The 230,686-nt window shown below is 70.0% G+C and carries 188 protein-coding genes, 15 tRNA genes and 2 pseudogenes (2 of these 205 running past the window's edge); 120 read left to right on the top strand and 85 right to left on the bottom strand.

Going from position 1 to position 230,686, the window contains the following annotated elements; all coding sequences use genetic code 11:
* On the top strand, positions 1 to 1,057 hold the 3' portion of the coding sequence (locus tag WME79_RS32130) for a cytochrome P450 (protein WP_437522616.1). The gene continues 413 nt to the left of window position 1, outside the view; 1,057 of the gene's 1,470 nt are visible here — the last part of the coding sequence; its start codon lies off the left edge, out of view; the stop codon is at positions 1,055 to 1,057.
* A 73-nt stretch (positions 1,058 to 1,130) separates the two neighbouring features.
* On the opposite strand, the gene tpx is transcribed toward WME79_RS32130, so the two are convergent.
* From tpx to WME79_RS32100, 6 genes are all read right to left on the bottom strand, one after another.
* The gene (gene tpx, locus WME79_RS32125) at positions 1,131 to 1,625 is read right to left on the bottom strand and encodes a thiol peroxidase (protein ID WP_437522613.1); all 495 of its coding nucleotides are present in this window, start codon (positions 1,623 to 1,625) and stop codon (positions 1,131 to 1,133) included.
* 189 nt (positions 1,626 to 1,814) lie between these two features.
* On the bottom strand, positions 1,815 to 2,186 hold the full coding sequence (locus WME79_RS32120) for a hypothetical protein (protein WP_437522610.1): 372 nt from the start codon (positions 2,184 to 2,186) through the stop codon (positions 1,815 to 1,817).
* A 252-nt stretch (positions 2,187 to 2,438) separates the two neighbouring features.
* Positions 2,439 to 3,737 carry an SGNH/GDSL hydrolase family protein gene (locus tag WME79_RS32115; protein WP_437522607.1) on the bottom strand — a complete coding sequence of 433 codons (1,299 nt, stop codon included), beginning with the start codon at positions 3,735 to 3,737 and terminating at the stop codon, positions 2,439 to 2,441.
* Positions 3,738 to 3,843: 106 nt separating this feature from the next.
* The gene (locus WME79_RS32110; protein ID WP_437522604.1) at positions 3,844 to 5,106 is read right to left on the bottom strand and encodes a hypothetical protein; all 1,263 of its coding nucleotides are present in this window, start codon (positions 5,104 to 5,106) and stop codon (positions 3,844 to 3,846) included.
* Positions 5,107 to 5,441: 335 nt separating this feature from the next.
* A complete protein-coding gene (locus WME79_RS32105) occupies positions 5,442 to 6,809 on the bottom strand; it encodes an endo-1,4-beta-glucanase (protein ID WP_437522601.1) in 1,368 nt (455 codons plus the stop codon).
* A gap of 156 nt (positions 6,810 to 6,965) precedes the next feature.
* Complete coding sequence (locus WME79_RS32100) at positions 6,966 to 7,505, bottom strand: hypothetical protein (protein WP_437522598.1); 540 nt, start codon at positions 7,503 to 7,505, stop codon at positions 6,966 to 6,968.
* 145 nt (positions 7,506 to 7,650) lie between these two features.
* Here WME79_RS32100 and WME79_RS32095 point away from each other — a divergent pair, with 145 nt between their 5' ends.
* The 4 genes and pseudogenes from WME79_RS32095 (at position 7,651) to WME79_RS32080 (ending at position 10,347) form a co-directional block, all read left to right on the top strand.
* On the top strand, positions 7,651 to 7,875 hold the full coding sequence (locus tag WME79_RS32095; RefSeq protein ID WP_437539989.1) for a hypothetical protein: 225 nt from the start codon (positions 7,651 to 7,653) through the stop codon (positions 7,873 to 7,875).
* A gap of 110 nt (positions 7,876 to 7,985) precedes the next feature.
* Entirely contained in the window at positions 7,986 to 8,627 is a 642-nt protein-coding gene (locus WME79_RS32090; RefSeq protein ID WP_437522595.1) for a glutathione S-transferase family protein, read from the top strand.
* 704 nt (positions 8,628 to 9,331) lie between these two features.
* A pseudogene (locus tag WME79_RS32085) lies at positions 9,332 to 9,637 on the top strand (2-nitropropane dioxygenase); the annotation flags it as partial.
* Between the two features lie 350 nt (positions 9,638 to 9,987).
* Positions 9,988 to 10,347, top strand: coding sequence for an immunity 8 family protein (locus WME79_RS32080; protein ID WP_437522592.1), 360 nt, complete (start codon positions 9,988 to 9,990; stop codon positions 10,345 to 10,347).
* Between the two features lie 51 nt (positions 10,348 to 10,398).
* Here the strand turns inward: WME79_RS32080 and WME79_RS32075 are convergent, their stop codons facing one another.
* Positions 10,399 to 11,241, bottom strand: a complete 843-nt coding sequence (locus WME79_RS32075; protein WP_437522589.1) for an SRPBCC domain-containing protein — start codon at positions 11,239 to 11,241, stop codon at positions 10,399 to 10,401.
* Positions 11,169 to 11,489, bottom strand: coding sequence for an ArsR/SmtB family transcription factor (locus WME79_RS32070; RefSeq protein ID WP_437522586.1), 321 nt, complete (start codon positions 11,487 to 11,489; stop codon positions 11,169 to 11,171). The genes WME79_RS32075 and WME79_RS32070 overlap by 73 nt, the downstream gene beginning before the upstream one ends.
* Before the next feature lie 11 nt (positions 11,490 to 11,500).
* On the opposite strand from WME79_RS32070, the gene WME79_RS32065 reads away from it, so the two are divergent.
* From WME79_RS32065 to WME79_RS32025, 9 genes are all read left to right on the top strand, one after another.
* Complete coding sequence (locus tag WME79_RS32065) at positions 11,501 to 11,905, top strand: tyrosine-type recombinase/integrase (protein WP_437522584.1); 405 nt, start codon at positions 11,501 to 11,503, stop codon at positions 11,903 to 11,905.
* Positions 11,906 to 12,283: 378 nt separating this feature from the next.
* The gene (locus WME79_RS32060) at positions 12,284 to 12,928 is read left to right on the top strand and encodes a hypothetical protein (RefSeq protein WP_437522582.1); all 645 of its coding nucleotides are present in this window, start codon (positions 12,284 to 12,286) and stop codon (positions 12,926 to 12,928) included.
* Positions 12,929 to 13,268: 340 nt separating this feature from the next.
* Complete coding sequence (locus tag WME79_RS32055) at positions 13,269 to 15,035, top strand: pentapeptide repeat-containing protein (protein WP_437522579.1); 1,767 nt, start codon at positions 13,269 to 13,271, stop codon at positions 15,033 to 15,035.
* Between the two features lie 199 nt (positions 15,036 to 15,234).
* Positions 15,235 to 15,660, top strand: coding sequence for an alpha-ketoglutarate-dependent dioxygenase AlkB (locus WME79_RS32050; RefSeq protein ID WP_437522577.1), 426 nt, complete (start codon positions 15,235 to 15,237; stop codon positions 15,658 to 15,660).
* A 93-nt stretch (positions 15,661 to 15,753) separates the two neighbouring features.
* Positions 15,754 to 16,398, top strand: coding sequence for a hypothetical protein (locus tag WME79_RS32045; protein ID WP_437522575.1), 645 nt, complete (start codon positions 15,754 to 15,756; stop codon positions 16,396 to 16,398).
* A gap of 353 nt (positions 16,399 to 16,751) precedes the next feature.
* The gene (locus tag WME79_RS32040) at positions 16,752 to 17,480 is read left to right on the top strand and encodes a hypothetical protein (protein ID WP_437522572.1); all 729 of its coding nucleotides are present in this window, start codon (positions 16,752 to 16,754) and stop codon (positions 17,478 to 17,480) included.
* Between the two features lie 132 nt (positions 17,481 to 17,612).
* The gene (locus WME79_RS32035) at positions 17,613 to 17,924 is read left to right on the top strand and encodes a hypothetical protein (RefSeq protein WP_437522569.1); all 312 of its coding nucleotides are present in this window, start codon (positions 17,613 to 17,615) and stop codon (positions 17,922 to 17,924) included.
* A gap of 43 nt (positions 17,925 to 17,967) precedes the next feature.
* Complete coding sequence (locus WME79_RS32030) at positions 17,968 to 19,539, top strand: hypothetical protein (protein ID WP_437522566.1); 1,572 nt, start codon at positions 17,968 to 17,970, stop codon at positions 19,537 to 19,539.
* 120 nt (positions 19,540 to 19,659) lie between these two features.
* Positions 19,660 to 20,517: a class I SAM-dependent methyltransferase gene (locus WME79_RS32025; RefSeq protein ID WP_437539987.1), complete on the top strand. Its 858-nt coding sequence runs from the start codon at positions 19,660 to 19,662 to the stop codon at positions 20,515 to 20,517.
* 42 nt (positions 20,518 to 20,559) lie between these two features.
* Here WME79_RS32025 and WME79_RS32020 read toward each other — a convergent pair whose 3' ends face one another.
* Complete coding sequence (locus WME79_RS32020; protein ID WP_437522563.1) at positions 20,560 to 21,063, bottom strand: DUF6368 family protein; 504 nt, start codon at positions 21,061 to 21,063, stop codon at positions 20,560 to 20,562.
* A gap of 670 nt (positions 21,064 to 21,733) precedes the next feature.
* On the opposite strand from WME79_RS32020, the gene WME79_RS32015 reads away from it, so the two are divergent.
* A complete protein-coding gene (locus WME79_RS32015) occupies positions 21,734 to 23,422 on the top strand; it encodes a hypothetical protein (RefSeq protein ID WP_437522561.1) in 1,689 nt (562 codons plus the stop codon).
* Between the two features lie 316 nt (positions 23,423 to 23,738).
* Here WME79_RS32015 and WME79_RS32010 read toward each other — a convergent pair whose 3' ends face one another.
* Positions 23,739 to 24,872 carry a hypothetical protein gene (locus tag WME79_RS32010; RefSeq protein WP_437522559.1) on the bottom strand — a complete coding sequence of 378 codons (1,134 nt, stop codon included), beginning with the start codon at positions 24,870 to 24,872 and terminating at the stop codon, positions 23,739 to 23,741.
* A 490-nt stretch (positions 24,873 to 25,362) separates the two neighbouring features.
* On the opposite strand from WME79_RS32010, the gene WME79_RS32005 reads away from it, so the two are divergent.
* Positions 25,363 to 26,796 (top strand): peptide MFS transporter, encoded by a 1,434-nt coding sequence (locus WME79_RS32005; RefSeq protein ID WP_437522556.1) that lies wholly within the window; start codon positions 25,363 to 25,365, stop codon positions 26,794 to 26,796.
* Positions 26,797 to 26,931: 135 nt separating this feature from the next.
* On the opposite strand, the gene WME79_RS32000 is transcribed toward WME79_RS32005, so the two are convergent.
* The 3 genes from WME79_RS32000 to WME79_RS31990 all read right to left on the bottom strand — a co-directional run bounded on the left by WME79_RS32000 (position 26,932) and on the right by WME79_RS31990 (position 30,792).
* The gene (locus WME79_RS32000) at positions 26,932 to 27,291 is read right to left on the bottom strand and encodes an S-adenosylmethionine decarboxylase family protein (protein ID WP_437522553.1); all 360 of its coding nucleotides are present in this window, start codon (positions 27,289 to 27,291) and stop codon (positions 26,932 to 26,934) included.
* A gap of 94 nt (positions 27,292 to 27,385) precedes the next feature.
* Positions 27,386 to 27,856 carry a PaaI family thioesterase gene (locus tag WME79_RS31995; RefSeq protein WP_437522550.1) on the bottom strand — a complete coding sequence of 157 codons (471 nt, stop codon included), beginning with the start codon at positions 27,854 to 27,856 and terminating at the stop codon, positions 27,386 to 27,388.
* On the bottom strand, positions 27,853 to 30,792 hold the full coding sequence (locus tag WME79_RS31990; RefSeq protein ID WP_437522547.1) for a 2-oxoglutarate dehydrogenase E1 component: 2,940 nt from the start codon (positions 30,790 to 30,792) through the stop codon (positions 27,853 to 27,855). The genes WME79_RS31995 and WME79_RS31990 overlap by 4 nt, the downstream gene beginning before the upstream one ends.
* Before the next feature lie 144 nt (positions 30,793 to 30,936).
* Here WME79_RS31990 and WME79_RS31985 point away from each other — a divergent pair, with 144 nt between their 5' ends.
* The 10 genes from WME79_RS31985 (at position 30,937) to WME79_RS31940 (ending at position 44,216) form a co-directional block, all read left to right on the top strand.
* Positions 30,937 to 32,574: a glucose-6-phosphate isomerase gene (locus tag WME79_RS31985; RefSeq protein ID WP_437522544.1), complete on the top strand. Its 1,638-nt coding sequence runs from the start codon at positions 30,937 to 30,939 to the stop codon at positions 32,572 to 32,574.
* Positions 32,575 to 32,684: 110 nt separating this feature from the next.
* Positions 32,685 to 32,810: a hypothetical protein gene (locus tag WME79_RS31980; protein ID WP_437522542.1), complete on the top strand. Its 126-nt coding sequence runs from the start codon at positions 32,685 to 32,687 to the stop codon at positions 32,808 to 32,810.
* 933 nt (positions 32,811 to 33,743) lie between these two features.
* Positions 33,744 to 35,918, top strand: a complete 2,175-nt coding sequence (locus tag WME79_RS31975; protein ID WP_437522540.1) for a DUF2169 family type VI secretion system accessory protein — start codon at positions 33,744 to 33,746, stop codon at positions 35,916 to 35,918.
* A 110-nt stretch (positions 35,919 to 36,028) separates the two neighbouring features.
* On the top strand, positions 36,029 to 38,422 hold the full coding sequence (locus tag WME79_RS31970) for a type VI secretion system Vgr family protein (RefSeq protein WP_437522538.1): 2,394 nt from the start codon (positions 36,029 to 36,031) through the stop codon (positions 38,420 to 38,422).
* A gap of 120 nt (positions 38,423 to 38,542) precedes the next feature.
* On the top strand, positions 38,543 to 38,980 hold the full coding sequence (locus tag WME79_RS31965; RefSeq protein WP_437522535.1) for a hypothetical protein: 438 nt from the start codon (positions 38,543 to 38,545) through the stop codon (positions 38,978 to 38,980).
* 35 nt (positions 38,981 to 39,015) lie between these two features.
* On the top strand, positions 39,016 to 41,658 hold the full coding sequence (locus WME79_RS31960; protein ID WP_437522532.1) for a DUF2169 family type VI secretion system accessory protein: 2,643 nt from the start codon (positions 39,016 to 39,018) through the stop codon (positions 41,656 to 41,658).
* Positions 41,655 to 42,704, top strand: a complete 1,050-nt coding sequence (locus WME79_RS31955) for a pentapeptide repeat-containing protein (RefSeq protein ID WP_437522529.1) — start codon at positions 41,655 to 41,657, stop codon at positions 42,702 to 42,704. The genes WME79_RS31960 and WME79_RS31955 overlap by 4 nt, the downstream gene beginning before the upstream one ends.
* Before the next feature lie 19 nt (positions 42,705 to 42,723).
* Positions 42,724 to 43,368, top strand: coding sequence for a DUF3540 domain-containing protein (locus WME79_RS31950; protein WP_437522527.1), 645 nt, complete (start codon positions 42,724 to 42,726; stop codon positions 43,366 to 43,368).
* A gap of 9 nt (positions 43,369 to 43,377) precedes the next feature.
* Positions 43,378 to 43,770 (top strand): DUF4150 domain-containing protein, encoded by a 393-nt coding sequence (locus WME79_RS31945; RefSeq protein ID WP_012238290.1) that lies wholly within the window; start codon positions 43,378 to 43,380, stop codon positions 43,768 to 43,770.
* Complete coding sequence (locus WME79_RS31940) at positions 43,767 to 44,216, top strand: hypothetical protein (RefSeq protein ID WP_437522524.1); 450 nt, start codon at positions 43,767 to 43,769, stop codon at positions 44,214 to 44,216. The genes WME79_RS31945 and WME79_RS31940 overlap by 4 nt, the downstream gene beginning before the upstream one ends.
* A gap of 51 nt (positions 44,217 to 44,267) precedes the next feature.
* Here WME79_RS31940 and WME79_RS31935 read toward each other — a convergent pair whose 3' ends face one another.
* Both WME79_RS31935 and WME79_RS31930 read right to left on the bottom strand, forming a co-directional pair.
* Positions 44,268 to 44,834, bottom strand: coding sequence for a phosphatase domain-containing putative toxin (locus WME79_RS31935; RefSeq protein WP_437522522.1), 567 nt, complete (start codon positions 44,832 to 44,834; stop codon positions 44,268 to 44,270).
* 182 nt (positions 44,835 to 45,016) lie between these two features.
* Positions 45,017 to 45,769, bottom strand: a complete 753-nt coding sequence (locus tag WME79_RS31930) for a DNA/RNA non-specific endonuclease (protein ID WP_437522519.1) — start codon at positions 45,767 to 45,769, stop codon at positions 45,017 to 45,019.
* Positions 45,770 to 45,971: 202 nt separating this feature from the next.
* Here WME79_RS31930 and WME79_RS31925 point away from each other — a divergent pair, with 202 nt between their 5' ends.
* Positions 45,972 to 46,478: a four helix bundle protein gene (locus WME79_RS31925; RefSeq protein WP_437522517.1), complete on the top strand. Its 507-nt coding sequence runs from the start codon at positions 45,972 to 45,974 to the stop codon at positions 46,476 to 46,478.
* A gap of 225 nt (positions 46,479 to 46,703) precedes the next feature.
* Here the strand turns inward: WME79_RS31925 and WME79_RS31920 are convergent, their stop codons facing one another.
* Together WME79_RS31920 and WME79_RS31915 are read right to left on the bottom strand one after the other, a co-directional pair.
* Positions 46,704 to 47,399 (bottom strand): hypothetical protein, encoded by a 696-nt coding sequence (locus tag WME79_RS31920; RefSeq protein ID WP_437522515.1) that lies wholly within the window; start codon positions 47,397 to 47,399, stop codon positions 46,704 to 46,706.
* Positions 47,400 to 47,445: 46 nt separating this feature from the next.
* A complete protein-coding gene (locus tag WME79_RS31915) occupies positions 47,446 to 48,324 on the bottom strand; it encodes a hypothetical protein (RefSeq protein ID WP_437522512.1) in 879 nt (292 codons plus the stop codon).
* Between the two features lie 686 nt (positions 48,325 to 49,010).
* Between WME79_RS31915 and WME79_RS31910 the strand changes: the two genes are divergently transcribed.
* Positions 49,011 to 50,483, top strand: coding sequence for a DUF5050 domain-containing protein (locus tag WME79_RS31910; protein ID WP_437522509.1), 1,473 nt, complete (start codon positions 49,011 to 49,013; stop codon positions 50,481 to 50,483).
* A 39-nt stretch (positions 50,484 to 50,522) separates the two neighbouring features.
* Here the strand turns inward: WME79_RS31910 and WME79_RS31905 are convergent, their stop codons facing one another.
* Entirely contained in the window at positions 50,523 to 51,632 is a 1,110-nt protein-coding gene (locus WME79_RS31905) for a hypothetical protein (RefSeq protein ID WP_437522506.1), read from the bottom strand.
* A 493-nt stretch (positions 51,633 to 52,125) separates the two neighbouring features.
* On the opposite strand from WME79_RS31905, the gene WME79_RS31900 reads away from it, so the two are divergent.
* Positions 52,126 to 52,806 (top strand): hypothetical protein, encoded by a 681-nt coding sequence (locus tag WME79_RS31900; RefSeq protein ID WP_437522503.1) that lies wholly within the window; start codon positions 52,126 to 52,128, stop codon positions 52,804 to 52,806.
* A gap of 14 nt (positions 52,807 to 52,820) precedes the next feature.
* Here WME79_RS31900 and WME79_RS31895 read toward each other — a convergent pair whose 3' ends face one another.
* Positions 52,821 to 54,410, bottom strand: a complete 1,590-nt coding sequence (locus WME79_RS31895; RefSeq protein ID WP_437522501.1) for a DUF1552 domain-containing protein — start codon at positions 54,408 to 54,410, stop codon at positions 52,821 to 52,823.
* Between the two features lie 255 nt (positions 54,411 to 54,665).
* Here WME79_RS31895 and WME79_RS31890 point away from each other — a divergent pair, with 255 nt between their 5' ends.
* From WME79_RS31890 to WME79_RS31880, 3 genes are all read left to right on the top strand, one after another.
* Positions 54,666 to 55,088, top strand: coding sequence for a DUF1810 domain-containing protein (locus WME79_RS31890; RefSeq protein WP_437522499.1), 423 nt, complete (start codon positions 54,666 to 54,668; stop codon positions 55,086 to 55,088).
* A 299-nt stretch (positions 55,089 to 55,387) separates the two neighbouring features.
* Positions 55,388 to 57,442 carry a sodium-translocating pyrophosphatase gene (locus WME79_RS31885; RefSeq protein WP_437522496.1) on the top strand — a complete coding sequence of 685 codons (2,055 nt, stop codon included), beginning with the start codon at positions 55,388 to 55,390 and terminating at the stop codon, positions 57,440 to 57,442.
* Between the two features lie 188 nt (positions 57,443 to 57,630).
* Positions 57,631 to 58,794, top strand: a complete 1,164-nt coding sequence (locus WME79_RS31880; protein ID WP_437522493.1) for a pyridoxal phosphate-dependent aminotransferase — start codon at positions 57,631 to 57,633, stop codon at positions 58,792 to 58,794.
* 33 nt (positions 58,795 to 58,827) lie between these two features.
* On the opposite strand, the gene WME79_RS31875 is transcribed toward WME79_RS31880, so the two are convergent.
* Positions 58,828 to 59,769 carry a LysR substrate-binding domain-containing protein gene (locus WME79_RS31875; protein ID WP_437522490.1) on the bottom strand — a complete coding sequence of 314 codons (942 nt, stop codon included), beginning with the start codon at positions 59,767 to 59,769 and terminating at the stop codon, positions 58,828 to 58,830.
* A gap of 134 nt (positions 59,770 to 59,903) precedes the next feature.
* On the opposite strand from WME79_RS31875, the gene WME79_RS31870 reads away from it, so the two are divergent.
* Entirely contained in the window at positions 59,904 to 60,311 is a 408-nt protein-coding gene (locus tag WME79_RS31870) for a RidA family protein (protein ID WP_437522487.1), read from the top strand.
* On the opposite strand, the gene WME79_RS31865 is transcribed toward WME79_RS31870, so the two are convergent.
* From WME79_RS31865 to WME79_RS31845, 5 genes are all read right to left on the bottom strand, one after another.
* A complete protein-coding gene (locus tag WME79_RS31865) occupies positions 60,301 to 62,313 on the bottom strand; it encodes an ABC transporter ATP-binding protein (RefSeq protein WP_437522484.1) in 2,013 nt (670 codons plus the stop codon). The genes WME79_RS31870 and WME79_RS31865 overlap by 11 nt on opposite strands.
* The gene (locus tag WME79_RS31860) at positions 62,310 to 64,043 is read right to left on the bottom strand and encodes an ABC transporter ATP-binding protein (protein WP_437522481.1); all 1,734 of its coding nucleotides are present in this window, start codon (positions 64,041 to 64,043) and stop codon (positions 62,310 to 62,312) included. The genes WME79_RS31865 and WME79_RS31860 overlap by 4 nt, the downstream gene beginning before the upstream one ends.
* Complete coding sequence (locus WME79_RS31855) at positions 64,037 to 64,651, bottom strand: TetR/AcrR family transcriptional regulator (RefSeq protein WP_437522478.1); 615 nt, start codon at positions 64,649 to 64,651, stop codon at positions 64,037 to 64,039. The genes WME79_RS31860 and WME79_RS31855 overlap by 7 nt, the downstream gene beginning before the upstream one ends.
* A 102-nt stretch (positions 64,652 to 64,753) precedes the next feature.
* Complete coding sequence (locus tag WME79_RS31850; protein ID WP_437522475.1) at positions 64,754 to 65,098, bottom strand: hypothetical protein; 345 nt, start codon at positions 65,096 to 65,098, stop codon at positions 64,754 to 64,756.
* Positions 65,098 to 66,048, bottom strand: a complete 951-nt coding sequence (locus tag WME79_RS31845; RefSeq protein ID WP_437522472.1) for a lipase family alpha/beta hydrolase — start codon at positions 66,046 to 66,048, stop codon at positions 65,098 to 65,100. The genes WME79_RS31850 and WME79_RS31845 overlap by 1 nt, the downstream gene beginning before the upstream one ends.
* Positions 66,049 to 66,568: 520 nt before the next feature.
* Between WME79_RS31845 and WME79_RS31840 the strand changes: the two genes are divergently transcribed.
* Positions 66,569 to 66,778: a hypothetical protein gene (locus WME79_RS31840; RefSeq protein ID WP_437522470.1), complete on the top strand. Its 210-nt coding sequence runs from the start codon at positions 66,569 to 66,571 to the stop codon at positions 66,776 to 66,778.
* Between the two features lie 104 nt (positions 66,779 to 66,882).
* On the opposite strand, the gene WME79_RS31835 is transcribed toward WME79_RS31840, so the two are convergent.
* From WME79_RS31835 to WME79_RS31810, 6 genes are all read right to left on the bottom strand, one after another.
* Positions 66,883 to 68,568 carry a hypothetical protein gene (locus WME79_RS31835; RefSeq protein WP_437522467.1) on the bottom strand — a complete coding sequence of 562 codons (1,686 nt, stop codon included), beginning with the start codon at positions 68,566 to 68,568 and terminating at the stop codon, positions 66,883 to 66,885.
* A gap of 56 nt (positions 68,569 to 68,624) precedes the next feature.
* A complete protein-coding gene (locus WME79_RS31830; RefSeq protein ID WP_437522464.1) occupies positions 68,625 to 69,425 on the bottom strand; it encodes a hypothetical protein in 801 nt (266 codons plus the stop codon).
* Positions 69,426 to 69,565: 140 nt separating this feature from the next.
* Positions 69,566 to 71,236 (bottom strand): hypothetical protein, encoded by a 1,671-nt coding sequence (locus WME79_RS31825; protein WP_437522461.1) that lies wholly within the window; start codon positions 71,234 to 71,236, stop codon positions 69,566 to 69,568.
* Positions 71,237 to 71,484: 248 nt separating this feature from the next.
* Positions 71,485 to 73,071, bottom strand: coding sequence for a hypothetical protein (locus WME79_RS31820; RefSeq protein ID WP_437522458.1), 1,587 nt, complete (start codon positions 73,069 to 73,071; stop codon positions 71,485 to 71,487).
* Between the two features lie 71 nt (positions 73,072 to 73,142).
* Positions 73,143 to 74,078: a tetratricopeptide repeat protein gene (locus tag WME79_RS31815; RefSeq protein WP_437522455.1), complete on the bottom strand. Its 936-nt coding sequence runs from the start codon at positions 74,076 to 74,078 to the stop codon at positions 73,143 to 73,145.
* Positions 74,079 to 74,136: 58 nt separating this feature from the next.
* The gene (locus tag WME79_RS31810; RefSeq protein WP_437522452.1) at positions 74,137 to 75,738 is read right to left on the bottom strand and encodes a serine/threonine protein kinase; all 1,602 of its coding nucleotides are present in this window, start codon (positions 75,736 to 75,738) and stop codon (positions 74,137 to 74,139) included.
* 300 nt (positions 75,739 to 76,038) lie between these two features.
* Between WME79_RS31810 and WME79_RS31805 the strand changes: the two genes are divergently transcribed.
* The gene (locus tag WME79_RS31805) at positions 76,039 to 76,632 is read left to right on the top strand and encodes a formylmethanofuran dehydrogenase subunit E family protein (RefSeq protein WP_437522449.1); all 594 of its coding nucleotides are present in this window, start codon (positions 76,039 to 76,041) and stop codon (positions 76,630 to 76,632) included.
* A gap of 82 nt (positions 76,633 to 76,714) precedes the next feature.
* Entirely contained in the window at positions 76,715 to 78,334 is a 1,620-nt protein-coding gene (locus tag WME79_RS31800; protein ID WP_437522446.1) for an ABC-F family ATP-binding cassette domain-containing protein, read from the top strand.
* A gap of 117 nt (positions 78,335 to 78,451) precedes the next feature.
* On the opposite strand, the gene WME79_RS31795 is transcribed toward WME79_RS31800, so the two are convergent.
* The 4 genes from WME79_RS31795 to WME79_RS31780 all read right to left on the bottom strand — a co-directional run bounded on the left by WME79_RS31795 (position 78,452) and on the right by WME79_RS31780 (position 82,485).
* Positions 78,452 to 79,495 (bottom strand): lipase family protein, encoded by a 1,044-nt coding sequence (locus WME79_RS31795; RefSeq protein ID WP_437522443.1) that lies wholly within the window; start codon positions 79,493 to 79,495, stop codon positions 78,452 to 78,454.
* A 195-nt stretch (positions 79,496 to 79,690) separates the two neighbouring features.
* Positions 79,691 to 80,689: an N-acetyltransferase family protein gene (locus WME79_RS31790; protein WP_437522440.1), complete on the bottom strand. Its 999-nt coding sequence runs from the start codon at positions 80,687 to 80,689 to the stop codon at positions 79,691 to 79,693.
* Positions 80,686 to 81,210, bottom strand: a complete 525-nt coding sequence (locus tag WME79_RS31785; protein ID WP_437522437.1) for an Lrp/AsnC family transcriptional regulator — start codon at positions 81,208 to 81,210, stop codon at positions 80,686 to 80,688. The genes WME79_RS31790 and WME79_RS31785 overlap by 4 nt, the downstream gene beginning before the upstream one ends.
* A 267-nt stretch (positions 81,211 to 81,477) precedes the next feature.
* Positions 81,478 to 82,485 (bottom strand): hypothetical protein, encoded by a 1,008-nt coding sequence (locus WME79_RS31780; RefSeq protein WP_437522434.1) that lies wholly within the window; start codon positions 82,483 to 82,485, stop codon positions 81,478 to 81,480.
* Between the two features lie 268 nt (positions 82,486 to 82,753).
* Here WME79_RS31780 and WME79_RS31775 point away from each other — a divergent pair, with 268 nt between their 5' ends.
* The 15 genes from WME79_RS31775 (at position 82,754) to WME79_RS31705 (ending at position 103,937) form a co-directional block, all read left to right on the top strand.
* Entirely contained in the window at positions 82,754 to 86,548 is a 3,795-nt protein-coding gene (locus tag WME79_RS31775) for an RHS repeat-associated core domain-containing protein (protein WP_437522432.1), read from the top strand.
* Positions 86,514 to 87,176: a hypothetical protein gene (locus tag WME79_RS31770; protein WP_437522430.1), complete on the top strand. Its 663-nt coding sequence runs from the start codon at positions 86,514 to 86,516 to the stop codon at positions 87,174 to 87,176. The genes WME79_RS31775 and WME79_RS31770 overlap by 35 nt, the downstream gene beginning before the upstream one ends.
* Positions 87,163 to 87,459 carry a hypothetical protein gene (locus WME79_RS31765; protein ID WP_437522428.1) on the top strand — a complete coding sequence of 99 codons (297 nt, stop codon included), beginning with the start codon at positions 87,163 to 87,165 and terminating at the stop codon, positions 87,457 to 87,459. Before WME79_RS31770 ends, WME79_RS31765 begins: the two co-directional genes overlap by 14 nt.
* Positions 87,456 to 88,064: a hypothetical protein gene (locus WME79_RS31760; protein WP_437522426.1), complete on the top strand. Its 609-nt coding sequence runs from the start codon at positions 87,456 to 87,458 to the stop codon at positions 88,062 to 88,064. The genes WME79_RS31765 and WME79_RS31760 overlap by 4 nt, the downstream gene beginning before the upstream one ends.
* 77 nt (positions 88,065 to 88,141) lie before the next feature.
* Positions 88,142 to 88,597, top strand: a complete 456-nt coding sequence (locus tag WME79_RS31755) for a hypothetical protein (protein ID WP_437522424.1) — start codon at positions 88,142 to 88,144, stop codon at positions 88,595 to 88,597.
* Between the two features lie 3 nt (positions 88,598 to 88,600).
* Positions 88,601 to 92,488 (top strand): RHS repeat-associated core domain-containing protein, encoded by a 3,888-nt coding sequence (locus WME79_RS31750; protein ID WP_437522422.1) that lies wholly within the window; start codon positions 88,601 to 88,603, stop codon positions 92,486 to 92,488.
* An 89-nt stretch (positions 92,489 to 92,577) separates the two neighbouring features.
* Complete coding sequence (locus tag WME79_RS31745) at positions 92,578 to 92,970, top strand: hypothetical protein (protein ID WP_437522420.1); 393 nt, start codon at positions 92,578 to 92,580, stop codon at positions 92,968 to 92,970.
* 56 nt (positions 92,971 to 93,026) lie between these two features.
* Positions 93,027 to 93,482 carry a hypothetical protein gene (locus tag WME79_RS31740; protein ID WP_437522419.1) on the top strand — a complete coding sequence of 152 codons (456 nt, stop codon included), beginning with the start codon at positions 93,027 to 93,029 and terminating at the stop codon, positions 93,480 to 93,482.
* Between the two features lie 177 nt (positions 93,483 to 93,659).
* Positions 93,660 to 94,226: a hypothetical protein gene (locus WME79_RS31735; protein WP_437522417.1), complete on the top strand. Its 567-nt coding sequence runs from the start codon at positions 93,660 to 93,662 to the stop codon at positions 94,224 to 94,226.
* Positions 94,227 to 94,344: 118 nt separating this feature from the next.
* The gene (locus WME79_RS31730; protein WP_437522415.1) at positions 94,345 to 96,549 is read left to right on the top strand and encodes a type VI secretion system Vgr family protein; all 2,205 of its coding nucleotides are present in this window, start codon (positions 94,345 to 94,347) and stop codon (positions 96,547 to 96,549) included.
* A 12-nt stretch (positions 96,550 to 96,561) separates the two neighbouring features.
* Positions 96,562 to 98,802: a type VI secretion system Vgr family protein gene (locus tag WME79_RS31725; RefSeq protein ID WP_437522413.1), complete on the top strand. Its 2,241-nt coding sequence runs from the start codon at positions 96,562 to 96,564 to the stop codon at positions 98,800 to 98,802.
* A 3-nt stretch (positions 98,803 to 98,805) separates the two neighbouring features.
* Positions 98,806 to 101,493: a type VI secretion system Vgr family protein gene (locus WME79_RS31720; RefSeq protein WP_437522411.1), complete on the top strand. Its 2,688-nt coding sequence runs from the start codon at positions 98,806 to 98,808 to the stop codon at positions 101,491 to 101,493.
* Positions 101,494 to 101,515: 22 nt separating this feature from the next.
* A complete protein-coding gene (locus tag WME79_RS31715) occupies positions 101,516 to 102,529 on the top strand; it encodes a DUF2169 family type VI secretion system accessory protein (protein WP_437522409.1) in 1,014 nt (337 codons plus the stop codon).
* On the top strand, positions 102,526 to 103,560 hold the full coding sequence (locus tag WME79_RS31710) for a beta-ketoacyl synthase N-terminal-like domain-containing protein (protein WP_437522407.1): 1,035 nt from the start codon (positions 102,526 to 102,528) through the stop codon (positions 103,558 to 103,560). The genes WME79_RS31715 and WME79_RS31710 overlap by 4 nt, the downstream gene beginning before the upstream one ends.
* 2 nt (positions 103,561 to 103,562) lie before the next feature.
* Positions 103,563 to 103,937 (top strand): PAAR-like domain-containing protein, encoded by a 375-nt coding sequence (locus WME79_RS31705; protein ID WP_437522405.1) that lies wholly within the window; start codon positions 103,563 to 103,565, stop codon positions 103,935 to 103,937.
* A 142-nt stretch (positions 103,938 to 104,079) separates the two neighbouring features.
* On the opposite strand, the gene WME79_RS31700 is transcribed toward WME79_RS31705, so the two are convergent.
* A complete protein-coding gene (locus WME79_RS31700; protein WP_437522403.1) occupies positions 104,080 to 104,271 on the bottom strand; it encodes a hypothetical protein in 192 nt (63 codons plus the stop codon).
* A gap of 297 nt (positions 104,272 to 104,568) precedes the next feature.
* Between WME79_RS31700 and WME79_RS31695 the strand changes: the two genes are divergently transcribed.
* The 3 genes from WME79_RS31695 to WME79_RS31685 all read left to right on the top strand — a co-directional run bounded on the left by WME79_RS31695 (position 104,569) and on the right by WME79_RS31685 (position 108,439).
* Positions 104,569 to 106,047, top strand: a complete 1,479-nt coding sequence (locus tag WME79_RS31695) for a hypothetical protein (protein ID WP_437522401.1) — start codon at positions 104,569 to 104,571, stop codon at positions 106,045 to 106,047.
* A 300-nt stretch (positions 106,048 to 106,347) separates the two neighbouring features.
* The gene (locus WME79_RS31690; RefSeq protein ID WP_437522399.1) at positions 106,348 to 107,151 is read left to right on the top strand and encodes a class I SAM-dependent methyltransferase; all 804 of its coding nucleotides are present in this window, start codon (positions 106,348 to 106,350) and stop codon (positions 107,149 to 107,151) included.
* A gap of 40 nt (positions 107,152 to 107,191) precedes the next feature.
* On the top strand, positions 107,192 to 108,439 hold the full coding sequence (locus WME79_RS31685) for a hypothetical protein (RefSeq protein WP_437522397.1): 1,248 nt from the start codon (positions 107,192 to 107,194) through the stop codon (positions 108,437 to 108,439).
* Positions 108,440 to 108,559: 120 nt separating this feature from the next.
* Here the strand turns inward: WME79_RS31685 and WME79_RS31680 are convergent, their stop codons facing one another.
* From WME79_RS31680 to WME79_RS31645, 8 genes are all read right to left on the bottom strand, one after another.
* A complete protein-coding gene (locus WME79_RS31680; protein ID WP_437522395.1) occupies positions 108,560 to 109,102 on the bottom strand; it encodes a DUF6691 family protein in 543 nt (180 codons plus the stop codon).
* Complete coding sequence (locus WME79_RS31675; protein WP_437522394.1) at positions 109,099 to 109,623, bottom strand: YeeE/YedE thiosulfate transporter family protein; 525 nt, start codon at positions 109,621 to 109,623, stop codon at positions 109,099 to 109,101. The genes WME79_RS31680 and WME79_RS31675 overlap by 4 nt, the downstream gene beginning before the upstream one ends.
* A complete protein-coding gene (locus WME79_RS31670) occupies positions 109,620 to 111,029 on the bottom strand; it encodes an MBL fold metallo-hydrolase (RefSeq protein ID WP_437522393.1) in 1,410 nt (469 codons plus the stop codon). The genes WME79_RS31675 and WME79_RS31670 overlap by 4 nt, the downstream gene beginning before the upstream one ends.
* 177 nt (positions 111,030 to 111,206) lie before the next feature.
* Entirely contained in the window at positions 111,207 to 113,273 is a 2,067-nt protein-coding gene (locus tag WME79_RS31665) for a toxin-antitoxin system YwqK family antitoxin (protein WP_437522391.1), read from the bottom strand.
* A 177-nt stretch (positions 113,274 to 113,450) separates the two neighbouring features.
* On the bottom strand, positions 113,451 to 115,814 hold the full coding sequence (locus tag WME79_RS31660) for a hypothetical protein (RefSeq protein ID WP_437522389.1): 2,364 nt from the start codon (positions 115,812 to 115,814) through the stop codon (positions 113,451 to 113,453).
* Between the two features lie 473 nt (positions 115,815 to 116,287).
* Entirely contained in the window at positions 116,288 to 116,464 is a 177-nt protein-coding gene (locus tag WME79_RS31655; RefSeq protein ID WP_437522387.1) for a hypothetical protein, read from the bottom strand.
* Positions 116,465 to 116,504: 40 nt separating this feature from the next.
* The gene (locus WME79_RS31650; protein WP_437522385.1) at positions 116,505 to 116,771 is read right to left on the bottom strand and encodes a hypothetical protein; all 267 of its coding nucleotides are present in this window, start codon (positions 116,769 to 116,771) and stop codon (positions 116,505 to 116,507) included.
* The gene (locus WME79_RS31645) at positions 116,768 to 117,406 is read right to left on the bottom strand and encodes a hypothetical protein (RefSeq protein ID WP_437522383.1); all 639 of its coding nucleotides are present in this window, start codon (positions 117,404 to 117,406) and stop codon (positions 116,768 to 116,770) included. Before WME79_RS31645 ends, WME79_RS31650 begins: the two co-directional genes overlap by 4 nt.
* Before the next feature lie 41 nt (positions 117,407 to 117,447).
* Between WME79_RS31645 and WME79_RS31640 the strand changes: the two genes are divergently transcribed.
* From WME79_RS31640 to WME79_RS31630, 3 genes are all read left to right on the top strand, one after another.
* Positions 117,448 to 119,109, top strand: coding sequence for a Ppx/GppA phosphatase family protein (locus WME79_RS31640; RefSeq protein WP_437522381.1), 1,662 nt, complete (start codon positions 117,448 to 117,450; stop codon positions 119,107 to 119,109).
* Between the two features lie 145 nt (positions 119,110 to 119,254).
* Positions 119,255 to 120,802 (top strand): hypothetical protein, encoded by a 1,548-nt coding sequence (locus WME79_RS31635; protein WP_437522379.1) that lies wholly within the window; start codon positions 119,255 to 119,257, stop codon positions 120,800 to 120,802.
* Positions 120,803 to 120,955: 153 nt separating this feature from the next.
* Positions 120,956 to 121,369 (top strand): hypothetical protein, encoded by a 414-nt coding sequence (locus WME79_RS31630; RefSeq protein WP_437522377.1) that lies wholly within the window; start codon positions 120,956 to 120,958, stop codon positions 121,367 to 121,369.
* A gap of 52 nt (positions 121,370 to 121,421) precedes the next feature.
* Here the strand turns inward: WME79_RS31630 and WME79_RS31625 are convergent, their stop codons facing one another.
* Positions 121,422 to 123,140, bottom strand: coding sequence for an NAD-dependent malic enzyme (locus tag WME79_RS31625; protein WP_437539985.1), 1,719 nt, complete (start codon positions 123,138 to 123,140; stop codon positions 121,422 to 121,424).
* 194 nt (positions 123,141 to 123,334) lie between these two features.
* On the opposite strand from WME79_RS31625, the gene WME79_RS31620 reads away from it, so the two are divergent.
* The 21 genes from WME79_RS31620 (at position 123,335) to WME79_RS31520 (ending at position 133,512) form a co-directional block, all read left to right on the top strand.
* Positions 123,335 to 124,402 (top strand): protoporphyrinogen/coproporphyrinogen oxidase, encoded by a 1,068-nt coding sequence (locus WME79_RS31620; RefSeq protein ID WP_437522375.1) that lies wholly within the window; start codon positions 123,335 to 123,337, stop codon positions 124,400 to 124,402.
* 92 nt (positions 124,403 to 124,494) lie between these two features.
* Positions 124,495 to 125,739, top strand: coding sequence for a tetratricopeptide repeat protein (locus tag WME79_RS31615; RefSeq protein WP_437522373.1), 1,245 nt, complete (start codon positions 124,495 to 124,497; stop codon positions 125,737 to 125,739).
* Positions 125,740 to 126,055: 316 nt separating this feature from the next.
* Complete coding sequence (locus tag WME79_RS31610; protein WP_437522371.1) at positions 126,056 to 126,232, top strand: hypothetical protein; 177 nt, start codon at positions 126,056 to 126,058, stop codon at positions 126,230 to 126,232.
* Between the two features lie 441 nt (positions 126,233 to 126,673).
* Positions 126,674 to 126,747 (top strand) — tRNA-Lys (locus WME79_RS31605).
* Between the two features lie 77 nt (positions 126,748 to 126,824).
* Positions 126,825 to 126,896, top strand: a tRNA-Asn gene (locus WME79_RS31600).
* A 99-nt stretch (positions 126,897 to 126,995) separates the two neighbouring features.
* Positions 126,996 to 127,068: transfer RNA gene (locus WME79_RS31595), tRNA-Pro, on the top strand.
* A gap of 12 nt (positions 127,069 to 127,080) precedes the next feature.
* Positions 127,081 to 127,155: transfer RNA gene (locus WME79_RS31590), tRNA-His, on the top strand.
* Between the two features lie 99 nt (positions 127,156 to 127,254).
* The gene (locus WME79_RS31585; RefSeq protein WP_437522369.1) at positions 127,255 to 128,934 is read left to right on the top strand and encodes a TROVE domain-containing protein; all 1,680 of its coding nucleotides are present in this window, start codon (positions 127,255 to 127,257) and stop codon (positions 128,932 to 128,934) included.
* 184 nt (positions 128,935 to 129,118) lie between these two features.
* Positions 129,119 to 129,190: transfer RNA gene (locus WME79_RS31580), tRNA-Arg, on the top strand.
* 75 nt (positions 129,191 to 129,265) lie between these two features.
* Positions 129,266 to 129,389: transfer RNA gene (locus tag WME79_RS31575), tRNA-OTHER, on the top strand.
* Positions 129,390 to 129,396: 7 nt separating this feature from the next.
* Positions 129,397 to 129,468: transfer RNA gene (locus tag WME79_RS31570), tRNA-Asp, on the top strand.
* 4 nt (positions 129,469 to 129,472) lie between these two features.
* Positions 129,473 to 129,542 (top strand) — tRNA-Trp (locus WME79_RS31565).
* A gap of 132 nt (positions 129,543 to 129,674) precedes the next feature.
* Positions 129,675 to 129,746 (top strand) — tRNA-Ala (locus WME79_RS31560).
* 165 nt (positions 129,747 to 129,911) lie between these two features.
* Positions 129,912 to 129,985, top strand: a tRNA-Gly gene (locus WME79_RS31555).
* Between the two features lie 85 nt (positions 129,986 to 130,070).
* Positions 130,071 to 130,144 (top strand) — tRNA-Glu (locus tag WME79_RS31550).
* An 86-nt stretch (positions 130,145 to 130,230) separates the two neighbouring features.
* Positions 130,231 to 130,304: transfer RNA gene (locus tag WME79_RS31545), tRNA-Pro, on the top strand.
* Positions 130,305 to 130,349: 45 nt separating this feature from the next.
* A tRNA-Pro gene (locus WME79_RS31540) sits at positions 130,350 to 130,423 on the top strand.
* A 15-nt stretch (positions 130,424 to 130,438) separates the two neighbouring features.
* A tRNA-Leu gene (locus WME79_RS31535) sits at positions 130,439 to 130,520 on the top strand.
* A gap of 4 nt (positions 130,521 to 130,524) precedes the next feature.
* Positions 130,525 to 130,597 (top strand) — tRNA-Leu (locus WME79_RS31530).
* Positions 130,598 to 130,690: 93 nt separating this feature from the next.
* Complete coding sequence (locus WME79_RS31525) at positions 130,691 to 131,176, top strand: HNH endonuclease (protein WP_437522367.1); 486 nt, start codon at positions 130,691 to 130,693, stop codon at positions 131,174 to 131,176.
* Between the two features lie 113 nt (positions 131,177 to 131,289).
* Positions 131,290 to 133,512: a protein kinase domain-containing protein gene (locus tag WME79_RS31520; RefSeq protein ID WP_437522365.1), complete on the top strand. Its 2,223-nt coding sequence runs from the start codon at positions 131,290 to 131,292 to the stop codon at positions 133,510 to 133,512.
* 75 nt (positions 133,513 to 133,587) lie between these two features.
* Here WME79_RS31520 and WME79_RS31515 read toward each other — a convergent pair whose 3' ends face one another.
* From WME79_RS31515 to WME79_RS31505, 3 genes are all read right to left on the bottom strand, one after another.
* A complete protein-coding gene (locus tag WME79_RS31515; RefSeq protein ID WP_437522363.1) occupies positions 133,588 to 134,163 on the bottom strand; it encodes an HPF/RaiA family ribosome-associated protein in 576 nt (191 codons plus the stop codon).
* A gap of 1,072 nt (positions 134,164 to 135,235) precedes the next feature.
* Complete coding sequence (locus WME79_RS31510; RefSeq protein ID WP_437522361.1) at positions 135,236 to 136,162, bottom strand: hypothetical protein; 927 nt, start codon at positions 136,160 to 136,162, stop codon at positions 135,236 to 135,238.
* 180 nt (positions 136,163 to 136,342) lie between these two features.
* The gene (locus tag WME79_RS31505; protein WP_437522360.1) at positions 136,343 to 137,956 is read right to left on the bottom strand and encodes a DUF4215 domain-containing protein; all 1,614 of its coding nucleotides are present in this window, start codon (positions 137,954 to 137,956) and stop codon (positions 136,343 to 136,345) included.
* A gap of 297 nt (positions 137,957 to 138,253) precedes the next feature.
* Here WME79_RS31505 and WME79_RS31500 point away from each other — a divergent pair, with 297 nt between their 5' ends.
* Entirely contained in the window at positions 138,254 to 139,222 is a 969-nt protein-coding gene (locus WME79_RS31500; protein ID WP_437522358.1) for an ornithine cyclodeaminase family protein, read from the top strand.
* Between the two features lie 9 nt (positions 139,223 to 139,231).
* Here the strand turns inward: WME79_RS31500 and WME79_RS31495 are convergent, their stop codons facing one another.
* Positions 139,232 to 140,434: a formylglycine-generating enzyme family protein gene (locus tag WME79_RS31495; protein WP_437522356.1), complete on the bottom strand. Its 1,203-nt coding sequence runs from the start codon at positions 140,432 to 140,434 to the stop codon at positions 139,232 to 139,234.
* A 1,070-nt stretch (positions 140,435 to 141,504) separates the two neighbouring features.
* Here WME79_RS31495 and WME79_RS31490 point away from each other — a divergent pair.
* Positions 141,505 to 142,434: a hypothetical protein gene (locus WME79_RS31490; protein WP_437522354.1), complete on the top strand. Its 930-nt coding sequence runs from the start codon at positions 141,505 to 141,507 to the stop codon at positions 142,432 to 142,434.
* A 397-nt stretch (positions 142,435 to 142,831) separates the two neighbouring features.
* Positions 142,832 to 143,224, top strand: a complete 393-nt coding sequence (locus WME79_RS31485) for a hypothetical protein (RefSeq protein WP_437522353.1) — start codon at positions 142,832 to 142,834, stop codon at positions 143,222 to 143,224.
* A gap of 253 nt (positions 143,225 to 143,477) precedes the next feature.
* Here the strand turns inward: WME79_RS31485 and urtE are convergent, their stop codons facing one another.
* From urtE to urtA, 5 genes are all read right to left on the bottom strand, one after another.
* Positions 143,478 to 144,179 carry an urea ABC transporter ATP-binding subunit UrtE gene (urtE, locus tag WME79_RS31480; RefSeq protein ID WP_437522351.1) on the bottom strand — a complete coding sequence of 234 codons (702 nt, stop codon included), beginning with the start codon at positions 144,177 to 144,179 and terminating at the stop codon, positions 143,478 to 143,480.
* Between the two features lie 4 nt (positions 144,180 to 144,183).
* A complete protein-coding gene (gene urtD, locus WME79_RS31475) occupies positions 144,184 to 145,053 on the bottom strand; it encodes an urea ABC transporter ATP-binding protein UrtD (RefSeq protein WP_437522349.1) in 870 nt (289 codons plus the stop codon).
* A gap of 14 nt (positions 145,054 to 145,067) precedes the next feature.
* On the bottom strand, positions 145,068 to 146,201 hold the full coding sequence (gene urtC / locus WME79_RS31470; RefSeq protein WP_437522347.1) for an urea ABC transporter permease subunit UrtC: 1,134 nt from the start codon (positions 146,199 to 146,201) through the stop codon (positions 145,068 to 145,070).
* Between the two features lie 14 nt (positions 146,202 to 146,215).
* Positions 146,216 to 147,112 carry an urea ABC transporter permease subunit UrtB gene (gene urtB, locus WME79_RS31465; protein ID WP_437522345.1) on the bottom strand — a complete coding sequence of 299 codons (897 nt, stop codon included), beginning with the start codon at positions 147,110 to 147,112 and terminating at the stop codon, positions 146,216 to 146,218.
* Between the two features lie 134 nt (positions 147,113 to 147,246).
* Positions 147,247 to 148,548: an urea ABC transporter substrate-binding protein gene (urtA, locus tag WME79_RS31460; RefSeq protein WP_437522343.1), complete on the bottom strand. Its 1,302-nt coding sequence runs from the start codon at positions 148,546 to 148,548 to the stop codon at positions 147,247 to 147,249.
* 666 nt (positions 148,549 to 149,214) lie between these two features.
* On the opposite strand from urtA, the gene WME79_RS31455 reads away from it, so the two are divergent.
* Complete coding sequence (locus tag WME79_RS31455; RefSeq protein WP_437522341.1) at positions 149,215 to 149,985, top strand: hypothetical protein; 771 nt, start codon at positions 149,215 to 149,217, stop codon at positions 149,983 to 149,985.
* Positions 149,986 to 150,476: 491 nt separating this feature from the next.
* Complete coding sequence (locus WME79_RS31450) at positions 150,477 to 151,004, top strand: hypothetical protein (RefSeq protein WP_437522339.1); 528 nt, start codon at positions 150,477 to 150,479, stop codon at positions 151,002 to 151,004.
* A 208-nt stretch (positions 151,005 to 151,212) separates the two neighbouring features.
* Here WME79_RS31450 and WME79_RS31445 read toward each other — a convergent pair whose 3' ends face one another.
* Genes WME79_RS31445 through WME79_RS31435 form a run of 3 tightly spaced genes read right to left on the bottom strand, consistent with a single transcriptional unit; the run spans position 151,213 to position 155,853 of the window.
* The gene (locus WME79_RS31445) at positions 151,213 to 153,024 is read right to left on the bottom strand and encodes an outer membrane protein assembly factor BamB family protein (RefSeq protein ID WP_437522337.1); all 1,812 of its coding nucleotides are present in this window, start codon (positions 153,022 to 153,024) and stop codon (positions 151,213 to 151,215) included.
* Between the two features lies 1 nt (position 153,025).
* Positions 153,026 to 154,189 carry a tetratricopeptide repeat protein gene (locus tag WME79_RS31440; RefSeq protein WP_437522336.1) on the bottom strand — a complete coding sequence of 388 codons (1,164 nt, stop codon included), beginning with the start codon at positions 154,187 to 154,189 and terminating at the stop codon, positions 153,026 to 153,028.
* Positions 154,190 to 154,194: 5 nt separating this feature from the next.
* Positions 154,195 to 155,853: a protein kinase domain-containing protein gene (locus tag WME79_RS31435; protein WP_437522334.1), complete on the bottom strand. Its 1,659-nt coding sequence runs from the start codon at positions 155,851 to 155,853 to the stop codon at positions 154,195 to 154,197.
* Between the two features lie 356 nt (positions 155,854 to 156,209).
* Here WME79_RS31435 and WME79_RS31430 point away from each other — a divergent pair, with 356 nt between their 5' ends.
* The 5 genes from WME79_RS31430 (at position 156,210) to WME79_RS31410 (ending at position 165,953) form a co-directional block, all read left to right on the top strand.
* Positions 156,210 to 157,145 carry an ATP-binding cassette domain-containing protein gene (locus WME79_RS31430; protein WP_437522332.1) on the top strand — a complete coding sequence of 312 codons (936 nt, stop codon included), beginning with the start codon at positions 156,210 to 156,212 and terminating at the stop codon, positions 157,143 to 157,145.
* The gene (locus tag WME79_RS31425) at positions 157,145 to 158,203 is read left to right on the top strand and encodes an ABC transporter permease (protein WP_437522330.1); all 1,059 of its coding nucleotides are present in this window, start codon (positions 157,145 to 157,147) and stop codon (positions 158,201 to 158,203) included. Before WME79_RS31430 ends, WME79_RS31425 begins: the two co-directional genes overlap by 1 nt.
* 218 nt (positions 158,204 to 158,421) lie before the next feature.
* The gene (locus tag WME79_RS31420; protein WP_437522328.1) at positions 158,422 to 161,289 is read left to right on the top strand and encodes an ATP-binding protein; all 2,868 of its coding nucleotides are present in this window, start codon (positions 158,422 to 158,424) and stop codon (positions 161,287 to 161,289) included.
* Between the two features lie 88 nt (positions 161,290 to 161,377).
* Positions 161,378 to 162,949 carry a response regulator gene (locus WME79_RS31415; RefSeq protein ID WP_437522326.1) on the top strand — a complete coding sequence of 524 codons (1,572 nt, stop codon included), beginning with the start codon at positions 161,378 to 161,380 and terminating at the stop codon, positions 162,947 to 162,949.
* Between the two features lie 250 nt (positions 162,950 to 163,199).
* Entirely contained in the window at positions 163,200 to 165,953 is a 2,754-nt protein-coding gene (locus WME79_RS31410; protein WP_437522324.1) for a beta-propeller fold lactonase family protein, read from the top strand.
* Positions 165,954 to 165,959: 6 nt separating this feature from the next.
* Here WME79_RS31410 and WME79_RS31405 read toward each other — a convergent pair whose 3' ends face one another.
* Both WME79_RS31405 and WME79_RS31400 read right to left on the bottom strand, forming a co-directional pair.
* A complete protein-coding gene (locus WME79_RS31405) occupies positions 165,960 to 166,586 on the bottom strand; it encodes a TetR/AcrR family transcriptional regulator (protein WP_437522322.1) in 627 nt (208 codons plus the stop codon).
* A complete protein-coding gene (locus tag WME79_RS31400; RefSeq protein ID WP_437522320.1) occupies positions 166,583 to 167,452 on the bottom strand; it encodes an alpha/beta fold hydrolase in 870 nt (289 codons plus the stop codon). The genes WME79_RS31405 and WME79_RS31400 overlap by 4 nt, the downstream gene beginning before the upstream one ends.
* Positions 167,453 to 167,819: 367 nt before the next feature.
* Between WME79_RS31400 and WME79_RS31395 the strand changes: the two genes are divergently transcribed.
* The 3 genes from WME79_RS31395 (at position 167,820) to WME79_RS31385 (ending at position 170,325) form a co-directional block, all read left to right on the top strand.
* Positions 167,820 to 169,178 carry an LLM class flavin-dependent oxidoreductase gene (locus WME79_RS31395; protein WP_437522318.1) on the top strand — a complete coding sequence of 453 codons (1,359 nt, stop codon included), beginning with the start codon at positions 167,820 to 167,822 and terminating at the stop codon, positions 169,176 to 169,178.
* 416 nt (positions 169,179 to 169,594) lie between these two features.
* Positions 169,595 to 170,011, top strand: coding sequence for a hypothetical protein (locus WME79_RS31390; protein ID WP_437522316.1), 417 nt, complete (start codon positions 169,595 to 169,597; stop codon positions 170,009 to 170,011).
* A 59-nt stretch (positions 170,012 to 170,070) separates the two neighbouring features.
* Positions 170,071 to 170,325 carry a hypothetical protein gene (locus tag WME79_RS31385; protein ID WP_437539983.1) on the top strand — a complete coding sequence of 85 codons (255 nt, stop codon included), beginning with the start codon at positions 170,071 to 170,073 and terminating at the stop codon, positions 170,323 to 170,325.
* Here the strand turns inward: WME79_RS31385 and WME79_RS31380 are convergent.
* Both WME79_RS31380 and WME79_RS31375 read right to left on the bottom strand, forming a co-directional pair.
* A complete protein-coding gene (locus WME79_RS31380; RefSeq protein WP_437540122.1) occupies positions 170,241 to 170,462 on the bottom strand; it encodes a hypothetical protein in 222 nt (73 codons plus the stop codon). The two genes, WME79_RS31385 and WME79_RS31380, sit on opposite strands and share 85 nt — an antisense overlap.
* 66 nt (positions 170,463 to 170,528) lie before the next feature.
* Complete coding sequence (locus tag WME79_RS31375; protein ID WP_437522314.1) at positions 170,529 to 171,188, bottom strand: TetR family transcriptional regulator; 660 nt, start codon at positions 171,186 to 171,188, stop codon at positions 170,529 to 170,531.
* A 47-nt stretch (positions 171,189 to 171,235) separates the two neighbouring features.
* Between WME79_RS31375 and WME79_RS31370 the strand changes: the two genes are divergently transcribed.
* The 9 genes from WME79_RS31370 (at position 171,236) to WME79_RS31330 (ending at position 177,826) form a co-directional block, all read left to right on the top strand.
* Complete coding sequence (locus WME79_RS31370; RefSeq protein WP_437522312.1) at positions 171,236 to 172,117, top strand: CPBP family intramembrane glutamic endopeptidase; 882 nt, start codon at positions 171,236 to 171,238, stop codon at positions 172,115 to 172,117.
* A 227-nt stretch (positions 172,118 to 172,344) separates the two neighbouring features.
* On the top strand, positions 172,345 to 172,638 hold the full coding sequence (locus tag WME79_RS31365; RefSeq protein ID WP_437522311.1) for a hypothetical protein: 294 nt from the start codon (positions 172,345 to 172,347) through the stop codon (positions 172,636 to 172,638).
* Positions 172,635 to 172,760 (top strand): hypothetical protein, encoded by a 126-nt coding sequence (locus WME79_RS31360; protein ID WP_437522309.1) that lies wholly within the window; start codon positions 172,635 to 172,637, stop codon positions 172,758 to 172,760. The genes WME79_RS31365 and WME79_RS31360 overlap by 4 nt, the downstream gene beginning before the upstream one ends.
* Positions 172,761 to 173,444: 684 nt before the next feature.
* Positions 173,445 to 173,645: a hypothetical protein gene (locus WME79_RS31355; RefSeq protein WP_437522307.1), complete on the top strand. Its 201-nt coding sequence runs from the start codon at positions 173,445 to 173,447 to the stop codon at positions 173,643 to 173,645.
* 7 nt (positions 173,646 to 173,652) lie between these two features.
* Positions 173,653 to 173,886, top strand: coding sequence for a hypothetical protein (locus WME79_RS31350; protein WP_437522305.1), 234 nt, complete (start codon positions 173,653 to 173,655; stop codon positions 173,884 to 173,886).
* Positions 173,887 to 173,961: 75 nt separating this feature from the next.
* Complete coding sequence (locus tag WME79_RS31345; RefSeq protein ID WP_437522303.1) at positions 173,962 to 174,609, top strand: DUF47 domain-containing protein; 648 nt, start codon at positions 173,962 to 173,964, stop codon at positions 174,607 to 174,609.
* Between the two features lie 10 nt (positions 174,610 to 174,619).
* Complete coding sequence (locus tag WME79_RS31340) at positions 174,620 to 175,630, top strand: anion permease (protein WP_437522301.1); 1,011 nt, start codon at positions 174,620 to 174,622, stop codon at positions 175,628 to 175,630.
* A gap of 111 nt (positions 175,631 to 175,741) precedes the next feature.
* Positions 175,742 to 176,455, top strand: a complete 714-nt coding sequence (locus WME79_RS31335; protein WP_437522300.1) for a response regulator transcription factor — start codon at positions 175,742 to 175,744, stop codon at positions 176,453 to 176,455.
* A gap of 3 nt (positions 176,456 to 176,458) precedes the next feature.
* Positions 176,459 to 177,826, top strand: a complete 1,368-nt coding sequence (locus WME79_RS31330) for a sensor histidine kinase (RefSeq protein ID WP_437522298.1) — start codon at positions 176,459 to 176,461, stop codon at positions 177,824 to 177,826.
* 124 nt (positions 177,827 to 177,950) lie between these two features.
* On the opposite strand, the gene lysA is transcribed toward WME79_RS31330, so the two are convergent.
* The 4 genes from lysA to WME79_RS31310 all read right to left on the bottom strand — a co-directional run bounded on the left by lysA (position 177,951) and on the right by WME79_RS31310 (position 182,046).
* Complete coding sequence (gene lysA / locus WME79_RS31325) at positions 177,951 to 179,258, bottom strand: diaminopimelate decarboxylase (protein ID WP_437522296.1); 1,308 nt, start codon at positions 179,256 to 179,258, stop codon at positions 177,951 to 177,953.
* A gap of 192 nt (positions 179,259 to 179,450) precedes the next feature.
* Positions 179,451 to 181,007 carry a phospholipase D-like domain-containing protein gene (locus WME79_RS31320; protein ID WP_437522294.1) on the bottom strand — a complete coding sequence of 519 codons (1,557 nt, stop codon included), beginning with the start codon at positions 181,005 to 181,007 and terminating at the stop codon, positions 179,451 to 179,453.
* A 7-nt stretch (positions 181,008 to 181,014) separates the two neighbouring features.
* Positions 181,015 to 181,236 (bottom strand): hypothetical protein, encoded by a 222-nt coding sequence (locus tag WME79_RS31315; protein ID WP_437522292.1) that lies wholly within the window; start codon positions 181,234 to 181,236, stop codon positions 181,015 to 181,017.
* Between the two features lie 267 nt (positions 181,237 to 181,503).
* Complete coding sequence (locus WME79_RS31310) at positions 181,504 to 182,046, bottom strand: hypothetical protein (protein WP_437522290.1); 543 nt, start codon at positions 182,044 to 182,046, stop codon at positions 181,504 to 181,506.
* Positions 182,047 to 182,173: 127 nt separating this feature from the next.
* On the opposite strand from WME79_RS31310, the gene WME79_RS31305 reads away from it, so the two are divergent.
* Complete coding sequence (locus WME79_RS31305) at positions 182,174 to 182,551, top strand: hypothetical protein (protein ID WP_437522288.1); 378 nt, start codon at positions 182,174 to 182,176, stop codon at positions 182,549 to 182,551.
* A 215-nt stretch (positions 182,552 to 182,766) separates the two neighbouring features.
* Here WME79_RS31305 and WME79_RS31300 read toward each other — a convergent pair whose 3' ends face one another.
* The 6 genes from WME79_RS31300 to WME79_RS31275 form a co-directional block, all read right to left on the bottom strand.
* Positions 182,767 to 183,984 carry a ferritin-like domain-containing protein gene (locus WME79_RS31300; protein WP_437522286.1) on the bottom strand — a complete coding sequence of 406 codons (1,218 nt, stop codon included), beginning with the start codon at positions 183,982 to 183,984 and terminating at the stop codon, positions 182,767 to 182,769.
* A gap of 276 nt (positions 183,985 to 184,260) precedes the next feature.
* Positions 184,261 to 185,046, bottom strand: a complete 786-nt coding sequence (locus WME79_RS31295) for a hypothetical protein (protein WP_437522284.1) — start codon at positions 185,044 to 185,046, stop codon at positions 184,261 to 184,263.
* A 594-nt stretch (positions 185,047 to 185,640) separates the two neighbouring features.
* Complete coding sequence (locus WME79_RS31290) at positions 185,641 to 187,062, bottom strand: glucuronyl esterase domain-containing protein (RefSeq protein ID WP_437522282.1); 1,422 nt, start codon at positions 187,060 to 187,062, stop codon at positions 185,641 to 185,643.
* Between the two features lie 1,087 nt (positions 187,063 to 188,149).
* Positions 188,150 to 189,355 carry a glycoside hydrolase family 11 protein gene (locus WME79_RS31285; RefSeq protein WP_437522280.1) on the bottom strand — a complete coding sequence of 402 codons (1,206 nt, stop codon included), beginning with the start codon at positions 189,353 to 189,355 and terminating at the stop codon, positions 188,150 to 188,152.
* A gap of 619 nt (positions 189,356 to 189,974) precedes the next feature.
* Entirely contained in the window at positions 189,975 to 190,154 is a 180-nt protein-coding gene (locus tag WME79_RS31280) for a hypothetical protein (protein ID WP_437522279.1), read from the bottom strand.
* A 113-nt stretch (positions 190,155 to 190,267) separates the two neighbouring features.
* Positions 190,268 to 190,846: a hypothetical protein gene (locus WME79_RS31275; protein ID WP_437522277.1), complete on the bottom strand. Its 579-nt coding sequence runs from the start codon at positions 190,844 to 190,846 to the stop codon at positions 190,268 to 190,270.
* A 180-nt stretch (positions 190,847 to 191,026) separates the two neighbouring features.
* Between WME79_RS31275 and WME79_RS31270 the strand changes: the two genes are divergently transcribed.
* The 3 genes from WME79_RS31270 to WME79_RS31260 all read left to right on the top strand — a co-directional run bounded on the left by WME79_RS31270 (position 191,027) and on the right by WME79_RS31260 (position 192,692).
* Entirely contained in the window at positions 191,027 to 191,350 is a 324-nt protein-coding gene (locus tag WME79_RS31270; protein WP_437522275.1) for a 4Fe-4S dicluster domain-containing protein, read from the top strand.
* A gap of 179 nt (positions 191,351 to 191,529) precedes the next feature.
* On the top strand, positions 191,530 to 192,153 hold the full coding sequence (locus tag WME79_RS31265) for a hypothetical protein (RefSeq protein ID WP_437522273.1): 624 nt from the start codon (positions 191,530 to 191,532) through the stop codon (positions 192,151 to 192,153).
* A complete protein-coding gene (locus WME79_RS31260) occupies positions 192,150 to 192,692 on the top strand; it encodes a hypothetical protein (RefSeq protein ID WP_437522271.1) in 543 nt (180 codons plus the stop codon). Before WME79_RS31265 ends, WME79_RS31260 begins: the two co-directional genes overlap by 4 nt.
* Positions 192,693 to 192,852: 160 nt before the next feature.
* Here the strand turns inward: WME79_RS31260 and WME79_RS31255 are convergent, their stop codons facing one another.
* A complete protein-coding gene (locus WME79_RS31255; RefSeq protein ID WP_437522269.1) occupies positions 192,853 to 193,935 on the bottom strand; it encodes a hypothetical protein in 1,083 nt (360 codons plus the stop codon).
* A gap of 323 nt (positions 193,936 to 194,258) precedes the next feature.
* Between WME79_RS31255 and WME79_RS31250 the strand changes: the two genes are divergently transcribed.
* Positions 194,259 to 194,936 carry a hypothetical protein gene (locus tag WME79_RS31250; RefSeq protein ID WP_437522267.1) on the top strand — a complete coding sequence of 226 codons (678 nt, stop codon included), beginning with the start codon at positions 194,259 to 194,261 and terminating at the stop codon, positions 194,934 to 194,936.
* 85 nt (positions 194,937 to 195,021) lie between these two features.
* On the opposite strand, the gene WME79_RS31245 is transcribed toward WME79_RS31250, so the two are convergent.
* Positions 195,022 to 195,498 (bottom strand): helix-turn-helix domain-containing protein, encoded by a 477-nt coding sequence (locus WME79_RS31245; protein ID WP_437522265.1) that lies wholly within the window; start codon positions 195,496 to 195,498, stop codon positions 195,022 to 195,024.
* Positions 195,499 to 195,781: 283 nt separating this feature from the next.
* Between WME79_RS31245 and WME79_RS31240 the strand changes: the two are divergent.
* The 5 genes and pseudogenes from WME79_RS31240 to WME79_RS31220 form a co-directional block, all read left to right on the top strand.
* Positions 195,782 to 196,402 (top strand): annotated as a pseudogene (locus WME79_RS31240) (ABC transporter substrate-binding protein); the annotation flags it as partial.
* 70 nt (positions 196,403 to 196,472) lie between these two features.
* A complete protein-coding gene (locus WME79_RS31235) occupies positions 196,473 to 197,393 on the top strand; it encodes a sugar ABC transporter substrate-binding protein (protein ID WP_437522263.1) in 921 nt (306 codons plus the stop codon).
* 61 nt (positions 197,394 to 197,454) lie between these two features.
* A complete protein-coding gene (locus WME79_RS31230; protein ID WP_437522261.1) occupies positions 197,455 to 198,111 on the top strand; it encodes an FMN-binding negative transcriptional regulator in 657 nt (218 codons plus the stop codon).
* 413 nt (positions 198,112 to 198,524) lie between these two features.
* Positions 198,525 to 198,794: a hypothetical protein gene (locus WME79_RS31225; RefSeq protein ID WP_437522259.1), complete on the top strand. Its 270-nt coding sequence runs from the start codon at positions 198,525 to 198,527 to the stop codon at positions 198,792 to 198,794.
* Positions 198,795 to 198,836: 42 nt separating this feature from the next.
* Positions 198,837 to 199,802 (top strand): trypsin-like serine protease, encoded by a 966-nt coding sequence (locus tag WME79_RS31220; protein WP_437522257.1) that lies wholly within the window; start codon positions 198,837 to 198,839, stop codon positions 199,800 to 199,802.
* 242 nt (positions 199,803 to 200,044) lie between these two features.
* Here the strand turns inward: WME79_RS31220 and WME79_RS31215 are convergent, their stop codons facing one another.
* A complete protein-coding gene (locus WME79_RS31215) occupies positions 200,045 to 201,412 on the bottom strand; it encodes a JmjC domain-containing protein (protein ID WP_437522255.1) in 1,368 nt (455 codons plus the stop codon).
* A 245-nt stretch (positions 201,413 to 201,657) separates the two neighbouring features.
* A complete protein-coding gene (locus WME79_RS31210; protein ID WP_437522253.1) occupies positions 201,658 to 202,668 on the bottom strand; it encodes a lipocalin family protein in 1,011 nt (336 codons plus the stop codon).
* Between the two features lie 208 nt (positions 202,669 to 202,876).
* Between WME79_RS31210 and WME79_RS31205 the strand changes: the two genes are divergently transcribed.
* Entirely contained in the window at positions 202,877 to 203,278 is a 402-nt protein-coding gene (locus WME79_RS31205; protein WP_437522251.1) for a MarR family winged helix-turn-helix transcriptional regulator, read from the top strand.
* Positions 203,279 to 203,370: 92 nt separating this feature from the next.
* Here the strand turns inward: WME79_RS31205 and WME79_RS31200 are convergent, their stop codons facing one another.
* Both WME79_RS31200 and WME79_RS31195 read right to left on the bottom strand, forming a co-directional pair.
* Complete coding sequence (locus WME79_RS31200; RefSeq protein ID WP_437522249.1) at positions 203,371 to 204,702, bottom strand: hypothetical protein; 1,332 nt, start codon at positions 204,700 to 204,702, stop codon at positions 203,371 to 203,373.
* Between the two features lie 89 nt (positions 204,703 to 204,791).
* Positions 204,792 to 206,285 carry a serine/threonine-protein kinase gene (locus tag WME79_RS31195; RefSeq protein ID WP_437522247.1) on the bottom strand — a complete coding sequence of 498 codons (1,494 nt, stop codon included), beginning with the start codon at positions 206,283 to 206,285 and terminating at the stop codon, positions 204,792 to 204,794.
* Positions 206,286 to 206,390: 105 nt separating this feature from the next.
* Between WME79_RS31195 and WME79_RS31190 the strand changes: the two genes are divergently transcribed.
* On the top strand, positions 206,391 to 210,404 hold the full coding sequence (locus WME79_RS31190; RefSeq protein ID WP_437522245.1) for a serine/threonine-protein kinase: 4,014 nt from the start codon (positions 206,391 to 206,393) through the stop codon (positions 210,402 to 210,404).
* A gap of 200 nt (positions 210,405 to 210,604) precedes the next feature.
* Positions 210,605 to 211,483, top strand: coding sequence for a hypothetical protein (locus tag WME79_RS31185; RefSeq protein ID WP_437522243.1), 879 nt, complete (start codon positions 210,605 to 210,607; stop codon positions 211,481 to 211,483).
* Between the two features lie 82 nt (positions 211,484 to 211,565).
* Here the strand turns inward: WME79_RS31185 and WME79_RS31180 are convergent, their stop codons facing one another.
* The gene (locus WME79_RS31180; RefSeq protein WP_437522241.1) at positions 211,566 to 212,972 is read right to left on the bottom strand and encodes a TolB family protein; all 1,407 of its coding nucleotides are present in this window, start codon (positions 212,970 to 212,972) and stop codon (positions 211,566 to 211,568) included.
* Positions 212,973 to 213,079: 107 nt separating this feature from the next.
* Between WME79_RS31180 and WME79_RS31175 the strand changes: the two genes are divergently transcribed.
* The 3 genes from WME79_RS31175 (at position 213,080) to WME79_RS31165 (ending at position 216,674) form a co-directional block, all read left to right on the top strand.
* Complete coding sequence (locus WME79_RS31175) at positions 213,080 to 213,712, top strand: hypothetical protein (protein WP_437522239.1); 633 nt, start codon at positions 213,080 to 213,082, stop codon at positions 213,710 to 213,712.
* A gap of 140 nt (positions 213,713 to 213,852) precedes the next feature.
* On the top strand, positions 213,853 to 215,439 hold the full coding sequence (locus WME79_RS31170) for an SNF2-related protein (protein WP_437522238.1): 1,587 nt from the start codon (positions 213,853 to 213,855) through the stop codon (positions 215,437 to 215,439).
* Positions 215,440 to 215,759: 320 nt separating this feature from the next.
* Positions 215,760 to 216,674 (top strand): hypothetical protein, encoded by a 915-nt coding sequence (locus WME79_RS31165; RefSeq protein ID WP_437522236.1) that lies wholly within the window; start codon positions 215,760 to 215,762, stop codon positions 216,672 to 216,674.
* 246 nt (positions 216,675 to 216,920) lie between these two features.
* Here the strand turns inward: WME79_RS31165 and WME79_RS31160 are convergent, their stop codons facing one another.
* The gene (locus WME79_RS31160; protein ID WP_437522234.1) at positions 216,921 to 218,300 is read right to left on the bottom strand and encodes a cytochrome P450; all 1,380 of its coding nucleotides are present in this window, start codon (positions 218,298 to 218,300) and stop codon (positions 216,921 to 216,923) included.
* A gap of 67 nt (positions 218,301 to 218,367) precedes the next feature.
* Positions 218,368 to 219,825, bottom strand: a complete 1,458-nt coding sequence (locus WME79_RS31155) for a hypothetical protein (RefSeq protein WP_437522232.1) — start codon at positions 219,823 to 219,825, stop codon at positions 218,368 to 218,370.
* Between the two features lie 125 nt (positions 219,826 to 219,950).
* On the opposite strand from WME79_RS31155, the gene WME79_RS31150 reads away from it, so the two are divergent.
* The 3 genes from WME79_RS31150 to WME79_RS31140 all read left to right on the top strand — a co-directional run bounded on the left by WME79_RS31150 (position 219,951) and on the right by WME79_RS31140 (position 223,307).
* On the top strand, positions 219,951 to 221,708 hold the full coding sequence (locus tag WME79_RS31150) for a hypothetical protein (RefSeq protein ID WP_437522230.1): 1,758 nt from the start codon (positions 219,951 to 219,953) through the stop codon (positions 221,706 to 221,708).
* Positions 221,705 to 221,839, top strand: coding sequence for a hypothetical protein (locus WME79_RS31145; RefSeq protein WP_437522228.1), 135 nt, complete (start codon positions 221,705 to 221,707; stop codon positions 221,837 to 221,839). The genes WME79_RS31150 and WME79_RS31145 overlap by 4 nt, the downstream gene beginning before the upstream one ends.
* Positions 221,840 to 222,116: 277 nt before the next feature.
* Complete coding sequence (locus tag WME79_RS31140; RefSeq protein WP_437522226.1) at positions 222,117 to 223,307, top strand: hypothetical protein; 1,191 nt, start codon at positions 222,117 to 222,119, stop codon at positions 223,305 to 223,307.
* Between the two features lie 141 nt (positions 223,308 to 223,448).
* On the opposite strand, the gene WME79_RS31135 is transcribed toward WME79_RS31140, so the two are convergent.
* Positions 223,449 to 223,988, bottom strand: coding sequence for a hypothetical protein (locus tag WME79_RS31135; protein ID WP_437522224.1), 540 nt, complete (start codon positions 223,986 to 223,988; stop codon positions 223,449 to 223,451).
* Positions 223,989 to 224,293: 305 nt separating this feature from the next.
* Between WME79_RS31135 and WME79_RS31130 the strand changes: the two genes are divergently transcribed.
* The gene (locus WME79_RS31130; protein ID WP_437522222.1) at positions 224,294 to 224,560 is read left to right on the top strand and encodes a hypothetical protein; all 267 of its coding nucleotides are present in this window, start codon (positions 224,294 to 224,296) and stop codon (positions 224,558 to 224,560) included.
* A 45-nt stretch (positions 224,561 to 224,605) separates the two neighbouring features.
* Here WME79_RS31130 and WME79_RS31125 read toward each other — a convergent pair whose 3' ends face one another.
* From WME79_RS31125 to WME79_RS31110, 4 genes are all read right to left on the bottom strand, one after another.
* Complete coding sequence (locus tag WME79_RS31125; RefSeq protein ID WP_437522220.1) at positions 224,606 to 226,018, bottom strand: B12-binding domain-containing radical SAM protein; 1,413 nt, start codon at positions 226,016 to 226,018, stop codon at positions 224,606 to 224,608.
* A 306-nt stretch (positions 226,019 to 226,324) separates the two neighbouring features.
* Positions 226,325 to 228,349 carry a CocE/NonD family hydrolase gene (locus WME79_RS31120; RefSeq protein ID WP_437522218.1) on the bottom strand — a complete coding sequence of 675 codons (2,025 nt, stop codon included), beginning with the start codon at positions 228,347 to 228,349 and terminating at the stop codon, positions 226,325 to 226,327.
* Between the two features lie 125 nt (positions 228,350 to 228,474).
* Positions 228,475 to 229,788 (bottom strand): restriction endonuclease subunit S, encoded by a 1,314-nt coding sequence (locus WME79_RS31115; protein WP_437522216.1) that lies wholly within the window; start codon positions 229,786 to 229,788, stop codon positions 228,475 to 228,477.
* Positions 229,785 to 230,686: the 3' portion of an N-6 DNA methylase gene (locus tag WME79_RS31110; RefSeq protein WP_437522214.1), read on the bottom strand. It continues 562 nt past the right edge of the window; only the last 902 of its 1,464 coding nucleotides appear in the window; the start codon falls outside the window, past its right edge — the gene reads right to left on this strand; the stop codon is at positions 229,785 to 229,787. Before WME79_RS31110 ends, WME79_RS31115 begins: the two co-directional genes overlap by 4 nt.

Genomic DNA, 230,686 nt, shown 5'->3' with positions numbered 1-230,686 from the left:
CCCGAGCATCCGCGACATCACAGGCCGGCTGCGCGAGCTCTGGGCGCGGGCGGCCGACGAGCGCGCCGCCCGCGACGTGCTCGGCGATCTCATGCGGTACTCGGTCGACGTCACCTCGTCCGTCGCCTTCGGCCGCGATCTCAACACGCTCGAGCGCGGGGCGGACGCGCTCCAGGAGCACCTCCAGCGCGTGTTCCTCGGGCTGAACCGGCGGATGCTCGCGCCGCTGCCCTACTGGCGCTACCTGGGCCTCCCCGCCGACCGCGCCTACGACCGCGCCCTGGTCGCGGTGAAGCGGCTCATCCTCGAGCTCGTGACGGCCGCGCGGCGCGAGCTCGAGGGCGGCGCGGACCGGCCCGCGCGCCCGCGGACGCTGCTGGAGCTCATGATCGCCGCGCGGGACGGCGAGGACCCGAGGGCGCGCCTCTCGGACGCCGAGGTCTACGCGAACGTGCTCACGATGCTGCTCGCGGGCGAGGACACCACCGCGAACACCCTCGCGTGGATCCTCTATTACCTGGGCTCGCGCCCCGACGTGCAGGCGCGCGCCCGCGACGAGGTCGATCGCGTGCTCGGCGGCGGGCTGATCCCGACGCTGGAGCAGTGCAAGCGCCTCGAGTACACGGGCGCCGTCACGCAGGAGACGCTGCGCCTGCGCTCCGCCGCGCCGCTGCTCTTCCTCGAGGCGAACCACGACACCACGGTGGGCGACGTGGCCGTGCCCGCTGGCGCCGGCGTCGTGGCGCTCACGCGCGCGACGGGGCGGAAACCCGAGTATTTCGGCGATCCAGAGTCGTTCCGCCCCGAGCGCTGGCTCGGGGGCGCGCCGTCGACGCTACCCCACGAGCCGAGGATGGCGCTCGCGTTCGGCGGCGGGCCGCGCGTCTGCCCGGGGCGCGCGATGGCGCTGCTGGAGTGCTCGGTGACGGTCGGCATGGTGCTCCGGAGCTTCACGGTGCACCTCGCGGATCACACCGCGCCCGTGCGGGAGCGGATGGCGTTCGCGATGCAGCCGGAGGGGCTGCGCATCCGGTTCACGAGGCGCGCGAGCGCGTGAGGTCACGAGGCGCTCACGCGCATGGGCCTACGAGGCGCTCGCGCGCGTGGCGGCGAAGCGCCGGAGCTCCGGCTCACTGCACCTTGGCGAGGGCCGCGTCGTAATCGGGCTCCTGCGCGATCTCCGGGACGAGCTCGACGTGGAGCACCTTGTTCTGCTCGTCGAGCACGAGGACCGAGCGCGCGAGCAGGCCGGCGAGCGGCCCGTCAACGAGCGTGACGCCGTACTTCTGGCCGAAGTCTCCCCGGAACGTCGAGAGGCCTTCCGCGTTCGAGATGCCCTCGGACGCGCAGAAGCGGGTGTGCGCGAACGGCAGGTCCGCCGAGATGTTGAGCACCGTCACGCCCGGGAGCTTCTCGGCGCGTTCGTGGAACGTGCGCACGGATCGCGCGCAGGTCGGGGTGTCGACGCTCGGGAAGATGTTGAGGATCTTCTTGCCGGGATAAGATGAGAGCGTGCGCTCGGAGAGGTCGGTCTTCACGAGCGTGAAATCGGGGGCGGCCGCGCCGACGGACGGCAGCTCGCCGGCGGTGTGGATGGGGTTTCCCTTCAACTTGGTCTGAGCCATGGTCGCATCCTCCTCTGTGCTCTGTGCAGCTGTGCGGCAGCGCCTCTCGTAGGCGCGCCGAGGGCGGACGCCAAGCAGAACCAGCCAGGCTGCCTCGACCGGAGCTCCGCTCGTCTGGCGTGCGGCCGTCGTTGGCGTGCGGGCGTTGTGCTGGCGGGCGGTCTTGCCCGCGCGCGGAGGAGCGCGCGATCAGCGGAGGGGCGAGCGATGGACCAGCGGAAACGGCTCGACCTCGCCGTCGTCGGGGTTCGTCGAGTCCCTGCTGTACCCGATCTCCTGTGCGTCCGTCGTGATGACGAAGGGGCCCCCGATCTCCTCTGGCTCCACCCTGTCTTCGTAATCTTCGGTGGTGTCGCCCCTGCCCGATGTCGCCGAGGCGACGTACTGCTCGGCGATCTGCTCGGCGAGCTCGTCGACGACCTCCGTGGGGCCGTCGCCCGGGTCGGGGATGAACGCATCTCGGTTCTCCGCGCGACCGGCGCTCCTGCGCGCCGCCTCCACGAACTCATGGCTGTGGTTCCTGCTGGTGGCCCGCAGGGAGCTGTCTCGCTTGGTCTGCATGGATGATCTCCTCGCTCGGCGGCGGGCTCTCACGCGCTCTCGGCGCCGCCGCCCTTCCGCTGTTCTGATGGCGAGAGATGCACTGCGTGTACCATGACGCTGGATGGCCGATCCGCGCGCGCCACGGCGAGCGGATGGGACCGGCGCTCGCTCCCTGCGAGGTGCGGGCTTCGCTGGCGTGGAATCGGTGGTGCGTCGTGCCACAGCGGTCGCGATGGGCCGGTGGCACGATGCCCCGGCCCCGCGCCGCCCTTACCAGTCGAGCTCTTCGCGGATGGCGCCCGCGAGCTGCTCGGCCATGAGCGCGTTCGTCTTGACGCTCGGGTGGTAGTCGCAGCCGAGCCCGTTCGCCGCGCCGTCCTGCGCAGGGAACTCGAGGACGCGCACCTTGTCGTCGCCGCTGTCGTTCCGTTCCTCCACCACCTGACCGATGTAGGCGCGCGCCCTGGTGAGCGCCTCGGCGCCTTCCGGGTACGAGTCGCTCAGCATGGGCCCGATGGTGCAGAAGATGAACGCGTTCGGATAGTTCGTTCTGACCGTCTCCACGAGGCCCGCATAGGCCTCCGTGAACGGCCCACGGAACTGGGCGTCGCCCGGGACGTTGGGGCTGAAGTCGTTGGTGCCCAGGTTGATGACCACGACCTGCGGCACCCAGGACGCGAAGTCCCAGGCGGGCTGTGCCTCGTCGGCGATCGTCCGGCCGTACATCTTCGGCATGGTGTCGGCCGCTTCATCGTTGTAGTTCCGGTACACACCTCTTCCGGACCAGGCGACGATCGTGGTGTCGGCCCCGACGAGCCGGCCTGTCAGGGCGCTGTAGGCGAGGTAGTTGTTCTCCGTATCGCTCGTGAACGGGCAAGTCTCGTTGGCGCCATCGACGCCGTAGCCGGCGGAGATCGAGTCGCCGATCACCTCGATCCGGCGCTCGGGCGCCGCCGGGACCGGCAGGAGCGCCTCACCCTGCTCCGGGACGAACTCGAGGAACTGCGACACGCCGACCAGCGGCTCGGTGCGGCGGTGGAGCACGAGGTCGTGCTCGCCGTCGGGCAGCCCGTCCGCGACCGTGTAGAGATCCTCCTCGCTGTTGACCTTGAGGACGCCCTTCGCCTCGCCGTCGATCACCACCTGGAAGAAGTTGGATTGAGCCGCGGTCGACTCGTCGTTGAAGCGGACGCTGATCGACGTCCCCGAGAACCGCGTGACGATCGCGCTGCCGGCCCAGGAGAAGCGGGGGCCCTCGGCGTTCGTGGTATCGAAGCGCCCGATGAAGCGGATGGTGTCGCCGGAGGGGTCTTGGCCGCCGGCGCCGCTCGTGCTCGACGAGGTCGTGCCGGGATCCGCGCCTCCGCCGCCTCCGCCGCCTCCGCCGCCTTCGCCCGCGCCGCCGCCGCCTGTGCCGGCGGCGCTGCTCGAGGTGGGCGAGCCACCGCCCGAGCCCGTCGTTCCAGCCGTTGCATTCGAGTCGTCGTCACCGCAGCCGGCCAGCGCCGACCAGGCGATGCAGCAGATGGAAGCGAGCTTCGGGAGATTGGAGTAAGCTTGTCGTTTCATGCGCGCGAGGATGCTCTAGGTCCGTGGCGCGGACAACTCCAATCTCCTCCTGCGCGCCGGGGCAGACACCGCAGCGCGGGCGTCGAGCTGCGGAGATCGGATGATCTCAGTTCCAGGTCCGGTCCTGGCTCTGGTATCTGGAGCGGCCGCTGTCCCCGGCGGGGGAGCGCTCGTGGCCCTGGCCTTGCGAGGCGCGCACGTCGTCGCGCTCGTGGACGCGGGTCGAGTACCCCTGCGGGATCTCGTCGCCCATGAAGCGGCCGAACCCGGGCCGGCGCTCCGGGCGATTGTAGACGTCGCCGTAGCCGCTGCGTTCCTGGCTGCGATCGCGGCCTTCGCGCTCCTCGCCGCGGCCCTGGTATCCGCGACCGTGGTCGCCTCGGCCCTCATGGTGGCCAGGGGCGTTTCTCTCGTCGCCGCCGCGATATCGATCCTGGTCCTCGCCGCGCCCGTAGCCGTGGCTACGATACTGGTCCTCGCGGCCCTGGTAGTCGTCTCGTGAGGAGTCGCGGCCCTGGTAGCGCTCGCGGTTCTGGTAGTCGTCTCGCGTGGTGTCGCGGCCCTGGTAGCGCTCGCGGTCCTGGTGGTCGCCTCGCGTGTCGTCGCGGCCCTGGTAGCGCTCGCGACCCTGATAGTCGCCTCGCGTGTAGCCGCGGCCCTGATAGTCGTCTTGCGCATAGCCGCGGCCCTGATAGTCGTCTTGCGCATAGCCGTGGCCCCGGTAGTCGTCTCGCCCGTGGTCGTCGCCCTGGTAGCGTCGGCTCTGGCCCTCCTCGTCGCGGCCGTGGTCGTGGCGCCCGTAGGCGCCGCGGCCCTGGTCCTCGTCCGGTCCGGAGAAGCCGCGGCCCGCGTCGCGACCGTAGTAGCCGCGGTTCTCGTCGCGCCCTCGCTGCGCCGAGCCGAACCCTCTTCGCTCGTCCTCGGCGCCCCGCCCGCTGAAGTGATCGTCACGCCCGCCGAGCCGCTCCCACGAGGGGCTGTCCTGTCCGTAGGCGCGGCGCTCCTCGGGCTCGCGGTAGCCGCGCGCGCCTCTGCCTCCCTGCTCCTGCCAGCGCCTCTCGGATCCGCCGCGCTCGTCCGATGCTTGCGGGCCGCCCGCCCTCCACGGGCCCCTGCCGTCTCCGCGCCCTTGCTGGCCGTACGTCTGCGGCAGCTGGCCCAGCTCTCCCTGCCGGCTGCCGCCGCTCTGGTTCGCGTAGTTGCCGCGGCTGTACGACCCTCGCTCGAACGCGTCGTGCTCCCCCTCGTGACCGCGGAATCCGCGCTGATCGTTGTCCCGTGGCGCGCGCCACCGCTCGTCCCGGGGACGCCAGTCGTCGCGCGGCCCCTCGTCACGGAAGTCCCGGCCCTCGTAGCGATCTCGTGCCATCTCGCTCTCCCTCTGGGTGCTGGTGAACAACTCTCGAGCCTCACGCAGGCGGTCACCTTCGTGAGCAGCGGGCCCACCTGTTCAGCAACCGACGTGCCCAGTTGAAACCCGGTTGAGAGGAGAGGAGCGCCGGCGCCCCGACAGATGGCCTCGCGGCCGGCTCGCGCCGCCGCGGGACAATGCGCCACACGCTGGGGCAAGCTGTCACGCAGGCGCGGCTCGTATCATTCAGGACGAGCTCGCCGAGCCGGCACAGCGGCCCGGTTCGGATCTGGGGCAGGGAAGCAGGGAAACAGGGAAGGTGAGCACCGCATGCAGCGGCGCTCACCTGACGCTCAGTAGCGCGTCTCGCAGGGGTGCTGATCGGCGAACGCCTTCACGGCGGTCTTGTTGGACGACCACGGGAAGTTCCGATCGGTGATCGACCACGAGAGCGCGCCCGCATACCCCATGTTGTAGAGGTCGCCCACGAACTTGTCGTAGCGCACGTCCATCTCGGCCATGTTGATGGGGAACTCGCCCATGACGACCGGCTTGTCCGTGAGGCCGTACTCGGAGAGGGGCTTGTTGTACGGGAAGTAATCGTTGACCCAGCCGTACATGTGGACCTGGTAGAAGTCGACGTCCGAGCGCGTCCACGCCTGACCCCACTTGATGGCGGCGCTGCCGACGCTCACGGGCGCGCCGGTCTCTCCTCTCAGCACGGCGGCCGATTCCTTGGCGAGCGCCTCCATCTGCTGGTGTGTGACGAGATCGAACTTGCTGGAGTCCCCCTCGAACGCCGGGTCGCCGCCGTAGAGGCTGGGCCCGGTCATCGCCCACTCGGGCTCGTTGATGACATCCCAGGCCAGCATCCGGTCGCGGTGTGGGCTCGACGCCACCGTCCGAGCGATGGGGCGGACGACGTTCTCGATGAGCTTGGCGCGCCGGCCCGCGTCCGCGACGATGGGCCCCATGCTCGCGACCGACAGGCCGTTCGGCGGGTTGTACGATGTCTTGTAGAAGCCATCGAAGGAGAACAGCGTGAACATCACGTTGACCTGCGCCTGGTCCGCGAGCTCGAGCGCCGCCAGGATGTCCTGCGTCGAGGTGCCGCCGAGCCCGGTCGGGTTGCCCTGTCCATCGAAGTTGATCTGATCCCCGTAGAAGCGGGGGTAGATCCACCAGCGGACCACGTCCACGCCGTTGGCGCGCATGTCCTGCAGGTCGGCGAGCACCTGGCTCTTCTTGCCCGAGATGCCCGCCTGGCTCCACTTGGACTGACCGCCGAAATCGGCGCCGAAGTCGCGCCAGGCGTAGTTCACGCCGTACATGAAGCGAAGGCGGCAGGCGATCTCGACCCCTGCGTCGAACGGACATTCGTCTTCCACGCCGGCGCAGGCGCCGGTCTCTCCCCCGCTGCTGGTGCTGCTGCCGACCACGGGGCCGCCGCTGGTCGTGCTCGCGGGCCCGCCCGTGGGCTCGCCCGCGCCCGCGCCCGAGCCCGTGGGTGTGCCGCCGCCCGCGCCGGAGCTCGCCGGTGTGCCAGCGCCCGCGCCGGAGCTCGCCGGTGTGCCGGCGCCCGAGGAGTTGCTCCCGCTGAGGCCGCTGTCCCCCGCTTCGCCGCCGGCGCCGCCCTCGCCGCCGCCGCCCGAGCCGTCGCCACAGCCGAATCCAGCCACGGAGAGCTGGAGAACCCCGACAAGAAGAAGCCAGTTGCGCATGCCCGATTATCACCAGAAACGCGCGCCGGACCAGCCCGAACTCTTAATCGGTTCAGTGACTCACCGCGCAACGTTCTGCTCTTGCTACAAGATCGTAGTCGCAGCGGCCCTGATGAAGATCACGTGAACTTCGCAGGGCACCCGCGGTATCGCCGCTTACCTGGACGGCCCGCGCGGCCTCGGGTGGATCCCCATGTACGCGGCCGCACTCTTCGCCGAGGGATCGTCGGGATAGCGCTCGATGAGGTCTTCCGCGAGGCTGCGGGCCTGGCCGATCCGGTCCAGGCGCACGAGCGCCCGCACGCGGAGCATGCCGCGCTCGGCGGCGCGGGGGCTGTCGCCGAGGTCGCGCGACGCCTCGTCGTCGAGCCGGAGCACCTCCTCGGGGTTGCTCGTCAAGGCGGCGCGCATGCGGTCGATGATGCTGCCCTCGGGGTCGGTGTCAGGCGCCGGCTCCGACTCCTGTGCTGCGGCGCTCACGGTGGCAGCGGCCGGCGGGGGAGCGGGGGGGACGGCGGGCGCCTCGTCGGGTCGCTGCGGCCGGGGGGCTGCGCGGGACTCGGCGCTCGGCGGGCGCGCGTTCGGTGCGGGGCGCTTGTCGCGATCCACGAAGAGGAAGGCTGCCGCGGCGAGCGCGGCGACGGGGAGGCCGATGAGCAGCGCGCTGCGAGCGCCGGACGGTCGGGGGGCGTCCACGGCGGCGAACGTAGCGCGGAGGAGCGGCCGGCGGTAGCGGACGGAGCGAGCGGAGAGCGCAGGAAGGGGAGCGCCGTCCAGGTGCGATGGCGGCCGCCATCCGCGCGACCTCGGGCCGACCCACGTCGAGGCGTTCCTCACGCACCTGGCGACCGACCACCATGTCAGCGCCTCGACGCAGAGCCAGGCCCTCGCCGCCATCCACTTCCTCTGCACCCACCTCCTCGCGCTCCCTCGTCGCGCAGCACGTCGATTTCACCTGAGCGAAGCGCCCCGCGCGCCTCGCCGCGGCGCTGCCGACGGTGTTAGACAGGTCTACCCTATGGCGTTGGACAGCATTTGGGCCTTGCAGCGCAGAGCCGATATGTGAGATTTCTCGTGAGGGAAGGCACAAAAAGCGACGAGCTAGACAGACCTGGTCTGGCGGCTTCGGTTGACCAATCGATTGATAGTCAGGCCGACAGTGAGAAGAGGCCGCGCATGACACCATTGACCCTCTACTTCGCTCCCAACTCGATCTCGCTCGCCACCATCATCGTGCTTGAAGAGATCGGGACACCTTACGTGCTCGCGCGTGTCGACCTTGCGAAGGGCGAGCAGCGCTCGGCCACGTACCTCGAGCTCAATCCGCTCGGCCGCGTGCCCACGCTTCGCACCGAGAACGGCTTGCTGACCGAAACGCCTGCGCTCCTGACGTTTCTGGCTCGCTCCGCTCCCGCGACAGGACTCCTGCCGGCGGATGCGTTTCTCGAAGCACGTGCGCTCTCGTTTCTTTCGTACCTCGCCTCAACTGTCCATGTCGCTCACGCTCACAGGATGCGCGGCTCGCGTTGGTCCGACGACGCAGAGGCCATCGCATCGATGCAACGCAAAGTGCCTCGGTCCGTCCTCGATGCCTTCTCTCTGATCGAGCACCATAAGCTCGAAGGTCCCTGGGTGCTGGGAGAGCACTTCAGTGTGTGCGACGCGCATCTCTTCACGCTCGCTCAGTGGCTGGAAGTTGACGGAGTCGACACTACCAGGCTCCCGCGTGTCCTCGACCACCGCGCCCGCATGTTGCAAAGGCCCGCAACTCAGCGAGCTCTGGCCGCCGAGCGCAGGGGATCCTCAGATGCGGCCTAACTTGGGTTTGCAGCTGACAAGCCCCGCTGGTGCTGCTCTGCACGCTTGAACGCTCGCGGGCCTGCCGACACTATTTGAAACTGCCGCGATGTCGTCAGGCCCGCGGTCGCGCTTCGCTGCAAGCTCGGGGGCGGGGTTTGCAGCTGAAACTTATGTCGATTCGGCGGCGGAGGCTCCAGTCGGACGGACCATACCTGTCGGTCATTGGCGACGCGTCTCGGGGCGCCGACCGTGGAAACCAAGCATGATGCCGCACAACGATGAAAGGGATCTCCAGCGACTCTCGCACTGCCTAGCGCAGCACGGCTTTGGCACACGATCCGCACCCCACTTCGCGGAGAACGGCATCGTTGCCTTCACCGCGGTCGTCCACACACGTGTGGGCAACGTCATGGAGAATAATGTCTTTCTCTATGCCACTCCGGACGGCTGGTGCGCGCGCATCATCCAACACGGTGGCCCGCACTGGATCAGGGCCGCAGAAGACATCTCCGCTTTGGAACGCATCGCCCTGGATGCCCTTCGCCGCACGAAGACTCCGCCCAGCTCAGCTTGGACCGAAGAACAGAGTGCCCCATGGATCGACAGAGGAGGGCCGAGAGAATGTCACAAAGCCAGAATGTCACAAAGCCGCCGAACAAGCGGCTGGTGCTTACGGAGCGCCGAGCGTCGCTCCGCTCGGTACGGCGCTCCGCAGCGCACAGCCCGAGCCCGATGCCGAGCAAGAAGCGATCTGGCGTGCCCGGCTCGCGCCGAACTTCGCTGAGCTCGGCGTCGATGCAAGCGCTCTCCCGACCGGCCCCGGCCGATTGCCCTTCAGCGATGAGGCCGCTGATGTGCTCGAGGAGTTCAGACCTGCTGTGGTGAGCTTTCACTTCGGTCTTTCCTCGGAGGCTTTGCTCTCGTGGGTGCGCCGCTGGAGCGCGAAGAGCCTGTCCTCCGCGACGACGGTCGACGAGGCGCGCTGGCTGCAGGCGCGCCTCGTCGACGCGGTCATCGCCCAGGGCATCGTGCCAGCGGCCGAGCTCACGCGACAACTCGCGGGTGCACTCCCAGGTGCACGCTGACGCCGCGAACCCGACAAATGAATCAGGCGGAACTCGGTGAAGAAGACCTTGCCCCCGGAGCTCATCGTGTCGCGCTCGCGAGCCGGCGCGTGACCCGATGATGCGCGAGGCGATGAGGGGGATCTTCCGAGCCGGCGCGCTCGCCGACCCGGCGGGGCGCGCTGGCGGGGTCGCCCTGGCGCTCGTGGTTCCACGCTCCACGCCTCGCGCGCAGGTCGAGTCGAGCGCCTCGCCGGCGAAACACGCGTGGCGCCCTTGACCAGCGGGTCGGTTTGCTCTTCGTTTCCCCGACCATGAAGCTCGTCATCCGCTCCGCTGGCGTCTGGGGGCATCCCAATCTCCGGACGTGGACGCCCGACGATCCCGACGCGTTCGCCGAGCTCGTGATGATGGACATCGGGCCCAGAAAGGGGGCGGGCGCGGATTCCTTCACCCTCAGGGTGGCCACGCCCGCGGGGCTGGACCGGCTGGAGGCACGCGATGGAATCCTGGCCATCCGCCCGCTGCTCGTGATGCGCCGGTACGACTTCGACGATCTCTGGCGCTGGCTCGAGCAGACCGTCGCGTCCTGCGAGGCCGAGACCTGGCCCGCCTGCGTCGAGAACCTCCGGCGTCACTTCGCCTGGGAGTACGAGGGCTACCGGGAACCGTGATACCGCGCGCGCCACGAAGCGCGCGGCCGGAGCCCGCCATCACAGGAGCCGTCAGTACACGGCCGTGAGCATGGGCAGCGCCTCGTACCGCAGCCCGATGTTTGACTTGATCGCAGGATCCTCGCTCTGGAACGTACGGAGTTCGGCTTCGTCGCGGACGGCAACGATGCCGACGCCCCATCCGCCCGCTGGGTCGGCGACGGGTCCGAAGGCGATCACGTGGCCCTCGGCGAGCTTGCCGCGCCAGTATTTGCCGTGCGCCTGCATGACGGCGCGCTCATCAGCCGTCATGTCCTGCATGAAGGTCGCGCGCGACGGCAACAGCCGACAGAGAAAGAAGCGCTGCTCCGGCTGCGGCGCGACGTGGTTCGTGAGCCAACCCAGGACACGCTCCCAACCTGTCGCATGGCTCTCGCAAGACGCCACACGAGCGCCAAATCCAGCGTGTCGGACCGTGAGGCGCGTACCCGTCTCGATGGCGTCGAGGAGATAGGAAACCGTCGTCGGGGGCCCGTCCGCATCCCATGACGGTTCCCATGTCTGAACGAGCCTTCGAGGCGGATCGAACTCGAGAACTCTGCCGCCGACATGGAACGGCTTCCCGTCTGCCCCCACGCCATCGGTCCGCCAGGCCCCTCCGACGTGAAGGTCGATCTTGAAGGCGGTCGTGCGATACATCTCCGCAGAACCCCACCACTTCGTCAGCTCGTCGGTCGTCAGCGCACGGAAAACGCGCTCTGGCGCCGCGGCGATCTCGATGCGAGCGAGGATCGTCCCTTGCGCGACATCGGCGATCGAACGGGCTCGGATGTTCTTGGCTGTCATGTATCCTCCAGGTAACGCTTCAGCGACTCGAGATTGCGACCCCAGAACGCGCGGTAGCCCTCGAGCCATGCCATCGCCTTCTGCAGTGGTGCGGGTCGCAGCGTGTAGAGCCGCTCGCGCCCGACCTTCTCCTCGGTTACCAGCCGCGATGCCTTGAGCACGCGCAGGTGCTTCGAGATCGCGGGGCGGCTCTGAGAGAACTCGGCTGCGATCTCGTTCACCGGGGCAGGACCCGCGCGCAAACGATCGAGGATCGCGCGACGGGTTGGATCGGCGATGACAAAAAACACATCGATGTCGGCTTTCGCGGGCGACATATCGGTAACCTGTGGGTTACCAGTATCGTGGTGGCCTGACCTTGTCAAGCGCTTCGAAGAGTCCCCGCACCACGGCCGTGCGCTGCGCAACGTCGGCAGAGCTGACCCCCTGCTTCCGCACCAGCTCGTCTCGCGAGCTGTCATGCGTTGTGCGGCATCATCCGCACGAGACGGTGCTCCAGCGACCGGTGCGACAGGCCGCCCTCGCCGCCGGTCTATCGAGGCGCGCGAACTGCCACACCCCGCGTCACTCCTTCGCCACGCCCTTGGTGGAAGCCGGCTGTGACATCCGCACGATCCAGGAACTCCTCAGCCACCGCGACGTTAGCACGACGATGATCTACACCCACGTGCTGAACCGCGGTGGCCTGGCAGTCCGCGGCCCACTCGATGACCCCTTCGGTCCGAGGTTGTAAACGGACCGGTATGCGTCCGGCAGCCTCCCGATGAGGCGGCCGCGCCGTGTCATCCAGGTGCCCCCGGCTCCCCGGAAAGGCGGCCGCTGCCGCCGATGTTAGACGGGTCTTCCCTATGGCGCTGGACAGGAATTGGGCCTTGCGGCGCAGTGCCGATCCGTGAGACTTTTCATGGGGGAGGGCACAAAAGGCGAAGATCTAGACAGACCTGGCCCGGCGGTTTCGGTTGACCAATCGACTGGCAGTTGGGCGTCGTGCGTCGAGCCCCCTTCAGTTCGTCAGATGGTGGTCTCTTCGGTCGTGAATTCTTTTTCAATGTGGTAGGGCAGTCGGACCTCCCAAGCTGCAGAGCGCCCGGCACTGTGAGAGGAGACTTCGGTGAATTGGTCACAGATCTTTGAACTGATCGGCAAGCTGGCCACCGGAATCGCTGCGCTTGCTGGCGCGTGGTGGGCGGTTGTGAGGTGGCGCAAGCAAGACGAACTCTTCCCTCGAGTCAACTTCGAGGTCTCGGCGAATTTCGTCGGCTTCCACGGCGACAGCGTGATCACCGAATTGGTGGCCGTACTGGAGAACAAGGGGCAGGTTCCGCTCAAGATCCGTCCGTTCTCGTTCAAAGTTCGAGGTCTGGGCAAGGAGGCCACCCTTCAAAAGGGGAGCGCAAACGTTCGAGGCCAGCTGCTGTTTCCGACCCTCCTCGAAGAGGGTGACTTTGTGCCTGCTAGTTGGGACCACTCTTTCGTGTACCCAGGAGTAAGAACCGAGTACAATTTCGTGATTGCCATTCCAAAGACGGTGGCATTCATCCGGATGCAGGGGGACTTCCAATATCTGGGGCGCCAGGATGCCACGCATCACGCTGCAAAGATCCTTGCGGTGCCCACAAACGAAGCTCTGCCGACGCTCGCCACTGGCGATCCGATGCCCGCCGCGAAGGCCGATGGGGAGGGTACGGCGCAACAAGCGCCTGCACCCGACGGTGCGCGGAGCCTCGCTCTGCTCGGCACGGCGCCCCGCGGGTGAGGCGCCAGCCGTTGGGCAGAACCCCTCACCCTCAAGCATCATGCTCGATGCGATGGGCTGCGGCATCAATGGGAACGCGCGGTGATAGGGATTGGTGCTCGTGTTGGGCGGGCACTCTGCCGAGGCGGACCGAGCGAGACGCGCCGCTCCTGTGCCAAACGAGCGCTGAAGGCGCTCGCCTCAAGACCCCGGTCGCGGCGGAGCCGACGCTGATCCCGGCCTGGGCGGCGCGCGGCCGCGCTATTCTTCCAGCATGAAGGCCACGGAGTTCGACGACGATGCGCCGGCTGATCGCTGCCGTGCAACGTGGCCCCGCGGGCACCGCGGCCGTCGGTGAAGCATGAACGAGCGATCGAACCTGCTCGAAGAGTACCAGCTCGGCCGGCGTGACTTCGACCGGGCGAGCCTCGAAGGCGCCCAGCTCGCCGGGGTGGTGCTCGACGATGCGCGGCTGCCTCACGCGAACCTCGACGGCGCCGACCTCTCCCGGGCGTCGCTCCGCGGCGTCGACCTGGAGGGCGCGTCGCTCGTCGGCGCGAAGCTCGACGGGGCCGACCTGAGGGGCTGCAAGCTCGCAGGCGCCGATCTGACCGGTGCGTCGCTCCTTCGTTCGAACCTTCGCGGCTCGGACCTGCGGCGCGCGAAGCTGTCCGGAGCCGACCTGCGCGGCGCCGACCTGCGGCACGCCGGGATGGCCGGCGTCGATCTCTCCGGCGCTCGCGTGTGGGGCAGCAAGATCGCGGGCGCGACCCTGAGCGGGGCCGTGATCCGCCGCACGCTGGGCTGGATCTCGCTGGAGCAGACTTCGCCGGTGCCGATGCGGCCGGAGGACGCGGGCGTGACGCTCGGGAACGCGCAGGAGGCGGCGAGGCACGCCGGCGCGCTGTTCGTCGCGCAGCTCACGGCGGCCATCTATGGGGTGCTCACCATCGCGGCCGTCGGAGACCACGAGTTCCTCGGCTCGGCGGCGGCGATCAAGCTCCCCGTGGTGGACGTCTCGGTGCGGACGAGCCTCTTCTTCATCGCGCTGCCGATCTTGGTCCTCGCCGCACAGGTCTATTACCTTTTCTATCACCACCTCCTCCTCAGGCTGTGGCGCGCCTTGGAGGCGCTCCGCGCGCAGCGTTCGCCTGCTGAGCACTCCGCCGAGACGCGGCACTTGCTCCGGTATCCGTGGATCGGACTCTGGGTGCACGGACCCGGGCTCGCGGCGCGGTTCGCCCTGGTTCCGTTCCTGACCCTGTCCTGGCTCACGGGGCCGCTCGTGCTCTGGGTCGCGTGGCTCAAGGCGAAGCCCTTCCACTCGACGGTCGGCCTGTGGGCGATGGACGGCGCACCGTCGGCGCGGGTGTTCGCCGTCGCGTTCGCGGTCGTCTACGCCGCGCTCTCGCTGTGGCTGATCTACGAGGACGCGCTGGAGCGAGGCGTCGTGGAGATAGTGCGCGTCGCGGTCCTGAGCGCCTCGCTGCTCGCGTTCGCGGGGGTGCTCGTCCAGGTCGCGTCGGTCCATGAGCACAGGCTCGAGCTCGTCAACGCGGAGATCTCGCGGAAGCCGTCCAGCGACAGCGAGGATCCGCGCGGAGCGATCCTGCCTGGCGTTCAGCTGCCCGGCGCGAAGGCTCGGCGCGCCTACCTGGCGCTCGCGAATCTGAGCGACGCCAACCTGCGCAGCGCGAACCTGTTCGGCGCGAACCTGACGGAGGCGAACCTGATGGGCGCGGATCTGACCGGCGCGAACCTGCACGGGTCCATCGCAAAGGGCGCGAATGCGGCGGCTGCGAGCTTCATCGACGCCTTCCTCGGCTCGTCCGACTGGACCAGCTCGGGGCTGGCCTGCGCCAATCTGAGGGACGCCAAGATGAGAGGCGCGAACTTCACCCAGGCGAACCTCCGAGGCGCCGTGCTCGTGCAGGCGATGATCGAGCAGGCGATCTTCGACCAGGCGGATCTGCGGCAAGCGGATCTGTCGGACGCGTACGTGGACGCCGCGCGCTTCGAGGGCGCGCTGTACGACGAGAGCACGGTGTTTCCCCGTCACGTCGTGCCGCACGGCGCGGTGCGAGCGCCGGCGCTGAGCCCCCCGCTCCAATGTCCCCCGCACCCCTAGACGGCTCTGGGCATCGCGGCCGCGCACCGCCGCGGGCCGCGAGCCGCAGGCCGTTGGACGGGCGGGGACCACTCCTCTACTCTATCGATCGCGGGGACTCATGCCGGAAGATCTAGACCTTCAGTACCTGGAGGGACTCGTCGCGGATCCAACGGCCATGTTCGACATGGCGGAGCGAAATCTCTCGTGGGATGACCGGATGCATTCACGTCGAACCGCCTCGTGCGGGGTGGCGTACAACTACTCAGGCATCTCTTACCCGGACTGCGAGATGCCGCCCTTCGTGCAGGAACTCGCGGCCCGCCTCGCCCGTGTGGTGGGCCATCCGATCAACAACTGCCTCGCCAACTTCTATGCCGATGGAACGGCGAAGATGGGCTTTCACTCGGATTCGAGCGCCGGCGTCGTCGCTGGAACGACGACCTCGATCCTGTCGCTGGGCGCGCCTCGCGTCCTCACCTTCCGCCGGAGCCTTCGCCGGGACGAGAGGCACGACATGGCCCTGGCGCCCGGCTCGCTCCTGATCATGCACGCCAGCGTTCAGGAGGGGTGGCAGCATGCGGTCCTCGCCGTCGAAGCCGCGGGCCCGCGGATCAGCCTCACATTCCGATTCCTGTCACGGTGAACGTGGCGGGCTTCCCTGGTAAGCTCGCGGCCGTCATACGGACGAGAGTGAGCGACGGCGTCAGCCGCAGGGGCGCCCCCGAAGGAGGAGGACGTGGCGAGAGGACGAACGCAGCGAACCGCGACCGTCGGCGTCGCCGAGCACGGCAACTCGGCGGTGCTCGTCACCGTCGCGCCCGGCGGCGAGCTCCTCGATCGCAGGCGCATCGACCTCACCGATGGCGGCTTGCCGACGCACCCGCATCACCACGAAGGGTCGTGGGCCGTGGGCCGATACCTCAACACCCCGGGAGCGCGAGCGCTCTCGCTCGCTGACGCCGTGGCGCTCGTCGAGCTCGTGCGAGCGTCCGCGGCGCGCGGCGCGCGCGAGAGCCTCGAGGCGCTGGCCGCGGCTGTGGCCCTGCCGATCGCGAGCATCGCGATCCGCGTGTGCCCCGAGCTACCGCCGACGACCGAGGAGCGCATCGCCGACAATCGCGCGCAGACATTCGCCGACTCCGTCATGTATCGCGAGGCCCTCGCGGCCGCGGCCAAGGCGCGCGGCTGGTCCGTGCACTGGTACGACCGCGAGCGCGTGTTTCGCGACGCTGCAACGGCGCTCGGCCGCGACGACGTGAACGATCTTCTGCACGCGATGGGCCGATCGATCGGGCCACCTTGGCAGGCCATACACAAGCTTGCGGCAGCTGCGGCGATCGCAGCCACAGCGCATCCAGCGCCGCGGGCAACCACCGGATAACATGCAGTTGCAGCGAACGCCGCCGCACGCGAGGCCGTTCGAGGCGCGGTCCGGCAGTTTCTCGTTCGGCTCTATCACGCGGGATTCGTCTCCGAAGCCGAGGTCCGCCGGTCGGCTGACCTCGTCGGCGCTTCGATCGAGCCAGAGGACCTGGAGCGAGGTGACGAAGCTCGCTGATCTGGCGGTGCACCCGAGGCCTGATCTCGGTCGCTTCCGTGGCCCGGCGCCGGTGAACGACCAACCGTCAGGTCCGCGGCGTGCGAGAAATATTCGTCGTCCCATCGGAAAAGATGCCGGGCGGAGGTCGCCAGATGACTGAGACAGAATGGCTGGTGTGTACTCGGACCATCCCCATGTTCCGCTTCCTCCTCGGACTCGGGCCGAAAGAGCTGCGGGTCGTGGACATCAAGACGTTTCCGGCGTGCAGGGGGAGCGACCGCAAGCTTCGGCTGTTCGCCTGTGAATGTTATTACCGCGTGCGCGCCCTGCTCCCAGGTGAGCTCGCAGAAGCGGCCGTGGAAACAGCGAACCGTTACGCCGATGGACTTGCCACGCTGGAGGAACTTCAGGCAGTCGAGGCTCTGGTCGAGCAGGCGCTCGACTCGATGGAGGATAGGTGGCGGGCGTCCCAGGGGGCCGAACTTATCTCGCTCCAGCCGACGCACGACGCACTGGGACTGAGCTTTCAGGTAGTTCGGACACAAGCTCCGAAGGCCGCGTACTACGCCTCGTCCAATGCTTATCTGTCAGCTGCTGCCATTGCCAATCCAGATGCCGCGTCTCGGGGTACTTCCTACGACGCCAGCCGTGCAGCGGAAGAACGCGCCCAGGCCGACGTACTCCGCGACATCTTTGGTAACCCGTTCCGAGCGGTGACATTCGACCCGCGCTGGCGGACCTCGACGGCCGTCGAGCTGGCCCGGCAGATGTACGAGAGCCGCGTTTTCGGGTCGATGCCGATCCTGGCCGACGCCTTGCTGGAGGCCGGGTGCGACGACGCCGATGTGCTGGCTCACTGCCGCGGTGACGGGCCGCACGTCCGCGGGTGCTGGGTGATCGATCTGCTGCTCGGGAAGGAATAGGCTGAGCCGTGACTCACGGCTGCTGCCGATGATCGAGCTCCGCCCGTACGCGGCAGGCCCGCATGCCGGGCGGCCCGAGTGGCGAGCGTTGCGCGGCGAGGAGGATCTGCGTACCGTTGGCCAAGGAGGAGCATGACGGTCTCGTTGGGCATCAAGCACCACGACAGCGGCGCCTACGACGTCGTGCCCATCGCCACGAGCGACTGCTTCAAGCGCCGCTGGCTGCCAGCGTGCGCTCATCTCGGCCTGCGATACGTCTCGCACTTCCACGACGGGGCGCTCTCCACCGTTTCCCCCGACGATCTCCCCGAGATCGTCGCGGAGCTCGAGACTCTGCGGTCGTGGGCGGCGGCGAACGACGCGTTCATGGTCGAGAGGATCGACGGCGTGCTTCGGGCGCTGCGGGCGTCGGACGCAACGTCCTGTGAAGTTGACTTCGGCTGATGAGGCGGCGCGCGCCATTGTCGTCGACGACGAGGAGCTGACGATGGAACACGATTTCGCGGTGTACGCAGAGCACTCCGATTCGAACAAGGAGATGGTCGCCAGACCCGGGAAGACGGGCGGCTGGAACGCGCGGGTGTTCAATCGGACCGAGGTCCATCCGGCCAGCGAGCACATTCGCCTCGACCCCGGGACCGGCGACGTGGTGTTGAAGCGAGGCGTCTACCGCATCACGGCGGTCTCCATCGTCACCTACTTCGACGGCGAAAAGCCGGGCGGGGGGGTACCCACCAGGGACCCGGCCTACGGTGGGTATTGCCGCTTGCGCGACCGGACCCGGCCCGGCTGCGGCACCTCCGAGGAATGCCTCAACGAAGACGCGGTGGCCATCGGGACCATGACCTCGGCCAACATGCTACCAAGCACGATCGACACCTATCTCTGTGTCGATGGCCCAGAGGCCAGGCTCGTCCTCGAGCACCAGGTGGGCGCCGACGTGAAGGGGATCCTCCTGCAGCTCTTCGTCGTCGACTCCACCTGGCACGTCATGGCGAGGATCTCGATCCACCGCCTGGGCGACGTCGTCGAGAACCCGGTGAAGCCGCTGGACGCGAGGATCTCGAAGGAGCTGCTGCCGTTTCCGAAGCCCTCCACCCGCGCGATCAATCGAGTCTTCAACGCGGCCCTCGGCGAGCTGCTCGGCAGGGACTCCGGGCGGCAGTACGAGCAGATCTACAAGCGCTATGTGGGCACCGCGCCTCGTTTTTCGCCGCGGAGCAGCGACAGCGACTCCTGGGTCGATGCCGCCGACGGCGAGCTCTCGGCCCTCCTGGCGCGCGGGGAGATCCGGTTCGGCTACGTCGCCAGCGCGCCGTACTTCTACGGGAAGGACGATGAGCTCTCCGGCCTCGACTTCGACCTCGGCACGGCGGTGACCGAGATCATCAGCCAGCATTATTTCGGCGACGCCCGCAGGCTCCGCGCGAGGTGGACGCCGCTCTCCCCGCCTCCCGGCGACGAGCAGGTCGGGAAGCTCCAGATCCTCTGTGAGAGCCTCGCCAAGGGGGAGGTCGATCTCGCGCTCACCGGACAGATGATGCTGCCGCCGAACTATCTCCCGACGGGGTACGACATCGAGTGGACCGCGCCGACGGCGCTGCTCTTCACGGCGATCACCTACAACGGGCGAGACCGACAGGCCCTCAACCTGCGGCAGCTCCGGGGCCTGCGGTCCGGCTCGCTCGATGACTTCATGCGTTATGCACTGGCCGAGAGCCAGCGCCTGTCGCTCGAGCTCCGCTTCTTCGCCGTCGTCAACCCCGGTCCGTCCCCCGACGCCGCCATGAGCATCGTGTCCAAGATCAATGGCTCGAAGGGCCGCGCCGTGTGGGACGTCGGGGATGTCGCCCGCTCCGGCGAGGTCATGTCGACAGGGGCGGATCACTTCTCGGTCGGGGACTCGCTGGCCACGGGCGCCGGCACGCTGGATCCCGGCTTCCGCGGCCTGTACCTGAACATCCCCGCCAACATCGAGACGGTCACCGGACCCGATGGCAAGCCTGAGTCCTACGTGGGGCTATGGCCGATTGCAGGGTTTACCGCGAAGCGTCGCTGAGCACCCTGAGCATGACCCTGACGATCGCCGGACGGCTTCCAGCGGGCTTTGCCCGCCTCCAGCTGCCACCCATGTCGAACGTTATGCCGCCAACAGTCAGAAACCAAGAGAGAGAACGTCATGCATGAACAGCAAATCGCAGCGCCAGACGACACGGCGATTCGGGTCGCCTTGTGGCGGGCGCTGCACGTGGAAGCCGATGCTCCGCCTCACGTGTTCGAAGACGACATCGGCTTGAAGCTCGTGGCTCCAGAGGACGGTTGGCGCAGCCGTCCGGACATGAGCCCGTTCACGCGGCCCTTCCGCGCCTCCATCCTGGCCCGCGCCCGCTTCGTCGAAGATCTCGTCACGGAACAGGCTGCCCGTGGCGTCGGGCAGTACGTCATCCTTGGCGCGGGCCTGGACACCTTCGCCCAGCGTCGGCCGGAGCTCGCCTCGCGCCTGCTCGTGTTCGAGATCGACCGTCCGAGCCCTCAGGCATGGAAGCGCCAGCGCCTCATCGACCTCGGCCTCGGCGTCCCATCGTTCCTGCGGCTCGTGCCGGTCGACTTCGAGGCGGGCGATGCGTGGTGGGAGCGGCTGGCGGCCTCGGGCTTCGACTCGGGGCGGCCGGCGGTCGTGGCGTCCACCGGGGTCAGCATGTACCTGACCAGGGACGCGATCGCGGCGACGCTGCGCCAGGTCGCGGCGCTCGCTCCCGGCTCCACGCTCGCCATGTCATTCATGCTTCCGATCGAGCTGGCGGACCCGGAGGTGCGTCCCGCGATCGAGCGAGCGGCAGCGGGGGCCAGAGCGAACAGCACGCCCTTCATCAGCTTCTTCACGCCGGCAGAGATGCTGGCGCTGGCCCGAGATGCCGGCTTCAGAGAGGTCCAGCATGTATCGGCCGCCGCGCTTGCCCAGCGCTACTTCGCGGGCAGGACGGATGGCCTTCGTGCGCCGAACAATTCAGAGGAGCTGCTGGTGGCGACGACCTGAATCAAGCGGTCTAAGCAGTCGTTGGACCGACCCGAGTTGCATCTACTTCACCATGTGGAAGCTCGGATGCCGTAGCCAGGAGCGCGCGAGCGCCACATCTCCGTAGTAGGAGCGCGCCGTCACGAACAGCACGCCCATGACCCCGCCTGGATTCTCGACCCTGACGGGCTTGTCGTCTTGAAGGCCGTCGAGCTGTGGACCGATCGCCAGCCGCCCACCGAAGTCGATAACTCCACCTTCCGCCTCGGCCAGGTCGATGCACAACCTGGCGAGCAACCGATGATCTTGGTCGTCCTTGCACATCGCAGCGAATGAAACGACGTCTTCTGGCGACCATCCGAGCACCTCGGGGAGGCCCGCCTCGAGGTGCTCGGATATCGCCTCAGGGTATTCGGGCCCAACGGTCAGAATGAACGGGCGTTGGTCAAGCCAGAAGTCATCCCCACGAACTTCGTCGGCAATGCGCGAGATTCCAGCGCGAAGCGCGGCGACTCGCTCCACGCTCATCTTCGACGGCAGCAACACGGACGCCACTGGACCGGCCATTCCTGGAGCGTATGCTCTCGAGCCACGGCGGTCCAAGAAGGCGTCGCAGCGACCGGGCTTGTCGTTCCGACTGCGCCGTCTCTCTGGCGCTCGCAGCTGAAGGCCAGTACGTCGTTCGGGGGCGAGCGCTGTGTCGAGGTTGGCCAGGCAGGACGCCCCACGGCGGTGACCTCCCCCAGGGCATGGCGCTACTGTTTCTACACGCATGCCGAGGGCAGCTCGCTGCCGCGACGCATCCTCCCGACGATCCCGCCGGTCGCCGTGCGGACGCACCCGACGGGGATTGACGCGCTCCCCCAAGCTCGCAGAGCGTGTCATCGACGACGCGTACGACGCGCCGCTGCGATCTGAGGCCGCGAGCCGCGGCCCGATGGATCGACGCCGCGTCGCGGCGTTGGCACACACGGACGAAGCGCCCGGGGAAGTTGTGCCAGGCTCTGACCCTCGTGTCATGAGGGGGCTCCGGCGGCGCGCCCACGCACCGCGGGACGGACGGCACGAGCTCCTCAACATGCTCGCCGGACCCGCAGGCGCGACCTGTCTCCAGGGCACCGACACCGACGCGTTACAATTTCGCCATGAACGGTACGTTATTTGCAATGGGCGTGAAGCGGAAAGGTTGCGCTTCATGTCCAATCAGCTGCCGTCGTCTTCCTCTGGTCGATCATGGATGTCCCGCACGCGAGCCGTCTCGCTGTTCGCCCTGCTTGCCCTCCCGTCTGTCGTCTTGTCGGCGGGGTGCGCTGACAAGCCGGACAACATCTACAACTACTATTACACGAACGGGGAGGGGGGTGCGGGGGGCGCCGGTGGTGGCGGGGGCGCCGGCGGCGCACCCGAGCCGTACCCGGGGGCGCCTGTCGCGGACACCGAGGTGGCCGAGCATGCGCTCGACGTCTTCGGCACCGTCGGCAACCGCTACTGGTTCGCCGTCTCGGAAGAGCAACTCGAGATCATGAACGAAGGGCTCGGCGGCATCGGGGGCCCCATCAAGAAGGACATCTTCGGGGACATCTACTCACCGACCGGCGAGGACGCGACCTTCGTGGATCATCTGTGGGTGACGACGGCCGGCGACGAGGGCAAGACGGCCGACTACGGCAAGGTCCAGGTGGGGGTCGCCGGCCAGTCGACGCAGCGGCCCTGGACGAAGCGCACCATCCCCAACCTCAACGTCGACGCCGACGAGTTCGTCGAGCAGCAACGGCTCGGCGGCTTCGAGCACGTGCGCTTCAACAACGGCCAGGTCGGCAGCATCTTCCGCGAGCGTCTCACGCTCGATCTCTATGCTCGCCTCGATTATCCGGCTCCCCTGACCAACTACGCCTGGCTGTCGAGCAACGTCTGGGGCGCGGAGGTGGCCATCCCCTACATCGTGGTCGAGCGCTACAAGAAGGCGTTCTGCACCCGCCTCGAGGGCGCGCTCGGCGGCGGCTGCGCCAACATGTGGGAGTTCGCCGGAGACTTCGCCGGCAACATCCCGGGGGGCGGCGGGATCCCGCTGCCGATCGACATGGTGCCGTTCGGTGGGAGCGTCTTCGACGATCCAGAGAGCTGCCAGCTCAAGGAGTGTGAGAACACCCGCGCGAAGGCGCTCGAGGAGGTGATCGCCGAGACGCCGCCTGGTGAGGGCTTCATGGCCGCGCTCGCGGAGTGGATCGACTGGCCGGCGTTCCACCGGTTCCAGTGCCTGTCGTGGGTGCTCGCCACCGGCGACGACGCGATCCACAACAGCAACAACGTCGTGCTGGTCGAGCGGGGCGATGGTCTGTTCCAGTACCTGCCGTACTCGGTCGACATCAGCCTGGGGCAGAGCTGGTATCCGGTCGTCCCGCTGGCCGGCACGAACACGCTGGCGCGCGGGTGCCAGAGCGAGCCGGCCTGCTGGGCCGACACGATCGCGGCGTGCGAGGAGGTGATCGAGGAGTTCACCGCGCTGGACCCGAACGCGGTGCTGAAGGGTCTCTACGAGCAGCTGTCGGACGAGGGCATGCTCCGCCCGGGCGACGAGGAGCGATACGAGGAGCTGGACGCCTGGCTGACCAATCAGCTCGAGGTCCTGCCGGTGGAGCTGGAGAGGAACCGCGAGCAGCCGCAGCTCTGCATGCCTCCCCAGGTCGATTGCGGCGGCTACTGCGGCTTTCCCCAGGACTGCGGCCTCTGCGCTCCTCCGCTGGTCGATTGCGGCGGCTACTGCGCCTATCCCAAGGAGTGCGGCGGCGGAGAGGGCGGCCGAGACCCGGGTGAGGGAGGCGCGGGCGGCACCGGAGGGGGCGGCGGCGGCGGTGAGGTGGGTGGCGGAGACCCGGACGATGGGGGCGCGGGCAAATTCGGCGAGGGCGGTGCACCCGCGGAGTGACGCCGGAAAAGGCGCCGTCGGGTCGTGCGCTCGTCGGCGCTGCGAGCCTCGGGGGCACGACCCGAGCGCGCCGGCCGCCGAGCGCGCTCCCCCGTGACAGGCTGGCCTTGTGGGTTACCTCCTGAAGCATCCCCTCGAATGTTTCGAGGAGATTCACAGGGAGGCGGGGAGACGGGGAGTAAAATCCCATCACATCTCCCCGTCTCCCCGCCTCCCCGTTCAATTTCTCTTCGCCAAGAACGCCAACAAAATGAGGGGATCTGTCAGGGCTACCTCGACAAGCGCCCCCGGACACCGCGCTGGTGCCGGCAGCTCCTCACCGGAGCGCGCCGAGGCCTAGCGAGATGCAGGGCTCCCCGTCATGCAGCGAGATCCCCGCCACCTGCTTCTCTGGCGGGTACATGTACCCGAACAGCATGCACATCTCGTTGTCCCCGTAGCCGAACGTGAGATCGCGGTCCGACGTGTTCCGGAACTTGCATGCGTACCGGAGGGAGTCGCCTTCGCCGAGCGCGAGCGCCGGCCGGTAGACCTCGATATCGCTCTCCAGATCGAACGCCCCGCCCTCGTACACGCGCGCCTCGCCCCCGTCCGCGCGGATGACGTCGACGTCGAAGGCATCGGCGTAACGGTGCGTGTGCGGCATCAGAGAGACGATGTTCCCGCCGAACGTCGAGCACGTCGTCCCGACGGTCCGGGTGGCGCGCGGCGGGACGAGGAAGTCGTTGACGCTCAAGACGAACGGCACGAGCTCTTCCTTGCGCTCCGAGAGAGGCATGGTGAAGAAGTCGTAGGCGAGCTCGACGACCGCAGGCTCGGGCGACGTGTTGAGCAGGTGGACGCTCGTCGCGATCTCGCGGGACGTATCGAGGGTGAAGCCCATCCCCTCCGGGAAGACGAGCGTCTCCTCGCCGACGACCTGCGTGGAGCTCGCGAAGAGGACGTCCGGGATGGCCGCCGGCAGCGTCCCGAAGGGATCGTCGGCGCCAGGATGGCAGCCCGGGTAGGGGTTCGGCCCGAACGATGGATTGACCGGCTTGGCGATCACGTTGCTGTGATGCAGCCCGGCCGTCGCGTAGACGCGCGCCGCGTGGACGGTCGTGTTCTCGATCGCGGGGAAAGGCCATGACACGCAGAACGTCGCCTCCTCGCCGGGCGCCATGAGCCGCGGCGGCGCGATGATCCTGAAGCCGCTGCGCGGCGGCTCCGGCAGCGCGAGCCGGGTGAGCTCGGCGCCGAAGGCGACGACGTTGTCCCGGTCAACCCGCTCCTCAGGCTCGTAGCGGGCGGCGGGCTGGACGCACCGCCCGCGAAAGCGCTCCTCGCCAGGAGAGCACGTCTCAGGCGGCGACGGCTCGACGCCCGTGCAGGCAGGGAGAAGCAGGATCCACAGGAGACCCGTCGAACGTGCGCTGTCTCTTGGGACATAGCGAGTTTTAGGATGTTGCATCACAAAGCATCTGCGGCCGACAGCTTCTCACCGGAAGCCTCGACTGTGGATCTCCCCTGCAGAGGGAGGGGGCCCTCGCGCGGCCAGGGCGGAGCCCGCGGCGAAGGCGACGCTCCCGGCACAACCGAGGACGGCGTGGGCTGACGCGATCCATCCGCGGCGGCCGTCGTCGCCGTGCGCCGCCGGCGCCGCGGATGAGCCGCCAGCACCAGCGCACGCTCCACCTGCAGCAGCGGCCGCTCGCCGGCCCGTGGCCGCTTCGCCCAGCGCAGAGCCGACCGGAGCGTCCCGCCCACCTGTCCTCCGGCAGTGGCTGAAGGGCCGCCTACGTGGACACCCTGTTCACCCGGCTAGACGCTGTGCGCAACAAGGGCGTGACGTGGGCGTCGCGGATCGTCTAGGATCCGCGTGCCCAGGGGCAGCGCGCCCCACGATCCCCCGCATCGCCCGACCACCACGCAGCGTGGTCGCAGCTCGTGGAGAGACAGCATTGAGCGAGCAAGCAATCGAGCCGGCCCTCCCCGCCCTCCCTGTCACCGCTTTCGAGAGGCGCTTCAAGCACCCGCCGGGGCTCGTGATCCTCTTCTTCGCGGAGATGTGGGAGCGCTTTTCCTATTACGGCATGCGCGGCCTGCTCAAGCTGTATATGGCGAACTACCTGTTCGTCACCGCGCGAGAGGCGTACCAGGGGTGCCGGCAGCACGCGCAGCCATGCGATCTCGTCGCTGGTGATCCGACCACGGTGTTTGCCTGGCAGTTCATCAAGGGCCTCCTCCCGAGCGCGCCAGGCGAGCAGGCGTCCATGCTCTACGGGCTGTACACGGGCCTCGTGTACCTCACGCCGTTCTTCGGCGGCATCCTCGCCGACAAGGTGTGGGGGCAGCGCAAGACGGTGGTGATCGGCGGCGTCTTGATGGCCATCGGGCACTTCGTGATGGCGTTCGAGAACTCGTTCTTCCTCGCGCTGCTCCTGCTCATCCTCGGCAACGGCGCGTTCAAGCCCAACATCTCGACCCAGGTCGGCAGCCTGTACCCGAAGGATGATCCGCGCCGCGACGGCGCCTTCACCATCTTCTACATGGGCATCAACCTGGGCGCCTTCATCTGCAACTTCGTGTGCGGCACCCTGGCCGCCGTCTACGGCTGGCACTACGGCTTCGCCGCCGCGGGCGTCGGGATGTGCCTTGGGCTCATCGTCTACCTGGCCGGGCAGAAGTACCTCGCCAAGGACAACCTGATGAAGACGGCGGAGGGCGCCGGCGAGCAGAAGCAGCCGCTCTCCAGCGACGAGTGGAAGCGCGTCGGCGCGCTCGTGGCGCTCTGCGCCCTCAACGTCGTCTTCTGGGCGGTCTACGAGCAGCAGGGCAACACGATGCAGAGCTGGGCCGACGAGAAGACGGTGTGGCCCATCGTCCTCGGCTTCCAGATCCCGTCGACGTGGTTCCAGTCGGTGAACCCGCTCTGCATCATCCTGTTCGCCCCCCTGCTCGACATCTTCTGGCGCTGGCAGGCGAAGCGCGGCACCGAGCCGACGAGCGTCTCGAAGATGGCCCTGGGCTGCACCATCCTCGGGCTGTCGTTCATCGTGATGATCCTCGGCGCGCAGGCCGTCGGCGACGGCAAGGGCAGCCTGTTCTGGCCGGTCTTCTGCACGCTGCTGCTCACGATCGGCGAGCTCTACCTGTCGCCCATCGGCCTGTCGCTCGTGACCAAGGTCTCGCCGGTGCGGATCGTGTCGATGATGATGGGCATGTGGTTCGTCTCGAGCTTCCTCGGCAACACGCTGAGCGGCTACATCGGCATCTTCTACGAGCGCTGGTCGAAGGACATGTTCTTCCTGATGCTCACCATCCTCGGCCTCGGCGCCGGCGCCGCGATGTTCGCGTTCAACAAGCCGCTCCGCCGCGTCCTCGGCCACCACTGATCCACACCGCGCCCGGCGTGGCCGCGCGCCCTCTCCGCGAGGGCTCAGCGCCGCGTCAGGGCGCGCTGCCCGTGCCGTGGGGGCGCGGCGCCGCGTGAGGGCGCCTGCGCCTCTCCGCGAGGGCTCAGCGCCGCGTCAGGGCGCCCGCGCGCCGCCGGGATCGACGATCCGCTCGTCGAGGGTCGCGAGCCGCCCCTCGGGCAGCGCGCTCCCGACGGCGGCCACGGCGCGGCGGACGCTCTCCAGCGTGCTGCACGAGGCGACGTCGACGAAGAGCCGCCCCGACTCGGGCCACGAGTGCAGCGCCACGTGCGACTCGCCGACGACGGCGCACGCGGTGATCCCTTGCGGAGAGAACGGGACCACCGCCATCTCCAGCAGCGTGAACGGCCCGGCGGCGACGGCCGCCTCCAGCGCGCCGCGCAGCGCGGCCGGGCTGTTCAGGAAGTCGAAGGGACAGCCCTCGAAGAGTGCGAGCGCGATGAACAGCTGCATCGATCGGGCAGGCGCGCGCGGCGGTCCGCGCCGCGCAGGCTGCGTAGCGTAGCCGAGGCCGGGCGCCGCGGAGCCGGAAAGGGGAGGGCCGCGCCTACCAGCGGTGGTAGGCCGGGTGCCCTTCCTTCACCGCCACGAACGTCCCGCGGCACGTCGCCGTGACCCGCCCCCCCGCCTCAAGGGTCGCCTCGACCACGACGCGATCGCCCTCCGCCTCGGCGACCTGCGCCCGCAGGTGCACCGGGCCGCCGAGCGGCGTCGGCTTCTTCAGCTTCACGTGGAAGTCCGCCGTCACCGTGCACGGCGGCGCGTCGGCCCCCCGCGCCTTCATCAGGTGGTAGGCCGCGGTCCAGTTGGAGTGGCAGTCGAGCAGCGCCCCGATGATGCCGCCGTTGAGCATCCCGGGGAACGCCTCGTGGTGCGGCTCCGGCGTGAAGTCGCAGACCACCGCGTCGCCCTCGACGCGGCTCTTCAGCCGGAGCCCCTTGTCGTTCGCTGGCCCGCAGCCGAAGCAGCGGCCTTGCGGCGAGTACCTGTCCTGCAGGCTCGCCGCGTCGCCGCTCACCGGCTGCCCCCGACGAACGCCTCATCCATCAGCATCTTCTGCTCGAGGAGGTGGCTCGCGCGCGAGCCGGTCGCCGGGCTCGCGCTCGGCGCGCGGCTCACGCACGAGAGCGGGAGCCGGTCGCCGATGCGCTGCCGGAGCACCGCGAGGATGTAGTACCAGGCGCCGTAGTTGCGCGGCTCCTCCTGCACCCACACGAGCGGCGTGCCGTCCTTGTAGGGCGCGAGCGCGTTCACGATCTCCTCGTTCAGCGGGGCCAGCTGCTCCAGCCGCAGGATCGCCACGTCCTTGAGTCCGCGCGTCTCCCGCGCGAGCGCGAGGTCGTAGTAGACCTTGCCCGAGCAGAGCAGCACCCGCTTCACGTCCGCCGGATCGACCCCGCTCGTGTCGGCCAGCACGCGCTGGAACTTGCCCTCGGAGAGATCCTTGATCGTCGACACCGGCCGGTGCGGCCCCTTCGACGTCGCCGGGACGCGCAGCAGGCTCTTCGGCGTCGCGATGATGAGCGGCTTGCGCCACGGCCGGTGCACCTGCCGCCGCAGCACGTGGAACAGCTGCGCCGGCGTCGTCAGGTTGCACACCTGGATGTTGTCCTCGGCGCTGTTCTGCAGGCAGCGCTCGATGCGCGCGCTCGAGTGCTCCGGCCCCTGGCCCTCGTAGCCGTGCGGCAGCAAGAGCACGATGCCGCTCAGCCGGTGCCACTTGTCCTCGCTCGACGTGATGAACTGATCGACGATGACCTGCCCGCCGTTCAGGAAGTCGCCGAACTGCGCCTCCCAGATGACGAGCCCGTCCGGGTAGTCGAGGCTGTAGCCGAAGTCGAAGCCGAGCACGCCCGCCTCGCTGAGCGGGCTGTTGTACGCCTCGAAGCGCGCCGGCCCCTCGGCCACGCGCGACAGCGGCGCGAAGCGCGTGCTCGTCTCGACGTCGCGCAGCACCGCGTGCCGGTGGCTGAAGGTGCCGCGCTGCACGTCCTGACCGGAGAGCCGCACCGGCGTCTTCTCGGCGAGCAGCGACGCGTAGGCGAGCATCTCGCCCGTGCCCCAGTCGAACGGCTCGCCGGCGACGAGCTTGTCGTGCCGCTGCTGGAGCGTCGGCAGCACCTTCGGGTGCGCCTTGAAGCCCTCGGGCAGCTCGAGGAGCTTCTCCGACAGCGCGATGAGCTTCTCGGCCGGCACGCTCGTCGGCACCTCCGGCGTCGCGTGGTCGGCGCCGCCGCGGTAGTGCGACCACACGCCGCCCATCGAGTACAGCACCGGCGCGAAGCCCTTCTGCTTCACCTCGTCGAGCGCGGTGGCGAGCGCCTCGCGGCGCCGCACGACGATCTCGTCGGCCTTCTCCTCGGTGACCTGCCCGAGCTCCATGAGGCGCCGGACGTACACCTGCCGGACCGTGGGCTTCTTGTCGATCGCGGCGTACATCCGCGGCTGCGTGTAGCGCGGCTCGTCGCCCTCGTTGTGGCCGTACCGCCGGTAGCAGTACATGTCGATGATCACGTCGGAGCCGAAGCGCGTGCGGTAGTCGATCGCGAGCTGCGCGACGTGGGCGACCGCCTCCGGGTCCTCGCCGTTCACGTGGAACACCGGGACCTTGAGCATCCGCGTGATGTCGGACGCGTAGCGGGTCGAGCGCCCTTCCATCGGATCGGTCGTGAACCCGACCTGGTTGTTCACGATGACGTGGACCGTGCCGGCCGTCGTGTAGCCCTGCAGGTTCATCATGTTGAGCGTCTCGGCGACGACGCCCTGCCCGATGAACGCCGCGTCGCCGTGGATGAGCAGCGGCATCACGCGGCGGCGCGCGTCGGCGGCGCCGTCGGCGAGCCGGCGGTCCTGCTTCGCGCGGACGCGCCCCTGCACGACGGGGTTCACGAACTCGAGGTGGCTCGGGTTGAACGTGAGCGTGAGGTGGACGTTGCGGCCGTTCTCGAGCGTGCGATCGGTCGAGTAGCCGAGGTGGTACTTGACGTCGCCGCTGCCGAGGTGGCGCTCCGCGTTCTTGTCCTCGAAGGCCGCGAAGATCTCTCGCAGGCTCTTGTCCATGATGTTCGCGAGGACGTTGAGCCGGCCGCGGTGCGCCATGCCCACCACGATCTCGTCGACCTCGTGCGCCCCCGCGCGCTCGATGATGAGGTCGAGCAGCGGGATGAGGCTCTCGGCGCCCTCGAGCGAGAAGCGCTTCGTCCCCGCCTCGTAGGACTTGTGGATGAACTGCTCGAAGATCTCGGCGTCGGAGAGCTTCGTGAGGATCCGGAGCTGCTTCTGGCGGTCGAGCGTGAGCCGGTTGCGCGTCGACTCCATCTGCTGCTGGAGCCACTGGCGCGCCTCGGGCTCCTCGATGAACGTGAACTCGACGCCGATCGAGCGACAGTACGTCTCCTCGAGCCGGCGGATGATCTCGCGCAGCGTGAGGACGGGCGGCACCCCGGCGAGGTCGGTCGTGGGGAACGGCAGCTCGAGGTCCTCGACCCGGAGCCCGAAGTTCGTGAGGTCGAGCTCGGGCGGCGTGGCGGGCGGCAGGCCGAGCGGGTCGACGTGCGCGAAGAGGTGGCCGCGCACGCGGTAGGCGTTCACGAGGGCGTAGACGCGCGCCTTGATCGCGGCCTCCGCGAGCACCTTGAGATCGCGCGAGGACTCGGGCGAGCTCGGGTGCTCGCTCAGCGTCCGTGCGAACGCGGCCTCCAGCGTCTTCGCGGCCTCGCCGTTCGTGTTCGTCTTGCCATTCCCGTACCCGTGCCCGTTCCCGTTTCCGGGCCGCAGCACGTGGTTCGGGATGGTCGGCGGCGCCGCCGGAGCGGGCAGCCTGCTCGGCGTCGCTCCGCCGTTCTTTCCCTCGAAGAACGAGCGCCAGCCGGGGTCTACCGACTCCGGGTTCTCGAGGTACTGGGCATAGAGCTCCTCGACGAGCCCTGCATTGATTCCGAAATCAAGCTGCATCGTGGTCGGGCTGCAAATAACGCGTGTCGGGCCGGCACGCTAGAGTCGTTTTCCGATGACTTCGCCTCGTGGGGCGGAACATCGTCCGGGCAAGGGGTTCGACCGCCTGGAGAAACGGTAGGGAGAAGCGGTAGAAGGGGGGCCATGGATCAAGACCGCAGAACCCCGGGTCGAGGACCGGCGCCCGCCGTCCTCCCCTTCGATCGCTTCCGGGACCACCTCTTCCACGATCCCAGCCTCGGTCTCTGGCTGGACGTGAGCCGGATCCGCTTCGGGAGCGACTTTTTTACCACGATGGAACCGCGAATCCAGGCGGCGCTCGCGGAGATGGCGGCGCTCGAGGGCGGGAGCATCGCGAATCCTGACGAGGGCCGCCGGGTCGGCCACTACTGGCTGCGCGCGCCGGAGCTCGCGCCCGAGGCGGCGCTCCGCGCGGCGATCGAGGAGACGAACGCGCGGATCCTGAGCTTCGCCGCGGACGTGCACGCGGCGCGGGTCCGGCCGGAGCGGGCGGCCCGCTTCAGCAGGGTGCTCGTCGTCGGGATCGGCGGCTCCGCGCTCGGGCCTCAGTTCGTCGCCTCGGCGCTGGGGACGCCGGCCGATCGGATGCAGATCCATTTCTTCGACAACACGGATCCTGACGGGATCGATCGCACGCTGGACGCCATCGGCGACGATCTCGGCGCGACGCTCGCGGTGATCATCTCGAAGTCGGGCGGCACGAAGGAGACGCGCAACGGGATGCTCGAGCTCGAGGCGGCGTACCGGCGGCTCGGCCTCTCGCTCGGCGCGCACGCGGTCGCGGTGACGGGGGAGGGCAGCGAGCTCGACCGGTATGCGACGAAGCACGGCTTCCTTGCCCGCTTCCCGATGTGGGACTGGGTCGGCGGGCGCACGAGCGAGCTGTCGGCGGTCGGCCTGCTGCCCGCGGCGCTCCAGGGGCTGTCGATCGTCGAGATGCTGCAGGGCGCGCGCGAGACGGACGAGGTCACGCGCTCGAAGGAGGTGCTCCGGAACCCGGCGGCGCTGCTCGCGCTCGCCTGGTACTCAGCGACGGGCGGCGTGGGCCGGAAGGACATGGTCCTCTTGCCGTACAAGGACCGGCTCGAGCTCTTCTCGCGCTACCTCCAGCAGCTCGTGATGGAGTCGCTCGGCAAGCGGCTCGATCGGCAGGGCAAGGAGGTCTTCCAGGGCATCGCCGTGTACGGCAACAAGGGCTCGACGGATCAGCACGCGTACGTGCAGCAGCTCCGTGACGGGCTCGACAATTTCTTCGTCACGTTCATCGAGGTGCTTCGGGATCGCGCGCCGTCGCGCGGCGTGCTCGAGGTCGACCCCGGCGTCACGACCGGCGACTACCTCGACGGCTTCCTCCAGGGGACCCGCAAGGCGCTGACCGAGAGCGGGCGCGAGTCGATCACGCTCACGATCGACACGGTCGACGCGCGCGCCGTCGGCATGCTGATCGCGCTCTACGAGCGCGCGGTGGGCCTGTACGCGTCGCTCGTGGGCATCAACGCGTACCACCAGCCCGGCGTCGAGGCCGGCAAGAAGGCCGCGCAGGAGGTGCTCGACCTGCAGGCCAAGGTGCTCGCGGCGCTCGGCGCGAGCGCGGGCCGCGCGCTGTCGCTCGCCGAGGTCGCGAAGGCGGCCGGCACGGACGACGTCGAGACGGTGTTCTGGATCCTGCGCCACCTGGCGGCGAACCCGGAGCGCGGCGTCGCGCGGGAGGTTCCGCAGGGCGGCTCGCCGTTCGACGCGATATACCGTCTGGCGCGCTGAGGGGGGCACCCTCGCGGTGCTGCTCGGCGATGCCGTCGAGGGCCGGTCGCGAGCGGTGCATTTGCGTTAACCAAGCATCGCGCCGAGTTCTCCTACATCCGAACGTCTACGTGGACGTTTACGTGGACGTGGACGTTTACGTGGACGTGGACGTGGACGTGGACGTGGACGTTTACGTGGTCGTGAACGTTTACGTGGTCGTGGTCGTGGTCGTGGTCGTCAACGGTAGGTCGTGAACGACCACGACCACGACCACGTCCACGTCCACGTCCACGTCCACGTAAACGTCCACGTCCACGTCCACGTCCACGTCCACGTTGGTGACCGATGGTGGGGGGGAGGGGGGCTTCGTGCCCTGAGCGTGACCGAACGAGCTTGGTTTACGCCTCCGAGGGGAGGGGGGCGCGTCCCGGCGCGCGCCGTCGATGGCCTGCGCGGGGAGGTACGATATGGGCGGGTGCCTCGCGGAGCAGGCCCGCGGGGATGTCGGACATGGGCGGGTGCCTCGCGGAGCAGGCGGCGGGCATGTCGCGACATGGGCGGGTGCCTCGCGGAGCAGCCCCGCGGGGATGTCGGACATGGGCGGGTGCCTCGCGGAGCAGGCCCGCGGGGATGTCGGACATGGGCGGGCGCCTCGCGGAGCAGGCAGCGAGGATGTCGCGACATGAGCGGGGCCCTCGCGCAGCGGTCGTGGTCGTGTTTGATTGAAACGCAACCTCTCGATTCGAGTGCGACCGCCTCGCGTCTGGCTGGCCTCATGGCCAGCGCCGTCGCCACTGCCGCGCTCGCCACATGGCGCAGCGGGAGTTCGAATCCGATGGTGGCTCTCCACCTCGGGTTGATCGGGATTGGCCTTCCAGTGGTTCTCTTCTCGGTGTCCTTCGTTGATGCGCTCGGCCACGCGAGAACCAGGCAGGTGGTCCAGGTGACGAAGACGGCCGCTACGAGGAGCTTGGCTTTCGGATCGAGGTTGGATCTTGGCCCCCGACAACCCCACACAAGGCGAACACCGGAGCATCTTCACGGCGCCATGCTCCTGCGAGAGACCCGACCGCGAGCCGCCTCCGGTCAGGTCCTGCGCTTGCGCCCGATAGGAGAGCGGGGCTATGTTGAGGGGCTCAGAGCCCTCCGCTGCCGTCGAGGTGCGCGGGGCCCCGTGACCACGCGTCGTGCAATCGCCCTGGCCCCTCTCCGTCGTCGCCCTGTCGCCATCCGCCTGCGGCGCCGTTCTGTGGCGCATGCGGGGCGCAGAGCGGCTCACCGTCCTCGTCAAGGCCACCTTTGCGCTCGTGCACGACAGGAGCGCAGAGCTCGCCGCAGCGGCCGATCTGGTCCGCACCGACCAGCTTCGGGAGGGGTGGGGCAGCCTCGAAGAGGCCAGTGAGACGGCACCCTACCTGCCGGGCGCCGGGGTCGTTGTTCGCGGGCACGCCTGCGCGCCCGTGGGAACGACCGCCACGGCGCTCCCGGTGCGGGTCGCGCTCTTCCGCGATGGCCGCTGGATCCTCAACAAGGCACTTCATGTCTTCGGCGACCGCACGCGAGAGGCGCCGAGCCCCCGTCCGTTCAGCCGGATGCCGCTCGTGTACGAGCGCGCGCTCGGCGGCCCACACCTCGATGTGAACCCGGTGGGCGTGGGCTCCGACGCGGTGCTGCCGAGCATCGTTGATCCGGGCGATCCGATGCGGCCGGCGGGCTTCGGCCCGATCGCGAGGCACTGGGCCCCGCGGCGGCATCTCCTCGCGCGGGATCAGGCGGCCGACCCTCTGGCGCTGGATCTCGATGGCAGCTTCGACTTCCGGTACTTCCAGGCCGCGCCTGCGGATCAGCAGATCGACTTCCTCCGCGGCGACGAGTGGGTCTTCCTCGAGGGCCTGCACCCGCACTGGCCGTGGCTCCGGTCCAGCCTGCCTTCGGCCCGCGGGCTCGCACGGCTCTATCGGACCGGCACGGAAGGGGAAGACCAGGGGCAGCCGGTCGAGCTCGCCGCCGACACGCTGACCATCGACGCCGACCGGCTGCTTTGCTCCGTGGTCTGGCGAGGGAACGTCGCCCTGCTGCCAGGCGACACGCCGGCCCGCATGCGCGTGGTCGCGGGCGTCGAGATGCCGGGGCAGCCCCTGGCATGGCCTTCTGCAGCGGCCGCCCCTCCGCAGCCCCCTCGCTGGCACGGCGCGCCTGGCCCGGTCGCGGGCAGGCGACCGATCGCCAGGACGCTGCTGGTCGAGGAGCACACGGCCGATGCCCGCGACAGCAGCCACGCCGCGGACATGCGGATGAAGCCGCCGTTCGCCCTCGCCGCGCCCGGCAGCGGGCGCGCTTCCCCGGTGACAGCGATCCCGGGGGCGCCCTGGAGCGCCCGCCCGCATCTGGCGCCGCCGCCTCCGCTGCCCGCCGTCATGGCGAGCGACCCGACAAACCTCTACGCACCGCAGCTCGATGCGGTGCCCTTCGGCCTCACGGTGACGGCGATCACCGAGAACACTGCCGAGCCTGTCGCGCCACCGCACGCCCCGGCCGCGCCCGCTTTGGTTTCGCCCGCCGAGCCCGCTTTGGTTTCGCCCGTCGCGCCCGCCGAGCCCCCTCCGGCCTCGCCCGCCGAGCCCGCGTCAGCTTCGCCCGCTGCGGCCTCGCTCACCGCAGCGCCACCCGAGCCGGAAATCCGGGGCCTCCGCGCGACGTTGATCGCCCGCCTCCGGAGCGGCCAGCCGCTCCACGACCTGGAGCTCGCGGGCGCCGAGCTCGACGGCATCGACTTCAGCGGCGCCTCGCTCGAGCGCCTGAACCTCGCCGGCTCGACGCTTACCCGATGCAACTTCGCGTCGGCGCGCCTCTCCGGGGCGAACATGAGCGGCACGGATCTGACGGACGCGAGCTTCCACGCGGCCGATCTGACGCGCGCCGATCTCTCCCGCGCCACGCTCGACCGCGCGCAGCTCTCCTCCGCGCTCCTCAAGAACGCCGACCTCGCCTTCGCGAAGGGGTCGCGCGCGCGCTTCGAGGGCGCGTCGCTCGAGGGTGCCGACCTGCGGCAAGCGCGCCTGGTCGAGGCCGTCTTCGATCGGGCGTGCCTCGCGGACATCAACGGGAGCAAGGCCGACATCTCGCGAGCGAGCCTCGCGGGCGCCAACCTCGCGGGCGCCGTCCTGCGCGCGGCGAAGCTGAAGGAGGCGAGCCTGCCGTGCGCCAACGTCGAGGGCGCCGATCTGCGCGACGCGGACCTCGCGGGCGCCAACGTCTATGGGGTCAAGCTCGCGAGCGCGAAATCGAGCGGCGCTATCCTGCGCGCGCTCGTCGAGATCCCACCCGCCGACGCCGGCATCGACGGCTCTTCGGCAGGTTGACCACCTGACGGATCTCTGACTAGCTGTGTCAGCGAGCTTCCTCGAGACGACGGGCGGACGATTCACCTGATGGCACCGGGCGTGTGCCCGCAAACAACGCAGGGAAGGCCATGGACGACCTCATCAAAATCTCCTCGGGCGCGCTCCCCAGCTCCACGCGCGTCATCGGATTCCGGGGCGTCGAGGCCATCTCGCGCCCGTATCAGATCGAGATCTTCCTCCTGCTCCAGGGCGAGGACGCGGAGTCCTTGGACCTGCCCGATGCCGTCGGCGCCAAGGCCTCGCTCGTGCTCGACTGGGCCAAAGACGATGTTCCGCCCTTCGTCTTCGGCGGCGTCCTCGCGACCGTGGGCATGCTCCACGAGCTGGACGGGCGCTCGCTCGTCCGGGCGGTGCTGGTCCCGAAGCTCTGGCTGCTCGGCCTCTCCAGGCGCAGCCGCATCTTCACCCGGCAGTCGCTGCCCGACGTCATGAAGGCCGTCCTCGAGGAGAACGGCATCGGACCTGACGAGTACGAGATGCGCCTCGGCAGCTACGAGGTCGAGGAGCACATCTGCCAGTACCGGGAGAGCGATCTCGACTTCCTGGCGCGGTGGATGGAGCGCGAGGGCATCTTCTACTTCTTCGAGCACACGCCCGACGGCGACAAGGTCATCTTCTGCGACACGAAGTCGTACGAGGAGGACCCGATTGGCCAGCCCGTCCGCTACCACCCGCAATTGGGGTACGACGTGAGCGCGGGGATGTCGCTCCGCACGTTCACCAGCCAGCACACGACCTTGCCGGCGGTGATCAAGCTCAAGGATTACGACTATGCGCGGCCCAACCTGAGCGTCGCCGGGTCGGCGCGCGTATCGCCGAACGGCGCGGGCGAGGTGAGCCTGTACGGCGAGCGCTTCTTCACGCCGGCCGCGGGCGATCGGCTCGCGAAGATCCGGGCCGAGGAGCTGCTCGCGCGGCAGGTGCTGTACCAGGGGAGGGGCACGCGGCTGCACCTCCGGCCCGGCTACACGTTCGAGCTCGACGAGCACCCGCGCGCGGCGTTCAACGCGAAGCACCTCACCATCGAGGCGCACCATTACGGCAACCAGCTGGCCGGGGCGACCGGGTACCGCGAGCTGCTCGATCTGCCGCACGAGGAGGCCTATTTCGTCGAGATCACCGCCATCCCTGCGAAGACGCAGCTCCGCGCGGAGTCCCGCACGCCCTGGCCGCGCATCTACGGATACGAGAACGGCTCCGTCGACGGACCGGCAGAGAGCGAGTACGCCCAGATCGACGATCTCGGCCGCTACAACGTGAAGTTCAAGTTCGACGAGAGCAACCTGAAGAGCGGGAAGGCCTCGACGTTCGTGCGCATGATGCAGCCGCACGGCGGCGGCATCGAGGGCTTTCATTTCCCGCTCCGCAGGGGCACGGAGGTGGTGCTCAGCTTCCTCGGCGGCGACCCCGACCGGCCGGTGATCGCGGGCGTGGTGCCGAACGCGCTCACGCCGAGCCCGGTCACGAGCGGCAACCACACGAAGAACGTCATCCAGACGGGCGGGCGGAACCGGCTCGAGCTCGAGGACAAGACAGGGCAGCAGCGCGTCACCCTCTCGACGCCTTACTCGAACACGTACGTTCGCATGGGCGCGCCGAACGACGATCACGAGCTCATCGTGAAGACAGACGACAACACGCTGCTCGACGCGGGCAAGAACTTCGACCAGACCGTGGGCCAGAACGGCGGCGGCTCCTGGGTCGCCACCATCAAGGACAACTGGATCACCCACGTGCAATCCGGGATCCACGAGCTCTTCGTCGACGCCAGCTCGTCCTACACCGAGGTCAAGGGCGACACGGCGCTCCACGTGCTCAGCGGCAACCTCTTCACCGACGTCGATGCAGGCACGATGACCACCACGGTGAAGGGAGACACCACGACGACGGTGAAGACCGGCAATTACACGGTCAACGTCGACGCCGGGGACACCCTCGTCGACACGAAGGCCGGGACCACGACCGTCAAGAGCAAGGGCAAGCTGACGCTCGAGACGCAGGACCAGTGCGAGGTCAGCGTCAAGAGCAACATGATCCAGACGGTCGACGGCAACCTGATGGGGCAGATCAAGGGCGCCGAGGAGCTCAAGACCTACGGTCCGTTCAAGAAGCTCTTCGTCTCGAACAACGTCAACGTGACCGCCGGTATCAAGTCCGACACGTTCCTCGGCCTCTCGAACACCAACGCCGTCGGCGGCAGCGTCTCCACCTTCATCGGCGCGAAGGCGACGCTGGAGCTCTCGGCCGCTCTCACCGCGACCTACGCGGCCAAGCTCGACATCACGGGCGGCGTGGCGCTGGCGTTCAAATGGGGCGCCTCGCTCGCGATCAACAGCGCCGTCGAGGTCACGGTGAAGCCTGTCTCCATCCAGTCAGGCGCGGCAAAGATCTCTCAGCTCCCGACGCGGCTCGCGATGACAGCGCTGCGTTATCACCTCTCCGGCGTCCATGTGCTCAGCTGAGACAGCGAGCAAGGTCGTCTTTGGGTCGTTCTTTTGCAGGAGCTTGGCCTCGACCGCCGGCGCTGGCGGTCGGGCCGCGGCTCGGCGCCTGTGAACCCGAAGGGGAGATCGCGCAGCGACATGGGTACGATCATCATCCTCTCTGCCATCCTCGTGCCGCTGCTCGTCCTCGCGGCTATCCTCTTCTTCGTCTTCCGCCGGGAAGGCGCCCACCTCGGCGAGGTGAAGGAGCGGATGACGGAGCTCGCCGCGAGGGCGGCTCGCGCGAGCCTCGCTCCGGCCACGGTGGTGTCGAGCCGGACCCTCGGCACCTTCGAGGACGGCGCCATGGCCTTCGTCGAGGTCCGGCTCGAGGTGCAGCCGCCCGGCGGGGCCGCGTACCTCGCGAGGACGGAGTGGGAGCTGAACATCAGCTCGCTGTCGATGGTGGAGCCGGGAAAGCGCGTTGCGGTCAAGATCGACAGCGTCGATTCGAGCCTCATCTACCCCGACGTGAGCTGGGCCAACCTGTCTCGCTCGTACATCGCGCGCGGCGCGAGGGGCGAGCGCAACCCATGAGCGCCCGTCCTGCCTGAGCGACCCCCATTCCCCCTATGCGTGTCATCAAACCCCAACGCCTCTCCGTCCTGCAGCGCGTTTTCGAGCTGCAGCAGCAGCGCTTCCTCGCGCTCGGCCTCACGGCGTACCTCCCCCTCGACGCTCCGGAGCTCCCGCTCCCGGAGATCGCGATGTGGCAGGAGATCCCGAAGCAGCTCGGCAAGGACGTCGCGCTCGACGAGGGGCTCCCGAAGCCGCGGGGCGAGGTCCTCGCCTTCGGCAAGGCGTTCGCGGCGGGCGGCACCCCGCGGCCGGCGTTCCGGGCCCGCGTGCAGGTCGGCCCGATCGACAAGGCCGTGTACGTCGTCGGCAAGCGCCGCTGGGAGCGCGGCGTGCCGAGCGAGCCCGAGCCCCTGACCGAGCTCGCCCTCGGCTGGGACAGGGCCTTCGGCGGGCCAGGCTTCGCCCCGAACCCGATCGGGATGGGGTTTGCCCCGGCGGAAGAGGACGGGAAGAGTCACCACCCGCTCCCGCAGCTCGAGCACCCGAAGCACCTCATCACCTCGCCGAACGATCGGCCGCCTCCCGCGGCGTTCGGTCCCCTCGACGCCACCTGGCCCGAGCGGCACGCGAAGCTCGGGACGTACGACGCGGCGTGGCTCGAGAACGATTTCCCGGGCTTCGCCCGCGATCTCGACCCGGAGTACTTCATGGTGGCGCCGCTTGATCAACGCCTGCCCGGCTTCTTCCAGGGCGGGGAGCCGATAGCGATCGAGCAGCTCCACCCCGAGCAGGCCATGCTGACGGGCCGCGTGACCGAGCTCGCCGCGCGTTGCTTCCTGACGCGGGCCTCGCGCGAGGACGCGCTCGAGGAGATCGGGACGAGGCTCGAGACGCTCGTGCTCCTGCCCAACATCCGCCGCATGATCGCGATCTTCCGGGGCGTCGCGCGCATCGAGGAGGACGACGCCCGCGACGTGAAGTGCCTGCTCGCCGCGCTCGAGCGCCGCGGCGCCCCCCGGCCGAAGGAACATTACGAGGCCGTCTTCGCGCAGCGCCTCGACAAGAAGAAGGGGCACCTCGTCGCCCTGCGCGATCGCGATCTGCTCCCGGACCCCGATCCCGACGCCCCCGCGCTGCCGGATGAGAAGATCAGCGACATGGACGAGCTCCTGCGCCGCGAGGGCGTCCTGGAGCGGCGGTCGCGCGAGCGGGCGCAGCGGGAGCTCGACAGTGCCCGCATGTCCGTGCGGGTGCTGGGGATCGATCCGGACGAGAAGGGCATCCCGCGCGAGCTGCCGCCGCCGGAGGCGCCGCCGAAGCTCGACGAGCTGCCCGAGTACATGGAGCGGGTCGAGGCGGAGGCCGCCCGCCTCGAGGCCGAGGCGAAGGTCAAGCAGGCCGAGGCCCTCGATCAGGCGCGCCTGAACCTCGCCGAGCACGGCATCGACCTCGACGAGGTGATCGAGAAATCGAAGCGCGAGGCAGGCGGGCCGCCTAAGTTTCGCGCGGAAGAGCACCTCGCCCGCATGCGAGAGACCGCCCAGATCGGCCGCGACCTCGGCGCCCCGATGGACGAGCTCGAGGCCCAGATCGAGGATCCGGCGTTCCTCGCGAAGCTGCGCAAGCTCGAGGAGGCGCAGATCCTCGCCTACAGGCAGGCCGCGCACCACATGGCGCCCGCGGCGATCCTGGACGACGCCGCGCAGCGCGACCTCCGCGGGCGCGTGGAGGCGGCGCTCGCGTCGGGGAGCCCGATGACCGGCTGGGACCTCACCGGCGCCGACCTCCGTGGGCTCGACCTGTCCGGGGCCGTCCTGCGGGAGGCGCTCCTCGAGCGCGCGGACCTGCGCGAGTGCGCGCTCGCTGGCGCGGATCTGTCGGGCGCCGTGCTGGTGCGGGCCCGCCTCGAGGGCGCCCGCCTCGAGGGCGTCCGCCTCGAGGGCGCGAACCTCGGCGAGGTCGAGGCGCGCGGGGCCGACTTCGGCGGCGCGCGCCTCGCCAAGGCGATCCTGCAGCGCGGCGAGCTCGGGGGCGCGCGCTTCGCGGGCGCCGACCTGCGCGGCGCCGACCTGTTCGAGGCGCGCCTCGCGCGCGGCGACCTCTCGGGCGCGCTCGCGGACGAGGTCCTCTTCTACGAGTGCGACCTCGAGGGGGCGCGGCTGGATCGCGCAAGCCTCCGGAAAGCCACGTTTTTCCGGTGCCGCTTGGCCGGCGCGAGCCTCGCGGAGGCCGTGATCGAGGGCGCGGCGCTCGTCGAGACGGGCGCCGAGGGCGCTTGCTTCCGGGCCGCCCGCGCGAACAACCTGCGCCTCGTGCTCGCGTGCCAGCTCGGCGGGGCCGATTTCTCGGGCGCGGAGCTCGCCCTCGCGACGATGCGCGGCGCCTCGCTGAAGGGCGCCGGGCTCGCGCGCGTCCGGGCCGACGGCTGTGATCTCAGCGAGTCGGACCTGCAGGAGGCCCGCCTCGCGGGCGCGAGCCTGCAAGGGGCGCGGCTGATGCGCGCGGATCTCGGCAACGCCGAGCTGTCGGACGCGAACCTGATGGAGGCGATGCTGCAAGGTGCGAAGGTCCACGGCGCGTCGTTCCTCCGGGCCAACCTGTTCCGCGCGAACCTGATGGGCACCGAGGGCGACGCGCGCACGAGCTTCAAGGACGCCCACGTCGTCCAGACGTTGTTCCCGAGGCGAAAGCGATGACCAAGGACGATCTCCTCGCCCGCGTCGCGAGCGCGGATCCGGTAGTCGACGAGGATCTCGCGGGCATGGACCTCCGCGGCGCCGATCTCTCCGGAGCCGTCTTCGAGCGCGTGTCGTTCCGGGGCGCCGACCTCACGGGCGCGCGGCTCCACGAGTCCATCTTCTCGGATTGCCGGTTCGAGGGGGCGCAGCTCGCGGGGGCGCGCCTCCGGCACGGCACGTGGGACCGGTGCACGTTCCTCGCGGCCGACCTGCGTGAAGCCGATCTGGTCGCCGCCAGCCTTGTCGAGTGCGATCTGTCGCGGTCCTCGCTCGACGGCGCCGACCTGACCATCGCGAGCCTGATCAAGCCGCGCCTCGAGGAGGCGAGCCTGAAGGGGGCGAACCTCGACCGCGCCGCGCTCGTCGACGCCGACGCCCCGCGGGTGAGCTTCGAGGGCGCGAACCTCGTGCAGACCGTGCTCCTCAAGGCGGACCTGTCGACAGCGCGCCTGCGCGGCGCGCGCCTCGAGAAGGCGATGCTGATCGGGGGCAAGCTCGCCGGCCAGGATCTCTCGGGGATGGATCTCACGCTCGCGCAGCTCATGGAGGTCGACCTGAGCGGCTGCGACCTCCGGGGCGCGCGGATGACGCAGACAAATTTCAAGGGTGCTTCCCTCGCGGGCGCGCGCCTCGACGAGGCGAGCCTCGAGCGGGCGCTCTTCGCGGAGGCCTCCCTGTCGGACGCGACGCTCAGGAAGGCGAAGGTCGATCAGGCGCTCTTCGTGAAGGCGCGGCTCGAGGGCGCGAGCCTCGAGGGCGCGAGCGCGCAGCAGGCCATCTTCAAGCACGCGAGCTGCGCCCGCGCGACGTTCGCCGGCGCCGACCTGACGTACGCCGATTTCTCGTACGCGGACCTCGCGGGCGCCGACTTCTCGCACTGCACGCTGTTCCGCGCGCGCTTCCACCGGACGCGCGAGCAGGACACTCGATTCACGAACCGATCCGCGGCGCTGGGTGACGACGAGGAGCTCAGCAAGGCGGAGCGGCGCACGGAGGGCCGATGAGCTCGGCGCGGAGGTACCGATGAGAGACAATCTGGCGAGAAAGCTGGCGTGGCCTGCGCAAGAGGTCGCGATCGTGGTGGGCGTCTCGGGTCGCAGCCTGCGTGTCAGGTCGAGCTCGGGCGAGGCGGAGGCGCGGCGGGCTGCCAGCTGTCTGCTCGAGCCCGCGCTCGGCGACGAGGTGCTCGTCGCGCACCACGAGCGCGGCTCGCACGTGCTCGCGGTGCTCGAGCGCGACGACGCGGCGCCGGCGCGGCTCTCGGCCGAGGGCGACCTCGAGATCGCCGCCGCGTCGGGAAGGGTCTCGGTGAGCGGGCGCGATGGGGTCGATGTGATCACGCCCGCCGAGGCCACGATCGCGGCGGGCTCCGCGCGCCTCTCGGCGGCGCGCGCCGAGGCGGTGGTCGGGGTCCTGAGCCTCCTCGGCGACAGCCTCACGGCGAAGGTCGACCGCATCAAGACCGTGGCGCAGTCGGTGGAGACGGTCGCCGAGCGCCTCGTCCAGCGGCTCGACCGGGCCTATCGCTTCATCGCGCGGTCCGAGACGGTGCGCGCCGAGTACCTTGAGCTCGAGGCGCGGGCCGCGTTCCACGTCAAAGCGGAGACGACGCTCGTGAACAGCGGCGGACTGACCAAGATCGACGGTTCCCAGATCCACCTTGGCTGAGAGGGCGATATGTTCGCGAACACGCAGATGATGGGCATGTCTCTCGGCGCACCCGACGTGTGCCTCACGCCGATGCCCGCCCCGACCCCGGTCCCGTACCCGAACATCGCGATGCAGCCGATGGGCATACCGGCCGCGTACAACGTGCTGTTCATGTGCACCCCGGCGCACAACCTGGCGACCACCGTGCCGCTCACGAACGGCGACAATCCCGGGGTCGCCCTCGGGGTCGCCTCGGGCATGGTGATGGGCCCGTCGCGGCATGTCACGGCGTCGTTCACCGTGCTCGCCGGCGGCATCCCGGCCACGCGACTGACCAGCATGACGATCACGAACTCGACGAACTGCCCGGCCGTCTCGATCGTCCCGAGCCAGGTCAAAGTGCTCCTGCTCGCGCCGTGAGGGATCATAGCAAGCACCGCCTGGCGCTCATCACGAGCCGCTATGCGGCGCGGCAGCAAGAGAAGCTCGCGGGCGACCGCCGGGCCTTCGACGACGCCTTCCGGGCGGTGAGCGGCGAGGTGATAAGGCCGGTCCTCGAGGAGATCGCCTCCGAGCTCGGTTCCGCGGGGCATGTTCCGCGGATTGCGCTCGATGAGGAGCCCGAGGCGCCGAGCATCGCGCTCGAGCTCGGGATCCGAGGAGCGAGCGCCTCACCGGGGGCGGACCGCATCGCCTTCTCGGTCATCCAGCGGCGCGAGGCGCCGGAGGTCCTCGCCTATCTCATCGTGAGGCCGCCGCCGATGGATCTCCTGCGTTTCGCGAGCCCCGCCGAGATCACCGCATACCAGGTGGAGCAGCTCGTGATCGACGCGATCGAGCACATCTTCGCGTGCCGCTCGGTGTGATGCGGTAAGCAAGGATCGCGGCGATCTCCTCCACGTCCCACCCGTCCCGCTTCATGAGCTCGAAGTAGGCGAGGCGCGCAGCCGCGTCGACCCGAGCAGCGGACCCGTCGGGTCAGGTGCTCCGATCGAGAGCGCGCGCGAAGTCAGCAATCGCCTCTTCCTGATCGCTGTTCTCGATGGCCCCAGGCGGCAACGCCTCACGGCGGCTATCGCGTCGACCGGCGCGAGCCCACGCTTGACCAAGCAAGCTGCCGCGACGAGCCCCGTCCTGCCCAGTCCGGCCCAACAGTGGATGATCGCGGCGCGCCCCCGTGCGGCCGTGTCGAGGATCCGGTCGACCGGCGCATGAAGGGCCGCGATGTCGGATGGTACCGAGAAGTCGCCGAAAGGCCAGCGCAGGACGACAATGCCCCGTTCCATCGCACGCTCGGCCAGATCCTGGATCCCCAGAAGCTCGAGCTCGTGCTCGCTGACCAGCGAGACGAGGAGGCTGGCGCCGTGGAGGTGACGGAGTTCGTCGAGATCCTCGACCAGCGGCCGGCCTCGCCCCGGCGCCGCCATCATCCCGATGCCCGCGGCGAGGCCGGTCATTGCAGGGGGCATGTAGTCGACGTGCATGGATCAGCAGATGAACTCTAGCATGCCGAGTGGAGCCGAAACATGCCAGTCGGCCTTGACGTGCAACGCGCTTCCGAAGGCCGCTCGGACCACTGCGTAGCCCTGGTGGCGATGTGCGCGGCGCGGGCGCCGATGCATGCCGTGCACGGTCGGCCCCCGCGGCAGTACGGGCGACGCAGGGTCTAGTTACAGCCCTGGCTGCCGAGCCACGACACCCCGCGGTTCTTCTCCGAGGTGCCGTTCGAGCCGCCTCCGTCCGTGTTCGCGAACGACATGGAGACGATGCTTCCGGTGGAGCGGTTGGTGATCTCCATGGTCATGTTGTTCGGAATGAGCGCGCTGCTGTTCGGGTAGTTCGCGCCGATGTAGTAGCGTAGCCGTCCACTGGGCAGCGAGCCGCAGGTGGCCATCTTGTTCTCCAGCGCCACCCAGTTCCCGCGGTTGAAGTTCGCGTCCTGGGGCACGAGGTTGGCCCGTCCTCCCCATCCGCCGAGCTGCGAGCCGATCATGTGACCGCCATCGTAGTCGTTGGACGGATTCTCGGCGTCTCCCCAGCGTCCCACATTCCCCTGACAGGTGTCCTTGCGAGGAGCGGCGGCGATCGGCGGAAGATAGGCGTATGCCCTGTAGGGCCGTCCGGAGCCGTCGATGTAATAGAACTCTCCGTCGAAGGAATGCCATACGTTGCGGTCGCCCGAAGGGAAGTACTGCGGGCAGTCGCTGATGAGCTCCTGAACCGCATAGCCGATCCCGTACTCGTCGAGCGTGGCGCGGATCTCTTCCTCGCTGCCGCTCTCGAAGAGGTCCATCACGCCGTCGGGTCCACCGAAATCTCGCTCAAGAGCGTCCAGCGGCTCCCCGTCGCCGATCGGCTCGGCCGCGCACCCGACCAGAGCAAGGAGGCTCGCGCAAAGCAACGCAGACATCGCCTTCATGGTCCTACTCCCTTCCAGGCCCGCGTAGCTGCCAGAGCGGCTGTCACTCGACCTGGTCGCAGCCAGGCCGCTGGGTGCTCGGCATCGCGGGAGCAGGCCACGTTAAGAGGAGGGCAGGATTTCGTGTCGATACGATTTGATTGAGTTCGCGTTTCGGGAATGTTGAGGGGCTCTTGTGGTTTCTTGCGTCAGCGCTCTAGAAATGGGCGATAGGTGTGGGCTTGTGGCGAACGCGCGCCGAGATCACCTCGACAAGCAGATTGATAGCGTCGAACAAAACCCTCCCTTCGCCAGTCGTCGAGGGCTCAGAACACGAAACCCTCCCCACCATCGGTCACCGTCGTGGACGTGGACGTGGACGTGGTCGTGGTCGTCCGTCTACCGTTGCGCCATCTCATTCCTCGCTCTCAGCGGCCCGCTGGCAGCGCGAGCCCCTCGCGGGCATGGGGAACTGGCTGACCAGCTGCGTCGAGCGGCGCTTTCCGTTCCGCTCAACATCGCGGAGGGCAGCGGCAAGCCGGAGAGAGATGCGCGCCGATTCTATACGATTGCGAGAGGCTCGGCGCTGGAATGCGCCGCGATCATCGATGCGTTCGAAGCGCTGGGTCTCGTCACCGCCCAGGAGCTCGTGGAACCTCGCGAGCTGCTGGAGAGGACGGTCTCGATGCTCACGAAGATGGCGCTGAGCGAGGTGAATCGTGGGAAATGAGAGAGGTGACTTTCGGGGGACGTTCACGTTCACGAACGAGCCGTTGACGACCACGACCACGTTCACGTCCACGTCCACGTCCACGTCCACGTCCACGTTCACGACCGCGATCGCGATCGCGACCGCGTTGGGGGCCAATGGTGGAGGGAGGGCGGCAATCTGTCGCGACAAGCCGCCTGGGGAACAGCAGAGCGCCTGTTTCGCTAGCTCACGCGAGTTCGATCCTCAGAAGCTCATGCGCAGGGTCGCGCCGGTCGGGCCGACGGTGAACTCGGGGGCCTGGATCGACACCTTGCGCGGGATGTCGTCGCGCACCCAGACCCGCTGGTTGCTGACGAGGCCCGCGACGAGCAGCACGAAGCCGGTCACCTGGGTGGCCCCGTCGAAGAGGAGGAGGGCGGCGGCGAGCCGGCCGTCGTCCTGGTCGACGTCGACGTCCTCGCCCGTGCCGAGCGTGATGAACGGGCCGCCCACGGGCACGAGCATCGGCGAGTAGCTGACGGCGTCGCTGCCTCCATCGCTGAGGATGCTCCCCGCCGTCAGTGCCGAGAGCGCCCACGCGCTGCCGAGGACGATCGACCCCGCGACCACCAGCCGGCGGTTCATCTGCGTCTCGATGCGATAGCCCGCCGGCCGGATCCCGCCTTCCGTGAAGGTCAGCGTTCGCGGCATGCCGAGGACGACGGACGGCGCATACGGCACGTACCCGGGCGGCACGTGGTCAGGCGGCGGCGCGTATCCAGGCGGCAGCGTGTAGCCGGGCGGCGCATGGCCAGGCGGCGCATAGCCGGGTGGCGCGTAGCCAGGCGGCGGCGCGCTCTGCGCGGACGGGGGAGCGTCGCTCTGCGCTGTAGCCGGCGCTGCGAGCGCGAGCGCGCTAGCCAGCGCGGCCATCGAGAGGACGGTGCGGATCGCGGTCACGTGCGTCTCCCTTCGGGGTGAGGGCTGTCGGCGCAGGGGCACCAGCTCAGAATCTCCATCGGAGGCTGGCGGAGGACCCGCCGATCGAGACCGCAGGCCAGCGGGACACAGCGGGCCCAGGGTCGCGTGAGCTCACCGTGAACTGGCGCTCGAGGTAGATGTCCTCGCTCGCGAGACCGGCGGCGTACAGGATGAGCCCGCCCACCTGGGTCACGGCGTCCATCGTGAGCCAGAAGATGCCCGCGCCCTCCGCTTCCAGGGTCCCGATCGCGATCATCGGGCCGGCGAACGGGATGAGCAGCGGCCCAAACTCGTCGAAGTCGTCGTCGTCGAACGACGCGATGCCTGCGACCGTGAACGTGAGCGCGTACGGGATGCCGAACGTCAGCAGCCCCGCCGTGGCGAGCTTGCGGTCCGACCTGGTCCGGAGCGCGTAGCCGCGCGGGATCGGGTCCCCCTCTTCGTACTCGATGGTCCGCGGGTTGGCCCACGGCGGGAGCGGCGGCACCGGCAGGTAGTAGCCCTGCGGGATGGGCACCAGCGCGCCGCCCGCCGGAACGATGGGGGCGGGTGCCGGAGCGACAGGGACCGGAGCTGGAGCGACAGGGACCGGCGCCGGAGCGACAGGGACCGGCGCCGGAGCAACAGGGGCGGGTGCCGGAGCGACAGGGACCGGCGCCGGAGCGATCGGGGTGGGCGCTGGAGCGATGGGGGCACCCGCTGCCGCGGGTGCCGTGCCTGGCGCGGCGGGCCTCGCCGCGCCGCCGCGCGCCGGTTTCGGCGGCGCAGCCTGCGCCTGCGCCGCCGCCGGCGCGGCGAGCCCGAGCAGCGCCGCGAGCACCGCGGCGGCCTGCACGCCGCGAACGCGCGGCGCTGCGGCGCTGCGCAGCGGTACGATACTCCCTTTCGTTTGCCCGATCGGCATGCTGGCTCCCGTCGTGCTCGCGCGACGACTCCGAGGAACTGCGGGTGGCTTCGGTGCAGCGAGGCCAGGATACGCAGACTGTTCACGAACTCAATCCGCCCGCACAACGCGGACGGGCGCCGCGCTGCAAGCCCCGGCGCTGGCGAGCCGGTCGCCCGCTCCGGCCGCACGATCGGCCACCTCTCGGCCATGCGCTGCACGCTGGAGGAGGCGCTCGTCGCCGCGAAGCCCGCGATGCCCGGCTCCTCGGCGCATGCTCGGCTGCCGCTCCCCGGGCGCCGATGGTGCCCGCGCGCTCCTCGCTCACCAGCGCGATACCCGCCATCGTCGAGCGTGGCCCGCGCGCCCGCGCGGCGCCGTCGCCCCGCCGCGACGGGTCATGAGCCGCCGGCGCCGCGTGGTCCAACTGCCCACCTGGGACAACCCTGACGGGTAAGGACTGTAGCGAGTGGACCCCTGGGACAACCACGATGCGTAAGGGGCAGGGCAAGTGGACGCCTGGGATAACCCTGACAGGTAAAGACTGTATGTTTCTCACCTGCTCTGGCTCAGCTCGCCACCGCCGGATCGGGCGCTACGCTGTTGCCTGATCAAGGGTGATGTCGAAGCCGCCCCCATGGCGAGCTCGGCAGAACCATGGCCTTCCATGACATGGCGGCGACGACCGCCCGCGGAGGAGCGAAACGATGACAAGGACCTTATTCGTGGTGTTGGCGTGCGCGGCTGCCGCGCTGAGCAGCGCGTCGTGCGGAGGGACCGACAAGGGCAATCGGGCCACGGGCGGCGGCAGTACCGGCAGCGGCAGCACCGGCAGCGGCGATGCGAGCGGCGGCGATACGGGCGGCGGCGCCACGTCAGGGACCGGCGCACAGCCGGGGGCCGGCCAGCAGTTCTCCGTCGACGCGCAGGGCGGGACCTTCACCGCGGACGACGGCTTCACCATCGAGGTGCCGCCGGGCGCGGTGAGCGAGAACACGGTGATCACCATCGCGCGCATCGACGAGGCCCCCGAGGGCGCGGTGGGGCCCATGTACGTCCTCGGCCCGGAGGGGCTGACGTTCGAGAGGCCGATCACGCTCACGCTGCCGATCACCGTCGAGCTCAGGGCGGAGCTGGGCGAGAGCACGGTCCTCGGCGCCTATGGCTTCACCGCACAGGAGGGCTCGGACGATTTCGCGCCGCTCGCGCGGCACGACGTCTCGAGGGACAGCGTCGTCACGGAGACCGAGCGCCTCTCGAGGATCTATCCAGGCATGATCCTGGCGACCCCGATGGCGAGCCTGCACCGCTACCCGAGCGCGCTGGCCGTCGACGAGTCCTTCCTCTACTTCGCGAGCGGCGGCACCGAGGACGTCGCGACCGGGGACAACAATGATGGATTCATCTTCCGCGTGAGGCTGGGCACCGCCGAGGCAGAGGCGATGATCCCCGCCGATCCCGATCCCAAGGCGCTGTGGGTCAACGCCTCCCACGTGTACTGGGCGAGCGGCGGCGACGACGATCCGGTGATCCCCTCGGCGCTCATGCGCGTCGACAAGGCGACCCTGGAGGTGGAGACGCTGGCCCAGATCGGCTATGTCGTGAGCGTCATCGGCGACGCGTCGGCCCTCTACTTCGGCGACGGCGACGGCGAGAACATCTACACGATGCCGCTCGACGGCGGCGAGCCGGTCGTCCTCGCGTCCGGCGCCGGGAGGCCCGCGCACCTCGCGCAGGACGCAGAGAACCTCTACTGGACCGGCGGCGCGGCGACCAACAAGGTTTACAAGGTGGCGAAGTCGGGCGGGGAGGTGACCGTCATCGCCGACAACGAGGCCGAGCCGGCGGGGATCGCGGTGGACGCGGAGTTCGTCTACTGGGCCAACGTCGGCGACGGCGGCGTGTTCAAGGCGCCCATCGCCGGAGGACAGAAGACCTTGATCTACAAGGGGGACTCGATGGCAGGGCTGGCCATACGGGGCTCGACGCTTTTCTCGACGGACACAGGCGGGAACCGCAGCGTCAACGCGCACGATCTCGAGAGCAACAGGACCGTCCTGCTGGCCTTCGGGCAGCCCGTCGCCTGGCGCGTCATCGCCCCGGAGGGGCAGGGCGTGTTCTGGTCCAACGCCGGCGACTACCGCTACCAGGGTCAAGTCGCGTCCTACCACGCTCCTTGATCGTCCCTGTCCGCGTTGCCACGATCGCGGCCCCGGCGCTCACCAGCCTGGATCGAGCGCCGGCTCGACGGGCACGAACGGACCGACCTCACCAAGGTTCCAGCCGCCGTGGTGGAAACAGGCGCCAGAGCCGTCGGTGCGCACGCCGCAAAGGAGGTCGTACCCGCCTTCGATGAACGTGAAGCGCCCGGCGTCGATCGGCATGTCGGCGCCATCGTAGCGCCTGCACGTGAGGGCCCCCTCGGCGTCGAGCGCGCACACCGCTCCGCCAGTGGCAGTGATGGAACGGTACGGCCCGCCCGAAAATTCGGGATACTCGGGCCCGGCGCAGTTCGTGATGCCGCCGCTGCCGCAAGTGATGGTCGGCTCGAAGCACTGGATGCCGCCGGCCTTCGTGAGCCCGCAGAAGATGCGGTTGCTGAACGCCACCTGGGTGAACTCACCGGGGATCGTCTCCATGCCATGGAACTGCCACAGGCTGCCATCCGGGCGCACGCCGGCGACGAGCCCCTCCCAGGCGCACAACGCTTGCGTGAACGAGCCCTCCACCTCCATCACCGTGTCCGTGAGCTCCGGGAGGCTCTCTTCTATGCGATCCAGCAGCACCGCGAACGACCCGTCCACGAACAGCGGGCACACGCCCTGGTCGCCCCACATGTTCGTCGCCCGAAAGGAGGCGACAGGTGGCAGCCCGTCTGGCAGGACCGTGCTCGCCGCGAGCAGCCGACCGTCCTCGGTGAGCCCGATCAGCCCCTGTCGCGTGAGCTGGACACGTCGGTAGCGCTCGGCGGGCAGCGTGCCGCCCGGATCGACGCCCCAGCAACGATAGCTGCCGTCGGTCTTCGTCACACAATAACTGCCCACGTCGTCGTCGACCGCGACGTTTCGCGCGCACACGAAATCCGAGACGCTCCAGGCGCCGTCGCTCGTGCACGTCTCGCGCAGGCCGCTCGCGTTGCAGCGCACCTCCCCGGCCGTGCAGGCCTCCGCGCTCTCCGGATCGCCGCCCTGCGCCGTGCCCTCGCTCCCTCCCGCGCCGCCGGCCATCTCTGCGCCGTCGTCGTGCGTCGTCCACTTCCCGCTGCAGCCCATGGCGAGCATCGTGGCGCCCGCTGCCACGAGCCGCGCCGCCCTCCGTTCAAGCGCCATGACACAAAGGATACCCAGGTGTTCCGTGGTCCGCATGCACAACCGATCGTCGAGCGCTGGCCGCGATTCAAGGAGTGAGCATCTTCGCGTCTGCCGTCTGCGCAAGCGGCCAGCCCGCGGGCCACGCTTCGTCGCTTCGCGCTCGATATTTGTGCGCCCAGTGGACGCCACGACGGCCGCGGCGCGAGCTCCGGCGGGTGGCTTCAGCTCGCGAGCATCAAGCAGCTCGCGAGCCGAGGTGGAGGCGCAAGCCTCCACCGCCCTCCCGATGGAGGAGGCTGCCGCCTCCATCGCCGGGGGCGAGCGGCGGTCTGCCCCACGGCCCGCGTCGCGATCCTGCGTTGCGAGCTCGTTGAAGGCACGGGAGCGGTCAGTGGATCGTCGCAGGCACGCTCCCTGCTCTCTGGTTGGACGTGGACGTGGACGTGGACGTGGACGCGGACGCGGGTGCGGGCGCGGCCTGAGAGGCCGGCATACCAAGGGGAGTCGAACCATGAAGATTGCTGCGTATCATCTCGGTCTCGGTCTCATCACCTTCTCGATGGTCACGGGCTGTGTGGCGGCGGACGACGGCAGCTTCGACGAGGAAGACACGGCGGAGAGCGCCGAGGAGCTCGGAGGAAACCCCGACCCCTGCGCGATGGGGACCGACCCGAACTTCACAAGCGCGCAGCTCACTTCGGTCGGAGCAAGCGAGAACTACGTCCGCGCCTACCAGTGGATCGACGGCATCTGTCCGGACATCGGGCAGGATCGAGCGACGACGATCGTGGATTTCCCCGTGCCCGGTTATTACCAGCACCAGACCCCGGAGACATACCGCTTCGACGTACAGCCTACCTTCTGGGGCTCCTCGTCCTCCTCGTGGAGCGACGCGTCGCAGGCGATGAGCGACTGCGCGAACACCAAGATGGCCACGCGCGTGCAGCGCTGGGACGCGGCCACGAGCCAGTTCGTGCAGCTCACGTACAAGGAGCAGGCGGGCGCGTGGCTCTGGGACAACCCGCTGACCGGCCGCGGGCACTGCTCGACGCCGGCGTTCGTCTACTTCCACGAGAACTACGGCACCGCGCAGCAGGTCGCCACGAGCAAGTACCGCGTCCGCACCTGGGCCACGCAGCCCGACGGCTCCCACGCGACCGTCTGGATCACGGGGACGCACACGGGCCTGTAACCCGCGCGCGACGATCAGCTGTTCGCGCGAAGCGCCTTGAATTCCCCCGGGTCCTTGATGGCTGCCGGATTGCTCTCGTCGGCGAAGAGCGTGGTGTCGTCGTACTTGCCGAAGTGAGTCACCTCGTGCGTGCCACCCACCGCCGGGAAGCCGTCCGGACCGGCCTTCACGCCGATGGCGTTCATCAAGCCGCAGAAGTACTTGTTGATCGGCTGCGTGGCGACGTCCGGCGGCGTTCCGGTGGAATCCACTTCGCTGAAGGTGAGCTCCGTCTGGCCGGGGCCGCAAGCTCCCTCGCTGTTGCCGCGGCTCAGGTCCGTCTTGCCGTCTTCCACGTTCACGGCCTGACCCACCTTGAAGTAGCCTCCACAGCTCCCCGCCTGGAGGATCGGAAGGTTGTTGAGGTTGTGGCTGTTGCCGTCCGAGCATTCCTGGAACCAGACGGTCGCGGTGTTGTCGAGGAGCTTCACGTCGCCCTCCTCCAGGCTATCGAGCCGACCGACGAGGTAAGCGAACTTCTTCGCATACCAGTCGTCGATTTCATGGATCATCTCGAGCACACCAGGGACGCACGTCCCGCCCATGTTGGCGCTGCCAACCCGGTGGGAGAGGCCATGGGATTCTATCGTGTGCTGGATGCCGTCCCACGTGAAGACCGTGGTCCCGGGGAACTTCATGAAGATGACGCGGTTCTGGTCGCAGAGGGCCGAGAGGACCGCGAGGTCCATCATGACGTTCGTCGACCTCGACAGGTCGCGGGTGATGCCGTCTTGCGACGCCTGCACGGACTGGCTCGTCACGCCGAGCGCCGTCGCGGTGGCTTCGCTGCATTGGGCCGTGACCGTGCCCGACGTCTCGTGGAGGAGATCCATCCAATCGGAGAGCTTTCGCCTGTCCGACCGGCTCATGTCGAACCTCTGGAGGGTCGCCAGGTCGTCTCGCACGACGTCGATGACGCTCTTGCCGCGGGCCACCTTGTACGTATCCGGCGACATGGACCCGCGATCGAAGAGGTTCGTCAGGTTGTTGAAGATCGCCGTCGGAGACCCGATGCCCGGGAACACCTCCTCGGGCGCGGAGTACGAGAAATTCGATTTGCCGTCCGATCTCACCCCGCCGATGTGCATCACGAGGGGAGCCGCGCCGCCGGGGTTGACCTGATCCGCACAGATGTGGTCGAGCGATCGACCGGTTGGTTTGGCGTCGAACCTGGGGCTTTGGAGCGTCACCGGGTGACAGGTGAAATACGAGCCCATGACCTGGCTGTGGGGATCTTCGTCCTGGCCGTGGGTTCGCTCGAAGCTCCACTCGTTCATCGCCCGGATGCCGCGGGGCACCAGGAGCTTGGACGCGAAGGGGGCGAGGTGCTTGAGCGTCGTCGCCTCGTAATCGGCGGCGGTCAGGGGGCCATGGGCCTTCTCCGGGAACCACCGGTTCGTCAGGCAGCCATAGTGCGTGAAGAGCACGATCAGCCGCTTCGGCGCCTCGGCGCCGGGCGGCCCCGCCTTCGCGGTGCGCCCTGCGATGGAGCTCAAGAACGGCGCAGCGACGACAGCTCCACCCAGGCCTCGGAGGAACAATCTTCGGGTCAGAGTCTTCGCCATGGGCGGATTTCCTTGTCGGGTGCTGATCGCAGGGGGACCGCGGGTCGCCTCGTGGTGACGAACGTCGTCGTTCCGATGTGCGAGCGCTGTCGGGGTGCTCGCATGCTCCCCACGCCCAGTAGAGCTCCATCCGCGAGGACCATCCAACGGAGAATTCGCCCGCGCGGCACAGCCATGCGGGATACTGGTAACAGGAGTGGAACACCTGTGTCGAGCGGCTCGAGCGAATGCTACTCTGGGCGTCGAGGAGCGCTTATGCCCGATCCGTACGACCTGAAACGATTCGTGGACGCGCAGGCTCCGGTCTATGCCCGCGTCCTGGCCGAGCTGCGCCGAGGAGAGAAGACCAGCCACTGGATGTGGTTCATCTTTCCGCAGCTGAAGGGCCTGGGCCACAGCGCCATGGCTCAGAGGTACGGCATCGCTTCGAGGGCCGAAGCCGAAGCGTATCTGCAGCACCCGACGCTCGGTCCGAGGTTGCTCGAGTGCGCTCGCCTCGTGAACCAGGTCGAGGGGCGTTCGCTCCATGACATCTTCGATAGCCCCGATGACATGAAGTTTTGCTCGTCGATGACCCTGTTCTCCCGCGCGGCTCCCGGCGAGGGGGCGTTCCTCGCGGCGCTCGACAAGTACTGCGGCGGCAAGCCCGATCCGCGAACGCTCGCGCTGCTCAAGTAGCGCTGGCGGCGCGTCGGACGCGCCGCTGGATCTCCCCGTGCGTGGATCGTCGACGCGCACGCTCGCGTCGCGCGCGCCGTTTTTGCTTGTAACATTCCAATGTCACGGTCGCTGTCGGCTCGCGCGGGAGCCAGCACGACCGACGCTGCGGACGCAACGTTCCCCTGGCGCCAGCTGATTTCGCCCTGGGCGTCCGCCTGGAACCGAGGCAGCGCAATTTCCTACTTGATCCGCCGTCGTGGACGGACGAGTGAGCCGGCGCTCGCTCCGGCCGGGGGCGACCGAGAGGACCATCACCCGTGGATGCATTGTCGTACCAGTCGCTCGTAACGGGCGCCGTCGCGCTCATGGTCGCACGTACCTTCTACGTGCGTGTCAAGAAGGCCCCTGAAGGCAACGAGACGATGGCGCGCATCGCGCGCTACGTCCGCGAGGGGGCGATGGCCTTTCTCGCGCGCGAGTACAAGGTGCTCGCCGTCTACGCCGCCGCCGTCTTTGCGCTCCTGGCCGCGACGCTCGGGCTCCTGTCCGCGGGCGCCTTCGCCGCCGGCGCGTTCCTGTCGCTCATCGCCGGCTTCTTCGGGATGAAGGCCGCGACGTACGCCAACGTTCGCACGGCCGAGGCCGCGCGCGCGCACGGCAAGCCCACCGCGCTCGTCACCGCGCTCGACGGCGGCGCCGTCATGGGCCTCTGCGTCGCGGGGCTCGGCCTGATCGGCCTGGGCGGCATCTACGCCCTGTTCCGCAACCACGAGCACCTCGCGACGATCGTCCACTCGTTCGCCGTCGGCGCGAGCTCGATCGCGCTCTTCGCCCGCATCGGCGGCGGCATCTACACGAAGGCCGCCGACGTCGGCGCCGATATCGTCGGCAAGGTCGAGGCGAACATCCCCGAGGACGACCCCCGCAATCCGGGCGTCATCGCCGATAACGTCGGCGACAACGTCGGCGACATCGCGGGCATGGGCGCCGACATCTACGAGAGCTACGTGGCCGCGGTCGTCGCCGCGATCGCGCTCGGCCTCACGCTGCCGATCGCCAAGCTGCAGCAGCTCGCGCCGTCGGTGAGCGAGCAGGCGCTCCGCGCGATGGCCGTGTCGCTGCCGCTGCTCCTCGCGACGATCGGCCTCGCGGTCTCGGTCGTCGGCATCTTCATCACGCGCGCGCTCAAGAACCTGCCGCCGGCCCGGGTGCTGCGCCTCGCGCTCATCGTCCCGCCGTTCCTCGTCGTGTTCGCGGCGGCTGGCATCCTCCCGGGGCTCGGCTTCAGCTCCGGCACCGTCATCACCCTCGCGGCCGGCGCTGCGGGCGGCGCCATCGTCGGCCTCGTGACCGACTACTACACGTCGATGGGGCCCATCCACAAGGTGGCCCAGAGCTCGCTCACCGGCCCCGGCACCAACGTCATCCGCGGCATCGCTGTCGGCCTCGAGAGCGTCGCGATCCCCCTCATGACCCTCGTCGCCGTGGGCTGGATCTCGAACCACTACCTCGGCCTCTACGGCATCGCGCTCGCCGCGGTCGGCATGCTCGCGGGCACCGCGATCGTCATGACCGTCGACGCGTACGGCCCGATCGCCGACAACGGCGGCGGCATCTCCGAGATGGCCGGCCTCGGCAAGGAGGTCCGCGCGATCACCGACGAGCTCGACGCGGTCGGCAACACCACCGCGGCCGTCGGCAAGGGCTTCGCGATCGGCTCGGCGGTGCTCACTGTCGTCGCGCTGTTCGCCGCCTTCAACATGGAGGTCGACGCGGTCCGGCGCGCGAAGGGCCTGCCGGAGCTCGTGCTCTATCTGACCGACGCCAAGGTCCTCATGGGGCTCCTCTTCGGCGCCCTCCTCCCGTGCCTCGTCGGCGCGCTCACGATGACCGCCGTCGGCCGCGCGGCCGGCTCGATCGTCGAGGAGATCCGCCGTCAGTTCCGCGAGATCCCCGGCCTGCTCGAGGGCAAGCCGGGCGTCGAGCCGCAGCCGAAGGTCATCGTCGACATCGCCACGGCGGCCGCCATCCGCGAGATGATCGCGCCCGGCGCCATCGCGGTGCTCGCGCCGGTCGTCGTCGGCTTCGTGGCCGGCCCCGAGGTCCTCGCGGGCACGCTGGCCGGCGCGCTCGTCGTCGGCGCGGTGCTCTCGCTGATGATGGCGAACGGCGGCGGCGCCTGGGACAACGCCAAGAAGCACATCGAGAAGGGCGGCCTCGACGGCCACGCGAAGGGCTCCGACGCCCACAAGGCCGCCGTCGTCGGCGATACCGTCGGCGATCCCTTCAAGGACACGTCGGGCCCCGGCATCTCGATCCTCATCAAGGTGATGGGCGTCGTGTCGCTCCTCATCGCCCCGCTCATCGCCTGAGCGGGCGCGTCGTCGCAGCGAGCAACCCCAGAGAACGCGGCCCTTACCGGCTGCGTTCTTGCTTTTGTGGGCTCGCGTGCGCGTGCGAGTGCGACTCGTGTCCTGGCTTGGCCATCGAATTTCCTCTGCTGACAGCAGGGCTCCCGTGCTGTAAATGCCTATCTTCGGCGGGGGAGAAGGATGACCGGGTGAGGATCAGCCGCCGCTCGCAGGTGCCGCCGTTCGCGGTCATGGAGGTGCTCGCCGCCGCCAACGCGCGGCGCGCGGCGGGTGAGCCGGTCATCAGCCTGTGCGCGGGCCAGCCGGGCTCAGGGGCGCCCGCCGCCGTGCGCGCGCGGGCGGCCGCGCTCCTCGCGGAGGGCGACCTCGGGTACACCGAGGCGCTCGGCATCCCGGCGCTGCGCCGCGCGCTCGCGGAGCACTACGGCCGCTGGTACGGCGTGGACCTCGACCCGTCGCGCGTCGCCCTCACCACCGGATCGTCGGGCGGGTTCCTGCTCGCGTTCCTCGCGGCGTTCGAGGCGGGTGATCGCGTGGCGCTCGCTCGCCCGGGCTACCCGGCGTACCGGAACATCCTTCGCTCCCTCGGGGTGGAGGTGGTCGAGCTGCCGTGCGGCCCGGAGAGCCGCTTCCAGCTGACAACGTCGCAGCTCAGGGCCGCGTTCGACGGTGGAAAGCTCGATGGTGTGGTCCTGGCGAGCCCGGCGAACCCGACGGGCACGATGGTCGACGCCGCGGAGCTCGACGCGATGGCGCGCTGGTGCGCGGAGCATGGCGTCCGGCTTGTGAGCGACGAGATCTATCACGGCCTCACGTACGGCCCGTGGGCCGGGCGCCAGGCGACGGCGGCGCGCCACGTCGACGCGGGCGCCGTCGTCGTCTCGAGCTTCTCGAAGTACTGGGCCATGACGGGCTGGCGACTGGGGTGGCTCGTGCTCCCGCCGGAGCTCGTCCCGACGGTCGACGCGCTGGCGGGGAACCTCGCGCTGTGCCCGCCCGCCCTGGCGCAGCACGCGGCGCTCGCGGCCCTGACCCCGGAGGCGTACGCCGAGGCGGACCGGCTGGTGGAGGGCTACGCGGCCGCGCGCGACCTGCTGCTGCGGCGGCTGCCCGAGCTCGGCTGGAAGGTCGCGCCGCCCGACGGCGCCTTCTACCTGTATGCCGACGTCGGCACGGACGACTCGGTGGCGTGGTGCGAGCGGCTGCTCGCCGACACCGGCGTGGCGCTCACGCCGGGCACGGACTTCGACGGCGCCGGCGGCGCGCGGTACGTCCGGCTGTCCTTCGCGGCCCCGGTCGAGCAGGTCGACGAGGCGGTGACCCGGATCGTCGCCTGGCAGCGCGCGCGGTGACCGGCGGGGGGGCCCTGGAGGTGCCCAGGGAGCTCACGAGGCGGCGCGCGTCTCCTTCACCTTCCGGTGGCCCTCTGGCATGAGCACGGCGCGCGCCGTGTCGATGAACGCTCGCAGCTTCGCCTGGGTCTGCGCGCGGGCGGGGAAGTAGAGGAAGAATCCGGGCCCCGTCGGCGCATGGCGCTCGAGCGCCGTCGCGAGCGCCCCGCTCGCCAGATCCTCGGCGACGGCGAGATCGAACATGTACGCGAGCCCGAGCCCATCGCGCGCAAGGGACACCGCCAGATTGGCGTCGTTCACCGTGAGCGTGCCAGGGGCGTGCACGGTGATCTCGCGGTGATCGCGCACGAACTCCCAGCGATAGAGCGCGGCGCTCTGGAATCGGTACCGGATGCACGTGTGGGCGAGCAGATCCTCGGGTTCCTCGGGGCGGCCGTGGGCCGCGAAGTACGCCGGTGCGCCGACCACGAGCCAGCGGAGATCAGGCGTGAGGCGCACGGCGGTCATGTCCTGGGCGAGGTCCTCGCCGAGCCGCACGCCGGCGTCGAAGCCGGTCTCGGCGAGATCGACCAAGGCGTCGTCCACCGAGATCTCGACGGCCACGTCGGGGTAAGCGCGGCGGAAGCGCGGGAGCACCGGCTCGATCACGAAGGGCACGGCCGTCCGAGGGACGGTGAGGCGGAGCAGCCCCGCGGGCTGGCCGCGGAGCTCGTCGAGCGCCTCGAGCGCGGCGCTGATCTCACCGGCCGCGGGCGCGAGGCGCTCGTGCAGCCGCTCGCCGGCCTCGGTGAGCCCCACGCGGCGCGTCGTGCGCGAGAAGAGCGGGAGGCCGACGCGGCGTTCGAGCGCGCGGATCGCCTGGCTCACGGCGCCCGTGGTCACGCCGAGCTCCGCGGCGGCGGCGCGGAAGCTCCGGTGCCTCGCCACGGTGAGGAAGACGGTCAGACCCTCGAAGCGGTCCGTCGCGCGGTTCATGGCGCGATTGTATAGCAGCGCTCATCGGCGCGTTTCGCGCCGTGGGCCTACCGGTCGCGGCGGGGCGGGTACATCTAACCAGCGCACGGCGGGGCATGCCGCCCTGCGCGCAGGGGGAGAACGAAGGAGGAAGCATGGCCATCACCCTGGTGAACCCCAGCGGGTTGCCGAAGATCGAGGCGTACCGACAGGTGTCGATCGCCACCGGGTCAAAGCTCGTGTTCATCGCAGGCCAGGTCGCCTGGGATGCCGATGCGAGGACGATCGGCAGGGGCGACTTCGCCGCTCAGGTCGAGCAGTGTTATCTCAACGTCGCCACCGCCCTGGCCGGGGTTGGCGGCTCTTTCAACGACGTGGCGAAGCTGACCATCTACGCTGTCGACTGGACTCCCGACAAGATGCCCCTGCTGCTGGAGGGGATCGCTCGGGCGGCCGCGAAGCTGGGAGTCACCCCGGTCCCGCCAGGCACGCTGCTGGGCATCAGCGCGCTCTCCGACCCCGATCACCTGGTCGAGGTCGAGGCCACCGCGGTCATCGACTGAGCGCAGCGGCGTGGCCCTCGAGCTGCGCGCCGCTCCCGCCGTTGCCGGCGAGCTGGGTCTGGTACAAGGCGTAGTAGGCGCCGCCTGCGGCGAGGAGCTCCGCGTGTGTGCCTCGCTCGACGATGCGCCCTGCGTTCATCACGAGGAGCATGTCGGCGTCGCGGATCGTCGAGAGGCGATGCGCGATGACAAAGCTCGTGCGCTGGGCGCGCAAGGCGGCCATCGCCCGCTGGACGAGCACCTCGGTCCTGGTGTCGACCGAGGAGGTCGCCTCGTCGAGGATCAAGATCGCCGGGTTCGCGAGGAACGCGCGGGCGATCGTGATGAGCTGCTTCTCGCCGGCGCTCAGGTTGCCCGAATCCTCGTTGATGACCGTATCGTAACCGGCGGGCAGGGAGCGCACGAAGCGGTCGACGTGCGCTGCGCGCGCTGCCTCCTGGATGTCGGCCTCGGTCGCGGCTGCGTTGCCGAACGCGATATTGTCACGGATCGTGCCCGAGAACAGCCATGTATCCTGCAGCACGATACCGAGCTTCGCGCGCAGCTCGTGGCGAGGCAAGCGCGCGATGTCGACGCCGTCGATCAGGATCCGACCGCCGTCGAGCTCGTAAAACCGCATCAAGAGGTTCACGAGCGTGGTCTTGCCGGCGCCGGTCGGGCCGACGATCGCGACCGTCTGGCCTGGCCTGATCGTGAGGTTGAGGTCCTCGATGAGGGGCTCGTCGGGCTTGTAGCGGAACGTGACGTGCTCGAACCGGACCTCGCCGTTGACCTTCGGCAGGGCCGCGGGCGGGGCGGCGTCGGGGGACTGGCCCTGTTCGTCGAGCAGCTCGAACACCCGCTCTGCAGAGGCAACACCCGATTGCAGGACGCTCGTGACGGACGCGAGCTGGCCGAGCTGCTGAGAGAACTGGCGCGAGTACTGGATGAACGCTTGCACGCTGCCGAGCAGCATTGCGCCCGAGGCGACGCGCAGGCCGCCGACGACGGCGATCGCGACGTAGGTCAGGTTCCCGACGAAATTGACCGCCGGCATGATGATGCTGGACATGAACTGAGCGCGGAAGCTGGTCTCGAACAGCTCCTGGTTCGTGGACTGGAACCGCGCCTCGACGTCCCGGCGCCGCCCGAGCACGTTGACGAGCGAGTGGCCGGTGAACGCCTCCTCGATCTGACCGTTGAGCACGCCGACCTGCGCCCACTGCGCGACGAATTTCGCCTGCGCGCGCTTCGCGACCGCCGCGGTCGTGAGCACCGAGAGCGGCACGGTGAAGAGCGTGATCACCGCGAGCACCGGCGAGATCACGACGAGCATGATGACGATGCCGATGAGCGTCAGCGCGCCGTTCATGATCTGCGTCAGCGTCTGCTGCAGGCCCTGCGCGATGTTGTCGATATCGTTGGTGACGCGGCTCAAGAGCTCACCGTGCGGGCGGCCGTCGAAGTAGGCGAGCGGCAAGCGGGCGAGCTTGTCCTGCGCCTCGGTGCGGAGCTGTCGCACGGTGTTCTGCACGACGTTGTTGAGCAGGTAGCCCTGCAGCCAGGCGAACAGCGACGCGCCGGCGTAGAGCACCATCACGACCAGGAGCAGCTCGGCGAGCTCGCGGAGCTGGATGCCGCGGCCGGGAACGACGTCCATGTGGCCCACGAGCTCGGCGAGCCGCTCCTGGCCGGAGCGCTGGAGCTCCGCGACGGCCTCCTCCTTCGTGGCGGCCGCCGGGAGGCGAGCGCCGATCACGCCGGAGAAGATGATATCCGTCGCGTGGCCGAGCAGCTTCGGGCCGATCAGGCCGAGCCCCACGCTGAGCAGGGAGCAAGCGAGCACGACAGCGAGGCGCGCGCGCTCGGGGGCGAGGCGGCCGAGGAGGCGCCGCGCGGAAGGCGCGAACTGCTTCGCCTTCTGCGGCGGCGCGGCCCCCATGCCAAAGGGGCCGCGCTGCATCATCGGGGAGCGCGCCCCCTCGGGGGCGGCGGGCGGGGAACCAGCGCGACGCGCGCTCATGCGGCCACCGCCGTATCGCGCTGCGAGGCCACGATCTCAGCGTACGTCGGGCACGACGCGAGCAGCTCGCCATGCTTGCCCTTGCCGACGATCTCGCCGTTGTCGAGCACGAGGATCTGGTCCGCGTCGACGATGCTCGACACGCGCTGCGCGACGATGATCACGGTGGCGGCGCGCGTGCGCTCGGCGAGCGCGGCCCGCAGCCGGGCCTCGGTCGCGACGTCGAGCGCGGAGAAGGCGTCGTCGAACAGGAACACGCGCGGCCGGCGCAGCAGGGCGCGGGCGATCGACAGCCGCTGGCGCTGGCCGCCGGAGACGTTCGTGCCGCCCTGCCCGATCGGCGTGTCGAGCTTTCGCGGCATCGCCTCGACGAAGTCGCGCGCTTGCGCGGCGGCGAGCGCCGCCCAGAGCTGCTCGTCGGTCGCCGCGGGGTCGCCGTAGCGCAGGTTCGAGGCCACCGTGCCGGAGAACAGGAAGGCTCGCTGCGGCACGAGCCCGATGCACGACCACACCGCCTCGAGAGCGAGCATGCGCGCGTCGACATCCTCGAGCCGGACCTCACCCCTCGTCGGATCGATGAGCCGCGCGATCAGGTCGAGCAGCGTGGTCTTGCCTGAGCCGGTGCTGCCGATGATCGCGGTGACCTGACCGGGGCGCGCCACGAACGAGATGCCGCGCAGGACGGGCAGCTCGGCGCCCGGATAGCGGTACTCGACGTCTCGCAGCTCGACGATGCCGGTCGGCTCGACGAGCGTCACGGGCTGGTCGGGGGCGCGCACGGACGGCTCGGTGTTCAGCACCTCGACGATGCGCTCCGAGCACGCGGCCGCGCGCGGCAGCATGACGGCCATGAACGTCACCATCATCACGGACATCAGGATCTGCACCAGGTAGGCGAGGAACGCCGTCATCGAGCCGATCGCGAGCGTGCCGTCCGCGATCTCGTGCGCGCCGAACCACAGGACGGCGACGCTCGAAGCGTTGAATACGAACATCACGATCGGGAACATCAGCGCTTGCAGGCGCCCGATGCGCAGCGCGGTGTCGGTGAGGTCGCCGTTCGCGTGCTCGAAGCGCGCTGCCTCGGCGCGCTCGCGCACGAAGGCGCGGATCACGCGCACGCCGGTGATCTGCTCGCGCAGCACGCGGTTCACGGTGTCGATGAGGGGCTGCATCCGCCGGAACTGCGGCACCATCCGCGACATGAGCGCGACGACGGCGCCCGCGAGGAGCGGCACTGCGACCGCGAGCAGCCAGGCGAGCGACCCGTCCTCGCGCAGCGCCATCACGATGCCGCCGACGCACATGATCGGCGAGAGGACGAGCATCGTACAGCCCATCATCACCACCATCTGCACCTGCTGGACGTCGTTGGTCGTGCGCGTGATGAGCGACGGCGCTCCGAACCGCGACAGCTCGTGCGCGGAGAACTCGCCGACGCGGTGGAACACCGCCGCGCGCAGGTCGCGACCGAAGCTCATCGCGGCGCGCGCGCCGGCGTAGTTCGCGGCGACAGAGCACACGATCTGGACGCCGGTGACCGCGAGCATGATCGCGCCGAGCTTCAGGATCCGCGACGTGTCACCGAGCGCGATGCCCTGATCGATGATGTCGGCGTTCAGGCTCGGCAGGTACAGCGAAGCGAGCGTCGCCACGAGCTGGAGCACGACGACGATCGCGACCAAGCGCGCCTGTGGGCGCAAGAAACGGCGCAATAGCTGCCTCAGCAAGACTCCTCCTCTTCGGAGCGGCGGCGGATACCGTCGAGCAGGACCGCCACGACCTCCGCGGCGGTCAGGGGCATGCCGTCGGTGATCCGCGGGTGGGTGCCCGCGAACGTCATCAGGCGTAGGAGCCGCGCTGCATACGCCGGATCGCAGCGCAGCTCGTCGCGCGACGCCTCGAACAGGCGCTCGAGCTGCACGTGAACCTGCTCATCCTGGCGCGGCGTCTGAGCGCACCCGGACTCGGGGCGCACGGGTGGCGGCATCGTCATGCCGAGCATCGATATGAGCTGCCAGATGCCCTCGACGCGGCGCTGCAGGACCTCGATCGCCTGGATCAAGCGCTCGCGCAGCGGCGCCGCGAGATCGATGCGCTCCAGCTCTCGCAGCGTCGGCGTCGGATCGAACAGGGTCGCGATCGCGGCCTGGATCAGCGACTCCTTGTCGGGGAACACGCGGAACAGCGTCCCCTCGGCGGTACCGGCGGCCATCGCGATCTGCGCCGTCGTCACGTTGCGGCCGTACAAGCGGAGCAGCGGGATCGTCGCCGCGATGATGCTCGCGCGACGCTCCTCCGGACGCAGGGGAGGTGCTCGCCGGCTTGGTGGTGCCATGCGTCCCGTGTACCGGAGTGAGCGCTCACTCGTCAAGAGTGAGCGCTCACTCACTCGATCTGAAGGCGAGATCGAGGCCTTATTTCGCGGGCAACCTCGGGTTCACGGCCCGACGCGTTCTGTCCCTCGACGGCCGGCCGGCGCGCAGGCCTCGCCCTCGCCCGGCGTCCCCGCCGCCTCCTTCTGCTGCTGCTGCTCGATGACGAAGAGGACCCCATCGATGGTGTACCCCGCGACCCGGTTGACGAGGCGGATCGCCACGTGGACGCCAGACACCGTGGTGTCGTGGACGAGCCGGATCCCCCTTACCGGCGCCGAGATGGGAGGAATCTGCTCCAGCAGGTCGAAAGGCAGCTTCGCAGCGTGCTTCTGCAGGCGCTCGACGGCCCGCGAGCCGTGGTCGACCGCATCCTGCACGAGGTCCTTCAGGCCGCGCCACCGATCCATCACGCCGCCTCCTCGCACCACGCGCGGATCTGCGCGTAGACGCCCGGGTCGCGGGCCAGGCGCAGGTGGCCGAGCGCCGGCATGATCCGCACGTGCTCCTGCGGGAACGGCGAGCACCGGTCCCTGGCCACCGCCCTCCCCGTGGCGCTCCTCAGCGGGACCACCGCGTCCCCGAACAGGAGCGCGAGCCGCGGGTCGGTCGTGAGCGCACCGGCGATGAGATGGTGGCGGACGTGCGGGAGCAGGGGAACGGGATGGCGCCGGTTCTGGAGCAGGGCGTCCGCGTCGGCGCCCTCCCAGTCCTCTCGGCGCAGGTTGGCATAGGCCAGGTCCTTGATCCCGCCGCTGCGGAGGTTCGCGATGTCGGCGATGAGCTTCGTGTACGGATTGTCGATGCGCCCGAGCGCCCACGTGACGGCGCTGCCAAGGCGCTCCGCCGGGGCGCCGAGGTGGGGTGTGCCGAGATAGAAGGCCCGCTTCAGCAGGGGCAGCCACCTCCGCCCCTTGCCGCTCGCCGCGTGCGCGGCGCTGCGCGCGACCAGGCCGCCCATGCTGTGGCCGATGATGGCCAGCTCCTCCACGGGAACGGGATAGCGACAGACAAGCTCCTCGAGGAGGACATCCAGGACCTCCCCGTTCTCGGAGACACGGAGACCGCTATTGTACCGCACGTAGAGCGGCGTGTAGCCGAGATCGCGCGCGAGCAGCGATCCGTACGTCTCGCAGTCCGGCATCGTCCAGACGCCCTCGGTGCTCATCAGCCCGTGCACGAGCACGACGACGCGCGGCGTGGCCGACGCAGCGGCCGCTGGGAGCGCCCCGGCGAGCGGCACCGGACGCCCGTCGCGGACGAGCTGCATCGCGGTCGCAAGGCCATTGGTGGTCCGCCTCAGGTAGTCGCCGAGGACTCCGTTGAGGATAGCAATGGCCGATTCCAGGTTGCTTCCCATGCGATGAGTCAGCCTGCATTCTAGCACGGCGCCGCGCCAGGCGCCCCGCCGCAGATCGGCGCCCACGCTCCCGAATCGCGTTTGGACTTCCAGGGCTGGAGTCCAATTCAGGGCAGCCGGCGCACCGCGCGTGCGTGAATCGCGTCACCTACTCGAACGGTCGCCTTCTAAATGGTGTACGCGTTCGGGGACAAATGGTCAGCTCCACCTGCTACATTTCGCTGCTCGCCAGTCATGAGCTCATCCAGCCAACGAACCCTCGTCATTCTCGACGAACGCGGCGCCGCCGCGCGCCTCTCGTCGCAGATCGCATCGCTCGTGCAGGGGTACCGGATCATCCATCTCTCCGACACGCGCCACGCCCCCTACGGCACGCTGTCGCGGGTGTCGGCGGCCCGCCTCGTGCTCCTGTGCCTCGACCTGGTGCGGGGATACGGCATCTCCGCGGTGCTCCTGGCCAGCGCGGCGGCGTCCCGCCGAGATCGTCGAGGCGGACGCGGCGCTCGCGGCGGAGGTCGCCGTGGTGCTGGAGGCCGAGCCGGCAGGGGGCAAGACGGCGTCCACGGTGATTCGCTGCGCGACCGAGGCGTCCGAGCACTGGCAGGAGCGCATCGCGGAGCTCGCCGGCGTCGCGCCCGACACCGTGGCCGGCCGGTGGGTGATGCCGGCGGGGCCAAGCGAGGGGCCCTTCGCCGTCGCCATCGACGAGGACGGGGCTCCGCTCGACTGAGCCGGCAGCGCGACCCGGCCCGGGCTCCGCGACCGTCCGCTCCTCCGCACCAGCGATGCGGCCCAGGGGCGTCCGTGGTTGTGCGCTTCCGGTAGTCCCCCGGATCAGCGCGCGCCGGAGAGCCTCGCGATGAACCCGCGGGACTCGCTATCGCTCTCGCTCCCGAGCGGCTTGGCGAGCCCGTCGAGGCTGAGCACGCCCGTCACGGCGCCGGCGACGTAGACGGGCCCGCCCAGCGCCCCGTCCACCGCGACGCCGCGGAGGGCGACGGTGCCGGCTCCTTCGACCTTGGCCGCGGAGATCAGGTTGCCCTGCGCGCCGAGCCGCATCAGGAACCCCGCCCGCTTCTGGGACGTCGTGAGGCTCCCGGCGCTCCCCAGCGAGATCGTGCCCGTGAACTCCCCCGTGACGTAGATCGCGCCAGCGCCGTCCACCGCCACGCCGGCCGCGACCTGGCTCTCCTTGTCGTCGCCGAACCCGCGGCTCCACACGACGCCCTTCCGCGAGACGCGCGCGACGAAGAAGTTCTCCGTGTCCCCCGCGTCGGGCAACGCCGGGCAGCCGCCGCCGAAGTCGACGACCCCACGGTACGAGCCGGCGATCACGACGTCGCCGCCCGGGAGCAGCGCGGCGCCGTGCTGCGCCACCTGCTGATCCCCCTCCAGGCTCAGCGTGGTCAAGTCCACCAGAGCGCCGTCGATCGCCGTGTAGCGGGCGACGAAGACGTCGCGCTGCTCCGAGGCGAAGGGGGTCTCTCCACCGAACGTGACCGCTCCGCCGAGCGACTCGTAGTCGCCCACGACGGTCACGAGGTTGCCGCTTGCCTTCGGGTTGACGGGGAGCGCCTTGACGGTCACGGCCGCCCGCGGCCCGAGGCGGCGTTGCCACTTGCACGCGCCGTCCGCCGGGTAGAGCGCGGCGAGCAGCGCCGACTCCGCCGGGACGCTCTTCAGCTCGCACGGGCCGAAGCTCCGGCCGGCGTCGGTCACGTCGACGGCGAAGACGACCGCCTCGGAGCTCGCCGCCATGGCGCGCGCCGTGGTGTTGTGCTGCGCGTCGAGGCTCCACGCCCACCCGCAGCGGCCGTTCGCATCGAGCGCCGCGACGAAGCTCGTCGTGTAGTTGGTGGCGACCAGCGGAGGGCCGACGCGGCACGCGTCGAGGAGCCCACCGGGGAGGCTTGTGGCCCCCGCGGCCTCTCCGGCCACGTAGGTGGCGCCGTCGCCCGCAGCCAGGTGCAAGCCCCAGACATCGTTCGCCGACAGCCCGTACCGGGAATCGTTTTCCCCGCCGGAGGTCCACTTCGCGACCGAGAAGCGAAACGCCCCGCTGTCGAGGACCTCCGTGATGACCGCCGTCAGCGCGCCGTCCGACGCCGCGAGGTCGCCGACGTCGAAGCCGAGCGTCGCTCCCCAGCTGGCCGACGGCTCGACGAGGATCCCCTCGGCGTCGCTGCACAGCGGACCCCCGCCGCCGCTGCCCCCGCCGCCGCTGCCGCCGCCATCGCCGCCGCTCCCGCCGTCGCCGTCGCCGCCGCTCCCGCCGTCGCCGCTGCCCCCGCCGCCCCCGCCGCCCCCGCCGCCTGAACCACCGGCGCCCTCACCACCGGCGCCCGAGCCTCCGGTGCCAGGGCCTCCCGCGGAGGAGGACGAGGCCGCGTCCGCGCTGGACTGCGACGAATCCAGCTCGCCGACCTCCAGCCCGATGAGCGCGTTGCAGCCCCCCGCCGCCGCGGCGAGCAGGCAGGCGCACGACACGACGGATCGGATGGCACGAGGTTCGGGTCTCATCAGGTCGGCTCTCCGTTGCGTGGCATCCTCGATGCCGCCACCGAGGCAGCGCGGGCTCAATGGCATTCCCTGACGTAATTGGGAAAGGTGATGGTCGACTGGCAGGTGAGGTCGCAGGAGCCGAACGGGCCCCGGCCGCCGCACGGGACGTCGCTCAGAAATACGTTGCTCTTCGCGGCACAGACGAGCAGGCCGCTGCATTTGACCGAGGCGAACTCCGTCTCCTCCACCCCGCTGCAGTCGTAATCGAAGCTGCGCCCCGGAGAGAACGGCGCGTCATAGAAGGTGCTGGGCTGGTTCGGGTGGACCGAGGGGTTGTCGTCGTTGCAGTCGTCGCCGCCCTCGCACGCGATCGACAGATAGCCGTCATCGTCGGCGTCGCAGTCGACGGTGCCGCCGCCGGAGCTGGAGGTCGCCGGGCCAGCGCTCGTGCTGCCAGCGCTCGTGCTGGAGGTCGCCGAGCCGCCGCCGGAGCCGGAGGTCGCCGCGCTGGCGCTCGTGCTGGAGGTCGTCGAGCCGCCACCGGAGCCGGAGGTCGCCGGGCCGGCGCTCGCGCTGGAGGTTGCCGAGCCGCCACCGGAGCCCGCCGCGCCGCCGCCGGAGCCCGTCGAGCCGTCGCCGCCGGCGCCCGCGCCCGTCGAGCCGTCGCCGTGCCCGCCGGCGCTGGAGGCCTCCGCGCCGCCGCCGGGGCCCGCCGCGCCCGAGGATGCGGAGACGGTGCTCGCTGACTCCGTGGCGCCGCTCGCGCCGCCAGCGCCGACGCTGGAGCGTTCCGTGAACGTGGCGTCGGGGAATCCACAGCTGAGTCCGGCAGGGAAGACCAGGCAGAAACAGAAGAGGCGGTGAAGCGAGCGCATCCTCCCATGGAAGCTGCCAGTCCCCGCTTCGTCAACCCGGGCTGGGATGCGCGCCGCTGCGGTCCGGTCGCAGGCTCCGTGTCGTCGTGCGGAAATGTCATGGGTTGCTCGCGTGGTGCGCAGGCGTCCGCGCGTGGCGCTCACGGCAACCCCTTCACCCGGGCGATGAACCCTTCGCCAGGCTCAGCGCTGGAATGGTCGCTGGGGACGAGAGAGAACGTCTCCGTCAGCTCACCGCCGATGGTGAAGGGATCGGCGAGCGTCGCGCCCGGCGCGACCGCCCACACGCCCACGGTGCCTGTGCCCGCGAACGCGGTCGCCGAGAGGACGTTGCCGCCGGGATTGAGCACGATCAGAAAGCTCTGCAGTTCATCCGTCCCGGCCGTGAGGCTCTCGCCGTTCCCCAGGGCGATCTCGCCCTCGAGCGTCCCAGCCATGTAGATCGCGCCTGCTCCGTCCACCGCCAGACTGAGGACCATCTGATCTCGCTTCTCGTCGCCGAACCCGCGGCTCCAGACCACTCCCTCCTTCGAGACGCGCGCGACGAACGAGTTCTCCGTGTCTCCCGTAGGAGGCAGGAGCGGACAGTCGTCCTCGAAGCTGAAGGACGGCCCGGTGTAGGTCCCGGCGACCGCGATGTCGCCGCCCGGGAGCAGCGCGGACCCGTGCCGCGCCGCCGCCTGGCTCCCAGCGGCGGTGAGCGGGATGAGGCCCGTCAGGGCGCCGTCATCGAGCCGGAAGCGCGCCACGAACAGATCGCGATCCGGCGCGCGGGGGAGCGTTCTCCCCTGGATGTCGAGCGGCCCGTCCGGCGCATCGTAGTCGCCGACGACGAGCACCTCGCCGGTCTCCGGGGCGGCGACGACCTCGGCGACGTGCACGGCCGCGGAGGATCCGAGCGCGCGGCTCCACCGGCACTTGCCGCCCGCGTTGAAGGTCACGAGATCCGTGACCCCGCGCTGGTCGGCGGCCCCGAGGACGCAATCGTCGGTGGTCGCGCTCGTTGCCCGTGATCGCGAGACGGCGAAGGCGACCCGGTCGGTCGTCGCCGCGAGCCCGAGCGGGTAGGCGTTGGACTCGGCGTCCACGCTCCACGCCCACCTGCACTTGCCCAGCTCGTCGAGCGCTAGCAGGAAGCTCGGCTTGCGGCCGGTGTCCGCGCCCGCGCTGGTGGTGCACCTGCCGCCCGCCGCGAGCAAGGTGAGGGGAGCTTCCGACCAGCCGGCCACATAGGCGAGGTTCGAGACGACAGCCAGGTGCTCGGCCGAGACGCTGCCGAGCATGTCGCCGGTCGTCGTCCCGTACCCGCTCTCGCGGACCCCGGACGCGCTCCACCTCGCGACCGAGAACCCCGTTCTGGTCTTGGTGGGCTCGCTGGTGAGCACCCGGCTCTCCTTGACCAGGGCCGTCACCTCGCCGTCTCGCGCCGCGAGGCCGACGACCGCCAGGCCGGACAGCTTGCCCCACTCTCCTGACGGTGCCCGGACGGCGCCCTCGCGGGCGTAGCTGCAGAGCGCCTCGTTCCCGCCAGAGCCGCCCTCGCCGGTGCCGCCCTCGCCAGAGCCGCCCTCGCCGCGACCACCTTCGCCTCCTGCGCCGCCGGCCGACACACTCGAAGCGGTCGCGTCCGCGCCGCCGGCCGACACGCTCGAAGCGGTCGCGCCCGCGCCGCCCGCGCCACCCGCGCCGCCCGTCGAGGAGTCGAGCTCGCCGACCTCGAGCCCGATGATCGCGTTGCAGCCCCCCGCAGCCGCGGTGATGAGCAGCCCGGCGCAGAACATGGGTCGAGTGCTCCTGAGATCGCGCTTCATCTCCCGTCTCCTGGTGGCGAGGCGCCGCCGCGGCCGCCAGCGAGAGCTCTCGCCTCGCTCGCCACCATCGACTTCATGGCGAGCGTCGCTCCAGGAGTCGAGAGGGTTCCGGCGCGTCCCTCACCGAAAGCCGCGCTCTCCGCCATCCACCATCGGCCGGAGCGCGCGCCGAGGCGATCCGGTCGCAGCGGCCGGCGCGTGGGGTGGGGCATCGAGCGCTCACCGCCCGGCGCGCCGGACAACGGGGCTCACCGCACGCCCGGGAGCTCGGCGACGAACCCGCTCCCCACCGCGTTGGTGAGCGGCGGGTCGCGCCCGATATCGAGGGTGCTGCCCAGCTCCCCGCCGAGATAGAGGGCGTCGCCCGGGGCTGGGCCGGGCGCGGCGGCCCACACGTAAGCGTCGCCCGTCCCCTTCAGCTCGGAGGCGGAGACGACGTTGCCGCGGGCGTCGAGCACGAGCAGAAACCCGACCATCGGATCGGCGTCCGTCGCGGGAGCGACGAGCTTCCCGCCGTTCCCCAGGTCGATCTCACCCTGGTAGTTCCCCGTCACGTAGATCAGTCCATCGGCGTCCACCGCCACGCTGGCGACCCACTGCCGATGCCCCGCGTCGCCGAACCCGCGGCCCCAGACCACGGACGGGCCGGAGACGCGCATGACGAAGAAGTTCTCCATGTTCGGCGCGTCCTCCTCGGGCGCCGGCGGGCAGCCCTCCCCGAAATCGAGCGAGCCGGCGTAGGAGCCGACGATCACGACGTCACCGCCCGGGAGCAGCGCGGCCCCGCGCTGCTCCACGTCCTGACGCCCGGGGAGGGGGAACGCGTCGACGCCCTTGACCGACCCCTCGGTCAGCGCGAAGCGCGCCACGAACACATCGCGATCCTGCGAGGGAGGGAGCAGCGCTCCCCCGACGACGTAGCCCTCCTCCCCCTCGTAGCGGCCGACCGCCAGCACCTCGCCGCGCGCCTCGTCGACAAGGAGCTCCCCGACGGTCACGGCCGGCGACGGGCCGATGGGCATCGCCCACCGGCAACTGCCCGCCGCCGGATCGAGCGCGGCCAGCCCCACGGACGTCTCCGCGCCGCCCATCGCGAGGGTGCACGCGCCGTCGTTCACGCTCGGCCCCTTCACCGAGGCGGCGATCACCACCGCGCCGGGCGCCGCCGCGAGGCCGAGCGGGGTGGAGGTGGCGCCGCCGTCCGGCGACCACGCCCACCGGCACTGGCCCTTCTCGTCGAGCGCAGCGAGGAAGCTCGGGTGAGAGAGCGCGAGCCCGCTGATGGCGCACCCGGTGGACGCGCCGGCCAGCTGGGTGCCGCTGTCCGACCACCCGGCCACATAGGCGAGCCCCTGGCCGATGGAGAGGTGCGTGGCCTTGATGTCGCCTTCCAGCAGATCGGTCGCCGTGAGCCCGTACCCGCCGTCGCGGGTGCCGCCGCGCGCCCACCGCGCGACGGAGATCGTGCCCTTCTCGTTGACGATGGCCGTCACCCCGTCGCCGTGCGCCGCGACGTCGGCGACGTCGAGCCCGACGGTCGTGCCCCAGCGCGCCTGCGGCCCGCGGATGGCGCCCTCGCGATCCCCGCTGCAGAAGGGCACCTCGCCGCTGCCGCCCGTGCCCGCGCCGCCGCTGCCGCCCGTGCCCGCGCCGCCGCCTCCGCCGCTGCCGCCCGTGCCAGCGCCGCCGCCGTCGCTGCCAGCGCCGCCCTCGGCCCCTCCGCCCGTGCCCGCGCCGCCCGTGCCCGTCGATGCGTCCAGCTGGCCGACCTCGAGGCCGATGAGCGCGTTGCAACCTCCCACGCCCGCGGCGACGAGCAGGACGGCGGAGAACACGGCTCGGATGCTCCTCTGATCGCGCTTCACCACCCGGGCCCCTCCCTCGCGGCGACGCCGCGCAGCTGCCGTCAAAAGATTACAGTCGCCACGGCGCCTCCCGGCACCACGCCGATCGTGGCCCGGGGCGCCGGCGACCCTTGCCCCGAGGAGGGCGCCGTGAAGACGAGCACCGCGCCCGTGCCCAGCGCCGCCGCCCCGACCAGGAATGCGACCGTCGAGATCGTCCCCGCGGTCACGCCCTGCTTCTGCAGCTTGATCCCCGGGTCCAGGCAGACGTTGTCCTCGTCGCAGTACGCCTCCGCGTCGGCCTTCTTCCCGATCGCGCGCACGCCGAACACGGCGCCGACGCCGATCCCGACCGCGCCGACGCCGGCGCTGATCCAGCCTGCTGTCCGCCGGGGCGAGCCCCCCGCCTCCTGCGGGGCGGTCTTCGGGGGGAGCGCAGGCCCCGCGCCCGCTGCGGCCGCGGGCTCCTCCGGCGCCACGAGCAGCTCGATCTGCGCGCCCTCCGCGAGCTGCACCGTGAAGATCTTCTGCTTCCGGCCCGGCGCCGCCGCCGTCACCTGGAGCTCGCCCGGGTCCACCGGCAACGGCGAGCCCAGCGAGCCCGCGCCGACCGGGACCCCCGCGCGCTGCACCGCCGTGTCCGCGGGCGCCCCCGGCGCGAGCCGGATCGTGAGCTTCGGCACGCGGGCCTCGAGCGCCGCCGCGCGCGACTGGGCGATGGGGCGGCGGTCGTCGTTCGCGGGCAGATCGCGCGCGAGCTGCCGGAAGATCGACCACGCGGTCGCGACCCTGCCGCGCTTCTCCTCGCAGTCGCCGAGGTTGAGCAGCGCCCCGGGCGCCGGATCGAGCTCGTAGCTCTCCCGGAATTTCGGGCACGCGGCGTCGTAGTCCTTCGCCTGCAGCGCCGCCCTGCCGGCGTCGAACAGCGCCTCCGCGGCCGCAGGATCGCGCCCCTGCGCGGAGGCGTCGGAGCAGGCGAGGAGCACGGCTCCTCCCACGGCGAGCACCTCCGCCGGGAATCGTCTACGCGGGCTCGATCTACGCATCCGTGCGACCTCAACGTCTCCGGTTGTACGGGTCCTCCGCCGGCGTCGGCGCGGGGGCCGGCGCAGGCGTGGCGGGCGCCTTCGTCGCGGTCGCGGGTGATCGCGCCCTGCCCCCGGCGGCGGGCCTCGGCGTGGCCGCGGTCGCGCTCGCCGGCGCCGCGCCTGAGGCCGCGCTCGCGGCCGTCGCGGTCTCGGGCTCCGGCGTGGTCGCGGGCGCGGACGGCGCGATCGCGGGGACCGCATCGCCGGACGGCGCCGGCTGCACACCGGCTCCGGACGAGCCTGCGCTGTCGGGCGGCGCGGTCGTCGCCCCGGCGCCCGCGGTGGGGCGCGGCTCGGCCTCCACCGTGGAGCTGTGCGACGGATCCTCCGCGCCCCTGGCGCCCGCGCGCTGCCACCACACGAGCGCGACCAGGACACCCACGGCCAGCACGCCGGCGCCGGCGAGGAGCGCGCCCGTGGCCGCCGCGCGCGGCGCGGAGCGCTCCCCCCTGGCCGAGCGCTCCACGACCGGCGAGACCGTGCCGGTGCTGGCCGCGCCGCCGCCGGCCGGGACGCCGCTGGCCGTGCCCGCCGCGGCGAACTCCGTGCCGCGCGGCCCGCTCCCGGGACCTCGCGCCTGCGCCGACGGGCGTCCGGGATCCGAGTGCAGGAGCCCGCGCCCGGGCTCCGAGTGCAGGGGCGCGCGCCCGGCATCCGGGGGCGCGCCCGGGGCCAGCTCGAGCGCCGCGCCGCCCCGCGCCTGGCGGAGGGCGCGCTGCATCGCGCGGGCGTTCGGCCAGCGGCGGTCGGGGTCGAACGCGAGCGCCACGTCCATCACGCCGGCGATCGGCGGGGGCAGGGCTGGAAGGACGCTGCCCACGGGCGGCGCCGGCTGCGTCATCGCCGCGAGGAGCAGCAGCGGGAGCGTCTCGGCCTCGTGCACGTACCGCCCCGAGAGGAGCTGGTACATCGTGCTCCCGACGGCCCACAGATCACTGCGCGGGTCGACCCTGTCCCACTGCCCCCTCGCCTGCTCCGGCGGCATGAACTGCGGCGTCCCCATCAGGGTGCCGGCCCGCGTGGAGGCGTTCGCCGGGGAGGAGGAGAGCTCGCGCAGCCGCGCGATGCCGAAGTCGAGCACCTTCAGCTGCCCCTGGCGCGTGAGGAACAGGTTGTCCGGCTTGAGGTCGCGGTGCACGATCCCGCGCTCGTGCGCGACGGCGAGCACGTCGAGCAGGTCGTCGGCGATGCCGAGCACCTCGCTCACGCCGAGCACGCCGCCCGGCTCGCGCGCGCGGCGCGCCTCGACGGTCTCGCCCTCGAGCAGCTCCATCACCAGGAACACGGAGCCGTCGTCGGTGACGTCGTCGTCGAGCACCCGGACGATGCCTGGGTGCTCGACGCGGTTGGCGACGTAGCCCTCGCGCAGGAAGCGCGAGCGCGCCTCCTCGTCCTCGGACAGCTCGCGGCGGAGGATCTTCACCGCGCCGCGCATCCCGTTGCGGTGCGTGGCGGCGTAGACCATGGCCATCCCGCCGAAGCCCAGCAGGCGCTCCAGCCGCCACTTGCCGCGCAGGACCTGGCCTACGAGCGCTTCGGGCCGGAAGCCTTCAGGGTGGACCCGGGTCATCGGCGAGGATCACCCTCGGCCCGGGCCACGTGGGTCGTCGCCTCGCCGGCGAGACCAGCGAGGCCGGCGCGGCTGGAGCGACGGGGACGGCTGGCGGGCGCGCGAGGCATGACGGGCGCATGTTACCGCGGTCTGACGCCGCGGTGCGTGAAACCGTCCAAGGCACGCCCGCGCGCTCGCCGGATCGGGCGGATCCCGGGCGTCGCGGGCAGCGGCGCGCGGCTCGGCGCGGGGCCCGACGCCCTTGACGTCGCGCGCGAACAGGGACACTTCGCCGGCCTCCCAGGGGATCGAGCGAGCATGCGCAACACGATGAGCCACGCGGCGTTGATCCTCCTCGCCGCCGTTTCCTCGATCCGGTGCGGCGGCGCGGGCGCCGGCGAGGGCGCCCATCGCCCGGAGGGCCCTGCGCAGGAGCCCGCCGGCCGGCCGTCCGCGGAGGCCCCGGAGGACGAGATCCGCGCCGTCGCCGCGATCCACGGCGGGGCGGGGCCGTGGGCCGTCGCCGGCTACCGCATGGGGCGTTTTGCGCTCGCGAGGCTCGGGCTGCCCGCGAGGAGCTTCGACCTCGAGGTGATCCACCACAGCCCGCGGAGCGTGCAGTTCTCCTGCATCGCCGACGGCGCCGCCGCGGCGACGGGCGCCAGCCTCGGGAAGCTGAATCTCAGCCTGATCGAGGCGAGCGAGGATGGCGTGGAGACCACGTACAGGCGCAGGTCGACCGGGCAGGCGGTGACCCTCCGCCCGTCGGCGGCCTTCCGCGCGCGTTTCCGCGACGTGCCGCGAGAGAAGCTGGAATCGGCCGGCAGGGAGGTCCTCTCCTTGCCAGACGCCGAGGTATTCGAGGAAGCGCCGGCGCCCGTCGCCAGCCCGCCGCCCGGCGCGCCGAGGTGACGCGCTTGCCCCCGGGGGGCGCGCTGCCTCCGGAATTCACCGGAACCGCAGGCGCACACGTGCTACGCCCGGCGCCGCTGAGATGATCACGCTCGAAAAGCTCACCAAGCGGTACGGTCCCAAAATTCTCTTCGAGAACGTCACGATGCGCTTCGACCCCGGCAAGCGCTACGTGCTCGTCGGCGCGAACGGAGCGGGGAAATCGACGCTCCTCAAGGTCATCTCCGGCGAGGAGGAGTCGGATCAGGGCGCGGTCGAGATCCCGAGGCAGCTCCGCGTCGGGGTGCTCAAGCAGGACCATTTCGCCTACGAGTCCTGCAGGATCATCGACACGGTCCTGATGGGGAACCGGGCGCTCTGGGACGCGATGCAGGAGCGCGATCGGCTGTACGAGGTCGAGATGACCGACGAGGTCGGCATGCGGCTGGCCGAGCTCGAGGGGACGATCGGCGAGGAGGACGGCTACACCGCCGAGTCGCGCGCCGCCGAGATCCTCGAGGGGCTCGGGATCGCGACCACCCGGCACACGAGCGCGGTGAGCACGCTCGCGGGCGGGTACAAACTCCGCGTCCTCATCGCCCAGACGCTCTTCGGGGGCGCGGACGTCCTGCTCCTCGACGAGCCGACGAACCACCTCGACCTCGACTCGATCCGATGGCTCGAGTCGTACCTGACCGACACCTTCCGCGGCACGCTCCTCGTCGTCAGCCACGACCGGCACTTCATGAACGCGATCGCGACGCACGTCGCCGACGTCGACTACCAGACGGTCACGCTCTACACGGGCGACTACGACGACTTCATCGAGCAGAAGACGACCGGCAAGCGCCAGTCGGAGGCCGACGCCGCGCAGAAGAAGAAGAAGATCGCCGAGCTCAAGGACTTCGTGGCCCGCTTCGGCGCGAGCGCGAGCCGGTCGAGCCAGGCGCAGTCGCGCGTGAAGGAGATCGAGAAGCTCGAGGCGGGCATCCAGGTGCGGCGCTCGAGCGTCGTGCGCCCGTATATCAAGTTCGAGATCGAGAAGCCCTCTGGCCGCGACGTGCTGCGCGTCGAGGGGCTCTCCAAGAGCTTTGGCGATCGGCGCGTGATCCAGAAGCTCGATTTCAACCTGAACCGCGGCGACAAGCTCGCGGTCATCGGGCCGAGCGGCATCGGCAAGTCGACGCTGCTCAAGCTCCTCGTCGGCGAATACACGCCGGACGCCGGGGCCGTCACGTGGGGCCACGACACGAACGTCGGCTACTTCGCGCAGGATCACCACGAGGCGATCGAGGCGGGGTTCACGGCCTATGACTGGCTGTACCGCTTCGACCCGTCCGCCCCGAAGGAGCATGTGCGCTCGGTGCTCGGGAAGCTGCTCTTCAGCGGCGAGGCCGGGCTCAAGAAGACGGAGAACCTCTCCGGCGGCGAGGCGGCGCGCCTGTTCCTCGCGAAGCTCATCCTGGTGAAGAACAACATCGTGGTGCTCGACGAGCCGACGAACCACCTCGACGTCGAGAGCATCGACGCGCTCCTCCAGGCGCTCGTCGAGTACAAGGGGACGGTCGTCGTGACGAGCCACGACCGGCACTTCGTGGGCAAGCTCGGCACCCGCGTGCTCGATCTGTCGTCGAAGGATCCGCGCGTCTTCAACGGCACGTACGACGAGTACCTCGAGGGGCCGGGGAACCCGGAAGCGCTGAAGAACGCCAGGGCCTCGTAGCGCCCCCGCCGGAGCCCCGGGGCGCGCCCGAATGGGTGCTCTCCCGGGCCCGCCCGGATCCGTTCGCCGGCTCCTGGCTCGGCCACGGTGGCTCCCGCCGTGGCCCCGACCTCCCGCTCAATCGAGCTCCAGCCGGTGCAGCCGCAACGATCGCTGGGAGACGCTCACGTACCTGTGCGGCGCGTGGTCGTCCCATGATAGCGGCAGCCGCAGCCGGCCGACGAGGGGGAGCCGCTGCGTGACCCGGGCCAGCACGCCCACGGCCGAGCTGAAGAGCGCCGCGCAGGTCCGCCGCGCGGGCTGGTTCGAGAACACCCAGCCCGCCGCGCTCGAGCGGAGCTCGTGACCGAAGTGATCGAACCTCCCTGTCGACAGCGGCGGGAACATCGGCACGAGGTCGTTGGCATGGATGTGCCGGAAGAGCAGGCGCCCGTAAGCGTCCTGGCATCTCCGGGCGAACACCTCATCTCCGATGCGCGGCTGTCCGTACGTGTAGATCCCGCGCACCACGTCCCTGATGTCCTCGTGCGCCTCGTCCTCGAAGAGCTCGGCTGCAGCGAGGGCCGCCATCGCGCCACCCAGGCTGTGTCCTGTGATGTAGAGCGCCTTCAGGCCGCTCTTGAGGGGCTCGCCCATCGCGTCGGAGCACACGGGGGCGTCCACCGAGACGAGCTCGCTCTTCTGGTCGACGACCGATTGCGCGCTCATCGCCCTCTTCAGACGGAAGGCGATGTAGCGCTCCATGGGCCTGAGGCTGCGGTACAAGCTGCCGTGCACGGCCCCCCACGCGCGGCACCGATCCGGCTCGAAGCTGGCGTCGGTCAGCCAGCGGATGGTGTTCGCCGGCTCCGTGCCGCGGAAACACAGGATCGCCGCCGAGCCGTCCACGTGCTGGAGGAGCGACGCGCTCGTGTGCACGAAGAGGGCATCGTTGCTCAGCGTGATGGTGTAGCACCGGTTCTCGAATCCGAGGCTGTTCATCACGTCGTGGAGCGTCTGCGGATCCGAGTACGACCACGCGGACGCGAGCGAGAGGGCATACGCGATCGTTTCATCGTACCCTCGCTCGTTCCGCTCCATCTTGCCCAGCAGATCGAGGGCCCTGGAGTCGCCAGGGGCTTCCTTGCGTCCCTCCTGGCGCTGAACGTTGGTGACGAACATGCCTGTGCTGCTGCTTTCTGCGCTCGTGGGGGCGGCGCCATGGTGCCATTCGCTCAGGACGACTCGAGACGGCCTCGCCGCGTGAGTCCGCGACGCTTTGAATCCCGAGGTGATCCTTTCGATGGCGATGGCTGCGTTTCCGTGCGCGTTCAGGTCGCGTGACCGGGCACGTCGATGGTGCTCGCGTGAGTTAACTCACGGATGCTGGCCATCGCGCGCGGGGTGGGGGAGCGCCCGCTGCATCAGGATCACGTCGAGCCAGCGGTCGAATTTGTGCCCGACGTCGCGGAGCAGCCCGGCGTCCTCGAACCCGAGCGCGCGGTGCAGCGCGACGCTCGCCGCCTGATCCCCGGCGATCTGCGCGATGATCGTGCGGTGGCCGAGCGAGATCGCGCGGCTCACGAGGTCGGTGAGGATGCGGCGCCCGAGCCCGCGCCGGTGGAGGCCGTCGCGCACGTAAACCGAGTTCTCGACGGAGCGGGCGTAGGCTTCGCGCGGGTTCCACAGGGACAGCGACCCCCAGCCGACCACGGCCCCGTCGCCCTCGACAGCCACGGTGGCGGGGTGGAGCGGCCCGTGCGCGGCGAGCCAGGCGCGCCGCTCCGCCCGGGTCGGGATGGTGGTGGCGAAGGTGCAGGTCGAGCGCTCGACGTAGAACGCATAGATCTCCTCGATCGCCGCGAGATCGACCTCGGTCGCCAGGCGGATGCGCACGCCGTCGCCAGGCGCCGGGAGCGGCGCGAGGTCGGGCGCGACGAACGCGGCGCGGGCGTCGTCCGAGAGCAGCCGTGCGCGAGAGTAGTGGGCGAAGAGCGCCTTGCTGCTGCGGTAGCGGTCGAGGAGGCCCTCCGCGAGCTCGTGGACCGCGGCGCCTCCGTGCTCGGCGGCGTGGCGGGCGACGAGCGTGGTCCAGGCGGCCGTGATCGTCTCGTGATAACCGTAGGTCGGCGGATGCCGGGCGTTGAAGGCCTGCAGCGCGGAGCGCATGCGCGCGAGCGCCCCCTCGGCCCCGTGGGCGCGCACGTAGTGGAGGGCGAGGAGCAGGTGGCGCGCGTGCGAGAAGTCGCGCTGCGGGATCGCCGCGTCCTGGATGGCGGCCGCGAGCGCCGCGAGGTCGCGCTCGTCGATCGGATGATCGCGGCGATCGCCGGGATCACTTCGATCCGCGAAGGGCGGCAGTCCGTCGGCGCTCACGGCGCCTCCTTCCGGGAGGCCCTGCGGCCGGGCGCCTTGCGGGGGCGCGCTTCGCCGTCGCGCGCCTCTTCGGACGGCAGGGGCGGGAGCGCGGTCTCCTTGGCGGTGGAGAGGACGACCGTCGTGCGCGTGCGTACCACGCCGTCGTGGGCCTTGAGCTCTTGCGTGAGCAGGCGCTCGAGCGCCTCGGTGTCACGGCAGCGCACCTTGAGCAGGTAGTCCTCGTCGCCGGCGACGTGGTGGCACTCCTGGACCTCGGGCGCGCGCTCGATGGCGCGCAGGAACTCGCCGCGACCGCGCCGGTTCGCGATCGAGACGGAGATGAAGGCCGTGAGCCCGGCGCCCACGGCCCGGGCGTCGAGGCGCGCCTCCCACCCCGTGATGACGCCGCGCTCCTCGAGCCGCCGCACCCGTTCGGCCACGGCGGGCGCGGAGAGGCCGACCGCCTCGCCGAGGTCCGCCCACGACCGGCGGGCGTCGCGGGCGAGGAGGCGGATCGCTTTCAGATCGATGGCATCCATGGCTATTGTCATTGGAAGTGAATGCAGGATCGAATGAAATTTTTCGATTTGCAAGTCAGGCGCAACGAAGCGTCGCGTCGCCGAGGAGGGGCGATGGCCGGTGGGACGCTGACGCCCTGGGCCGTGAGGCACGCCTCGCTGGTCTTCGCGTCTTAGGTCGGGCGTCGGGCGGCGCGATCTCGACAGGGTGTGACGGCGCGGCAGGTCAGCAGCAGAGCAAGTGGAGAGCTGCGGGGGCGCGTGCGTGGGCTTGGCGAGCGGGTCGGCTCAGCGAGTCCTATAGTGGGCTCGGTAGTGGGCGATGAGCTGCTGCCAGCGCGCCTCGAGGGCGGAGTCGCTGCGCATCCGGGCCTGCCACGCGGTGTCCGTGGCCTGCCACGTGGCCGCGTCGCGGAGGCCGTAGCGCGCGTAGATCGCCGCGGCGCTCCGCGGGTGCAGCGAGAGCTCCGCGCAGAGCGCGGCGTACTGCTCCAGTGAGAGGGCGGGCGCCGTGTGGGCTGCGGCGCTCGGCGTGGGCGGGGGCGCGGGGGCGCCCCGCTTTTCCGGCGCTGGGGTGAAGGGCAGGGCGGCGACGAGCGCAGCCATGTCTGGAAGCGGGGCTGTGCCGGCGGGTGTGGCGGGCGCCGCGAGCGTGGCGGGCGCCGCGGGTGTGGCGGGCGCCGCGGGTGTGGCGGGCGCCGCGGGGCGCGGCGCTGGCGCGGCGGGCCGCGGTGCGGCCGGCGCTCGACCGGGTGGCCCGTTCGGCACGAAGGGCAGGGCGGCGATGAGCGCAGCCATGTCTGGAAGCGGGGCTGTGCCGGCGGGCGTGGCCAGCGCTGCGGGCGCGGCCGGCGCGGGGCGCGGCGCTGGCGCGGCGGGCCGCGGTGCGGCCGGCGCTCGACCGGGCGGCGCGTTCGGCACGAAGGGCAGGGCGGCGACGAGCGCCGGCATGTCCGGGAGCGGGGCTGTGCCGGCGTGCGCGGCCGGCGCCGTGAGGCGTGGCGCTGGCGCGGCGAGCCGCGGTGCCGCCGGCGCTCGACCGGACGGCGCCCTCGCCGGCGGCGAGGCCGCGACGAACGCCCGCAGGTGCTCGAGGAAGGCTTGCGTGTAGCGGTTGGTCAGCTCGAAGCTGCCGCGCTCGAGCTCCGCGCCCATCCGCTCGAGCCATTCGCGCTGCGCGGCCGTCCACTCGTCGGCCGTGAGCCCCGCGCGCGCGAGCACCTCGTCGCGGAGCCCCCCGGCCTCCATCTGCGCCCGCATCTCCGCGTAGCGCTCCACCGTCAGCGCCGTACCCATCGCGCGCATCCTAACCTGAAGCATCGCTCCTGCGCTGCGCCGCATCGAGCGGTGCTCGACATCGAGCCTGTCCGCTCGCTGCAGGCTCGAGTCCTGCAAGCCGCGCTGGCCTGCACATGTGAGCTGGCGATTGGGGCGCCGCGAGCGGTGGGCGTCCTGGCGAGCGGGGTTGCTCGGCGTTGCGCAGAGGCGATATGTTCTCGTCGTCCTGCGCCGCGATCACGCGGATCACGCGACCGAAGCACCCGCCTGGAGGGCACGCTGAGCCATGTCGACCGCACCGGCGCCCGATGCCGCTGCTCCCCCGGGGATGTGTCCTGGCGTCGCCGTGCTGGGGGGCGGCGGTGGCTCCGGCGGCAGCGGCGGCGATGGCAGCGGCGGCGGCAGCGGCAACGGCGGCGGGGGGAGCGGGAGCGGAGAGGGCGGGGGCGGCGATCAGAAACACGCGCCCTCCGGGCAGGGGAGGCAGAGGTCCGAAGGCGAGCCGGTCGATGTCGTCACCGGACGCGTGTACACCGTGCCGCGGACCGATCTCTCGCTGCCCGGCCCGCTCCCGTTCTCCTTCGTCCGCCGTTACTCCTCGGCCATGGCCGAGCGCGACGCCGGTCTCGGTTACGGCTGGACGCACAGCCTCGGCTGGCGTGTCACCATCACCCGGCGCGCGACGCGCGTCTGGACCGACGAGGGCATCTCGGTCGACTTCCCCGTGCTGCCCGAGGGCGGCGAGGCGCTCGGGCCCTGGGGCTGGCTGCTGCGGCGCGAGAGCGGCGGCTACCGTCTCGACAGGGGCGACGGCCTCTACCACGCCTTTGCGCTGCCGATCGAGGGGGAGCGGGAGTGGCTGCTCACGGCGATCGAGGACCGCTCCGGGAACCGGATCTCGATCTCGTATGAAGGGTCGAGGATCGCGGAGGTGCTGGACAGCGCCGGCCGGCGCGTCCGCTTCGGGTCGAGCCCCGAGGGGCGGATCGTCTCCATCAGCGTCTACAACGCAACCTCCCAGGGGCGCTGGATCACCTTCGCGCGCTACGAGCACGACGACCTCGGCCGCCTCGTCACGGCGGTCGATGCCGAGGGCTTCACCTCGCGTCACGCCTACGACGAGCGCAACCTCCTCACCGAGCACACCGATCGCGCCGGGCTCACGTTCCACTACCGCTACGACGGCGAGCGGCGCTGCGTCGAGACCTGGGGCGATCGCGACGGCCGGCCTGATCCGGGCCTCGCCGACGGGCTGCCGCCGCTGCTCGCCGACGGCACGACGCGCGCCAGAGGCATCTACCATTGCCGCTTCGCCTACCTGCCGGACGGCTACCGCGAGGTCGCCAATTCCCGGCAGGTGAAGCGCTTCTTTGGCAATCGCCACGGCCTGCTCGATCTCGAGGTGGACGGCGGGCACGCGGTGTCGGCGACCTACGACGACGCCGGGCACCTGCTCTCGGAGACGGATCAGCTCCAGGCCGTCACGCGCTACGAGCGTGACGCCCGAGGCCGGCTGCTGGCCCAGACCGATCCCCTCGGCCGCGTCGTGCGCCACGAGCGCGACGCGCGGGGCGATGTCGTGCGCGTGATCGATCCCGCGGGGCTCGCGACGACGATCGAGCGCGACGCCGCCGGCCTGCCGGTGCGGACGACGGATCCCACCGGCGCGGTGCGGCGCTTCGCGTACGACCGGCGGGGACAGATGGTCGAGGCCGAGGATGCGACCGGCAGCGCCGTGCGCATCGGCCACGACGCGCACGGCAATGTGGTCTCCCTCCTCGATCGGCGCGGCGGAAGGTGGCAGTGGACCTACGATTTCTTCGGCCGGACGCTGTCGATGACCGATCCGACGGGCGCGGTGAGCCGCTTCCATTACTCGCCGCGCGGGGACCTCGCGGCGACCACGGATCCTGCGGGCGCCACGGCGCGCTACACCTACGATGGCGAGGGCAGGCTGGTCTCCGTCGCCGACCGCGCAGGGCGCGTGTCGCGCATCGCTTGGTGCGGTTATCATTGGCTTCACGAGGTCACCGACGCGACCGGCCGATCCGCGCGGATGCGCTACGGGCGCGAGGGGGAGGTGCTGGAGGCCGAGAACGCGCGCGGTGAAAAGCACGTGTTCGAATACGACGTCGCCCTGCGCCGGGTGAAGGAGCGCACCTTCGACGGGCGCGTGCTGCGCTACCGGTACGATCCGGCCGGGCAGCAGACGCGGGTCGAGCCAGGGATCGGCGCGCCCACCCATTTCGTCTACGATCTCGCCGGCCAGCTCGTGGCCCGCGAGGTGGAGGGCAAGCGCGAGGCGTACGCGTACGACGCGCGCGGCTTCCTGGCATCGGTGTCGGGCCCGGACGGGGTCGTTGCGTTCGAGCGCGACGCGATGGGGCGGATCGTGCGCGAGACGCAGCAGGCTCCGGGTGGCCCGGCGTTCACCGTCGAGGTGAGCCACGACGCCGAGGGGCGCCCTATCGGGCGGAGGACGTCGCTCGGCCACACGCTGTCGTGGGAGCGCGCGCCGGACGGCCGCGCGGCCCGGGTGACGCTCGATGGCCGGCAGGTGGTGCGCCGGCACTTCGATCCGCTAGGCCGGGAGATCGCGCGCGTGCTGCCTGGGGAGGGCGAGGTGCACAGCGCCTTCGATGCGGTCGGGCGCCTCTCGCGCCGCGTCGTGCACCGCGCGGCGAGGGGCCCGGGCGCCGGCGCGGGTGAGCCCGACTTGGTGGGCTCGCGCCCGGCGGGGACGGTCGTGGACGCGCGCTACAGCTACGACCCCACGGGGCGGCTCGAGGCCGTCGAGGATCTCACCCGCGGCCGCACGGTCTACCATCGTGATCCGGCCGGGCGGCTGCTGGAGGTCCTCGCGGAGGCAGGCCTGTCCGAGGTCTTCGCCTTCGATCCGACGGGGAACCTGGTCGACGCGGGCCCCGGAGCGCCGGCGCGCGAGCACGGGCCCGGCGACCGGCTGATCCGGCGCGGCGACGTGGCGTACCGCTACGACGACCTGGGTCGGCTCGTGGAGAAGCGCGACGGCGCGGCGCGGGTCACGCGCTATGCGTGGGACGGGCGCGGGCTCCTGCGCCGGGTGGAGACGCCGGAGGGGCGCCGGGTGGAGTTCTCGTACGACGCCTTCGCGCGGCGGATCGAGAAGCGCGTCTCGACGCTGGACGGCGCGGGGGCGCGGCTCGTGTCGCACACGCGCTTCTACTGGGATCGGCACGTGCCGGTGCATGAGGTGCGCACGCGCGAGGGCGATGGGGTCGTCGAGGAGCGGACCTACGTCTTTGACGGCGGGAGCGCTGTCCCGCTCGCCCATGGCGAGACCCGGCGGGTGGGCGGCGACGTGGCGTCGCGCTGGTACCACTATGTGAACGATCCCCTGGGGACGCCCGAGCGGCTCCTGGACGAGCGCGGCGACGTGGCGGGGGAGCTGCGGCTATCGGCCTGGGGCAAGAGGATCGAGGGGAGCGGGGAGGGGGGCGTCACGACGCCGATCCGCTTCCTGGGGCAGTATGCGGACGAGGAGACGGGGCTCGTCTACAACCGGCATCGGTACTACGACCCGGAGGTGGGGAGGTTCATCAGCCCGGATCCGATCGGGCTGGAAGGGGGGATGAACCTCTATGCGAGAGGGGGGGATCCGACGGCGGAGGCTGATGTTTACGGCAAACGCATCATCCAGCCCGAGCCGATCAGCGACGCCGAGCGGAAGGCAATGCGCGACGCGGCCCGGGCCAGGTTCGAGGCGGATCCAGCGCTCAAGGCGCGTCAGGCCGCCATCAAAACGCCGAAGAACGCCATGTTGTGCGAGAAGGTGGCCACCGACGCGAAGTACCTCGGCGGAGGGTTCCCTATGCAGGTCATCGGGCCGGAGATGGAAGACGAAACCCATCAGCATCTCGCTTCGTGGGATGACAGCACGGGCAAACCCAAGAAGTGGCTCGATCACTGGGTGAACAAGGACCCCGACGGCAGGATAGTGGACTACGATCAAGGGATGGTCTTCGACAGTTCCCAGCAGCACGCGACGGCGATGTTCGAGAACCGCCATGTCAGCTATCATATCGACGTCGATTTCAGGTGACGAACTGGTGACCTCCCATCCGCCTCACCCGCGCTTGGATGTGCTCTATTACAAGACCACGATGAGCGCCCCCGAAGCGCTTCTCCGGCACCTCTGCGCACTGGGCGGTGATGGCGTGGTGGCCGACGCGTTGGTCCCGAGCGAGGGCCGCGTCCTGTGGTCGTTCGGCGACGTCGTGTACTCCCTCCACCTGTTCTTCGCCTCGCTGCGCGGCACCTGGCCAGCCCCTACCCTGGCGGACTTTGCGGCCTTGGAGGCCGCCGAGAATCGCGGCAGCACCAGCTTCGCCGAGAGCCTCGCTGCGCTGAGACGTGCCCATGCCATCGTCTTTGTGACCGACAATCAGGCGTACCGGTTCAAGCGCAACCGGCAGTTCCTCCTGAGGCTCCGCGCCGACCTCATCTCTGCGGGGCGGGATCCAGACACCGTTCCGGTGGTATTTCAGATCAACTGCTATTGTCGGGAAGACGTCATAAAGACACCGACGTCCGATATTGTTCAGGTGCTCACCTGGCCACGCTGCGATCACGTGGAGGTTTTTCCGCAAGAACTGCGTGGCGCGAAGGAAGCACTGGATCGCGCCATCGCGCTGTACGAAGAGATGAGGGCCGACCATGAAGCCAAGTAACCTCCTCTGCCGCCAGCTCGCCGCCAGCGCGGCCGCCAAGGGCGGCGGCGTGCCGCTCGTCATCTCGGCCTACGGGCCTGACGGCGCGCCCGAGCCGCTTCGCACCTGCGATGACGCCACGGGTGAGCCGGTGCTCTGGGGCGTCCACTGTGTCAACGAGGAGCCCGGCGGCCGCATCGTCGATTACGCCCAGGGCCTCGTCTTCGACGACCGTCGGCAGCTCGTCGCAGCGCTGTTCGACAACGCGCGCGTGGTCGTCGAGCAGGAGGACCTCGACTGGTGAGCACGTCCGCCCAGCCGCAGCCGCTTCACGTCGTCTACTATATGGGCCCCACCGGGAGCCCCTATCGGCTCCTCCGGCACCTGGCCGGCCTCGCCCGCTCGGCGTCGATCGAGGCCGGCCCGACGCCAGCGGGGGTTCAGCTGCTCTGGCCGCGCGGCGCCGCCGCCCTCCCGCTGCGCGTCTCGTTGGTTGTGACGCGCGGGGTCGCCTGGCACGAGCCCATCGAGGGCCTCGCGGCGGAGAGCGACGAGGTGCGCGCCGAGCTCGAGGCCCTGAAGCGCGCACACGTCGTCGTGCTCTCGGTGGACGGCCGGGCGCGCTGGCTCGCCCTTGGCGTGCACCGCACGACGACGCTGCGCGCCGACCTGATCGCGGCGGGACGGCAGCCGGAGCAGGTGCCAGTGCTCTTTCAGGTGCACCGCCATGCCGACCCGAACGAGCCGGCGGCGGCGCTGTCGGACATCGCACGTGCGCTGGTGTGGACTCGTTGCGATCACGTGGAGGCATTCCCCCGGGAGAAGCGAGGCGCGAGGGAGGCGCTCGATCGCGCCATCGCGCTGCACGAGGAGCGCCAGGGCACCTCGGGCCGCGACTCCGCTCCTTGAGGGCTCTTGCGCCGGAATCCGTCGCTTTTCGTTCTGGAACAGCACATCCGCATCGCCTACGCTCGACCCGCTCAATCATGGTGCTCGATCTGGAGACGTACGTGACGGTCATGACACAGCTCGCAGCATCCGGCGGCGCGCAGGCGGAGGTGCTCGCTCGACATGGGCTCGACGAGGCGCGATGGAACGCCGCCGACGCGCACTGGCAGGCGCTCCTCTCGGGCGCTCTGGCGAACGAGAACGAAGGCATCCCGGCGCTGCTCGCAACGTGTACTGCGGCCTACCAGGCGGTATCACGCGCGGCGGCACCGCCGATCTCGCTGGAGCAGTTCGCTCAAGTGACATCGCTGCTGCACGAGACCGGGGACGTGCAGGCGGCGCTCGCCAGGGCGGGCGTGACCCTGGCCGACTATGTCCGCGGGAGCGAGCACTGGAGCCCGCGGATGGCCGAGGATCCCGGCGCCGAGAGGCGGTTTCACGCGGCGCTCCGCGGCGAGCGAGGAGGGAGCCCGAGCCGTCAAGGAGAGGGCTGACCGATGTCGACAGCACCTGCGCCGGACGCAGCAGCCCCGCCGGGCATGTGCCCGGGAATCGCCGTGATGGGCGGAGGAGGGGGCGCGGGCGGAAGTGACGGCGGCGGCAGCGGCGGTGGTGACGGCGGCGGCGACGGCCGTGGCGGCGAAGGCGCGGGCGCGAGCGGTGATCAGAAGTGCGCACCGAGCGGTACATCCGATACCGAGAGCGCCAGTGACCCGGTCGACGTCGTCACCGGGCGAGTCTTCACGCCCCCGGTCACCGATCTGCGCCTCCCCGGGCCCATCCCGCTCGAGTTCACGCGCTCTTACAGCTCGCGCGCGGCCGCGCGCGACTTCGGGCTGGGGTGGGGCTGGGGACACAGCTGGGGGTGGACGATCGAGGTGCGACGCCGCTCCATCGTGGTGTGGACCGACGAAGGTATCTCCGTCGATTTCGAGCAGCCTCTCGCCGTCGGAGAGGAGACGATCGGGCCCTGGGGCTACCTGCTGCGCCGCGATGCCAGAGGCTTCGTGCTCGACATCGGAGACGGGCTCGATCGCGTCTTTGCGGGCGCTGGCCCCGATGAGCGCCTGCTCCGGTTGAGCTCGATCGAGGATGGAAACGGAAACCGGATCGAGCTCACATATCATGACGGCGCGCTGGTTCGCGTCGTCGACAGCGTGGGGAGGGTGCTGCGCGTCACGCCGGACGCTGGCGGCAGGATCGCTGCGATCGACGTGCTGACCTCGCCCACGCACGATCGTTCCTTGCGGATCGCGAGCTACACCCGCGGCGATGACGGTGACCTCGTCCGCGTGACGGACGCCGAGGGCCACGCGTCCCGCTACACATACGATGGTGGTCATCTCCTCGTGTCATCCACCGATCGCGTCGGGCTCACGTCTCACTACGCCTACGATTCGCAACGCCGTTGTGTGGAGGTCTGGCTCGACTACGCCGGCAAGGCGGATCCCTGCCTCGCCAAGGGGTTGCCCCCGCGGCTCCGTGACGGGACCACGGTGGCGAAGGGCATCTATCATTGCAAGCTCGTGTACGGCTCCGGCGGCTACAGCGAGGTGACCGACTCCACCACCGTCCGCCGGTTCTTCGGCAACCCGATGGGGACGCTCGACAGGAGCGTCGACGGGCGCGGGGTCGTCACGCGGACGTATGATGAGCACGGACATCTCCTGTCGCGGACCGACGGCCTGGGGGCGACGACCACGTTCGAGCGCGACGAGCGCGGCCGTATCCTCGCGATCACCGACCCACTGGGCCGCGTCACGCGAATCGAGCGGGACGCTCGTGGCAATCCGGTGCGCATCACGGACCGGCGGGGAGACACGGTCGAGCTCGATCGGGACGGGCGCGGCAACGTGGTCGTTCACCGCGACGGCGTTGGCGCGGCGACGCTCTACCGGCGCGACGGCCGAGGTCAGGTCGTGGAGGTTGCGTCTCCGGGAGGAGGATCATGGCGCATCGAGCGGGACGCGCATGGCAATCAGGTCGGCGCTGTCGCCCCTGACGGCGCGCGCTGGTCGTGGCGCTATGATGTTCTCGGGCGAATGGTCGCAAGGACCGACCCGATGGGTCGGACCGTCCGCCACGAGTACTCGCCGCTCGGGAACTTGCTCGCGACGCAAGCTCCTGAGGGCGTCACGCGGTACGCGTACGACGCGGAGGGCTATCTCGTGCGCGTCGAGGATCCGGCCGGCAACGTGCGCGAGCTCGCGTGGGGCGGCTATCGGCAGCTCTGCGTGGCGAAGGACCAGAACGGCAATAGCGTGCGGCTCGCGTACGATCGGGACGGCGAGCTCCTCGAGGTGCACAACGAGGTGGGCGAGGTGCACCGGCTTGACTACGACGCGTGGCACCGCCTCGTGAAGGAGACGACGTTCGACGGGCGGACGTTCAGGTACCGCTTCGACGAGGCGGGCAGGCTGCAGTCGATCGAGAACGGGGAGCGCGGGCGAATGCAGCTCTCCTACGACGCCGCCGGCAACCTGGTCACCATCACCCGGCCGGGCAGCGGGACAGAGACGTACGAGCACGACGCGAACGGGGCGGTGATCGCGGCTTCGAGCGGCGCGGGGCGCTTCACGTTCGAGCGCGACGCGCGCGGGAGGATCACGCGCGAGGAGCAGACGGTCGGGGGCGTATCGTATGCGATCGAGACGACATGGGGCGCGATCGGGGGCGCGGTCGCGCGTCAGACATCGTGGGGCCACGAGGAGGCCATCGTCCGGGATGCCCGCGGCCTGCGGAGGCGTACGAGCGCAGCGGCAGGGCTCCTGATCGACCACGCGAACGATCCTTTGGGCCGCGAGGTGCGGCGCGTGTTCTCGCCCGACGGCGGCGCTGTCGCGACCGCGTACACGCCTGCCGGTCAGATCGCGGCACGGTGGATCACGTCCCCTGCTCGTGCGCCGAGGATCGGGCGAGGAGAGCCGGACTGGGTCGGGCCGCTGCCCGACGCGGTGTGGGGCCGGGCATACCGGTACGACGCGCGGCAGGAGCTCCTCGAGGTCTGGGATCGCGACAGCGGGGTGACGCGGTACGATCACGACGCGCGCGGCCAGGTCATCGCGGCGTGGGGAGCGGTGGAGCGGGAGGAGCGCTTCCGCTACGATCCTTCTGGCAACATTACCGAGGCGAGCGGCAGCGGCGCCTGGTCCTACGGGCCGGGTGGCCGGCTGGTTCGCCGCGGAGATATCGACTACGTATGGGACGCCCTGGGGCGCCTGAGCGAGCGGCGCCTCCGTGCGCCATCGGGCGGGGAGCTCGTGACGCGCTTCCAGTGGAGCGATCGGGATCTTCTCGAATGCGTCCTGACGCCCGAAGGCCTTCGCGTGGAGTTCACGTACGATCCGCTGGCGAGGCGGATCGGCAAACGTGTATCGCGGAGAGGCCAGGGCGAGCGGTGGATCGACGTAGCGACGACGCGGTACGTCTGGGATCGGCACCGGCTCGTCCACGAGGTGACGCGCGCGGGCGATTCCGAGCGTGCCCGTACTTACGTGTACGAGGATGACGAGTTCGTCCCGATGGCGCACTATCAGCGCGACGGCGATGGCCGCTGGTGCTGCTACCTGACCGACCCGGCGGGCGCGCCTGCCGCGCTCGTGAACCTGGACGGGACGATCGCGGGGAGCATCGAGCGGAGCGTCTGGGGTCGCGTGAGGCCGCGCGGCAGCGCGGAGGCGGAGACACCGATCCGCTTTCAGGGGCAGTACGAAGACCCGGAGACGGGGCTCTTCTACAACCGGTTCCGGTATTACGATCCGGACACGGGGCGCTACATCAGCCCCGACCCGACAGGGCTCCTCGGCGGGTTGAATGCGTATCGGTATGCGCGCAACCCCTTCCGATGGGGGGATCCCTTCGGACTGGTTATCATCTATGCTGGTGTGCGAAAGTTTGATTTTCTTGATAACCCCGAAGAGTTCATTATGCGCGGGCACGGAAATGAGAGTGGACTCAGAAGGCCGTTTGATAACAGCGCCCGTCAGGATCGCATAAATTACATGGTTTCTGATGAGCAGGAGCTCGCTGGTTACATCCGGAACCACCCGGACTACAAGCCTGGAATGACGATCCGGTTGGCGAGTTGCAAGACGGCCAAAGGGGAGAACAGCATTGCTGACCGCCTCGCCGCAGAGATGGCGAAAGATGGGAGCAAGGTGTATGCTCCGACGGAGAACTTGCACGTCGGGAAGGACTATAACACGATATACACTCAGAACGAACGTAATGACTTGCGCTATGAGCCTGGCTTCTGGCGTGAGGGGGGGACGTCGAACGTGGCTCCGGGTCCGGAGGGCTATCGCCCCTCGACCCCGGAGCTGGACGATCAATTTTTCGAAGGTAAGGGCCGCGGTAGCAAGAAGAAGCGAAAATCTCCGAAATAGAGCAGGAGCATTGTGACATGTCGCACTACCGTGATGGAGGGCACCGCTGGGAGGGTTGCGCGCACCCCAAGCTGGTGACGATCGGCTGGATGAACAAGCCTCATCCAATCCCTCAAGGGACTGTGGACCCAGAGGATGTCGCAAGGCTGGAACGGATCATCATGGATGGCTGGACGCCGGTGGAAATCGAGGGTACGCACGCGTGCAGCTTCTGCTTCGACGACCCGGACACTGAGCCCCCCTGGCGCATCGTTGCTGGGCAAGAGACATATCTGGGTTGGAGAAACATCTGCGTCCCCGGAAAGTCGCGCATTTACATATTCCCGGACCTGATTCTCCATTACATCGATACGCATGGCTACAAGCCGCCGGACAACTTCCTCCGCGCCATGCGCAAGGTCGATCCCAAGGATCCGGCCTACAGCAAGAGGTGCGACCAGCTCTGGGCGCTGGTCGACCGGAGGCACACGGCTTCAGAGTAGCCATCCGCACCGATGCTGTTGCGCTCATCGCCAACATAGAACAGGAGTGTTGCGCCATGTCGTACTTCCGTGATGGAGGGCACTGGTGGGGAAGTTGCGAGCACCCCAAGCTGGTCACGATCGGCTGGATGGGCAAGCCTCGTCCAATCCCTCAGGGGACCGTGGATCCGGAGGACGTCGCGAAGCTGGAGCAGTTCATCATACACGGCTGGACGCCTGAGGAAATCGAGAGCACGGAGGCATGCAGCTTCTGCTTCGACGATCCGGACACTGAGCCCCCCGAGCGGATCGTTGCTGGGCGATATACAAGGCTGGGTTGGAAAAACATTTGCGTCCCCGGAAAGAGTTGCATTTACATATTCCCGGACCAGGTTCTCCATTACATCGATACACACGGTTACAAGCCGCCGGATAAGTTCCTCCGCGCCATGCGTAACGTCGACCCCAAGGACCCGGCCTACGAGAAGCGGTGCGACGAGCTCTGGAGGCTGGTCGCCCCTAATTATTATTAGCGTGTCGAGTAGCCTTATAGAACCGATGCATTCGCGCTCATCACGACCACGGACCGGCGCCGCGTGGAGGCTCGGCTCGACTCGCGCGTCGTTCGCCGCAAGGACGACCTGGAGAAGCATGCTCGCAGCTCGAGCTCGCCGCGGTGGAGTGCTACCATCGCGGAGGAACCCGGAGGCATGATGAGGGCTCACGACAAGGACCTCGACGGGCTTGGCAACGTGACCGTCGAGCCGGGGGAGGAGGCCACGCCGGCCTCGCGCCTCTCCATCGACGATCTCCTCCCGCAATCCACCTCCCCGGAGCCGGCGCCGCGCGGCGCGGACGGCGCGCCAGCTCGCGCACCGGCGGCGGGGACACGCACCGCGCGCGTCCTCGACGTGGCTGGCCGCAGCGCGACGATCGTGCTCCGCGGCGCGACCGCGCCGCTCGAGGCGGAACTCGCGCCCGAGGTGGATCCCGAGGTGATCGCCGACGCTCAGGCCAACGGCGACCTGGTGCTGGTGGAGTGCTGCGAGGGGGAAGCGCCTCTCGTCGTCGCGGCGCTCACGACGCGCAAGCCTCGCGAGATCCGGCTGCAGGCGACCACGGTGAGCATCGAGGCGGACGAGGAAGTGCTCCTGCGCTCAGGGCACGGCGCGGTCCGCATCCGTCAGGACGGGGACATCGAGGTGATCGGCAGCCGCATCAGCGCCGCCTCTCGTGGGCTATTCCGCCTCGTCGGGCGCATCTTGAGGCTGAATTGAGCCCGCGCCATCGCGCCCTGCGCCTCCCGGGAGCCCAGCTGGCCGCGCGTGAGGTGCGTTGCCAGGGGCGGCGCGTCAGGGTACACATGAGGGTTCCGGGAGCTGGAGGGCGCGTTTGATGGAGGGGACGCTCGGCCACATCATTCTCAAGGGCGGCGGTCTGGCCAGCGACGTCCGGGTCCTTTCCTACGAAGCGCACGAGGCGATCTCGCTGCCGTACGCCGTCCGCGTCGAGATCTCGACCAGCGACCCGTCGTTTCGCGTCGATGCGTGCCTCCAGCGCCGGATGCTGCTCGAGGTCGATGATGGCCACGGGGGCGTCCGGCATTACGACGGCCTGCCGGACCGGGTCGGCTTCCTCCAGGTCCAGGCTGGCGAGTACCGTTTTCACCTCCGGCTCCGGCCGGCTCTCGCCGCACTCGAGCACCGCGAGGGTTCGCGCATCTTCCAGGACAGGAGCCCGATCGATGTCGTCAAGACCGTCCTCGCCGACGCCGGCGTCGACAGCGGCGTCGAATGGCGACTCCGGCAGAGCTACGCGCCTCGCGAGTTCCTGTGCCAGTACCGCGAGACAGAGCTGGACTTCATTCATCGGCTCCTCGAAGAGGAGGGCGTATTCTACTTCTTCCTCCACGGCCCAGACGGGCACAGGCTCGTCCTGGGTGACGACCCGGCGGCCTTCGCGCCGCAGGACGGGGTTCCAGAGGTGCTGCTCTCCGTCCGGCAGGGCGCGCGCGCGCACGCTCGGCCGGTGCTCGAGCTGCGCCGCAGAAAGACCCTGAGGACCACGGGCCTCGCGCTGCGCGACTACGATTTCGAGAAGCCTGACGTCTTCCCCGCTGCCTCGGCAGCGGCGCCCGGCAACCGAGCCATTCACCACTTCGAGTACCCCGGCGGGTTCACCACGGGCGCCGAAGGCGCACGGAAGGCGGCGCGGCGGCTGAGCTCCCTCCGGGGCGACGTGGACGTCTGCCGCGGCAAGACACACGCAGCGGGGCTCCTGTGCGGTACACCGATGACGATCGAGGGGGCGGCAGAGCCGTTCCTGGAGGGAGAGTTCGTCCTCACCGAGCTCCGATCGCGAGGCCGGCTGGGTGCAGAGGCGTGCGAGAACGAGTTCGCCGCCATCCCGAAGGACGCGCCGTTCGCCCCGGGTCGCCGCACGAAGAAGCCGCGAATCGGCGGCGTCCAGACAGCGATCGTCACCGGGCCGTCGAACGAGCCCCAGGCCGTCCACGTCGACCCGTACGGCCGCGTCAAGGTGCGCTTCCTGTGGGATCGTTCTGGCAAGCAGGACGATACGTCGAGCGCCTGGCTGCGCGTATCGCAGCTTGGCCTCGGCGGCTCGATGGTCCTGCCTCGCGTCGGCTGGGAGGTCTCGGTCGGCTTTCTCGATGGCGACCCGGATCGCCCCCTCGTGCTCGGGCGCACGTTCAACGTGGAGGACACGCCGCCCTACGCCCTGCCCGGCGCGGCCGCCAGGAGCGCGCTGAAGAGCATGTCCACGCCGGGCGGCGCCGGGCACAACGAGATCACGATGAGCGACACGGCGGCGAGCCAGGGGCTCTCCATCTCCGCCAAGAAGGACCTCGCCATCGCCACCGGCCACGACAAGGACGAGACCGTGGGCGGCGACGAGGAGCACAGCGTCGGCAGCAACTACGCGGTTTCCGTCGGCGCGAACGAGTCGATCGCGGTCGGCGCGAACCAGTCGATCGACGTCGGCAACGCGCTCCAGAACAAGGTGGCCGGCGCGCAGGCGATCTCCGTGAGCGGCGACGATCAGGTCCACGCGAGCGCCGATCTCGTCGAGAAGGTCGGCGGGGCGCGCGACTACGCTGTGGGCGGGGACCATATCACCATCTCGTGCGGCGTCCGCCAGCAGATCACCGGCGCCTTCACGCGCGAGGTCGGCTCGGTCCAGACCAGCGTTTCGCTCGCCTCCATCGACGACAACATGCTCTCGACCTACGATGAGACGGCAGGGGCGCTCATCGCGCAGCTCGTCGCCGGCACGAGCGTCGAGAGCGTCGCGACGAGCAAGGATCAGACGTCGTCCGCGGGAGAGATACACAGCGTGGGCGCGCTCTCCACGCAGGCCGGCGCGGTGAAGCAGCTGATTGGAGGGCTCCACCTGCGCGACGCGGGCGGCGATTACGTCGTCGAGGCACCGCAGATCGTCCTCGCGGGCGGCGTGGGGAGGTTCCAGGGCGGCGGGAGCGCGATCAAGCTCGACGGGGGCCCGATGACGCTCCAGGGCGCGAAGATAGCCATCAACGCGGCGCTCATCGTCCGGCAGGCGGCGAGCCTCAAGATCGGGTGAGGGACGGACAGCGTGGCAGACACCACCGAGATCGAGCACGAGCTCACGATAGACGGCGTCCGGTTCCCGCTCCTCTGGCTCGAAGCGCACGAGGCGCTCGATGACGTTGGCTCGCTCCGCTGCGAGATCACCGACCGCGCTGGAGGACCGGACCCGGCCACCTTGCTGGGGAAGCCGCTCCTGCTCGCGCTGTCGCGCCGCGACGGCCGGGAGGAGCGCAAGCTGGCCGGCTATGTCGTCGAGGCAGAGCGCGCCACGGCGGGGGGCACAGAGGAGACCGGGACGCGGCTCGTCGCGCGTCCCAGGCTCTTCCGGCTCACCCAGCGCGCCGACTGCCGGATCTTCCAGCACATGTCAGCTCCCGACATCGTGAAGGAGGTCCTCACGGGCGCGGGCATCCCCGCGTCGGCGCAGCGCTGGCAGCTCACGCAGAGCTACCCGGAGCGACAGACAACGGCGCAGTACCGTGAGACGGATCTCGACTTTGTAAGGCGGCTGCTCGCGGAAGACGGGATCTCCTTCCTCGTTGATTCGAGCACCGGGGCCGACACGGTCACCTTCGTCGACACCGAACCCGAGGACATCGATGGGGGGAATCAGCTGGTGTTCCGCCCGGCAGACGGGCTCGATACGACGCTCGATGCGATAACCACCATCTCCTGCGACAGGACGATCGCGCCGGGGCGCGTGCACCTCCGAGACCATGATTTCGAGAGACCCAGGGTCAAGCTGGACGCCACGGCCCAAGGGGACGACGACCAGGAGAGAGCGCTGGAAGTGTACGTGCACCCTGGCCGGTTCACCGAGCCGGCTGTGGGCGACCATCGCGCCAGGGTGCTCCTGGAGTCGCTCCGCGCCCGGCGCGTCCTCGCGAGCGGCACGACGAACACCCTTCGGGTGCGCCCCGGGCGCAGGTTCTCGCTGACGGACCATCCCTACGAGCCACTCAATCAGGAGTACCTGCTCGTGGAGGTCGAACTCGCCCTGGAGGCGCTCCCGAAGACCCACGCGCACGGAGGCGCGAGTCAGCGCGGGGGGCGTATCGCGTTCCGCGCAATCCCGACGTCGAAGAGCACCTACCGTCCCCCGCGAGCCCCGCGGGCAGCGAGGGTCGCTGGCCCGCAGTCGGCCGTCACGACGGGACCGGCGGGCAGGGAGATCCACCCCGATCAGCACGGTCGTGTGAAGGTCTTGCTGCCGTGGGATCGGCGTGGCAAGGCCGATGACTCATCGAGCGCGTGGATCCGGACGAGCCAGCTCCCGCTTGGTGGCGGCATGCTGACGCCGCGCGTGGGCTGGGAGGTGTGCCTCGATTTCATCGACGGCGACCCTGATCAGCCGCTCGTGGGAGGGCGGTTGTACAATGCCGCGTCTCCGCCCCCGTATCCGCTGCCGGCTCACAAGACCCGGATGGCCCTGCAGACCGCCACCACCCCGGGCGGCGGGTCGGTGAACGAGATCCGCATGGACGATCGGGCGGGCGCCGAGGAGCTGTTCATGAACGCGTCCCGGGACGGCTCGATCCGTGCGGGGAACAACGTGATGGAAAGCATCGGGAACAGCGAGTCGCGTTCCATCGGGGCCAATCATTCGCTGGCGGTGATCGACAGCATGTCCGCCGCTGTCGGAGCGAACCAGGATCTCGCGATCGGCGGTGATCAGCAGGTGCGCGCCTCGACGTTCATGGTCGATGACGTCGGCAGCCATTCGCTCACCGTCGGTGGCAGCCGCGATCTCAAGGCGGGCGGGGATCACAAGCGCACCGTCACGGGGAGCTCGACGCTGGCCATCGGCGGGGCGCAGATCGATCTCGCGGCTGGCTCGGTCGACGAGGCGACCATGGCCACGATGGAGGACACGGTCGGCGCGGCGCTGATCGAGATGACCGCCTCGGACCGGACCGTGACGGTGAAGGGGAGCCGGACCGAGGCGGCGGGAGCGGCCAAGGTGATCCTCGCCGGCGGCGGCCGCGCCGTCGAGGTCGGGACCACGTTGAGTCAGAAGGCCGCCGGCGCGATCCTGAACGTCGTCGCCGGGGACCGTCAGGACGTCAGCGAGGCAGATTTCCTCGAGGTCGCGGGGGGCGCGCAGATCGTCAAGGCGGCGAACGTCGTGTTCGAGGCCCAGACCTCGCTCAGCGTCGTCATGGGGGCGTCCACGATCACCCTGACCCCAGCGTCGGTGTCGCTCGCCGGTGTCGCGATCACGTTCGACGGCGACTGCGACGAGCTGGGCGTCATCAAGGAGAACTGAGCCATGGCACCGAGGACGCTGCTCACGCTCTTCCGGGCCCAGGCGATCGAGTCGCGGGACGTCATCGGGTTCCGGGTCGACCGCCGGCTCGGCCTCGTCGCCACGGCGGAGGTCGAGCTTCGCTCCGCGATCTACGTCGATCCGGACGAGCTGCTCGGCAGCCCCGCTTACCTCGCCTTTGGCCGGGGAGGCCCAGAGCACGAGATGCACGGGGTGGTGACGGATGTCGAGATCGCCGCGACGCCGACGAACGACGGCGTTCGGGGCACCTCGTACCGGATCCACCTCACCTCGTGGATGGGGCTGCTCGAGCGTGAGGTGGACTGCCGCATCTTCCAGGACCAGGACGTGAAGGAGATCGTCTCTGCGGTGCTGCGAGGTGCAGGTATCGACGAACAGCGCCAGTCATGGCGCCTCGTGAGCAGCTATCCGAAGCGCACGTACTGCGTGCAGTACAACGAGAGCTCGCTTTCGTTCGTCTCGCGGCTCCTCGAGGAGGAGGGCATCTACTTTCACGCTGAAGCCGGCGACGCTGGCGAGATCGTCGTCTTCGAGGACGACAGCACCGCGAGCGACCCGATCGACGGCAACACGGAGGTCCCCTACCGCTTCGGCGCTGGGCTCGACGGCGTCGAGGACGCGATCTGCGTCCTCGTGCGGCGATGCCGTACGGCGACGGGGAAGGTGGTCCTGCGTGACTACGACTTCGAGGCGCCGGACATCGACCAGACGGTGACCGCGGTGGCGGATACGGACGCGGATCTCGAGGTGTACGATGTTCCGGGGCGGTACACCGAGCGACGCGAGGGGGAGCGGCTCGCCCGGGTTCGGCTGGAAGCGCTGCAGGCCGAGCGCGCATGTCTCACGCTGGATTCCGGCTGCGCGCGGCTCACCACGGGCCGGTGGTTCACGCTCGTCGACGCCCCGGATGATCTCGACGGTGACCATTTCATCACCGCTGCTGTGCACGAGCTGCGCGACGGGATGTACCTTGTCCGTGCCACGACCGTTCCGAGGACCGTCCGTTATCGTAGCCCGCAGCGGACGCCGGCGCCGATCATCGAGGGGCCGCAGACGGCCGTGGTCGTCGCGCCGAAAGGCGCGCCTGTCGAGGACATCCATACGGACGCTCACGGCCGGTGCAAGGTCAAGTTTCACTGGGATCGCCACGGCGAGAGCGATGATACGGCGTCGTGCTGGATCCGCGTGGCGCAGCCGCAGGCGAGCGGGGCGATCCTCCTCCCACGGGTGGGATGGGAGGTCATCGTCGAGTTTCTGGAGGGAAACCCCGACAGACCCGTCGTGACGGGGCGCGTCTTCAACGGCCGATTCAGGCCGCCCTATACGCTGCCCGACGGGAAGTCGCGCAGCGCGCTGCGGACGAGCTCGTCGCCGGGCGGCTCGGGCGCGAACGAGATCCGCCTGGAGGACAAGGCTGGGCACGAGGAGATCAGCATCAGGTCCCAGCGGAACACGACGCTCGCGACGGCGAACAACAAGACCCGCTCCACCGGCGTCAACGAGTCGAAGAGCGTCAAGGTCGACGCGCGGCTCACCGTGGGTGCAGATCAGAAGATCCAGGTGACCAACGGCTACCTGGCGACAGTCGACGGCGCGCAGACCACGAGCATGGGCGGCAATCGGTCGGTCCAGGTGAACGCCGTCTACGGGCTCACCGCCAAGGGGGCGAGCGCGACGACGGTGGGCGGCACGCAGAAGGAGATGACCGGCAATCCGGCGAGCGCGCTCGTGTCTCTCGCTGCGAGCGCGCCGACAGAGGCGGCGAAGGCGGAGGCGCGCCGCGTGCTGGAGGCGCTCGACCGGGCGGCGGTGGCGAAGGTCAACCAGATGATGGTGCCGGTCCACGCGCTGGAGAGCCAGCTCGGGGAGCTGGGCGCTGCCATGGACGCCATGAACGTCGGAGACATGGGCGCCACGACGAAGGCGCTCGACGCGGTGGCGAGCCTGCCCTCGCCGGCCGTGTTCGGCGCTTCCCTCGGGACAGCCGCCGGCGGGCCAGCGGCCTCGGGCGATGGATCCGGCTGGTTCGACGCGCTGTTCGGAGGGGCGATGAACGCCGGCTCGGCGCGTCCCGGCAATGCGACGGGCCTGGGCGCGGACGGCGGCGCTGGCCCCTCGGGCACCCCCGGGGCGACGAGAGAGGGCGCATCGGCGAGCAGCTCGGCATCGGACAGCGCCACCGGACCGGGGCACGCTGTGAACGTGTGCGCCTCGACGCACGACGAGACCGTCGGGGGCATGAAGGCCACGATCGCGGCAGCCGGCATTCACACGACCGTCGGGGGCGCGCGATCGCAGCGGATCGGCGCTGCGCGGATCGAGCTCGTCGCCGGGACGCGGGCCGAGACGTGCCTGGCCGACAAGACGGAGCAGGCGGCCGGCCTCGTCGTCGTGAGCGGCGCGGCGGAGGCGGAGACGGTCGGCGGTAGTCGGACGACGATGGTGGGCGGCGCCGTGGTCGACAAGATCGGCGGCTCGCACGCCGTGATCGCGGGTGGCAAGGGCATGTTCATCGGGGCTTTTCACAAGGTGGACGCCGCGGGGGCCATCGTGTTCAAGTGCGGATCGAGCGAGGTGGTCATCGACGGCGGAGGGGTGACAATCAAGGCCGGGCTCGTCACGATCACGGCGCCGAACGTCAGGTTGAAGCGCAACGTATCGTTGCTGTGAGGCAGCCATGGATCCGCCGCGCGTGGACAACAGGACCGATTTCGTCGCCGCGCCGTTCCTGCTCGTTGGCAAGGAGGGCGAGCGCCTCGTCGTCGTGGTGAAAGCGACGTTCGTCTCGGTCGAGGGGCAGGGCGAGCTCGAGATCTCGGACAGAGCGGAGCAGCGACGGATCCGCAGCGCCGACGTGCCGTGGGGTGATCCGGAGAAGAGCAGCATCAAGTATCCTGCGGATCTCTGCATCGCCAAGCCGGGCACGGACGTGATCGTGGTGGCGGCGGCGCACGCGCCCGGCGGGCGGGCCGTTCCCTTCTTCGACGCAGGCGTGCGGCTCGGCAGCCTGGAGAAGGTCGTCCGGATCTTCGGATTGCGTGTCTGGGAGGCAAACGGCGCCGGGCTTTCGAAGCCGCGCCCCACGACCGGTATCGAGGTGCGGTACGACCACGCGTGGGGCGGGCTCGATCGGAGCGATCCGTCGCACCCTGTGGAGGAGCCCAGGAATCCGGTGGGGATGGGGATCGCGCGCGACCCGGAGGCGCTCACGCACAAGCCCGCGCCCTCCATCGAGGATCCGGCGGATCTCATCCGCTCGGTGAACACGCGCCCGGCGCCAGCCGGGCTCGGCGCGATCGGTCGTCACTGGGAGCCACGGCGGCGTTATCTGGGGACCTATGATGCTGCCTGGCAAAGGCAGCGCGCGCCGCTCTTGCCCCTGGACCACGACGATCGCGCCAATTCGTGCGCCTCACCGGGGCTCGTCGCGACGCCGGCGGTGCGGGGGGGAGAAGAGGTGGTCCTGCTCAACCTGACGCCGGATCAGGGAACGATGGTATTTCGACTGCCCAGGACCGCCGTGGCGGTCGCCATGAAGGCCAGGGGGCGCGCGCCTGAGATCCTCTTACCTGAACTCGATACGGTCCTGATCGACGCGCTCGCTCCTCCAGGCGTGGTTGTCGAGCTCGTGTGGCGTGCGTCGTTCCAGGCGCCGCGGCGCATGAAGGACGTCGAGATCGTCGTGACCGAGACGGAGGCCGGGTGAGCGCAGTCGGGGTCGTCGAGGTCGGGGCACGCACGCCGATCGGGCTGAACGCCCGCCAGACGGGGTTCTTGCTGCGCGCGGGCTTCCCGGCCGTCGCCGAGGCGCCGCTCGCGAGCTCGGCGGGCGAGGCGATCACGATGGGATTCGTGCCGGCGATCGATCCACGGATCGTCGGGCCGGAGCGGCTCGTCCTGCTCGCGGCGCCCGCGTTCGAGGAGGCCGTCTCGCCGATCCGCGACGGCAAGATCATGGTCCAGCTCGCGCTGGATGAAGGGTATCCGGATGCGCCTACGGCGACGAAGCTCCTCGCGGCGGCGGTGAAGCGTTCGACGTCGGCGACGGTGGAGATCGTTGCAGGCGGCGAAGCGGCGCTGGGGCCGCTCCTGCTCGAGGCGCTGAACGCGCTCTCCTCGATGCAGGTCGACGCGGTGATCCTGGGCGGCGTCCACAGCGATTACGACCCGCGTGCGATTGCAGCGCTCGAGGAGAGCGGGCGGCTCTTTTCTCCCGACAACCTGGACGCGCGCATTCCGGGGGAGGGGGCGGCGTTCTTCGCGCTGATGCGCGACGCGGACGCGGGCCGGCGGGGGCTCCGCACCGTCGCGCGCGTGGTTGGCGTGGGGACCGGGCACGAGCGCGCTGGGCCCCACGACGACGCGCCCGCCTACGAGGCGTTCGGGCTGACCAGCGCGACGCGGCAGGCGGCCGAGCCGCTGGCGCGGACTGGGCAGACGGCGGGCTGGATGCTGACCGATCTCACGGGCGAGATGCGGCGGCTCCGCGAGTGGCAGGCGGCGTTCGTCAGGCTACAGGACGTGCTCGGCCGCCCGTATGTCATCGAGTCTCCGGCGCAGCGGATCGGCTATCTGGGGGCCGCGGCGATGCCGCTGTTCGTCGCGATCGCGGCGACAGCGTGGGAGCACGGGTATGCGCCGTCGCCTGTGGCGATCGCGGCTGCCGGGAACGACGGCGGGGCGCGGGCCGCGGTGGCGCTCGCGAGCGCAGCGCGAACATCGGATGGAGAGGGGTGAGCATGAGCATCACAGCTTGCATGATGGATTGCATCACGGCCAACTCAGGGCACCAGATGGTCCCGCTGGCGGTCAGCGTGTGCACGACGCCGGCCGCACCGAGCCCGATTCCGGTGCCCTATCCGGTGTTCGCGAGCTCGGCCGAAGGTATCAAGAACGCGCCGGTGCGAACGAAGATGGGCGGCGCGAAGATCCTGACGGTGGGATCGAGCTTCAAGGCATGTCACGGCAACGAGCCAGGGACGATGAAGGAGGTGGTCAGCCTCAACACGGGCGGTCCGTCGTTCATCGTGATGGGTGCGCCGATCGTGTTCGTGGAGCTCGGGATGGTGGGGACCACCGGCAGCCCAGGGTTCTTGAACAAGGGAGGACTTTGAACCATGTCGATCCGCCGCAGACGCGCCGTTCTCGCAGGGAACGTGCGCAGGGAACGTATCAGGTAAGGCGGCGCGCATGTCCGACGACCTCGCCGCCTGCGACGCCGACGCGCCCTGGGTCATGCATTGGGAGCGCGCGCATTCACTGATTCACGCGGTCGCGCGCTTCATCGAAGGACAGCGTGAGCCGAGCGCCCACCTTGCGCCTGCTGCGCGCAAGCTCGAGAGCGGCCTTGGCGCGCTGTACGATGCATTCGATGGCCGTGCTGATCGTGGCACGGCCGTGGGGCGCGCCCACGGACATGTATGGGCGGCGGCTGTTCTCCTGGCGCAAGCGGGTCTGCCTCGGATGCTCGCTTCGCTCCGGGACGCATGCTCAGAGCTCGTCGCGGCCGAGGAGCGGCTCTCCACTGCGTCGCTCGCCGGACCGAGCGCTCCCTTGCTTCGCGCGGGCGTCGCTCTTCCGCCGCTGCACTCTGTCGAGCGGGCTTCGCTTGTACCCTCGTTTCGCGCGCCGAAGGTGCCTGAGCCCGCGCCTGAAGAGCCCGAGCCCGCGCCGGCGGAGCCGAGGACCTTCGATGAGCTCGCGGCCATGGCCGAGGCGATGCGTCGCCTGGCGACGGAGCGGAGGATGGCTCTCGTTCGTCCTGCCAGGCCAGCACCGAGGCCGGTCAAGCCGGTCTCGGCTGAAGAAGCGGCTCCTCCCGGGTTCGCGTTCGCGCCGGCGGCCGCGGTCTCGGAGGGGGACTTCGTTCGTCGCTGGTCGCGGGTGTGCTTCGAGGAGATCGGGATGCTCGGCGTCCAGCGGGCGCCGCTCCCTGGGGACGACTGGCGTTCATGCCGAGCTCTGGAGCAACGCATGGTTGTTGCCATCGATGCGCTGGCCGCGCTCGGTCCGACGGCGATCGCGCACATCGAGCCGTTGGCGATGGATGCGCCGGCCGCCGATCCGATGCGCGTCTTTGCCGCCGCGATGATCGGAGGGTGCATCGAGGGGCGCGATGCGCTCGCCTGTGCCGAACGGGTGCTCTTCCGGTTCGGCACAGGCGATCCGGTCGTCGCCGATGCGTTCGTGTCGGCCATGAAGCTCGCGCGGAGCCCGTGCCTGCCGAGCAGCCTGCGGGCGTTGGCCGCGTCACCCGAGCGCGGGTGCCGGGCGATCGCTGTGGAATTGCTGGCGTACCGCGGCTGGCTCACCCCCACGGAGCTCGATGCGCTGAGCGATGAGGAGGACACCCGCATCTTCGCGTACGGGTTATCTGCGCTCGCCGCGGTGAGACATCCGCGCTTCGACCGGGCCCTGGAGCGGGCGCTTGCACACGAGAACCTCGACGTCCAGGCGACAGGGCTCGACGCCATGCTGATCGCGGCGCACGGGCGGGCGGCCGAGGCCGCGCGCAGGGCGGCCCAGGGAGCGCTCGGGGACCGGGCGCTGGTGCGGCTGGCGCTGGTCGCCGGCGAGGAGGACGCCCGGTGGCTGCTCGAGCGAATGCAGCGCTCCCCAACGCCTTCGGCAGTCGAGGCGGTCGGGTGGGCGGGGCTCGTGGAGGCGATCCCGAGCCTGCTGGATCTGCTGGGGTGCGCAGCGAAGGAGGTCGCGCTTGCCGCCGGCGCCGCGCTCGATCGACTGCTCGGCGCGGGCCTTGTCGAGGAGATGGAGGTCGACCCGGCGGCGCTGCAGGACGTGGACGTGATCGATCCGGATCCGGAGCCGTCTCGTGGACGTCGGCCGCTCGGAGAGCTGGTGGGTGATCCGCGCGATCGCGCGCCGGTCGGGTCGAAGGAGACGCTGGGTGTGCCGTCGACGGATCCTACGCGCTGGCGGGCGTACTGGGCGGAGCACCGGGCGAGCTTTGACCCGAAACATCGGTTGCGGCGCGGGCAGAAATACGCGCCATCGGTGTCGCTTCAGGAGCTGTCGAGGCTTGCGCTTCCGATCGAGGATCGGAGGCGGTTGTCGAGGGAGCTGGCGGTGCAGACGGGGAGATGGTCACACTTCGATCCCCATGATTTCGTGTCGGAGCAGGAGCGGTGCTTGGGGGCGTGGCAGGCGATCCTTCAGGCCGCGAACGAAGCTCCGGGGACCTGGGGGCAGCAGCATAGAAGATAGATACGAGGTCAGCCCGACGCGCAGCGAAACGGCCTCTTCGCGTCGAGACGACGTCCGACCGATGCGCCATCGGGTGCCCCGCCGGCGCATCGCTCCCACCGCCGTCCCTGCCCGCCGCCTCTCGCCGTGCGGCCACGCTGCTCGTGGCGCAGCACCACGGCAGCATCGCTGCTGGCCCGCGAGCAGCGGCGATCGCGATCTGCCGCGCGCCGTAACCTCGCTGGCGGCGCGGCGCTCCGGCGCGCGGGCCCTGCCAGCGCGGCGCCGGGCCTCGGCACGGGCCCTGCTCGGGCGGCCAGCATGACCACCATCAGCCTTTCTCTCGACACCCCCGAGCTCGCCCAGGCCTACGAGCACGGCAGCGACCGGCAGTTCAACCACGGCAAGCTCCTCATCGAGACGCTGGGCGTGCGGCGCGGCCAGCGTGTGCTCGACGTGGGCGCGGGCACCGGCCGGCTCGCCGCTCACGTGGCAGAGATCGTCGGCCCCGAGGGCAGCGTGACCGCCATCGATCCCCTGCCGCTCCGCGTCGACATCGCCCGGCAGAAGGCCCGCACGAACCTCGCGACCGCGGTCGGCCGCGCCGAGGACCTCTCCGCCTTCGCCACGAAGAGCTTTGACGTCGTGTACCTGAACAGCGTCCTTCACTGGCTGAACGAAGCTCAGAAGGAGCGCGCCATCGCCGAGGCGGCGCGCGTGTTGAAGCCGGGCGGCAAGCTCGGATTCAGCACGGGATCGCGGGAGAAGCCGCACCAGCTCGAGCCGATCCAGCGCAAGGTGCTGGCCGAGCTCGGGCGAGACGCGCAGGACAATCGCCCGCACAAGCTGACCGTCGACGAGGTCCGGGCGTTGCTCGAGCGCGCCGGCTTCATCGCTGACACGGTAGAGATCCTCACCTTCGTCGACCACGCCGCGGACGTCGACGAGATCTTGAGGCACAGCGGGTCGAGCTCGTTCGGCAACCACCTCTCGCACCTGACCCCCGAGGAGAAGCGCGAGGTGCGCGAGCGGCTCGCGAAGGAGATCGAGGCGTTCCGCACGCTGCAGGGCATCCGGCTCGAGCGCAACCTCATCTTCGCGATCGCCCACACGGCAGGCAACTAGCCTGCCCGCCGGCGCCGCTTCAGTCCAGCGTGCCTCCCGCGTGAGGACTCTGTTAGAGTCGAGCGACCATGCGAGGGGAAGAGTGGAAAGACACATGTCGCGGCGCGCGCTGAGCGGTGCGGCGGCGTTGCTGCTCATCGGTGCTGCGGCCTGTGGCTCCGCTCCCGACGGCCCGGGCGGAGCGACAGGCGGCGCTTCCACGGGAGCGTCGAGCGCCGGCGCGGGCGGCGGAGGAGGCCCGACGGTCGGCAGCGGCGGCTCCGGGGGCGCCGAGCCATCCGGGGGTGGGCAAGGGGGGGCTTCCGAGGGTCGTGACTGCGGGACGGCGGGAGAGGTGATCGTGGTGGGCGCGAACGTCCATCAAGAGACGACCGGACCCGCGCCCGAGCTGGAGCGCTTGCGCGGCTGTACGCGCTTCCTTGGCACGCTTCATCTGCTGGGCCTGGACGGACCCGAGGCGATCGACGCGCTCACGGATCTCAAGGAAATAGCGGGGTCCTTGCTGCTCCATTCGCCTCCTGAGGAGCTCGGGCCTCTGTCCAACCTGACGCGGATCGAAGGTCGGTTGCTGGTCGTGTCGGCGCCGGAGGCCTTGCGCGGCCTGGAGTCGATCCAGTACGTCTCCGGGCTGTGGCTCTACCAGAGCGGCTTTGCTGACTTCTCGTGGCTTCCTGCTCTCACGGAGATCGGCGCCTCCATGATCGCTCGGCGCAACGCGAATCTGACCGCTGAAGCGTTGGAGTCCTTCGCGACGTCGCACGTGCGCAGCGGCGCGCTGGTGTCCCTCACGAACGCCGTTCCCAAGGAGCCGCCGGACCCCGATGCCGAGGCTGTCGTGTGTGGCCAGCCGGACGATCTGGTGCTCGGGCCCTACACGAGCGTGGCCGGATGCACCCGCTTCCGGGGCTCGATCCACCTGAGCGATACGATGCCGGGCGCGTTGGAGCCGCTCTCCTCCCTTGTCCACATCGACGGCTCGCTGACCCTCTTCCGCAACCACACGGACGACTTCACCGCGCTGCGCAACCTGCGCCGCGTCGGCGCGAATTTTCAGATGCATCTGCTGGAAGGCCCGGGCCTCGACGGGTTCGACGCCCTCGCGGAGGTGGGAGAGATCAATCTCGTGAGCGCGGGCGAGCTCACGGGCTTCGACTGGCTCCCAGCGCTCACAAGCGTTCGTGAATCCGCGTTCGCGGTGAGGGGCCCCCCGCTGTCCACGGAGGCCCTGGAATCGTTTCTTTCGCGCCTGGACATCGGGGGCGAGACCGCGGTGATGACCAACGAGTGACGCGCCCTCTTTGCGTAAAATCCGAGCGCCTCCTCTGGAGACGGAGCACTCGACGGAGGCAGGGTGTTCGAACGGGAGCGCGATGCTCGCCGAAGTGAACAATGCCCTACACCCACCGTCTCATCGCGCCGCCCGCACGCGGCTGACGAGCGTCGCTGCGGCGACGAGCCCGGCGAGGCCAGCCACCCAGGGCCAAGGGGACGTCTTCGTCGCCGAAGGGAGGGTGACCTTGCCCAGGTCCGTCGCCTCGACCGCCTCCTTGATGTGTGGGTACACGCGGATGAAGGCGAGCGCTCCCGCGACCATCCCGAGCAGCCCGAACATCGCGTCGCGCCGGCCTTCTCCGACGGCGGCGAGGGTCGTGCCGGGGCAATAGCCGAGGATCGCCACCCCAGCGCCGAAGGCCACACCACCCAGGATCACCGAACGAACCTGGAACGGCTTCACGTCGAGCTCGGTCGCGCCGGCTTCGCGCAAGGCGTGCGTCCCGATCGAGCCGGCTGCCGCCGCCGTCGACATGATCCGCGCAACGGCGCCGTCGCGCAGCAGGAGCTGGTTCAGGATGAGATCGGCATCCGAGGCCCCTCCTCGCTGGAGGAAGGCGCCGAACGCGGTCCCGGTCGCGAGGCCGAGCGCCAATTTTCCGAGCGGATCCTGCTTCATCGCGCACCTCCTCGAAACAGGAGCTTGGCCGTCAAGACGGAGCTCACGCCCATCGCGACGTCGAACGCGAGGCTCGCCGCGGCGAGCTGCATCGTGCCGCTGATGCCGTGCCCGCTGGTACATCCCTTTCCAAGCCGCGCGCCGAACATCATCAGGGCGCCACCGCAAAACGCGGCAGCGTAGCGCTGCCCGCGGCTCTCCCCGAACCGCGCCCGCCATGCCTCCGGCAGCGTGGAGCCTCGCGTGCCCGAGGCGCGCGAGGCGAGGAACGCGCCGAGAATGATGCCCGGGGCGAGCAGCACCTCCCAGTCGATCTTCGGCGTCGTCTCACGCTTGGCCACGAACTCGTTCACCCGGGTGGCCTCGGGCGCGAGCTGGCGCGCCAGCGCGCTCGCCGCCGTCTCGAACGCGGACGTCACGCCAAGAGGCCGCTTTGCGGTCCCCATCGCGAACGTCTCCAGCGCTCCGATCGCGAGTCCGGCGATCTCCGGTGCCCAGCGCGTGCCTCCCTGCGAGCTCATCGTCGCTCTCCTTCGATATCCATGGTGGTCATCGAGCGCTCGGGGCACTGCTTCTTCGGCAAACCGAGCTTCCCCCATGCCGTCATCCCGCCGAGGACGTTGGCGACCTCGGTGAAGCCGCGGCGATGGAGGATGCTCGTCGCGAGGCCGGCCCGGTGCCCGACGCTGCAGACCAGCGCGATGCGGCCATGACGCGGCAGCGCGGGCTGGATCTTCTCGAAGTGCTCGTCGAGATATCCCACGTACATGTGCCGCGCGCCTTCGATGTGCCCCTCCGTCTCGAACTCCTGATCATCGCGGACGTCGAGCACGGCGACGGCGTCGCCCGCGTCGTGGAGCTCCCGCGGGGTCATCGTGCCCGTCTTCTCGATGGACATGCCGGCGTCCCGCCACGCGTCGAACCCTCCGGCGAGCACGCCGGAGACGCGATCGACGCCGACGCGCGCGAGGTGCAGGACCGCCGCCTCCACGTCGACGGCGCGCGGGACGACCAGGTACACCCGGGTCGTCTCGTCCGCGATCCACCCGCCGAACACCGGGAGCCCAGCGAGCCAGAGGTTCAGCGAGCCGGGCAGGTGGCCCGACGCGAACGCCTCGGGGTCGCGCGCGTCGAGCACCAGCCCCTGCTTGGATTCCGACGCGAACTTGTTTGGCGGCAGGGAGGGTACTTCGCCGGGCTTCGCGGCGAGCGGCTTGCCCCCTTCGAGGTTCAGCCTCTCCATCAAGCTGAAATAGGGAGGGCGCGGGATGCGCTCCGCGACCTTGGCGCGGGTGAAGTCGTCAACAGACTTCACGAAGACGGGATTGTAGGCGCGCTCGAGGCCGAGCGTGGAATCATCGCGCTCCGCGATGTTGCCCCCGCAGACCGAGCCGGAGCCGTGGGCGGGCCAGAGGAGGGCCTGATCGCCCAGCGGGAGGAGCTTCTCGTGCACCGACGCGTAGAGGAGGCGCGCGTTGTCGCTGGTCTTCTCGCGATCGGGCAGGTCGGTCCGGCCCGTCTCTCCGATGAACAGCGTATCGCCGGTGAAGACGCCCCAGGCGCGCCCGGGCGTGTCCGGGAGGAACACGGCGTAACAGGTGCTCTCCGGCGTGTGCCCCGGCGTATGAAGCGCGCGGATGCGCAGCCCGATCAGGTCGAGCTCCTCGCCATCCCGCAACCGGATGTCGCTCTGTCCGAAGAGCGCATGATCTCCGCTCACGATCTTCGCGCCCGTCGCCTTTGCGAGGGCACCGGACCCGATGACGAAATCCTCGTGGCGGTGCGTCTCGAGGATGAACTTGATCACGAGGTCCTTCTCTCTGGCCGCCGCGAGGACCTCGTCGATGTCCCTCCGCGGGTCCACCACGATGGCCTCGCCCTTGTTGCCGAGCAGGTAGGCGACGTGGGCGAGACCTGGAGTCTTCATCCGGTGTAGATGCATGCACGGGAGCGGATGCAAGCGTGGCGCCAGACTGACGGCTGCGGGCGATCGGCTCGCCGGGCGAGCTCTAGGGATCACGCGTCGCGCGCAGGACCGCCACACCTTGACCTGTCCGCTGTGGCGAGATGCGGCGTCACGACACGCGCCGCCCTGAAGCGGCGCTCACGCCGCGCGGATGTCGCTCTGGAACGGGGAGACGTTCTCCCGAAACATCAGCCACACGAAGAGGCAGCGCATCTCGAAGTATTCGTCGGCCGCGATGCCCGCGAGCGTGGGGTCGAGCTCGCCGATGTCGTGCCCTTCCCAGAGGAAGCCCGGCACGCCGCGCGCCCGGCTGACGAGCCCGCCGGTCTGCAGCTGGTCGCGCGCGCGGAACCAACGGGTGAGCGACATGTTGACCGCCGCCGTGAAGTCAGGCCGGTGCGCGATGCGCTCCGGCAACGCGACGTGGTCGAGGCCGGCCGACCAGCAAAGCCAGCAGAGGGCGGCCCACTCGGTTCGGGCCCTCCGCATCAGCAGAGAGACCGGCAGGGCTCCTGGATCGAGCGTCTCGTCCACGGTGAGCTCGACGGTCTCGACGCCATTCTCGGTCTCCTCGGTCAACGTCGCCTCTGTCCGCGCGAGCTCCACAGGCCCGTCCGGCAAGAGGTGCGACAGGTCGGGCGGGAGCCACGGACAGGGCTCGGTGCCCGGCAGGCTGCGCTGCACGGCCTCGCGCAGGCGCAGCAAGCGGGTGGCGTAGAGCTGGATCTTCTGCCGAACCTGCTCGATCGGCTGGTCGAGCTCGACCGTGGTCGATGGGTCGCCGGGCACCGGATCGATGGCCTGGCGCGCCGGCCAGAAAGCAAACTCCGGGTACAGCAGCCGCACGAAGGTCCTGAGGTGCTCGGCCACGGCGGGGGCATCCGCCTCGACGCGGTCGGCGTCCTCGAGCACCCCGCGCGTGTCGCCGAGCTCGAGCCGCAGGAGCGCGCGCGTGATGCAGGTCGAGCGGCGCTCGGGCACGAGCAGCAGCGCCGCCTCGACGAGCGAGAGCGCGACCCGGCGCGAGCCCCGGAAGACTGCGGCGAGCGTGCGGTAAGCTGCGCCCGGCTCAGCGCCGAGCAGCAGCTCGTCCAGGACGCCGAGCGCGGTCGCGTCGGACGCCTCGAGCAGCGCGCGCCCGCGTTGCTCCACGACCTCGGGTTTCGGCTGCAGCGTCGCGGCGCGCAGGAACTCCGCGAGCCTCTCTCGCTCTCCCCCGCGGGCCGCCGCGCGGGCCGCGGCGCAGCAGGCTTCGCGCGCGCGGCCATCTTGCAAGAGCTCTCCCGCGAGGGCCCAGACGCGCTCGGCGTCCCACGCCGCGAGCTCTTCGGCGAGCGCGGGCGACGCGCCGAGGCTCGCCTCGTCGAGGGCCGCGCCGAGCTCGCGTCGAGCCACAAGCGCCGCGTCCGCGTCGAGCCCCGTGAACGCTCCGACCGGGTGACCGTGCGTGTACTGGCCGCGCTCCTCGCGCACGCGCCGGTCGAGGTAAGGGCTCGTGTCCGGATCGGGAAACCAGCGGACAGACGGGCCGTGGAAGCGTCCCTGGGGATCGACGTGCCGCTCCTCGGAAGGGCGGCCCAGCGCGTCATACCGGAGCTCGCGATAACGCGCGCCAGCGCGAATCTCGATCTCCTGAGAGGGCTTGCCCTCGCGCGTGAAGTAACGGTCGATGAGCGTGGTGGAGGCTTCGTCCTCCTCGCGGACCAGCCATCGTTGCGAGCCGTGGTCGTAGTCGGCCTCTCCGGCGACGCCGGCGGGTTGGTCGGGCCAGCGGGAGCCGTCCGCGGAGATCGGGTACCCGTCGCGGTCGTGAAAGACCTGGCGCAGGATGCTCCCTTGCCGATAGCGCGTTCGCAGCTCCCAGGCGCCAGGCGGCACACAGCACGGCCGTAGCCTGAGCTCCGTCGGGGCGTCGCTGCCGTACACCACCACCTCGCCGTCGAGCTCGCCGCCCCGGTAGCGCCCGCGCTGCGCGGGCTGACCGTTCGGGTGAAACATGGTGAACGGCCCGTCCTTCACCCCGTCCGCGTAGCAGCAGCGCGAGAGCAACGAGCCGTCGCTCGCGCGGTAGACGTGGCACTCGCCCGAGCGACGGCCGTCGGCGTCGGTCTCCACGAGCTCGAACGTGCCGTGCTCGGGGTTGTACCTGGCTGAAGGAGGAATCGACGGAGGCCGCTCCGCGCCGTGGTGTGCCGTGGAGTCCACGCACCGCAGTCTATCGGCTTTCGCGCCGAGAAGGCGGCCCTTCATGCTGATTGCAAAGATCCACGGAGCGCAGGTTCGGGGCGAGCGGCGCCTGACCGTGCGCCGCTCCGAACCACGGAAGCTCGCCTATCTCAAATGCCGCCGCCAGCGCAGCGGATCGCGGCAGCCTGCGCCGCGCTACGGTTTGGCGGTGTCGCCGGAGCAGATGACGAACTGCGTCGCGCCGTCCAGGGCCTCGCCGTCGCCGGTGAACCGCACCTGGCGGCGCTCTGTGGACGGGCACTTGGCGACGACCTCTTCTCGGCCGAAGCCGAGCCGCGGATCGACATAACACCACCCGTGCACCTTCTCGCCGCCGACCTCGACCGGCGCCGGAGGCACCGTGTTCTGGCAAGCCGCGAGCTCGTCCGGATCGTGGAGCTGCTCGACCTCGCAGACGCAGTTCCAGCCGTTCGCCGCCGCCACCGGATCGTCGAGCACCATCCGCTTCGCGGCGAGGTTCTCGTGGAGCACCTCCCGCCGCGCCGTGAGCCCATCGCAGCCGCACTTCCCCTCTGCCGCGCTCCGCGCCTCGAGGACAAGGCAGCTGACCTGTCCGCTCTCGTTCGGCTGGAGCGCGCGGGGCAGGCACTGCCCGCCGAGCTTCGTCTTCAGGCGATCGACGATCGCGCCGATCGCCGGCCGATAGCCGTAGTCGAGCCGGCCCTCTGCCGGGTCGAGGAGCTGCGCCGGGCAGACCGAGCCGACGATGCCCTGCTCACCGAGGTCTCGGATGAGCTCGAGCTGCCGCAGGCCCGGATAGGCCTTGGCGCTGACCTGGACGTTGCTGTCGGTGCCGTCGGGGTTGTCCCTGCACAGGGGGCTGTTCCGGTCCGCAGGGTCCTCCGTCTTGTTGCAGTCCCCGTCCGTCACGGGCTCGGGCAACGGGAACACGCAGGCGTACTGGAGGTCGCCGAAGCTCGGCCTGGGCTCCCACTCGTGGCCGTTGATGTCGTTCATGTTGTCCGGCGAGCCCGGCCCGACGATGCGCGTCCCGGTGATCGGGTTCTCGCCCTCACGGGGGACCGGCGACTCGATCATGTGGGGGTCGCCGGGGCTGCGGCGTGACTTCGGATCTCCGAGGATGATGTCCCAGGTGTTCGCGAAGCCCGCGTTCGGAGCGCTCAGCTCCTTGGCGCTCTTGAAGCCGCCGACGGGGTTGCCGTCCTTGTCCCTGCCCTGCTGGAGATCGGGCTTGCCCGCGTCGTTCTGTCGCGCGATGTCCTGCCACGGGACGCCCACGAGGCCCGCGAAGAACACGAGCTCCGGCGGCCTGACCGTGCTGTTCTCGTCGTCCGGGTCGAGATCCGAGAAGATCGGGTTGTCGACGAGGTTCCCCTGGTGATCCTGGATGCGCGTCTGCGTGAGCGCGTCCGTGTAGCGGTCGATCGGGTAGAGCAGGTCGATCCCGAACCTGCGCTGCTGGTCGAAGCAGCGCAGGTTGGGCGGGTCCTCGAGCGGGAAGAGCGCATTGGGCCGTCCATCCGGACCGCAGGTCTCTTCGTCCAGCGGGCACTCGCCCCTGGGTTCGCCGCACGACTTGCAGCACGGGTCGTCCATGCCCTTCTCCGAGCACTCCTTGCGCGGCCGAAACATGCGCCAAGGGTCCGGCTTCGCGACCCAGAAGGCCTTCCCACCCTCCCTGATGGAACAGTCGTTCTCGTCCGACAGCATGATGATCGCGAGGAGCGAGTCCGGCCGCAGGAACGCCTTGCGTTGCGCCAGGAGATCCGTGTCCACGTCGACCCGCTGCGCATTGTCGTCCACCACATCGAGGGTCTTGTAGGGCGCGGGGTCCACGAGGAAACGGTACCAGCTCTCCAGCTGCGACTCGTAGCCGCAGCCGTTGTCGGCCACCCCTCTGACCATGTTCGTCAGCGTCGGCACGAGGCCCTGTCCCGCGCCGTTGTCGAGGATCGCCTCGCCCGCGGGGCTGAGCTTCTGCTCCGGATCCCAGGCGAGGAACCCTTGGCTCTGGTAGGTCGGCGGGTCGTTGTCCGCGTCGTCGCGGTCGTCCCTGTCGCTCCGGGCGATGAGGTGCCCCTTGTCGTTGTTGAAGAACTGTTCTCTCTCGGGGCACGAGCCCGCGCCGTGGTCGCCGAGGCTCGTGCTGAGGATGCCGATGTGGATGTCGACGACGGGCTCGAACTCGCGCTCCATGCCGCTCGGGCAGCCGCCGTCCTCCCGCGGCGGGGACGAATTCAGGGGGTTCAGCGGATCGACGCACCGGGGGTCGACCAGGCGCCTCACGAGGTCGGGCACGGCGAGCGCGAGGATGTCCTGCTTGTCCTTCATCGACTTCGAGTTGTCGATGGTCAGGAGGAGGTCGATCTTGTCGACGCGCCGCGGGAGCCGCTCGACGACGGTGCCAGTCGTGCGCGTGTCCTGATGGGCTATCGGGCGGCTCAGGCACCCCGGGAGGAGCGATGTGCCGCCGACGACAAGAGAGCACAAAAGCGACGCTGCCGCGCGGGCAGCGCGAGACGGAGGACGAGCGGGCATGGATCCTTCCTTGCGCGAGAGATGGAGTGGGCCCTTTCGCGCGCCATGCGCGCGCGGAGCCGGCGCGCCCGTCTCGCGCGGAGTGGGTGACAGGCCGCCTGGCTATCGCGTATCAGACGCCGAGAGGGGGTGTTCTCTTGGCTACGTGGCGAGATGCGCGCGACGCCATCACGAAAATCCACGAACCATGGAGAGAGAGCTGCTCGGCGGCCGCGTCGCACAGTGGCGGCACAGCCGCCGTCGCGGCACGGGCGGCACAGCCGCCATCTCGGGCGGAGGTGCCGCCGTCACGGCACGGGCGGCACAGCCGCCGTAGCGGCATGGGCGGCACAGCCACCATCGCGGACGGAGGCGCCGCCGCCTCGTCGGAAGCGGAGGCGGCCTGCGCCGGTATGCGATGTTATTGAATAATTGCGTGTAGGAAGGAATTGTGAAGGCCGGGCGCCGGGGCGTCCTCGGCCGGCGGCGGGAGCTTAGCTCTCGGCGGAGGCGGCCGTCTCGGCGCCAGCGGCGAGCGGCGCGTACTGCGCGAGGAACTTGCTCCAGCGCTTGTGCTTGCGGCCGGGCTTCCGGGAGCTCTGGGTGCTCCGCTCCTGCTTCTGGGTGACCTTGAGGGTGAGGTGCTGGTGCTGGCGCGTAGGGCGATGCATGGCGGCGGATGCTGCTCGAACGCGCCCCGCTCTGCAAGCCTCAACGCGACGGAGCCCGCGCCTGCTCGCTCCGCCCGTCCCGCTCCGTCCCCAGCCGGCCGAAGCTGTGGATCCCGTAGATGAGCACCACGAGCGCGAGCACCGTGAGCGCCATGCCCGCGTCCGACGGCCCGACGCCGACCAGCGCGAGCCCGGCGACGAGGAGCAACCCCCCGCCGCCGAGCGCGCGTCGCGCGCGCTCCTCGGCGTTTCGCTCTATCCGGTGCCCCCGGCGGCGCGCCGGCCCGCCCTCCTCGCGCGCGCTCACTGGAACTTCTGCGTCCGCGCGTAGGTGATGAAGTCCTGCACGTCGCGCGTCAGCTCGCGCTCGGCGGTGATCGTCGTGCGCTCGTGCGACTCGCCGACGAGATCGTCGTAGAGGTAGTTCTGCTGATAGAGGAGCACGAGGCGGATGGCCCCGTCCGGCCCGCCGCGGACGATGCGCAGCTTCTCGTCCCGGCCGTTCGGCGGCGGGATCGCGGCGCCGAGCGCCTGGGAGTCCTCCTCGGTCACGTAGACGACGCCGTATGAGCGGCTCTGCACGCCGACATCGACGCGCACCTTCTTCCCGCTGGTCAGCTCGACCTCGCGCCCGCGCGCCGGCTGCGCGCCCTCGTGCGCCATCGCCCGGCGGATCACCTCGATCGCCCTGCGCTCGTCGAGGGCGCGCATCGGGTTCGGCGCGCGCGCCTCGCCGCCGCTGCACCCCGCCAACGGGAGCAGCGCGAGCGCCGCGGTCGCGATCCCCAGCGCGAGGCGCGCCGCCCCTCGCGCGCCGCCGAGGAGACGGCGCGCGTCCCGTGCCTGCCCGGGCGCGAGCGCGCGCGCTGAAGGCCGATGCAGAAGGGGGTCGAGATGGCGAGCCCCCGAGCCTTGATGAAGCTTCCTCGACATGAGCGGCATGAGAGTAGCCAACCGCCCGGAGCTTCGCTACTTCTCCCGACATGGCGCGGCTCGCTGCGATCGACATCGGATCCAACGCCATCCGGCTTCGCATCGTCGACGTCGATCCTCCGGCGCTCGGGGCGTTCGGGGCCGGCTGGGATCCAGCGCTCGCCGGGGCCGCGACCGGCGCGCCCGACGCGCCGCGCTTCCACCCGTTCCGCGATGTCCATGCGGATCGCGCGTCGGTGCGTCTCGGGCACGACGTGTTCACGAAGGGCCGGCTCGAGTCGGGGGTCATCGGCGCCGCCTGCGAGGCGCTCCGGCGCTTCCGCACGGCGATGGATGCGGCCAAGGTCGACCGCTACCGCGCGGTGGCGACGAGCGCCGCGCGCGAGGCCCAGAACGGCGACCTCTTCGTCGAGCGCGCCGCGCGCGAGGCTGGCGTCCACATCGAGGTCATCGAGGGGGTCGAGGAGGCGCGCCTCGTCCAGCTCGCCGTCCGCGAGCGCGTCGCGCTCGGCGAACGGACCGCGCTCCTTGTCGACATCGGCGGCGGCTCCACCGAGCTCACGCTGCTCCGCGGCCGCGGGGCCGTCTTCTCGCGCTCGCTCCCCGTGGGGACGGTGCGGATGGTCGAGGCCTTCCTCGAGGATCGCCGCCCGGTCGACGCGGGGCACCGGCGGCTCGTCGAGGAGTACGTCGATCGCGTCATGGTCGAGGCCACGCGCGAGATCGTGGAGCTGCTCGGCGAGGGGTCGGGCTCGGGGATCGATCTGCTCGTCGGCACGGGCGGCAACATCGAGACGCTCGCGGATCTCTGCCCCGCGCCGGGCGCGTCCCCGGAGGGGCGGGCGATCGACGTGGCCGCGATGTCCCGCCTGCTCGACGAGATGGCGTCGAAGACGCCCGAGGAGCGCGCGCAGATCTACGGCCTGCGCCCGGACCGCGCCGACACCATCGTCCCCGCGGCGACGATCCTGGGCCGCATCGCCCGGGCGTTCGTGCAGCGGGTCATCGTCGCGCCCGGGGTCGGGCTCAAGGAGGGCGTGCTCGTCGATCTCGCCCACGCCCACTTCCTCGGACCCGACTTCCGCGGCGAGGCCGCCGCGGTCAGCGACGCCTGCGTCCGGCTCGGCCGCCGCTACCACTTCGACGAGAAGCACGGCGCGCTCGTGGCCCGCTTCGCCGAGCGGCTGTTCGACGACCTCGCGCCGCGCCATCGCCTCGGCCAGCGCGACAGGATCCTCCTGCGGGCGGCGGCCCTGCTCCACGACATCGGCGACTTCGTCCGCTACGAGGGGCACCACAAACACAGCTACTACGTCATCGTCCACAGCGACCTCATGGGCCTGACCCCGGAGGAGCGCGCGATCGTCGCGAACATCGCGCGCTACCACAGGAAGTCGCCGCCGAGCATGGATCACGACAACTTCCGCGCGCTCTCGCGCGACGCGCGCGCCAAGGTGAAGGCGATGGCGTCGATCCTCCGCATCGCCGACGCGCTCGATCGCGAGCACCGGGCCAAGGTCGCGGAGGTGAGCGGCCGCATCGAGGGCGACACGCTGGTGATCGAGGTGCAGGGCGCGGAGGACAGGGCGCTCGAGGAGTGGACGGTCGTCGCGAAGGCGGGGATGCTGCGCGACGCGCTCGGCCTGGAGGTGCGGATGGTCGACGCCACGCCGAGATCGCGCCCGCCTTCGGCCGCGAGCGCGGGCGGATGACGCGAGGCACCGCCGCGCTCGCGGCGGCTAACGCGAGGCGCCGCTGCGAGCGCGGGCGGGGTCGACGCCCGAAAAAGTCGCCGTGGCCTTTGCGTGGAGCCCTGCGGGCCACCATGAAGCTCGGCACGGGGGAGGTTCTGCCCCCGTGGACGAGCGCGGCGATGCCGTACCGACGGGCGCGGCTGCGCCGCCGTGGAACAAGGGCGAGCGACCGTTGACGCTGAAATCTCCGAAGCTGATGGAGGCCCGCCGCGCCGCCGGCATCCTGAAGTCCGCCCTGCGCGGGCACACGGGCGATCTGACGCTCGCCGACGCGTCGGCGAAGAGCGGCCTGCCGCTGCGCGACGCGGAGAGCGGCCTGCACCTTCTCGTCAGCGAGCACCGCGGGCACCTCAAGGCGACGTCCGAAGGTGAGCTGCTCTTCCGCTTCCCGTACGGCTTCACCAAGCCGTGGGAGACCCGCACGCGCCTCACGCGCGCGCTCCAGGCCGTCCTCCGGGCCGCCGCCGGCGTGGCCCGCTTCGTCGTGCGGGCGTGGATCGCGATCGTGCTGATCGCGTACGTCGTGATCTTCGTCGGGATCCTGATCGCCCAGCTGTTTGCCCGCTCGAACAGCGACTCGCGCAACCACGACGACGTCCCCGGATCGTTCGCCGGCTACTTCCTCTTTCGGTTGGTCCTCGACGCGATCTTCTGGACGTTCCACCCGTTCTCGCCGTTCGTGTGGACGGCCGAGCCGGCGTGGTCCTCGTCGTATGGCCACCGCGGGGCGCTCGGGCAGCGACGCGACGAGACGCCCTTCTACGAGAAGGTGAACCGGTTCTTCTTCGGTCCGACGCCGGCGCCGCGCGATCCGCTCGAGGCCGAGAAGCTCATCCTGGCCGAGATCCGCGCGCAGCGGGGCCGGATCGGGCTCGCCGACGTGATGCGCGTGACGGGGCTCTCGCGCGACGAGGCGGATCCGCTGATGGCGCGGCTGATGCTCGACTACGACGGCACGGTCGATGTCTCGGAGGAGGGGGGCATCGTCTACCAGTTCGAGGCGATCCGGCGGACGACGGGGGAGGCGCCGGCGAGGGCGCCCGCGCCGGTCTGGGCGAAGCGCGAGGAACTGCCTCCGCTGACGGGGAACGGGCCCGGGATGAACGCGCTCATCGTGGCGCTCAACGGGTTCAACCTGCTGATGAGCCTCTATGCGCTCGGGGCACACCTTACCCTGGACAACCTCGGGCTCCTGGCGCAGGGCGTCCCGATGGCGGAGCTGCCCGCCACGGGGACGGCGGTCGCGCTCGGGGTGGTGCCGCTCGTCTTCTCGCTCGCGCTCTTCGCGCTGCCGCTCGGCCGGGCGCTCCTGCGCCCGCTGAAGCAGCGGAGGCTCGCCCGGCGGAACGGCCGGCGGGCCGTGCTACGGGCGATCCTTACCCGCGTCGGCGCGCGGCAGGGCCGGGAGCCGATCACGGAGGCGGTGCTCCAGCGGGCGTGGCAGGAGGCGGCGGGGGAGCCGCCGCGCTCAGAGGAGATCACCCGCGAGGTGGTCGCCCTCGGGGGCGATGTCGACCTCGAGGCAGGTGAGGGGATCCGGTACCGCTTTCCCGATCTGGAGACCGAGGCGAAGGCCCTAGAGGCCGAGCGGGAGGCAGCCTCCGAGGAAGAGGCGCGGGCCGGGAAGGTGATCTTCTCGTCCGACGCGTGAGAGCCGTCGCAGACGGTTTTTTCTGTGGTGCTTGATGAGGGCGCTGACAAAAACCGTCGATGACGTGTGCGCGCGTACGGAGCCGTACCGCACGGAACCGCCGTTCATTGACGCGCTCTGGTCTGGACGTCTACGTTAGGGTGAATTTCGCTCATGTACTCCGTTGACAACAGGGCCGGTCGTCTCATCGAGGTGAGGCTCGCATCACCGCTCCCGACTGGCGAGGTCGACGCGTGCATCGCCCGCATCCAGGGCATCGTGACCCAGAACCGGCACGGCGCTGTCGTCTGCATCGAGCTGCTCCAGGTCGACGTGCTCGCGCCCGAGAGCGCGGAGAAGTTCCTGGATATGATGCGGGTCCAGAACGCCACGGTGCACCGGACGGCCTACCTGCTGCCTGTATCGAACGCGATCCTGGGGCTCCAGGTCGAGCGCCTCATCCGGGACGCGCACAACTCGAGCCGAAAGGCGTTTCGCGACACCACGTCGCTCGAGGCCTGGCTCGTCCCGGTGATGACGATGGTGGAGGCGCAGCAGCTCCGGAAGTTCCTGTCGCAGCTCGCCTGAGGTGGAGCGCGCCGCCCGCGGCGCGCGCCGCGGGCGCCCTACGCCCCAGGCGCTAGCCGCGGACGAACGGCAGGTACTTCGGCTGCCAGAACCGCGCCTTCACATAGGCCTCGACGTTCCCGGGGTCGACCTTCTTGCTCCTCGCGACGCCGTCCTCGAACGCCGCGCGGATGACCGCGATGGCGACGCGCGTGGAGACCTCCTGGAGCTCCTCCACGGGCGGGTAGATGAGCCCCTTGTGGAGGTGCTTCTCCGCCGTGTAGTCGACGAGCGCATACGCCGCCGCGAGCACCATGCCGTCCGTGATCTCGCGCGCGTCGGACAGGATGGAGCCGAACCCGAGCCCCGGAAAGATGAAGGCGTTGTTGCCCTGGCCGATCGGGAATGTCTTGCCGTCGAGCTCCACGGGCGGGAACGGGCTGCCGGTCGCGACGAGCGCGCGGCCCTCGGTCAGGGCGAGGATCTCCTCGGGGAGCGCCTCGCAGGCGCTCGTCGGGTTGGAGAGGGCGAAGATGACCGGCCGCGGGGTGTTGGCGGCCATGGCCTTGATCACGGGCTCGCTGAATGAGCGCGGCTGCCCGGACAGCCCGAGGAGCACGGTCGCGCGCGCGTTCTCGAGGGTCTCGAGCAGCGTCGGCACGGCCCCGGCCTTCTTCCACGCGGCGATCTTCCCCGGATCCTGCGCGAACTTGCGCTTGTACTCCTCCATCGGGCGGTCCTTCGCGAGGAGACCCTTGGAGTCGAGGACGAAGATGCGGGCGAGCGCCTCGTCCTCGGTGAGCCCCTCGCGGAGCATCCCCTGGCAAATGGCCCAGGCGACGCCGACGCCGCCCGCGCCCGCGCCGTGGATGACCACCGATTGATCCCTGAGCCGCTCGCCGCGCAGCCTGCACGCGGCGACCACGCCCGCGAGGGTGACTGCCCCTGTCCCCTGGATATCGTCGTTGAAGGAGGGGATCACCTTCCGGTACCGATCCAGCACGGAGAAGGCGGCCTCCTTGGAGAGGTCCTCCCACTGGATGACGGCGCGGGGGCAGCTGCTCTTCACGGCGTCGACGAACTTGTCGAAGAAGTCGAAGTAGGCGTCGCCGCGCAGGCGGCGCTGGCGAACACCGAGGTAGAACGGGTCCTCGATGAGATCGGCCCGGTCGGTCCCCACGTCGAGGACCACGGGCATCGTGTGGAACGGGCTCACGCCGCCGCCCGCGGTGTAGAGCGCGAGCTTGCCGATCGGGATGGCGAGCCCGCCGTAACCCTGGTCGCCGATGCCGAGGATCGCGGAGGAGTCGGTCGCCACGATCATGCGCACGTCCTCCCACGGGAAGCTCGCGAGCACGCGATGGGCGCGATCGATGTTCACGGGAGAGAACGAGACGCCGCGCGCGCTCTGATAGAGGAAGTTGAACTGCTGCACGGCCTCGCCCACCGTCGGCGTGTAGACGATAGGCAGCATCTCTCCGAGGTGACGATTGAGCAGCGCATAGTAGAGGATCTCGTTGCGCTCCTGGAGCGCCCGCAGATATTGATACTTGGCGATCGGCGTCGGCTCGCGGCGAAACCCGCCGTAGACGCGGGCGAGCTGCTGATCCATGGTGTTGACCTGCGGCGGGAGCAGCCCGTCGAGCCCGAGGTTCACGCGCTCTTCCGGCGTGAAGGCCGTCCCCTTGTTGGTCATGACGAGCCTGAGGAGGGCGATTCCATCGAAGTACACCTCCATGTACTCGCGGCCATAGGCGTCTTTCTTGACGTCGAAATACTTTGAGATCCTCACCATGGAGGCATCCTAGACCGATGCGCGCGCGCCGGCGAGCCTTGTTGAACGCGCAAGCGGGCGAACTCGGGTGGTTCCCGTTCGGTGAATGGAGTGTTTCTCACAGTGTATCCCCGGCGGGCGAGCCCGGGCGGATCCTGCTCGCCGGATGCAGTGTTTCTCACATTGTTATCGCCCCGTGGTATAGAGGCGCGATGCGACGCATTGCCGTCATTGGAGGCGGTCTGGCCGGGTGTATCGTTGCGTTCCGCCGAGCTATGGCGGGCGATCAGGTGACGCTCGTCGAGGCGGCTCCGCGGGTCGGCGGGCAGCTCTGGACGGAGCGGGCCTCTGGCTTCGTCGTCGAGCTCGGCGCCGAGGGGTTCATCGCGCGGAGCGAGGCCGTCCCTGGGCTGGCGAGCGCGCTCGGTATCGCCGACGATCTCGTCGGTCAGGAGACGCACCGGTCGTTCGGCTTCGACGGCGTCGCGCTGCGGGAGCTCGCGCCGGGGGAGGCGGCGGAGTTCCTCGGCTTCCAGGTGCCGCGCGACGAGCTCGGCAAGGGGATCCGAACCTTCCGCCTCGGGATGGCGCAGCTGACCGAGACGCTGGCGCTCGCGATCGCCGGGCACGTCGACGTGCGCACCTCCGCAGCGGTCGCCTCGCTCGCGCCGGTGGCCGGCGGCTTCCGCCTCGCGCTCGCCGGAGGGACCGAGATCGACGCCGACGCGGTCGTGCTCGCCACCCACGCCGCCGGCGCGGCCGCGCTGCTCGGCGAGGCGGGGCGGGCGCTCCGCGACGCCGAGACGCTCTCCAGCGTGACCGTCTCGCTGGCGTACCCGCGCGCCGCGATCGAGCACCCGCTCGACGGCACCGGCTTCGTCGTCGCCGCGGGGCATCAGGCGCACGGCTTCCGTGCGTGCACGTTCACGACCTCGAAGTTCGCCGAGCGCGCCCCCGCCGGCCACGTCACGCTTCGCCTCTTCTTCCGCCCCGATCCGGCGGACCTCGAGCGGATGGGCGACGACGCCTGGACGGCGCGCGCCGAGGCCTCGCTCGCGCGCGTGCTGCGCGTGCACGGGCCTTCGGAGCGCGCGTGGGTCTCGCGCTGGTCGAGCGCGCTCCCGGTCTCCACCCCCGCTCACGCGGCGCGGATCCGGGAGGTCGAGCAGGCGCTCGCCGGCAGCGGCGTCCTCCTTGCTGGCTCGGCGTTCCACGGCTCCGGGATCGACGCCGCCGTGCGCTCCGCCGAGGCGGCCGCGGAGCGCGTCGGGGCCCGGTAGCGCGCTGTCGCGCTCCGGCGCTGCGAGCGGCGCGGCCTGCCGGCATCGATCTGCAGTGGCAGGCTCGACCCGGACGGGCGAGGATGCGCACCATGACCACGGAAATCACCGGCCATCGCCGTGCGCTCGACGTCGAGGGGCGCCTTGCGCTCGGCTTCATCGCGGCGTGCGTCGCCGCGGGCTGCCGTGACCAGCCGCCGCGGGCGACCGCCGAGAGCGCGCCGCCCGTCGCGGCGAGCTCACCTGCCGCCGTCGCGTCGGCGAGCAGCGCTGCGCCGCCGGCGCCGTCCGCATCGCCGGCGTCGCCGACCCTGCCCGCGCCGAGCGCGCGCCCGCTCACCGAGAAGGAGAAGCAGGCTCTCGCCACGTACAAGGCTGCGTTGGCGAGAGGCCGGCTCGCGACCAAGAAGCAGGATTTCAAGGCGGCCATCCAGGCGTTCACCGAGGCGATCGCCGCGGACCCGAGCGACGCGCGGGCGCTCGCGGAGCGAGGCTTCGCGCACCTGACCGCGGGCGACAGCGACGCGGCGGATGGCGATTTCAACGCGGCGCTCGCGGGGGCGGGCGATCCCGAGCTCCGCTCTCAGATCTGGTTCAACCTCGGGCTCCTGCGCGACAGGGCGGGTGACGCCGAGGCGGCCCGGGTGGCTTACGCCAACGCGCACCTGCTCAAGCCCTCGGCGGCGACGCGCGGCAAGCTCGCCGGCAGATCGACGTGCACCGTGGAGGTCCGCAAGGCCGACCTCGAGGGCGCCGAGCTCGTGAAGGAGTGGAGCGATCTCCTCGCGCGGATCGGCACTGCCGAGGAGATGCCCGGCGAGGCGACGAGCGAGGCCGCGGCGCGAGAGCGCCTGTGCAGGCCCGCCTCGAGGTGGTCGGACAGCCCGTGCGCCGGCGATCCGCCGTGGGTCTTCCCTCGCGACTACATGATGTACGTGCACCACACCAACCATGTGGTCTTCCCCCGCAAGCCGGACGGGTTCCTCGTCGTGAACGGCGGCCATTCGGGGGGCTGGCCCGCGCACTGCCATGGGATCCGCAGCGTGAGCGGCTCGGTCGAGGGGGGGCTGCTCGTGGTCGAGAGCACCTTCGACGGCGTGGGCGCGGTCTTCGACGGAGAGGTCGACGGCGAGATGCGCTGCCGGGACGGCGTGAGCTACCGGGAGCGGACGTTCTATGACGCGCGCACCGGCCGGGCGATGGTGGCGCTGCGCTGGCCGGCTGGGAGCGAGGCCGACGTGAAAGTGCAGGGCGGTCAGCTGGTCGTCTCTGGCGGCGGCTGCGACGAGCGGCTCCGGCTCAGCGTCAACGTCAGCGTCGACGTCAGCACGAAATAGGCCACGAGGTGCGCTGCGCGCGGTCGCCTGCCGCTGTCGCTCCCGGCTCAGGGTGTCTGAGCGCCGTCGCGGGTCGCGCCTGACGCCCGTGGCATATCCAGGCCCAGGGCGGGCGCCGGCAAAGGGAAGATGGCGTGATTGCTCGATTGCGCCGAGCGCCGAGCGCCGAGCGCCGACGATTACACAGACCGCGCCCGGACCGGGGAGCGCCAGTGTTGAAGGCGTTGAAGGCGGCGAAAAAAGAATCGACTCGAGGAACTTTTCTGTTGCGCAGCCCGTCCAAGGGGAGTACTTAATCGGAACACGAGGATTCGCCATGTTCAGCCGCCGCGACAACCTGCAGCTCGTCACCATCCTGTCCAAGTCGGGAACGCCCGATGCGGCCGTGGCATGGGATCGCCTGCTGGGTGGTGAACATTTGGCGCATAATCCAGGCTACCCTTGCAGCCTCCGTCCGTCGCGGAAGCTCGGTAACCCGGAGAATAGCGCCTAGAGGCAGCTAAGCACGCGTCGATCGACGACGTTCGCGAAGGCCGCCTCGGGAAACCCAGGCGGCCTTCGGCGTTCTGGGGGCTTGTGGGCTGTCGGTTCGTTGCGGATATCGGCCCGCTCGTGGGCTGGAGATCTGCCGTGGACTGTCGGTCTGCCGGTGGGCTGGAGATCTGCTGTGGGCTGTCGGCCTGCTGTGGATTGACGGCTGCCGGCGAGTCGAGGAGATGAGTTGTCTTGCGCGCAGCGCGCGACGTCGTCGCGCGCTGCGGTGGGGGAGTTGCGCCCGGAGAAAGGAGGCGCAGCAGAGAATGCGCTGGGAGCATTCGATTCGAGGATGAGCGCCGCGGCGCGCGTTCAAGGCGCCAGGTAATGCTTTCGCGGAATGGTCGACGTGCATTGGCTTGCTGACACAGCAGGCCATGCGGAGGTGTGCCCTCCGCGCGGACCCGTAGCTCAAGTGGATAGAGCAGCCGCCTCTTAAGCGGACGGTTGGAGGTTCGATTCCTCCCGTGTCCACCTGTCCTCGCCAGCGAGGACACCTGATCTGTGACAATTCAGGATGATGTAGATGGAGGCGCGCTGCGCCTCCATGTTCCGGTGTAGCTCAATGGTAGAGCGCCCGCCTGTTAAGCGGGTGGTTGGAGGTTCGATTCCTCCCGCCGGAGCCGCGCCCCCATCGCGGGAGGCAGGCCCGCCTCGTTCACACGAGGCGCCGGCTCGCCGCCGGCCGGGGGCGCGTCGGCGCCTCGTTCGAGCAGGCGCTGCGGGATGTAGCCTAGTGGAAAGGCGCCTCATCTGGGGTGAGGAGATCCGCCGGTTCGATTCCGGCCATCCCGACGATGGTTTGTGTGGGTGTTTCTCTTCTGGTGAAGAGGGCAGGTTGTGACCCTGCGGAGGCGGGTTCGATCCCCGTACGCCCACCCAGGACGGGTCGAACATGCTCGGTTATCTTTGGGAGATCAACCCGAGCACGCTCTTTTATCCGTCCTCTATTGCCCGGGGGCCCGGGCCGGAGGTGGTGTGATGGCCAATTATCTGAAGCACTTCGCCGCGCTGGTCACCCCGCAGCGGCAGAAGGCCCGCGCCGATCAGGTGAAGAACAGCGCCGGCGGCTTCGCCTTCGCCCTCGACGAGTGGGCGAGGCTCGACCGCTGGCTGATCCTCGGCGCCGAGGGGGGTACCTACTACGCGACCGAGCGGAAGCTCACGGTGGAGAACGCCCGCGCCGTCGAGGCGTGCCTCGCCGCGGACGGGCCCCGCGCCGTGCAGCGCATCGTCGACATCAGCGGCTCGGGGCGAGCGCCGAAGAACGCGCCCGCGATCTTCGCGCTCGCGATGGCCGCCGCCGACGCGAAGATCGAGACCCGGCAGGCCGCCCTCGCGGCCTTGCCCGAGGTGTGCCGCACGGGGACGGATCTCTTCCACTTCGCCCGCGATGTGCAGGGGTTCCGCAAGTGGGGGCGCGGCCTCCGGTCCGCCGTCGCCGCCTGGTACAACGACAAGCCCGTCGACAGGGTCGCGTACCAGGCGATGAAGTACCAGCAGCGCGACGGCTTCAGCCACCGCGATCTCCTGCGGCTCGCCCACCCGGTCGCGCCGACCCCGCAGCACGACGCCCTTTACCGCTGGATCGTCGGCGGCATCGAGGCGCTCGGCAAGGAGTCGGCGCGCGGCAAGGCGCTGCCCCTGACCGATCTGCCGGACGCGGTGCGCGCGTTCGAGTCGCTCCGCGCGGCGACGAACCGCAAGCAGGTCACCGCGCTGATCAGGCAGCATCGCTTCACGCACGAGATGCTCCTGACCGAGTGGAAGAACGACCCCGCGGTCTGGGAGGCGCTGCTCGAGCACATGCCTCAGACAGCGCTCCTCCGGAACCTGGGGAAGATGACCGCGATAGGCCTGCTCTCGCCGATGAGCGACGCGTCCCGCAGGGTGGCGCAGCAGCTCACCGACGCCGGGCGCCTGCGCGCGGCCCGGGTCCACCCCATCGCCGTGCTCTCGGCCCTCAAGGTCTATGAGCAGGGCCACGGCGAGCGCGCTCGCCGGCGCGCCAACGCGCTCTCGTGGACCCCGGTCCGCGAGGTCGTCGACGCGCTGAACGAGGCGTTCTACCTCGCGTTCCGGGCGGTCGAGCCGACGGGGAAGAAGCACCTCCTGGCGCTCGACATCTCCGGATCCATGACCAGCGGCTCCATCGCCGGCGTCCCTGGCTTGACGCCGCGCGTGGCGAGCGCAGCCATGGCCATGGCGACGGCGAGGATCGAGCGCGAGTACGGCGTGGTCGGCTTCTCGGCGGCGTCGGGCGGGTACGGCGGCAAGTGGGGCGGGGGCGTCTCCGGCCTCATGCCGCTGTCGATATCGCCGGAGCAGCGCCTCGACGACGTGCTGCGCGCGGTGAATGGCCTGCCCTTCGGCGGCACCGACTGCGCGTTGCCGATGGTCTGGGCGAAGCGGAACCGGGTAGAGGTCGACTCGTTCGTCATCTACACGGACAACGAGACCTGGGCGGGCGGCGTTCACCCGTTCCAGGCGCTCAGGGAATACCGGCAGGCGATGGGCCGACCGGCCCGGCTGATCGTCGTCGGCATGACGTCGACCGGCTTCTCGATCGCCGATCCCACGGACCCCGGCATGCTCGATGTCGTGGGGTTCGACGGGGCGGCCCCCCAGGTGATGGCGGATTTCGCCAGGGGTGTCTCGTGACAGGCAGCGTGACGGACGGGCTCCGCCGGCCCGTCCGTCCGACGAGGGCGCGTCACAAGCGCCCTCCTTTTGCGGGACGCCGCCAGGATGGATGGCGCCTGTCCTTCACCCTTTGCCCGGGCTCTACCGGGCCTCAGAGGGACAGTTCTCGTGGTTCGACTCCAGCGTCCCGCTCTCAGCAACAGCCCCCGAGCCCGAATGGATAGGGGCCGGCCTACGAAGCCGGTCGATGCGGGTTCGAGTCCCGCCGGGGGCGCCGGGATCCCCTCTCCGTCGCCCGCTCTCTCGCCCGATCCGGGCCGAAGGACGACGGTTCTCGGATCCCGACCTTGCCGCCGTAGCTCAGCCTGGTAGAGCACCTGACATTCCGCTCTCCACCCGTTTGCCCGATCCGGGCCGAAGGAGGACGGTTACCGTTAATCTGGATGACGCGGGTTCGAATCCCGTCGGCGGCGCTGGTTTGCCCTCGTATGCATCTGGTGAGGCAGCCTGATTGTCGATCAGGTGAGGGGAGTTCGATCCTCCTCGGGGGCGCCTTGGGGTGTGCGTCATGGAGACGGCGGAGCCTCCAAAACTCCTGCGAGAAGGTTCGATTCCTTCACGCCCCGCCGGAAAAAAAAGCCGAAATGGTTCCAATAAGATCGATGGGTGATCGTCCAATGGGCAAGGAGGTAAAGGAGGTGGGGAGAGAAGGAGATGGATGTTCGATGATGAAGATCTGACGCCAGAACCGCTGGCTCGGGGTGATAGTTCAACCGGGAGAACACTGCCTTCGCACGGCAGGGATCGAGGTTCGACCCCTCGTCGCTCCACCGGACGGGCCGAAGCTTGTGGGTTACCATTTTACCCTTGGCCTTCCCACGGCATTCCTTGTCCGTTCGTTCGTCTCGTTGCCGAGGCGGGCCGCCGTCCGGCGACCGCACACGATGTGCGGGCGCGCGGCGCCCGGCGGCCCGCCTCTTTTTCCCGATGAACCCGCGGTGGTAGCTCAACGGTAGAGTGCGAGCGTGCCAGGCTCGCGACGGGAGTTCGATTCTCCTCCACCGCTCCAGTCAGGGGCCGCGCCTCGCGGAGCTCTGCGCCCGCGACATCGCGGCGCCGGGGCCGCAGGTCGGCTCTCCTCATCATGTGTCCCTGTCCCCATCTCGCTAGAGGCTCAGGCGGCCGGATTTTCGCTCCGGAGGCGCGGGTTCGAATCCCGCTGGGGACACTGGGCCGCTCCGCTCGCCAGCGTGCTCCTTAGGGAGCCCGCGCCCGAGCGGGCGAGCCTGCCAATTTCATCTTGATGATAGATTTCTGGGTGTGGCTCAACCTGGTAGAGCACCGGCTTCGGGAGCCGGGGACTGGGGGTTCGAATCCCCCCACCCAGACCGCGGAGGGGCGACAGCTCCGCCGCGACGCGCGACGAAGACCCTCTGGGTGTGGCTCAACCTGGTAGAGCACCGGCTCGGGGAGCCGGGGGGTGGAGGTTCGAATCCTCCCACTCAGACCGCGTCGCGCAGACGTCACCGTGACGGAACGGCATACGTGGCAGGCTGAGATCCTGCGCCCTTCGGGGTATGTGGGTTCGAGTCCCACCGGTGACACCCTGCCCGGGTGGCGAAACGGCAAACGCTGCTGGCTTAGACCCAGCCATCTGGGGGTTCGACTCCCTCCCCGGGCACCGATTGCGTCTAACCTGGAGTGACGTCATGAAGAGAAAGAGACGATAGAGAGGTGGGCCATGACCGCGCAGACGCTGCTTTTGACGCCATGGATGGTGCCCCATAAGGTCATCCCCTGGCAGACCGCCGTCACGATGAGCTTCCTGGGCAAGGTGGAGGTCATCGAGGTGTACGACGACGTCATCCGGTCGCCGTCGCTCTCCATCAACGCGCCTGCGGTGGTGCGGCTGAAGCGGCCGACGCTGGGGATGAAGCGCGGCGTGAAGTTCTCGAGGCTCAACGTCCTCCTGCGCGACGGCTTCCGCTGCCAGTACTGCGGCGTGAAGAAGGTGGCCCGTGAGCTCAACTACGATCACGTCATCCCGCGTGTGCAGGGTGGCAAGACCGTCTGGGACAACATCGTCGCTTCCTGCTACGCGTGCAACTCGGCGAAGCGGGGGCGTACGCCGGAGCAGGCCGGCATGAAGCTGCTCCGCGCTCCGGTGAAGCCGAAGTGGCTGCCGCCTGCGCCCGTCATGGGCCTGAGCGAGCGGCGCATCCCGGAGGTGTGGGCAGGCTACTGCGCGAGCTCGGGGTGAGCTGAGCCCCTCGCGCCGGCGCGTCCACGGCCCGTCGTGCAGACGGCGGGTCGGGCGCGCCGGCGCGCGTCGGGGCTTCCACCGGCGGCCGCGCAGGTGCAGGATGGCGGGGCATGGAGACGCGTCAGGCCGAAGGCCGCGCGGAGGACGAGCCCGCGCCGTTCCCCGCGATCCTGCGGGGCTGGCTCATCGAGGGGGAGCTCGGCCGCGGCGGGATGGGGCGCGTCTTCCGGGCGCGGCACCCGAAGACGCGGGCGCGAGCGGCGATCAAGGTGCTGCTCGGCGACTACGCCCGACGGCCGGACGTCGTGGCTCGCTTCCGGCAGGAGGCGATCGCCGTCAACATCATCAACCACCCCGGCATCGTCCGTGTCTTCGACTCCGGTGAGCTCGAGGATGGCTCGCCCTACATCGTGATGGAGTACCTGGACGGGCGGGGGCTGCGCGACTGGGTGCAGGCCGTGCCGGCCGCGGATCGGCCGCGGCAGGTCGTGCGGTTCGGCTACCAGATCGCGTCGGCCATGGCCGCGGCCCACGCGTCCAAGGTCGTCCACCGCGATCTGAAGCCGGAGAACATCATGGTGATCGACGACGAGCTCGCCCCCGGGGGCAGCCGCGTCAAGATCCTCGATTTCGGCATCGCGAAGGTCCTCTGGGGCGGCCTCCCCGAGGTGCTGGAGCTGGACGCGAGCGGCCCCCTTGCGCCTGCGTCCGTGCCCACGCTCCGCACCGAGCTCTCGGCGCCGACGGCGCCGACGGTGGGGATGGCGCCCGACCCCCAGAGCGCCGTCGGCTGGGCGGGGATCACGAGCGGTCCCGCGAGCGACGCGCGCTCGACGGCGGAGAGCGAAGGGAGCTCGACGGCAGAGAGCGACGCGCGCGAGGACGACGCGCTCCGGAGCCTTCCTCGCGTGAGCCTCGAGAGGCCAGCGATCCAGATCCTCCCCGCGCCGGTCGAGATCCCGCCCGGGGTGGTCTCCTCTGCAGCGGGGCGCGTGTCCATCGAGCCTGCCGGGCCCGCGTCGAGCGGCGGGGGCGCGGGACAGCCCACGATGCCGTTCACGCAGGAAGGCGTATGGGGCCTCGGGACGAGGAGCTACATGGCGCCGGAGCAGGAGCGCCACTCCGGGAGCGTCGACGTCAAGGCGGACGTCTACTCCCTCGGCGTCATCCTCTACGAGCTGCTCGAGGGGCAGACGCCCGACGCGCCGCGCGGCGCGTGGCCGCCCCCGATGAGCGACGCCACGCCGCCCGATCTCGTCGCCCTCGTCCACAGGGTGCTGTCGTTCGACCCCGAAGCGCGGCCGCGCATGGCGGAGGTGGCGACGGCGCTGCACCGGCTCGGCCGGGCGAAGAAGGAGCTCGACGAGGCGCTCTCGAAGTGGGTCGCGAGCGGCAGGGCGCCAAAGCTCCTGCCGCGCGGCAAGGCGCTGCACGAGCTGTCCGCGTGGGCCCGGGACATCGACGACCTCTCGGGCCTGGAGCGCAGCTTCCTCGACGCGGCCCTCGGCGCGGAGGCGCGCCGCGAGCGCCTCACGAGGGTGCTCCTTGCGCTCGGCGTGGTCTTCCTGATGGGCATGGTCGCGACGACCACGGTGTTCTGGGTGCACGCGACGCGGGCGCGGGCGACTGCCGAGGCGGCCGAGCGCGCCGCGCGGGAGCACAGCCGCCTCGAGGCGGCCGCGAACGCCTCCGCGCAGGAGGCCCTCGCGAAGATGACCGAGGCGCAGCGCGCCACCGAAGAGGCGCTCGCGCTCGCGATGAAGGCGAGCGACGACGCGAAGAGCGCCAACTCCGCCAGGGAGTCGATGACCGAGGCGAAGCGCCTGGCCGAGAGCGCCGAGCTCCGCGCGAGGCGCGCGGCGCAGGCCGCGGCCGCCGCGAAGGCGGAGGCCGACGAGCGCTACGAGCAGTCGAGGAGCGCCATGGAGCGCGAGATCGCCGGGCTCGAGGGCGACCGCGAGCGCCTGTCGGCGCGGCTCGGACAGGCCGAGGACGAGCGCGAGAGCGTGAGGGCCGCCCTCCGCTCGAGAGAGCACGAGCTCAGGGCGGCCCTGTCGGAGCTGAGGCGCGAGTCCACGCGCGCAGGCTTGCTCGAGCGCAGGCTCGACGAGGCCTCCGCGCAGATCGACGCGCTGGAGAGGCAGAACGAGGAGTGCGCCCTGCGGCAGCCCAGGGCGCGGCCGCAGCCAGAGCCTCCCGCGGATGGGGACATGGCCCCTCCGAAGGAAGAGAGAGAGGAGATCGCGACGCCGCCGGCCGAGCCCCCGGTGGACTCGAGGCCTCGGCCGGCGCCCCGGTGGCGGTGGCGGTGGCGACGCGATACGACGATATAGCCGCGGCCTCGGCGGACAGCGGGGAGGCGGGGCTCGCGCACCGCGCCCGAACCCCGCGCGCCCTGCGCATTCGGGCTAGCTGAGCGTAGGTATCTCCTCGCGGCCACGGTTGCCGCCGCGCGCGTCCACGACGCGCACGCTGCTCGCCTGAGGCCCCTCGTTGCCGTCCTCCTCGGTGTAGGCGACGCCCATGCCGACCCTCAGATCGGAGAACGGCGCCGATACGATGCTTCGCTCGTGAAAATAGATCTCCCGACCATCGATCGTCGTGATGAACCCGTAGTCGTTGAACAGCTTCGCGATGACGCCGGCCGTGTCCTGCGCCGGGTGTGCCTTCACCTCGCTCCGCTGCTCGTCCGCGAGCTTCTTGAGCTGGCGACCGGCGCGCTGGAACACGTCGCGCACCGCCGCCGGCAGCAGGTTCCTGGCGGCCCGCTCCTCGCTCACGATCTCGTGCTTGCCGGCCACGTGGAGGTCGATGCGTACGCGGTACTCTCCGCCCGTGCCCATGCTCGCGTGGTCGCGCTCGACCACCACCGCGCAGCTGTTGATGTGGTCGTTGAAGCGCTCGATCTTGTTCGCTTGCTCCCGGATCAGCTCCTCGAGCGAGGGGCTTTTGCCGATGTGTCGGAAGGTGAGCTCCACTTGCATGCTCTCTCCTTTCATCCTGCGTCGCTGGGACGCCTCACTGCAGTCGCTGTGGGTCGCTGATCCGTATCAGCCGATTCCAGCAGATGTGTGGGAGTTCCGGTCCAGGCGCCGGGCGCCGCCCCGGCCTCGCGGCTCCCTGCGCGATCGCTCGGAACGCGCGCCGCTCCGGGGCTGGCAGATCGCCAGCATCGTGCGGCGGCCGGGCCTCCTCAGGCAAGACCGGGATCTCCCGGAGATCGGCCGAGGCGAAGTCCCGCGGTCGACGCGTCGGCTCCTCGATGTCCGGCGCGCGCTTCACGCCGGGATCCAGGGGGGAGGGCCCGCCCCCGATGTCCTGCCCGCCCACGCGGCTCGGCTTCAAATCACGCTGTAGCATCGTCGGTATGCGTCTGCTTCGCCGGAGGCGCAGGCTCCGAGGGATTGGCCCTGCGACCGTGAACACCTCGCGTGTGCTCGGCGTGATCAGGTAGCAAGTTCGCTGCCATGGCCGCCCAACCGCGCAACAGCCGTGCGGCGCGCTCCTTCACGGTCGAGCGCGCCAGGCGCGCGCGCGGAGGCGCAGGCTCTGCGCGGAGGGAGCCAGTTCTTGCGTCCCTCGTGGATCTCCAGGGTGGCAAGGGGGTGTGGCATGAAGCGACGGGGCGTCCTCGCCTGGGGCAGTTTGCGACGTGCGGCGCGCTTCACGTCGTTCCATCGCGTCTCGTCGGCGCTCCACGCGTGTCGCGTCTGGGAGCGGTGCCGCCCGGTCCTGACGAGCTCTGCCATCAGGGGGCGCCGCGAGGGGCGGCGGCCACGACGAGCCTTCACGGAGCCCGGAGCGACGCGAAGGCCCGCTCGCCGTGCCGATCGGGAGCACGTGCGCACGGCGCGTCGTTGTGTCGTCGTGCGGCGCAGGAGCAGCGACAGGACGGCGAGCACGAGGGCGAGCGCTCGCGCCGCGAACGTCGCCGCGCTGCCCGCCCGCGCTCCTCCGCTCGCCTGCTCTCCGCCCTGCGCCGTGCGCCCGAGCTCGCCCTCGTGCTCGCCGTGGCCCTCGGCACGAGCTCGCTCTTCGGCGCGTCGGGGCGCCGCTTCAGCGGATCTCGAAGACGTAATCCGTGTCGTAGGTGCGGACGAAGAGCTTGCTGTCCTTCTCGACGAGGAACTCGGGGCCGCTCTTCAGCGGCAGCTTCGAGACCACCTTGCCGGTGGCGCGCTCGAGGACATAGAGGAAATCCGGCTCGGCCGTGAATCCGTATCCGCAGAGGAGGTGATCTCCATGCAAGACGAAGTTCTCGGCGTTGCAGACGAGCGGCGCGCTCTGCCAGAGGAGCTGTCCTGAGGCGAGCTCGATGGCCGATAGGTAGGCGTTTTTGCCCTTCGACGAGGCCGCATACGTCCTGTGCCCTGATGAGATGTAGAGGACGCCGTCCTCGACCGCGGCCCAGCCGATGCTGCCCTTCACGAAGCCGGCTTCCTTGGGATCGAACTCAGGTGGCGTGAGGAAGCTCTCGAAGTCGAAGAAGGCGACGATCGTGTGCGCCGCGTCGAGGATCGCGACGAAGCGCGCCTCGGCGAAGTTCGGGCCGTAGAACAGCGCGACGTGGTCCCCGTGGCCGATCGCCTTGACGAGCGCTTGATCGCGGTAGCGCTCGGGAGCGAAGGAGAGGAAGGTGTCGCTCGCCCCGCCCGCGTCCGCGCTCGGCGCCGGCGTGATCATCGGCAGCGAGATGCCGTTCGTGGTGAACCACGCCGCCTCGTCCGTGATCTGGTTCTTCTTCTCGCTGACCTTCACGAGGCGCGGCGCGGCAGAGCCTCCGGCCGGCGCGCGCCGGAAGAGCGTCGCGCCGAACGGCGGCGGCGGGAGCCTCACCGGAGACCGGCTATCGAGCGACGCGCCGTCGCCCGCGGCCACCAGGGCCGGCTGCCCGTTGCCGCCGCGAGGGGGCGGCGCGGGCTGCGGCGGCGGGGCGCCGTCGTGAGGCGCCGGCGTCACGGCGCCGGCCGCGCCGGGGAGCACCGCGGCGTCCTGGGAGGCGCGGGCCGGCGGCGCTGAAGCCGGCTGGCACGCGCATACAGCGAGCAACGCGGCGGCGAGACAGCGCGCGGGGCGAGGTGGCTGAGGCGGAGGCGGGGCGGCGAGCACGCGGGCAGCGTACCGCATCCGCCCCGGCGAGAGGGCGCTCCGAGGCGCGGGAGCTCAGCGGGCGGGCGTGAAGGAGAGGTTGAGCGTGTAAGGGCCAGCCTCCGGCGAGTTGTACGGCTCGACGAAGATGAACAGCGGCACGCCGCCGTCGACAGTGATATCGGTCCTCTCGTCGCGGCCTTTGATCTGCTCCTCGATGCACGCCAGCTGGCGGCCTGTGCAGCCGGTCCGCACGTAGAAGCCCTGGTCGGTCACGGAGGACAGCACCACCCTGAGCCTGCCAGCGCTCGGCGGCGTGAACGCGTGGATCCCCTCCCGCATCCCGGGCCTGGTGCAGGTGCCGTCGAACACCATCGTCCCGCTCGTCGTGTCGCCCCGGTTCTCGCCCAGGACGGCCACGGGCGCGTCCGCGCAGATGTCGTCGAGCTCCCAGGTGCACTCGGCGGAGCAGCCGTCGCTGTTGACGGTGTTGCCGTCGTCGCACTGCTCGGGCCGGCTGACGGTGCCGTCCCCGCAGGTGGCCGGAGAGAACGAGAGCTCCAGCGTGTACGGCCCTGCGCCAGCGGACGTGACGGCGTCGACGAAGATCGGCACCTCCTGGTCCTTGCTCACGACGATCGCGATTTCAGGCCCGGCAGCCGAGGGGGCGGCCTTGTCCTGGCAGGCGATCTGGGTGGACCCGTCCGCGCACGCCGTGCGCGCATAGAGGACGTGATCCGACGCCCCCGACTGGAGCACGACGCGGAGCGTGCCGGACTGCCCAGCGGGAGGCGTGAACAGGTGGACCTCCTCGGGCCCCACGCCCCCGCAGGTGCCTTCGAACACGCGCGTGCCCAGCGACGTATCGCCCTCGATCGTCGTCGTCGTCACCGGCGCCGCGTCCGCGCAGGCTGCGTCGACGAGCGGGCGGCACGTCGCGGCGCAGTCGCTGTCTGCGCAGTCGACGCGCTCGTCGCCCTCGTCGTCCTCGCCGTCGGAGCAGTCCGTCTCGCCGAGCTTGCAGAGGCTGTCGAGCGTGTCGCACACGCTGAGCGCCTGGCACTGCGAGTTCTCGGTGCACCCAGGGATGCACGCGGTGCGCTCGCCGCTGATCTCGCTGCACCGGTAGCCGTCGCGGCAATCGTCCGGCCCGCTGCACCGAAGGAGGCACAACCCCAGGCCCTCGCCGAAATCTTCACAGAAGCCGCCGTTGGGACAGTCTCCCACGGCGGGATCGCATCGGCCCGTACAGGCTCCGGACGGCCATCCCCATTCGCGCTCGGTGATGCAGTAGTCCTCGGGGCAGGCAGCATCGGAGGTGCACGCCGCACCATAGGGCGCGGGGCTCCCTCCGCCGGAGCCGCCGGTGCCCGTGGGCCCTGCGCCACCCGAGCCGCCGGTGCCCGTGGGCTCGGAGCCACCCGAGCCGCCGGTGCCTGTGGGCCCTGCGCCACCCGAGCCGCCGGTGCCTGTGGGCTCGGCGCCGCCGCTGCCGCCCGTGCCCGCGGGCTCGGCGCCACCGCTGCCGCCCGTGCCGGTCGCGCCCGACGCACCGGCGCCGCTGCCCGTGGGCGCGGCGCCACCGGAGCCACCGGCGCCGCCTTCGCCACGTTCGCCGTCATCGCCACCGCACCCAGCGGTCGTCGAGAGCGCGAGCACAAAAAGCCCTGCAACGAGTCGTACGTTCATCCACCCGCTCCACCAGAAGAGAGATTGTCGAGACGTGAGGTGCACTCCACCCCACGGCGCAGCGCCGCACCATCTTCAGTGCAACGGCTTCGCCTGCCAACCCCCGGTTCACGGCATCCGTGTTCGTTGGTGCGCCGCGTTTGCCGCGCGCCGCGCTCGTCATGCGCGATCCGCGCAGGACAGCGGCCCGTTTCGCGGAAAGAGGGCGTACCGAGGCGGCGCGCGTAGCATGCGAGCCCACCGGCCCGCCGCCGGAACACGTGCGTTCGGTGGCGCCCTCGCGTACGGTCGCGTCCGATGAAGCCCGAAAAGACACTGCTCCTCTCCCAGTCCGATGTAGCCTCTCTCCTCGCCATGGAGGCGGCCGTCGCCGCGGTCGAGGCGGCGTTTGCGGCGCACGGCCGCGGCGAGGCAGCGATGCCGCCGAAGGTCTATCTGGGGCTCCCGGCCCACGATGGTGATCTCCGTGCGATGCCGGCTTACGCCGACGGCGCGGCGGGTGTGAAGTGGGTCAACTCGCACCCGAAGAACCCTGCGCGCTTCGGCTTACCGTCCGTGATGGGGCTCTACATCCTGAGCGATCCGGCCACAGCGGTGCCCCTCGCCGTGATGGATGCGACGCGCCTCACGGCGGTGCGGACGGGCGCGGCGGCGGCGATCGCGTCGAAGCACCTTGCGCGGCCGAACCCGAGGACGCTCGGCTTCATCGGTTGCGGCGTGCAGGCGCGCTTCCTGCTCGACGCCCACCGAGCCGTCTATGGCGATCGGCTCGAGGTGCTCACCGCGGACGTGTCGAGCGAGGCGAGCGAGCGGTTCGCGGCCGAGTCGGGCGGGCGCGCCGTCTCGGTGGAAGAGGCCTCCGGCTGCGACATCCTCTGCACGTCCACGCCCGCCCGCGCGCCGGTCGTTCAGCGCGCGTGGGTCCTTCCGGGGGCGCACATCAACGCGATGGGCGCCGATGCGCCCGGCAAGCAGGAGCTCGATCCGGGCATCCTCCGGGATGCGCGCGTGATCATCGACGACTGGCACCAGGCGACGGAGAGCGGCGAGATCAACGTGCCGCTGCGCGGGGGCGCCCTGCGCCGCGAGCACATCCAGGGCACGCTCGGCGAGGTCGTCGCGGGCAAGCTGAGCGGGCGTGGCGATGCGGCCATCACCGTGTTCGACTCGACCGGGCTCGCGATCCAGGACGTCGCGCTCGCGCGGGTCATCTACGCCGCTGCGCGCGAACGGGGCGCCGGGACGGCGTTCGACTTCTTCGGCTGAGCGCCGCCGCTACGGCGTCCTCGCGCACCGCACGCCGAGGCTGTAATAGGGCGCCGACGGCGCGACGCTGACCCGCTCGGACGTCAGCAGATAGCTCGGCGTGCCGAAGCTGCTCCCGCCGCGGACCACCCGGTTCGAGGTGTCCGTCAGGCTGGCGCAGTCGACGCATTCCGCCGGATACGTCCCGTACCCATCCAGCACCCACTCCCGCATGCTCCCGCCGAGATCCGCCTGCGTCCACCGCCCGTCGCCCTTCGGCGAGCGGGACCCGACGTGCACGATGTCGCTGAAGTCGCTCTGGAATGTGCAGCCGGGCGCCGTGCTCTCCCTGCAATCGTAGGAGGCGTAGCTCGCGTCGATGGTCGTCGACTCCGGCGGATTCGACCACGGATACTGCCGCTGCTCGTCCCCGCCGGCCGCCGCGTAGTTCCACTCGGCTTCTGTCGGGAACCGGCCCCCGTCCCACGCGCAGAACGCGAAGGCGACATACCAGCTCACGCAGTTCATCGGCAGGTGCTCTTGGGCGTCCGCCTCCTCCGTCCACGTCCGCATGTCCGCGTTGTCCGGATTGCACATCACCGCTGCTTGCAGCGCCGCCGCATCCGGGGGCAGCTCGCTGTTCCAGGCCGGGTTCCACCCGCTCCCCTGGATGCCCGGGTGCGCTCCCGCGTCGGCCGCGGGCTGGCTACCGGGGTACGCCTCGAAGAACCTCCGGAACCTCCCCACAGTCACCTCGAAGCGATCCAGCCGGAAGTCGCTCACCGTCGCTGGATATGCAGCATCGTTGCCGCGGTCGAAGGTCCCCCCGGGCACCACCGCGCTCGCGCAGCAGCTCTCGCTTTCGCCCGGCCCGCACGTCGATGGCAGCCCTTCGCAGCTCGGGGGCGTCGTGCACGCCCCTCCGCTGCACACTGGCGCCTCCGCAGGACACGGCTCCGGGGCGTCCCACTGACCGCGGTCGTTGCACCGCTCTAGCCGGTTGTCCGAGCACCGCGCGTCGCCGCGCGTGCACTCGCCGGCGCTGGCGCCGGCGCCGCTGCCATTGCCGGCGCCGCCGCGGCCCGAGCTTGCGTCGCCTCCGCCGGAGACGGTGTCGCCGCCTGCGCCTTCGAACGGGTGATAGTCCTTGTCCAGCCCCAGTATCGCCGTGCAGCCGCTTGCCATGAAGGCCGATGCCGCCCACCACCACCGACGCGTGCGCTTGCTCTTCATATCTCCTCTTTGGCCACTCTCCCCGCGCTGTCCACCGCGGCGCGCGCCCGCGATCTTACCCGGCGACGCGCGCAGCTGCGCCGCCTCCAGCGGTATGGTCGCGCTCGACGCGCTTCACCCTTCTGGAACGAGCGGGTCGGCGTGACGACGGCCGCCCCTTCCGGCCGACCTGCAGCATCCCCGCTGAGGGCTCTCTCACATTTGTGGCGGAATTTAACGGTTGGGCGTCATGGAGATCGAGATCTTGCTCTTCAAGTAGGCTCGAAGCGACAAATTATGCCTGTCGAGTGAGAAGTCGTCGTCGCTGACCGGAGTTGTTTCGTAGGAGGCGACCAGCGAGCCTAGCGCGTTTCCCGTTGGTCGGAGCGACATCATGACGACTCGCGCGACGAATTCGATCAAGCGTGCCCCTCACGAGAGAGCCAGCCCCTGCGCTGCCGACGCAGACGAAGGATCTGCGTTTCGGTATGGGGCTTTCGGCCACGCACAGCCATGATGCCCAGCGGCGTGATCGCTTGCTGCTCGCTGCCATCGAACGGACGAGAGCAGGGACTGCACACCGAGGCCGAAGCCCTCGCCTCGGAGCACCCGGCACGTGGTGGGGGTCGTGGTGGCACACGCGCCGGGGGCAGACGCGTCCCCGGTGCGGTCAACCACCGCATGACGGTTATCGATCGTCGTCGAGCTCGCCGGATTCGACCACGGATACTCCCGCTGCTCGCCTCCACCCGCCGCGTAGTTCCACTCCGTCGCAAGCGTGCTCCGGGGCAGCTCAGGCCACTACCTTCCGCGGCATGCGCTCCCTGGCTCCCGTTGAGGTGTTCCCGCTGCGCAGTGCCTTGGCCGGCTCGACGGCGTGCGCCTCACCGAGGCCTACCGTCGCGCTGCTCTCGGGCGCTGTCGCTCCGCGGCCGCTCCGACCGAGCGTGACGTGTCGCCCGCGGCGCCGGGGTCAGGTCACCCGCTCTCACGCTCTTGCGCACAGGGTTGCGAATGCATCTCTCTTTATCTGCCGTGCAGATCGCTTATTTGAAGTGCGTCGCCGTCGGTGAGTTGATATCAAGACCGCCGTGGGCAAGCTTGACGGGTTCGCGAAGCTCACCTTCGCTGAGGACACCCCGCGCGTCACCGAGGGCTCCGCCGCATGGCACCGGCCGCCCGAGGTGCGACTCGAGCGCGTTCAGGCCGACGGTTACCTCCGTGTGCTGCGGCCTGACGGCCTCGCTCGTCTCGCCGCGCCCTGGCCGGCGGCGTGCGACCATGACGAGGTGCTCGTCGAGATCAAGATGGCCGGCGACCACGTCGACATCGGGGAGATCAAGCGCGCGACGCTGCGCAGGCTGGCGCGCGAGATCGAGCGCATCTACGCGTGCGAGCCGCTCTGGATGGGCGAAGAGCCCCTCTGGGTCGTCGCTCCCCGCTTGCCGTCGTGGCTGTACGTTGCGCGGGCGCCGGAGCGGTTCTCTCCTGGCTGCTACCGCGTCGGGCCGTCGCCGTTTCAGTTTCTCTGGATCGCCGCCAACGAGCTACCGCTGCGTGACGAGCTCGTACCGTTCCTGGTGGCTCGCTCCGGACAAGCCCTTGACGAGTTCGCCTGGTGGGTGGCACCGCGGCGGGAAGTGGAATGGGTGATCTCTATGCTAGAGTACCTGCCGATGTCACCGCAGACCCGTGAGGACTTGCTGCGACGCTTCGCTCGCTCCGACGACCCGGAGATCGAGGCGCGCAGGCAGTGGATCCTTCGCGCCTTGCTCGCCGATAGCCCGGAGGTCAAGGCACAGCTCATCCAGGAGGGGATCGAGCAAGGGCTCGAGAAGGGCCAGGAGCAAGGCCGTCTGACGGAAGCGCGCGCGGCGCTCCGCAGGGTCCTGGCGCGGCGTGGGCTTGCGCTCAGCGCGGCGCTAGAGGCCCAGATCGACGCCTGCTCGGAGCCGGCCACGCTGGAGCGATGGCTTGACCAGGCGGTGACCGCGACGAGCGCCGAGCAAGCGCTGGCGTAGCCTCGTGCTCGCGGCTGGCTCCGCATCGACCGCCCCTGGCGAGCACGTCCACACCTCCCGGGGGAGCACCTCGACCTCCACGTAGGACAGCTGGATGAGCTCGCGACGTCCGCGTTCTCGGGGAAGAGGACGCGCGACGCTCTGCCGGCTCGCGCGCGAGAGGCTGCCTCCGTGCCGATGTGCCGAATCTCGACGGTGCGCAGTTTCATCCCGTTCAGACCGTGCGGATCCATTACGTCCTGCCACCAGGCGCGGATCTGCTTGCGGACCGCTCTCGCGTCTCGTTCGGCGTGCGCCCGATCTCGTCGTCGAGCTCCGCCACGCCCTTGGCTGCACCCTCTCTCCATGTCGCCTCCGCTCGTGAAATTACGAGCATGCCGCCTAGCTGCGGCGGCAGGTGCGCGAGATCGAGCGCATCGAAGCGAGCTCGCCGCCCTGGATGGGCGAGGAGCCTCTGTGGATCGTCGCTCCCGACGTGCCGTCGTGGCTGCCCGGCGTGTGGGCGCTGGAGCGCTTCGCGCCCGGCTGTTACCGCATCGGGCCCTCGCCGTTTCAGTTTCTGTGGATCGCCGCCAACGAGCTGCCCTTGCTGGACGACCTGGTGCCGTTCATGATGGCGCGCTCGGGACGAGCCCTCGACGACTTCGCCCAGTGGGTCGCATTTCGGCGGGATGCGGAATGGGTGCTCGCCATGATACAGCACATGCCAGTATCACCGGAGACGCGTAAGGACTTGCAGCGCAAGCTCGGCTGCTCCGACGCCTCCGAGATCGAAGAGCAAAAACAGTGAACCCTGAAGCCTCCCTCGCGGAAGCCCTGCGGTGAACGATCCGCTCATCGACCCACCGTAGGCCCAGGGAGAGGGAGTTCGCGGCGTGGCGCTGGGCGGGGGACGGGCCGATGTCCGAGCCCAATTGACGTCCTCTCTCCGGCGTGCGCAGCGCGCCGGAGAGAGGACGTCCCAGGCGAGTTCGGCGGGGCCCCCGCCCAGCGCCACGCCGCGAACTCCCTCTCCCTGGGCCGGGCCGCCCTCGAGGGGCCCCTCACACTGCCAGGAATTCCCTGGCGATCTCGTCGTCGAACTCGGCCACGCTCCCCCGCCGCACGATCCCCCCGTTATCCATGATGAGGTACTCGCTCGCCGTCGAGAGCGCGAAATCCAGAAACTGCTCCACGAGCAGTATTGCCATATCCCCCTTCTTCCCGAGCCCCTTGATGACCTCCCCGATCTCCTGCATGATCGAGGGCTGGATCCCCTCCGTCGGCTCGTCCAGCAAGAGCAGCTTCGGCTTCCTCAGCAGCACCCGCGCGAGCGAGAGCTGCTGTTGCTGCCCGCCGCTCAGCGTCCCGGCCGCCCGCGCGTGAAACTTCTTGAGGATGGGGAACATCTCCATCATCTCTTCCAGCGCAGCCGGGTTAGGCGTCGGATCGCTCTTCGCCTCGAAGCCCATGAGCAGGTTCTCTCGCACCGTCAGGTACGGGAAGATCCCTCGCCCCTGCGGCACATAGCCTATCCCCGCGCGAGCCCTGTCGCTCGGCGATCTCGCCGTGAGGTCCGCCCCGTCGAGCGTCACCTTGCCGCGCCGTGGCTTCAGCACGCCCATGATCGCCTTGAGCAACGTCGTCTTGCCGACCCCGTTGCGGCCCAGCAGGCACGACACCCGCCCGGGCGCCACGTCCAGGCTGACCTGCGACAGGATGCAGCTCTCCTCGTAATAGACCGCGAGATCCTCGACAACCAGCATGCTGCTACCGCTCCTCCGCCTGAGCCTCAGCCGGCGCTTTGGCCCCGCCCCGCGCGCGCCCCGCGTCGTGCGCCCGCCCGAGGTAGACCTCGATCACCTTCGCGTTGCCCTGGACCTCCTCCACGGGCCCCTCGCACAGCCGCCTGCCGGCGTGCAGCACCGTCACCGTGCTCGCGTAGCGCCGCACGAACTCCATGTCGTGCTCCACCACCAGCACCGACCGCTGCTTCGCGATCTCCTGGACGAGCTCCCCCGTGCGGTCGCGCTCGCGCCGGGTCATCCCCGCCACCGGCTCGTCAAGCAGGAGCAGCTTCGGCTGCTGCACGAGCAGCATGCCGATCTCCAGCCATTGCCGCTCCCCGTGCGCGAGCACCGCGGCCCGCACGTCCGCGCGCCGCCGGAGCCCGACGCGATCGAGCGTCTCGGAGATCTCTTTCTCTTGCTGCGCTGACAGCCCGCGGAGCAGGCCCGGCGCGCTCTCCCGGAAGCCCATCGCCGCCTCCAGGTTCTCGAGCACCGTGAGGCTCCCGAACACCGCCGGCGTCTGGAACTTCCGCCCGATCCCGAGCCGCACAAGGGCGTGCTCCGGCAGGCGATTCACCTCCACGGCCTCCTGTCCGGACTCCCCACCTCCGTGGAACACCACACGTCCGCTCGACGGCTTCGTCTTGCCCGTCAGGATGTCGAGCAGCGTCGTCTTCCCCGCGCCGTTCGGCCCGATCAGGAACCGGAGCTCCCCGCGCTGGATGGAAAAGTCGAGCTCGTCCAGCACCTTGAAGCCGTCGAAGCTCACCGTCACCCGCTGGACCTCGACGATGTTGCCGCGGCTCATCGCGCTGCTCCTCTCCTCGTCTCCGCGCTCGTTTTCGCTCATCTCCGCGCCTCCCCTCAGCGCCCCGTCGTCGCCGGCGCCTCTGGGCCCGCCGCCGGGTCAACCTCATCCCCGCCCGCCGGCCCCGCCGCGCTGCCCGTATCGCGGCGCGAGAGCTTCGCGGCGTGCCGCTGCAGGAAGCCCGAGACGCCCTTCGGGAGCAGCATGACCGACGCCGCGAAGAGCGCGCCGAAGCCGAGCTGCCACACCTCGGGGTACGACTCGCTGAGCGCGCTCTTGCCCAGGCTGACCAGGATCGCCCCGACGACCGCGCCGATCAGCGTGCCGCGCCCGCCGACAGCCACCCAGGTCACCATCTCGACCGACGGGATCACGCCCATCGACGAGGGCGAGATGAGGCCGACCTGGCAGACGAACAGCGCGCCCGCGATGCCCGCCATGCCCGCCGACAGCGCGAACACAAGCGTCTTCAGCGTGACCGGGTTGTAACCGAGGAAGCGCACCCGGTTCTCGTCGTCCCGCATCGCCACGAGCAGGCGCCCGAAGCGCGACTGGGTGAGCTTCCGGCACAGGAGATAGAGCGCCCCGAGGCAGAAGAGCGTCACGAAATAGAGCACCGTCTGCGTCCCGGCTGCCCCCCGCGCGAAGCCGAAGATCGTCTTCAGGTTCGTGATCCCGTTCGTGCCGCCCGTCAACGCCTGCTGGCCGATGAAGAGGATCGACGCGATCAGCGTCAGCGCCTGGGTGATCAGCGAGAAATAGACCCCCTGGACGCGGCTCCGGAAGACGAGATAACCCACCGCGGACGCGATCGCCATCGGCAGGAGGACGACGGCGCAGAGGGCCACGACCGGCGAGCGGAACGGCTCCCAGAAGAGCGGCAGCGCCTCGAGGCCGCTCCAGCTCATGAAATCAGGCAGGCGCGAGCCGGACGTCTCCAGCTTCAGGTACATCGCCATCGCGTAGCCGCCGAGGCCGAAGAAGAGCCCCTGCCCGAGGCTCAGCATCCCGCCATAGCCCCAGATCAGATCGAGGCCCAGGGCGACGATGGCGTACGTGAGGAACTTGCCGAGCAGGTTCAGGCGGAAGTCGGAGAGCACGAGCGGCGCGACGAGGAGCGGCAACGCCACGGCGAGGGGCGCTCCCCAGGTCCAGACGAAATTGCGAAGGGCGGAGTCTCGAGGGGCCATGTCCGTGTCCTCTCCTATCGTGTGCGCAGGGCGAGCAGGCCTGTCGGACGCCACTGCAAGAAGGCGATCACCAGCGCGAACACGAGCGCCTTGCCGAGCGACGCCGTCGTCGAGAGCTCGAGCAGCGTGTTCGCGACGCCGATCACGAGCGCAGCCACCACCGTGCCAGGCAGCCGCCCGAGGCCGCCGAGGATGACCACCATGAAGGCGTCGACGATGTAGTTCGTCCCGAGCGACGGCCCGATCGAGCCGAGCTGCGTCAGCGCGCACCCCGCGATCCCGGCGAGCCCGGCGCCGAGCGCGAACGTCGCGGCGTCGACCCGGCGCGAGCGGACGCCGAGGCACGAGGCCATCTCGCGGTTCTGCATGACCGCCCGCAGCCGCCTGCCGCCCGCGGAGCGGTGCAGGTACGTGTAGACGGCGGCGATGCACGCGATCACGAGCGCGATGAGGAAGACCCGCTTGTAAGGCAGCTGGACACCGCCCGAGAGCGCCACGCCGCCGCTCAGCCACGATGGGCTCGAGACCTGCACGTTGGACGCGCCGAACAGGCTCCGGGCGGCCTGCTGCAGCACGAGCCCGACCCCCCACGTGGCGAGCAGCGTGTCGAGCGGCCTGCCGTAGAGGAAGCGAACCATCGAGAGCTCGAGCAGGAGCCCGAGCACGCCGGCCACGAGGAACGAGGCCGGCAGCGCGAGCAGGAACCAGAGCCCGGCCTCGGTCCCCCCGACGACCGGCGCGACGTGGTGCCCGATGACGTACGTCGTGTAGGCCCCCGCCATGATGAACTCGCCGTGGGCCATGTTGATCACGTTCATGAGCCCGAAGGAGAACGCGAGGCCCATCGATATGAGCAGGAGGATCGAGCCCAGGCTCAGGCCATTGAAGGCGTGGAGGAGAACTTCGTTCATTCTAGAGCACCCAACCGATCGAGACGCCGCGCACAGAGAGGTTCGAGCTGCGGAGGTACAGAGGGCATCATGACGAGGCCCAGCGCCCTCCGCGGCTCCGTGGTCCGGGCTTCGGGCTTTGCGCTCGCGCCACGCTACTTCGCGGCCAGCTCCTTCGCCCAGGGGTACGCGCTCAGGTACGGATCCGGCTGGACCGGCTTGCCCGAGCTCCACACCTCGTCGATGAGGCCGTCCTTCCGGACCGCGCCGATACGGACCGTCTTCCAGGTGTGCTGGTTCGTCCCGTCGAGCCGGACCAGGCCCTCGGGCGCGGCGTACTCGATGCCTCCCGCCTTCACGGCCTCCTTCACCTTGGCGACCTCGGTCGACTTCGCCTTCTCGACGGCCATCTTCCACAGATAGACCCCGAAGTAGCCCGCCTCGATGGGGTCGTCCGTGACGCGCGTGGCGCCGTATTTGGCCTTGTACGCGTCGACGAACTTCTTGTTCTCGGGGGTGTCCGTCGTCTGGTAGTAGTTCCACGAGACGAGGTGTCCGGCGATGTTGTCGGCGCCGATGCCGCGCACCTCCTCCTCGGCGACGCTCACCGAGAGGACCGGCAGCTTGTCGGCGGTGTAACCGGCGTCCTTGAACTGCTTGAAGAACGCCACGTTGCTGTCGCCGTTCAGCGTGTTGAAGATCGCGTCCGGCTTGGCCGCGCTGATCTTGCTGATGATCGTGCTGACCTCGGTCCCGCCGAGCGGCAGGTACTCCTCGCCGGCGAGCTCACCGCCCTTCGCCGCGAGCTGAGCCTTGATGATCTTGTTGGCCGTGCGCGGAAAGACGTAGTCGGAGCCGAGCAGGTAAATGCGCTTCTTGCCCTTCTCGAGCAGGTAGTTGACCGCGGGGACGATCTGCTGGCTCGGCTCGGCGCCGGTGTAGAAGATGTTGGGCGACTGCTCCAGGCCCTCGTACTGGACCGGGTAGAAGAGCAGGCCGTTCAGCTCCTCGAACGAGGGCAGCATCGCCTTGCGGCTGGCGCTGGTCCAGCCGCCGAACACGACCGCCACGGCGTCCTGCTGCACGAGCTTCCTGGCCTTCTCGTTGAACGTGGGCCAGTCGCTGGCGCCGTCCTCGACCACGGGCACGAGCTGCTTGCCGAGCACGCCGCCCGCCTTGTTGATCTCCTCGATGGCGAGCAGCGTCGCGTCCTTCACGGCCACCTCGCTGATCGACATGGTGCCGCTCAGCGAGTGGAGCACGCCGACCTTGATGGAGCCGCTGTCCGAGGCGGGCGCCACGGGCGCCGTCCCGGGCGCAGGAGCCTCCTCGTTCGCCTTGCCGCAGGCAGAGAGCAGGGCCGCGCCGGCGAGCGCCGCCATCGCGACGCAGAGCGCCCGACGCCGAGAGGTGCCCGACGCCGGCCGATCCTCAACGTCCAATCCAGACGTGTACATATTCAACGCATCCTCCTTGGGTGCCGAGGGCGCGTCCAATGCCCTGCATCGACGCGGCGCGGCGATTCGACTGCACAAGAGCCGTTGGGAGTTCGGGAGCCGGCCACTGGAGACTCCCGGCTGGACACTCCGGAGGGCCGCCCTGCACAGCAGAGCGCGGTCCCCGGACAAGGGCCAGCCACACGACGTCGTGGTGAAAGGCCTTATGCCGAGTGCCATGTTTCGTCGAGGTTTCGTCGACGTGAAATGTCGCCCGGCCGGGAGGCGCGGTGCGTTTTCCTCAGGCCGTTTGGATTTCTGGCCACAAAGCGCGCCGAGCGATCCATCGTTGTTCCCGTTCCGCTCGAGATTTCGCCCCGGTTACGGTGCCGGTGTGATGCGCCGCACGCAGGGCGCGGGAGCGGCCGGGAGTGGGGCGGTTGGACGCGCACGCGCACGCGCGACCTCGCCCGGGGTCGTCACGCCCGATGTCGCTTGAGCCAACACGGTGTGGGGCGCTCTGGCCGCTGCGCGCACGAGCGCTGCGTGCTCCGGCGCTGTGGCGAGGAGGTGTGCTCTCCAGTGCAGTAAAAAACTTGTATCAAGAGCGGCAGATGGCGAGTACACTGATAGATGCTGTCTGCGCCCTGTGCTCGGTCGACACGGAGGGCAGGCGGGGTGGAGCCTATGAGAAGCACGAATCACTTGCCCGGCGAGACGGATGGCCGAACCACGAGCGGCGGAGCGGCGCCGGACGGCGTCGCCGCCGGGCCGCGGGACGAGAACTCGGTGGTGATCTCCCTGAGCGCGCTGCTCGCGGTGGAGAAGGACGCCTCCACCAAGAGCCGCGCGCGGGCCGATCACGGCGCGAGGAGCTCCGGAATGGTGGATGGCCACGGGTCCGCCGCGGGCGACGGAGAGCGCAGCAGCTACCTGGAGATCTTTCCGTTCGGCGTGCCTTCCGAGCTGCCGGCGTTCAGGCCGCCCGATCTCACGCCCGTGCCCTCCGAGGTCCCGATCGACCTGCGCCCGCCGCGCGCGCGGCGGGCCGCGGGCGTGCGCTACGGAATCGTGGGCGTCCTCGGGGCGGCGGTCGTCGCCAGCGCGGTGTGGTTCGGCGCCCCGCGTGAGACGCTCCAGGCGGCTGCGCAGCCCGGCGTGCGGCACGCGGCGAGCGCGGCGCTGGCGCAGCTGCCGAAGGTGGAGGCGAAGGCCGCGGCCGCGCCCGCCGAGGCGCCTCCGGCCAAGAAGAAGGGCGACAAGGCGCGCGAGCGCGGGGCGAAGGCCGCAGCCGCCGCCCCCGCAGCCGGGGGCAAGGCGTCGGCGAAGCGCGCCGCGGAGAGCAGCGGACCGGCGACCGCCGCGCCGCCGGCGAGCCAGGGCGGCGCGCGTACAGCGGGCGACCCCTGCAAAGGCGACCTCGACTGCGCCATGCGGCGCGCCGCGGGCGGCTCGTAACACCGCGCACGCACGCAAAAGGGCCGAGAGCTCGCCGCTGCTCCATCGAGATCTCGATTGTTCGGAGGGCGACAGGCCACCAGCGAGCTCTGGTGGGCGCCTCCTCTCTCACCTTTGCTGTTGAGGTCGTCCGCGTGCCCAGCGCGTTCCCCTGGAGCAGGTTATCCACGCGGAGCCGCTTGATCTCCCGCACCTGCCCTGTGCTAGGGTCTGCTCCTGCTGCATAAAACTGCTGACAACCGATCTGTCGCGGTGGATTGTGCGCACATTGTGCAGAGACATGTGTGCTCCTCGCGCGACCGCTTGCGGCGCAGAGGCGCAGCTGTAGGCACGAAGCAGATACCATCACGTAAAATTCTGGTGTAGGAACAGCGCCCGGCGCCGACGGTGGCGTTGAAGTGCACAGGAAGCGTGTTCCGGCGACGTCGCTCGACGTGTATTGCCGAGTTACGAGCCGAGCGGCGCGACCCTACTCGTCTGGAGGTGGATTCATGAAAGCTTTCGGTTTCGCAGCGATCCTGGTCAGCGTGGGTATGATGGCGGCCTGTACGGTCACGAGCGGTGATGGCGACACGAGCGGCGACGGCGGCTCGGGTGGCTCCTCGGGCTCGACCACCACCACGTCCTCGGCCACCACGGGCGAGGGTGGATCAGGCGGGACGGGCGAGGGCGGCACGGGCGGGGGCGAGGAGTGCTCCGACTCCGGGACCGAGGACGAGTGCTTGGACTGCTGTGATGAGACATACGCGGAAGGGCTGGAGGCCCTCGGGATTCACGGGTTCGAGGCGTGCGGTTGCACGGCTGACGCCACGTGCGCCAGCGTGTGCGATACCACCGATGCCACGACCGACGTCTGCAACGATGACGGCACCATCAACCTGGATGCGAACAACGCCGACTGCGTGGCGTGCCTGAATGAGCTCGCCGAGGACGATGCCTGCATCGAGGCCGCCGCGGCCGCCTGCGAAGGCGATGCGACGTGCAGCCCGTACCTCGAGTGCCTGGGCACCTGCCAGTGATGGCTCTCAGGCGCCGAGCCGGCGTCGTGCGCCATCGATCCTGAGGTGATCCGAGCCGGCCGGGCAGGACAGGCGATCTCGTCGAGATCGCCTGTCCTGTTTTGTCGCGTACCGTCCTGACGGCGACCATCAAGGGTCGCGCGCGCCGAGCAGCCCCCTGCGATGAGCGGTCCTGCCGGACGCGAACCTGCCAGGGATCGCCGGCGCCCTACGGCGAGAGCCTGACCACCAGGATGTCGGACCAGGTCGACTGCGCCGTGGTGCCGTCGAGGTCCACGCTGCCCTCCACGGTCCCGGCGAGCAGGACGTGGCCGCGGTCCACGAACGACGCGACCCCCGCCGCGGACCGGCGCCCGCCGCTGCTCCCGGCGCCCGGCCCGAGCCGCTTGCTCCAGACGTGGCGCCCCCCGGCGTCGAACCGCGCCACGACGATGTCGCTGCCGCCGCCGGCGCCGTCGAGCGGCCCCCCGCCGAGGTGGGTCGGGCCCTCGACGTCGCCCGCCAGGACGAGCCCGCCGTCCGCCTCGAGCGCGAGGCGCGGCGGCCGCTCCGCGGGGTAAGCCCGGCTGAAGCGGTGCTCTCGCGCAGGCCCGAGCTCGGCCACGAACGCCGACATCCCCTCCGAGAACAGGGCGTTGCCGCCGAGATCGAGCAGGCCCTCGAACGTCCCGCTCAGCGCGATCTCGCCGCTCTGTCCGATCTCGATGTCGCCCCCGTGCTGCCGGCGGCCGTCGCCGAACGCCAGCGACGCGATGTGCCCGCCGCGCTCGTCGAGCTTGGCCAGGAACACGTCGCTCATCCCCGCGGACAAGAGCCGGGGCGCCTCCTCGCCGAGCTGGAGCTCGCCTTCGAAGGTCCCTGTCATGACCACATCCCCGCGCGGGTCCACCGCCACGCCCGTCGGCTCCTGTATCCCCGCGCCGCCGAACTGCTGCGTCCAGAGCGGCAGGCCCGCCGCGCTGAGCTTGGTCACCGCCACGTCGGTCCCGCTGGGCTCCATCAGCGTCGACACGACCACGACCTCGCCTGCCGTCGAGACCGCGACGTCCTGCGGCCTGCCAGAGAGCCTCGCCCCCCAGCGCAGCCCGCCCTCGGCGTCCAGCTTGATCACGAACCCCTGCGGCGTGCCGGCGGTGAGCCCCACGGCGCTCATCACCCCCACGAGCTCGCCCGTGATCGCGACCTCTCCATCGCGATCCACCGCGAGCGCCTGCAGCGAGCCTCGCCCCTCGTCGACGAGCCGGCGCGTCCACAGCACGGCGCCGTCCGGATCGAGCCGCGCCACGAAGACGTCCTGCTCGGCGCTGCTCGCGATCTGCCCTGCGCCGAGGTCGAGGGAGCCCTCGAACTCGCCGCCTAGGATCGCGAAGCCCCCGGGGCCCGCCGCGAGCGCGCGCGCCCGCTCCTGGCCTGCGCCGCCGAGGAGCGCGCTGAGCGGTCCGCCGGGGAGCACCGCGCCGCAGTCCCATCCGCCGTTGCAGTCCTCGTCGGCCGGCGTTGTGCAGTCCTCGACGCGCGGCGTGACCTCGCCGGCGCAGGCGCCCCACCGGCCGTCGAGCCCGCACGTCCGCCGGCCGGCGCTGCACGCGCCGACGCCCACGGTGCCCGGCGGTCCTCCGTACGGGCACGGCTCGACGGTCCCGGGGGCGCAGGCGCAGACGGCGCTGCCGCCGTCGGCCGCGGGATCCTCGGTCCCGCCGCTGTCGCCGTCCACCTCGTCGATCGCGCCGTCGCAGTCATCGTCGGCCGCGTTGCCGCAGCGCTCCGGCGCAGGCGTCACCTCGCCCTCGCAGGGGCCGTAGCCGTCGCCGGCGGCGTTGCACCGCATGAGGCCGGTCTGGCAGGCGCCGACCCCCTCGGTCGCCGGCGGCCCGCTGTAGCAAGCGATGGTCGAAAGCGGCGCGCAGCCCTCCTCCACGAGGATGCCGTCCTCGAGCCCGAGCAGCGCGTTGCAGCCGGCGCAGCCGAGCGCCACGAGGGTGAACCGCAGGCCGAGCCCGGTCGTGCCGCGCGCGCCCACGTCAATACCTCCCGCCCACGACAAGGGAGAACCCGCCGGGACCGGCGGCGGCCGCCGCTATGGCGCGGCGCGAGGGCGGGCCGGCGGCGCTGGGCGGGGCGGTCCAGAGGAGCAGGCCGGCCGCGAGCAGCGCGGCGGTGCCGGTCGAGAACGCGATCGTCGAGGCGGTGCCGGCCTTCTGCGCGTCCTCGCGGAGCGCGACCCCGACAGCGTCGCAGCGGCTCCGCGCGTCGCAGTGGCCGCGGTTCGAGGCGTCCCTGCGGGCGATCGCCTCCGCGCCGAACACGGCGCCAAGGCCGAGCCCGACGAGGCCGGCGCCGCCGGTCGCGAGCGCGATCAGGCGCTGCGCGCGCCCTGCGCCGGCGCCGCCTCCGCGGTCGTCGAGCGGCAGGACGGGAGTGGGGCCTTTCGTCGCGGCGGTGAGCGCGCGCGGGGGCGGCTCCTGCTGCAGGAGGGGCACGTCGATGACGACGGCCGCGCCGTCGGGTGGGACGGCGCGCACGACCGACCAGCGCTTCCTGCCGGGCGCCTTCGCCTCGACCGTGTGCGTCCCCGGGTCGACCGGGAGCGCCTGTCCCCACTGGGAGGGCAGGAGCAGCACGCCGTTGCGGCGGATCTCCAGCCCCGGCGCGGCGCTCCCGGGGGGCACGGCGATCGCCATCCGCGAGAGCCTCGGCTCGAGCGCCGCCGCGAGCGCGGCCGCGCGCGCAGCGCGGGGGTCTCCCGCGCTCTTCGCGATGGCCGCGGTCTCGCTGAAGACGTTCCAGGCGCCCGCGGTCTTGCCTGTGCGCGCGAGGCACTCGCCGAGCCGCAGGAGGAGGTTGAGGGCGGTTGGATCGAGCGTCCGGCCCTGCTCGAGCATGGCACATGCCTCGGCGATGCGGCCCGCCTCGAGCAGGCGCGTCGCAGCCTGATAGAGCGCGAGCACCTGCTCCTTGTGTCCGCCCGGCTGTCCCGGGTTGGGCTGTCCCGGGTTGGGTTTGGGCTGTCCGAGGTTGGGCTGTCCGAGGTTGGGGCTCGTCTGTGCCGTCTCGGACTGCGCCGGACCGGGCTCGCCGGCCTGGCCGCTCGCCGGCGCGAGCGACAGCGACAGGGCCGCGAGGGCGGAAGCGAGCCCGCGCGGGCGCGAGCAGCAGGGGACCTTCGGCAGGGCTCCTCGGCGCATGGCGATTACCACGGGCTGTCCGGCGCGCCCACCACCGCCGCCGCGGCTTCAGCGCCGCTGCCGGGCGTCGCCACGAGGGACGGCGCGCCTGCCGCCGCGCCCCGGGCGGGCGCCGGCGCATCCGCCGCCGTCCGCACCGCGGCGCCAGCGGCGGGCGCCGGTGAGGACCCAGACGCGTGCGCCCCGCGCGCCGGCGCGCGCTGCGTGCTCCCCGTACTCCCCGCATTCGCCCGTGCGGGCGGCGCGGCCCTCGTGGACAGGACGGCGTCGGCTCCGCTGCGGGCGGCCGGGCGCGCACCTCTGGCGTCGGCCTGGGGAGCATCGCACGCGCTGGCAGCGCCGTCGTGCAGCGCACCTTCGGCCGTGTCATCCGGCCCCTGGAACGACCCGGCTGCCACAGCGTTCCCCTTCGGCTCCGCGGCGAGCCCCTGCGGCACCCCCGCGAGGTGCTGCGCACCGGCGCCGTCGGCCCAGGTCAAACCCGCTGCCCGCGGCCACCCGGGCGACAGGAGGATCGCGGCCAGCGTGGCGCTCGCGGAGACCGCGCCGGCCGTCGCCGCCAGCCAGGTTCGCCTGGGGCGGCGGCCCTCGCGCCTCGTCTCGGCAGGCCCGGAGGCCGTCGTGGGCGGCCGCGCGGAGGTCGCGGCCGGCCGAGCGGAGGGCGTGGCCGGCAAAGCGGAGTTCGTGGGCGGCCGCGCGGCGGTCGTGGGAGGCCCATCGTCCAGCCACGTGAACGTCGGTTTGCTCCGGTGCACCCCCGTGGGCAGCGTCGCGTCGGGCGCTCCGCGCAGCGCGAACGGCGCGAGCGCGGCCGCGAGCTCGCGGGCCGAGGCGGGGCGGCGCGTCCGGTCCTTCTCGAGGCAGCGCATCACGATCTCCTCGAACCCCTCGGGCAGATCGGCGCACGCGTTCCGGAGCGGCCGGGGCGCCTTCTCTGACACGACCAGCACGAACTGCTCCAGCGTCTCCGCGCCGAACGGCAGCGTGCCGCTCACGAGCTGGTAGAGCACGACCCCGAGCGCCCACAGATCCGCGCGCAGATCGATGTCCTTGGGCGTCAGCATCTGCTCTGGCGCCATGTAGCGGCGGGAACCCATGACCGACCGCGTCGTCGTCATCTCGAGCCCGTCGTGCTCCGGCTTCGCGCTCATGAACTTCGCGACGCCGAAGTCGAGCACCTTGAGGAGCGGCGTGCCGTCGATCCGGTACGTCAGGAACAGGTTCGCGGGCTTGAGGTCCCGGTGCACCATCCCGAGCGCGTGCGCCTCCGTCAGGGCAACGCAGGCCTGACGGACGTACTCCGCCGCCTCGTCGACCGGCAGCCGCCCGCGGCGTTCGAGGATCGAGCGGAGATCGTTGCCCGAGAGGTGCTCCATCACGATGTACGGCACCGGCAGCGCGATCCCCGGCCTCGGGGCGAGCGCGCCCAGGTCGTAGATCCGCGGCACGTGCTCCGTCTTCATCCGGAACATCCCGCGCGCCTCGCGCTGGAACCGCCTCAGCAGCGCCGCGTTGCCGCAGTGCTCCGGCCGCATGAATTTGACGGCCACCAGCTCGCCCAGCGACAGGTGCCGCGCCGCGACGACGGCCCCCATCCCGCCGATGCCAAGAGGCCGCTCGACCCGGTAGCGGTCTGCGATGACCTCGCCGCAGTGCACGGGCACCACTCCCTCTTCATCGCTCACCACGCGCCCCCCCACTCCGTCGCTCTGAGCTTGCAGACCGGCGCCAACCACGATTCCGGACCGGATGGTTCCTTGCAGGGCCACGCTCGACGCGCTCGCCGCAGGTGTCTGGTGAGATTCGATTCTCCGGAGAGGCGATAGGTCGCGTCGTCCGTCGAATTTTCCGGCGCTCCTGTGGGCGCGTGGAGGTGCGCTTCATCTGCTGAGGGCGATCCGGGGGCGCCTCCGCCCAGCACACGTCGTCGCGCCGAAGGCCGTGATGGGTCGCGCCGAAGGCCGCGTTGGATTGAAGTGTCCCGGTTCCTTTCTGCCGTCCCCTGCGATACAGACGTGCCGTGTCTGCCTCTCCCGCCCTGGTCTGCCGCGGCCTGGTCAAGCGTTATGGGGACGTCGTGGCCGTGAACGGGCTCGACCTCGAGGTGCAGCGCGGCGAGTGTTTCGGCCTGCTCGGCCCGAACGGCGCGGGCAAGACGACCACGGTGGAGATCCTCGAGGGGCTGACCCGCCCCGACGCCGGCGAGGTCGAGGTGCTGGGCGAGCGCTGGGTGGGGGACGGCATCGCGCTGCGCGCGCGGCTCGGCATCCAGCTCCAGGAGACGCGCTTCCCGGACAAGCTCCGGGTCGGCGAGGTGATCGCGCTGTTCCGCAGCTTCTACCCGCGCGGCATCGAGCCGGAGCAGGCGCTGCGCTGGGTGGCCTTGCAGGAAAAGTCGAGCGCGTTCGTGCGCACGCTCTCGGGCGGGCAGAAGCAGCGGCTGTCGCTCGCCTGCGCGCTCGCGGGCGATCCGGAGGTGCTGTTCCTCGACGAGCCGAGCACCGGCCTCGACCCCGCGTCGCGCCGTCAGATATGGGCCATCGTCGAGGATCTGAAGGCCCGTGGCCGCACGATCCTCCTGACCACGCACTACATGGAGGAGGCCGCGCGCCTCTGCGACCGCGTGGGGATCGTCGATCAGGGGCGGCTGCTCTCGCTCGGCACGCCGGCGGCGCTCGTCGCCTCGCTCGGCGCCGAGCACGTCGTGGAGGTCGAGGTGGACGCGGAGATCGCCGAGGAGGAGCTCATGGGGCTGCCGGGCGTGGAGGCCGTGCGCTCCGCGCAGGGGGCGCTCCGGCTGACGGTGCGCGACGTCGCGCGCGTGCTCCCGCCGCTGCTCGCGCTCTGCGCGGCGCGCGGGGCCACGCCGAAGCGGCTCGCGACGCACCACGCGAGCCTGGAGGACGTGTTCATGGCGCTCGCCGGGCGGACGCTCGCGGACGACGAGGCCGCGTGATGGCGCGGTGGCTCCGCTCCCTGCGCGCCTCGTCGCTCGCGCTCCTCATCCGGGCGCGGGTGGTGGAGTTCCTGCGCGAGCCCGAGGCGATCTTCTGGATGTTCGTGTTCCCGATCCTGCTCTCGTCGGCGCTGGCCGTCGCGTTCAGGGACCAGCCCGCGGAGCCCGTGCGGGTGAGCGTCGAGGAGGGCGCCGGGGCCGAGCCGCGGCGCGCGGCGCTCGAGGCGTCGGGGCAGGTCGTCCCGCGGGTGGTCCCGCGGGCGCAGGCGCAGCAGGAGCTCCGGACGGGCAAGGTCGCGCTGGTCGTGCTCGCCACCGATCCGCCCACGTACTGGTTCGATCCGGCGCGGCCGGAGAGCCGCCTGGCCCGGCTCGAGGTGGACCAGGCGCTCCAGCGCGCGGCGGGGCGCGCCGACGCCTTCCGCCCGGCCGCGCTCGAGGTGACCGAGGCCGAGAGGGGCTCCCGCTACGTCGATTTCCTGGTGCCCGGGCTGCTCGGCATGAACGTGATGTTGACCGGGATCTGGGGGATCGGGGTCGCCATCGTGCAGCAGCGCATCGGCAAGCTCCTGAAGCTGTTCGTCGCGTCGCCTATGCCGCGGTGGCAGCTCCTCGCGTCGCACCTCGGGGCGCGGCTTGTGTTCCTGGCGCTCGAGGTCGTGGCCCTGCTCCTGTTCGCGGTCCTCGTGCTCGGCGTGCCGATCGCCGGTTCGCTCGCGGCGCTCGCGCTGGTCGCCGTGGTCGGCGCGCTGTCGTTCGCCGGGGTCGGACTGCTCATCGCGGCGCGGCCGCGGACCCTCGAGGGCATCTCGGGCCTGGGCAACCTCGTCACGTTCCCGATGTGGATCTGCTCCGGCGTCTTCTTCTCGGCCGATCGCTTCCCCGACGCGATCCAGCCTTTCGTCCAGGCCTTGCCCCTCACCGCGCTGAACGACGCGCTCCGCGGCGTGATGCTCGAGGGGGCGCCGCTCGCCGTGATCGCGCCCGAGCTCGCGCTGCTCGTCGTCTGGGGTGTCGCGACCTTCGCGCTCGCCCTCAAGCTCTTCCGCTGGGAGTAGACCCCGCTGCCAGCGCCACCGGGCCACGGTGCGCGAGCTCACCGGCGCACGCTGTGCGCCAATCGATCCCTCGTTCAGCGAGCATGTCAGTCCACCTGCGTCGTGGTGGCGGCGCAGTCCTCTTCAGGCTCGCATGCTCCTACCGTGTGTCCATATTTTCTGTTCAGGACATTGACCTTCCAAAGTGGCGCGGTCCTGTAGTCGTGTACGATGACCGCATGAATGAACGGGGGGAGCGGAGCAGCCAACGCCCTCGCACCGCACCGAGTCTGTCCTTCTGGGTCGCGGGGCCGCTGGCCATCGCGCTGCTCGTGTTCGTGGGGCCGGGGCTGTGGATCGCGGCGTGGGCCATCGAGGGCGCGATCCTGAAGAACGAGCTGGGCGTCCTCGCGCGGACCCATGACGAGTGGACCCGCCGCATGAACGACCGCCTGATCCAGGCAGAGGCGAGCGCCGCGCGGTACGGCCGCGTGCTCACCTCCGCGTTGCATGAAGTCGAGGGAGAAACCCCGCAGAAGTTCGACGCCCTCGTCGGGCCGTCGCGCGACGGCGGCATGGTGTCGCGCAACGCGGGCTTCGAGCGCAAGCGAGACGCCGTCGTCTGGCTGCCCGCGGGGTACCCGCTCGACGACCAGGAGAAGGTCTTTCTCCTGGAGTTGAAGCGCATGACCGAGCTGTACTCGGCGGGGGCGCCCGGTGAGCCCATCAACACCTGGCTCATCCCCAGACGGAACGGGCTCGTGATGTACTGGCCCAGCCACACGAGCTACATCGACCAGGTCGACACGACCGTCGATTTTGTCAACTCGGAGTGGACGACGCTCGTGCTCCCGGCGAACAACCCGGAAGGAAAGCCGCGCTGGACGCCGACGAGCTACGACCCAGGGGCACGCGAGTGGATGGTGAGCGTCGTGGTGCCGTTCTTCCGCAACGGGGTGTTTGCGGGCAGCGCCGGGCACGATGTCACCGTCAACGCGGTGATGGACAGCTTCCGGGAGCTCTCCCTGTATCCGGGGACAGAGCACGCGCTCGTGAGGGGCGATGGGACGGTGCTCGTCTCGAGCGTGCACCAGGACAAGATCCACGGGAGCAAAGGGACGCTGACGGTCGATTCCATCGGCGACGACGAGCTCAAGCGCGCGTTCGAGGCGGCGAAGCGCGACGACGCCGTGGCGGCGCACGTGGTCGGCCGCACGGATCAGCGCGTGATCGTGGCGGCGCGCATCGCGGCGCCGGACTGGTATCTGCTCACCGACGTACCCCGCGCGGCGCTGCTCTCGTCGGTGAAGGGGCTGTACTGGGATTACTGGCTGATCGCGGCGTTCTCGATCCTGGCGCTCGTGGCGCTGCCCGTGCTCGTGATCATGCGCGTGACCTTGCCGTCCGTGCGGCAGCTCGTCACCGCGGCCGAGCGGATCCGGGGCGGTGACCTCGAGCAGCGCTTCGAGGCGTCAGGCACCCGGGAGTTCGTGCACATCGGCGACGCGCTGAACGGCATGGCCCAGCAGCTCCGTGAGACGTTCGCCGCCCTGGCGAAGACGAACGAGGAGCTCGAGCAGCGCGTCGAGCAGCGCACCGCCGAGCTCAAGGAGGCGACGGTCGCCGCGGACGCGGCCAACAGGGCGAAGAGCGACTTCCTCGCCAACATGAGCCACGAGCTGCGGACGCCGCTCAACGGCATCCTCGGGTACGCCCAGATCCTGAAGCGCTCCAGGAGCCTGGGCGAGCAGGATCTGCGCGGCGTCGAGGTCATCGCCGAGTCCGGCTCTCATCTGTTGACCCTCATCAACGACGTCCTCGATCTGGCGAAGATAGAGTCGCGGACGATGGAGATTCACCCCAACGATTTCCATTTCCCGTCGTTCTTGCACGCGACGGCCGAGATCTGCCGGATCCGCGCGGAGCAGAAGGGGATCACGTTCGTGTTCAAGCCCGGCCTCCCGCTGCCCGAGGGGGTGCGCGTCGACCAGCGGCGCCTGCGTCAGATCCTGCTCAATTTGCTCGGCAACGCCATCAAGTTCACCGAGAACGGCAGCGTCACCTTCACGGTCGCCGAGATGCCAGGCGGGCCACAAGGCGCGCGCAAGGATCGCCCGGAGGACGGCGCGAGCCCCGAATCGCGAACCCAGATGCACAGGATACGCTTCGAGATCGAGGACACGGGGACCGGCATCAGCGCCGAACACCTGGACCAGATATTCCTGCCCTTCAAGCAGGTCGGAGACAAGAGTCGCCACCGCGAGGGCACCGGGCTCGGGCTGGCGATCAGCCAGCGCATCGTGACGCTGATGGGCAGCTCCATCCAGGTCAGGAGCGAGCTCGGGAAGGGCAGCGTCTTCTGGATGGACCTGACGCTCGCCGAGGCGCCCAACTGGACGGACACCGTGAGGCGCACGGAGCGGGGGCAGATCGTCGGCTACAAGGGCGCGCGACGGAGGCTCCTTGTGGTGGACGACAAGCCGGAGAACCGCGCCGTGGTCATCAGCATGCTCGCGACCCTCGGGTTCGAGCTGGCGGAGGCGAACGACGGCCAGGAGGGCCTGGACAGGACGGCGAGCGAGAGGTTCGACCTGATCATCACCGATCTCGCGATGCCCGTGCTCGACGGCTGGGAGATGATGCGCCGCATGCGAAAGGCGCCAGAGCTCGCAGGGACGGTCATCATCGCGTCCTCCGCCAGCGCCTTCATCACCGACCAGGACAAGAGCCTGGAAGCAGGCGCGGACGATTTCCTGGCCAAGCCGCTGCAGATGGATGAGCTGCTCGAGAAGCTGCAGCGACACCTCAAGCTGGAGTGGATCTACGAGCGGCAGGACGGCGCGAGCGAGGAGGCGGAGCCGAGCCCCAGCTCGGGTGTGACCAGCACCCCCGATGTCGTCCTGCCCCCGGACGAGGACCTCAAGGCCTTGCGCGATCTCGCGCGCAAGGGGCTCGTCAACCACATCCAGAAATACGCGGACAAGCTCGAGCTGGGCGACCCACGGCTCGCGCCGTTCGCCAAGCACCTGCGCGAGCTCTCCGAGGACTTCCGGCTGGAGTCGATAGAAGAGCTCGTCGGCGGGCGTATCGACGGTGGCGCCCGATGAGCGTCGGCTTGAGATTTGCGGTGAGCGTAGTCATCCTCATGCAGCGTCGCTGACGCGAAGAGTGAGGTTATCCGCTGGAGAGGGCAGTGTGACGAACGTGAGTGACACAGGGACGGTCCTGATCGTCGACGATGAGCCGCGAAACCTGAGGCTGCTCCGCGACAACCTCTCGGGCTGGGGGTTCGAGATCGCGGCCGCGACGAACGGCCTGCGAGCCATCCAGCTCGCGAAGGAGGTGGCGCCGGATCTCATCTTGCTGGACGTGAAGATGGAAGGGATCGACGGATTCGAGACGTGCCGGCGGCTCAAGACGGATCCGGCCACGAGCGACATCCCTGTCATCTTCATGACGGCGAGCACGGAGATGAACGCGGACAAGGTGAAGGGGTTGAACCTCGGCGCCGTGGAGTTCCTCCTCAAGCCGTTCCAGAGCGAGGAGCTGCTCGCGCGCGTCCGGGTGCAAACGAAGCTCAGGCAGCTGATGAAGAGCCTCGCGGCGCAGGTCGAGGAGCGCGTCGCCGCCGAGGCGGCGCTGCAGAAGCTCACGCACGAGCTGGAGCGACGCGTGGCGACGCGGACGGCGGAGCTCGAGCGGGCGCTGGAGGAGCTCACGCAGGCTCAGGCCCAGATGGCGACGGTCATCGGCGCAGCGCAGACGGTCGCCGGCGAGGTCGTCCTCGACAGGGTGCTCGATCGGCTGCTGCGGATCACGCTCGAGCACGCCGGCGCCGAGCGGTGCGTCCTCGTCCTCGCGCGCGAGGGCGGGCTCTTCGTGGAGGCTTCGATCACGAGGGATCGCCCGGACGCGGTCCGGCTGGGGCTCGCGACGCCCGTCGAGGCGGACGCCCAGCTCGCCGTGACGGTCATCCAGGGAGTCGCCAGGACCAAGGAGTCCGTCTTCATCCAGGATACGCGCGGCGAACCAGGCCTCGCCGGGGACCGCTACCTCGGCGCGAGCGGGCCGAGGTCGATCCTGTGCATGGCGATGATGCATCAGGGCGAGCTGACGGGCGTCTTGTATGTCGAGCGCGAGGCGGTCCGTCACCCCTACACGCCGACGCAGCTGGAGACGCTGAGGCTCCTCGCCTCCCAGGCGGCTGTGGCCGTGAAGGTCGCTCTCCTCTACGCCGCTCTCCGCGGCTCGAACGAGCAGCTGGAGACCGAGGTCGCGCGCCAGACCGAGGAGCTCCGCAGGACGAACGAGCGGCTGACGCTGGAGCTCACCGAGCGCGAGCGCGCGGAGCTGGCGCGCGCGGCGCTGCAGGAGGAGATCATCCGGGCGCAGAAAGAGCGGCTGGCGGAGCTCTCCACGCCGCTCATTCCGATCACCGAGCGGATCATGGTCATGCCGCTGATCGGGACGATCGACGCCAGCCGGGCGCAGCAGGCGCTCGAAGCGGCGCTGAACTGCGTGCACACGAACCGGACGGACGTCGTGATCATCGACGTCACGGGCGTGACGATCATCGACTCCGCCGTCGCGACCACGCTGATGGGCACGGCGGCGGCGCTCCGGCTGCTCGGCGCGACGACGGTGATCACCGGCCTGCGCCCCGAGCTGGCGCAAACGCTCGTCTCGCTCGAGATCGATCTCCGCACCGTGGTCACCCGGGGGACGCTCCGGAGCGGCATCGACTACGCGTTGCGCCAGGTCCGCTGACGTCATCATGCCAGCGCGCCTGCGGGACCGCGCGGGTGAGGCGGCATACGGCGGCACATGACGACTCGATATCATGACAGTCGCCCTGTGCGACCACGTAGCCCAGAACACCGCCAGCAATATGGCCATGACGGCGCGACCGCACGAACGTTTTTTTGTTGTTAAACGTATTTATTTTACATAGCTTGAAAGCATGCTGCCATCATGCTGTCTGCGCCGTTTCCTGGCTGTCAGCGTAGGTGCTACGGCCATGTCCCTCGCCGCCGCTCTCCCCGCGGTGGCCGCCACGCCGTTCACGACATTTGAATCGGGCCAGGTCCGCCCCCTGGCCCTGTCGGCGAACGGCAAGCTGCTCTTCGCGGTGAACACGCCCGACAACCGGCTGGAGATCTTCCGCGTCGAAGCCAATCGTCTGCAGCTCAAGGCGTCTGTGCCCGTGGGGCTCGAGCCGGTCGCCGTGGCTGCCCGGGGCGACGATGAAGTCTGGGTGGTGAACCACCTGTCCGATAGCGTGAGCGTGGTCGACGTTCGAGACCCCGCCAAAGCGCGCGTCGTCCGCACGCTGCTCGTGGGCGATGAGCCGCGCGACATCGTGTTCGCCGGGCCGCAGCGCTCGCGGGCGTTCATCACCACGGCCCACCGCGGGCAGAACGCCCCCTTCGATCCGCAGCTCTTGACGCCCGGCATAGGGCGCGCGGATGTCTGGGTGTTCGACGCGAGGCGGCCCGGGGCGTCGCTCGGCGGCACGCCGCTCTCCATCGTGACGCTCTTCAGCGATACGCCGCGCGCGCTCGCGGTGACGCCGGACGGCAGCCGGGTCTACGCCGCCGCTTTCCACTCGGGCAACCGCACGACCGTCATCGACGAGAGCCTCGTGCCGGACGGCGGGGAGGCCGCGGGCGGGCTGCCCGGGCCCGACACCAACTTCGAGGGAGTCCCTCGGCCGGAGGTCGGGCTCATCCTTAAGTTCGACGGGGCCCACTGGGTCGACGAGCTGGGTCGCCCCTTCGACGACGCTGTGCGCCTCTCGCTGCCCGACAAGGACGTCTTCGTCATCGACGCGCTCGCCAACCCGCCGCGGCAGGTGGCCGGGCCAGGCGGCTTCTTCACGGGCGTGGGGACCATCCTGTTCAACATGGTCGTGAACCCGGTGAACGGGAAGGTCTATGTGTCCAACACCGACGCCCGCAACGAGGAGCGCTTCGAGGGGCCGGGCATCTTCGCTGGCCACAGCGTGCGCGGCCACCTGCACGAGAGCAGGATCACCGTCCTCGGTCCGGGCGGCGTCGCCCCGAGGCACCTCAACAAGCACATCGATTACAGCAGCTGCTGCGCGCCGGTACCGAACGACGAGAGCAAGAAGAGCCTGGCGCAACCGACGCAGATGGCCGTGACGCGCAACGGAGCGACGCTGTATGTCGCGGCGCTCGGCTCGGACAAGATCGGCGTCTTCGACACCGCGAAGCTCGAGAACGACACGTTCGTGCCCAGCGCCGCGAACCAGATCCGCGTCCCTGGAGGCGGGCCGACCGGCCTTGTCCTCGATGAAGACAGGCAGCGGCTCTACGTGCTCGCGCGCTTCGATAACGCGATCTCGGTCATCGATACCCGGACCCGCCGTGAGGTCGCGCACGTGCCGATGCACAACCCGGAGCCTCCGAGCGTCGTCCGGGGGCGCCGCTTCCTCTATGACGCGTCGCGGAGCTCGAGCCACGGCGACTCTTCCTGCGCGAGCTGTCATATCTTCGGCGATTTCGACAGCCTCTCGTGGGACCTCGGAAACCCGGACGGCACGGCGCTGGAGAACCCGGGGCCGTTCTGTACCGATCTCTTCGGCCAGGATACGAGCTTGCATCCGATGAAGGGGCCGATGACGACCCAGAGCCTGCGCGGCATGGCGAACCACGGGCCGATGCACTGGCGCGGCGACCGCACGGGCGGCCATGATGCGCCCACGTCCCAGCCGGACAGCGGGGTGTTCGACGAGCGGGCGGCGTTCAAGAAATTCAGCGTGGCGTTCGTCGATCTGCTCGGGCGAGACGAGACGATCTCGGAGGAGGAGATGGACGATTTCACGGACTTCATCCTCCAGGTCACGTATCCACCCAACCCCATCCGCGCGCTCGACGACTCGCTCACGCCCGATCAGAGCGCGGGGCGAGACTTCTTCGGAGGGCCCGTGTCGAGCATCCTCGGCGCCTCGTGCATCGGGTGTCACACCGTCGACCCCGACGCCAACCCCGACGACTTTGCGCCGGGCTTCTTCGGCAGCGACGGCGGATCGGCCAACGCCAACGAGACCCAGCTCTTCAAGGTCCCGCACCTGCGCAATCAGTACCAGAAGGTCGGGATGTTCGGCATGGCGGAGTCGTTCGTGTTCCCGTTCGGCGGCTCCAACGCCCATATGGGCGACCAGGTCCGCGGCTTTGGCTTCCTCCACGACGGCGCCGTCGATACGCTCGTCCGCTTCAATGCGTTCTCCGATTTCGTCCAGACGCCGGAGAACCCCGGCGGCTTCCCCGTCGACGCCGAGGGGGAGCTCCAGAAGCGCCAGGTGGCGGAGTACATGCTGGCGCTGGAGTCGAACCTGAAGCCCATCGTGGGCCAGCAGATCACGCTCACGTCGTCGAACGCGGCGGTGGCCGGCCCGCGCGTCGATCTGCTCGTGGCGCGCGCCGACGCCGGCGACTGCGATCTCGTGGTCAAGGGCTGGTCACACGGGGACGAGCTGGGCTTTCTGTACCTCGGCAATGGCCGTTTTGACGCCGACCGCGCGCGCGCGCCGTGGCGGTCGGACGGCGAGCTCCGCTGGCTGGCCACGAGAGGCGGCAGTGAGCTGACGTATACCTGCGTGCCGCCCGGGTCGGGCGAGCGCATCGGCGTCGACCGTGACGGCGATGGCTTCCTCGACGGTGACGAGCGGGACGCCGGCAGCGACCCGGCCGACCCGGAGAGTGTCCCGCGACGGGGACCGCACGGACCGTCCCCGTGGCCGCATGGCTGAGCGGGCTCACGCGCTCCGTGCGTCGAAGCGCGCCTCGATCCGAGCGACGAGGAGGTCGATGAGCGCGTCGGCCGGGACGCCGAGCGCGGCGGGCTCGCCATCGGCGAGCGCGTCGGCGGTGCGCTCGACCAGGTAAAGGAGGAGCGCGTCCTCGGCGCGGCCGCCGGCTCCGCCGGCGAGGCGGGCCATCGTGTCGAGCTGGCGGGCGCGCTCCGCGACGTACGCTTGACGGATGTCGGCGTCCTCTCCGACGAGGGCGCGGAGGCTCCTGCGCAGACCTCGCCAGCGGTGGTGCAGATCGACGACCGCCGCCACGACGGTGCGCGCGGCCTCCCGGGGCGGGAGATCCTCGCCCAGGATGCGCCCGATCTCGGCCCACTCGCCGCAGACCCACTCCACGTACGCCGCGATGAAGATCTCCTTCTTGTCAGCGAAGTGCTTGTAGAACGTCCCTGGTGAGTACCCGGCCTCGCGCGCGATGCGGTTCGAGTCCGTGCCCGCGTAGCCGTCGCGGTTGAACACCACGCCGGCGGCCGCGATCAGGCGCCGCCGGGTCTCGTCGGGGCTGCCGCGGCGCGGGCGCGACCCGGGCGTGGCGCTTCGCGAGCGGAGGGAGGGGCGCCGCGCGGTCACGCGGCCCTGGGGAGCGCCGCGACGGAGGCAAGGAACGGCTCGACGGCCTCGAGGAAGCGCCCGGGCGCCTCGGCGAAGGGCGTGTGGCCCGTGTCGAGCCACGTGAGGCGCGCGCCCGGGATCGCGCGCTGGGCGAAGAGCGCGGCGCTCCTGGGGATCACGGGGTCCCGGGCGCCCCAGACGAGCAACGTCTCGCACTGGATCGCGCGCGCCGCCGCGCGCAGATCGGACTCCGGCCGCGCGAAGCTCCGCCACACGGCGCCGACGGCCTCGGCGTAGCCTTCACGGCGCCGCGCCGCCTCCACGCGCGCGAGCATCCGGGCCGTGTGCTCGTTGTGGCAGCGCGTGTGGAAGCGCGCGAAGCGGCCCTCGACGGCGCCCGTGACGGCGGGGAGGCCCTTCACGGCGCAGAAGAGCCGCTCGAGCGGGCCGACGCGCGCGAAGCCGCCCGAGTTGACGAGCACGAGCGCGCGCACGCGGCCGGGCGCCCGGCTCGCGAGCCGCGCCGCGGCGAAGCCCCCGACCGAGTGCCCGAGGAGGATGGCCGGGCCGATGTCCAGCGCGTCGAGGGCGTCCTCGAGCGCGTCGGCGAGCAGGGAGGCGCTCATCGCCCGTGGCCGCTCCGGCGCTGGGGACTCGCCCATCGCAGGCCAGTCGAGCGCCACGGTGCGGTGCCGCTCCGCGAGCCGCGGGCGGATCGCGTCGAAGTCGGCCGCCGCGCGCCCGTTCGCCGGCAACAGCACGATGGGCGGGCCAGAGCCGGCCGACGTGACGGCGAGGCGCCCCGCGCGCGTCGCCACGCCGAGCCGGTCAGCCGCGGTCGTCCCAGGAGCGCCGCGCGGCGGCGCTGTCTCGGTGATCGTCATGGTGATAAACTTATCACTAACGGACGCGGGCGCAAGGTGGCTGCGGGATGCGGTCGCCGCCGGTCGGGCTGGCGCCGGCCGCGAGCCGCTCCCCGCGTCGAGGGGCGCCGCTCGGGACTGCCGACTGCGGGAGGGCCGTGGGAGGGGCGGCCGGGCACGAGGCGGGCCGGTGCTGCCCTGCCAGCAATGCTTCCGCAAGCGCTGGCGGTCGGTTGCTGCTCCAGCAGCACGCATCCTCTCGGGGCAGGGGAGGTGCCTTGTTCTCCGCCGCTCCGCCGCCGGGCACGGCGCTTGCGGTGCACGCGGCGGCGCGCGGTGACGTCCGCGCGTCCTCGCGCGAACGCGAGGACCGAGACCGAGGACAGCCATGAGCGACAATCAGCGGAAGATCCGTTTGGGCGCCTTTTTGCCTGGCGCAGGCCACCACGTGGCAGCCTGGCGCCACCCGAAGGCGCAGGCGGACGGAGGCATCAACTTCGCGCATTACAAGCGCATCACGCAGGCGGCGGAGCGAGCCAAGTTCGACGCCGTCTTCCTGGCGGACGGGCTCGCCTTGCAGAACCGGCCTGGAGCGCAGGGCCGCACCGCCTACGGGGCCAGCTTCGAGCCGGTCACCTTGTTCTCCGCGCTCTCGGTCGTCACCGAGCACATCGGCTTCATCGCCACCGCGTCCACCACGTACGAGGAGCCTTACCTGCTGGCCCGCAAGTTCGCCTCGCTGGACCATATCAGCCAGGGGCGGGCAGGCTGGAACGTGGTCACCACCGGCGGGGGCGAGGCGGCGGGGAACTTCGGGCTCGACGCCCACCCCGACCACGCGCAGCGCTATGTCCGGGCGCGCGAGTTCGTCGACGTGGTCACCGGCCTCTGGGACAGCTGGGAGGACGACGCCTTCCTCCGCGACAAGGCGTCCGGGGCTTACTACGACCCGGCCAAGCTGCACACGCTCGATCACAAGGGGAAGTTCTTCTCCGTTCGAGGGCCGCTCAACATCCCGCGCCCGCCCCAGGGACACCCGGTGATCGTGCAGGCGGGATCGTCGGAGGCGGGCAGGGAGCTCGCGGCCGAGACCGCCGAGGTGATCTTCACCGCGCAGCAGACGCTGGAAGACGCACAGGCCTTTTACGCCGACGTCAAAGGCCGGATGGCCAAGTATGGGCGGCACCCCGACCAGCTGAAGATCATGCCGGGGGTGTTCCCCGTGGTCGCCAGGACGGAGTCGGAGGCCAGGGCGAAGTACCAGGAGCTGCAGGACCTCATCTTGCCGGAGGTCGGGCTGTCGCTGCTCTCGGGCCTGTCGGGTGGAATCGATCTGTCCGCGTATCCGGTGGACGGGCCGCTCCCCGAGCTGCCCGAGACCAACAACAACAAGAGCCGGCAAGCGCTGATGTTCGACATCGCGCGCAAGCGCAATCTCTCCATCCGGGAGCTCTACCTCTGGGTGGCTGGAGCGCGCGGGCACTGGACGATCGTGGGCTCGGTGGAGCAGATCGCGGATCAGCTGGAGGCGTGGTTCACGCAGGGCGGCGCCGACGGGTTCAACGTGATGCCGCCGTGGCTCCCGGGCGGGCTGGACGACTTCGTCGAGCTGGTGATCCCGGAGCTGCGCCGGCGCGGGTTGTTCCGAACGGAGTACGAGGGCCGCACGCTGCGGGAGAACCTTGGGCTGGCGCGGCCGGAGAACCGCCACGCGGCCAGCGCGAAGCCGCGGGCGTCGGCGGCCTGAAGCCGTCGACGCCGTGCGAGGGGCGCCCTCCCGCGAGCCAGGGCCAGTCCCTCAATTCGCAGCCAGCAATTGTGCGAACCGGGGGCTCGGCTCCACTCGCCGCACGGCTCCTCGGCGCTAGGCGGACCTTCCTCGACCGCGCTCGGCAGACGCGAAGATTGGCCTGACAGACGCCGCAGACCCCCTGTAGTACCGTCCACATGCTGGCAGCTCAGGGGGCGCGACCGCGACAGGCTGTCGGCGCTGTAGGTGGACCAATGACAGCGGCGCTAGGCGGGGATACCCTTGGGGGGAGCTCGGCAGGGCTCGGGCGAACGGGTTCGGCCGGGCCATGCTTTGCGCGTAAGGCGGAGCCAGGTCGAATAGAATCGGCTGGGCTATCGAATGATGGTTCGACGGACACAATGATCATATCGATGGGAGAAGCGCTGAAGGCCCACCGGCAGGTCGTGTCGGAGATGGCGGCCAAACGTCTGGGCCGGCCGCTGACGACGAGAGAAGCTAGCTGTCTTGAGCGCGTGAGTTCGCTGATGATGCTTGAGGTGATGGAAAGCGAGATGCAGAGCTTGTCTCCGCAGCAGATCGAGCATCTCCTGAATGCCCCAGACATTCCCGCGGACGCGCTCGGCTGTGCGCAGTGCGGGCGAATTCTGGCGCAACTGGACCATTCAGGGGATGCTTTCGACCCAGCGCCTGACGTTCTCGCCGCTGGAGGCGCGGTCGCGATACCGAACTTCGGTTGGTTCTGCAGCCAGGAATGCGGCGAGGAGTACGAGCGCATCCGCGGCACTCGATTCGCGCGAGATGCGTCGGGTCGGATCCACTATGAGTGAACGCGATGGTGCCGTCGAACGCCATGGCGTTGGGCATCACAGGGGCAGGGAGGAATTGCATGTCTTCTGCTGGCACTCCCAAGTATTGGTTTCCCGCTAAGCGCTACGGTTGGGGGTGGGGCTTGCCCTCTGCGTGGCAAGGTTGGGTCGTCCTCCTTATCTATTTCGCGTTGGTCCTTGGCGGCATTCCGTTCGTTCAGGCCACCAAGGGGAGCGTTGTCTACATTGCCTACGTATCCGTCCTCACGGCAGCCCTCATCGCCATCTGCTGGCTTACGGGTGAACCTCCCCGTTGGCGGTGGGGGAAGCGGTGATGCTTATCGATCCGCCGCAAGAGCTCGAGGAAGGCGGTCGTCGTGACGGCCTCCAGGTGGTGCGCGCGGAGCCTCTCGATCCTCGGCTTCACCGTCTCGTAGGTGATGCCCGCCTGGAGGACCGCTTCCGCTCTCATCAAGCCTTGCAGGCGCGCGCATCGCGCAGGTGGCATCCCGACACTTCGTGAGCGCGCCTCACCGCGTCACGCGCTCTCTCCCAACCGGCCCGCCGGCTCGATGTACGGCGCGAGGTAGCGACAGACCGCCTTCTTCGCCTCCTCGACGTAGAGCGCGCCCTGCTGCTCGTCCTGCTGTGCGGCGAGGGCGAGCAGCGTTGAGGCCATGTACAGCGCGCTCTGCGCGACGACGCGCCGCTCGGCGGGCGCGAGCGCCGGCGTCAGCGGCGAGAGGATCGCCTCGACCCGCGCCGAGAACTCGTCCCCCCACGCCGCGGCCGTCGAGAGCAGCGCGCTGGACAGCTGCACGCCAAACCACAGCTCCCGGTAGCCGGGCTCCGTCCTGTAGAACGCCGCGAGCGCGTCGAGCCAGCGCTCGGTCAGCGCGCGCCACGAGCCCGGCGGCGCCTCCGCGAGCGCCGCCTCGGTCCGCGCCCGCAGCCGCTCCAGGTAACGCCCCGTCAGCGCGTGGAGCACGGCCTCCTTGTTCGGGAAGAACTCGTAGACCGAGCCGATGGACGTCCGCGCCCGCGCCGCGATGGCGTTCGTGGTGACCGCGTCGAGCCCGCGCGACGCGAGCAGCGCCGCCGTCGCGTCGAGGATCCGCTCCTTGCGCCGCTGGCTCCTCGCCTGCAGCGGCACCCGGCGGGGCGCGGTCGACGGCGGCTTCTTGCGCTTCGTGGCCATGCGCCGAGCGTACTTGACAAACTGAACAAAAGCTCGACTATATCCGAGTGAAAGCTCAACTTTTGGAGCGGTTCGGCCAGATGGAGCAGATCGAGCCGTCTGGCGCGGCGCCGGCCGGCGCTACGCCAGTCGGCGAGGCCGCCGGGCGGGTGGGGGCGCCCCGCCTTGGCTGGCCTGGGCTCTGCGCTGTTTCTGCCGCGACGCTCGCCTACGCCGCGTACCCGTCGGCCGCGGAGGATCGCGCCCTCAGCCTCGCCTGCTTCGGCGTCGCGCTCGCCTCCCTGCTCGCGGTGGCGCGCGCGCCGGACCGGGCGGCGCTCCACGGCCCGCTCCTCGCCGTGCTCACGCTCGCACCCGCGGCGGTGGGGCTTATCGTGCCCTGGCCGCTCTCCCTGGCCGCGCCGCTCGTCGTGCTCGCGCTGCTCGCGTGCGCCGTGCCGGCGCTCCGGTCGTCGATGCCGCCGCTGCGGCGCGGGGCGTTCGGGCCTCTGGTCCTCGGTTGGATCGCGGCGGTCGTCCTCGTCTCCGCGCTCGCGCTCGTGCTCTGGGTCCGGCTGATGCGGCCCGATCTGACGCAGATGCGGGCCCTGATGCCGCCCGTCTCGCTGCCTCTGTTGCTCCTCGGCGGCCTGGGGTTCGCGCTCTTCAACGCCCTCCTCGAGGAAGCGGTGTTCCGCCTGGTGTTCCTCGGATCGCTGGACGCCGTGACGACCTCCGGCTGGACCGCGGTGCTCGTCCAGGCGGCTGCCTTCGGGCTCCTCCACCTGAGCGGCTTCCCGAGCGGCGCCGTCGGCGTCGGCCTGGCGGCGATCTACGCCGTGATGCTCGGCGTGCTCCGGCGCCGCGCGGGCGGCCTCCTCGCGCCGTACGTGGCGCACGTCGCCGCCGATCTCACCATCTTCGCGCTGCTGCTGACCTGGACGCGGTGACCCGCGGCCCCGCCTCTCCGCCGGCGGGTGCGGCGGAGAAGCAGGACGCCTGGCTGCCTGCTCAGGCCGTTCGGAGCCATTGCCGCTGACGGGCGGCGGAGTAGCGTCCGTGAGGGCACGCCGCCCTGCCCGAGGCACCATGAGCATCCAGGTCCCCATCGGCATCGACGACTTCCGCCGGCTCCGCGAGCTGGGACCTCAAGGGCAATCCGCATCTGTTCAAGGCGGTGCTCACGGGCGTCCTGCGCGTGGCCCGGGAGAGCAGCTTTTCAGGTCTCAACAACGTGGCTGCCTACTCGCTGCTCGCGCCGGAGTTCGACACCTGCTTCGGGTTCACGGAGCGCGAGGTCGAGTCGCTGCTCACGAGGTCTGGCCGGCTTGAACGGCTCCCGTCGCTGCGCGCCTGGTACAACGGGTACCTCTTCGGCGACACCGTCGTCTACAACCCGTGGAGCGTCCTGAATTTCCGCTCTACCAGGTGCGGTCGAATCGCGAGTCGGGGCGCGGGCGGCCGGACGTGATCATCCGCCCGGCGCAGCCGGGGAGGCCGGGCGTGGTGCTCGAGCTGAAGGTGGCGCGAGCGGGCAAGACGCTGGAGCGGGCGCTCGACGAGGGGATCGAGCAGATCCGGCGGAACGACTAGTCCGCGGAGCTGCGGGCGGCGGGGGCATCGCCGGTCCTCGCGATGGCGGTCGCGTTCGATGGGAAGGTCGTGCGGGCGGCGCGCGCCTCAGGAGCGGTCGCGCCGTGAAGCTCCGCGCAGCCGGAATTCGCGCGCGTCCGGCACAGGACCGTTAACAATCGCAAACACTGGCTTCATCGGGAGCTCACGGCACCGCAGCAAGGTGAGGGGGTTCGTCATCTGTCCGGGGGAGGCCTCCACGAGCAAGGCTCTCCCTGCGAGGTGGCATTGCATTCTATCTGACGGATCAACGACGGAGGGTCTGCGGTGCGTAAGATACGATTGGTATGGACGTTGACTGCGGCGATGGCGTTCGGGCCAGGGCTCGCCTTGGCGCAGCCGGCGGCGCCATCCCGAGAGCACCAACAGAAGCCAGGGGCCGGTCTCGACGCCGCGCCTCGTGGTGATCGGGGCGGTAGGCCGCGCGAGCCGGCTGGAAAGCCGGTCGAGCCGGCGCAGGGCGGGGATGGGTACGCACACAAGCCAGGCGAGCCGCCCGGCAAGCGCGGCGAGCCGCTCGGCAATGGGAAGGTCGACGAGCAAAAGCACGGCACGCCGCCGGCGCCGCGCCGGGCCGATGACGATGACGATGACGATGAACGAGCTGCTCGACGCAGGGCCCAGGTCGAAAAGGAGCGCCCTGCGGTGGACAAGGCGCTGAAGACCCGGCCGATGGACGACGCCCTCCGGCAGGAGATCAAGCGCCACGCCGAGCGTATCGCCCGGATCGAGCGAATCCAGAGGCTCGCCGAGCAGTCCGGCGACACGGCGACGGTGGCGCGCGCGAAGAAGCTCCTGGAACAGGAGAACGCTCGCTATTCCACGTACCTGAATACACGAAAGTAGGCGACCCATGAAGCAGTTGTCCTGGAACAGCGCCCTCCTGCTCTGCCTCCTCCTGGCCGGATGCAAGGACGGCTCGGCAGCGTCCGAGGGCGCGCCCACCAGCGGCCCCACGCAGGCGCGCCCCGTGGCGGACACAGAGATCGCGGTCCCGGCCGATTACGAAGAAAGCGCGGCCACCGAAATCACCACGGATAATTACAAGAAGGCGCTCGACGATATCGAAGGCGAGCTCAAACGGTGACGCCCCGCTCGCCCCGCCGATCCGGTAGTCACCCCCTCGATGCTGGGAGGGCGCCCCTCGCCAAGGAGATGTACAATGTGGCTCGATCGGGTCATCCAATCGCTTTTGCCGCGTGAAGAGCACTTCTTCGACCTGCTCGAGCGGGGCGCCGACTGCGCGCTGCAGAGCGCCAACCTGCTGTCCGAGTGTTGCAGGGCCAAGAATGCCAGTGAGAGGCAGGCCCTGGTCTCACGGATCACCGACGTCGAGCACGCCGCCGACGCGGTGATCCGCGACGTCTACGACGCTCTCAACAAGACGTTCGTCACGCCGCTCGATCGCTCCGACATCTACGCCCTGGCGACCGACCTCGAGAACGTCTCCGATCGCATCCACTCCACCATGATGCGGGTCGTGGTCCACGCCATGGAGGATCTCCCGCCGGTGAGCCAGGAGCTCGCCGCCAGGATCCTGGTGGGTTGCGAGGAGATCCACAGCGCGGTCAAGCTGCTCCGGGGGATGAAGCGGGTGGCGGAGATCAACCGGCATTGTGATGCCATCGCCCTGCTCGAGCACGACGGCGATCAGATCTTCCGCTCGGCGATCGTCGAGCTCTTCAACACCGAGAAGGACGCCATCCACCTCATCAAGCACAAGGAGTTCCTCGAGGGGCTCGAGAACACGCTCGACGCCTGCGATGACGTCGCCAACGCGCTGCAGGCGCTGGTGATCAAGAACGCCTGAGGGGCGCGGCATGAACACTCTCCTCGTCACGCTGACCCTCGTGATCGTGGTCGCCCTCGTCTTCGATTACATCAACGGCTTCCACGACACGGCCAACGCCATCGCCACGGTGGTGAGCACCGGTGTCCTCCCCATCCGCACCGCGGTGCTGCTCGCGGCGTTGTTCAATTTCGGGGGCGCGCTCACCGGCACGGCGGTGGCGAGCACCATCGGGAAAGGGCTCATCGTCCCTTCGGCGGTGAGCCAGGTGGTGGTACTCAGCGCCCTCGTGGGCGCGATCTTCTGGAACCTCTTCACCTGGTATTTCGGTATCCCGTCGTCGTCGTCCCACGCCCTCGTGGGCGGGCTCGTGGGCGCGGGCGCCGGGCGGGCGGGCACCGCGGCCGTGCAGGGGGCGGGGCTCTTGAAGGTGGTCAAGAGCCTGATCATCAGCCCCCTCGTGGGCTTCGTGATCTCCTTCCTCGGGATGATCCTTATCTTCTGGATCGTCCGGCGCACCCGGCCGGCGGTGGTCAATCGGCGCTTCCGGATCCTGCAGATGCTCTCCGCGGGCTTCATGGCGCTCTCGCACGGGAGCAACGACGCCCAGAAGACCATGGGCATCATCACCATGGCGCTGGTCGCGTACGGCGCGATCCCCGCGGGCCACGGCGACTTCCGGGTGCCGCTCTGGGTGGTCCTCGCCTGCGCGGCGGCGATGGCCCTCGGTACGGCGGCGGGCGGGGTGCGGATCATCAAGACCATGGGCACCAAGATCATCGACCTCAAGCCAATTCATGGCTTCGCGGCCGAGACCAGCGCGGCGGCGACCATCTTGACCTCGTCGTTCCTGGGGATGCCGGTGTCGACAACACACGTGATCACCGGCTGCATCCTGGGCGCGGGCGCGAGCCAGCGGGTGAGCGCGGTGCGCTGGGGCGTGACCACGCGCATCCTCTGGGCGTGGGTGCTCACCATCCCGGTGAGCGCCGTCGTGGCCTTTGCCTGTTATCGTGGGCTCTCGTCGGTCCTCGGCGGTTGAGCGTCGGCGCGTCGTAGGCTGCAGGCCGAGCAGCTCGCCCGCTCGCCTGCTGTTTGTTAAGCAACGGTTAGCGATCCACCGGCCCGGCGCTCGGATGGTAGACTGCCGTCGATGACGGCAGCGGAGAGAAGCGTGACCTCGATCGTCTACATCGAGGATGACGAGAAGCTCGCGCGTCTCACGGCGAGGTACCTGGAGTCGCACAACGTACGCGTCACGCTCGTGACCGATCCCCGGGAGGGCATCGCCTCCGTCCTGCGCGAGCGCCCCGACGTCGTTCTTCTGGACCTCATGTTGCCCGAGATCGATGGCTTCGAGGTTTGCCAGAAGCTCCGGGCCCGCGTGCATACGCCGATCATCATGGTCACGGCGCGCGGGGAAGAGGCGGATCGCGTGATGGGCCTCGAAGGAGGGGCGGACGACTACATCCCGAAGCCGTTTTCCGCGCGAGAGTTATTGGCGCGCATCCGGGCGCAGGCGCGGCGCGCCCGTGGTCTCGCGGGCCCCACGGCGGAGCGCCAGCTCGTCGCCGGCTCACTCACGATCGATCCCTCCGCGCGGAGGGCGACCTTGCGCGGCGAGGATCTCTCGCTCACGACCTACGAGTTCGATCTGCTTTACGTCCTCGCCGGGCGTGCGGGGCGCGTCCTCACGCGCGAGCAGCTCGTGGATCTCGTGCGGGGCAGCGCGGACGAGGCCTTCGATCGTTCGATCGACGTGCACGTCTCGCACCTCCGGAAGAAGCTGGGCGATGACCCGAAGAGCCCGCGGATCATCAAGACCGTTCGTGGTATTGGCTATGTGTTCGCGATCGACCGGATGTGAGCCATGGGCCTCCGTGATCTCTTGCGCGCGCGGCTGGCCCTCCGCATTTATCTCGTGGGGCTCGCGCAGTTCGCCGTCGTCGCGGCCGGCTTCATCGCCATCCTCGTGATCAACCGGCCCAAGCCCGGAGGTCCACGCGAGGATCAGATTCGCTTCGTCACCCACCTGGTCGCGCGTTCGCTCGGCGAGCCGCGCGCGCTCCAGGATGTCCTTGAGAGCGCGCAGAGCGAGCTACACGCCACGGTCACGGTCCTCGATCCGGACGGCGCCGTCGTCGCGACCAACGCGCCCTCCGGGGTCCCCGTCTGCTCGCCGATCACCCCGGACAACCCCCCGAATCATGGAAGTCCACCTTGTTATGTGAAGCCGCTGCGTTTCCCCGACGGACGTGACGGGCGCGTCGAGCAAATCACCCCCCGGATGCCGCCGCCGCCGCCGCCTATCGATGGGGTACGCGTGGTCGCGATGGTCCTCGTGGTCGTGGGCATCGCGTCGTGGCTTCTGGCGCGCACGCTCACGCGGCCGCTGCGCCGGCTCTCGACCGCGGCGCATGCCTTCGGCAGCGGAGATCTGAAGGCGCGGGCGGCCCTGCCGAACCGCGACGAGCTCGGCGATGTGTCCCGCGCCTTCGATGAGATGGCCGAGCGCGTGACCGGGCTCTTGCGGGCCGAGAGGGAGCTCCTCGCCAACGTCTCGCACGAGCTGCGCACGCCCCTCTCGCGGATTCGCATGGCCCTCGCGCTGGTCTCCGAGGCGGAAGGGGACGTCGCCGTCGCGCGGGAGATGTTCGGTGAGATTGGCGGGGATCTCGACGAGCTCGAGCGGCTCATCTCTGACGTCCTCACGGCCGCGCGGCTCGATTTCGAGGACGCAGCGTCGCCGGCCTGCATTCCCCCGCTCCGGCGCGATCGCGTGGATGTTCATGATCTGCTCACGCACGCTGCGTCGCGCTTTCGCGCAGCGCATCCCAGGAGGACGCTGCGGGTCGACGTGCCGGCGGTCTTGCCCCCCGTGGACGCGGACCCCGTGCTCCTGCGGCGTGTCTTCGACAACCTGCTCGAAAACGCCCACAAATACACGGAGCAAGCCACGGCGCCGATCGAGCTCATCGCGCGGGGGGATGAGGAGATCACGATCGACGTGATCGACAAGGGCATCGGGATCGCCGCCGACGACCTGCCGCGCATATTTCGCCCGTTTTATCGCGTCGACAAGAGCCGCACCCGCGCGACCGGCGGCCTCGGTCTGGGCCTCCCGCTGGCGAAGCGGATCGTCGACGCCCACGGGGGCAAGATCGAGCTCGTCAGCGCGCCGAACGAGGGGACACGCGCGCGCGTGCGGCTCCCGATCGCGCGCGATCCGGTAGCCTGACAACGAGAACGCCGATCACGTTGCCACGTTGATCGAGCGTGATATGAGCCGCCACGGCCAAGGCGACCCGGTCTGGAACGAGGGCCTGGTCGCCGATCCGAGCGCCGGCGAGGTTCGAATTAGCTCAGCCGCAGCCGGGCGAGCTCGGCTGCTCTCCCGCCGCCGCGCGCAGGCGCTCCTTGATGTCGTCGGACAGGCACATCCGCGAGACCATGTCCTCGAACGTGTCGCGCCGCCGGATCAGCCGGCTCTTCCCGCCGTCGACGAGCACCTCGGCCGGCCGCAGCCGGCCGTTGTAGTCGTAGCTCATCACGTGGCCATACGCGCCCGCGTCCATCAGGACGACAACGTCCCCCTCGGCGACGTCCGCGGGGAACTCGCGCTCCGCGATCCACATATCCGTGTTCTCACAGACCTGGCCCGTCATCGCCATCGGCGCCGTCTGGCCGCGGCGGCCGTTGATCCGCACCTCGTGGTACGCGCCGTACATCACCGGGCGCGCCATCGTGTTCATCGAGATGTCCGTGCCGATGATCGTCTTGTATCCCTGCTTGATCGAGATCACCCGCCCGAGCACGTAGCCCGCGTCCCCGACGAAGTAGCGCCCCGGCTCCATGACGAGGCGCGGCTCCTTCAGGCCGTGCTCCGCGCACTTCTTCCGGACCATCGCGGCGATCCCGCGGGCGACGGCCTCCACGTCGAGCGGCGGCTGCTCCCGCCGGTAGGGGATGCCGAGCCCGCCGCCGATGTCCACGAACGCGAGGTCGAAGCCGAGCTTCCGGGCCACCGGGCCGATCAGGTCGAGCAGCTTGCCCGTGACGTGCGCGAAGTTCTCCGGCTTGTGCGCCTGCGAGTGAGGCATCATGTGCACCCCGAGCCGCTCGACCCCGTTCTCGAGCGCGGTGCGATAGGCCTCCTCCACGTAGCGCGGGTGGATCCCGAACTTCGCGGACGGGCCCGCGAACGGCTTGAGATCGGGGGTCGCGATGTCCTCGCCGCTCGGGTTGATCCGGAACGACATACAGCGCGGCTTCCCGATCGAGAACAGGCGCTTCAGGATGCCGTGGTCATCCACGTTGAAGTTCACCCCGGCGCGCAGCCCCGCGGCCAGGTCCTCGTCCGAGAGGCTGTTGCCCGTGTAGATGATCCGCTCGCCCGAGAGCCCGAGCGCCTGCGCCAGGCGGATCTCGTTCGGGCTCGCGGCGTCCACGCCCGAGCCCTCGTCGACCAGGAGCTTCGCTATCTCCAGGTTGTTGCACGCCTTGATGGCATAAAAGACGGACACCTCCGGGTAATTGCCGCGCAGCGCCCGCGTGAGTCGACGGAAGTTCTCCCGGATGCGCTCGGCATCGTAGGCATAGAGCGGTGTTCCGTATTGCTCCGCGAGGTCGCGGACCGAAATGCCCCCGATCTTGATCTCTGCCTCTTGCATACTCCTCGTCGCGTCAACGCTTCAACTTTGAGAGACAACCTGAAGAAACCGTTCGCAATTCCGCGGCACAGCCTACCATGTGCCCCTGGCGGCCGGAAGGGGCGCGCCCTGCCTCGGGGTCCAGGAAGGCCGCCGGTAGCCGCGCCCGCGCCCGCGCGTCCCAGGCGCTCGCCCGGGGCGCCTCGCGCGCGGCTATTTCGCGGGGTCCCGGCTGGTGAACAGGTGCCGCCAGAGCGCGCCGAGCCCGCCCACGAAGAGGGAGCCCTGGCGCTGGTCGATGTCCTCGACCGCGGCGGGGTCGAACGGCAGCTGCTGCGGGTCGATCACCTCGAGCAGGGCGCGCTCGTCCGCCGTGGGCGAGGGGTGGAGCCTCAACCGGCACGAGCTCCCAGGCGTGCGCGGCCCGGTCGCCGGGCTCGCCAGCCGGTCGAGGCAGGCGACGAGGTCGTCCACCCGATCGAAGTCGGCGTCCCCCAGGTGCTCGCCGATGAGCGACGCGCGCGCCGCGCGGATCGAGCGGCCCAGCGCGTCGTCGGGGTCGTCGGTCTCGACCGAGGCGTTGATCTCCGTGTCGATCGAGAGGCTGCGGTTCGTCAGGTTGGCGGAGCCCACGGTGAGGAAGCGGTCGTCGACGATCATCACCTTCGAGTGGATGTACGTGGCGCGCTCGGCGGTCTCGTCCTCGCCGCACGCCGGCAGGGTGTAGTAGACGCCGAGGCGATGGCCGGTCTCGGCCGCCACGTCGCGCAGCCCGCCGAGCACCTTGGCTTGGGAGAGGCCGACGGCGATCTGCTCCTTCATCGTCTCGGCCTCCATGTTGAGAAGGAGCACCACGTCGAGGAGCGGCCGGCCCTCGGCGCGCATCCGCCGCGCGAGCCCCTCGGCGATGACGTGAGAGCTGAAGTACTGGGTCTCGATGTAGATGAAGCGCTCCGCGGCGTCGATGGCGTCGAGGTAGAGGTCGCGTATCTCCGTGCGGTGCGGGGCGCCGGTGGGCGCGCCGTGCGGATCGGTGCGGCTCAGCGTGACGCGCGCCGCCGCGAGCGGGGTGCCGCCCTCGGGCCGGTAGTCGGGGAACGTCGGCTCGGCCCCGTCGAGGTCCGGCAGCGTGATGTCCACGCCGCCCGCGCGCCGCCAGCGATCCGTGAAGATCTCGGTCAGCGCCTGCGCGACCGCGCGGCCGCGCAGGTAGGCCTGCACGTCGTGAAACGGCTTGTGCGGCTCTCCTCGGCTGACGCGGAGCGGGTTCTTGTTCGCGTGGCTGCGGTCGTCCCAGCGGTGGTCGCAGAGGTCGAGGCCGCCGAGGAACGAGAGCTCGCCGTCCACCACCACGAACTTCTGGTGGTGCGAGGCGCGCTCGACGTGGGTGGCGTCGAAGAGGAAGCGCAGGCGATGGTTCGTCCACTCGAAGACGAGCTGCTGGAGCCACTCGCGCTCGAGCGCGAACACGAGGTGGAAGTCCCATGCGAGGATGAAGATCTGGAGATCGGGGCTCCTCTCGCAGAGGTGGTTCAGGAACTTGAGCAGCGTGATCGGGCTCGACACCTGCTCCTCCCTGCCGCCCCGGAGCAGGGCGACGTCGCTGTCGAACTGCCAGCCGGCGAGGAGCAGATACCGCCGCGCCCTGGACGCGACCCGGTAGAACTCGGGGTAATACTCGTCGGCGTCGACGAGCAGGCCGATGTCGTCCACCGGGGTGTCGCACCACGTGTGGCGCCGAGGATCGATGATCGTCCGTGCACCCATCATCGCGCGCCTACGGCTTCAGGTGCTCCTCGATGAGCCGCTTCAGGCCCGCGACGTCGGGCCGGGTCCCGCTCGCTTCGCCGATGACGGCGAGCCGCTCCGCCTCGTCGCGCGAGAGATCGGGGCATATCCACTCCAGCAACGCTGCCCAGTCCGGCGCGCCGTCGCAGCTATAGCAGTCATCGGGGATGGGCGTATTGTCGGGGAAATTCCGGAAAACCAGGTACGGCATCGCATCTACCTTCGTGCCGGGATCACGATCGTGTCGTCATTGCATCGTCACCGCGGCTCGCGCGCGTCCGCGGAGCGCTCGCCACCTCGGCTATGGCGCCGGCGGAGCCAGGGAGCAAGCGTGCCCGGGGCCGCTTCGCCGGCGGGCCGCGCCCGGAGCGGGGTGCGGTGCGCGTTCAGGGGAGAAGCAGGAAGGAGGGCGCGCGGCGCGCGCGATGGCGGTCAGGTCATCGCGCTGGCACAACCCGCGCGCCGGCCTCCGGTCGTGTCAGGGGGCGCAGCCGATCCGCTCCGGCGCGACCGCCACATCGTCATACCACATCGTCCGCGCCGGGCCGTGGAAGCCGAGGTAGCCGAAGCTGAACGACTTGTAGTCGAGCTTGTCCCAGCCGGTCTTGTCGATGATCTTGGTGCCGCCGGCGTAGACCTGGACGTCGCCCTTGGTGCCGTCGAAGTAGGCCTCCATGCAGTGCCACTGATCCTTGGGGAGCTTCACACCGCCGCTCCCGCACTGGGTGGCGCCGCCCGTGGACAGGACGACCGCGTCGTGCAGGTTCAACACGATCTGGCAGTACTGCTCGGCGACCTCCACGTTGTGGCCCTCGTTCGGCTCGCCGCTGCCCGTCATGGCCTGGAAATAGGCGTTGTGCTCGGCCTGGCCGATATCGACGCTGCTGCGCACGTAGAGCCGGACCCAGAACTTCGACCCGGGCGCCGGGACGGAGAGCATCCTCCAGTCGTAGCCGCTGCCCCCCGGGTTCACGCGCAGCGCGCGCGAGCCGGCGTGGAAGACCGATGTGTCGATCGCCATGTTCTTCAACGCATCTTGCGCCTGGTACGAGGGGCGGTAGGTCGCGCCCTCGGGCAGCCCGTCGCCCTCGAAGTCGGAGCAGAACGTCGCGTTCGCCGGGCACCCGCCGGTCGGCGTCCCGCTGCCGGTGCTCGACGTGGCGCTCGTCTCGGGCGTCCCAGTGCTCGTGGTGCTGTTGCTGGTGCTGCTGCTGGTGTCGCCACCGCCGCCGCTGCTGCTGCTGCTGCTGCCGTTGCTGGTGCTGGTGCTGCTGCCGTTGCTGGTGCTGCTGCCGTTGCTGGTGCTGCTGCCGTTGCTGCTGCTGGCGGGGTTGCCCGCGCCCGAGCTCACGCTCGAGGCGCCGCCGGTCCCCGCGCCGCTGCCGCCTGCGCCCCCCGTTTCCGTGGCGTCGAGTGCGCCGTCCGAGCAGCCCGCCGCCGCAGCGGACAGGGCCAGACAGGAGATCCCAACCCAAGTGAAGCGTGCGATTTCGCGATGGAAAGTCATGTTGATGCCCGAAGGGTGATAGGCCCGTTCGCCGGAGCTGCGCGCTGCCGCAGCGCGGCACGTCTGCCGGTGATCCTTAAGAAACTGCCGCTGCGCCGAGGCGCGACCAGCGTTCGACGCGGCTCACAGCTCTAGCAGAATTCGCCGCACCTCGGGAGGCGTTCTTCCGGGTCCAGATGGACCGTAAACTTCTCAGCCGAGCGGCGGGCGCGGACGGCGCGGCGCCTGGGCGGGCTAGACAGCCAATGAGGCGGAGGGCGAGCTTGCGGCGGCGCTCCCCGGCGAGGCGGATGCGCCGAGCAGGGCCGCGGCGGCGGGGCGCACGACCTCGTCGAGCGCGCGGCGGAGGGCGGCGGCGATCTCCGCAGCGCCGAGCCGCCCGTGGGCCGTGAGCTCGGAGCCCGCCGCGGCGCCGCTCACGAAGCCGGCCAGCACCTCCTCGCCCGCCGCGAAGGCGTCGATGACGGCGGCGCGCACCTCGGCGCCGCCCGTGGCGACGGCCCACGCGACCGCGCGCCACGCGAGCTCGGCGTGGCGCGCCTCGTCCGCGGCGATCGCGGTGAGCGCGGCGCGGACCGCGGGATCCTGGGCGTGACCGAGCTGCTCGGCCGCCAGCACCGCGGCGAGCGTCTCGGCGACGCAGCCCTCGCGTACGGCGCTCGCGGCGACGGCGGCGAGGTCCGCGCTCACCGCGACCGCGCCTCCGAAGGGGAACGCCGAGGCGCCGACGGGCGCGCCGCCGTACGCGCCGGCCAGCGCAAAGCAGAGGCGCGCGTGGCGGATCTCATCGATCGCGGCGCGGTGAGCGGCCTCCACGAGCTCGGGCGGGGCCCCCACGGCGAGGAGCTCGAGCGCGAACCGCCCGAACGAGGCGACCGAGGCGTGCTCCAGCAGCGCGTCGCTCGTCCAGGCGCGGGCGAGCGTCGCGCGCGCCTCGGCGGAGAGCCCGCGGACATCGGGCGCCGTCTCGTCCGCGGCTCGCCACGCGGCGCCGGGCACCGCGGCGGCATGGAGCGCGCGCGCGCCGACGAGGAACGGCCGCCCCGTGCCGCAGCTGCTCGACCCCTCTGGCACGATCATGTAGCAGCACTGCTCCGTCGCCGGATCGAGCTCCGGCGCGCTCACCATCTGCGGCGGCATCCCGCAGATGTTGCTCGGGAGCTGCGGCGTGGCGGCTTCGCTCGAGGGGCAGCTGCCGTCGGCCGATGCCGGGATACAGACCCTCTCGGGCACCGGCGGAGGATCCCCGCCCGGCTCCTCGGCGCCGCCCTGCCCACCGGCGCCGCCCTCTCCAGGGGTGTCGTCCTGAGCCCCGCCGGAGCTGGGTTGCTGAGAGGGGATGCTCACGTCGCCGCCGCAGGCCACGTGAGCGAGCGATGGTGCGGCCGCGAGCGTAAGGAAGTGCACGAGGCGAGCGGCGAGGGTACGGCGAAAGATCAGACTCGTATCCATGAGGACTCCCATAGAAGGCGATACGACGGCGGTCTCGCGCAATAGTGCAAGCTGTGCGCCAGCATGACAGGCCGGGATTTGCGGCTTTGTCAGGCCAGGAGAGGGCCAGGGTATGCCTACCTGTGCCAGCAGGGATGGGAAGAGCGCATGGCCACGTGGCTGCGGAGAGGTCGTCCTCCGCGCTCGCCGCCTTGGCCGGCCCGCGTCTCCTGTCGCTCGCTCCGATTCTGTGAGGCGCTCTCACGAGAGCCGCGGCCCCGGAATGAGAGCGGTCTGTCACAGCGGGAGACAACCTGGATGCACGGAGTGCACATAGTCGTCGGCGTCGCCGACGATCTGAACGACGGCGCTCCCCATCGGGCATTTGACCCCGAAACCTGTGCTGTGCATGTTGCCGATGCCGGGGCCGACATTGACGCTATCGCTCATCTTCCACGCTTCGATCGTCTGACACAGCAGCTCGACCCGGTAAACCTGGGTGTCGACCCAGATGTTGATCCCGACCAGGACCTGGTTCGCAGGGCAGATCACGCTGCCCGGACCGCCGCCGTTGCCGCCGGCGGTCACGGTCTGGAAGGCAGTGCCAAGGGTTCCGTCGCTGGCGAGCGGCGCGCAGATCAGGCCGATTTGATCGATCGAGCCGCCGCTCCGGCCGTGGACGCCGACGGCCACGTTGCCGCTACCGCAGGGGATTACGTAAGAGATGTCGTCGCCGGTGCCGCCGGTGCCGCCGGTGCCGCCGGCGCCGCCTGTGCCGCCAGCGCCGCCGGTGCCGCCAGCGCCGCCTGTGCCGCTAGCGCCGCCGGTGCCGCCAGCGCCGCCCGTGCCTCCGGTGCCGCCCATGTCGCCGCCGCCCACGTCACCGCCGGCCGTACCACCGCCGGTCGTACCACCGCCGCTGCCGCCAGCGCCGCCGCCCGTCGCGCCGGCAGTGCCCGAGAAGTCGAGATTGTCGACCCCCGAGATCGCGTTGCATGCCGCGCTCCAGCAGACGAGGGCGAGCGCCGTGGCCATGATCGTCGCGAGAGGCTTGGTCGTCCGGACTGCTGCGTGTTCTCTCATCAGAAGCTCCCGTGGCGGATGATCTGGCCGGACCCGAAGCTCGCCTGGAGGGCTGACGAGTCCGAGGGGCCGAGGCGCGGGGTGGGGTCAACCAGGGTGGGTCGGGTTGGCGGCATGAGGTCTCCCCCTTCGGGGATCGAGGTCTCGGTGCGGGCGGTGGTTTGCTTTGCCGAGGCCTGGCTGACCCGGAGGGGGCGGTCGTCGTGCCGGACGGTCAGCGACGAGGGCAGCCAGGACGTTCGGCGTGACCATACCTGCGAGAATGGCCGGAAGGAACCTGAACGTCGCCTCGGAGGCCTTCGGGAAAGCGCTGCCGGCGAGCGGCAGGCCTGAGCCGGGGAGGCAAGGGCCGGGGCGTGCGCGGGCGACGCCCCGCTCGCCGCGCGTGCATGGCGACGTCATGGCGGACCTGCGACGCCGCGGGGAGCGGCGGGATCAGCGCGGCCAAGGGCCGGCTCCGCGGTGGGGGAGCTGAGCGCGCCCGATGCGCGTGTCGAGGCAGCGCTGCGTGGAGGGCGGTTCGATGAGAATGGAGAGCACGACCCCCACGCCGGCGGGGTCAGGTTCGGGGCGAAGCGCGGAGGACGCCGGCGATCACTGCAGCGTGGGAGTAGTCCAGTCGATCCATGCACCCAGATCGGCGGTGGCGACCGGCTGCGGCTCCATTCTGCCGTCCGCGGGCGCCTTCCGGGTCAGGTGGGCCCGGATGGCCCTTCGGAGCGGCTCCGCCTGCTCCGCATAGAACGCGCAATGATTGTGCGGGTCGGACGGCCTGCCGCCGTGATAAGCGACGTTCTTCTCCACGCCGAGCGCCTTGTACACCTCTCCGCCGGCCGCGGTGGCCGCATGTTGGGCGATCGAGCCCAGCTCACCGATGCGCGAGTTGTCCAGGACGAGCAATCCGCGTGGTGCGTACATGGCGACCAGCGAGTGCGTGTCTGCCGGGATGACATTCACCTTGCTTCTGTAGTTGCCGAACACGGTCCCGAACCACCCCTGCGCTTCGCTCCAGGCGGAGTCCAGCGACTGGGCCGACTTGCCGTTCGGGCCCTTCGGATTGGTGTTCACGATCCGGAAAGCAGAGACGCCGCCGGTGCCGGACTCCTGCGGGATCCCCAGCGCGATCCGCTCATCGAACGCGCCGATGGTGAACGCGCCCTTGCCCAGCCTGGAGCAACCGGTGACGCCGATGGCCGTGGGATCGATGATATCGTTCCGCCCCGCGTCCCGCTCGTCGACCAGCACGTCGATGATGCGGCTCACGCCCCACGCCCACCCGACCTGAGCGCTGGCGCCGGTGTTGCCATAGATGTTCGAGAACAGGCCGCTTCTGCTCGTCTCGCTCGAGATGGTGCCGTTGTTGTAGTTGATCGTGGCGACCCCCTCCGAGGTGAGGATGGATCGGTCCAGGCTCCCCCCGCCCAGCCCGATGATGGCCGGAACGGGGCCGCTCGTGCCCGCCGGGATGCTCACCGCGACGCTGAAGTCGATGCTCTTGCCGCCGTGCTCCACGTGCACCTTGATGGAGCTGCTGGTCACCGACCCGGTGACCTTCTCGGGTCTGCCCGGCTTCTCGCCGTGAATGAACGTCTCGACGGCCTTCTTCAGCTCAGCCCGTCGGCAGCGCCACTCCGACTTCTTGGACATGCGTGTGCCGCTGAAAGACGCAAACAGGTCCGGCAGCTTGGCGTTGGTCGCCTCCTTGGGCTCGCCGGTGTCGCAGTCCTCGCCGTAAAACTCTTTGAAGTCAGGATTGTAGACCTCACCGCTGCCGCCGCCGGTGCCATCGCTGCCGCCGCTGCCCGTCTGATCACCCGTGCCGGTGCTATCGCTGCCGCCGTCGCCACCAGTACCGCCGGCCGGCGAGACGGCCCCAGTCGAGACGCTGGTGCTGCTGGTCCCGGTGGTGCCGCTGGCGCCGCTGGCGCCGCTGGTGCCGCTGGTGCCGCCAGAGGTGGAGGCGCCGCTGCTAGACGCGGAGGTCCCGCCCGTCTCGTCGGGCGTCCCGTCCTCCATTACAGGTCCGCATGCGAGTCCAATGAGGGAGAGACCCGCTGCCAATACTGTACAATCCGCTGCTCGTGCGCGCGCGAGTTTTGCCATGGCCTCCAATTCCCGCGCTCGAGAACTTTGATCCCCAGATCAAAGTCCACCTTCTCGCCCTCTGCACCAGCTCAACTCCGCTGCACGGAATCCAGAGGCGCTGGTAGTTTCTGGTTTCAATGCGTCCAGAGGGCGGGGAAGGCAAAATGGTTCGACGATGTCAAGGATGAATTGCCTCGCGCACCTCGGGTGACAGGGGCGTGGCGGTCGCCGGTGGGGGGCGTCCTTCGGGCTCGCGCCGGCCGCGGCGGCTTGGCGCTGCGCGTCGAGGAGCGCGAGCGCCTCGCGCGTCTTGCCGGCGCGGGCGAGCGCGACGGCGTGGGTCGCCGCCAGCGCCTCGCGCACGGGGCCGGAGGCGTGGTCGTCCAGCCCGTGAACCTGACCCGTGGCGGTCCCGTCAAGCCCACCCAGGGCCGTCGGAATCGGTGCCCCGGTGCTCTTGAATCGGTGCCTAAAGGGTGGGAATCGGTGCCCAGGTCAGAGCGGAACAAGCACCCTGGTCAGATCGAGATACGCAGCACTGGCCACGTGTCGACTCCGGAGACTTGATTGACCACGTGCTGGCTGCCATGCCTGGGAGATCGCTTTGGATGCACGCGGGCGACGCATGATTGCCATTGCGAGCGAGGGCGATCGGCGACCTCGTTCATGCCGAGGGGCAAGAGCCATGGTCTGGGGCACCTGGTGGGCATGCCTCCGCTCCTGCCTCGGGTGACGCGACACGTTGCGGCTCTCGCGGCCGCACAGCGCGCGCGGCGCGCGCGGCGCGCCCGCGAGCCTCGCCGAGAGCGCGGTGTTCTTGTCGCGCAGCGGGACCAAAGCCCGAGCGCCGGCTCGATCAGCTCCGGAAGCTGCCCGGTGGCCGCCCGCTGCTCGAGCGTGCGCCGCGTGTCTGCAAGATGGGTGGGGAGTTGTGCCTGGGACTGAAGAAGTCTGGGCACGTGGCGCGCGGGATGGTCATCCCGCGCGCGTTCATCATGCGATGCTCAAGGCCGAGCGCTCACTTCATCGACACGTTCACGCTGGCGCTCCCGCTGCTCTGGTAGCCCTCCACGACCATGGAGACCTCGTACAAGTTCCCCATCTTCATCCCCAGGCGATCCCACGCGTTGAAGTGGTTGGCGACGGTGATGGTTCCGCTCGTGCGCTTCTGCTGCCGGACGCTCCAGAACTGATAGAAGGTCGTGTTGCCTTCGATCGACGGCTGGTTGACTCGCTGGGTCCGATAGATGTCATAGGTGCCCCCGTCGCTGGTGACGGTGCCCATGAATCCTTGGCCGCCCGGCGGACGCCAGGTGCCCCAGCTGTCGACGATGTAGTACTCCACGAGCGGGCTCTTCGTCCACCCGTAGACGCCCAGGTACGAGTTGCCGTTCGGCCGGTAGTCGGCCGAGTAGGTCACGATCTGGTTCTTGGACCCGGGCCTCAGGCCTTTACGGCCCAGCAGGTTGTTGATGTTGTTCCAGTCGACGTTGAAGCCGGTCGCCGTGTTGGTCTGGCATCCGCTCCCGGTGTCCTTCCAGTACTCGAAGGTGTAGCCGCAGTGGGTGCCCGTCTGATTGGCGCAGACCTGCTGGTTGGGTGACGTGCACGTGCTGCCGCCGCCGTTGCCGCCCGACCCGCCGTTGCCGCCCGACCCGCCGGCGCCGCCAGCCCCGCTACCTCCTCCTCCCGTGCTGCTGCTGGACGAGCTGGAGCTGCTGCTGGACGAGCTGGAGCTGCTGCTGGACGAGCTGGAGCTGCTGCTCGACGACGAGGCTGAGCTCGAGCCGTCGACCGTGCCGCCGGTGCCGGTGACCGAGGTGATCGTGGGCCGCCCGCTGCCGTTCGCGCAGAACCCCCACTGCGTCGAGGAGCCCTTGGCGATCCCGCCGTTATGGCTCACGTTCGTGGCGGTGAACTGCCCGCCCGACTCCGCGACGTTCACGTTCCACGAGTTGCTCCTCGTGGAGCCGTTGAGCGCGACGACGACGTTCCAGCCGGTGGTCGCCGGGCTGCGGGAGTTGTTCTTCACCGTCACGTTCGCGCAGTAGCCGCTTCCCCAGTCCGAGGAGATGGCGACGTTCGCCGACACCGAGCGGTCCGCGCTGTCCAGCGCGCCATCCAGAGCCTCGATGTCCTCGTCCACGATGTTCTCGACGCTGCACGCCAGCAGGCCACAAGCGATCGAAGCGGATAAGTAGCCAAGTAAGGGAACGATGCGCATTTAAGATTCTCCATGATCGGATCGGCGGAGTCGCGGGCCTCTGCTCGAGATGGATTTGTGAACCATCGAGACAGACGCGAGCCCTCCGAGCCCTTGGTTAAAGTTCAAAATTTCCGGCCAACGTGCTCGTGATCCGGAGATCACGGATGCGCCCGCGGGCCTGCGCCGACCACATGCCTGGCAATCACGATGTTTGTCGGACAGATGCTCACATGCGAACACCCCGTGTGACGGGGCCGGGCATCAATTCGGAGAAAGCAAGAACAACTCGAAAGCGCAGCCACAAGAAGCAAGTAGCCCCGGCAGGTACCTCACCCGGAGTCAGCCCCTGTACGATCCTGCAACCGACTGCGGCCCCCGGCCGAGAACGGTCCGGATCGCCAAGGGAGATTAACATATTCACACAGACAAGAGGGGAAAGTCAAGACTCTTTTCTAAGTCGCGTCCGCTTTTTCTATTCGCTTTCCCCGGCTCGTCCAGCAGCGTCTTGGCATGCTGCTGTCCCACGAGACCAAGATCCAGTCACGTTGCGCGCATAGGTCTGATGATAGAACCCGGATTTGTTCACTCTCCTGGAAAAACAACGAACTCTCGAAAAGCCGGCTTCCGGTCGATCTGGTCATCCGGTCTTGCGGTGAAACTCCACGAAGAACAGTGCCTGACCGTCGAGGTCGAACTGATGCAGCAGCTCTGATACGACGATCCTGGGGCGCTCCGGATCCAGCGGCGTCTCTCGACCGCCGAGTCCGCCGGTGCGATGGCGGGGCCGGCCGGAGACCTCGGAGACCATGTGGATCACGCCCCACACACCGGATCTGGTCGCATGGGTTGACGAGCCTCTCGGTCGTCAGCCCTTCTCTCCGTCCTTCCGGATCCCGAGCTTCCGCATCTTGCTTTGCAGCGTCGTCGGCTTCAGCCCCAGCGCCGCCGCGGCCCCGTCCTCTCCTTGCCCGTGCCCGTCTCGCCGCGCACCAGCACGGTCGTGTCCTGTCGCGCGACGAGCGGCACCATCTGCTGGAAGATCGCCCGCATCGCCGGGCCCACCGCGACAACCTCCCTCGGCAGGGCGACGCGATCGAGCTCCTCCTTGAGCGTCCGCTTCTCCCCCTGCGCGCGGCGCGCGATGGCCGCGACGCGCCCGAGGACCTGCACCTGCCGCAGTGCCACGGCGAGCAGGCGACCGATCGCCTCGAGCAGGGCGGGCGAGACGTCGAGCGCCGCGCCGTCGCCGAGCGCCATCGTGGCGCAGCCGACGGCGCCCTCCGCGTCGCGGAGCGCGAAGACGGCGATCGTCTCGCCGCCCGCGCCGCGCCGGACCTCCGGCGCGCCGGGCGCGGCCGCGCCGCGGCGCAGATCGAGCCGCCGCAGCGGGAGATGGCGCGAGAGCGCGGCGCTCACCGCAGGGACGAGCGTCGCCTCGGTGTGCGCGCGGGCCGAGGCCTCGCCGAGGTCGGCGAGCAGGAGAAGGGCGTGATCGGCGGAGGCGGTCATCGTGCGCGGAGCGAGGCCGACGAAATGGCGTTGCGCCGCACCGTAGGGGCGTTGCCTGGACCGCACAAGGCCGGCGAAAGCCCGGGAAAAGCCGCTCGGGCCGCGGGCACGCGCCCTGCTCACCGCCGAAGGAGGGAGAGGAGAGCGCGCGGACGACCGCGCCACGGAAAGGAACCCTTCATGGCCCACGTCATCGCCGAGCCCTGCGTCGCCACGTGTGATACCGCCTGTGTCCCCGTCTGCCCCGTGGACTGCATCCACGGCCCGCTCGCGGCGGACGAGATCTCGCGCATTCCCGAGGGAGAGCGGAAGACACGCCTCGCCGGTCTCCAGCTCTACATCGATCCCGAGTCGTGCATCTGCTGCGCCGCCTGCGAGAACGAGTGCCCGGTGGGGGCCATCTTCGATGAAGACGAGCTGCCGGCCGAGTGGCAGCGCTACCGGGAGATCAACGCCCGCTTCTTCGACGACCGCGCGAAGGAGCGCGCTCCCGAGGGGGCCTGAGCGCAGCTCGGGAGCGGCCGATATCGACGGGCGACACGAGGAGAGGCGGAGGTGGCTGCGGGGCGTTGACAGCCCGGAGTCGCCGCGATGTCATGGCCTTCTCCTCCGTGCTCCGCCTACCTGTCAGCTTCCAAGCGCGCGCGATGTGCATCGGGCTCTGCTGTGCGGCGCTCGCATGCATGGCGCCTCCCGGCCCGAAGGGCGTGCTTCTCTTCCTCGCGTCTCCGGCGGGGCCGGGCGTCGCCGCGCTGGCGCTGATGGCGCTGGGGACGTCGATCGAGGAGCTCGGTAGGATCCGGCGCATCCGCATCGGCGTGGGCCTCTGTATCGTGGCCGCCGCGCTCGTCGCGGCCGGCGGGCTGTGGGGCGCCGCGCTGCCCGCGCTCAAGCCGTCGCTCGCCTGGTTTGCCTGGCTTCTTTATGGCGCCGGCGCGATCGGCGTCGGCCTCGCGTGCCGGCGTGACATCGCGGTCTTCCGCGATCCCCGTCACGGTCAATCCGTCCGTCTGGAGTCGATCTCGGCCGATGCCGTTCGTCTCACCGCCAACGGGGCTCCGGTCACCATCCCCGCCGCTCAGATCCGCAGCGTGAGCCTCGGTGCCGGCCTTGAAGGGCGGGGCGTCTTCGTCCTCGTTGGAAGCCGGGACAAGGTGATCGGTGACGCGCGCGCGCTGCCCTGGGTCGCTGCCCATCGGGACGGCGACACCTTCCTCTTGACCGAGCACCAGGCGGCGCTCGACGCAGAGGTCTTGGCCGTGCGGCTGCACGAGGCAGCTTCCGCCAGCGGAGGGGATTATCGATGAAGGCGAGCGAACACGCGGTGGACGACGATCTCGAGATCCCGCTCCGCCGTCCCTACCTGGAGCTCCTCCTGAGCGCCTTCTTCTTTGCGGTCTGCGCGGCGGTCCTCACCCATCGGGCCCAGACGAACGACCGCGGCCTGATCCTGAACGGGATCATCCATTTCGAGCCCGGAGGCGCCGACGTGTTCTACGCGGTGCTGGCGGTCCTGTCAGCGGTGTTCACCGCGCTCGGCGTCCTCGTCGCTGCGCGGTTTGCGGCGCTCAAGGAGTTCCGGATCGTCCTTGGTCCTCGATCGATCACCTTGCCGTCGATGCATCCGCTCCGTGGCGCCCGGGAGGTGACCGTGCCGCTCGATCGCGTCGAGTCCGTGGAGCTGCACCCCCCGGCCAAGCCGATCACGCTGGTGATCCGCGAGGACGATCGCTCCCACAGCATCCCGCAGCGCTGGCTCCCCAAGGGCAGGTCGGCCGAGGAGGTCGCCGGCGCGATCATCGCGCGGGTGCGGGGATCACAAGCGGGGCAGCGCGCCGGCGGGTAGCGCCCCGCAGGTCGTTCGCCTTCTTGGGTCAATCAGTGACCCTAGAGCGACAAACGGGCTGAAACTGCCTGAAAAGCGCAGAATTTCGAACCGCCAAGTCGCCAAGAAAGGAGAATTATCTTGGCGTCCTTGGTGTCTTGGCGGCTCATTTATCGCTCGATCAACGTGATCGGTGTCCTAGGACTTCTTCCGGCGTTTCATCGACGATATGCGCGCAGATTCCCGTTGCGATCGCTGTTCCATTGCCTCCCGCCTGCATGGTCAGAATAGACTCCGGACGATAGTAGGCCCACGGATGCTGGCTGTTGTAGTCTGATGGAACGTTCGGGCCGCGTCCGTTCGAGCTGCGGGTCAATCGAATAAATGGCGTCAAATCAAGCTGAGCCATGAGTTGATCGATCGGGTCGACCGTGTCGAGACCTAAAAACGGGGTGTCGATATAGGTGCCCAAGCCCAACCCCGGATTTCTCGGAACAATCGCATGGATCGTATCCCGATCCAACACCCAGTCGTATCTATATTCCGATCCGCCTTGTCCGGCGGCGCATTGCGCGAACGACACCGGATGCGCGATCGAGCATGATTCCAGCAAAGTTTCAGCCGATAGGTCTGCAAGATTGACCGCCCCGTGCAGTTCAACGTTCCCGCTTTGGTCCGTTCGGAAGCCTTTTATCCGGTTCGCCTGAAAGAATGCTCGACCGTCTTTGGTCTGAACGGCTGTCATATTCATTGTCCAATCGGATTCGAACTGGTCGCTGTACACGCTCTCCCGGCTGTTGAATGTATAAATGTAGATGGACGAATGTTCAACGGGAGATGCTCCAAGCAATCGCTCGCGCCGAAAATAAACGGCTTGTCCCCCGTGGCTCTGCATGCAATCGAATGCCTCGCCGGGAAACCTGGCCATTAACTCGCTCGGTGACTCTGCGGCCATATAATATCGACCGCTTGAGGTATGCACGGCCGTTGCGCCGCTGACATTCGTGAGGTATTCAATCGTGCTGAGGCGAATGTATCCCCATGCACGTGTCGATTTCTTCAGGAATGGAATTCTTACGAATGGCTCATCCCCTTGGATGGCGCTTAACAAGGATTCGATCGGGCGCCTTTCCAGGTAACGTCGTCCATGAAGTTCATTGAGGAGCGTTCCCTCCTCCTCCTGTAATAAAAATTCGATGGCGCGAGGCCGAATATAGAGAGGCGGGCGGTTGCCCGAGGAATATGCCAGCGCAATGAAGGTCATTTATGGCCCTGCTAAAATGTCAGGGGTTAGGAAATCCAAACGCGATCCGAAAGTCAATCTCCTCGGACGGGGAAGGAGAGACACGGCTCGCCCCCTCCTCGGGTCACTGCGCCCTGGTGTTCCACCACGGGGATCTTTCTGAGCTCCGGCCGCGCGACGCCACGCGGCCGGAGAGGAGTACATCGTGCGCCATGCCGGCGCGATCCTCGCGTGGGTGCGGGGGGCGCAAGCGGGGCAGCGCGCCGGCGGGTAGCGCCCCGCAGGTTGTGGGATCTCGGCGGCGATGCGGTAGTAGGATGGCGCGCGATCACGAGGAGGCACTCATGAAGGCCGCGGCCGCGCTGGTGAAGGACATTCGCGAAGAGCTCCGGAGCATCGACGATCAGCTGAGGGCTCACCCCTATCCGGACGCCATCGAGCGGGGAGAGGTCACGGTCGAGGGATTGAAGGCCTTCCCGGGCCACCAGCACCACGTGGTGCTCAGCGACCTGCGCTCGATGGCGATGATGCTCCAGCGCTTCGGGGACACGCCCTGGCGCGATTTCTGGAGCGGGGTCCTGCAGGGCGAGCTCGTGGCGCCGGGCGGGATCGCTGCCATGGGCCGGAAGCTCGGCATGACGAAGGACGACCTGGATCGGTACGAGGTCACCGCGGAGGGGTTCGCGTACGCCGTCCAGATGGCCTGGGCGGCGGCCAACGCCTCGGCGGCCGAGATCGCGTGTGCCCTGCTCATCAACTTCCCCGCGTGGGGGTTCAACTGCGGCAGGATGGGGAAGGCGCTCCGCGACCGGTATGGCTTCGGCCCGGAGCACACCGCCTTCCTGGACGCGTTCGCGGCGCTCCCGTCGTTCGAGGACACCGCGGTCGACATCGTGCAGGACGGGCTCGACCGCGGCGTGGAGCCCCGCGCGATCCGCCGCACGACCAGGCTATTTCAGGCGTATGAAAAGATGTTCTGGGACGCGATGATGGCGCTGGGAGCGCAGAAGGCGCACGACTAGCATCTCAAAGACCACCTCACTCGGCCCGGAGCGACACGAGGTGGTTGTCGAGGAACTCGAGCAGGCGAAGCCCGCGAAGAAGAAGCTAGCGCCGCCCTTCCTCGCGCTCACACCCGTACTTCTCGCGGATCTCCGCCGCCATCCGGTGAATCACCGCGCCGGCGTCGGCGCGCACGTGCAGCTCCAGCCCCGGCATCAGCTCCACGCGCCGCCACGCTCGACCGAGCTCCTCCGTGTCCGCGCGCTCCCCCGCGCCGGGCGCTGCGCTCTCGGAGGGCTCCGGCGGCAGCACCTCCTTTGCCATCTCCTCGAGCGGGATGGCGGCGAGCCTCCGCTTGATCTCCGGGAGAAGCAGGTTCTGCTCGCGCAGCTTCTTGATCGCGAGCGCCCGCACGAGGTGCTCGCGGCCGTACGTGGTGCGGCGGCCGCGGAACACGGGCTTGTCCATCAGCCCCTCCGCGAACCAGTGCTTGATCGTGCCGGTGCTGACGCCAGCGGCGCGAGCAAGCTCGACGGCGCTGTAGCCGCGCGGGGTGGCGGGAGGCGTGGGGACCAGAGGCATCGATAGATTCTAGCCAAAAAACGAGACAAATGTCGACGAAATCTAGAAAAATGTGCCTGAATTCGAGGTAGAGGAAGGCTCCATCCAGAATTGCATCGCCTAGATCCGGCTAATGTAAGTCTAAATCTAGAAAAACGCGGTGCCAGCGGGCACTCGACACCAGAAGATCCAGGCTCCGCGGTAGCGGTTGCCGGACAGCTCACACAGATTTTGCGCGGCGTCCTTGACAGATCGGTACTCGATACGATGTCATCCCCTTGACCGTCGAGGGGTGTGGCTCGGGATGCGTGCGGACTTGGGTTGGTTGGCTCGAATCAGCATCTGGGTCGCCGATCGCACACGGCGTTTGGGTTGTGCGAAGACCGGGCTGCTTGTGGGACTCGCGTCGCTGCTCTCGGCATCCTGCTCACGGACGGCGCCCGGTCACCCCGAGGACGCCGTCGTCATCGGGAGCCTTCTGCCATTCTCCGGCAGCGAGGCGGCCATCGGACACAACCTCGAGCAAGCGATGTTGCTCGCGGTCGAAGGCCTGAACGCCGCGGGCGGGCTCGACGGGAGGCCGTTCGACCTCCTGAGCCGAGATAGCCACTCGAGCTCCGAGCGTGGGCTCAATCAGCTGCTCGAGCTGCTGTACACGGACAAGGTCGCTTACCTGGTAGGGCCCGAGGAGAATGATCTCGCCCTCGAGATCGCGCCCGACGTGAGGGATCTCGACATACTTCACATGATGCCGGGGTATGCCGCGCCCTCCATCGCGCGCAGCGAGGCGAGGGGGGGCTGGATGCGGCTCGCCCCCTCTCCGTTCGCCGTCGGTTGCGCGCTCGCGAAGCACGCCATCCGCGCGAACGTCGGCACCGTGAACAGCCTCGCCGCTGGGGACGACTACAACACCACCGTCAGCAGCGAGTTCACGACCCACTTCGGGGCGCTCGGCGGCAGAGCTCTGCCCTCGGTGACGTTCACGTCGGGCGAGGATGGTGGTCCTGCTGAAGAGCCTCTCCACCTTCTTCGCGCCGGTCACCACGGGGGCGAACCGAGCGATGCTCGAGCTCGGGGGCATCGGGAACGTCCTTGGGGTCTCCGGGGACACGCAGAACCCCGAGGAAGGGGAGGCGCTCCAGGTTCAACAGATCGACCAGGTGATCGCGGATGGCGCGGAGGGGATCGGAATCGCGCCCTTCAGCGACAGCCAGGCCACCGCGCTCGACGCGGCGATCGAGAAGGGGGTCGATGTGGTGACGCTCGACACCGATGTGGCGACGTCGAAGCGCGCGCTCTACGTCGGGACCCTGAACAACGCTGCCGGAGCCACGGCGGCGAAGACCCTGCTCGCGATGCTGGGCCCGCCGCCCGGTACCGTGATCCTCCACGGCTTCGTCGATGAGGGCTGGGTCGACGGGATGGAGAGAACGCAGGGGGCCGCGGAGGTGTTCAAGGCAGCCGGCTACGAAGTCCAGGTGCGTCAAGCCGACTGGGAAGAGACGGGCGAGGCCGAGGACGTCGAGTGGATGAAGACCCAGATCGAGACGGCGGATCCGCCCGTCGCGGGGATGCTCGGCCTGTTCAACATCTCGTACCGGTGCGCGATGGCCGCGGAGGCCGCTGGCAAGACGGCGGACCTCCCCATCGTCGCCTTCGACTTCGATCCGAAGACCGTCGACTACATGCGCCAGGGACGCATCAGGGCCACGCACACCCAGCGGCAGTACTACGAGGGGTACCTCGTGCCCTACATCCTTTACGGCATCAAGGCCATCGGCCTCGAAGCCACCAAGCAGATCCTCGCTCCGCGGATGGTCGACGACAGCCGGGTCAACCTCGGCCTCGACGTGGTTCCGGCGGACAAGGTGGACGCGTACAACGACTTCCTCGTCTCGATCGGCGTGAGTCAGTAAGGCCGCCCAGGAGACAAGCACCTTCTCCCCCGGCGCGCGCTCCGTGGTACACCCTTCCGTCATGACGACGACGGGCGCGCCGCGATCCATCTACCTCCCCAGGGTCTACGAGGCACCCGACCTCGCCGAGCTCCACGATCTCATCGACGCGCACCCGTTCGGCATGCTCATCGCGCCCGGGGAGGACGGCGTGCCCATGATCGCGCACCTGCCGTTCCTTCTGGAGCGCGACAGCGGCCCTCAGGGCACCTTGCTCGCGCACGTCGCGCGGGCCAACCCGATCCGGCGCGCGCTCGACGGGAGCACGCCGGTCCTGGCCGTCTTCCGCGGGTCGCACGGGTACATCTCGCCCGGGTGGTACGCCTCGCGCGACGACGTGCCGACGTGGAACTACGCCGTCGTCCACGCCCACGGCGCGCCGCGGGCCATCGAGGACCACGACGCGCTGCTCGCGCTGCTCGCGCGCCTCTCCGACGTGAACGAGCGCGGGCAGCCCGAGCCCTGGAGCGTCGCGGAGCTCTCGCACGAGAAGGGAGCCGCGCTGCTCCCCGCGATCGTCGGCTTCTCGATGGAGATCACGCGGATCGAGGCGAAGCTCAAGCTCTCGCAGAACCGCCGCCCCGAGGATCGCGACGGCGCCATCGCCGGGCTGCGCGCGCGGGGCACGCCCGACGATATCGCGCTCGCGGAGGCGATGGAGCGCGCCCGCCCCCGCTGAGTCGTCAGCCTTCATGCGCCTGCGACCTCCACGATCCGCGCGACCAGTGAGTCCAGGTTGAGTCCAGTGGACTGTTCGTAATCGCTCGACCAACGCGACCAGCACGAAGCTCTGCGCCGACCTGAGCAACCCACCGAGCGTCAAGGACCCGGGAAAGTTCCAGGCGCTTCGCGCGAACAGCTGATCGTCGCTCGCTCCTCGCGGGGGCCGCTCCCCGCCGCCGCTCCTGCCGAGCGCGGGGCGGCCGCGGGGCGCCGCGCTCACCGCGGAGCGGCGCTCGACGAGAGGCTTTCTCGAAGCGCGCCCGGGCAGTCCCGACGCCGGCCGCCTCGAAGCGGGCGCCGGGATCTGCGCCGGACGAAATGGTGATCGCGGCGACGCAACCCGGAGATTGTACGGCCGGAGGCGTTGTCATGGGGCTCCTGCAAGCCGTATCTTCGCACTGCTGCTTCTCGGCGCTCTCGGTCGTCGCCCCTGGGCGCCGGATCGCGATCCCGGGCAAGGGCACCGACGCCGACGAGCACAGCGCCGGCGGCAGCGGCACCGTGGCCAGCGTCCGGGGGGATCAGGCGTCGGAGGGGGGCGAGCACTGCTTGCCCGGCATCCTGGCGGCGTCCCAGTCCGGTTGGGCTTCGCGACTCATTGGATTCAGGAAATTTCAACCTGTTTGGCGCTCCAGCTAGCGGTCGTGGGGGGGCGGCTGCGCGCAGGTGCGGGAGACATGAATGTTCAAAATGTTTGGCATGAGCAAGGTGTTGGCAGGGGTGGGCTTGCTGTCCGTGGGCCTTACTTCCTGTGCTGACCAAGCTGCAGGTGATGAACCGGCGGTTGTCGGGATGGAGTTCGGCGAAGCTGAGCAAGGGCTGGCGAATGGAACGCTTGTCTCGAATCGCTGGGCAGGCGGCATCGTTGATGTTGGTTTCTGGGACGGGAGTCAGTGGGTCATGTCCGGCTGCAGCGGGCAGGTCGTGTCTCGTGATGCGATAGTGCTCGCCGCCCACTGCATTCGTCGCTGGCTGACGCCGGATACGGCCAATCCGCCGAACGTCAACTACAATCCGCCGGATACCGGGACCACGTGGTTTGCGGCCTATCGAATGAACGAAGACGGCACCTGGACTTGCATCACGGATCCTGCCGGTGGTTGTCAGCTGCAGGCAAGCTGGGCGGTACCATCGACGTACCTGGGTGTGTATCACACGGCAACCCAAGCATGGACCGGTGACAACGCGGATCGCGATGTTGCCACGCTGAACTTCGGCACGAACTTTGCGAACATTGCGCAGAGGGACGCAGCCTATCTAAATTCAGGCGGTGATTCGACCATCGCGGCCGCCTACGGCTACGCAGACTCGCCAGCGAGCGACGGCAGACTTCGCGGGGGAAATTTCTCTGGTATTGCCTTGAGCGGCGGAGCCTACACGAAGACTGTCCCTCAGGCAGACCCACACCTGTGCGGCGGCGATTCGGGCGGGCCGCTGCGCTTCCTGACCAGCGCGTCGACCACTCCAGAAAGCACCGTTCGTTCGGGCGTCCTTTTAGGAGTTAACTCCAAGGGAGGGTGTAGTGGTGCCAACGTGGACAATATCTGGGCGCCAGTAAACAGCAACCGTACCTTCATCGAGAACAACATCGGCCGGGCATGTGCGACCGTGGTTCAGAACGGTTGGAGCACCCGCGACTGCTGGTGAGCTTTGGAGCACCCCGCCGCGTCCAGCTCCGAATCAAGCCAACGCGGACCCCACATGCATCGCCCGGCGCGGCCGACATGGAAATCGGCCGCGCCGGGCGATGTCGGCGCGGGGGCACCTTCAGAAATTAATGAAGTCGTAGCGGGCCTTGCTCCTGCTCCTGATTTTCATGACGCTCCTCCTTTCTCCTGGTGGGTTGTTCGTTTCGATGGTTGTGTTGTGACTTCGCGGAAACGGAACCCCTACACGGCGCGCAGCAGGCCGCGCGCGGTCAGCTGTCCTAGGTATTGCGAGACCGTGCTCCACGCGTAGGGGGTCGCATCGCTCCAAGACGTCGCGTCTTTCGCCGTGAACCGGTCCTGCGCGACGAGCTTGCGAAAGAACGGGACCCACGCCTCCTCGATCTCCATGTCGTCGTTGCCCAGGTAGATGTGCATCCCCATCTTGCCGTGCACGTCCCGGCCGATCGCATAGCCAAACTCTACGTCGTGAACGACCTCGAGCACGTCGGCCGGTTGAATCGAAGCGTCGGCCGGAGGCGGCTGCGGATCGGATGCCTCCCATATCCGCTCGCACCACGCGGCGTTGAGCTCCAGGCCGTCGGGCTGCAGCCGGCTCAAGACCTCGCGAATCTCTCCCAGGCGAGCCGCGAAGAAGTCAGCCATGCTTTGGGGAACTCCGCCCGTCGCGTCGGCTCCAGTCCATAGAGGGAGATATCGCCATTCGGGCCGGTCTCCGAGGACGCGCTCGAGCACGCGATCGAAAAGCGCACGGAAGCTGGCTAACGGGAAGATCAACGTCAGACCGATGGAATGGTCCCCGCTGGTCTTGGTGGCGTGGACGGTGCCGCCGGGAATGTAGAGCATGTCGCCGGGCTCTGCCTCGAATTCGAGCATGTCGCTGGCGTCTACCGTGGGGAGCTCCCAGTCGATGTCGCCGTTGGGCGTGAGGCCCGTTCCGCGGCTGTACTGAACCGATCCGTCCTTGCAGATGTAACCTTTGCCACGAGCCCCCAGGACGGCTGGTCTGGGAGCCACCCGATACGTCTTGGTCCCCGACAGCTGCAGGATGAAGGCGCAATTCGGATCGAAGTGCGGGCTCACACCCGTGCCGGGCGGCGAATAATAAGAAACCGTGCCCAGGGGCCCCGGCAGTCCAAGCTGCAGCTCGATGCCTCTGAGGACACGATCGACGTGTGCGTCGAGGTGGCGGATGCGGTTGACGGGGATGGACGCGCCCGCGGCGTAAAAGGTCCTGTACTGCCCGGGACGAATGGCAGCCTCGGGCAGCGTAGGATTATCCGGCAAGAGGAAGGCTTCCTCGCGGTCGAACACGGCGCGAGCGATGAAAGGAGGGCCCATGGGGTCTCTGGCCAAGAGCTCCTGCTCGCGGGTCGCGGCCTGCGCCAGGATCCAGCGCGTCCAGGCCTCGCCGAAGCGCCGCTCAAACAGTTCGTTGAACTTGTCGCGTGTTCCCTTCACGAACAGTGGTCGCTGCGAAGTCCAGGCCTGTTTGAACTCTTGCAGAGAGAGCGGCGAGAGGAAGGCGTTCAGGATCGAGAGGCTCTTGCGTGCCTCCTCTTGCTTTGAAGGCGCTGCGCTTCTGTTCACGGGGCCAATTCTCCTATGAGACCATCGACTCTAGTAGATCCGTGGGTCGAATCGATACCACCCCGGGTGTGCCAAAATTCGCGCTCTCTGTCTTTGCATTCCCCGCCCCATAGAAGCCCGGAGGCGGGCATACGAAACCCGCACCGCAACCGCTCAAGAATCACGTCTAGAGCATACGGTCATACCCGGAGCCGCACCAGACGGCGATCTGGAACGGCGGCGTTCGAGGCGTGGAACAAGGCGCTTCAATCCTGCCAGTCGCCGAACATCTCGACGTAGCTCTTGCCGGTGACCCGAGCCCCTCGGTAGGTGCCGGTGAAGGCGGCCGTGGCCTCCAAACGACCGATGCCATTGATGACGAGCTCTTGCTCGACGGTGCCCGTGATGCGCACAGTGAGGTTCGTCCTGAGCGCGGGAATGCTGATACACCAGCGGGTCGGGTACTCTTGCCCGCTGCTCGGGCTCGTCCAGAGCTCGCTCGCGTCGTTGGCGACGGGCTCGACCGCCACCACCTCATGGGAGCCGTCTGCGTGCACCAGCGTGGCCCAGGAGTTATTGCCCGTGTCGCTGATCGTGTCCCAGAGGGCGAGCGCGTCGCCGTTCGGCAGGTTGAAGCTCATCCAGAGCCAGCGACTATTGGGCGGCGGCATGACAGGACCCCACTGCCGGTCCAGCCAGGAGTGGCCGACGATCGGCATGGACCTGCCCTCGACCGTGAGGGTGCCGGTTGTCCGCATGTTCGGGAAAGCAAACTCGTAGTTCGGCTCACCGAAGAGGCGGAACATCCCGGCGCCGCCGTAGCTCAGCGCGGGCCCCCGAGGTTTGAGCTCGATGTCGAGGGAGCCCCACGGCACGGTGAGCGACACCGACATCTTCTGGGCGTCGCCGGTCCACTCGAGGCCTGGAGCCCTGATGTCGAGCTTCGTCGTACTCCAGTGGTAGTCGCTCGGATCGATGGTCGTCACGTAGTTCTTGTACCAGCCGGTGGTCTCGTCGGTGACGGAGAACAGGATTCGCTGCCCAGGCCCCTGGGGGATGGTCAGGGTGTGTACGAGCAGCCCGATGTCGTGGCCGCCGGCCTTTACCCGACTCGTGAAGTAGATCGAGTCTGCCCAGCCCATCTCGGGCCCAGGAGTATGGGCGGCAAGGTCCACGGCTGGGTCGACCATGGCTGGTACGCCCTGATCGGCGAGCTGGGCAAAGGCGGGGCTGGCGACGGCCAGGCTGGCGAGCGCAACGAGGCTTCGAGGCTTCATGACGGCTTCCTTTTGTGTTCGTAGCGGGGGTTGTCGAACCAGATGATGAGCGCAGTTTTCGTGGATCTGGCCTCGGCAGGACGCGCCGGGCAGGCCTCCACGAAAGTTCGCATAACGAACTAACATTGGTACGTAGTACGAACTGTGTCAACATGCTTTCGAGATGGTGAAGCGAAAATCCTCGAAGCGAGCGGTGCCCAGCGAAGAGGTGGTCGACGCGCTCGTGCCGGCTGCCTTCGTGACGATGGCCGAGCTCAGCAAGATCGGCGCCGACAATGACCTGTCCCTCACGCTGCTGCGCGTGATCGGAATTCTGAGCGACCGGCGCCCCCGCATGGCCGCGCTCGCCGACCACCTCGGCCTCAAGAAGTCGACGATGACGGGGCTCATCGACCGGGCCGAAATCAGGGGTCTCGTGGCGCGCGCGCCGAGCGCAGAAGACGATCGGGCCGTCGAGGTCTTTCTGACGAGCCAAGGCGCGGAGCTCTTCGAGCGCCTGCGTGCACGGCTACAAGAGGCGCTCGCGCCACGCATCGACCGGCTCGACGCCTCGGACCAGCAGCGCCTCCAGGAGCTGCTGCGGCGCATGTTCGACTCGCCGGAACGCTGAGCGCCCAAGATCCGCTGTGCGAGGTTCAGGGCAGCTGGGCCTCTAACGCCGCGTGGTCGTCGATGGCTATGCCGTGCCCGCCGACGGGGCCGTCAGATCACGAGCCCTGCCAGCGCCGCCGCGAGCAGCGGCGAACTCGACATGGCGCTCGCCGCGATCGACGCAGCGAGCGCTCCGCTCGCCGACCCCGCCGCTGCGCGCAGCAGCGCCCGCTTTTCGCCCTGAATCATGCCGGCGAGCGGCAGCGGCCCGTGGCGGTAGGCGCCCGCGTCGCCGTGCGATGCGATGGTCGGCGCGAGCACCGGGCCAGGGGCGAGCTGCGCGTCGGCGTCGACGCGGGCGTCCGGAGAGCCGTCGTCGAAATGCACCCAGCCGTCCTCGTCCAGCGTGCCTTGTCGCATCGCCTCGAGCTCCCGCACGCGGCGCGCCCTGGTCCGGAAGCGCAGGAGGAAGAGCGCCGCGATCGCCGCGCCAGCCGCGGCGCACGCGAGCGGGAGGCGCCCGAGGGCGAGCGGCCCGAGAAGGAGGCCGGCGCGCAGCACGGCAGGCTCCATCGACTCCTCGTGGAAGGCGCGCCGAGGGCCAGCGCCGTCCATGATCCAGACACGAGCGCCGGCGTCGTGGCGGAAGACGAGCTGCAGCTCCTCACTCATCCGGAGCGTCAACCGGGGGAGCTGCGTCCCCGACGCCCCCATGAGCCACAGGTCGCACGTGTCCACGATGCACTGGACCTTCACCCGCGCCGTGGCGTCGCCGCGCTCGCTCTTCAGCAGGATGGCGTCGTGCCATGAGCTCGCGACGTGTTTCATGGCAGGGAACGACTCAGGGGCCGGGCCTATGGCGCCGATCACGGGGAGAGCACGGATGTACGTTTCGATGTCGGGCACGAGCGCCGAGCGCGCCGCACCGGCCCCGACGAGCAGGGTCGCCGCGGCGAGCGCGGCCGCTGCGGCGCGGCTGGCGGCGCGGGACACAGCCGGCGCGACGCGGAGCCGGCTCGCGGCGACGGCGCCGAGCCCGCCTGCGACCCCCAGGGCCAGGGCGGCCTGAACGACCACGCGGGGCGGCACGCCGGCAGGATCGCCTTGCGCGGCCCACCGCTCGAGCACGGGCGGGTAGCCCAGGCCGTACAGGGCGAGCGCGAGCAGCACCGGCCCCTGCGCGATGAGCGCCCCCGAGGCGACGATCGCTCCGGTCGGGCCGAAGCGGCGCCGGCTGGCGCGGAGGAGCCACGGCAGGGCGACCGTCGTCACGAGCGCGGCCGACGCCACGACGGGGAGGCTCGGCACCCATGCATGGCGCACGGCGACCGCCGCGGTGAGGGCGGCAATCACGACCAGCGCGGTGCGGAAGCCGAACACCGCCGCTTCGTGCGGGGGCGTCGCGCCGGGGTGCGGCGCGGGGGAGCGGAAGAGATCGTCCATGGGCAACCGCCTGGTCGGACTCTCAAGCTATCAGCGAAGCCCCGGGGATTCTGCAGGACGTATCAGCCCGCATGGCGAGCCGACCGCTGCTAAGGGTCCAGCACCCGGAGCAGCGCGCTCGACCCCGGCGAGACGGGCGCGGGGTGCGCGGTGACGCCGAGCCCGTCGAGCAGGGCGGGCGACGCGAAGAGCCCCTCCGCCGCTCCCTCGGGCACCCACCCGGAGAGCTCCAGCAAGTCGCCGCCCGTCAGCGTGCCGTCCCCGCTCGCCAGGAGCTCGCCGACGTGCACGCAGAGGCGGACGTGCACCCTCAGGTCGCGCCCCGCGCGCGCTTCGAGCCGCTGCTTCAGCGACAGCGCTGCGCCGAGCGCATCGCGGCGCGCGGCCTCGTCGCGCGCCGGATCGAGGGGCCGATCGGCCGTGACCAGCGCGGTCGTGCCCGTCTCGACCGCGGTCGAGAACCCCGCCTTCGTGAGCTCGGACAGCGCGAGGGGCAGGACGGACTCGAAGTCGTCGAGCAGCTCCGGCGTCGGCTCATCGAGCGCGCCCGGGTCGGCCTGCACCTCCACGTGGATGCCGATGGCCGATCGCCGCGGCGCCGCGGCCGTCCCGCCCGCCGCCAGCGGCGCCGCGACGGCCGCGCGCAGCTCGGTGAGCAGCTGCCCCGCCGACGGCTGGCGCTCCGCCGGGTCCTTGCTGAGCGCCCGCAGCACCACGTCGTCGAGCGACGGGCTCACGCGCGCCTGCGCGCTCGGGCGGGGCGGGCTCGCGAAGAGGTGGAGCTGGCGCAGCACCGGGAACGACGCGCCGGAGAACGGCGGCTCTCCCGTGAGCATCGCGTACGTCAGCGCGCCGAGCGCGTAGACGTCCGTCCGCGCGTCGACCGGGCGGCCCAGGAGCTGCTCGGGCGACATGCTGGAGAGCGAGCCCAGGACGTGCCGCGACGTGGTCAGCGCGGGCCCCGGCGCGTCGAGCAGCTTCGCCACGCCGAAGTCGAGCAGCACCACGCGGTGGCCGCGTTTCTGCGTGTCGCCCGAGCACAGGAAGATGTTGGACGGCTTCACGTCGCGGTGCACGATCGCCTGCGCGTGGGCCGCGTCGAGCGCGCTGCAGAGCGGCTCCAGGAGGGCGAGCGCCTCCTCCGGAGGGAGCCGGCCACGGGCCTCGAGGTGCCTCTCCAGGCTGATGCCGTCGAGCAGCTCCATGACGAAGTAGGGGCGGCCATCCTCGAGCCTGCCGACGTCGAGCACGTCAACCACGTTCGGGTGCCGCACCCGCTGCATCACCACGACCTCGCGCTCGAAGCGGAGGCACACGTCAGGGTGCAGCGCGAGCTCGGCGTGCAGGACCTTGATCGCCGCCTTCGTGCCGCGCGTCGCGTGCTCGCCGCGGTAGACGACGCCGAAGCCGCCCTCGCCGACGACGCTCTGGAGCACATAGTCTCCGGCGCGCGAGGGCACCTCGGCGCTGGACCGGCCACCCGCGATGGATTCCTCCCCGGCCGAGAGGGTGACCGTCTCGTCGGTGGGGCTCACCACCCCGCGCGGCGCGCTGGGGATGGTGTCGTCATCGACGTGTACCATGCTAGCCCGCGACGATAGCATAGGCGTGGTGCGCGCTCGCGCGCGCGCCTGCGTCAGAGAGGCCGAGTGCATCGCTGTCCTTTGTGTCACCGGCGTCGCGAGGGCATGGCGCCGTGCCCCGTCGACGGATGGACGCCGCCGCCCGGCGAGCCCTCCGCGCCCGCTCCGCCGCGCGTCCCCGGTGTCTCGCTCGGCGAGCGCCTGGGGCAGGGCGGCTTCGCGATCGTGTGGGCGGGGGTCTCGGACGAGGACGGCGCCCCGGTCGCCGTCAAGGTCGGCATGTCCACCACGCCGATGCTGGAAGAGCGCTTCCGCCGGGAGGCCGACGCGCTCGAGCGCATCGGCCCGCCGCACGTGGCGCGATTCCACAGGTGCGGCCGGCTCGACGATGGTCGCCCCTACCTCGTGATGGAGCGGCTCTTCGGCCGCACCCTCGCCTCGGAGCTCGCCGCCCTCGCCGCCCCGCCCGATCCGGGCTGGGTCGCGGCGCGGGCCGACGCCGTGCTCGCCGCGCTCGAGGCCGCTCACAGCAGGGGGGCGATCCACAGGGATCTGAAGCCGGAGAACCTCTTCATCGAGCGCCGCTCCGGGGCGGCGGATGAGCGCGTCGTGCTGCTCGACTTCGGGCTCACGAAGCGCTCCGAGCGCGCGCCTGGCGATGCGACGCGCGAGGAGCTGCTCACCCGCAGCGGCGTGGTCCTGGGGACGCCCGAGTACATGGCGCCGGAGCAGTTCCGCGGCGAGTCGGTCGACGTGCGCGCCGACGTCTATGCGTTCGGCGTCATCCTCTTCGAGCTGCTCACCCTGCGGCTGCCCTTCGCGGGCGACGGCGCCTCGCTCGAGCACGCGCACCTCACGCTGCGCCCGGAGCGTCCGGGCGAGCTCGCGCCGGTGCCCGCCGCGCTCGAGGAGCTCACGCTGGCGTGCCTCGCCAAGGATCGCGAGCGCCGCCCGCCGGACGCGTCCTCGCTGCGGCGCGCGCTCGCTGCGGCGCGCGCTACCTTCGCGCCGATCGGGGCGCCGGCCGAGCCGGGCGCGCCGCCGGCACGCGCCGCGGCGCCGGTCGAGCCGGGCGCGCCGCCGGCACGCGCCGCGGCGCCGGCGGACTCCACGAGCGCCAGGCTGATCGCCGGGGGGCGGAGCTCGGTCGTGCTGCTCGTCGCCGACACGACGGCCGCGGCGTCGCCCGTCATCGCCTCCGTGACCGGCCGCAACGGGTTCATCACACGGCAGCGCGGCAGCCGCTATGTGGCGGTCTTCTCCGGCAAGGACACCGATCATCCGGCGCAGGCCGCGCTCGCCGCCGCGCGCGAGCTCGCGGGGAAGCACGGGGCGCGCGCGGCGCTGCACCTCGCGTCGGTCACGCTCCGCCGCCGCGCGCGGGGCGCCGTCTCGGCGTACGGCGCCGCCGTCGAGCGACCCGAGACCTGGCTGCCGTCAGAGCCGTGGTCGGGCGTCGCCCTCTCTGCCGAGATCGAGCGCGTCCTGCCGGCGCGCGACGACAGCGACGGCCGGCCCGCCTCGGCCGAGGCCGAGCCGTCCGTCGAGATCGAGGTCCCGCTCGCCGGCCGCGACGACGTCCTCGCGGCGATCGCGGAGAGCGCGCGCGCGGCCTTCGACGGCACATGCCCGGGTCTGTTCACGCTGATCGGCGATACCGGGCTCGGGAAGAGCCGCCTCGCGGCGGAGGCCGCCTCGGCGGCGCTCCGCTGCGACGCCGGGGCGCTCGTGGTCTCGCTCCGCGCCGCGCAGCCGCTGCTCGGCGACGCGGCGCGCGGCGCGGCGGAGCTCCTCGGCCGTGTCCTCGACGCGCCCGCGGAGGCGCCGCCGGACGTCGCCGCGTTCTGCCGCGAGCGGCTCGGCGCCGCGCTCGGCGAGGCGACGTGGCCGTCGGTCGCGGCGGCGCTCGGCTGGTCGTCGCTGCCCGCGCGCGGCGCGCCCGCTTCGTTCCACCACGCCGTGGTCCAGGCGCTCGGCGAGGCGCTGCGCCGGCGCGCCCAGCGCGGGCCGGTCGCGGTGATCGTCGACGACGCGCACTGGGCCGACGACGCGCTGGTCGACGCGCTCGAGTACGCCACGCTCGACGGCTCCGGCGTCGCGCTGTGGGTGCTCGTCGCCGCGCACCCCCGCTTCGAGCAGGTGCGCCGCGCCTGGGGCGCGCGCACCCAGCGCCACGACCGCGCGGCGCTCGCGCCGCTCGACGACGCGGCGTCGATGGCGCTCGCCGCCGAGCTGCTGCGGCCGGCGGAGTACCCCCCTGCCGAGACGCTGCGCCGGCTCGCGCGCTGGGCGGGCAACAACCCAGCGTGCCTCGTGGAGCTCGTGCGTTCGCTCAAGCGGGCCGGCCTCGTGAAGCGCCGCGTGAACGCCGGCACCCACTACGTCGCCACGGCCGAGCTCGACAACCTGCCCCCGTCGCCCGCGTGGCAATGGCTCGCGGAGCGGCGGCTCGACGCGCTCTCGCCGGAGCTCGCGGCGTGCGTCCGGCTCTGCGCGGTGCTCGGCGACTCGTTCGCCCGCGCGGAGATCGAGCAGATCCTGGACTCGATCGCCCGGGCGGGGGAAGCCGGCACGCCGATCGACGCGGGCTACGGCCTGAGCGCCCTCGTCGAGCACAAGATCCTGGAGCGCGGCGCGGGCGAGCGATACTCGTTCCAGAGCGCCGTCTTCCAGGACGCGGTGGTCGAGCTGCTCGACCCGGCGGAGCGCGCGCAGATCCACCTGCGCGCGCTCGCCTACTTCACGGCCAGGGTGGAGGCGGAGGGGCCTCGCGCGGAGCTCCTCGCGCCGCTCGCGCGGCACGCCGGCGGGTGCGGGGCGCGGGAGGCGGCGGCGGACGCGTGCCTCACGCTCGCCGATCTCGCGTTCGCGCGGCACCGCCACGTCGAGGCGGACCGGCACTACACGGCGGCGCTCTCGTTCGCGGCGGCGGACGACGCGCGCCGGCGAGCGCGCGCGCTGACGGGGCGGGGCAAGAGCCGCTACCGCGTCGACCGGACGCGCGAGGCCACGGACGACCTCGTGGCCGCGCGGGCGCTGGCCGCGGAGCTCGGCGACGACGCCTCCCTCGCCGACGTGCTGCTCGAGGAGGCGGCCGCACTCGACTGGGCGGGCGAGTTCGACCGCTCGACCGAGCGCGTCGACGAGGCGCGCGCGCTCGTCGACCGGTTCGGCGCGCGCGCGCGCGCGCTCGAGGGCCGCGTGCTCGTCGCCGAGGGGCGCTCCTGCTTCCGGCGTGGCCGGGTCGCCGAGGCCGTCGAGCTCCTCACGCGAGGCGCCGCCAGCGCGGAGGCCGAGGGCGATTACGGGACCAGGATCGTCGCGCTCCTCCTGCTGTCGCCCGCCTTGATGTGGCTGGGAGAGCTCGACCTCTCGAACGCCCGCTTCGATGAGACGTTCGCCCTGGCGTCGTCCGCCGAGGACTGGCCTCACCTCTGCGCCGCCTGCACGTGCCGCATCCCGCTCAGGGCAATGCGGCGCGAGTTCGACCTCGCCATGGCCGACATGCGCCACGCCATCGCGCTGGCGCGCGAGCTCGGAAACCCCGTCCTGGAGCGCCACCTGACGCTGAACGCGGCGGAGCTGCTCCACGCCAGCGATCACGGGGACGAGGCGCTGGAGCTGGCCCGCCGCGCGCACGTGCTCGAGCGGCGGTTCTTCGAGCATGCCTCGCCTGAGTGCTCCCTGCTCCTTGCGCGCATCCTCGTCTCGAGGCGCTGCCACGACGAGGCGAGCCGCCACCTCTCGTGGATCGAGCGGAGCTGTCCGCCCGACCCCTCAGCGCCCTCGCTGGTCTCAGCGCCCTCGCTGTGGGTGTTCTACCGCGCGCTCCACCTGGTGCTCTGCGAGCAAGGCCTCCGCGCCCGCGAGCCGTCCGCGAGCGCCGATCCGTGGGAGGACATGCTGTCGCAATGCCGGGGCGGCCTCCTGGCGATCGAGCTCGTCGAGCTGCTCTCGATGCGCGCCGAGGTGGCGATCGCCGGCGGGCGGTCGAGCGAAGCCGCCGGTGCTCTCCAGGAAGCGGCGGCGCTGCTCGACGAGGCGCCGGGTTTCCGCACGCGGCTCGCGCGGCTGGCGGCTCAGCTGGATCCGATGGCGGCTCCGGCCATCAGCGGGTGAGGGGCAGAGCCTCCATCCGACGCGCCCCGGGAGCCCGCTTTCGCGCCGGATTCTGGTCCTAAATATTGGAAATATTTATGAATTTTCGTGCAAGGGCGCCGCGCCGGCGTCCCGTGCGGGAGGGGGGGCGGCCGCCTGGCACGAAAACTGGAATATAGCCGGTCAGAACGCGCCGCACGGCGTCGCCTCAGGAGAAGATCATGTCGAGCTTAGGAGCCCCGGTTACAGCGCTGCTCGGTACGTGCCTGTTCGCGCTTGGATGCGTGGTGACGCCGGCGCCGGCCCACGACAACGAGGAGGACATCGCTGCCGAGGAAGACGTGGCGTCGGTCGAGCAGGCGTATGTCTTTCCCAACGGCGACGATCCGAAGTTCCTCTGGGAGCCGCGGACGATACACATGCTCCAGCTGCTCGCCATGGCTCCTCTCGCGGACGCCGCCGGCAAGCTCGCGAACACGCCGCTCCTGGAGACGGCGCAGGGCCGCAAGCTCCTCCATTATGTCGTTGGCTGTGCGCTCCGCCCGGACATGACGGTGAAGGGGGTGGTGGGCGCGTCCTCCTACGTGTACCAGGGGGCGCTCGGCCTCGCGGCGCCGTGGCGGAGTCAGGCGATGACCCTCACGTCCCCGCAGCGCTGGGTGACGGCGTGTCTCCTCCAGACCTTGAACGGCTTCCTGGAGGAGGTGCCGATCCGGATGGTGGGCAAGCACCCGGGCCTCGCGGACGCGCCGTGGATGAACCCGGCGCAGTACACGTTCCCGGACGCGACCATGTTCGGCAACATCTTCGTCCCGGGACAGGAGGTCGCCTATGCCTGCGCGGATGAGGGCGCGCAGCTCGCGTGCGGCAGTCTCCTGTGGAGCCAGTTCGCGGAGCTGCGGATCTGCGACTCGTCGCCGACGTGCAAGCTCACCCTCCTCGGACCGTGCAAGGGCTCGCTCCCGAACGAGACGGACTGCACGACGAACGCCGCTGGCCAGCCGACGTGCCACGCGGACGGCGTGTCCTACCCGGAGTCGATCTCGTCGAAGCTCGACGCGGAGGGCGTCTTCAACCTCTACCCGAGCTGCGGGCTCTGAGGCGCGGCGATCCTCGTCCACCGAGAGCACCGCCGGCAGCCCGACCAGCCGGTGCAGCGCTGTCGACGAAGCGTCGTCTCTCTCAGGGAACGGGGCTCCACGAGGCGCTGCCGCCGTAGGCGATGAACGCGGGTACGGCCTTGGCGTCCCGGGTGTCGACGACGACGACGCTTCGAATCGTCGGCTCGCAGCCGAGGTAGGGGCATAACGAGAGCGTGAAGGCGAGGTGGCGATCGTCGGGCGCCCAGGCAGGCCCGTAGGCGCTGTAGAAGGGGCGCGGAAACGCGCTGGTGAGCGGGCGATCGGCGCCGCCGTTCGCGTCGAGCAGCGTGATCTCGTTCCAGTAATCCGCGCCGAACCCTCCCACGCGGACGGACCACGCGACGGCGATCTTCGAGCCCTTCGGCGAGACCTCCGGGTGCATCGAGCCCGAGACCCAGAACGAGCCGAGCCCCTTGATCCCGGTGCCGTCGAGGGCCGTCGTGTAGAGCTGCGACCGCTGGCAGCAGAGAGCCTCCGTCGGGCTCGCCGAGAAGAGCAGGCGATCGCCGAGAGAGCGCGCGGCGCTGAACATGTGGTTGCCCGCGTCCGGCAAGCGCCTGACGCGCCTCGTGGCGACCTCCACCGAGAGGAGGTGCTCTGCGTCGAACTCGCCTGCGACGCAATGAATCGCGTCGCCGCCCGGCGAGAACGAGCATTCGCTCAGCGTCGTCGGCTGGCCGATGCGCTGGTCGTCGCCGCTCGCGATCTCGACGAGATGAAGCTCTTCCAGGCCTTCGTCGGCCGGCGCTCGCGCCCTGGCGACGTAGGCGACCCGGGCGCCGTCCGGCGAGATGGCGAACGAGGGCTCGCCGTACCATGCGGCGAATTTCCCGGTGATAGGCCGTTGCTCGGTGCCATCCGCGTTCATGAGGAAGACGCGCCAGGCCATCCCGTCGCGGTTGCTGAGAAAGGCGATCCGCCGGCCGTCGCCGAGGAAGGTGGGCGCGACGTTGCGCTGCGTCTTTCGCGTGAGCTGCGCCTCGACGCCCGTCGCGAGGTCCATCGTGAAGACGTCGCCCGAGCGTACGAAGGCGATGCGCCCGGAGGCGAGGGCGAGCTCCTTGGCGCGACGGAGCCGCGGCGGCCTCTTCTCCGCCTCGGGCACGCCGAGCCCCGCGTATTCCTTCACCCAGTCGTCGAACGTGCCGATCGTCTTGCGCGGCGCCGTGCCGCTCGATTCCGCTGTTGGCTCGGGGGGCGGCTGGTAGGGAGCGGTCGGAGGCTCCGCGCTCGGCGCCGGCGACGCCGCGAGGGCAGGGGGGTCGGGCTGAGGCGGGTCGACGCACTGGAGCGGGGCCTCCGCGCTCGAGGCGTCGCGCGGGGGAGGGGGCTCGCCGTCGCTCGCCGGCTTGGGCGTGCATGCGGCGAGCACGAGCCATGCGATCGCGGTGCGCAGCGTTCGGTGGTGCATGGTCCCGGGGTAACGCCGCAGCAGGGGGGCGCTCATCCCGTTCTCGGAGCGCTGCGCCGTGAGCCGCTCGAACGGCTGTTCAACGCTGTTTGGCAGGCTGGGGCTCCTTCTGGTGCTGACGCGAGGGGTGATAGGCTCGCGCGATGAGCGCCGCCGCGCCGCCCACCCTGGATGAGGCCCTCCCGCGCCCCCGCCTCGGCGCGCGCTCGCCCGCGGGGCGCGTCCTCGGCGCCGCGACCGTGGCCGCCGCGCTCGTGTCTCCTGCCGCGGCCAGCGCCTCGGACTCGGCGCCCGCGTTCACCGGCATGGGCTCCGCCATCGTCGAGGCGCTCAATGAGCTCCGCTTCTGGGGCCAGGCCCAGATAGGCGCTGCAGGCGCGATCAGCGATTGGGCGGAGCCGGGCGGGGTGAGCCTGCGCGCCTCGATGAGCGTGCGCGGAATCGGGCTCGCCGGCGCGCTCCGCTATGAGCAGGTGGAGGGGCGCGGCGGCGGCGTGCTCGCGCTCGGCGGCCAGTTCCGGCCGCTCGCCTTCGCCCACGTGACGGCCTACGAGCGAATCGATCCCTTTCTGAGCCTGGGCGGTGAGGTCGGCGGCGAGCGAGACGCGCTTCGCGCCGATCTCTACGCGGGCGCTGGCCTCGATTTCGCGCTCTTCCCCGAGGAGGACGCGCAGCCCACGCTCGTCCTCGAATACCAGCTCCGCCCCATCCGCACGCCCTCGGACACGCCGCTCCAGATCCTGCACCTCGGTGCCGCCATGCGCGGCGTCTTCTAGCGCGGGCGCGCGTCCGCGCTGGTATCAGGGTCGTCATGACGACGATGCGTGCCAAGCGAACGGTGTCGGCCCCGCGTAAAGCTTCCAGAGCGGCCGCTCCAGCGGCCCCTGCTCCGCGTGCGGCGCCGGAGCGAGCCCATGTGCTCGACGTCCCGTTCGCGATGCGCGCGGTCGCGTCCGCGAGCGGCGCGCGCTGGGACGCGGAGCACGGCGTGTTCGTCGTTCGCGCAGAGACGCTCCCGCCGGCCCTCGCGCCGTTCCGCGCCGCGCCGTACTCGTGGGAGCGACGCATCGAGCACGAGCTCAACGACGACCCCGCGCCCGCGCCGGCCGCCCCCGCCGGGGCGATGGTCCTCCGCCCGCACCAGCTGGACGGCGTGCGGGCCATCGCCGCCGCGAAGGCCGCCAGGCGCGCCGGGTTCCTCCTTGCCGACGACGTCGGCCTCGGCAAGACGATCACCGCCTGGGCAGCGGTCCTCGGGATGCCGGACGTCACCACGGTGCTGATCGTCTGTCCGCTCGCCGTCGTCGCGCACTGGCGCCGCACGGTTCAGGCCATGGGCGACGCAGGCAAAGAGATCGTGATCATCAATTACGATCGTCTGGGCAAGCTCTTCGAGGTGAGCCCGGAGGCGCGGCGAAGGATCCGATCGAAGAAGGGCCTTGCGCGCGCCGGCAGCGCCGCGGAGTTCGACGTGGTGATCTGGGACGAGAGCCATCGCTGCAAGAACCCGGCGGCGGCGCGCTCCAAGCTCGCGGTCAAGCTCAACGCACGCGCACGGTTCGTGCTGTGGCTCTCGGCCACCGCCGGGCAGAACCCGCTGGAGCTGTCGTATCTCGCGCCGCTCCTGGCGAGCGCAACCGGGAGCCGCTCGGCGGATCTGAAGGACTTCGAGCAGTGGTGCGAAGGCCAGGGGCTCGGCGTTGCGCGCGGCGCGTTCGGCAGGTGGGACTGGCGCGGCGATCCGGCGGACTGCGAGAAGGTGCGTGCCCTCCTGTTCGACGGCCGTCCTGCGGTTGGGATGCGGCGTCGCCCGGAGGACGTGGCCGGCTGGCCCGAGATCAACCGCATCCTCACCCCGCTCGAGCTCGACGCCTCCGCGCGCGAGCTCTACGCGCAGGCGTGGACCGCGTTCCGCCGGGAGATGGATCTCCTGCCAAAGGGCGCGAACCCGAGGTCGGCGCTCGCCGCGACGCTGCGCCTGCGACAGAAGAGCTCGCTCATCCGCGTGGCCGGCACCGTAGAGCTGGTGCGTGAGCTGCTCGACAACGGGCATCAGGTCGCGGTCTCCGTCGCCTTCATGGAGACGCTCGAGGCCGTGGAGGCCGCGCTGGCCCGGGAGCGCGTCCCGTGCGCGCTGATCCACGGCGCGCTGCCGGCCGGCGAGAAGGAGGCCGAGCGCCTCCGCTTCCAGCGCGGCGAGCCGCGCGTGGTGCTCTTCACCGTGGAAGAGGGGATCTCGCTCCACCAGGGCGAGCACAACGAGGTGCCGCGCTCGGAGGTGATCCACGATCTGCGGTGGTCGGCGATCCAGATGGCGCAGATCGAGGGCCGCTGTCACCGCGATGGACGCTTTGCGCAGGTCTACTGGGCGTATGCCGACGATACCGTTGAAGACAAGATCGCTGAGATCGTGTGCCGCAGGATCCGGTCGATGAAGGCGATGGTCGGCGATGACGTCGAGACGATGCACGAGATCGAGCGGTTGCTCGCCGGAGCCGATTGAGAGGCGCGCCACGCACCGTGGCCACGATCGTCGCCTGCGAGCCAGAGACGAACACTTCGTGCTTGCCCTGCTTTGGTGGGAGAGGTTGCAGAAGGCAACGATCTAGACAGATCTGGTCCGGCGGCTTCGGCTGACCGACGCGCGGGCGCGCTGCGCGCACCCACGCGCGGCAGAAGACCAAGTCGTTGGGCCGGGCTGCCATGGAGGGATGCGTCGTGGCCGCCTCCATCCGCCATGGCGCCGCCACCCCTGAGGCGGATCTCTCCTCGCGTTTTCCCGTCGTTTCGTGTCGGCACGGGGGGGGCTCGAGGCCGAGCGTCATGCCGACGCTCGAGCACAACGCCCTCGTCGAGATGTTCCGTGAGCACCCGGAGCTTGCTCCCCGCTTGCTCGCGACGCTCTTCCACGTCGAGGTGCCGCCGCACGCGTCGGTCGCGGTGGTCGAGTCGTCGCTCGACCAGCTCATCCCAGTGGAGTTCCGCGCCGACTTGGTGCTCGAGCTTCGAGGCGCGAGCGGCGCGCTCGTGCTGGCGATCGTCGTCGAGATCCAGCGCGACGAGGATCCCGACAAGAAGTTCTCGTGGCCGACGTACGTCACGGTCGTGCGCGCCAGGAAGCGCTGCGGCACCGTCGTCCTCGTGGTCGCACCGGACGTCGGCGTGGCCTCCTGGGCGGCGGAGAGCATCGACCTCGGCCTAGGCCTCGGCCACGTCGAGCCGCTGGTGCTCGGTCCGGCCGTCGTCCCCGAGATCACCGACCCAGCCGACGCGGAGAGGGAGACCGAGCTCGCCGTGCTCTCGGCGGTGGCGCACGGCAACGGGCCGAAGGGGCTCGCCGTGGTCCAGGCGGCGCTCGTTGGCCTCGGCCGGCTCGACCAGGAGCACGCGATGGTCTACTTTCAGGTCATCTGGAGCGGGTTGCGTGAGCCCATGCGGCGGGCTCTGGAGGCGTTGGTCATGGAACGGCAGATCGAAGGCGAGGAGAGGTTTCCGTTCGTGCGGGAGCTGATGGATCGCAGCAAGCTCGCGGGCCTACGTGAGGGCGAGCTCAAGGGCATGCGTGAGGGCAAGCTCGAGGGCAAGAGGGACACGCTGCTGCGGCTGCTGGCGCGTGCAGACATCGTGCTCACCGAGAGCGAGAGCGCTCGCATCCAGGCGTGCACGGACATTGCGACCCTCGACCGCTGGATCGACAACGTCCTTGCGGCGAAGAACGCCGCCGAAGTGCTCTCCTGATGGTGAACAGATGCGGCCCGACAAGGCGATGAATCAGATGGGATTTGCCAGCTGATTATCGCGGCGACGTCGGGCGGGAGAGAGGCGGGATACGCCGACGGGAACGGCTCGCAGCCTCCGGGCTGCAAGACACCGCAGCCGCGCCCCGCGGCGCTCCGCGCGAAACGGCCCGATGAGCGCTGCTATACAATCGCGCCATAAACCGCGCGACGGACCGCTTGTTATGGTGTCGCCGGACGCGGCGCTTCAGCCGTCGAATCGGACACGCGCGCTCCCCGACGGGCGGAGCACCGGGAGGTAGCGCGAGGCGGGGAATCCGTCCTGGAGCCTGGGGCCCGAGGCCGGGAGCTCCCGCCCGAGCGCGACAAGGAACTGGACGATCTCCATCCAGGCGAGGTGATAGCCCAGGCAGAAGTGCGCGCCGCCGCCGAACTGGGCGATCTCGAGCGGCGAGAGCGCCTCCTTGCGGCCGAGCCAGCGCTCGGGGCGATAGCTGTCCGGATCCGGGTAGAGCTCCGGATCGCGGGAGAGCAGGACCAGCGGGATCGCCACGTGGGTCCCTGCAGGGACGGCGCGGCCGTCGAGCTCGAAATCGGCGACGGCGCGGCGGGCATCGTGAGCCACCGGTGGATGGAGGCGGAGCGCCTCGCGGAACACGGCCTCGGCAAAGGGGAAGCGGCGGAGATCCGCCGGCGAACGCGGGAGATCCGGCGCGCTCGACGCCTCCTCGCGGAGCGCGCGCCAGACCGCGGGGCTCTCGGCGAGGTGGGCGACGCACCAGGCCATGACCGAGGCCGAGGTCTCGTGGCCAGCGAGGAGGAGCAGGCGGAGGTTGCCTATCAGATCCTGCTCCGAGAGCGGCTCGCCGTCCTCGTCGCGGGCCTCTAGCAGCGCCGGCAGGAGGCCCTTCGCGTCGCCGCGGGCGCGCACGCCGGCGAGGATCCGGCCGATGCGCTCGTCGAGCCATGCTCGGGCGCGGAGGCCGCGGCGCCGCGGCGAGCCCGGCACGTCGAAGGGCAGGCTGAGGATCACGAGCATCAGATCCTCGTAATAGTGGCGCCACTCGGGGAGCTCGTCGTCCTCGACGCCGGTGATCTTGAACATCACCTCCAGGGCGAGCTCGCGGGTCTCGCGCAGCAGCAGGACGTCGCGCCGGCCGAGCCACGAGCGGACCTTGCGCCCGACGCTGGTCGCGACGATCGCGCCGACCTCCGCGGCGTCGAGGCCCTTCGGCGAGAAGGGCCCGTTCATCGCGGTGCGGAGGCGGCGGTGCGAGGCGCCGTCGTGGGCCATCAGCGTCTGACCGAAGAGGTGGCCGACGCCGCCCTCGGTCAGATAGGAGGAGTCGACGGCCTTGCTCTTGAAGAGCGAGAACGCCTCGTTCGAGGCGTAGATGAGCTGCCAGGCGTCGACGCCAGGAGCCCAGAAGAAGAGGGAGCCGAAGCGGCGCTGGCCCTCGCGGAGCAGGTCGAGCTCGTCGACGGCGATCGCCGGCATGTGGCCCACGACCGGGAATCCGCCGGGGAGGATGGGGAATCCGTGCCGGGTCTCGATGCGGCGTGCGAGGGGATTGCGGCCCCGCAGCAGCGGGAGATCGGTGAAGGAGGCGGGGAGGGCGGTGCTCATGGCAGGTGCGTTCTCCTCTTGTACCATCGCGCCGGCGCGGCCTGGGTGCCCGGCGAGGGGCGCGCTGTCATCTCCGGATCTCGGACACGAGGACGAGCCGCCCGTTGTCGTATCGGGCGCACACATGGTAGTCGGGGTCGGTCCCGGGGCCTTGCTCGAGCACACTTGCGATCACGCCGAGCAGGTTTGTCCATGTGCCGGCGGCGGCGATCAGATAGCCCGGCCAGCCTGCCTCCTCGAACGCTGTGACGACCTTCTTCGGGTCGTCGAAGCCCTTCCCCGGATCGCCGACCGCCGCGCGGAGCGCCGGCAAGAGCTCCGTGACCGCCGCATCGCCGACGGCGCATCGCTCGGCAGTGAATGCCTTCTCGACGCCGCCGCGCGAGGCGTCCGTCAGGGCCCACGACGCGACGAAGCGGCTCCGCTTGCCCTGCACGGTGACCCCGAGGGTGCCGTCGCTGGCGAGCCTGCGCGTCGGCGCGGCGAGCCAGAGGTTCTGCCGGGCCTCGGCGAGGCCCTGGGCGGCGATGCTCGGGATCACCTTCGGATCGACGTGGCCTCCGGAGAGCGCCCTCACGATCTTGCCGTAGCCGTCCGTCGCGCCCAGCTCGCCCATCCGGTCGGGATCGAGGCACACCGACACCACGGGGCTGGCGTCGAACCTGGAGCACCGGCCCTCCGGGCCCCCGACCTCTTCGCCGAACGCGACGAGCTCCTTCAGGGCGGCCGGATCGCCGCCGGACCCGAAGAGCGACAGCACGACGTCGAGCCGGAGGTCGGCGCCGTCGGCGTAGATCGCGACGGCGGCGATCCCGCCCTGCGCCACGCCGAGCGGCGCCCGAGCGCCGAAGCCGGCGCAGCGCACCGCACCCGGGCACGCGTCCAGCGGGGCGCCGCCCGTGAGAACGTCAATCACGGTCGCCAGGGCGCGCCGCGGGTCCGCCCCGCTCACCAGCGGAACGAGGAGCCGCACCCGCGTCGCGTCCGCCGCGTGCCCGCGGACGACCTTCTCGAGCGCTTTGCCCGAGGCCCCCTTCGCCATGGCGTCGACGACCGCGCGCGCGCTCTTCTCGGACGCGGGCACCACGGCGCCGAGGATCGGCCTGCGCGGATCGACGCCGGCCTTCGCGAGCGTCACATCCGGCGGATCCTGGCTGCCGAGCGCGCGGTTCGCCTCGATCAGGACCTCGGCGATCTGGGGCACATACTGGACGGCGACGTCGAGGGCATTGTTGCGAAGCGAGGCGTAGATCGCGGCGCCCGGCGGGAGGCGCGCGATCTGCTCGGCCGAGGCGGGCGGCGCTTCGGGTGCAGCGCCCTCGGGCGCGGCCGGGTCGCTCGCCGCCGGTTGCGCCGGCGCCGCCGCGGAGGCGCCCGCCGGTGCGCTCGGCCGCGCCGGCTGCGCGGCGACGCTCGACGAGCTCGCGCCGGTCGAGCCTTGTCGCGCGGCGCAGGCCGCGCTCCCCGCCCCGAGCGCGATTCCTGCGCCGAGGAGGACGATGGGGAGGAGCTCTCGAAGGGGCATGAGCGGGCTTCATGCCCGCGCGGTCGCCGCGCCACAAGCCATGAGGTGATACGCTCAGGCGTATGGGCGGCCAGGGGTGGAGGCGCGGGGCGTCCCGCAGGGGGAGCCGGAGTCTTCGCGAGATCGTGCGCGCCGGTGCATTGGGCGGGGCGATGGTCGTGATGGGCTGCGGGGCCGCGCCGCCTCCGCGGCCCGTGAGCGAGTTCGATCTCCTGTTCTGGGACGAGGGCAAGGAAGAGCCCGAGCAGCGACCCGTGCTCGACATCATCGCCGTGGCGGATACGGACTTCGACGGCAGGCCGGAGCTGTCCTTGAGGGGCATCCATGCGGGCGCGCTGTACTTCACCGAGAGCCGAGGACACGGCCTCCTTCGGCTCGATCTCGAAGGCGGCGCGCGGTTGATGGACGAGGTGGATGCTTTCGGCGAGCCGACCGTGACCGCGTCCCTTCCTGGCGCGCTGTCGACAGTCAGGGCTAGCGATCCAGCGCTCCGGCTCTCCAGGCGCGGCGGCTCGCCCACGGTCGTCGTGACCGCGCCGGGCGGGCCATCCATCGACCGGATCGAGCTCGTGGACTCGGGCTTTTCGTACTGGAGGAGCGGGGACGACCTGATGCGGCAGCCGGCGGCAGGAGGTCCAGCGATCCCGGTGGCGCGCGCGCGCGATACGATGCGGAGCGACTACACGTTCTCGAGCGATGGCCGCTCTCTTTATCGAGCCTCTCACGAGGCGCTGTTCAGGGCGCCCCTCTCGGGCGGAGCTTGGCAAGAGGTCGCGGCGCTTCCGCCTGCAGACAGGTCGTGGACCATCCATCCGATCGCAGGGAAGCTCTACGCGCTCTCCTCCAGGATGCTGCTCCGGCTCGATCCGGAGGCCCCCCGCGCGCGGCGGCTCGTGGCGCTCGACGACGTGCCTATCGGATCCATCGCTGTCCTGGGGTTGGACCTTTACTACACGACGCGACAAGAGAGCGGTGACGTGCTCTGGGCGATGCCAAAACGCGGCGGCGCCTCCACGCCCGCGTTGAAGCTCGAGCAGCTCGGCGCTGCGCCCGCGCTCGAGGAGGCCCATGCCTACTTTCTCACCGTGGACGGCCGGCTGGTGCGCGCGGGCCTGACCGGAGGCTCGAGGGAGATGCTGGTCATGTCCGACGACGTCGCCCGCGCGCTGTCGGCGCCGGAGCCCTACGGCTACGGTCCGAGCGCGTCGCGGGAGGATCTCTGGGGGTCGGCGGCCTTGCCGGAGCTCGTGGCGGTCGACGCAACGAGCGTGTACTGGGTGGATCGAGCACAACGCGCCGCGCTGAAGCTCCCGAAGCGAGGCGGTCCGATCGAAGTGCTCATGAGGGGCCTGGAGAACCCGGACAAGCTCGCCATCGACGATCTGTACGTCTACCTGTCCGACGACGGCCCCAGCGGCACGCGGCTGCTACGGGTCGACAAGATGGGGGGGCGCCCCGAGGTGCTGGCGCGCGTTCGGGTGCCAGCGTTCCACTTCAGCGCGAGCGGCGACGCGCTGCTCTGGGCAGCGGACGACGACCTCTTCAGCCTCTCTCGAGAGGATGGTTTCCGCGCCCTGCCTCGCCTGGGGAGCTTGCTCGATCGCTCCCTGTCTCACAACTTCAACTGCAGCTTCGCCGCGCGTGGAGCGGATCTATTCTATTCGCGGTGCGAGGACGACTGGAGCTCGTCGCAGGTCGTCAGCCGGAGCGGGGAGAAGCGCGCCCTGCGCATCCTCGGCGCCCGGCACAGGCACCCCGCCAGGCTCGCCGTGGACGCGGACACCGTGTACATCCTCGAGGTGGGCACAAAAGCGGGGCCCAGATCGCGCGGCTCGGGCCGGGAGCGCTTCCATTGCTGCAGCATCTGGGCGGCGCCGCGATGACGAGCGCGCGCTCAGGGATCGATGTCCGGCGTCACCGCGACGCCCGAGGGAGGAGCATGGCCGCCGACGCGTGGCTCGCGGGCCGCGGCGCGCTGCGCGCGAGCGCCCTCCTCGCGTGGGCCTTCTACTGATCTCCCGGGCTGTTTCCCTCGCTCGCCGACCCGGCGGCGAGTCGCTGGATACGGGCCAGCCCCTGTCACCTGCCAGGCGACAATCCCGCCGCCGCGTGTGACGCCCGGACCACCGGCGGCCCCGCCCTCCACGCGAGAACCCCCGGAAACCCGCAGCAGCTCGCATGCTCGTGCGTCTGGCCCGCGCGCTGCAATGAGCCCCCGCGTCGCCACGAAGCTGCGCACCGCGAGAGAGGGCGCGCTCTCCAGTCTCTATTTCACCCCGAGAGGTCTCCCCATGTCGACGCTCAAGAATGGCATCTTGGCTGTGCTCGTGTCCTCCTTCGCCTCGCTCGCCGCCACGGTCGCGGTCGGCTGCGTCGCGGATGCGCAGGATCCCGAGGCCGCGGCGCTCTCCGAAGAGGACACCGGCAGCGCCGAGGAGGCGATGCTCTCCAGCTCGTCCACACAGGGCTTCGGCTGGGTGTGGTCGACCCTGACCGGCGTGGGCACCATCAACGCCAACGCCTCGTATTCCTACAATTCGGCGGGCGGCACCAACACGATCACCAACACGAGCACGGGCGTCTACTACGTCGATTTCCCGAACCTCGCCGGCGCCGGCGGCAACGTGCAAGTCACGAGCTACGGCAGCGGCAGCGACCGCTGCAAGGTAGCGTCGTGGGGCACCGGCGCCCTCGCCACCACGCTCCGCGTGAACGTCCGCTGCCACACGGTGGGCGGCGCCCCCGTGAACACGTATTTCGTCGCCCTCTATTCGCGCGAGAACAACAGCTATGGCGGCGCGTACCTGTGGAACGACCAGGCGTCCGCCACGCTCAACGGGCCGTACACGCCCTCGACGACGTACCAGTACACGAGCGGCAGCCAGTACAGCACCATCACCCGCGTGGGCACCGGTCAGTACAGTGTCCGCATTCCGGGCATGTCCGCCACCGGCAGCACCACGCATGTCACCGCCTACGGCGGCGGCATGGAGTACTGCAACGTCTCGAGCTGGAACCCGAGCGGCGCCGACACCGTCATCGACGTGCGCTGCTGGGGCGCGGCGGGCGCGCCGGCCGACAGCCTGTTCAGCCTCAGCTATCACCGCGGCATTCCGAGCACCGGCCGCGTGGGCGGCTTCGCGTGGGCGAGCGACCCGGTGTCGTCGTCATACACCCCGCCCGCGAGCTACACGGGTCTGTACAACACGCTGCATCCTTGCTACTTCGGCCCGGGCATCAGCGCGGGGCACAACGCGCCCGTCGGCTCGCATTTCGTCCGGTACCCCAACATGCTGTCGTACAACTCGACCGCGATGGTGACGGCGTACAGCTATGGCAACCAGTATTGCAAGGTCTCGTACTGGACCGGCGTCGGCTCGGACACCCAGGTGAACGTGCAGTGCTACGACTATCTCGGCAACCCGGTCAACAGCCAGTCTACGAACACGTATCTCGGCGCCGAGATGTTCACGCCCTGCTGAGCGAGCGCGGAACCCCGCGAGGCCGGGGCGGAGCCGTAAAGGCGCGGTGTTGATGGGATCCGGGCGACCTGGCCGAGATGCCCGGAGCTCCCGATTCCGGGCGTGCCGCTGTACATCCCGCGTGCTTTCGGGGGGCCGAGTTCACTCGCCCGTGTCGAACTCGCACGCGGCGACCTCCGGTTCGCACTCGCCTTCCACCTCGGCGGCCACGGAGGCGAGGCAGTCATCGCACTCGGCGCTCCGCCCCTCGCCGGCGCCGCACGCGCCATAGCACGGCAAGTCCTCCGCCGCGCCGCAGGCAGCGCAGAGACAGTCCATGAGCACCTCGTAGATCTCGGCCGACGCTTCGCACATATCGGCCGGATCGTCGGTGTCGTAGGGGGGCAACGAGCAGGTCGCGCACTCGGTGTCGCCACCGGCTCCGCCCGTGGCGCCGACCTCGCCGCCCGCGCCAGCGCCCGCCTCGCCTCCCGTCGAGCTGCCGCCCGCGCTGCCGCCGGCCTCGCCGCCGGTCGAGTCGCCGCCGGCCTCGCCCCCCGTCGAGCCGCCGCCGGTCCCGCCGCCTCCGCCCACCAGATGGTAGCTTTCGTCCAGCCCCGCCAGCACGGTACACCCGCCGGCCGCCGCAAGCCCGATCAGCGCCATCGCCAGGGACGCGTTCACACGCTTCGAGCCCGCCATGGCGCCGGAGCATCCCTCGCTTGCGCCTCCGGCGTCAAGTGACCGTACGGCTGGTTCGACCTGGGGCCGTGGTTCGATGCACGCACGACACGCATGCTCTTCAAGTCTGTTACAATCGTAGTAATCGCATCTTCATGGACGCCGGCACGCATGACCGCCTCCCCCGAACTCGGCCTGATCGCCCTGCCGCGCGCTGCCACGTCGTGGCTCGCCATGGCACAGAAAACCAGCGTGTTTCTCTCGTGCCGAAGCGGGCATGTCCCGTGCTCGACGCGGCGGCCATGACACACAGGTGCTTTCTCTGGTTGGCTCGTGGTTCTTTCATTGCGTGGGCGACGCTGGGCGGCGCGGCGTGCGGCGAAGATGACCATGTCGTCGGCGTGGACGCGGACGACAAGGAAGCGTTCGAGGCCGCCGAGGCGGCGTGCCTCGCCGGCTCGCCGCTGTGCGATTGCCCGTCGCATCCGCCGCTCGCGGAGGACGGCCGGCGGCTCGAGAAAGAGAGCGAGCAGGCGGCCGCGGCGCGCTGCGACGAGGGCGCCTGCACGTCCGAGATCAGAGATTTGCCCTAGCTCGACCCTCGGGTGTGTACCAGGTCGGGTTTGTAAACTCCGTGATCACTGGGAGCTCCCGATGCCGTCCCGCTTCAGGCCGAGGCGCGAGAGCCGGGTCGGGGCGTCTCCGGGCGCGGGGTGCCGGATCGTCCCTTTCGGATCGAGCGGCGGCGCGGCTGGCTCGTTGCCGGTGATCTGCTTCAGGCCGTAAAAGCCGTTCATCGCCGCCGACAGCATCATGGCGCCGCGGCTCAACGACCGCGCGCCCCGCGCGAGGCGCTCGAGCACCGCCGCCGGGCCGAAGGCGCGATTCCACATCTGGCGGTGGGCGGCGAGGAGCTGCTCGGGGGACATGCGCGCCGGCCGGAAGGCGACCCCATAGCCGCTGTAATGGGGCCAGTCGCGCTCTTCCAGGATGCGCCCGTCTCGCCGGTGCTCGTCGTAGAGCGGCGTGCCCCGGAACGGCGTGAGGATGCTCAGGAACGGGACGTCGACGCCGATCTCGTTCAGCCGATCGGCCGTGGAGGCGATGACCTCCGGCGTCTGATCGTCGAAGCCCGAGATGAAGCCTGCCATCACGCAGATCCCGCGATCGTGCAGCTTCCGGATGGCCTCGCGGTACTCGCGCGCGCGGTTCTGGCGCTTGTCGACGCTCTTGAGATCGGCCTCGTCGAGGCTCTCGATGCCGAGGAAGATGCCGATACAGCCGGACCGCTCCATCGCGTCGAGGAGCTCTCGGTCCTTGACGATATCGATGGATGCCTGCGTGAGCCACCAGCGATCGAGCCCGGCGAGCTCGCGCAGGAGCTCCTTGGCCCAGCGGCGCTGGACGAGCAGGTTGTCGTCCCAGAACCACGCGACCTTCTCCTGCCAGAAGCGGGGGAAATGCGTGGTGGCGATGTCGCGGATCACCTCGTCGACGGGGCGCACGCGGAAGCCGGGGTTGAGGTCGGGCACCGTGCAGAAGCTGCACGTGAACGGGCAGCCGCGCGTCGCCTGGAGCACGCGGGGGACGAGGAAGCGCTCTTCGAGCAGATCGTAACGAGGGGTCGGCAGCCCGGCGAGCGAGGCGGGCTCGCCGTGATAGACGCGGCGCTGCGTGCCTCGCGCGAGATCGCGCAGGACCGAGGGCCAGACCGCCTCGGCCTCCCCGGTGACCACCACGTCCACGTGCTGGAGCGCCTCTTCGATCCAGTACGAGACATGCGGCCCGCCAGCGACGACGCGCACGCCGAGGGCCCGGTAGCGATCGGCGAGCGCGTACGCGCGGCGCGCGAAGCCGGAGAAGAACGAGAGCGCGACCACATCTGGCGAGGCGTCGACGGGGACAGGGCGCACCTGCTCGTGGAAGAGCTCGACCTCGTGCTCCGGCGGGGTGATGGCCGCGAGGTGGATCCCGGTGACCGGCGGGACGAAGTGGAAGCGGTGGCCCCGGCGATAGCGGGGGACGTAATTCACGACGATCCTCACCTTCATCAGCGCCTCCTCGGGATCATGCGTCTCATCGGATCGGACCCGCGATGACGGCGTGGAGCCGCGGGCGGAAGGCGATCCGATGAGACGCGCTGAGAATAACGGAAGGCGGCCCGTGTCGATTCCAGAAGCGGGAGGAGCTACCGTGGAGGGACGGTGGTGGACGCGTGCGGGGGCCGAGGAAGCGAGATGCCCGCGCCGTTCTGATCAGGGACGGCGGTGCCCGTGAACTCGATATCCTCGACGACCGTGTCGTTCCCGGCGATGACCCAGATCGCCTTGCCGCCCGAGCTCTTCCCCGGTTGATCCTTAGATCAGATCCCGCTTGATCTTCTCCCGCCATTCACGGCTGGCGAAGCGGATGTCGTCCTCGAAGGCGTCGAGCTCGCCGTTGATATAGAAATGATCGCGGTCGGCGTGGAGCATGGTCACCACCTCGATGCGGATGTCCCAGCCCGGGCGCGACTGCACATACGTCTGCCGGCAGGTGAAGGACGCGCGGAGCGGATCGTCCGGCGCGATCCGGAGCTCGCGGCGGATATGGTGCAGCACCTCGGTGCCGATCTCGTCGAAGCGCTGGCGCCCTTCTCCGAAGACGCCCACTGTATCCGTCACGGTCGTGACCGCACCCGAGGTGATGTCGAAGGTCACCGAGCGCGTGACGCTGCCCGCGCTCACCTGGGTGGTCGGCGTCGCTCGTGCCGCTTCCGGCTTCAGGAAGGGTTCGCCGCCGTCGGCCACTTGCGGCTTTCGATGCGGCAGCATGAGGCGGCTGGCGCCGGTGATGATGCCGAGCGTCGCGCGCTCCGGTGCCGGCCAGATCAGCGGCCAGTAGGCGCTGGAAAGCGATATCCGCAGGCGATGGCCGGCTGCAAAGCGATGCGCGCAGGCATTCAATACCAGCTTCAGCTTGTAGCGCTTGCCGGGTTCGAGCGGGGTCGGCTCCGCGTGGCTGTCGCGGTGGGTGAGGTTGATGACCTGGAAACTGACCCGCAGCGCCTCGCCGTCGGGCGCCACGTCGCACAGCCTGGCACAGAGCTGCGCCACCGGCTTATCGCTGGTGAACTCCAGCTCCAGCCTCGGGGCGCCGAGGATCTGCATCGCTTCCTTGAGCGGTGCGGTGTCGAAGGTGAGCGAGCCGAAATCGTCGATCCGCTGGTCGCCCGGCAGCTCCCCGACGCAGCCTGCCCCCATCCACTCCCCGCCCTGAAGGCCGACATGGTGCGGCGAGCGCAGCGCCAAGACGTCCTCGGCGCCGCTCACCGGCGCGAGGCCGTCCTTGTTGAGATGGAGATAACAGGATTGGATGTCCGGCGACGGCCAGCTCGGCTCGGCCACCCAGCGTCCCGGATGATGACTTCGCGTCGTTTCCGGCGCCGTGTAGTCCTGCATCCAGGCGCGCAGCATCGGCTCCTCGTCGACGCCGTTCTCGATGCCGTTCAGCCAGCGATCCCACCAGGCGATGGCATCCTGAAGGAAGCCGATCGCCGGGCCCGGCGTTCCGTCGTGCGGGTAGACGTGCGCCCAGGGCCCGATGATGCCCTTCCGCGGCACCTTGAGGTGCTCCAGCATCCGCGGCACCGTGTTGGTATAGGAATCGACCCAGCCGCCGACCAGAGAGACCGGCACCTGGATAGCGTTCCAATCCTCACAGATCGACCCGTGCCGCCAGTAATCGTCGCGCCGCTGATGGACCATCGCAAGCGCCGGCCAGAACGGCATCTGCTCCAGCCGTTTCCGCCAGTTGTCGCGCCAACCGCCGCCGAAGAGCTCCCGGTCGGCGGGGCGGGCCTGATAGACCAGCATGATGGTGCCCCACCACAGGTTGTCGTTCAGCAGGCAGCCACCCATGTAATGGATGTCGTCGAGGTAGCGGTCGTCGGTCGAGCAAACCGAGAGCACCGCCTTCAAGGCCGGCGGTCTGAGCGCCGCCACCTGCAAGCAGTTGAACCCGCCCCAGGACTTGCCCATCATGCCGACATGGCCGTCGCACCAGGGCTGCGCCGCCATCCAGGCGATCACGTCGAGGGCATCGTCCTGCTCCTGCTTCAGGTACTCGTCCCACAGCAGCCCGTCGCTCTCGCCGGATCCGCGCATGTCGACCCGCAGCACGGCATAGCCGTGGCCGGCGAAATAGCCATGCATCGGCTCGTCACGGGCGCGGGTTCCGTCCCGCTTGCGATAGGGGATGTATTCCAGGATGGCCGGCGCCGGCTTTTCGCGCGCTCCTTCCGGCAGCCATAGGCGCGCCGCGAGGCGGCAACCATCCTTCAGGGTGATCCAGAGATGCTCGGTAATCTCGACCTTCAGGGGCGTTTCAATCGCGGCCGCCATGGTTCACTCACTGGTTCGCGACCTTCCTCTTGGCAAGGAGGTCCGTCAGCCAGTCGGGGTCCAATTCCGGGACCGACAACAACAGGAGTTCCGTAGAGGCGGGATATGAAGGCGGAGCTATCCGCTCACCCCATCCCCCGGACGCGCCGCAGCAGCGCATCCGCCGGCTCGTAGGCCCGCCCCTCCGCGCGAGCCAGCGCCGCCTCGGTGGGGACGAGCTCTCCGGAGAACGCCCTCGCGAGGATCGTGTGCGGGAGCCTGTCGGCCCGGGCCGCGGCCCGGGCCACGCGCTCCTCGACCTCGCTGGCGAGGGCGAAGAGCGCCTGAGCGCGGCGGACGATCTCCGTCTGCTCCTCCGTCGGCGGCACCGGCACGGGGATGCCGTTGAGCGCCGCCTGCGTGAGCTTCGGCTGCGCCGAGCCGGTCACGTGGTGCTGCAGGTCGAGCGAGTTCAGCAGCAGCTCGAGGTACCCGAGGACCACGCCGGCCTTCGGCTGGACGACATGAGCATGGTTGTTCACCCAGAACCTCCCGCTCGCGGCGAACGCCACCCGGGTGTTCCTCGACAGGAGGTTCGCGCCGTCCTCGGCGATCAGCAGGTAATCGCCGTCGAACAGGTAGCCATCGATCGAGTCGATGACCCCCGACGCGCCGTAATACGGATACGGCCCCCGGCGCCTCACTCGAACCGCGGAGCTCACGGGGACGCGTCGGCCATCGTGGTTGTCCACCAGGGAGCCGAACGGGCAGAGGGCCCAGGACGGCGGCAGGGGACGCCCCGGACCGTCGCTGCTCGCCCCGGGCGCGGCAGGCCCCGAGCGCGGCAGGGGCTCCGCCGGTCCCGCGGCCGGCGCAGCGGCGCCCGGCGCGCGCAGGTCCTCGGTGAGCCTCCCCGAGCACGCCGCCGCCAGCACGGCCTGCCGGAGCCGCCGGAGGAGCAGCGACGACCTCGCCAGCCGGGCCTTCGCCGCGTCCACCTCACCGAGCAGGGCCTCGGCCTTCGCGACGATGCGGCGCTGCTCGGGGAGGGGAGGCAGAGAGAACGGCCGCTCGAACGTCTCGCGCACCTTCACGAACGGCTGCGCGGATCCGCCCTTCACCCAGAATCCCTCGTCGTTGAGGTGGAGGAACAGGTAGTCGACGTCGATGGCCCGCTCATTCGGCCAGACCACGTGGGTGTTCGCGATCGCCGACCACCGCCCGCGCGCCTTGAACGCCTTCCCGCACCGCGTCCCCACGGCGGAGACCACGACCGCATCACCCTCGTGCTCCCAGCCGTCGCACCACACGTCGGGGCCGGCGGCGCTGAACCCCTGGTAGCGCCCTGGCCGCTGCTCGGCGTGGAGCTTCCCCTTGATGAGCTTCGAGCTCCCGCTCCGGTGCGAGCAGATCGACGCGAGCGTCGTCTCGGCCCATCCCTCGGGCAGCGGCCCGCTCACGCCTCCGCCGCCTTTGCCCCGCCCTCGAGCAGCGCGAGCACGCGGTTCAGCGCGGCGACCGCCTCCGTCAGCTCCTGGAGGGCGTCGGTCGCCAGCTCCTCCGGCTCGGGCAGCTCGCCGGCCTCGTCGACCGACTCCTCCTTGAGCCACCTCAGCCCGTCGAGCTTGAACTCTCGCTCCTTCACCTCGCGGAGCTCGAAGCTGCGGAACCGACCCTCGCTGGAGCTCGCCGCCTCGCGCGCTCCACGCCCGTCGGGGTCGCCGCCGTAGCACCGCTCGAACTCCGCGAAGTGCGCCGGAGAGAGCGGCCGGCCCTTCTTGGTGATCGACGGGACGCCCGTCCGGGCGTCGTAGATCCAGACCCTCTCCGTCGCGCGGCCCTTCGTGAAGAAGACGACGTTGGCCTTCACCCCGGCGCTGTACGGCGTGAAGGTCCCGTGCGGCAGGCGGAGCACCGTGTGCAGGTCGCAGCCCCTGGCGAGGATCTCGAGCACCGCGCCTGCCTGGTCGGCGAACAGGCAATGGTCCGGCAGGACCATCGCCGCCCGGCCGCCGGGCCTCAGGATCGTCAGCACGTGCTGGATGAAGTTGAGCTGCTTGTTCGCTGTCGCGATCGCGAAGTCCTCGCGGCGCGGCGTCTCGTAGGTGCCCTTCGTGCCGAACGGCGGGTTCGTCAGGATCACGTCGAACCGCTCGTCCGGCGGCGGGGCGTCGAGCGAGTCGCCGAGGGTGATCCTCGGCTCGATCCCGTGGAGGTACAGGTTCATCAGGGCGAGCCGGCGGGGGCGCGCGACGAGCTCCTGGCCGAAGAACGCCCCGGCCTTGATCCGGCGCGCCGCCTCCCGGTCGAGCGCGCCCCGCGCCTCGGCCTCGATCCACTCCCAGGCGGCGACAAGGA

The sequence above is a fragment of the Sorangium sp. So ce726 genome, assembly GCF_051521405.1.
GTDB lineage: Bacteria > Myxococcota_A > Polyangia > Polyangiales > Polyangiaceae > Sorangium.
Note: the sequence above shows the minus strand (reverse complement) of the source record. Positions and strands in the feature narration are given on the sequence as shown.

Bases quoted from the DNA above. Each gene is read 5' to 3' on its own strand.
- WME79_RS31400 (WP_437522320.1), bottom strand. From the start codon at position 167,452: ATGACGATCACCGAGACAGCGCCGCCGCGCGGCGCTCCTGGGACGACC.
- WME79_RS31775 (WP_437522432.1), top strand. From the start codon at position 82,754: ATGTCGACCGCACCGGCGCCCGATGCCGCTGCTCCCCCGGGGATGTGT.
- WME79_RS32010 (WP_437522559.1), bottom strand. From the start codon at position 24,872: ATGCAACATCCTAAAACTCGCTATGTCCCAAGAGACAGCGCACGTTCG.
- WME79_RS31770 (WP_437522430.1), top strand. From the start codon at position 86,514: ATGTCAGCTATCATATCGACGTCGATTTCAGGTGACGAACTGGTGACC.
- WME79_RS31780 (WP_437522434.1), bottom strand. From the start codon at position 82,485: ATGGGTACGGCGCTGACGGTGGAGCGCTACGCGGAGATGCGGGCGCAG.
- WME79_RS31315 (WP_437522292.1), bottom strand. From the start codon at position 181,236: ATGCCGTACCTGGTTTTCCGGAATTTCCCCGACAATACGCCCATCCCC.
- WME79_RS31900 (WP_437522503.1), top strand. From the start codon at position 52,126: ATGAAGATTGCTGCGTATCATCTCGGTCTCGGTCTCATCACCTTCTCG.
- WME79_RS32055 (WP_437522579.1), top strand. From the start codon at position 13,269: ATGAACGAGCGATCGAACCTGCTCGAAGAGTACCAGCTCGGCCGGCGT.
- WME79_RS31765 (WP_437522428.1), top strand. From the start codon at position 87,163: ATGAAGCCAAGTAACCTCCTCTGCCGCCAGCTCGCCGCCAGCGCGGCC.
- WME79_RS31160 (WP_437522234.1), bottom strand. From the start codon at position 218,300: ATGAGCACCGCCCTCCCCGCCTCCTTCACCGATCTCCCGCTGCTGCGG.
- WME79_RS32015 (WP_437522561.1), top strand. From the start codon at position 21,734: ATGTCCCGCACGCGAGCCGTCTCGCTGTTCGCCCTGCTTGCCCTCCCG.
- WME79_RS32020 (WP_437522563.1), bottom strand. From the start codon at position 21,063: ATGGCCGGTCCAGTGGCGTCCGTGTTGCTGCCGTCGAAGATGAGCGTG.
- WME79_RS31260 (WP_437522271.1), top strand. From the start codon at position 192,150: ATGAAGGCGAGCGAACACGCGGTGGACGACGATCTCGAGATCCCGCTC.
- WME79_RS31925 (WP_437522517.1), top strand. From the start codon at position 45,972: ATGGGCGATAGGTGTGGGCTTGTGGCGAACGCGCGCCGAGATCACCTC.
- WME79_RS31890 (WP_437522499.1), top strand. From the start codon at position 54,666: ATGCCCGATCCGTACGACCTGAAACGATTCGTGGACGCGCAGGCTCCG.
- WME79_RS31690 (WP_437522399.1), top strand. From the start codon at position 106,348: ATGACCACCATCAGCCTTTCTCTCGACACCCCCGAGCTCGCCCAGGCC.
- WME79_RS31965 (WP_437522535.1), top strand. From the start codon at position 38,543: ATGGGTACGATCATCATCCTCTCTGCCATCCTCGTGCCGCTGCTCGTC.
- WME79_RS31585 (WP_437522369.1), top strand. From the start codon at position 127,255: ATGGCCAATTATCTGAAGCACTTCGCCGCGCTGGTCACCCCGCAGCGG.
- WME79_RS31265 (WP_437522273.1), top strand. From the start codon at position 191,530: ATGGCGCCTCCCGGCCCGAAGGGCGTGCTTCTCTTCCTCGCGTCTCCG.
- WME79_RS31515 (WP_437522363.1), bottom strand. From the start codon at position 134,163: ATGCAAGTGGAGCTCACCTTCCGACACATCGGCAAAAGCCCCTCGCTC.
- WME79_RS31705 (WP_437522405.1), top strand. From the start codon at position 103,563: ATGAGCATCACAGCTTGCATGATGGATTGCATCACGGCCAACTCAGGG.
- WME79_RS31455 (WP_437522341.1), top strand. From the start codon at position 149,215: ATGAGAAGCACGAATCACTTGCCCGGCGAGACGGATGGCCGAACCACG.
- WME79_RS32025 (WP_437539987.1), top strand. From the start codon at position 19,660: ATGCATGAACAGCAAATCGCAGCGCCAGACGACACGGCGATTCGGGTC.
- WME79_RS31935 (WP_437522522.1), bottom strand. From the start codon at position 44,834: ATGCACGTCGACTACATGCCCCCTGCAATGACCGGCCTCGCCGCGGGC.
- WME79_RS31800 (WP_437522446.1), top strand. From the start codon at position 76,715: ATGATCACGCTCGAAAAGCTCACCAAGCGGTACGGTCCCAAAATTCTC.
- WME79_RS31200 (WP_437522249.1), bottom strand. From the start codon at position 204,702: ATGGACGATCTCTTCCGCTCCCCCGCGCCGCACCCCGGCGCGACGCCC.
- WME79_RS31615 (WP_437522373.1), top strand. From the start codon at position 124,495: ATGACCACGGAAATCACCGGCCATCGCCGTGCGCTCGACGTCGAGGGG.
- WME79_RS31375 (WP_437522314.1), bottom strand. From the start codon at position 171,188: ATGGCCACGAAGCGCAAGAAGCCGCCGTCGACCGCGCCCCGCCGGGTG.
- urtA (WP_437522343.1), bottom strand. From the start codon at position 148,548: ATGTACACGTCTGGATTGGACGTTGAGGATCGGCCGGCGTCGGGCACC.
- WME79_RS32000 (WP_437522553.1), bottom strand. From the start codon at position 27,291: ATGCAGCTGTTCATCGCGCTCGCACTCTTCGAGGGCTGTCCCTTCGAC.
- WME79_RS31655 (WP_437522387.1), bottom strand. From the start codon at position 116,464: ATGCATCGCCCTACGCGCCAGCACCAGCACCTCACCCTCAAGGTCACC.
- WME79_RS31285 (WP_437522280.1), bottom strand. From the start codon at position 189,355: ATGCGCATCGTTCCCTTACTTGGCTACTTATCCGCTTCGATCGCTTGT.
- WME79_RS31905 (WP_437522506.1), bottom strand. From the start codon at position 51,632: ATGGCGCTTGAACGGAGGGCGGCGCGGCTCGTGGCAGCGGGCGCCACG.
- WME79_RS32070 (WP_437522586.1), bottom strand. From the start codon at position 11,489: ATGTCGCCCGCGAAAGCCGACATCGATGTGTTTTTTGTCATCGCCGAT.
- WME79_RS31895 (WP_437522501.1), bottom strand. From the start codon at position 54,410: ATGGCGAAGACTCTGACCCGAAGATTGTTCCTCCGAGGCCTGGGTGGA.
- WME79_RS31190 (WP_437522245.1), top strand. From the start codon at position 206,391: ATGGCGCCGTGCCCCGTCGACGGATGGACGCCGCCGCCCGGCGAGCCC.
- WME79_RS31785 (WP_437522437.1), bottom strand. From the start codon at position 81,210: ATGGATGCCATCGATCTGAAAGCGATCCGCCTCCTCGCCCGCGACGCC.
- WME79_RS31825 (WP_437522461.1), bottom strand. From the start codon at position 71,236: ATGAAGCGCGATCTCAGGAGCACTCGACCCATGTTCTGCGCCGGGCTG.
- WME79_RS31640 (WP_437522381.1), top strand. From the start codon at position 117,448: ATGGCGCGGCTCGCTGCGATCGACATCGGATCCAACGCCATCCGGCTT.
- WME79_RS31420 (WP_437522328.1), top strand. From the start codon at position 158,422: ATGAATGAACGGGGGGAGCGGAGCAGCCAACGCCCTCGCACCGCACCG.
- WME79_RS32105 (WP_437522601.1), bottom strand. From the start codon at position 6,809: ATGCGCAACTGGCTTCTTCTTGTCGGGGTTCTCCAGCTCTCCGTGGCT.
- WME79_RS31330 (WP_437522298.1), top strand. From the start codon at position 176,459: ATGGGCCTCCGTGATCTCTTGCGCGCGCGGCTGGCCCTCCGCATTTAT.
- WME79_RS31945 (WP_012238290.1), top strand. From the start codon at position 43,378: ATGTTCGCGAACACGCAGATGATGGGCATGTCTCTCGGCGCACCCGAC.
- WME79_RS32080 (WP_437522592.1), top strand. From the start codon at position 9,988: ATGAAGCTCGTCATCCGCTCCGCTGGCGTCTGGGGGCATCCCAATCTC.
- WME79_RS31195 (WP_437522247.1), bottom strand. From the start codon at position 206,285: ATGGTACACGTCGATGACGACACCATCCCCAGCGCGCCGCGCGGGGTG.
- WME79_RS31185 (WP_437522243.1), top strand. From the start codon at position 210,605: ATGTCGAGCTTAGGAGCCCCGGTTACAGCGCTGCTCGGTACGTGCCTG.
- WME79_RS31235 (WP_437522263.1), top strand. From the start codon at position 196,473: ATGGTGGTCCTGCTGAAGAGCCTCTCCACCTTCTTCGCGCCGGTCACC.
- WME79_RS31505 (WP_437522360.1), bottom strand. From the start codon at position 137,956: ATGAACGTACGACTCGTTGCAGGGCTTTTTGTGCTCGCGCTCTCGACG.
- WME79_RS31670 (WP_437522393.1), bottom strand. From the start codon at position 111,029: ATGAAGACTCCAGGTCTCGCCCACGTCGCCTACCTGCTCGGCAACAAG.
- WME79_RS32030 (WP_437522566.1), top strand. From the start codon at position 17,968: ATGGAACACGATTTCGCGGTGTACGCAGAGCACTCCGATTCGAACAAG.
- WME79_RS31385 (WP_437539983.1), top strand. From the start codon at position 170,071: ATGTCTTCTGCTGGCACTCCCAAGTATTGGTTTCCCGCTAAGCGCTAC.
- WME79_RS31660 (WP_437522389.1), bottom strand. From the start codon at position 115,814: ATGCCCGCTCGTCCTCCGTCTCGCGCTGCCCGCGCGGCAGCGTCGCTT.
- WME79_RS31680 (WP_437522395.1), bottom strand. From the start codon at position 109,102: ATGAAGCAGGATCCGCTCGGAAAATTGGCGCTCGGCCTCGCGACCGGG.
- WME79_RS31255 (WP_437522269.1), bottom strand. From the start codon at position 193,935: ATGACCTTCATTGCGCTGGCATATTCCTCGGGCAACCGCCCGCCTCTC.
- WME79_RS31395 (WP_437522318.1), top strand. From the start codon at position 167,820: ATGAGCGACAATCAGCGGAAGATCCGTTTGGGCGCCTTTTTGCCTGGC.
- WME79_RS31225 (WP_437522259.1), top strand. From the start codon at position 198,525: ATGGGGCTCCTGCAAGCCGTATCTTCGCACTGCTGCTTCTCGGCGCTC.
- WME79_RS31520 (WP_437522365.1), top strand. From the start codon at position 131,290: ATGGAGACGCGTCAGGCCGAAGGCCGCGCGGAGGACGAGCCCGCGCCG.
- WME79_RS31865 (WP_437522484.1), bottom strand. From the start codon at position 62,313: ATGAGCGCGCGTCGCGCTGGTTCCCCGCCCGCCGCCCCCGAGGGGGCG.
- WME79_RS31845 (WP_437522472.1), bottom strand. From the start codon at position 66,048: ATGGGAAGCAACCTGGAATCGGCCATTGCTATCCTCAACGGAGTCCTC.
- WME79_RS31270 (WP_437522275.1), top strand. From the start codon at position 191,027: ATGGCCCACGTCATCGCCGAGCCCTGCGTCGCCACGTGTGATACCGCC.
- WME79_RS31410 (WP_437522324.1), top strand. From the start codon at position 163,200: ATGTCCCTCGCCGCCGCTCTCCCCGCGGTGGCCGCCACGCCGTTCACG.
- WME79_RS31930 (WP_437522519.1), bottom strand. From the start codon at position 45,769: ATGAAGGCGATGTCTGCGTTGCTTTGCGCGAGCCTCCTTGCTCTGGTC.
- WME79_RS31875 (WP_437522490.1), bottom strand. From the start codon at position 59,769: ATGAACCGCGCGACGGACCGCTTCGAGGGTCTGACCGTCTTCCTCACC.
- WME79_RS31495 (WP_437522356.1), bottom strand. From the start codon at position 140,434: ATGAAGAGCAAGCGCACGCGTCGGTGGTGGTGGGCGGCATCGGCCTTC.
- WME79_RS31695 (WP_437522401.1), top strand. From the start codon at position 104,569: ATGGCTCTCGTTCGTCCTGCCAGGCCAGCACCGAGGCCGGTCAAGCCG.
- WME79_RS31645 (WP_437522383.1), bottom strand. From the start codon at position 117,406: ATGCCGCTCATGTCGAGGAAGCTTCATCAAGGCTCGGGGGCTCGCCAT.
- WME79_RS31970 (WP_437522538.1), top strand. From the start codon at position 36,029: ATGGACGACCTCATCAAAATCTCCTCGGGCGCGCTCCCCAGCTCCACG.
- WME79_RS31275 (WP_437522277.1), bottom strand. From the start codon at position 190,846: ATGACCGCCTCCGCCGATCACGCCCTTCTCCTGCTCGCCGACCTCGGC.
- WME79_RS31390 (WP_437522316.1), top strand. From the start codon at position 169,595: ATGGGAGAAGCGCTGAAGGCCCACCGGCAGGTCGTGTCGGAGATGGCG.
- WME79_RS32110 (WP_437522604.1), bottom strand. From the start codon at position 5,106: ATGGCACGAGATCGCTACGAGGGCCGGGACTTCCGTGACGAGGGGCCG.
- WME79_RS31180 (WP_437522241.1), bottom strand. From the start codon at position 212,972: ATGAGCGCCCCCCTGCTGCGGCGTTACCCCGGGACCATGCACCACCGA.
- WME79_RS31120 (WP_437522218.1), bottom strand. From the start codon at position 228,349: ATGGCGGCCGCGATTGAAACGCCCCTGAAGGTCGAGATTACCGAGCAT.
- lysA (WP_437522296.1), bottom strand. From the start codon at position 179,258: ATGCAAGAGGCAGAGATCAAGATCGGGGGCATTTCGGTCCGCGACCTC.
- WME79_RS32075 (WP_437522589.1), bottom strand. From the start codon at position 11,241: ATGGCTCGAGGGCTACCGCGCGTTCTGGGGTCGCAATCTCGAGTCGCT.
- WME79_RS31955 (WP_437522529.1), top strand. From the start codon at position 41,655: ATGACCAAGGACGATCTCCTCGCCCGCGTCGCGAGCGCGGATCCGGTA.
- WME79_RS31145 (WP_437522228.1), top strand. From the start codon at position 221,705: ATGACGAGCGCGCGCTCAGGGATCGATGTCCGGCGTCACCGCGACGCC.
- WME79_RS31230 (WP_437522261.1), top strand. From the start codon at position 197,455: ATGACGACGACGGGCGCGCCGCGATCCATCTACCTCCCCAGGGTCTAC.
- WME79_RS31165 (WP_437522236.1), top strand. From the start codon at position 215,760: ATGCCGACGCTCGAGCACAACGCCCTCGTCGAGATGTTCCGTGAGCAC.
- WME79_RS31795 (WP_437522443.1), bottom strand. From the start codon at position 79,495: ATGTTCGTCACCAACGTTCAGCGCCAGGAGGGACGCAAGGAAGCCCCT.
- WME79_RS31175 (WP_437522239.1), top strand. From the start codon at position 213,080: ATGAGCGCCGCCGCGCCGCCCACCCTGGATGAGGCCCTCCCGCGCCCC.
- WME79_RS31675 (WP_437522394.1), bottom strand. From the start codon at position 109,623: ATGAGCTCGCAGGGAGGCACGCGCTGGGCACCGGAGATCGCCGGACTC.
- WME79_RS31855 (WP_437522478.1), bottom strand. From the start codon at position 64,651: ATGGCACCACCAAGCCGGCGAGCACCTCCCCTGCGTCCGGAGGAGCGT.
- tpx (WP_437522613.1), bottom strand. From the start codon at position 1,625: ATGGCTCAGACCAAGTTGAAGGGAAACCCCATCCACACCGCCGGCGAG.
- WME79_RS31915 (WP_437522512.1), bottom strand. From the start codon at position 48,324: ATGCCGATCGGGCAAACGAAAGGGAGTATCGTACCGCTGCGCAGCGCC.
- WME79_RS31740 (WP_437522419.1), top strand. From the start codon at position 93,027: ATGTCGTACTTCCGTGATGGAGGGCACTGGTGGGGAAGTTGCGAGCAC.
- WME79_RS31870 (WP_437522487.1), top strand. From the start codon at position 59,904: ATGGCCATCACCCTGGTGAACCCCAGCGGGTTGCCGAAGATCGAGGCG.
- WME79_RS32115 (WP_437522607.1), bottom strand. From the start codon at position 3,737: ATGAAACGACAAGCTTACTCCAATCTCCCGAAGCTCGCTTCCATCTGC.
- urtC (WP_437522347.1), bottom strand. From the start codon at position 146,201: ATGGCCCCTCGAGACTCCGCCCTTCGCAATTTCGTCTGGACCTGGGGA.
- WME79_RS31425 (WP_437522330.1), top strand. From the start codon at position 157,145: ATGGCGCGGTGGCTCCGCTCCCTGCGCGCCTCGTCGCTCGCGCTCCTC.
- WME79_RS31335 (WP_437522300.1), top strand. From the start codon at position 175,742: ATGACGGCAGCGGAGAGAAGCGTGACCTCGATCGTCTACATCGAGGAT.
- WME79_RS31835 (WP_437522467.1), bottom strand. From the start codon at position 68,568: ATGAGACCCGAACCTCGTGCCATCCGATCCGTCGTGTCGTGCGCCTGC.
- urtB (WP_437522345.1), bottom strand. From the start codon at position 147,112: ATGAACGAAGTTCTCCTCCACGCCTTCAATGGCCTGAGCCTGGGCTCG.
- WME79_RS32035 (WP_437522569.1), top strand. From the start codon at position 17,613: ATGACGGTCTCGTTGGGCATCAAGCACCACGACAGCGGCGCCTACGAC.
- WME79_RS31320 (WP_437522294.1), bottom strand. From the start codon at position 181,007: ATGATGGGTGCACGGACGATCATCGATCCTCGGCGCCACACGTGGTGC.
- WME79_RS31220 (WP_437522257.1), top strand. From the start codon at position 198,837: ATGTTCAAAATGTTTGGCATGAGCAAGGTGTTGGCAGGGGTGGGCTTG.
- WME79_RS31960 (WP_437522532.1), top strand. From the start codon at position 39,016: ATGCGTGTCATCAAACCCCAACGCCTCTCCGTCCTGCAGCGCGTTTTC.
- WME79_RS31755 (WP_437522424.1), top strand. From the start codon at position 88,142: ATGGTGCTCGATCTGGAGACGTACGTGACGGTCATGACACAGCTCGCA.
- WME79_RS31310 (WP_437522290.1), bottom strand. From the start codon at position 182,046: ATGGCGATCGACACATCGGTCTTCCACGCCGGCTCGCGCGCGCTGCGC.
- WME79_RS31630 (WP_437522377.1), top strand. From the start codon at position 120,956: ATGTACTCCGTTGACAACAGGGCCGGTCGTCTCATCGAGGTGAGGCTC.
- WME79_RS31140 (WP_437522226.1), top strand. From the start codon at position 222,117: ATGTCGACGCTCAAGAATGGCATCTTGGCTGTGCTCGTGTCCTCCTTC.
- WME79_RS31720 (WP_437522411.1), top strand. From the start codon at position 98,806: ATGGCACCGAGGACGCTGCTCACGCTCTTCCGGGCCCAGGCGATCGAG.
- WME79_RS31345 (WP_437522303.1), top strand. From the start codon at position 173,962: ATGTGGCTCGATCGGGTCATCCAATCGCTTTTGCCGCGTGAAGAGCAC.
- WME79_RS32090 (WP_437522595.1), top strand. From the start codon at position 7,986: ATGACACCATTGACCCTCTACTTCGCTCCCAACTCGATCTCGCTCGCC.
- WME79_RS31745 (WP_437522420.1), top strand. From the start codon at position 92,578: ATGAACAAGCCTCATCCAATCCCTCAAGGGACTGTGGACCCAGAGGAT.
- WME79_RS31295 (WP_437522284.1), bottom strand. From the start codon at position 185,046: ATGAGAGAACACGCAGCAGTCCGGACGACCAAGCCTCTCGCGACGATC.
- WME79_RS31990 (WP_437522547.1), bottom strand. From the start codon at position 30,792: ATGCAGCTTGATTTCGGAATCAATGCAGGGCTCGTCGAGGAGCTCTAT.
- WME79_RS31830 (WP_437522464.1), bottom strand. From the start codon at position 69,425: ATGCGCTCGCTTCACCGCCTCTTCTGTTTCTGCCTGGTCTTCCCTGCC.
- WME79_RS31950 (WP_437522527.1), top strand. From the start codon at position 42,724: ATGAGAGACAATCTGGCGAGAAAGCTGGCGTGGCCTGCGCAAGAGGTC.
- WME79_RS31750 (WP_437522422.1), top strand. From the start codon at position 88,601: ATGTCGACAGCACCTGCGCCGGACGCAGCAGCCCCGCCGGGCATGTGC.
- WME79_RS31135 (WP_437522224.1), bottom strand. From the start codon at position 223,988: ATGGCGGGCTCGAAGCGTGTGAACGCGTCCCTGGCGATGGCGCTGATC.
- WME79_RS31805 (WP_437522449.1), top strand. From the start codon at position 76,039: ATGCGCAACACGATGAGCCACGCGGCGTTGATCCTCCTCGCCGCCGTT.
- WME79_RS31730 (WP_437522415.1), top strand. From the start codon at position 94,345: ATGGAGGGGACGCTCGGCCACATCATTCTCAAGGGCGGCGGTCTGGCC.
- WME79_RS31735 (WP_437522417.1), top strand. From the start codon at position 93,660: ATGATGAGGGCTCACGACAAGGACCTCGACGGGCTTGGCAACGTGACC.
- WME79_RS32120 (WP_437522610.1), bottom strand. From the start codon at position 2,186: ATGCAGACCAAGCGAGACAGCTCCCTGCGGGCCACCAGCAGGAACCAC.
- WME79_RS31350 (WP_437522305.1), top strand. From the start codon at position 173,653: ATGAAGCAGTTGTCCTGGAACAGCGCCCTCCTGCTCTGCCTCCTCCTG.
- WME79_RS31300 (WP_437522286.1), bottom strand. From the start codon at position 183,984: ATGGATACGAGTCTGATCTTTCGCCGTACCCTCGCCGCTCGCCTCGTG.
- WME79_RS31500 (WP_437522358.1), top strand. From the start codon at position 138,254: ATGAAGCCCGAAAAGACACTGCTCCTCTCCCAGTCCGATGTAGCCTCT.
- WME79_RS31440 (WP_437522336.1), bottom strand. From the start codon at position 154,189: ATGCGCCGAGGAGCCCTGCCGAAGGTCCCCTGCTGCTCGCGCCCGCGC.
- WME79_RS31610 (WP_437522371.1), top strand. From the start codon at position 126,056: ATGTTCAGCCGCCGCGACAACCTGCAGCTCGTCACCATCCTGTCCAAG.
- WME79_RS31450 (WP_437522339.1), top strand. From the start codon at position 150,477: ATGAAAGCTTTCGGTTTCGCAGCGATCCTGGTCAGCGTGGGTATGATG.
- WME79_RS31155 (WP_437522232.1), bottom strand. From the start codon at position 219,825: ATGCCCCTTCGAGAGCTCCTCCCCATCGTCCTCCTCGGCGCAGGAATC.
- WME79_RS32050 (WP_437522577.1), top strand. From the start codon at position 15,235: ATGCATTCACGTCGAACCGCCTCGTGCGGGGTGGCGTACAACTACTCA.
- WME79_RS31125 (WP_437522220.1), bottom strand. From the start codon at position 226,018: ATGAAGGTGAGGATCGTCGTGAATTACGTCCCCCGCTATCGCCGGGGC.
- WME79_RS31245 (WP_437522265.1), bottom strand. From the start codon at position 195,498: ATGCCTCTGGTCCCCACGCCTCCCGCCACCCCGCGCGGCTACAGCGCC.
- WME79_RS31810 (WP_437522452.1), bottom strand. From the start codon at position 75,738: ATGACCCGGGTCCACCCTGAAGGCTTCCGGCCCGAAGCGCTCGTAGGC.
- WME79_RS31850 (WP_437522475.1), bottom strand. From the start codon at position 65,098: ATGGATCGGTGGCGCGGCCTGAAGGACCTCGTGCAGGATGCGGTCGAC.
- WME79_RS31620 (WP_437522375.1), top strand. From the start codon at position 123,335: ATGCGACGCATTGCCGTCATTGGAGGCGGTCTGGCCGGGTGTATCGTT.
- WME79_RS31910 (WP_437522509.1), top strand. From the start codon at position 49,011: ATGACAAGGACCTTATTCGTGGTGTTGGCGTGCGCGGCTGCCGCGCTG.
- WME79_RS31340 (WP_437522301.1), top strand. From the start codon at position 174,620: ATGAACACTCTCCTCGTCACGCTGACCCTCGTGATCGTGGTCGCCCTC.
- WME79_RS31250 (WP_437522267.1), top strand. From the start codon at position 194,259: ATGAAGGCCGCGGCCGCGCTGGTGAAGGACATTCGCGAAGAGCTCCGG.
- WME79_RS32040 (WP_437522572.1), top strand. From the start codon at position 16,752: ATGTTCCGCTTCCTCCTCGGACTCGGGCCGAAAGAGCTGCGGGTCGTG.
- urtD (WP_437522349.1), bottom strand. From the start codon at position 145,053: ATGAGCGAAAACGAGCGCGGAGACGAGGAGAGGAGCAGCGCGATGAGC.
- WME79_RS31380 (WP_437540122.1), bottom strand. From the start codon at position 170,462: ATGAGAGCGGAAGCGGTCCTCCAGGCGGGCATCACCTACGAGACGGTG.
- WME79_RS31290 (WP_437522282.1), bottom strand. From the start codon at position 187,062: ATGGAGGACGGGACGCCCGACGAGACGGGCGGGACCTCCGCGTCTAGC.
- WME79_RS31525 (WP_437522367.1), top strand. From the start codon at position 130,691: ATGGTGCCCCATAAGGTCATCCCCTGGCAGACCGCCGTCACGATGAGC.
- urtE (WP_437522351.1), bottom strand. From the start codon at position 144,179: ATGCTGGTTGTCGAGGATCTCGCGGTCTATTACGAGGAGAGCTGCATC.
- WME79_RS31210 (WP_437522253.1), bottom strand. From the start codon at position 202,668: ATGAAGCCTCGAAGCCTCGTTGCGCTCGCCAGCCTGGCCGTCGCCAGC.
- WME79_RS31985 (WP_437522544.1), top strand. From the start codon at position 30,937: ATGGATCAAGACCGCAGAACCCCGGGTCGAGGACCGGCGCCCGCCGTC.